At 71.4% G+C, this 202,392-nt stretch carries 159 protein-coding genes and 5 pseudogenes; 83 read left to right on the top strand and 81 right to left on the bottom strand.

Annotation, left to right across the window (positions count from 1 at the left end; genetic code table 11):
- The 3 genes from OO67_RS32510 to OO67_RS32500 all read left to right on the top strand — a co-directional run.
- Positions 1 to 2,382: type I polyketide synthase (locus OO67_RS32510; RefSeq protein ID WP_033305382.1), on the top strand; the 2,382-nt coding region annotated here is incomplete at its 5' end.
- Positions 2,379 to 5,582 (top strand): type I polyketide synthase, encoded by a 3,204-nt coding sequence (locus OO67_RS32505; protein WP_033305381.1) that lies wholly within the window; start codon positions 2,379 to 2,381, stop codon positions 5,580 to 5,582. The genes OO67_RS32510 and OO67_RS32505, both read left to right, overlap by 4 nt.
- Before the next feature lie 87 nt (positions 5,583 to 5,669).
- Positions 5,670 to 6,215, top strand: coding sequence for a TetR/AcrR family transcriptional regulator (locus tag OO67_RS32500; RefSeq protein ID WP_033305380.1), 546 nt, complete (start codon positions 5,670 to 5,672; stop codon positions 6,213 to 6,215).
- Positions 6,216 to 6,293: 78 nt separating this feature from the next.
- On the opposite strand, the gene OO67_RS32495 is transcribed toward OO67_RS32500, so the two are convergent.
- The 5 genes and pseudogenes from OO67_RS32495 to OO67_RS40255 all read right to left on the bottom strand — a co-directional run.
- Positions 6,294 to 7,337 carry a beta-ketoacyl-ACP synthase III gene (locus OO67_RS32495; protein ID WP_033305379.1) on the bottom strand — a complete coding sequence of 348 codons (1,044 nt, stop codon included), beginning with the start codon at positions 7,335 to 7,337 and terminating at the stop codon, positions 6,294 to 6,296.
- Positions 7,338 to 7,483: 146 nt separating this feature from the next.
- The gene (locus OO67_RS32490; protein WP_167748686.1) at positions 7,484 to 9,034 is read right to left on the bottom strand and encodes a wax ester/triacylglycerol synthase domain-containing protein; all 1,551 of its coding nucleotides are present in this window, start codon (positions 9,032 to 9,034) and stop codon (positions 7,484 to 7,486) included.
- A 106-nt stretch (positions 9,035 to 9,140) separates the two neighbouring features.
- Positions 9,141 to 10,745 carry a prenyltransferase/squalene oxidase repeat-containing protein gene (locus tag OO67_RS32485; protein WP_051710095.1) on the bottom strand — a complete coding sequence of 535 codons (1,605 nt, stop codon included), beginning with the start codon at positions 10,743 to 10,745 and terminating at the stop codon, positions 9,141 to 9,143.
- Between the two features lie 47 nt (positions 10,746 to 10,792).
- Complete coding sequence (locus tag OO67_RS32480) at positions 10,793 to 11,719, bottom strand: terpene synthase family protein (RefSeq protein ID WP_157841752.1); 927 nt, start codon at positions 11,717 to 11,719, stop codon at positions 10,793 to 10,795.
- A 520-nt stretch (positions 11,720 to 12,239) separates the two neighbouring features.
- A pseudogene (locus tag OO67_RS40255) lies at positions 12,240 to 12,386 on the bottom strand (nicotinamidase); the annotation flags it as partial.
- A 382-nt stretch (positions 12,387 to 12,768) separates the two neighbouring features.
- On the opposite strand from OO67_RS40255, the gene OO67_RS32475 reads away from it, so the two are divergent.
- The 4 genes from OO67_RS32475 to OO67_RS32460 all read left to right on the top strand — a co-directional run bounded on the left by OO67_RS32475 (position 12,769) and on the right by OO67_RS32460 (position 17,516).
- The gene (locus OO67_RS32475; RefSeq protein WP_033305376.1) at positions 12,769 to 13,257 is read left to right on the top strand and encodes a DUF6643 family protein; all 489 of its coding nucleotides are present in this window, start codon (positions 12,769 to 12,771) and stop codon (positions 13,255 to 13,257) included.
- A gap of 45 nt (positions 13,258 to 13,302) precedes the next feature.
- The gene (locus OO67_RS32470) at positions 13,303 to 14,127 is read left to right on the top strand and encodes an MOSC domain-containing protein (RefSeq protein ID WP_033305375.1); all 825 of its coding nucleotides are present in this window, start codon (positions 13,303 to 13,305) and stop codon (positions 14,125 to 14,127) included.
- Between the two features lie 133 nt (positions 14,128 to 14,260).
- Entirely contained in the window at positions 14,261 to 14,881 is a 621-nt protein-coding gene (locus tag OO67_RS32465) for an Rv1733c family protein (protein WP_033305374.1), read from the top strand.
- A 205-nt stretch (positions 14,882 to 15,086) separates the two neighbouring features.
- Positions 15,087 to 17,516 (top strand): right-handed parallel beta-helix repeat-containing protein, encoded by a 2,430-nt coding sequence (locus OO67_RS32460; protein WP_033305373.1) that lies wholly within the window; start codon positions 15,087 to 15,089, stop codon positions 17,514 to 17,516.
- Here the strand turns inward: OO67_RS32460 and OO67_RS32455 are convergent.
- A complete protein-coding gene (locus tag OO67_RS32455; protein WP_382057326.1) occupies positions 17,486 to 19,798 on the bottom strand; it encodes a hypothetical protein in 2,313 nt (770 codons plus the stop codon). The two genes, OO67_RS32460 and OO67_RS32455, sit on opposite strands and share 31 nt — an antisense overlap.
- A gap of 349 nt (positions 19,799 to 20,147) precedes the next feature.
- Here OO67_RS32455 and OO67_RS32450 point away from each other — a divergent pair, with 349 nt between their 5' ends.
- Positions 20,148 to 20,978, top strand: a complete 831-nt coding sequence (locus OO67_RS32450; RefSeq protein ID WP_033305371.1) for a DeoR/GlpR family DNA-binding transcription regulator — start codon at positions 20,148 to 20,150, stop codon at positions 20,976 to 20,978.
- Positions 20,979 to 21,047: 69 nt separating this feature from the next.
- Positions 21,048 to 21,482: an SRPBCC family protein gene (locus tag OO67_RS32445; RefSeq protein WP_033305370.1), complete on the top strand. Its 435-nt coding sequence runs from the start codon at positions 21,048 to 21,050 to the stop codon at positions 21,480 to 21,482.
- Positions 21,483 to 21,515: 33 nt separating this feature from the next.
- Here the strand turns inward: OO67_RS32445 and cds1 are convergent, their stop codons facing one another.
- On the bottom strand, positions 21,516 to 22,649 hold the full coding sequence (gene cds1, locus OO67_RS32440) for an L-cysteine desulfhydrase Cds1 (RefSeq protein ID WP_033305369.1): 1,134 nt from the start codon (positions 22,647 to 22,649) through the stop codon (positions 21,516 to 21,518).
- A gap of 236 nt (positions 22,650 to 22,885) precedes the next feature.
- Here cds1 and OO67_RS32435 point away from each other — a divergent pair, with 236 nt between their 5' ends.
- A complete protein-coding gene (locus OO67_RS32435; protein WP_033305368.1) occupies positions 22,886 to 23,248 on the top strand; it encodes a hypothetical protein in 363 nt (120 codons plus the stop codon).
- A gap of 213 nt (positions 23,249 to 23,461) precedes the next feature.
- Positions 23,462 to 23,986 carry an ATP-binding protein gene (locus OO67_RS32430; protein ID WP_208861113.1) on the top strand — a complete coding sequence of 175 codons (525 nt, stop codon included), beginning with the start codon at positions 23,462 to 23,464 and terminating at the stop codon, positions 23,984 to 23,986.
- Between the two features lie 382 nt (positions 23,987 to 24,368).
- On the opposite strand, the gene OO67_RS32425 is transcribed toward OO67_RS32430, so the two are convergent.
- On the bottom strand, positions 24,369 to 25,583 hold the full coding sequence (locus OO67_RS32425) for an ROK family protein (RefSeq protein WP_033305366.1): 1,215 nt from the start codon (positions 25,581 to 25,583) through the stop codon (positions 24,369 to 24,371).
- A 291-nt stretch (positions 25,584 to 25,874) separates the two neighbouring features.
- On the opposite strand from OO67_RS32425, the gene OO67_RS32420 reads away from it, so the two are divergent.
- Together OO67_RS32420 and OO67_RS32415 are read left to right on the top strand one after the other, a co-directional pair.
- Complete coding sequence (locus OO67_RS32420; protein WP_033305365.1) at positions 25,875 to 26,243, top strand: SCO4225 family membrane protein; 369 nt, start codon at positions 25,875 to 25,877, stop codon at positions 26,241 to 26,243.
- A gap of 23 nt (positions 26,244 to 26,266) precedes the next feature.
- On the top strand, positions 26,267 to 27,013 hold the full coding sequence (locus OO67_RS32415) for a maleylpyruvate isomerase family mycothiol-dependent enzyme (protein ID WP_033305364.1): 747 nt from the start codon (positions 26,267 to 26,269) through the stop codon (positions 27,011 to 27,013).
- A gap of 183 nt (positions 27,014 to 27,196) precedes the next feature.
- Here the strand turns inward: OO67_RS32415 and OO67_RS32410 are convergent, their stop codons facing one another.
- Both OO67_RS32410 and OO67_RS32405 read right to left on the bottom strand, forming a co-directional pair.
- Entirely contained in the window at positions 27,197 to 27,598 is a 402-nt protein-coding gene (locus OO67_RS32410) for a MarR family winged helix-turn-helix transcriptional regulator (protein WP_033305363.1), read from the bottom strand.
- 179 nt (positions 27,599 to 27,777) lie between these two features.
- The gene (locus OO67_RS32405; RefSeq protein ID WP_033305362.1) at positions 27,778 to 28,506 is read right to left on the bottom strand and encodes a TetR/AcrR family transcriptional regulator; all 729 of its coding nucleotides are present in this window, start codon (positions 28,504 to 28,506) and stop codon (positions 27,778 to 27,780) included.
- Between the two features lie 126 nt (positions 28,507 to 28,632).
- Between OO67_RS32405 and OO67_RS32400 the strand changes: the two genes are divergently transcribed.
- Positions 28,633 to 29,088, top strand: coding sequence for a nitroreductase/quinone reductase family protein (locus tag OO67_RS32400; protein ID WP_033305361.1), 456 nt, complete (start codon positions 28,633 to 28,635; stop codon positions 29,086 to 29,088).
- Here the strand turns inward: OO67_RS32400 and OO67_RS32395 are convergent.
- Entirely contained in the window at positions 29,072 to 30,337 is a 1,266-nt protein-coding gene (locus OO67_RS32395; protein ID WP_033305360.1) for a geranylgeranyl reductase family protein, read from the bottom strand. The genes OO67_RS32400 and OO67_RS32395 overlap by 17 nt on opposite strands.
- A 194-nt stretch (positions 30,338 to 30,531) precedes the next feature.
- Between OO67_RS32395 and OO67_RS32390 the strand changes: the two genes are divergently transcribed.
- Both OO67_RS32390 and OO67_RS32385 read left to right on the top strand, forming a co-directional pair.
- Positions 30,532 to 31,896: a dipeptidase gene (locus OO67_RS32390; protein ID WP_033305359.1), complete on the top strand. Its 1,365-nt coding sequence runs from the start codon at positions 30,532 to 30,534 to the stop codon at positions 31,894 to 31,896.
- 492 nt (positions 31,897 to 32,388) lie between these two features.
- Positions 32,389 to 33,069: an MBL fold metallo-hydrolase gene (locus OO67_RS32385; RefSeq protein ID WP_033305358.1), complete on the top strand. Its 681-nt coding sequence runs from the start codon at positions 32,389 to 32,391 to the stop codon at positions 33,067 to 33,069.
- Between the two features lie 18 nt (positions 33,070 to 33,087).
- Here OO67_RS32385 and OO67_RS32380 read toward each other — a convergent pair whose 3' ends face one another.
- On the bottom strand, positions 33,088 to 34,131 hold the full coding sequence (locus OO67_RS32380; protein ID WP_033305357.1) for an NUDIX hydrolase: 1,044 nt from the start codon (positions 34,129 to 34,131) through the stop codon (positions 33,088 to 33,090).
- Positions 34,132 to 34,325: 194 nt separating this feature from the next.
- Between OO67_RS32380 and OO67_RS32375 the strand changes: the two genes are divergently transcribed.
- Complete coding sequence (locus OO67_RS32375; RefSeq protein WP_033305356.1) at positions 34,326 to 34,517, top strand: hypothetical protein; 192 nt, start codon at positions 34,326 to 34,328, stop codon at positions 34,515 to 34,517.
- 2 nt (positions 34,518 to 34,519) lie between these two features.
- Here the strand turns inward: OO67_RS32375 and OO67_RS32370 are convergent, their stop codons facing one another.
- Positions 34,520 to 35,491 (bottom strand): ROK family protein, encoded by a 972-nt coding sequence (locus OO67_RS32370; RefSeq protein ID WP_033305355.1) that lies wholly within the window; start codon positions 35,489 to 35,491, stop codon positions 34,520 to 34,522.
- 182 nt (positions 35,492 to 35,673) lie between these two features.
- Between OO67_RS32370 and OO67_RS32365 the strand changes: the two genes are divergently transcribed.
- Entirely contained in the window at positions 35,674 to 36,702 is a 1,029-nt protein-coding gene (locus OO67_RS32365) for a LacI family DNA-binding transcriptional regulator (protein ID WP_033305354.1), read from the top strand.
- A 4-nt stretch (positions 36,703 to 36,706) separates the two neighbouring features.
- On the opposite strand, the gene OO67_RS32360 is transcribed toward OO67_RS32365, so the two are convergent.
- From OO67_RS32360 to OO67_RS32340, 5 genes are all read right to left on the bottom strand, one after another.
- Complete coding sequence (locus OO67_RS32360; protein ID WP_033305353.1) at positions 36,707 to 38,005, bottom strand: DUF6986 family protein; 1,299 nt, start codon at positions 38,003 to 38,005, stop codon at positions 36,707 to 36,709.
- A 168-nt stretch (positions 38,006 to 38,173) separates the two neighbouring features.
- Positions 38,174 to 39,136 carry an electron transfer flavoprotein subunit alpha/FixB family protein gene (locus tag OO67_RS32355; RefSeq protein ID WP_033305352.1) on the bottom strand — a complete coding sequence of 321 codons (963 nt, stop codon included), beginning with the start codon at positions 39,134 to 39,136 and terminating at the stop codon, positions 38,174 to 38,176.
- 57 nt (positions 39,137 to 39,193) lie between these two features.
- A complete protein-coding gene (locus OO67_RS32350; RefSeq protein WP_033305351.1) occupies positions 39,194 to 39,979 on the bottom strand; it encodes an electron transfer flavoprotein subunit beta/FixA family protein in 786 nt (261 codons plus the stop codon).
- Between the two features lie 201 nt (positions 39,980 to 40,180).
- Complete coding sequence (locus tag OO67_RS32345) at positions 40,181 to 40,687, bottom strand: flavin reductase family protein (protein WP_033305350.1); 507 nt, start codon at positions 40,685 to 40,687, stop codon at positions 40,181 to 40,183.
- 196 nt (positions 40,688 to 40,883) lie between these two features.
- Positions 40,884 to 41,210 (bottom strand): TlpA family protein disulfide reductase, encoded by a 327-nt coding sequence (locus OO67_RS32340; protein WP_033305349.1) that lies wholly within the window; start codon positions 41,208 to 41,210, stop codon positions 40,884 to 40,886.
- 219 nt (positions 41,211 to 41,429) lie between these two features.
- On the opposite strand from OO67_RS32340, the gene OO67_RS32335 reads away from it, so the two are divergent.
- Complete coding sequence (locus tag OO67_RS32335) at positions 41,430 to 42,152, top strand: lysophospholipid acyltransferase family protein (protein ID WP_033305348.1); 723 nt, start codon at positions 41,430 to 41,432, stop codon at positions 42,150 to 42,152.
- Positions 42,153 to 42,175: 23 nt separating this feature from the next.
- Here OO67_RS32335 and OO67_RS32330 read toward each other — a convergent pair.
- The 5 genes and pseudogenes from OO67_RS32330 to OO67_RS32310 all read right to left on the bottom strand — a co-directional run bounded on the left by OO67_RS32330 (position 42,176) and on the right by OO67_RS32310 (position 46,764).
- Positions 42,176 to 42,800 (bottom strand): annotated as a pseudogene (locus OO67_RS32330) (B3/B4 domain-containing protein).
- 49 nt (positions 42,801 to 42,849) lie between these two features.
- Entirely contained in the window at positions 42,850 to 43,446 is a 597-nt protein-coding gene (locus tag OO67_RS32325) for a transglutaminase-like domain-containing protein (protein ID WP_033305347.1), read from the bottom strand.
- Positions 43,447 to 43,514: 68 nt separating this feature from the next.
- Positions 43,515 to 44,597: a threonine aldolase family protein gene (locus tag OO67_RS32320; protein ID WP_033305346.1), complete on the bottom strand. Its 1,083-nt coding sequence runs from the start codon at positions 44,595 to 44,597 to the stop codon at positions 43,515 to 43,517.
- Positions 44,576 to 45,340: an SDR family NAD(P)-dependent oxidoreductase gene (locus OO67_RS32315; protein WP_033305345.1), complete on the bottom strand. Its 765-nt coding sequence runs from the start codon at positions 45,338 to 45,340 to the stop codon at positions 44,576 to 44,578. The genes OO67_RS32320 and OO67_RS32315 overlap by 22 nt, the downstream gene beginning before the upstream one ends.
- A 26-nt stretch (positions 45,341 to 45,366) precedes the next feature.
- Complete coding sequence (locus tag OO67_RS32310; protein WP_033305344.1) at positions 45,367 to 46,764, bottom strand: DUF6421 family protein; 1,398 nt, start codon at positions 46,762 to 46,764, stop codon at positions 45,367 to 45,369.
- 280 nt (positions 46,765 to 47,044) lie between these two features.
- Between OO67_RS32310 and OO67_RS32305 the strand changes: the two genes are divergently transcribed.
- Entirely contained in the window at positions 47,045 to 47,695 is a 651-nt protein-coding gene (locus OO67_RS32305; protein WP_033305343.1) for a glycerophosphodiester phosphodiesterase, read from the top strand.
- Positions 47,696 to 47,735: 40 nt separating this feature from the next.
- Here the strand turns inward: OO67_RS32305 and OO67_RS32300 are convergent, their stop codons facing one another.
- Positions 47,736 to 48,284, bottom strand: a complete 549-nt coding sequence (locus OO67_RS32300; RefSeq protein WP_033305342.1) for a GNAT family N-acetyltransferase — start codon at positions 48,282 to 48,284, stop codon at positions 47,736 to 47,738.
- 179 nt (positions 48,285 to 48,463) lie between these two features.
- Between OO67_RS32300 and OO67_RS32295 the strand changes: the two genes are divergently transcribed.
- From OO67_RS32295 to OO67_RS32275, 5 genes are all read left to right on the top strand, one after another.
- The gene (locus OO67_RS32295; RefSeq protein WP_033305341.1) at positions 48,464 to 49,057 is read left to right on the top strand and encodes a DUF5134 domain-containing protein; all 594 of its coding nucleotides are present in this window, start codon (positions 48,464 to 48,466) and stop codon (positions 49,055 to 49,057) included.
- Between the two features lie 87 nt (positions 49,058 to 49,144).
- Positions 49,145 to 50,080 (top strand): M56 family metallopeptidase, encoded by a 936-nt coding sequence (locus OO67_RS32290; protein WP_033305340.1) that lies wholly within the window; start codon positions 49,145 to 49,147, stop codon positions 50,078 to 50,080.
- A 34-nt stretch (positions 50,081 to 50,114) separates the two neighbouring features.
- Positions 50,115 to 50,816, top strand: coding sequence for a phosphatase PAP2 family protein (locus OO67_RS32285; protein WP_033305339.1), 702 nt, complete (start codon positions 50,115 to 50,117; stop codon positions 50,814 to 50,816).
- 31 nt (positions 50,817 to 50,847) lie between these two features.
- Positions 50,848 to 51,573, top strand: coding sequence for an HAD family hydrolase (locus OO67_RS32280; protein WP_033305410.1), 726 nt, complete (start codon positions 50,848 to 50,850; stop codon positions 51,571 to 51,573).
- An 80-nt stretch (positions 51,574 to 51,653) separates the two neighbouring features.
- Positions 51,654 to 51,833 carry a hypothetical protein gene (locus OO67_RS32275; RefSeq protein WP_033305409.1) on the top strand — a complete coding sequence of 60 codons (180 nt, stop codon included), beginning with the start codon at positions 51,654 to 51,656 and terminating at the stop codon, positions 51,831 to 51,833.
- A gap of 164 nt (positions 51,834 to 51,997) precedes the next feature.
- Here OO67_RS32275 and OO67_RS32270 read toward each other — a convergent pair whose 3' ends face one another.
- A complete protein-coding gene (locus OO67_RS32270; protein ID WP_033305338.1) occupies positions 51,998 to 53,488 on the bottom strand; it encodes an LVIVD repeat-containing protein in 1,491 nt (496 codons plus the stop codon).
- A gap of 181 nt (positions 53,489 to 53,669) precedes the next feature.
- On the opposite strand from OO67_RS32270, the gene OO67_RS32265 reads away from it, so the two are divergent.
- Positions 53,670 to 54,326, top strand: a complete 657-nt coding sequence (locus OO67_RS32265; protein WP_033305408.1) for a DUF305 domain-containing protein — start codon at positions 53,670 to 53,672, stop codon at positions 54,324 to 54,326.
- 89 nt (positions 54,327 to 54,415) lie between these two features.
- Positions 54,416 to 55,795 carry an FAD-dependent oxidoreductase gene (locus tag OO67_RS32260; RefSeq protein ID WP_033305337.1) on the top strand — a complete coding sequence of 460 codons (1,380 nt, stop codon included), beginning with the start codon at positions 54,416 to 54,418 and terminating at the stop codon, positions 55,793 to 55,795.
- A gap of 12 nt (positions 55,796 to 55,807) precedes the next feature.
- Here OO67_RS32260 and OO67_RS32255 read toward each other — a convergent pair whose 3' ends face one another.
- The 10 genes from OO67_RS32255 to OO67_RS32210 all read right to left on the bottom strand — a co-directional run bounded on the left by OO67_RS32255 (position 55,808) and on the right by OO67_RS32210 (position 68,969).
- On the bottom strand, positions 55,808 to 56,185 hold the full coding sequence (locus OO67_RS32255) for an ArsR/SmtB family transcription factor (RefSeq protein ID WP_051710094.1): 378 nt from the start codon (positions 56,183 to 56,185) through the stop codon (positions 55,808 to 55,810).
- A 21-nt stretch (positions 56,186 to 56,206) separates the two neighbouring features.
- Positions 56,207 to 56,935, bottom strand: coding sequence for a class I SAM-dependent methyltransferase (locus OO67_RS32250; RefSeq protein ID WP_033305335.1), 729 nt, complete (start codon positions 56,933 to 56,935; stop codon positions 56,207 to 56,209).
- A gap of 29 nt (positions 56,936 to 56,964) precedes the next feature.
- The gene (locus tag OO67_RS32245; RefSeq protein ID WP_033305334.1) at positions 56,965 to 58,065 is read right to left on the bottom strand and encodes an NADH:flavin oxidoreductase/NADH oxidase; all 1,101 of its coding nucleotides are present in this window, start codon (positions 58,063 to 58,065) and stop codon (positions 56,965 to 56,967) included.
- Positions 58,066 to 58,208: 143 nt separating this feature from the next.
- Positions 58,209 to 58,613: a hypothetical protein gene (locus OO67_RS32240; protein ID WP_033305333.1), complete on the bottom strand. Its 405-nt coding sequence runs from the start codon at positions 58,611 to 58,613 to the stop codon at positions 58,209 to 58,211.
- Between the two features lie 27 nt (positions 58,614 to 58,640).
- Positions 58,641 to 61,820, bottom strand: a complete 3,180-nt coding sequence (locus OO67_RS32235) for a glycosyl hydrolase 115 family protein (protein WP_208861112.1) — start codon at positions 61,818 to 61,820, stop codon at positions 58,641 to 58,643.
- Between the two features lie 369 nt (positions 61,821 to 62,189).
- A complete protein-coding gene (locus OO67_RS32230; RefSeq protein WP_033305331.1) occupies positions 62,190 to 63,293 on the bottom strand; it encodes an endo-1,4-beta-xylanase in 1,104 nt (367 codons plus the stop codon).
- Positions 63,294 to 63,435: 142 nt separating this feature from the next.
- The gene (locus OO67_RS32225; RefSeq protein ID WP_033305330.1) at positions 63,436 to 65,838 is read right to left on the bottom strand and encodes a beta-xylosidase/alpha-l-arabinosidase; all 2,403 of its coding nucleotides are present in this window, start codon (positions 65,836 to 65,838) and stop codon (positions 63,436 to 63,438) included.
- Positions 65,839 to 65,888: 50 nt separating this feature from the next.
- Entirely contained in the window at positions 65,889 to 66,788 is a 900-nt protein-coding gene (locus tag OO67_RS32220; protein WP_033305329.1) for a carbohydrate ABC transporter permease, read from the bottom strand.
- Between the two features lie 4 nt (positions 66,789 to 66,792).
- Positions 66,793 to 67,722 carry a carbohydrate ABC transporter permease gene (locus OO67_RS32215; RefSeq protein WP_033305328.1) on the bottom strand — a complete coding sequence of 310 codons (930 nt, stop codon included), beginning with the start codon at positions 67,720 to 67,722 and terminating at the stop codon, positions 66,793 to 66,795.
- A 2-nt stretch (positions 67,723 to 67,724) separates the two neighbouring features.
- Positions 67,725 to 68,969: an extracellular solute-binding protein gene (locus OO67_RS32210; RefSeq protein ID WP_208861114.1), complete on the bottom strand. Its 1,245-nt coding sequence runs from the start codon at positions 68,967 to 68,969 to the stop codon at positions 67,725 to 67,727.
- A gap of 213 nt (positions 68,970 to 69,182) precedes the next feature.
- Between OO67_RS32210 and OO67_RS32205 the strand changes: the two genes are divergently transcribed.
- Together OO67_RS32205 and OO67_RS32200 are read left to right on the top strand one after the other, a co-directional pair.
- Positions 69,183 to 70,241 carry a LacI family DNA-binding transcriptional regulator gene (locus tag OO67_RS32205; RefSeq protein ID WP_078598411.1) on the top strand — a complete coding sequence of 353 codons (1,059 nt, stop codon included), beginning with the start codon at positions 69,183 to 69,185 and terminating at the stop codon, positions 70,239 to 70,241.
- A 264-nt stretch (positions 70,242 to 70,505) separates the two neighbouring features.
- Positions 70,506 to 71,591 carry a WD40/YVTN/BNR-like repeat-containing protein gene (locus OO67_RS32200; RefSeq protein ID WP_033305326.1) on the top strand — a complete coding sequence of 362 codons (1,086 nt, stop codon included), beginning with the start codon at positions 70,506 to 70,508 and terminating at the stop codon, positions 71,589 to 71,591.
- A 43-nt stretch (positions 71,592 to 71,634) separates the two neighbouring features.
- Here OO67_RS32200 and OO67_RS32195 read toward each other — a convergent pair whose 3' ends face one another.
- From OO67_RS32195 to OO67_RS32170, 6 genes are all read right to left on the bottom strand, one after another.
- Complete coding sequence (locus tag OO67_RS32195; protein WP_051710088.1) at positions 71,635 to 71,979, bottom strand: hypothetical protein; 345 nt, start codon at positions 71,977 to 71,979, stop codon at positions 71,635 to 71,637.
- A 181-nt stretch (positions 71,980 to 72,160) separates the two neighbouring features.
- Positions 72,161 to 72,577 (bottom strand): universal stress protein, encoded by a 417-nt coding sequence (locus OO67_RS32190; protein WP_033305325.1) that lies wholly within the window; start codon positions 72,575 to 72,577, stop codon positions 72,161 to 72,163.
- Position 72,578: 1 nt separating this feature from the next.
- Positions 72,579 to 74,072 carry an APC family permease gene (locus OO67_RS32185; protein ID WP_033305405.1) on the bottom strand — a complete coding sequence of 498 codons (1,494 nt, stop codon included), beginning with the start codon at positions 74,070 to 74,072 and terminating at the stop codon, positions 72,579 to 72,581.
- 115 nt (positions 74,073 to 74,187) lie between these two features.
- A complete protein-coding gene (locus tag OO67_RS32180; RefSeq protein ID WP_033305324.1) occupies positions 74,188 to 75,408 on the bottom strand; it encodes a saccharopine dehydrogenase family protein in 1,221 nt (406 codons plus the stop codon).
- Between the two features lie 242 nt (positions 75,409 to 75,650).
- The gene (locus OO67_RS32175) at positions 75,651 to 76,064 is read right to left on the bottom strand and encodes a hypothetical protein (protein ID WP_033305323.1); all 414 of its coding nucleotides are present in this window, start codon (positions 76,062 to 76,064) and stop codon (positions 75,651 to 75,653) included.
- Between the two features lie 161 nt (positions 76,065 to 76,225).
- Positions 76,226 to 76,903 (bottom strand): uracil-DNA glycosylase, encoded by a 678-nt coding sequence (locus tag OO67_RS32170; RefSeq protein ID WP_033305322.1) that lies wholly within the window; start codon positions 76,901 to 76,903, stop codon positions 76,226 to 76,228.
- Between the two features lie 206 nt (positions 76,904 to 77,109).
- Between OO67_RS32170 and OO67_RS32165 the strand changes: the two genes are divergently transcribed.
- Positions 77,110 to 78,114 carry an N-acetylglucosamine kinase gene (locus OO67_RS32165; RefSeq protein ID WP_033305321.1) on the top strand — a complete coding sequence of 335 codons (1,005 nt, stop codon included), beginning with the start codon at positions 77,110 to 77,112 and terminating at the stop codon, positions 78,112 to 78,114.
- Between the two features lie 138 nt (positions 78,115 to 78,252).
- Complete coding sequence (locus OO67_RS32160) at positions 78,253 to 79,176, top strand: sirohydrochlorin chelatase (RefSeq protein WP_078598409.1); 924 nt, start codon at positions 78,253 to 78,255, stop codon at positions 79,174 to 79,176.
- A gap of 114 nt (positions 79,177 to 79,290) precedes the next feature.
- Here the strand turns inward: OO67_RS32160 and OO67_RS32155 are convergent, their stop codons facing one another.
- From OO67_RS32155 to OO67_RS32130, 6 genes are all read right to left on the bottom strand, one after another.
- Positions 79,291 to 80,361, bottom strand: coding sequence for a lactonase family protein (locus OO67_RS32155; protein WP_033305319.1), 1,071 nt, complete (start codon positions 80,359 to 80,361; stop codon positions 79,291 to 79,293).
- Positions 80,362 to 80,452: 91 nt separating this feature from the next.
- On the bottom strand, positions 80,453 to 81,967 hold the full coding sequence (locus OO67_RS32150) for an FUSC family protein (protein ID WP_033305318.1): 1,515 nt from the start codon (positions 81,965 to 81,967) through the stop codon (positions 80,453 to 80,455).
- Between the two features lie 274 nt (positions 81,968 to 82,241).
- Positions 82,242 to 83,687 (bottom strand): Gfo/Idh/MocA family protein, encoded by a 1,446-nt coding sequence (locus OO67_RS32145; RefSeq protein ID WP_033305317.1) that lies wholly within the window; start codon positions 83,685 to 83,687, stop codon positions 82,242 to 82,244.
- Positions 83,688 to 84,264: 577 nt separating this feature from the next.
- Positions 84,265 to 84,648, bottom strand: coding sequence for a VOC family protein (locus tag OO67_RS32140; protein ID WP_033305316.1), 384 nt, complete (start codon positions 84,646 to 84,648; stop codon positions 84,265 to 84,267).
- A gap of 346 nt (positions 84,649 to 84,994) precedes the next feature.
- Positions 84,995 to 85,504 carry a DinB family protein gene (locus OO67_RS32135; protein ID WP_033305315.1) on the bottom strand — a complete coding sequence of 170 codons (510 nt, stop codon included), beginning with the start codon at positions 85,502 to 85,504 and terminating at the stop codon, positions 84,995 to 84,997.
- A 107-nt stretch (positions 85,505 to 85,611) separates the two neighbouring features.
- The gene (locus OO67_RS32130) at positions 85,612 to 86,823 is read right to left on the bottom strand and encodes an erythromycin esterase family protein (protein ID WP_033305314.1); all 1,212 of its coding nucleotides are present in this window, start codon (positions 86,821 to 86,823) and stop codon (positions 85,612 to 85,614) included.
- 58 nt (positions 86,824 to 86,881) lie between these two features.
- Here OO67_RS32130 and OO67_RS32125 point away from each other — a divergent pair, with 58 nt between their 5' ends.
- Positions 86,882 to 87,631 carry a TioE family transcriptional regulator gene (locus tag OO67_RS32125; RefSeq protein ID WP_033305313.1) on the top strand — a complete coding sequence of 250 codons (750 nt, stop codon included), beginning with the start codon at positions 86,882 to 86,884 and terminating at the stop codon, positions 87,629 to 87,631.
- Positions 87,632 to 87,756: 125 nt separating this feature from the next.
- Here the strand turns inward: OO67_RS32125 and OO67_RS32120 are convergent, their stop codons facing one another.
- Entirely contained in the window at positions 87,757 to 88,194 is a 438-nt protein-coding gene (locus tag OO67_RS32120; protein ID WP_244300396.1) for a hypothetical protein, read from the bottom strand.
- 83 nt (positions 88,195 to 88,277) lie between these two features.
- Positions 88,278 to 88,955 (bottom strand): TetR/AcrR family transcriptional regulator, encoded by a 678-nt coding sequence (locus OO67_RS32115; protein WP_106972855.1) that lies wholly within the window; start codon positions 88,953 to 88,955, stop codon positions 88,278 to 88,280.
- Between the two features lie 131 nt (positions 88,956 to 89,086).
- Between OO67_RS32115 and OO67_RS32110 the strand changes: the two genes are divergently transcribed.
- Positions 89,087 to 89,854, top strand: a complete 768-nt coding sequence (locus OO67_RS32110) for an SDR family NAD(P)-dependent oxidoreductase (RefSeq protein WP_033305311.1) — start codon at positions 89,087 to 89,089, stop codon at positions 89,852 to 89,854.
- Between the two features lie 190 nt (positions 89,855 to 90,044).
- On the opposite strand, the gene OO67_RS32105 is transcribed toward OO67_RS32110, so the two are convergent.
- Positions 90,045 to 91,130, bottom strand: coding sequence for an amidinotransferase (locus OO67_RS32105; protein WP_033305310.1), 1,086 nt, complete (start codon positions 91,128 to 91,130; stop codon positions 90,045 to 90,047).
- Positions 91,131 to 91,411: 281 nt separating this feature from the next.
- Between OO67_RS32105 and OO67_RS32100 the strand changes: the two genes are divergently transcribed.
- From OO67_RS32100 to OO67_RS32085, 4 genes are all read left to right on the top strand, one after another.
- Complete coding sequence (locus OO67_RS32100) at positions 91,412 to 92,017, top strand: GNAT family N-acetyltransferase (protein ID WP_078598406.1); 606 nt, start codon at positions 91,412 to 91,414, stop codon at positions 92,015 to 92,017.
- 121 nt (positions 92,018 to 92,138) lie between these two features.
- Positions 92,139 to 92,618, top strand: coding sequence for an Lrp/AsnC family transcriptional regulator (locus tag OO67_RS32095; RefSeq protein WP_033305309.1), 480 nt, complete (start codon positions 92,139 to 92,141; stop codon positions 92,616 to 92,618).
- Positions 92,619 to 92,642: 24 nt separating this feature from the next.
- Positions 92,643 to 93,332: an HAD family hydrolase gene (locus OO67_RS32090; RefSeq protein WP_033305402.1), complete on the top strand. Its 690-nt coding sequence runs from the start codon at positions 92,643 to 92,645 to the stop codon at positions 93,330 to 93,332.
- A gap of 241 nt (positions 93,333 to 93,573) precedes the next feature.
- On the top strand, positions 93,574 to 94,776 hold the full coding sequence (locus tag OO67_RS32085) for a serine/threonine-protein kinase (RefSeq protein ID WP_033305308.1): 1,203 nt from the start codon (positions 93,574 to 93,576) through the stop codon (positions 94,774 to 94,776).
- Between the two features lie 14 nt (positions 94,777 to 94,790).
- Here OO67_RS32085 and OO67_RS32080 read toward each other — a convergent pair whose 3' ends face one another.
- Positions 94,791 to 95,783: an aldo/keto reductase gene (locus OO67_RS32080; protein ID WP_033305307.1), complete on the bottom strand. Its 993-nt coding sequence runs from the start codon at positions 95,781 to 95,783 to the stop codon at positions 94,791 to 94,793.
- Between the two features lie 53 nt (positions 95,784 to 95,836).
- Positions 95,837 to 96,757 carry a glycoside hydrolase family 16 protein gene (locus OO67_RS32075; RefSeq protein WP_033305306.1) on the bottom strand — a complete coding sequence of 307 codons (921 nt, stop codon included), beginning with the start codon at positions 96,755 to 96,757 and terminating at the stop codon, positions 95,837 to 95,839.
- Between the two features lie 192 nt (positions 96,758 to 96,949).
- Here OO67_RS32075 and OO67_RS32070 point away from each other — a divergent pair, with 192 nt between their 5' ends.
- Both OO67_RS32070 and OO67_RS32065 read left to right on the top strand, forming a co-directional pair.
- Entirely contained in the window at positions 96,950 to 97,477 is a 528-nt protein-coding gene (locus OO67_RS32070) for a DUF4232 domain-containing protein (protein ID WP_033305305.1), read from the top strand.
- Positions 97,478 to 97,514: 37 nt separating this feature from the next.
- Entirely contained in the window at positions 97,515 to 98,183 is a 669-nt protein-coding gene (locus tag OO67_RS32065) for a DNA polymerase ligase N-terminal domain-containing protein (protein WP_465269792.1), read from the top strand.
- 551 nt (positions 98,184 to 98,734) lie between these two features.
- Here the strand turns inward: OO67_RS32065 and OO67_RS32060 are convergent.
- From OO67_RS32060 to OO67_RS32045, 4 genes and pseudogenes are all read right to left on the bottom strand, one after another.
- On the bottom strand, positions 98,735 to 99,424 hold the full coding sequence (locus tag OO67_RS32060) for a class F sortase (RefSeq protein WP_033305303.1): 690 nt from the start codon (positions 99,422 to 99,424) through the stop codon (positions 98,735 to 98,737).
- 120 nt (positions 99,425 to 99,544) lie between these two features.
- Positions 99,545 to 100,104: pseudogene (locus OO67_RS32055) on the bottom strand (hypothetical protein).
- Between the two features lie 424 nt (positions 100,105 to 100,528).
- Positions 100,529 to 100,792 carry a hypothetical protein gene (locus tag OO67_RS32050; protein WP_033305302.1) on the bottom strand — a complete coding sequence of 88 codons (264 nt, stop codon included), beginning with the start codon at positions 100,790 to 100,792 and terminating at the stop codon, positions 100,529 to 100,531.
- Between the two features lie 49 nt (positions 100,793 to 100,841).
- Positions 100,842 to 103,544, bottom strand: coding sequence for a cellulose binding domain-containing protein (locus OO67_RS32045; RefSeq protein WP_382057264.1), 2,703 nt, complete (start codon positions 103,542 to 103,544; stop codon positions 100,842 to 100,844).
- Between the two features lie 779 nt (positions 103,545 to 104,323).
- Between OO67_RS32045 and OO67_RS32040 the strand changes: the two genes are divergently transcribed.
- The 4 genes from OO67_RS32040 (at position 104,324) to OO67_RS32025 (ending at position 110,571) form a co-directional block, all read left to right on the top strand.
- Positions 104,324 to 104,551 (top strand): hypothetical protein, encoded by a 228-nt coding sequence (locus OO67_RS32040; RefSeq protein WP_033305301.1) that lies wholly within the window; start codon positions 104,324 to 104,326, stop codon positions 104,549 to 104,551.
- An 83-nt stretch (positions 104,552 to 104,634) separates the two neighbouring features.
- The gene (locus OO67_RS32035; RefSeq protein ID WP_033305300.1) at positions 104,635 to 105,441 is read left to right on the top strand and encodes an HlyD family efflux transporter periplasmic adaptor subunit; all 807 of its coding nucleotides are present in this window, start codon (positions 104,635 to 104,637) and stop codon (positions 105,439 to 105,441) included.
- The gene (locus OO67_RS32030; RefSeq protein ID WP_078598402.1) at positions 105,438 to 107,711 is read left to right on the top strand and encodes an NHLP family bacteriocin export ABC transporter peptidase/permease/ATPase subunit; all 2,274 of its coding nucleotides are present in this window, start codon (positions 105,438 to 105,440) and stop codon (positions 107,709 to 107,711) included. Before OO67_RS32035 ends, OO67_RS32030 begins: the two co-directional genes overlap by 4 nt.
- Before the next feature lie 55 nt (positions 107,712 to 107,766).
- Positions 107,767 to 110,571: an NHLP bacteriocin export ABC transporter permease/ATPase subunit gene (locus OO67_RS32025; RefSeq protein ID WP_051710103.1), complete on the top strand. Its 2,805-nt coding sequence runs from the start codon at positions 107,767 to 107,769 to the stop codon at positions 110,569 to 110,571.
- Between the two features lie 10 nt (positions 110,572 to 110,581).
- Here the strand turns inward: OO67_RS32025 and tkt are convergent, their stop codons facing one another.
- A complete protein-coding gene (gene tkt / locus OO67_RS32020; protein ID WP_033305298.1) occupies positions 110,582 to 112,762 on the bottom strand; it encodes a transketolase in 2,181 nt (726 codons plus the stop codon).
- A gap of 309 nt (positions 112,763 to 113,071) precedes the next feature.
- On the opposite strand from tkt, the gene OO67_RS32015 reads away from it, so the two are divergent.
- The gene (locus OO67_RS32015) at positions 113,072 to 114,751 is read left to right on the top strand and encodes a serine/threonine-protein kinase (protein ID WP_244300394.1); all 1,680 of its coding nucleotides are present in this window, start codon (positions 113,072 to 113,074) and stop codon (positions 114,749 to 114,751) included.
- A 91-nt stretch (positions 114,752 to 114,842) separates the two neighbouring features.
- Here OO67_RS32015 and OO67_RS32010 read toward each other — a convergent pair whose 3' ends face one another.
- On the bottom strand, positions 114,843 to 116,510 hold the full coding sequence (locus OO67_RS32010; RefSeq protein WP_033305296.1) for an IclR family transcriptional regulator domain-containing protein: 1,668 nt from the start codon (positions 116,508 to 116,510) through the stop codon (positions 114,843 to 114,845).
- A 207-nt stretch (positions 116,511 to 116,717) separates the two neighbouring features.
- On the opposite strand from OO67_RS32010, the gene OO67_RS32005 reads away from it, so the two are divergent.
- The 3 genes from OO67_RS32005 to OO67_RS31995 all read left to right on the top strand — a co-directional run bounded on the left by OO67_RS32005 (position 116,718) and on the right by OO67_RS31995 (position 120,477).
- Positions 116,718 to 117,488 (top strand): CoA transferase subunit A, encoded by a 771-nt coding sequence (locus tag OO67_RS32005; RefSeq protein ID WP_033305295.1) that lies wholly within the window; start codon positions 116,718 to 116,720, stop codon positions 117,486 to 117,488.
- Positions 117,488 to 118,135, top strand: a complete 648-nt coding sequence (locus OO67_RS32000; protein WP_033305294.1) for a CoA transferase subunit B — start codon at positions 117,488 to 117,490, stop codon at positions 118,133 to 118,135. The genes OO67_RS32005 and OO67_RS32000 overlap by 1 nt, the downstream gene beginning before the upstream one ends.
- Before the next feature lie 521 nt (positions 118,136 to 118,656).
- A complete protein-coding gene (locus OO67_RS31995; protein WP_033305293.1) occupies positions 118,657 to 120,477 on the top strand; it encodes a SpoIIE family protein phosphatase in 1,821 nt (606 codons plus the stop codon).
- Positions 120,478 to 120,652: 175 nt separating this feature from the next.
- Here OO67_RS31995 and OO67_RS31990 read toward each other — a convergent pair whose 3' ends face one another.
- From OO67_RS31990 to OO67_RS31960, 6 genes are all read right to left on the bottom strand, one after another.
- Positions 120,653 to 121,903 carry a WS/DGAT domain-containing protein gene (locus OO67_RS31990; protein WP_157841751.1) on the bottom strand — a complete coding sequence of 417 codons (1,251 nt, stop codon included), beginning with the start codon at positions 121,901 to 121,903 and terminating at the stop codon, positions 120,653 to 120,655.
- A 295-nt stretch (positions 121,904 to 122,198) separates the two neighbouring features.
- Entirely contained in the window at positions 122,199 to 123,098 is a 900-nt protein-coding gene (locus OO67_RS31980) for a Gfo/Idh/MocA family protein (protein WP_051710085.1), read from the bottom strand.
- 36 nt (positions 123,099 to 123,134) lie between these two features.
- Complete coding sequence (locus OO67_RS31975; RefSeq protein ID WP_033305290.1) at positions 123,135 to 124,349, bottom strand: ROK family transcriptional regulator; 1,215 nt, start codon at positions 124,347 to 124,349, stop codon at positions 123,135 to 123,137.
- 88 nt (positions 124,350 to 124,437) lie between these two features.
- Positions 124,438 to 125,304, bottom strand: a complete 867-nt coding sequence (locus tag OO67_RS31970) for a carbohydrate ABC transporter permease (RefSeq protein ID WP_033305398.1) — start codon at positions 125,302 to 125,304, stop codon at positions 124,438 to 124,440.
- A gap of 80 nt (positions 125,305 to 125,384) precedes the next feature.
- A complete protein-coding gene (locus OO67_RS31965) occupies positions 125,385 to 126,365 on the bottom strand; it encodes a carbohydrate ABC transporter permease (protein ID WP_033305289.1) in 981 nt (326 codons plus the stop codon).
- Between the two features lie 33 nt (positions 126,366 to 126,398).
- Positions 126,399 to 127,802, bottom strand: coding sequence for an ABC transporter substrate-binding protein (locus tag OO67_RS31960; RefSeq protein WP_033305288.1), 1,404 nt, complete (start codon positions 127,800 to 127,802; stop codon positions 126,399 to 126,401).
- Positions 127,803 to 127,938: 136 nt separating this feature from the next.
- On the opposite strand from OO67_RS31960, the gene OO67_RS31955 reads away from it, so the two are divergent.
- From OO67_RS31955 to OO67_RS31940, 4 genes are all read left to right on the top strand, one after another.
- Positions 127,939 to 128,985, top strand: coding sequence for a zinc-dependent alcohol dehydrogenase (locus OO67_RS31955; protein ID WP_033305287.1), 1,047 nt, complete (start codon positions 127,939 to 127,941; stop codon positions 128,983 to 128,985).
- A gap of 109 nt (positions 128,986 to 129,094) precedes the next feature.
- Positions 129,095 to 129,895, top strand: coding sequence for a sugar phosphate isomerase/epimerase family protein (locus OO67_RS31950; protein ID WP_033305286.1), 801 nt, complete (start codon positions 129,095 to 129,097; stop codon positions 129,893 to 129,895).
- Positions 129,892 to 131,301 carry an MGH1-like glycoside hydrolase domain-containing protein gene (locus OO67_RS31945; RefSeq protein ID WP_033305285.1) on the top strand — a complete coding sequence of 470 codons (1,410 nt, stop codon included), beginning with the start codon at positions 129,892 to 129,894 and terminating at the stop codon, positions 131,299 to 131,301. The genes OO67_RS31950 and OO67_RS31945 overlap by 4 nt, the downstream gene beginning before the upstream one ends.
- Positions 131,298 to 133,286, top strand: coding sequence for an amylo-alpha-1,6-glucosidase (locus OO67_RS31940; RefSeq protein ID WP_051710081.1), 1,989 nt, complete (start codon positions 131,298 to 131,300; stop codon positions 133,284 to 133,286). Before OO67_RS31945 ends, OO67_RS31940 begins: the two co-directional genes overlap by 4 nt.
- Before the next feature lie 176 nt (positions 133,287 to 133,462).
- Here OO67_RS31940 and OO67_RS40545 read toward each other — a convergent pair whose 3' ends face one another.
- On the bottom strand, positions 133,463 to 133,594 hold the full coding sequence (locus tag OO67_RS40545; protein WP_279626915.1) for a hypothetical protein: 132 nt from the start codon (positions 133,592 to 133,594) through the stop codon (positions 133,463 to 133,465).
- 326 nt (positions 133,595 to 133,920) lie between these two features.
- Positions 133,921 to 134,436: a hypothetical protein gene (locus tag OO67_RS31935; RefSeq protein ID WP_063746184.1), complete on the bottom strand. Its 516-nt coding sequence runs from the start codon at positions 134,434 to 134,436 to the stop codon at positions 133,921 to 133,923.
- A 326-nt stretch (positions 134,437 to 134,762) separates the two neighbouring features.
- Between OO67_RS31935 and OO67_RS31930 the strand changes: the two genes are divergently transcribed.
- The gene (locus OO67_RS31930) at positions 134,763 to 135,524 is read left to right on the top strand and encodes a DeoR/GlpR family DNA-binding transcription regulator (RefSeq protein ID WP_033305284.1); all 762 of its coding nucleotides are present in this window, start codon (positions 134,763 to 134,765) and stop codon (positions 135,522 to 135,524) included.
- Between the two features lie 100 nt (positions 135,525 to 135,624).
- Here OO67_RS31930 and OO67_RS31925 read toward each other — a convergent pair whose 3' ends face one another.
- Positions 135,625 to 139,014: a CARDB domain-containing protein gene (locus tag OO67_RS31925; RefSeq protein WP_033305283.1), complete on the bottom strand. Its 3,390-nt coding sequence runs from the start codon at positions 139,012 to 139,014 to the stop codon at positions 135,625 to 135,627.
- 436 nt (positions 139,015 to 139,450) lie between these two features.
- On the opposite strand from OO67_RS31925, the gene rpmF reads away from it, so the two are divergent.
- The gene (gene rpmF, locus OO67_RS31920) at positions 139,451 to 139,621 is read left to right on the top strand and encodes a 50S ribosomal protein L32 (protein WP_033305282.1); all 171 of its coding nucleotides are present in this window, start codon (positions 139,451 to 139,453) and stop codon (positions 139,619 to 139,621) included.
- Between the two features lie 172 nt (positions 139,622 to 139,793).
- Here rpmF and OO67_RS40250 read toward each other — a convergent pair.
- Positions 139,794 to 139,948, bottom strand: a pseudogene (locus OO67_RS40250) (SAM-dependent methyltransferase); the annotation flags it as partial.
- A gap of 195 nt (positions 139,949 to 140,143) precedes the next feature.
- On the opposite strand from OO67_RS40250, the gene OO67_RS31915 reads away from it, so the two are divergent.
- Positions 140,144 to 140,851, top strand: a complete 708-nt coding sequence (locus OO67_RS31915) for a DUF2470 domain-containing protein (protein WP_033305281.1) — start codon at positions 140,144 to 140,146, stop codon at positions 140,849 to 140,851.
- A 162-nt stretch (positions 140,852 to 141,013) separates the two neighbouring features.
- Here OO67_RS31915 and OO67_RS40940 read toward each other — a convergent pair whose 3' ends face one another.
- On the bottom strand, positions 141,014 to 141,091 hold the full coding sequence (locus OO67_RS40940) for a 50S ribosomal protein bL37 (RefSeq protein WP_374104540.1): 78 nt from the start codon (positions 141,089 to 141,091) through the stop codon (positions 141,014 to 141,016).
- A gap of 402 nt (positions 141,092 to 141,493) precedes the next feature.
- Between OO67_RS40940 and malX the strand changes: the two genes are divergently transcribed.
- Positions 141,494 to 143,095, top strand: a complete 1,602-nt coding sequence (malX, locus tag OO67_RS31910) for a maltose/glucose-specific PTS transporter subunit IIBC (RefSeq protein WP_033305280.1) — start codon at positions 141,494 to 141,496, stop codon at positions 143,093 to 143,095.
- A 2-nt stretch (positions 143,096 to 143,097) separates the two neighbouring features.
- On the top strand, positions 143,098 to 144,297 hold the full coding sequence (locus OO67_RS31905) for a MalY/PatB family protein (protein ID WP_033305279.1): 1,200 nt from the start codon (positions 143,098 to 143,100) through the stop codon (positions 144,295 to 144,297).
- Positions 144,298 to 144,412: 115 nt separating this feature from the next.
- Here the strand turns inward: OO67_RS31905 and OO67_RS31900 are convergent, their stop codons facing one another.
- Positions 144,413 to 144,928, bottom strand: coding sequence for a hypothetical protein (locus OO67_RS31900; protein WP_033305278.1), 516 nt, complete (start codon positions 144,926 to 144,928; stop codon positions 144,413 to 144,415).
- Between the two features lie 166 nt (positions 144,929 to 145,094).
- On the opposite strand from OO67_RS31900, the gene OO67_RS31895 reads away from it, so the two are divergent.
- A complete protein-coding gene (locus OO67_RS31895) occupies positions 145,095 to 145,778 on the top strand; it encodes a helix-turn-helix domain-containing protein (protein WP_244300385.1) in 684 nt (227 codons plus the stop codon).
- A 44-nt stretch (positions 145,779 to 145,822) separates the two neighbouring features.
- Here the strand turns inward: OO67_RS31895 and OO67_RS31890 are convergent, their stop codons facing one another.
- Positions 145,823 to 146,476: a Type 1 glutamine amidotransferase-like domain-containing protein gene (locus OO67_RS31890; RefSeq protein WP_033305277.1), complete on the bottom strand. Its 654-nt coding sequence runs from the start codon at positions 146,474 to 146,476 to the stop codon at positions 145,823 to 145,825.
- A gap of 245 nt (positions 146,477 to 146,721) precedes the next feature.
- On the opposite strand from OO67_RS31890, the gene OO67_RS31885 reads away from it, so the two are divergent.
- Positions 146,722 to 147,213, top strand: a complete 492-nt coding sequence (locus tag OO67_RS31885; protein ID WP_033305276.1) for an ATP-binding protein — start codon at positions 146,722 to 146,724, stop codon at positions 147,211 to 147,213.
- 97 nt (positions 147,214 to 147,310) lie between these two features.
- Positions 147,311 to 147,679 carry an STAS domain-containing protein gene (locus OO67_RS31880; RefSeq protein WP_033305275.1) on the top strand — a complete coding sequence of 123 codons (369 nt, stop codon included), beginning with the start codon at positions 147,311 to 147,313 and terminating at the stop codon, positions 147,677 to 147,679.
- A 168-nt stretch (positions 147,680 to 147,847) separates the two neighbouring features.
- Here the strand turns inward: OO67_RS31880 and OO67_RS31875 are convergent, their stop codons facing one another.
- The 5 genes from OO67_RS31875 to OO67_RS31855 form a co-directional block, all read right to left on the bottom strand.
- Entirely contained in the window at positions 147,848 to 148,396 is a 549-nt protein-coding gene (locus tag OO67_RS31875; RefSeq protein ID WP_051710097.1) for a transglycosylase SLT domain-containing protein, read from the bottom strand.
- Between the two features lie 393 nt (positions 148,397 to 148,789).
- Positions 148,790 to 156,400, bottom strand: a complete 7,611-nt coding sequence (locus OO67_RS31870; protein ID WP_078598398.1) for a beta-ketoacyl synthase N-terminal-like domain-containing protein — start codon at positions 156,398 to 156,400, stop codon at positions 148,790 to 148,792.
- Between the two features lie 45 nt (positions 156,401 to 156,445).
- Complete coding sequence (locus tag OO67_RS31865; protein WP_033305274.1) at positions 156,446 to 162,439, bottom strand: type I polyketide synthase; 5,994 nt, start codon at positions 162,437 to 162,439, stop codon at positions 156,446 to 156,448.
- 32 nt (positions 162,440 to 162,471) lie between these two features.
- On the bottom strand, positions 162,472 to 164,055 hold the full coding sequence (locus OO67_RS31860; RefSeq protein ID WP_051710080.1) for a PfaD family polyunsaturated fatty acid/polyketide biosynthesis protein: 1,584 nt from the start codon (positions 164,053 to 164,055) through the stop codon (positions 162,472 to 162,474).
- A gap of 77 nt (positions 164,056 to 164,132) precedes the next feature.
- Positions 164,133 to 165,251, bottom strand: coding sequence for an SDR family oxidoreductase (locus OO67_RS31855; RefSeq protein ID WP_033305273.1), 1,119 nt, complete (start codon positions 165,249 to 165,251; stop codon positions 164,133 to 164,135).
- A gap of 879 nt (positions 165,252 to 166,130) precedes the next feature.
- Here OO67_RS31855 and OO67_RS31850 point away from each other — a divergent pair.
- Complete coding sequence (locus OO67_RS31850; RefSeq protein ID WP_033305272.1) at positions 166,131 to 169,187, top strand: AfsR/SARP family transcriptional regulator; 3,057 nt, start codon at positions 166,131 to 166,133, stop codon at positions 169,185 to 169,187.
- 953 nt (positions 169,188 to 170,140) lie between these two features.
- Here OO67_RS31850 and OO67_RS31840 read toward each other — a convergent pair.
- Together OO67_RS31840 and OO67_RS31835 are read right to left on the bottom strand one after the other, a co-directional pair.
- Positions 170,141 to 171,130, bottom strand: coding sequence for an ATP-grasp domain-containing protein (locus tag OO67_RS31840; RefSeq protein WP_051710077.1), 990 nt, complete (start codon positions 171,128 to 171,130; stop codon positions 170,141 to 170,143).
- Positions 171,127 to 171,366, bottom strand: a complete 240-nt coding sequence (locus tag OO67_RS31835; RefSeq protein ID WP_033305271.1) for a tautomerase family protein — start codon at positions 171,364 to 171,366, stop codon at positions 171,127 to 171,129. Before OO67_RS31835 ends, OO67_RS31840 begins: the two co-directional genes overlap by 4 nt.
- 274 nt (positions 171,367 to 171,640) lie before the next feature.
- Here OO67_RS31835 and epsC point away from each other — a divergent pair, with 274 nt between their 5' ends.
- From epsC to OO67_RS31780, 11 genes and pseudogenes are all read left to right on the top strand, one after another.
- Complete coding sequence (gene epsC, locus OO67_RS31830) at positions 171,641 to 172,354, top strand: serine O-acetyltransferase EpsC (RefSeq protein WP_051710074.1); 714 nt, start codon at positions 171,641 to 171,643, stop codon at positions 172,352 to 172,354.
- A gap of 53 nt (positions 172,355 to 172,407) precedes the next feature.
- Complete coding sequence (locus OO67_RS31825; protein WP_051710071.1) at positions 172,408 to 173,391, top strand: PLP-dependent cysteine synthase family protein; 984 nt, start codon at positions 172,408 to 172,410, stop codon at positions 173,389 to 173,391.
- Between the two features lie 2 nt (positions 173,392 to 173,393).
- On the top strand, positions 173,394 to 173,951 hold the full coding sequence (locus OO67_RS31820) for a cupin domain-containing protein (protein WP_033305270.1): 558 nt from the start codon (positions 173,394 to 173,396) through the stop codon (positions 173,949 to 173,951).
- A gap of 59 nt (positions 173,952 to 174,010) precedes the next feature.
- On the top strand, positions 174,011 to 174,964 hold the full coding sequence (locus OO67_RS31815; protein WP_033305269.1) for a DMT family transporter: 954 nt from the start codon (positions 174,011 to 174,013) through the stop codon (positions 174,962 to 174,964).
- 302 nt (positions 174,965 to 175,266) lie between these two features.
- Entirely contained in the window at positions 175,267 to 176,100 is an 834-nt protein-coding gene (locus tag OO67_RS31810; RefSeq protein WP_244300381.1) for a cupin domain-containing protein, read from the top strand.
- An 8-nt stretch (positions 176,101 to 176,108) separates the two neighbouring features.
- Entirely contained in the window at positions 176,109 to 177,971 is a 1,863-nt protein-coding gene (gene asnB / locus OO67_RS31805; protein ID WP_033305267.1) for an asparagine synthase (glutamine-hydrolyzing), read from the top strand.
- The gene (locus OO67_RS31800; RefSeq protein WP_033305266.1) at positions 177,968 to 179,071 is read left to right on the top strand and encodes a PrpF domain-containing protein; all 1,104 of its coding nucleotides are present in this window, start codon (positions 177,968 to 177,970) and stop codon (positions 179,069 to 179,071) included. The genes asnB and OO67_RS31800 overlap by 4 nt, the downstream gene beginning before the upstream one ends.
- Positions 179,050 to 180,300: an acyl-CoA dehydrogenase family protein gene (locus OO67_RS31795; protein WP_033305265.1), complete on the top strand. Its 1,251-nt coding sequence runs from the start codon at positions 179,050 to 179,052 to the stop codon at positions 180,298 to 180,300. The genes OO67_RS31800 and OO67_RS31795 overlap by 22 nt, the downstream gene beginning before the upstream one ends.
- A complete protein-coding gene (locus OO67_RS31790; protein WP_078598417.1) occupies positions 180,297 to 181,763 on the top strand; it encodes a dihydroorotase in 1,467 nt (488 codons plus the stop codon). The genes OO67_RS31795 and OO67_RS31790 overlap by 4 nt, the downstream gene beginning before the upstream one ends.
- Positions 181,760 to 182,353 (top strand): flavin reductase family protein, encoded by a 594-nt coding sequence (locus OO67_RS31785; RefSeq protein WP_033305264.1) that lies wholly within the window; start codon positions 181,760 to 181,762, stop codon positions 182,351 to 182,353. The genes OO67_RS31790 and OO67_RS31785 overlap by 4 nt, the downstream gene beginning before the upstream one ends.
- A gap of 574 nt (positions 182,354 to 182,927) precedes the next feature.
- A pseudogene (locus OO67_RS31780) lies at positions 182,928 to 185,230 on the top strand (beta-L-arabinofuranosidase domain-containing protein).
- A 130-nt stretch (positions 185,231 to 185,360) separates the two neighbouring features.
- On the opposite strand, the gene OO67_RS31775 reads toward OO67_RS31780, so the two are convergent.
- Positions 185,361 to 185,747 carry an STAS domain-containing protein gene (locus OO67_RS31775; protein WP_033305263.1) on the bottom strand — a complete coding sequence of 129 codons (387 nt, stop codon included), beginning with the start codon at positions 185,745 to 185,747 and terminating at the stop codon, positions 185,361 to 185,363.
- 312 nt (positions 185,748 to 186,059) lie between these two features.
- Between OO67_RS31775 and OO67_RS31770 the strand changes: the two genes are divergently transcribed.
- Entirely contained in the window at positions 186,060 to 186,557 is a 498-nt protein-coding gene (locus OO67_RS31770) for a MarR family winged helix-turn-helix transcriptional regulator (RefSeq protein ID WP_033305386.1), read from the top strand.
- Between the two features lie 28 nt (positions 186,558 to 186,585).
- Here OO67_RS31770 and OO67_RS31765 read toward each other — a convergent pair whose 3' ends face one another.
- Entirely contained in the window at positions 186,586 to 187,773 is a 1,188-nt protein-coding gene (locus OO67_RS31765; protein ID WP_033305262.1) for a PP2C family protein-serine/threonine phosphatase, read from the bottom strand.
- Between the two features lie 291 nt (positions 187,774 to 188,064).
- On the opposite strand from OO67_RS31765, the gene OO67_RS31760 reads away from it, so the two are divergent.
- From OO67_RS31760 to OO67_RS31745, 4 genes are all read left to right on the top strand, one after another.
- Complete coding sequence (locus OO67_RS31760) at positions 188,065 to 188,922, top strand: SigB/SigF/SigG family RNA polymerase sigma factor (RefSeq protein ID WP_382057317.1); 858 nt, start codon at positions 188,065 to 188,067, stop codon at positions 188,920 to 188,922.
- 205 nt (positions 188,923 to 189,127) lie between these two features.
- Entirely contained in the window at positions 189,128 to 190,039 is a 912-nt protein-coding gene (locus OO67_RS31755; protein WP_033305261.1) for a LysR family transcriptional regulator, read from the top strand.
- Positions 190,040 to 190,149: 110 nt separating this feature from the next.
- Complete coding sequence (gene hisD, locus OO67_RS31750) at positions 190,150 to 191,511, top strand: histidinol dehydrogenase (RefSeq protein ID WP_033305260.1); 1,362 nt, start codon at positions 190,150 to 190,152, stop codon at positions 191,509 to 191,511.
- A gap of 184 nt (positions 191,512 to 191,695) precedes the next feature.
- The gene (locus OO67_RS31745; RefSeq protein WP_033305259.1) at positions 191,696 to 193,135 is read left to right on the top strand and encodes an amino acid permease; all 1,440 of its coding nucleotides are present in this window, start codon (positions 191,696 to 191,698) and stop codon (positions 193,133 to 193,135) included.
- Positions 193,136 to 193,145: 10 nt separating this feature from the next.
- Here OO67_RS31745 and OO67_RS31740 read toward each other — a convergent pair whose 3' ends face one another.
- A complete protein-coding gene (locus OO67_RS31740; protein WP_033305258.1) occupies positions 193,146 to 194,144 on the bottom strand; it encodes a LacI family DNA-binding transcriptional regulator in 999 nt (332 codons plus the stop codon).
- A 307-nt stretch (positions 194,145 to 194,451) separates the two neighbouring features.
- Here OO67_RS31740 and OO67_RS31735 point away from each other — a divergent pair, with 307 nt between their 5' ends.
- From OO67_RS31735 to OO67_RS31705, 7 genes are all read left to right on the top strand, one after another.
- Positions 194,452 to 195,591 carry a cupin domain-containing protein gene (locus OO67_RS31735; RefSeq protein WP_033305257.1) on the top strand — a complete coding sequence of 380 codons (1,140 nt, stop codon included), beginning with the start codon at positions 194,452 to 194,454 and terminating at the stop codon, positions 195,589 to 195,591.
- Between the two features lie 5 nt (positions 195,592 to 195,596).
- Positions 195,597 to 196,355, top strand: a complete 759-nt coding sequence (locus tag OO67_RS31730; RefSeq protein ID WP_208861109.1) for an alpha/beta fold hydrolase — start codon at positions 195,597 to 195,599, stop codon at positions 196,353 to 196,355.
- A 108-nt stretch (positions 196,356 to 196,463) separates the two neighbouring features.
- The gene (gene hisD / locus OO67_RS31725) at positions 196,464 to 197,774 is read left to right on the top strand and encodes a histidinol dehydrogenase (RefSeq protein ID WP_033305256.1); all 1,311 of its coding nucleotides are present in this window, start codon (positions 196,464 to 196,466) and stop codon (positions 197,772 to 197,774) included.
- Positions 197,771 to 198,544 (top strand): SDR family NAD(P)-dependent oxidoreductase, encoded by a 774-nt coding sequence (locus OO67_RS31720; RefSeq protein ID WP_033305255.1) that lies wholly within the window; start codon positions 197,771 to 197,773, stop codon positions 198,542 to 198,544. The genes hisD (OO67_RS31725) and OO67_RS31720 overlap by 4 nt, the downstream gene beginning before the upstream one ends.
- Positions 198,541 to 199,323 (top strand): HpcH/HpaI aldolase family protein, encoded by a 783-nt coding sequence (locus OO67_RS31715; protein WP_051710065.1) that lies wholly within the window; start codon positions 198,541 to 198,543, stop codon positions 199,321 to 199,323. The genes OO67_RS31720 and OO67_RS31715 overlap by 4 nt, the downstream gene beginning before the upstream one ends.
- A gap of 204 nt (positions 199,324 to 199,527) precedes the next feature.
- On the top strand, positions 199,528 to 200,871 hold the full coding sequence (locus OO67_RS31710; RefSeq protein ID WP_033305254.1) for an MFS transporter: 1,344 nt from the start codon (positions 199,528 to 199,530) through the stop codon (positions 200,869 to 200,871).
- A 96-nt stretch (positions 200,872 to 200,967) separates the two neighbouring features.
- Positions 200,968 to 201,966 carry a nuclear transport factor 2 family protein gene (locus tag OO67_RS31705; protein WP_033305253.1) on the top strand — a complete coding sequence of 333 codons (999 nt, stop codon included), beginning with the start codon at positions 200,968 to 200,970 and terminating at the stop codon, positions 201,964 to 201,966.
- Positions 201,967 to 202,392: the final 426 nt, after the last annotated feature.

Raw genomic sequence — 202,392 nt, 5'->3', positions numbered from 1 at the left:
CACGACGGCGACGACCTCTACGCCGAAGTCAGCCTCCCCCACGACACCGACACCACCGGCCACACACTCCACCCCGCACTCCTCGACGCCGCCCTGCACCCGCTGGCGCTGACGCCGGGCGGCGGAACCGGTGACGGGTCGGGGGGTGGGTCCGGGAACGGGGAGAAGGACACCGTCCTGCTGCCGTTCTCCTTCAGCGGGGTGACCTGCCACGCCACCGGCGCCACGGCCCTGCGGGTGCGGCTGACCAGGATCGGGGAGACCTCGGTCGCCCTCCGGGTCACCGACCCGGACGGCTCGCCCGTCATCCGCTGTGAAGCCCTGGCGCTACGGCCTTTGCCGGTGACGGAGCTGGCCGCGCTGCGGTCGAAGGGCGCGGACGCCCTGCCCCTGTACACGGTGGAGTGGGTGACCGGCCCGGCCACCCCATCGGATCCGGCCCGGGGGACCTGGGCGGTGCTCGGGGATGACACCCATGAGCTCGCGGAGTCCCTGGACGCGGCCGTGTTCGCGGGTCCGGCCGAGCTCGGCGCCGCCGTCGCGAACGGCTCCGCACAGCTGCCGGACACGGTGGTGGCCCCACTCCCCGGGACGCGCGGCAGCGTGAGGACACAGGCGGACGGGACGCCGCCCGACGGCGCGCCGACCGGCGCCGGCGTCCGGGCCGCGCTGACCCCTCTCCTCGCGCTGCTGCGCGACTGGCTGGACGACGAACGCCTGTCCACCAGCACGCTGCTGGTGGCTGTGCGCGGCGCCGTAGCCGTGCGCGACGGTGACGGCCTCGATCCCGTGTCAGCCGCCGTATGGGGACTCCTGCGCACGGCGCGGACCGAGAACCCGGGCAGGATCGTGCTGGTGGACCACGACGGGACGGCGGCCTCGCTGCGCGCCCTGGGTTCGGCCGTCGCGGCGGGCGAGGACGAAATCGCCCTGCGAGAGGGCGCGTCGTACGTGCCGAGGCTCACCGAGGCGCCGAGTGTCCCGAGCACCACCCCGGCGGCATCGCGGCGAGCCTGGGACCCGGACGGCACGGTGCTGGTCACCGGCGCGACCGGCACACTCGGCGGCCTGGTCGCCCGCCGGCTCGTGACCGGACACGGGGCCCGGCGTCTGCTGCTCACCAGTCGGCGCGGGCCGGCCGCCCCGGGGGCCGCCGAGCTCACCGCAGAACTCACCACGCTGGGCGCGGAGGTCCGGATCGAGGCGTGCGACGTGAGCGACCGCGCCTCGCTGGCCGCACTGCTGGCCACCGTGCCCGCCGACAACCCGCTGACGGCGGTGGTGCACGCGGCCGGGGCCCTGGACGACGGGGTGATCCAGTCGCTGACGCCGGAGCGGCTCGACACGGTCCTGGCCGCCAAGGCGGACGCCGCGCTGCATCTCCACGAGCTGACCCGTGAACTGCCACTCGCCGCCTTCGTGCTGTTCTCCTCCCTCGCGGGTGTCGTGGGCAACGCGGGGCAGGGCAACTACGCCGCCGCCAACGCCCTGCTGGACGGTCTGGCCGCGTACCGCCGCGCCCTTGACCTGCCCGCGCTCTCCCTGGCCTGGGGCCTGTGGGCGGACAGCAGTGCCCTGACGGGCCACCTCGACGACCGGGAACGCGACCGGCTCGGACGCGACGGTGTCGTCCCGCTGACGGCAGAGGACGGGCTCACCCTCCTCGACAGCGCCCTGGCCGGCGCACCGGCCGCCGTGGTCGCCGCGCGCCTGGACCGGACGGAGCTGCGACGCAGGGCCGGGGCCGGGCTCCTCCCGCCGCTCCTCAGCTCCCTGGCGAAGGGCCCGGCTCGCCGGGCGGCTGTCGTCCAGGCGCCGAAGTCGCTGGTGGAACAGCTGGCGTCGGTACCGGAGGAGGAGCGCGAACGGCTGGTGCTCGACCTGGTCCGCGAGACGGCAGCCGTCGTGCTCGGCCACCGCGACACCAACCTCATCGACGACGAGCACTCCTTCAAGGAGCTGGGTTTCGACTCCCTGACGGCGGTGGAGTTCCGTAACCGCCTGAGCGCCACGACGGGGCTGCGGCTGCCCGCGACCGTGGTCTTCGACCACCCCTCGCCGGCCGCGCTCGCCGCTCTCCTGCACAGCCGGGCGCGGACGGAGGCGGCGGCCGGGGCGGCCGCGGGTCCCGTGCCGGTCGCCGGTCCGCTCGCCGGGCTCGACGCCCTGGAACAGGCTCTGGCCCTGACCCCCGACGCCGACACGGGCATCCGTACGGAGGTCGGCAGGCGGCTGCGGGAACTGCTGCGCGGGCTGGAGGCGCCGGCAGCGTCTCCGGCCGGCCCGGCACCGGACGTGGCCGCCCGTATCGAGTCGGCGTCGGCCACCGACCTCCTCGACCTCATCGACAGCGAATTCCGCAGGAAGGCCCAGCCGAAGTGACGACGCCGACGAAGAGCACGAGCACGGACTCCGCGGGATCCGCCTCCCAGGAGGAGAAGCTCGTCGAGTACCTCAAGTGGATCACAGCCGACCTGCATGAGACCCGGCAGCGGCTCGCCGAGGTCGAATCGGCCGCCCGGGAGCCGATCGCGGTCGTCGGGATCGGCTGCCGCTACCCGGGCGGTGTCCGCGGGCCCGAGGATCTGTGGCGGGTGGTGGACTCCGGTGCCGATGTCATCGGCGGTTTCCCGGAGAACCGCGGCTGGGACCTCGACGCGCTGTACGACGCGGATCCGGACCGCTCCGGCACCTCCTACACGCGCAGCGGCGGGTTCCTGCCCGACGCCATCGAGTTCGACGCCGGGTTCTTCGGGCTGAGCCCCCGCGAGGCGCTGGCCACCGACCCGCAGCACCGGTTGCTCCTGGAGACCGCGTGGGAGGCGCTGGAACACGCGGGTCTCGATCCGCGGGAGCTGCGTGGCAGCAGGACGGCGGTGTTCGCGGGGCTGATGTACAGCGACTACGCGGCGCGGCTCCCGTACATCCCGGCGGAGGTCGAGGGGTTCATCGGCAACGGCACCTCTCCGTCGGTCGCCACTGGCCGGATCGCGTACACCTTCGGTTTCGAGGGGCCGGCTGTCACCGTCGACACCGCCTGCTCCTCCTCCCTGGTCGCCATCCATCTCGCGGCCCAGGCCCTGCGCCAGGGTGAGTGCACGCTGGCGCTGGCCGGCGGGGCGACGGTCCTGTCCACACCGGGCCTGTTCACCGAGTTCAGCCGGCAGCGGGGGCTGTCCCCCGACGGCCGGTGCAAGTCCTTCGCCGCCTCCGCCGACGGCACCGGTTTCGGTGAGGGCGCCGCGCTGATCGTCCTGGAGCGGCTCTCCGACGCCCGGCGCAACGGTCACGACGTCCTCGCCGTGATCCGGGGCAGCGCCACGAACCAGGACGGCGCGAGCAACGGGCTGACCGCGCCCAACGGTCCGGCCCAGGAAGCGGTCATCCGCCTGGCGTTGGCCAACGCCAGGCTGACCCCCGCCGATGTCGACGCCGTGGAGGCCCACGGCACCGGCACCACGCTGGGCGATCCGATCGAGGCGCAGGCGCTGTTCAACGCCTACGGCCGGGAGCGGTCCGCGGACCGGCCCCTGTGGCTGGGCGCGCTCAAGTCGAACATCGGGCACACCCAGGCGGCGGCCGGGGTCGGCGGCGTCATCAAGATGGTGATGGCGTTGCGTCACGGAGTGCTGCCCCGCACTCTGCACGCGGACGAGCCGACGCCGCACGTGGACTGGGAGAGCGGGACGGTACGTCTGTTGTCCCGGCCCCGCCCGTGGCCGGCGGAGGAGGACCGGCCCCGCCGGGCCGCCGTCTCCTCGTTCGGGATCAGCGGCACCAACGCGCACCTGATCCTGGAGGAGCCCCCCGGAGCCCCGGAACCGGAGAACGCGGCCGAGGGCGCGGAGCCGGACACGGGTACACGCGCGGTGATCGCCCCGCTGCCGGTGATCGCGTGGCCGCTTTCCGGTCGTGGCGCCGGAGCACCGGCCGCGCAGGCACGCCGGCTCCTCGATCACCTCGGGGCCCATCCCTCGCTCACCGCCGCCGAGGTGGCCGGGGCGCTGGCCGCCCGCCCGGCTCTGGAGGACCGGGCCGTGGTCCTGGGTGAGGACCGGGAGACGTTGCTGCGCGCTCTGGCGGACCTCGCGGCCGGGGCCAGGCCGGCCGGTGTCGTCCGGGGCAGGGCCGGGCACCGGTCGCGGACGGCCTTCCTGTTCACGGGTCAGGGCAGCCAGCGGCCCGGCATGGGCCGGGATCTGTACGACGCTCATCCCGTCTTCGCGACGGCGTTCGACGAGGTGTGCGGACTCTTCGACGAACATCTGGACCACTCGTTGCGCCAGGTCGTCTTCGCGGCGCCGCGGACCCCGCAGGCCGCGCTCCTGGACCGGACGCAGTACGCGCAGGCCGCCCTGTTCGCGCTGGAGACGGCCTTGTTCCGGACCATGGAACACCACGGGCTCGTTCCGGACTTCGTGATCGGGCATTCGGTGGGCGAACTGGCGGCAGCGTACGCGGCCGGGGTGCTCACGCTGGGCGACGGCGTCGCGCTCGTCGCCGTCCGCGGCCGGCTCATGGAGCAGGCGCGTGGCGACGGCGCCATGGTGTCCGTGCAGGCCTCGGAGGAAGAGGTCGAAGCCTTCCTGGCCGAGGGGTACACGGGACGCCTGGCGGTGGCCGCCGTCAACGGTCCTCTCTCCGTAGTCGTCTCGGGCGACGCGGACGCCGCGGCCGAGGCCACCGCGCACTGGCGGTCGCGAGGCCGCAAGACCAAACGGCTGCGGGTCAGCCACGCCTTCCACTCCCCTCATATGGACGGGATTCTGGACCCGTTCCACCGCGCCCTCTCCGCACTGAGCTTCAAGCCGCCGGTGATCCCGCTGATCTCCAATGTGACCGGTCTGCCCGCGACGGCCGACGAACTGTGCTCCCCCGGTTACTGGGTGCGGCACGTCCGCGAAGCTGTGCGCTTCCACCCGGGCGTCCGCCACCTGGAGGACCAAGGGGTCCGTGTGCACGTCGAACTCGGCCCGGACGGGGTGCTGGCGGCGCTCGCCGGGCAGGGGTTGCGGGAGGAGCCGGCGGTCCTGGCTCCGGTGCTCCGGGGCGACCGTCCCGAGCTGCGGACGCTGCTGACGGCGCTCGGCCTGGCGTGGGCGCACGGCCGCCCGGTGAACTGGGGCGGCCCGTCCCGTTCCGGCCGGCGCGCGTCACTTCCCCCGTACGCGTTCCAGCGGCGCGCGTACTGGCTGGACGGACCCGGCCGGCGGCCCTCCGAGGAGTCGGCCGCCCCCTCGATCCCGGCGCAGGGTGGCGACTCCGACGTCGTCGATGCCCTCGGACACACCGCCCTGCGCCGGCACCTCTCCGAGCTCGGCCCGCGGGAGCGGGAGGCGGAGCTCCTGGAGCTGGTACGCGTGACCGCCGCCTCGGTGCTCGGGCACGAGTCCGTGGCGGAGATCGCCTCGGACGCCACGTTCCTGGAGTCGGGTTTCACCTCGTTCACCGGGCTCGAGCTGCGGAACCTGTTGAGCGAGGCAACGGGGCTCGGACTGCCCGCGGCGGTCGCCTTCGACCATCCGACCCCGGCCGAGCTGGCTAGGCGGCTGGCAACGGAGATCGGCGGGGAGGCAGGATAGAATACGGGGTCACACCCCGGTTCGGTGCCGCTCCCGTCTCCTGCGGGAACGGCACCGCTTCCAGCACGGCAAGGAGGAGAGAGCGCGATGCGCGCAGACGCCCGCCGCAACTACGAGCGACTCCTGGCCGAGGCCAAGAAGGCTTTCGACCAGCACGGTATCCACACGTCGCTCGACGACATCGCCCGACAGGCGGGGTTGGGCAACGCGACGCTCTACCGCCATTTCCCGACCCGGGAGAGTCTGCTCGAGACGATGCTCCGCGACAGCATCTCCGAGCTCGGCAGCACAGCAAGGGAATTGCTGGCCACGGAGCCGACAGGAGCGGCGCTGGCGACATGGGTCCGGGCCGCCGTGGCCCACGCCACGACGTACCGGGGTCTCGTGACGATGCTGATGGACAGTCTCAAGGACGAGACGTCCGAGCTGAACAACGCCTGTACGTCGATGCAGTCCTCCGGCCAGCAACTGCTGGAGCGGGCGCAGCGGGCCGGGGAGGTACGGGACGACATCACGGCCTCCGAGCTGTTCGCGCTGATCGCTGCGGCGGCCTGGACGCGTGAACATGCCCCGGACGAGGCCGGCCAGGTGCTGACCGTCCTCATCGACGGACTGTGGCCGCCGCGGCTCTGACCGGGCGTCGCCCCGTCGCGGGTCGAGTGCGGCGGTGGAGGTGTTCGGCCTCGCGGGCGCCCGCCGCCCGGCTGTGCCTCAGCTGAGGGGGCGCAGACCGGGTGGCCATACCAGGGTGGTGGCTGCCCACGTGAGACCCGCGCCGAATGCGGCCAGCATCACCCGGTGTCCGGCCGTCAGTCTGCCTTCGGCTGCCGCGGAGGCCAGCAACAGGGGGATCGAGGCTGCCGAGGTGTTGCCGACCTCGGCGATGTTGGACGGCACACGTTCGGCCGGAATGCCCAGAGCGTCGGCCACTCCCGCGCTGATACGGGCGTTCGCCTGGTGGACGATCAACCGGTCGATGTCCGTCAGGGCCCACCCGGCTGCTGACGCCGCGTCCCGGGCTGCCTGGGTCATGTGGCGGACCGCGTGACGGAGCACCACATTGCCCTGCATGTGCACGTAGCGATCCCGTGTGTACTCCCCCGTGGACGTGCTCGACGGCCGGCGGGATCCGCCGTTGGGGATGTGGATGGCGTCGGCCTGCTCACCTGCGCTGCCCCATGCCACCGGCCCGAGGATGCCGGGTGCATCCGCCCGTGCGGCCTGCAGAACGACGGCGCCGGCCCCGTCACCGAAGATGGGCGCCGTGGCCCGGTCGGCCGGATCGACGATGGCCGACATCTTCTCCGACCCGACGACCAGGACGGTCCGGACGGTGCCCGCCTGGACGAGCGCTGCGGCGACCGTGACCGCGTAGACGAAGCCGGAGCAGCCGGCGCCGACATCGAACGCCGGTACCTGACCGAGCCCGAGCCTGTGGGCCACCGTCGGCGCGGTGCCGGGTACAGGATGGTCAGGAGTAGCTGTTGCCAGGACCACGGCGTCGACGTGCTCCACCCCCGCCGACTTCATCGCCCGTATCCCCGCTTCCACCGCGAGGTCGCTGGTGGCCGTGGCGGAATCCGCGATGTACCGCGTGGCGATGCCGATACGGGTGCGGATCCACTCGTCCGACGTGTCAAGTCGCCCACAGAGTTCCGCGTTGGGCACGCGGCGCGGCGGTAGCCATGAACCCAGGCCGATCAGTCGGGCGGATCGTGGCGGCGGTGGAAGCAGGGCATCGGGCGAAGTGTTCATGGGCTCACCTTGATCGGGTGTCGGACGTGGCGGGCTGCTTCGTCGGCGTCGACGGTGGGTGGTGTCCGGACCGGTGTGGGGCAGGACCGGACTGGTCGCACCTGGCGTCCGTTGCCGGCGGGGAGGGCCCCGGCCCGGCGGGTAGTTCACGTCAGGTGGTCCACGGCGGGGGACGACGGTGCGTTCGAGGGGGTCGGGAGTGCGGCGCGTCGAGCGATCAGGTCGACCAGGTCGGCGACCGTGGCAGCCTGCGCGAGGTCGTCCTCGGTGACGAGCAGGCCGATACGGTCCTCGAGAGCCATGGACAGTGTGGTCACGGCCATGGAGTCGATGCCGGCCTGGGACTGGGTCGCATCCTGGGTGATCGGCTCTGCGGGCAGAGCGCCGTGGTCGACCAGCAGGTCCTTGACGAAGCTGAAGTCGATGACCACCTGGGTGGTGTTCTCGTCGGCCGGTGCGGGTGAGGGAGGCGGGATCTCGGGACCGGTGGTCCGGCCTGGCGGTTCAGCCGGTGAACCGAGCTGTCCGTTCGGCAGTTCTCCGGCCGCCTCGTCGAACAGTGCGGGCAGGCTGGTGACTCCGGGAAGCGCCGCGTCGCTGACGAAGCAGACGCTGGTGGTGCCGTTGTAACTGCACGCGACGACGGACGCCGGCTGGTTGCGTGGCAGCCAAGTGAAGGGCTGGACATGGGTGACGGGGTCGCCCCGGTAGGACAGAGGCCGGTGGATCGCCACGTACGAGGTGGTCATGGGAGCCCGGGCCGGGCTGGTCAGGCGGTCGGCCAGCGTGTAGAAGGCCCTGGCCGGGGTCAGATCCATCAGGGCGCGCAGGGCGTTCTGCCGGGCGGGGTCCTTGGTGGCCCGGGTCGCTGCGATGACGCGGTCGAGACGGGTCTCGGCCGTGGGCTCCTCGCACGGGAGTGGCACGGGGGCGAATGTGCAGAGGTTGCCGGGCCGTGTACGTTCCCCGGAACGGCGCAGGTTGATCATCGTGATGGCGGAGAGCGGCTTCCCGGCACCAGCCGGCCAGTTGTCCGCGCACCACGTGCGCAACGCCCCGCTCAGCGCCGCCAGGAAGGCGTCGTTCGTGTCACCGCCACGCGCCACGGCCGCGGCGCGCAACTGCTGGGTCGGAACCGACGTCCAGTTGACGACGCGGATGCCGCTAGGAGTCCGGGCGGGATCGGTCCAGAAGCCGTGGCCGTGCGCCACGAGCGCGCTGCGCACTGTGTGCAAAAGGGTCATGACACCGGCACGGCCGGCGGGTGCGGCTGCCGGCGGGGCGGTGGTGCCGAAGAGGGTGTGCAGCGTACCGACGAGACCCATGCCGTCCTGAGTGCTGTGGTGAGCTCGCCAGCAGATGGCATAGCGGTCCGTGGCGTAGCCGGAGAGCAGCCATACGTCCCACAGAGGGCCTGTGCCGGGCAGCGGATGTGCCACCAGCTCGTGCAGGGCGTTGTTCAGGTGGGAGTCACCGGGTGGGACGTGTCGCGACCTGACGCGCGTGTCGAGGTCCGGCGCGGGCTGGTCCCGCCAGCGTGCCTTGAGCCCGGATCCGTGGAGGTGGTGGGTGAGGCGTGGCTCGTCGTGCAGGTGGTTCGCGATGTGGCCGCGGAGTTCAGCGAGGGAGGGCGGGGATCCGTCCAGGTGGAGAACCACCCCGATGGTCTGAGGATTGGAGGGGTGGGTCTGAGCCATGCGGTGCATGGTCAGGTCCATGGATGTGGGGCGCGGGAGGGTGGTCACGGGGCGCTCTCCGGACAAGGGTGTGTGCGGGACTGGGACGGGGGTGCTCAGGGGGCTGTCAGAGGGTCACGGCAGGTCTCGCCGCTCCGGGCCGGGGACCAGGGGTGAGAGGGCGGAAAGGCTGGATGCGAGAGGTCAGGTGGCCCAGCGCGAGCAGGGTGAAGGTGTCGGCCAGCACGGGGACGCGGTAGGGGAAGGGACGAGGGCCCACCATGTCGGCCGGTGAGTCGACGGAGCCGTCGGAGCGCACATGGGACAGCAGAAAGCGGGCAGCGCGTGCGGCCGGAGCCGGGTCGCGACCCCCTGCCAGAACGATCAGGGCGTAGGAGGTACTGATCGGGTCACTCCGGCTGCCGTCCTGCTGCCCGAAGCCGCCGTCGTCGCGCTGGTCGGCACACACCAGGGAGGTGATCCGTTCGCGCATGGCGCGGACGGAAGGAGAGGCCTGCCGGTTCGAGTGGCCGACGGCGAGGTGGACCCTGAAGAGCGTGTGCAGTCGGCTTCTGCTCCAGCCGGGAGGGAACGAGCCGTCCTGATCCTGAATGCGCGTCAGGTACTCGAGAGCCGATTGCACCGTGCTGTGAGGGAGGCGGTCCTTCGTGCTCAGCGCGTTGACGGCGGCGGCTGTCATGCACGCCTCGGAGGGGGTGCCGGCTCCGTACGTAGGGAATCCTCCGTCCGCGCCGCGCACAGCGATCAGTGCCTCTACGCCGCACCGGATCGAGTCGCGGTAGCCGCACGGATCGAGCTGATGAAGGAATTCGATCGCGACGGAGGTGCAGTCCGTGTCCGAGAGCCGCGCCCGGTCGGTGTACGACCATCCGCCGTCCTCCTGCTGGACCGTCACGAGGTGCCGTGCGACACGGTGCAGCACCCGTTGTGGCGCACCCGCAGTGTGCAGGGCGAGCCCCGCGGTGACCGTGGACCACGTGTCCGTGTCGGTGACGAACGGCATGCCTCCGTCCGACTGCTGATGGAGGAGTGCGGTACGCAGACCCTCGTCGACCGTGGCACTCGTGCCGGGCAGGTCCGCGAGGGCGTGCAGAACCGAGAGGTGAATGAGGAGATTCCCTTCCCACACGGTCCCGCGCCGCTGGGTGGACACCAGCAGGGCGAGGTCGTCCGCGGAAAGCGGCGGCTGCCCGGCTGCCCGGCCGAGGACGGCCCTGACCGCGGTGACCTGCACGACGGCCCAGGGATGCAGCGCGCTCACGTCGAAGGCCTCGCGGTCCCAGCCGTCACGGCCGGGACTTGCACCGAGCATCACGAAGAGGGCGTGGGCCAGAGCGCGCTTCCGCGCCCCGGCGAAGTCCGGCACCTGGCACACGATCGTCTCGAGCACCTCGGGGCGTATCGGATGTTCGCCCCCTACCAGAGCGGTCTCGGCCAGCACCGCATCCAGCAGGCTGCCGGTGCGGTGCCGCTCCAGATAACGCACGAGGCCGGCACGGGCTCCGGCGTGCCGGAGCCCGTGCCGCCGCAGGAGGGCCAGGGTGAGCGCGGACTCGAGGACGCGGCTCCTGCATCCGTCGCGGACGGCGCCGTCCGCGCCGACCTTCTCAAGGAGTCCGGCGACGATCCGGCCCCGCGCCGAGGGCAGCCCGGCGGGGAAGAGCGAGGCGGGCCAAGCGGGGGGCAGATACTCGGGGGCGAGGGGTCTCATCAGCGGCTTTCCTAGCGGACGGGGTGGCACAGGGGAAGGTCGAGCGGTCAGAGCGAGGCAGATGGAACAGGGCCGCCGTGACGGCCCGGCAACCAGCGGGTCTCGAACCGGCCGGTGACACCGAGCCAGTGCAATGTCGCGGCCACGAAGGACTGAAGCGCGAGCACATGACGCCGCAGCGGCTCCCGGGCCGCCCCTGGCACGCCGTCACCAGCGGCCAGGGCAGCCGCGGTCGCGTGGAATTCCCGAAGCCTGTCGTCCCGCATCGCCGTCACGCGTTCGTGCGCGGCCGACGGGGAACAACCGTGCTCGCGCCCCACGACAGCAACCAGGCTCTCTTGGCCGGCCCGCAGGTCGCCGCCCGCCGAGACCAGATCATTGGTCCAGCCCGCCACATCGGCCGCCGCCCTCCGCAGGGCACTCACGCCCTCGTCACAGCCACGGTGGAGCGGCCAGGGAGCGTTCGCGGTCCGCTCCACGACGTCGGCCATCGGGAAGACGGTGATGGTCCGGCGGCGCAGGAGGATGTAGTCGCCGAGCGGCAACCGGATGCGGTCCCGGCGGCCTGCGGCCTCCTCGTACGTCGCCCGGGCGAATTCGCCGTAGTCGGTGACGAACCGCTCCCGCCACCGCGAGGACCCGCCAGGCGCCGTACGGCCCCACAGGTCGGCCAGAGCCGCCTCCGTCCCGCCGCACGGATCGACGGCGCGGGTGGAGGTGAGCACACCCGACAACCGGTCGAACAGCTCACGGACCTCCTCGGGGCGAGAGCCCAGGCCGCCACGGTCGAGCCTGTCGTCGACCAGACAGACGAAGGCGGCCCAGTGCGCCGTCAGCTCAGCCGCAGCCGTACCGGCCTCAGGGACCGCACGGGCGGCGAACTCTCCGAGCCTCATGGCAGCGAGACGCTCGTCCTCCGCGGTGCAGGTGACCAGCCCCAGGCACCGCGCCCAGCTCAGCACCGAGGAGTTCAACCGCCTGCCCCTCGCGTCAGCCGGGAGACCCGCGCCGGCCGGACGCACCACAGCCCCTTGGGACATCGCACTCAGCCCAGGGCCGGAAGCACACCGACACGGCCATCGCCCGGTGCCGAGCTCTTCTCCCCCGGCACCGGCGGCCTCGCACCGGACGGACCGAGCGCCGCCAAGGCACCGGCAGTGGAAACGAGACCGCCGGGGATCCCGGTGCGGAGCCGCATGAGAGCCTCCCCTTCGTCGGCCCCAGCATCAGGGCACGCCGAAGCACCCTCGCGAGCGTGAACGTTTCAGCTGCTTCACATTCACTCGAATGCACGCGTCCGGCCGGGGGTCACGCCACCCCTGCGGCTTCCGCCGAGGCGGCTCGGGCATCTTCTCCCCGATGCCACCGGCCGGACCGCGTGGGTGTGGAACCCGAGCAGCACGTGTGGCTTTCCGTTCCAGGATCCGTGACTGCCCGGTGATGACCGACACCGCGGTGCCGGGCGGTTGTCGCGGCACCGGTGTCCCACCGGAGAAGGGCGACTCCTGCCCGACGGAGGTCGTCCGGCGCCGATGACGTGGCGTCAGGGGCGACACCCACCGAGTGGTCCAGGAGCACCCGGCCGCGGAAGCCGGCTCTCACGGCACCCAGGGCGCTCGCACGCGCGCAGTGATCCGTCGCGAACCGACACCCCGTGCTCACCCGCACGGATGCAGGCGTTCACCGAACCACACATCACCTCCGAGGCCCCGGTGCTTGACCTTGAGAGGTCGGGCGGTGGCGCCCGGCCGCCGCGGTCTCCGTCCTCGGTGGTCGTCCGCTTGCCGATGGGTTCCACGCGCTTGTGGTCGAAGCTCTCCGCCCCTGCCGGAGCGACACGGGCGCGTCCCTTGCGGCCCACTCGTCGCTTCTCGTCCGTCAGGGGCCCTGGAACGGATTACCCCGCTGCCGACGGAGGCTTTGACGGTGTCTTGGCAGGTCAAGCCCCCAAAAGCAGCGTAAAACGGATAACCCCAAGATTGGGGCTCCCCAACCGGCACATCGTGGGCTTAACTTATGTGTCATGACCTCCCCCCGCTCCACCTACGGCAGCGGCTACTACGCCGCGCCGTCGTTCGCCGACACCCCGATCTACGACTCCCTCGTCGCCGAGCGGGGAACCCCCCAGATCGCACCGATCCGGGTCCCTGCCGCCTACGACACCGGGAACAGCTACCTGCCGGCTCTGCCGTCGGCGCTCCCCGCGCTGCCCGCGGCCCCGTCCCAGCCCACCGGGTCCTACGGTTACCCGCAGCAGGCGGCGCAGCCGCAGTACCAGAACGCCGGGATGCAGCAGGCACCGATGATGCAGCCCGCACAGCTGCAGCACGCGCCCGCGCCGTACATCCCGCAGCAGCCGTCGGCGCCGCGCGGCTACCAGCAGCCGCAACAGCAGCGGCCCGGTACGGGTTATGAGGCCATGCGTCCCGCTTCGCCCCGGCCCGCGCCCGCTCCCGCGCAGTCGCCGTACGAGGATCCTCACCATCGCCCGTACCAGGGGCGGGGGTACTGACTGGCGCTGCCGCGCACCGTCACTGACGGCTGGCAGGATGAACGCATGCTGCCTCCTGTACTCAGTGCCGTGTACATCCATCCGGTCAAGTCGCTGGCCGCACGCGCGGCCGACGAGGCGGCCGTCGAGCCATGGGGACTCGACGGCGACCGACGGTGGATGCTGATCGACCACGAGAACAGGGTCGTCACCCAGCGTCAGCAGCCCTGCATGGCACAGCTGTCCGCCGATCCCGTTCCCGGTGGTGGCCTGGCCGTGTCGGCGCCCGGGGCTCCGTCGCTCACCGTGGAGGTGCCCGACCCGGCACGCACCGTCGTCGCCGAGCTCCATCGGAGCAAGGTCGAGGTGGCCGTGGCCGCCGGCGAAGCTCACGCCTGGTTCAGCGCGCGCCTCGGTGCGGAGGTCCGGCTCGTCCATCTGGACGCGCCGTCGCACCGCAGGCCCGTCGATCCGGAGTTCGGCCGGCCGGGCGAGACCGTGTCGCTCGCCGACGGCTTCCCGCTTCTCCTCACCGCGAGCGCCTCGCTGGACGCGCTCAACTCGTGGGTGGCGCGGGGGGATCATCCGGACGAGGGTCCGCTGCCGATGAACCGTTTCCGGCCGAACGTGGTCGTGGACGGCACGGAACCCTGGGCCGAGGACGGCTGGAGACGGATCGCGATCGGGGAGGTCGCCTTCCGCGTCGTGAAACCGTGCGGGCGGTGTGTCATCACGACGACCGACCAGCGGACGGCGGAGCGGGGCAAGGAACCGTTGCGCACGCTCGCCCGGCACCGCCGGGACGGAAAGCACCTGCTGTTCGGCCAGAACATGATCCCGGAGAGCACCGGCGTGATCCGGGCCGGAGACCCGGTGCGGGTCCTCGGCTGACCGCCCGGGCCCGGCGGTGTCCTCGAACGCCGGGTGGCAGGTAGGGCGTTGCCGGCGTGAGCTTGCTCTCTCTTCACCGTCGACGGACGCAATCGCCGCCCCGCCGGGTTATCACGGACAGGGAAGGGGGTGCATGACTGTGCGAGCGGTTCTGGGGATCCGGCGGTGGCGGCACAATCCCGTGTGCCGGGCCACCGACCGTCACGAGGCGTGGGCGGCGCTGGCAGCGCTGCTGCTGATGCTCCTGGCGGCACCGGTGGCCGGCTGGAAGACCGGTTCACTCACGGACGACGCCCTCCAGCGAGCGGTGCGGGTCCAGCACGAGCAACGCCATCTCACCGCGGCCGTCGTGGTCCGCCCGGCCTCCGGCACGTCCCGCTTCGCCCAGGACCCCGAGGCGGCGACCGTGGCCGAGGGCTCCATGCGTACGCCGGTGGTGGCCGAGTGGCGTGCCCCGGACGGTACGGCACGTACGGGCACCGTGTCGACGGCGTCCACGAAGACCACGCCCGGTGCCCGGATACGGATCTGGACGGACGGCCGGGGCGACCCCGCGATGCGCCCCATGGACGTGTCCACGGCTCACACCCACGCGGTGCTCGCGGGCATCGGTGCGACGCTGCTCGCGGGCGGTCTGACGGAAATCGCCCGCAGGCTCGCCGTATGGCGCATGATGCAGAGGCGGTACGCCAGGCTCGACCGCGCCTGGGCCGAAGTCGGCCCCGACTGGGGCAGAACGGGTACGGGCAGCTGACCTCGGGGGCGCGTGTTCCCCCGTGTACGGCTGAGCAGGGCCGCTCGGGCGACCGGCCCGTCAACTCGTGCCCGTCGCGCGCGCTACGGTGGACCGGCCCGCCCGACTCCTCGGCAGGCGGGCCGTAGGGCTGCCGGCGAACCGGCCGCACCGCGGACGGGCACGAGGCAGCGCACACGGCACGAGGTGGGGGCACAGCAGCACCATGGCACAGGGCACGGTCCAGGTGACGCACACCGGCACATCGCGATGGCGGCGCCGTACGGGCGAATACGCTTCCCTCACCGCCGCCCTGGAGGCCGCAGCGGACGGTGACGTTCTCACCATCGCCCCCGGCACCTACCGGGAGAATCTCGTCGTCCACCGCGCCGTGACACTGCGCGGCCCCGAGGGATCCGCCGGCTCCGTACGGATCGCGCCGGCCGACGGCGTCCCCCTGACCGTCCGTGCCTCCGCCGTCCTCCAGGACCTCCATGTGGAGGGCCAGGACTCCGCCGCCCCCGCGCTGCTCGTCGAGGAGGGCGCTCCCGAGCTGTCGGACCTGCGCATCGTGACCAGGTCTGCCGCAGGTATCGAGGTGCGGGGCGCCGCCAGGCCCACCGTGCGCCGCTGCACGGTCGACAACCCGGCCGGCGTGGGCATCGCCGTACTCGACGGCGCCGGCGGCGTGTTCGAGGAGTGCGAGATCCTCTCGGCCGGGCAGTCCGGTGTCGCGGTGCGCGACGGCGCGCACCCCCGGCTCGAGCGCTGCCGCGTGCACCACTCGTCGGGCGCGGGGCTGAGCGTGACCGGGGAGGGCAGCGGCCTGGAGGCGGTGGGCTGCGAGGTGTACGAGATCAAGGGCAGCGGGGTACAGGTCACCTCGCGCGGCAGCGCGCACCTCACGGACTGCACCGTGCACCGCACGTCAGCCGACGGAGTCACGCTGGACACCGACGCCGTCCTCACCCTGGCCGACTGCGACATCCACGACATCCCGGAGAACGCGGTCGACCTGCGCTCCCGTTCGGTACTCACCCTGACCCGTTCCACCGTCCGCCGGTTCGGCCGCAACGGCCTCTCGGTCTGGGATCCGGGCACCCGCGTCGACGCCAACCAGTGCGAGATCCACGACAGTACGGGCGACTACCCGGCGGTCTGGGTGAGTGACGGGGCGACGGTGATACTGGACTCGTGCCGCGTCCACGACGTGCCCGACGCCCTTTTCGTCCTCGACCGGGGCTCGCGCGCGGATGTCGTGGACAGCGACCTGTCCCAGATCCGCAACACGGCCGTCTCGGTGAGCGACGGGGCCACCGCCCAGCTCGACGACTGCCGGATCCGCGAGGCGTCCACCGGAGCGTGGTTCCGTGACCACGGAAGTGGCGGCACCCTGAACAACTGCACCATCGACGCGGCGCAGACCGGGGTCATCGTGACCAAGGGCGCCGATCCGACCATCGAGAGGTGCACGGTCACCTCGCCCGCGGAGGCCGGTTTCTACGTCTCCGCCGAGGGCCGCGGTACCTTCGACAGCTGCCGGGTCACGGGCAGCGAGGGTTACGGCTTCCATGTGATGGACGGCTGCCGTTCCACCCTGACCCGGTGCCGGACCGAGCGGTGCGCGCGTGGCGGCTACGAATTCGCCGACGGCTCCGGCGGCGACGGGCACGCGGGCGGCCCGATCGCCCAGGACTGCACGAGCGACGAGAGCGGCCTGCGCGGTGCCACTCCCCCGGCCCCCACGGTCCTGACGGCGACGCAGACCACGCCAGGGCTGCTCGGTGCGATGCCCGGGCAGCGAACCGCGGAGCCCGCCCCCGCTCCGGCTCCGGCTGAGCCGGTGCGCGATTCGGGCGCCGTGCTGGGCGAACTCGACGCGCTGGTGGGCCTGGACAGCGTCAAACGCGAGGTGCGGGCGCTGACCGACATGATCGAGGTCGGCCGCCGCCGGAGGCTGGCAGGCCTGAAGGCCGCGTCGGTCCGCCGGCACCTGGTCTTCACCGGCTCCCCCGGCACGGGCAAGACGACGGTGGCCCGGCTGTACGGCGAGATCCTGGCCTCGCTCGGTGTCCTGGAGCACGGTCATCTCGTGGAGGTGTCCCGCGTCGATCTGGTCGGCGAGCACATCGGGTCCACCGCCATCCGCACGCAGGAGGCGTTCGACCGGGCACGCGGAGGGGTCCTGTTCGTCGACGAGGCGTACGCCCTGTCGCCCGAGGACTCCGGCCGCGACTTCGGCCGCGAGGCCATCGACACGCTGGTGAAGCTGATGGAGGACCACCGCGACGCCGTGGTGGTGATCGTGGCCGGGTACACGCACGAGATGGAGCGCTTCCTCACGGTCAACCCCGGGGTGGCGTCCCGTTTCTCGCGGACCATCACCTTCAGCGACTACGAGCCCGAGGAGCTGCTGCGGATCGTGGGGCAGCAGACGGACGAGCACGAGTACAGCCTGGCGGAGGGGACGGGGGAAGCGCTGCTCAAGTACTTCACGGCGCTCCCCAAGGGCCCCGCCTTCGGCAACGGCCGCACGGCCCGGCAGACCTTCGAGTCGATGGTGGAGCGGCATGCGGGGCGGGTGGCCCAGCTCGCCGAGCCGAGCACGGACGACCTGACCATGCTCTACCCGGAGGACCTTCCGGAGCTGCCCTGAGCGGCGGCACCGCCCGGGTCCTCCGCGCCCGCGCCCACCTGTCGGGGTACGACGGGCCCGAGCCGTTCGAGGAGCGCGGCACGCTCGACGGCGAAGACCGGGTCGGCCTGGTAGTCCGAATGCCCGAGAATCGGTTCCGGCAGGGGGTATTCGACGGTGCGGCCGTAGACCAGCGGATCCTTCAGGGGGCCGCGGTCCACCTCGTGGCCCTGCCCCTCGTCGATCCGGACCGGGCCGCCGATGGGATCGGTCGCACGCCAGAGGTTGCGCCAGCAGTCCACCGACCGCTGGAGCCCTTCGAGGGGGACCCGGCCGAAGTAGGCAGGGAACCAGCGCCCGTACAGCCGCTCGATCGGAGAACCGTACGTGAGCAGCGCGACCCGGTGGCGGACCGGGTCGGGGAGCTGCCACACCGCTGCCGCGGCGAGCACGCTGCCCTGGGAGTGGCCGGAGATGACGAGCCTGCCGCGGGTCCGCCCCGTCCATGCGCACATGCGGGAGGAGAGGTCCGGGACGGCTCGCTCGGCGTAGCAGGGCGGCGCGAAGGGGTGGGCGGCACGCGGCCAGAACGTACCCACGTCCCAGAGGATGCCGATGGTCCGCCGCGCGGAGACGTCGCGGTAGGCGCGACGGCCCCAGGTGACGAAGAGTATGACGCCGAAACCGGTCAGCCAGGAGCCCGTCGACTGAGCCGTCTCGGCGACCGACTCGACGAACGGGGCCGTGCCGTCCATCGCCAGGCCGGGAACCTCGCCGGTGAGCCAGGAGCCGGCCACCGCTCCGGCGCCGAGCAGCAGGGTGGCGGCGGAGAGCAGCCCGAGGATCCCGGGGGCCGAGTCGGTGAGCGCGGCGGTGGCCCGCGTGCGTGCGATCCGCCGGGTGCGTCCGGGCTCGGGGTGCTCCTCCTCGTACTCCGCCTCTATCCCCGGTCCCATCCGGCGGGCGCGGCGGACGGTGCGGGCCGCCAGCCAGATGACGGGCGGGAGCAGGAGGAGCAGCAGGACCGGGATGACGGAGGCCTGCCAGCTGAGGAGCGCGGGCGGGCCTTCTATGTCGGCGCCCGCGCCCATGCCAGGAGTTCCGGGGCCGTCCAGCCAGTCGGCCACGCGCTGGGCGACCCCACCGGTCATCACTCCACCGAGCGCGCACGCGAGCATGGCCACGGCCGGGCCGCCGAGGCCGTGAAGGGTCGTGCGCGGCTCGGGGGCGCTCCGGTACAGGCTCAGCGCCACCGCGGCGAGTACGACGACGAGCAGAGCCTGGCCGACGGCGAGGGCGCGGAAGGCCGACTCTCCGGGGAGGGCGCCCGCGGACACCCATCCGGGACGCGACCAGCCGGCGTAGACGACTGCGCAGAGCAGCAGGGTGAGAGCGGTGCCGGGGAGACAAGTGGTGACCGCCCGGTCGAGCCGGTTGTCGAGACGTCGCTCGCTGCGCCCCCGTCGGCAGACCACCGCGACGACGACGAGTCCGCACAGGACGAGCGCCGTCTCGAACAGGACACCGATCACCGTGGGTACGGGGCTGTCGGCGGCGCGGTCGTGCCGGGCCGCCGTGACACCGACCGCGGCCGCGACCGTCAGGAAACCGGCCGCGGTGTGTGCCGCGCGCAACCGGGCCACCAGTCTGCGTCCGTACCAGAAGCCGGGCCTGCCGAGGGCCGGACGGATCAGGGAGGCGCCGGGCTGTGCCACCACGTCACTGTCCACGTCCGTTTCCGCACTGTCCGGTTCGTCCCAGCTCAGGGGGCGCTGTGACTCGTAGGCGCTCCAGGTCCGGTGGGACAGGTACCAGAGCAGTCCCACCAGCGCGGCCGGCACGAGCGCGGCGACCGCGAGGCGGCGCCCGGGCTGGGCGAACCACCCGCCCTGCCGGGATGACAGGAAGCCGAGCCAGGAGCGCTGCGCCGAGCACTCGGGTGTCCCCGCGCACTGCCAGGCCACCAGGTCGAGGGCGACCTCGCAGGCCGCAGCGGTGAGGAGCACCGTGAGGCTGAGGGCGACGAGCCGCACCAGCAGTCCGTAGAGCCGGACCGCCCGGGTGCGCCCCCGCGCGGTGGGCCGCATCCAGTGGGCGAGGTTGACCACCATGAAGGGGAGCAGCAGCAGCCACAGGGCCCGGGAGCCGTTGCCCGAGGTGAGGTTGGACCAGCAGTAGGCCTCGGCGACCGGGCCCTCCCGGTGGCGCTCGGGATGCTGTTCGGCGCCGACGTCCTCGGTGCGGCGGTGGACGGCGGCCGTGGCGTCACCGGTGATCCTGGTCGTACGCGGGTCCCCGAGCATCTCCTGCGGGGTGGTTCCGCCGACGCCGTGGACGAGCAGTTCCAGTGCGGCGCCGCTGGTCTGCGGGACCTCGGCCTGGGGGTCAGTGGGCAAGGTCGGTGACTCGCTCTCTGGACCGTCGGCTCGGGGCCGGCGGGAGGGGCGGCTGGGGGCTGGGGCCTGAACCGATGCGCGGGTCGGGGCCTGAACTGATGCGCAGTCACCACCATCGCGGACGGAAGGTGCTCACCGCACCCGCTCTCACCGAATCTCCCCAGTGGGACCGCCCCCGGAAGTGCGTGGGAGGATGAGGGCGTCCGCAGGACCGCTGCCGGACGGTGCGGCCAGAGGGAAGGACCGGGTCCCGGCGTTGAGCGAGAATCAGAACCTGCTCGCGGAGCAGCGGCGTGCGCTCATTCTCGACGATGTGCGCAAGCGCGGCGGGGTCCGGGTCAACGAGCTGACCCGCAAGCTGAGCGTCTCCGACATGACCGTCCGGCGGGACCTGGACGCACTGGCACGCCAGGGCGTCATCGAGAAGGTGCACGGCGGAGCCGTCCCCGTCGTCGAGGCGAGCACGCACGAGCCCGGTTTCGAGGCCAAGTCGACGCTCGAGCTCAGTGCCAAGGAGGCCATCGCGCGCGCGGCGGCCACGATGGCGGTGCCCGGCAGCGCGATCGCGCTCTCCGGCGGTACGACGACGTTCGCACTGGCCCGGCATCTCCTGGACGTGCCGGGGCTGACCGTGGTGACGAATTCGGTGCGGGTCGCCGATGTGTTCCACGGCGCGCAGCGTCCGACGGCGGCGGGCGGGGCACGGGCCGGAGCGGCCACGGTGGTCCTGACCGGCGGGGTCCGCACTCCTTCGGACTCGCTCGTCGGGCCGGTCGCGGACCGCGCGATCGGCTCACTCCACTTCGACGTCCTCTTTCTCGGCGTGCACGGCATCTCGGTCGAGGCCGGTCTTTCCACGCCGAACCTCGCGGAGGCCGAGACGAACCGCCGCTTCGTCCGAGCGGCCAGGCGCGTCGTCGTGGTCGCGGACCACACCAAGTGGGGCACGGTGGGGCTGAGTTCGTTCGCGGCGCTCGACGAGGTGGACGCCTTCGTCACGGACGCGGGCCTGCCGGACACCGCAAGGCAGGAGATCGAGGAACACCTGCCCGGCCTGGTGGTGGCGGGCGGACAGCCGGACGAGTAGGCGCCGCCGGGGGCCGCCCGCGCCTTCCGCTCCGCTGCTCGCGGGCGACGGACGTCCTAGTATCGGGCTGTGGCCGTATTCCGTATCGAGCGCTTCACTTCCCTCCCCGCCTCCGAGGCCTGGCGACGGGTGACCGACTGGGAGCGGCACGGCGGGACCGTGCCCCTGACCTCGGTCACCGTCCCGACGGGCGAGCCCACCCGGGCCGGGACGGTCTTCGTGGCCCGTACCGGAGTGGGACCGCTGGGATTCGACGATCCGATGGAAGTGGTGCGGTGGACCCCGCCCGCTTCCGGCCGGGCAGGGGTGTGCCGGCTGGAGAAGCGAGGTTCCGTCGTGCGCGGCCGCGCGTCGATCGACGTCTGTCCGACCGGCTCGGGCTCGCATGTGATCTGGGTGGAGGAGCTGCGCGTGAGGCTGCTGCCACGCTGGCTCGATCCAGTGCTGGCGACCGTCGGCCGGCGGGTCTTCGCCCGCGAGCTCGGAGTTCTGCTGGAGGACTGAAACCCGCGTGGAGGACTGTGCCTCCCGCCCGGCTCAGGCGGGCCAGGTGCCGGTGGCCAGGAAGTGGTCGATCGTCTCCGTGTACGGCCGGATGTCCAGTCCCTGCTCGCTCAGCCAGTCGTCCGAGTAGTACTTGTCGAGATAGCGGTCGCCCGGGTCGCAGAACAGCGTGACGATGCTTCCGGTACTCCCTCTCTCCACCATCTCGGCCACGAGTTTGAAGGCGCTCCACAGCCCGGTGCCGGTCGAGCCGCCCGCCTTGCGGCCGATGGCGCGCGCCAGCACCCGGACCGCCGCGACGCTGGCCGCGTCGGGAACCTTCATCATCCTGTCGACGGCGCCGGGCACGAAGCTCGGCTCCATCCGGGGTCTGCCGATGCCTTCGATGCGTGAGCCGCAGTCGCTGGTCGCCAGCTGATCGTGCCGGGTCCATCCGTCGAAGAAGCACGAGTTCTCGGGGTCGGGCACGCAGATCCGTGTGTCGTGCTGCATGTAGCGGACGTAGCGCCCGATGGTCGCGGAGGTGCCGCCGGTGCCGGCGGTGGCGACGATCCAGGCGGGCTCGGGGTACCGCTCCAGCCTGAGCTGCTGGTAGATGGACTCGGCGATGTTGTTGTTCCCCCGCCAGTCGGTGGCACGCTCGGCGTAGGTGAACTGGTCCATGTAGTGGCCGCCGGTCTCGGCCGCGAGGGCGGCCGACTCCTCGTACAGACGGCGGGAGTCGTCGACGAAGTGGCACTGGCCGCCGTGGAATTCGATCAGACGGCACTTCTCGGGGCTGGTGGTCCGGGGCATCACCGCGATGAACGGCACGCCGATCAGCTTCGCGAAGTACGCCTCCGAGACGGCCGTCGAACCACTGGAGGCCTCGATGACCGGTTTCCCCCGGCGGATCCAGCCGTTGCACAGCCCGTAGAGGAAGAGTGAGCGGGCGAGCCGGTGCTTGAGGCTTCCCGTCGGGTGCGTCGACTCGTCCTTGAGGTAGAGATCGATGTTCCAGTGCTCCGGCAGTGGAAAGCGCAGGAGATGCGTGTCCGCCGACCGGTTGGCGTCGGCCTGGACCTTGCGCACCGCTTCCTTGAGCCAGGCCCGGTAGTCCGGATCGCTCCGGTCGACGTCCACGGTCTCCATCACGCCACCGCCAGGTGTGTGCTCGCTGGTGTCCATCACGGTCTCCTTCGGGTGACGGCGGTACGGCCTGGACCCACGATATTCCCCCCACCTGCACAAACGTTCACTTTGACGGCCCATAGGCCTCCCTTGGCCCGGTCGTCCCGGGCGCTCGCGCTCCGGAGAGACCCCGGATCCGGTCCCGGCGGGCAATCGATGGTGAAGAGGCCTGGTGCACGGGCCCTGTCCGCGGGCAGACTTGCAGAAGCCGGTACAAGGGGGGCGAAGTCGCCATGGCCGAGACAGAGTTCAGCGCTGCGGATTTCGGTGCGCCGGAGTTCGGCGTCGTGGAGTTCCGTGCGAGCGACGTGAGGATCCAACGATGGGCGCGGTCGCTGACGAGGGCCGGCCAAGTGATCGTCAAGGATGGCCGGATCGCGCTGCTGACGAGCAACGGACGGGAGATCGCCAGCGCCCCGGTGACGACGGTGAGCGCCGGGAAGCCGTGGTTCCTGGCCTCGGACTCGGCAGTCACCCGTATCAACGGGGTGCGGTACCGGCTGACCATGGGCCAGCGCAACCGCAGACCGGGAGGAGCGGCGCCGGTCCGCAGATTCCTGGAGGCGCTGCGGGGCGCCGCGGGACGGCGGACCTGACGCTACGGTCCGGTACGGACACCGCGAGTTGCGGAGCCCAAACCCCTGAGTCACGCTGGTCACACGTCACTGATGGTGCACCGGCGGTGACAGCGGAAGCCGACTCGCCGGGAGCCACGCAGGGCGGACCACGCATGACCAGAAACAGCAGCCAGCCATCTGCTGGATCCGTTCCTTCGTCTTCTTCCGGACCTATTTCGGGGAGTCGCAGCCGTGATCAGCGAGCCAAGCAGGCACTGCGCGGTGGAGCTCCAAGCCCTGCCGTCGCGGATCGGTCAGGTCCGCAGAATCATTTCGGCGCAACTGCGCTACTGGCATCTCGATCCTCTGATCGACCATGCAGCGCTCGGTGTCACCGAACTGCTGACCAATGTCCACCGGCACGCACAGCCGGACAAATCATGCACCGTCGAGATCGAGCTGCTGCTCGACCGGCTGACGGTGTCCGTCCACGACCACGACCCCCGGCTGCCGACCATCTGCGACGCCGATTCGTCCGCCACCTCCGGGCGCGGACTGGCGATGATCGCCGCGGTCAGCGAGAGCTGGGGTGTACGACCGAGCGATGGCGCGGGAAAGGTCATCTGGTTCACCCTGCCCGCACCGTCCTTCACCACCGTCCTGCCCCCGCTCCCGGTGTACGGGTCGACGACCGACGGCCCCTTTCCCTCGGACATCGCGGGACTCGTGGAGCCGACAGCCGCAGGTGCACGGGGCCGGTCGGCCGTCGTCGGCTGACCGGGCCGAGGCCGCGCGCCCCACACCGCGCGGCCAGGAGCGCGTCGGCCCCCAGCGGTCGACGCGCTCCGTCCGTCTCGCCTCCGCGCCTCAGCCGCCTGTCACGGTCATGAGGGGCCGTCCTTGTCGTAGCGGCCGTAGGGCTCGCGGCTGACGGGTGGCCGAGGCCGGGCCGGTCACGCCGGGGCCGGAAGGCCGCGGCGGTGATCCTCGAGCCGGGTGTACCCGTTCCCCGCCGTGGCCGCGCAGCCGGGGTGGGCGCGTCCCCGGTGTTCGACGGCCCTTCGCAGGCGGACCACGCCGTGGACGGCCCCTGCCCGACCCGCCGGCTGTTGAGCGAGCCGGTTCCGACCGCCCGACGCCCGCACTCTTCGCATGGTCGTCAGGCCAGCGCGGCCAGCGGGTCGTCGAGTACGGGCTGCCAGGCCAGTTCGGCCGCGCCGACCAGGCTGTTGTGATCCAGGGTGCAGGCCAGGATCGGCACGCTGCCGCTGCGGCCCCACAGGCTGCGGTCGGCGACCACGGCCCTCAGCCGTTCGGGGTCTGCTTCCAGGAGGTCGCGGTGCAGCCCGCCCAGGATGATCCGGTCCGGGTTGAGGATGTTGACCAGCCCGGCGAGGCCGAGGCCGAGCCGGTCGATCAGCTCCTCCGCGGCGGCCCGCACAGCGGGGTCGCCGTACTCCGCGCGCAGCAGGTCGCCGGACTGCTTGAGCAGCGACTCCTCGGGGCCGGGCTCCCGGCGGGCCGCGGTGAGGAAGGCGAGGGGGTCCGTCTCGACGTCGAGGCAGCCCCGGCCGCCGCAGTGGCAGGGGCGGCCTTCGGCGTTCACGGTGAGGTGCCCCACCTCCAGGGCCAGCCCCGAACTCCCGCTGTGCAGGCGGCCGTCCAGGACGAGGGCACCGCCCACTCCCCGGTGGCCGGTGGCGACGCAGAGCAGGTGCTGGGCACCGCGCCCGGCGCCGTGCCGGTGCTCGGCGAGCGCGGTGAGGTTGACGTCGTTGCCGGTGAACGCGGGGCCGTTGATGCCTGCGGCGCGTACGCAGGCGGAGAAGATGTCCCGGACCGGCGCTCCGGCCGGCCAGGCGATGTGCAGCGGGTTGAGCGCCGTTCCCTCGGGTTCGGCCACCGCGGAGGGCACCGCGAGCCCCGCACCGACGCAGCGCAGCCCGCTCTCACGCAGGAGTTGGGCTCCGGCCTCCACGACCTCGCCGAGGACCTGCGCGGGATCGGCCATCACGGCGACGCAGCCCGGCACGGTGGCCACGATCCTGCCCCCGAGCCCCACGAGCGCGGCACGGAACCCGTCGGCGTGCACCTGGGCGGCGAGGACGACGGGACCGCTGTCGCGGACGGACAGCCGGTGCGAGGGGCGGCCCTGCGAACCGGCGGCGGAGCCGGGGCTCGAGTCGACCTTGATGAGCCCGAGCGCCTCGAGCTCCGCGGCAACCGCACCCGCGGTGGCCCGCGTGACACCGAGTTCGGAGGTCAGCACGGCGCGGGTGGGAGCGCGTCCTGTGTGCACGAGTTCCAGGGCGGGCCCGAGCGCGCTGCGGCCTCTCTCCAGCTTCGTCCGCGTGGTGGTCGACTTGCCGTTCATGGGGGCGAGTCTCCCATGATCCGGGGCCGTTGCCGACGCTCCCGCGTCCCGCAGCGTTCACCGGGCAGCGGCCTTGCGGTCTTCCTCGGCACCCCCTGTCCTGCACTTTGTGCCATGAGTGAACAAACCGTGACCCTCACCACGGTGACCCTGCTCGCCGCCTAGGCGTGACGGCACCGGGCCGGACAGTGCGCGACGCGACGAACACCCGAGCGATTGAGTAGTCGTACTCAGGCGCTGGCTACTCCTCCGCCGCACGATGGAAGCATCAACCATCCACGGGGAGCGGACATGAGCCACCAGGTGACGAACAACCCGCAGTTGCGCACGCTCATTCGACTGACCTTCGGCAACACGGCTTCGCGGATCTACCTCGGCCTCGTCCTGGCGGCCGCGGTGTTCGTCGCTGTGGACACACTGTTCGTGTCCCACGACGATGCCTCGTTCGCCGGCGTATGGCTGTTCTTCCTCGCCGCGCCGACCGTGTTCCTCTTCCTCCTCGGCGGCGCGATGACCGGGGCGGACACCGGAGGACCCGCCTGGTTCGTCTATCTCTCCCTGGTCGTTTCGGTGCTCGTACAGGCCTGCGCGCTCGGCTGGTTCTCCCGGCTGGTCCGCGGCCCCCGCCGGGGCCGCTCGGCGCATCCCCAGGGCGCCTGACGCGGCTCTGGCACACTCGTCACGTGCAGATGACGGAACACCTGACAGCCCTCGTTGCTGAAGGCCGCGCACTCGTCTCCGCCGCCCGCGAGGCGGGGCCGGAGGCCCCCGTCCCGACCTGCCCGGGGTGGCGGATCCGCGATCTTCTCAGGCACACCGGGATGGTGCACCGCTGGGCGACCGCAATCGTCGTCGAGGGCCACGGGACGCGCCACCCGGCGTGCGAGGAGCCCGACCTGGACGGTGAGGCGCTGTTCGACCGCTTCAGCGAGGGCCACCGCCTGCTGGTCGACTCACTGCGGGCCGCGCCCGCCGACCTGGAGTGCTGGACCTTCTTCCCTTCGCCGTCCTCGCTCGACTTCTGGGCTCGCCGGCAGACGCACGAGACCAGGGTTCACCGGGTCGACGCCGAGTCGGCGCGGGGCGGCCCGCTGACGCCCGTGGCGGCGGCGCACGCGGCGGACGGCATCGACGAACTGCTGGCCGGGTTCCACGCCCGCGCCAAGAGCCGGGTACGCACGGTCGCCCCGCGCGTACTCCGGGTGCGGGCGTCGGACACGGACGCGATGTGGACCGTACGGCTGTCGGGCGACGCGCCGCTCACGATCCGCGGGGGCGACGCCCTGGACACGCCCGCCGACTGCACGCTGAGCGGCACGGCCGAGGAGCTCTTCCTGGTGCTGTGGAATCGTCTGCCGCTCTCGTCCGTGGAGCTGTCGGGAGACCGCGAGGTCGCCGAACTGTGGGCCGAGAACTCCGCTGTCGTCTGAGCATGAGCGGAGAGCGGAGAGCGGCGCGCGGCCGTAAGGGCTCAGGCGGGTCAGGCCCCGCAGCCGTTCAGGCCCTTGCCGCCTCTGCGCCCTGGACCGGTCCGGGACCGGCTTGGTCCAGGCCCCCACCGCTCCGTGCTTCGGCTTGGTCCAGGCTTCCGCCGCTCCGTGCCCCGGCTCGGTTCAGGCCCCGGTCCGGTTCAGCATCCGGGAAAGCACCGCCCGCTGCGCCGGCCTGGCCTCCGTGTGGCGGACCCGGCCGGCATCCGTCAGCTCGACTCGTACCCCGCGGCGGTCCTCACTGCACATCGCGCGGCGCACGAGCCCGTCCCTCTCCAGCCGCGCCACGAGCCTCGACAGCGCGCTCTGGCTGAGATGGACCCGGGAAGCGATCTCCTGAACGCGAAGACAGGCGGCGCCACCCTCGGCCGCAGCGTCCGCGAGGACGTCCAGGACCTCGAAGTCGCTGGCCCCCAGACCGTGACCGCCCAGAGCGCGATCGAGCTCGCCCAGAGTCCTGGCGTGCAACGCGAGCATCTCGCGCCACTCGCCGACCAGCGCCTGCTCGGACTTCTTCGCTGCCATGACCGCACGCTAACAGAGGGCCGGCGCACCTGTGCGCGCGCAATAAATGCACGACTCCGGCGCGCTCCCCGCACGGCCGATGAAGGGCGTCCGCCGCCCGTTCAACCCAGCCGGCCGGGGCGCACGAGCCCCGACTCCTGGCACCGCCCGCCGGCCGGCCGCGCCTCCTCGGCTCCGCGTCAGATCCGCGTACCGGCGGCTCCCGCGGACCGGCCGTCCAGCAGTCCGACCGAGCGTCCGAGCTCGTGCACGGCCTGCCGGAAGAGCTGTTCGCGTGCCTCGACGACCCGGTTGAACTGGCCGAAGAGCTCGAAGGAGATCAGCCCGAAGAGCTGCGCCCACGCGGATACCAGGGACACCACGACAGCGGGTGGGAGATCGGCGGCCAGATCGGCTGTCATACGCGTGGCCTCGGGACGAAGCTCGGCGGCCAGCGAGGGAACGGCGAGTCCCTCGGCGACGTGGGCGTCGCGCACGAGACCGATGAAGACCTGGCCCACGCGGGAGGCCGGACCGACCGTTGCCTGCGGGGCGGTGTAGCCGGGGACGGGCGAGCCGTAGATCAGCGCGTACTCATGGGGGTGGGCGAGAGCCCAGTCCCGTACGTCGCAGGCGACCGCCATCCATCGGGCTGGATGAACAGCCGCTTGCCCGGCGGCCTTCGCGTGGGCCGCTTCCGCCGCTTCGCCGATCGCGTCGTAGGCGTCGACGATGAGTGCGGTGAGCAGGTCGTCGCGGCTGGGGAAGTAGCGGTAGAGCGCGGAGGACACCATCCCGAGTTCACGGGCGACGGCGCGCAGGGAGAGCTTCGCCGCGCCCTCGGCAGCGAGTTGTCTCCTGGCCTCGTCCTTGATGGCCGCGGTGACTTCGATGCGCGCGCGTTCTCTGGCTCCTCGAATGGTGCTCATGACATCAGTGTGCCACGCGTTCGGAGCACCGAACCCAAACCAGATCACCGCTCTTGCTTTTGAGCGCCGCACTCATGCACACTGATCTCAAGCGAGAGCACCGCTCTCACAACGGCGGGAGTCACCGTGTCGCAGCAGCCGTACTACCTCCAGGCCGACGCCTTCGCACAGAAGCTGAACAGCGTCGTCGGCTGGCTGGCACGCCACGGCGTCAGCCTCCTCGGCTCCGCCGAGATGTCGGTGCGGGGCCGCAGGAGCGGCCGGATGCAGCGCATCCCCGTGAACCCCCACCGCTATGACGGCGTCCAGTACCTGGTGTCCGCCCGCGGCCACTCCCAGTGGGTGCGCAACATGCGCGTGGCCGGGGGCGGAGAGCTGAAGGTGGGACGGAAGGTCCGTGCCTTCACCGCCGTGGAGATCGCGGACGACGGGCAGAAGGTACGGATCGTCCGCGCCTATCTGAAGCGCTGGGGCTGGGAGGTCAACCAGTACTTCCAGGGCGTCACCGCGAAGTCGACCGACGCGGAGATCCTCGCCGCCTGCCCCGACCACCCGGTCTTCCGGATCACGGTCGTGAGCTGACCCGGTCCGTCCCCTGGCGGTCCATCACGTGCAGCGCCCGCTGCGCCAGCGGGTGCGAGCGGACCAGCTCGGCCAGCGACGTCGTCCCCCGGGTGATGCCCGCGAACGCGTTCCACGCAGGCCGGAAGCCCGTCAGGACCGCGTGCAGGAGTCCGGGGCGCCGCTCGAACAGCTTGAGCATGCGGCGTCCTACGCTCATCTCCACGCCCAGCCCCGCCTTGATGGCGAACGCGTAGTTGAGCGCCTGCCGCCGTGCGTCGACCGCGTCGTGCGACTCCGCGATCCGCACCGCCCATTCACCCGCGAGACGCCCGGACCGCAGGGCGAAGGAGATGCCCTCCCTGGTCCAGGGTTCCAGCAGCCCTGCCGCGTCGCCGCAGACCACCACCCGCCCGCGGGAGAGCGGCGAGTCGTCGCTGCGGCACCGGGTCAGATGGCCCGAGGAGATCGTCGGCTCGAACCCGGCAAGGCCCAGCCTGCCGACGAAGTCCTCCAGATACCGCTTCGTCCCCGCGCCGTCCCCGCGCGCCGAGATCACACCCACGGTCAGGGTGTCGCCCTTCGGGAACACCCAGCCGTAACTCCCGGGCATCGGACCCCAGTCGATGAGCACCCGGCCCGCCCAGTCCTCGGCGACCGTCTCCGGGACAGGGATCTCGGCCTCGAGTCCGAGGTCCACCTGGTCGAGCTTCACGCCGACATGAGCCCCTATACGGCCGGCACTGCCGTCCGCGCCGACGACGGCCCGGGCGAGCACCGTCTCACCGCCGGCCAGCACCACGGCCACCGTGCGCCGGTCGGGCACTGCGGTGCCGTGCTGCTCCACCCGCGTCACCGTCGCACCCGTGCGCAGCTCGGCACCCGCCTTCTGCGCCTCCTCCACCAGACCGGCGTCGAACTCCGGACGGTTGATGAGCCCGAAGAGCATGCGCTTGGACCTGCGGGTGCGCGACAGCCTCCCGTTGAGCGAGAAGGTGACCGCATGGATCCGGTCCTTCAGGGGCAGTTCGAAGCCAGGAGGCAGGGAATCCCGCGAGAACCCGATGATTCCGCCGCCGCACGTCTTGTAGCGGGGGATGTCCGCCTTCTCCAGCAACAGCACCCGACGGCCTGCGACGGCCGCCGCGTACGCCGCGGAAGCTCCGGCCGGCCCGGCGCCGACCACGACGACGTCCCATACCGAGGACTCCTGCGGTACCGACGACGACTCATCCGGCTCACGTCCGGCGTCTGCGTTCTCGCTGCTCACGATGTGCTTCTGCTCCCGATCCGACCAGTGGCCCCGACTGCTCACGGCATCCTACGGCGCGCCGCGGCCGAACTCCGCTGTGGGAGGATCAGCCATGAATTCGTCGTACACGCAACGCCGCATCCACGGCGTCGCCGCCGGCCGCGTCACAACCGCGCCATAGTCCTAACGTCGCACCCACGAGGAGCGTGCCCATGACCGCCCGTCCGATTTCCGAGACCGTCGCCGCGCTGATGCCCCGTGCGAAGGCGGAGCTCGCCGAGCTGGTGGCCTTCCGGTCGGTGGCGGACCCCGCGCAGTTCCCCAGGAGCGAGTGCGAGGCGGCGGCCGGCTGGGTCGCCGACGCGCTGCGCGCGGAGGACTTCCAGGACGTCGCCCTGCTCGACACCCCCGACGGGACCCAGTCGGTGTACGGGTACCTGCCCGGCCCGGCCGGCGCCCCCACAGTGCTGCTCTACGCGCACTACGACGTGCAGCCGCCACTGGACGAGGCCGCCTGGATCTCCCCGCCGTTCGAGCTGACGGAGCGCGACGGCCGCTGGTTCGGCCGCGGGGCCGCGGACTGCAAGGGCGGATTCATCATGCACCTGCTCGCGCTGCGCGCCCTGAAGGCGAACGGCGGCGTCCCGGTCTCGGTCAAGGTGATCGCGGAGGGCTCGGAGGAGCAGGGGACCGGCGGCCTCGAACAGTACGCCGAGGCGCACCCGGAGCTGCTGGCCGCCGACACGATCGTCATCGGTGACACCGGCAACTTCCGCGTCGGGCTGCCCACCGTCACCGCCACGCTGCGGGGTATGACCATGTTGCGGGTTCAGCTGGACACCCTCGAAGGGAACCTGCACTCGGGGCAGTTCGGCGGTGCCGCCCCGGACGCCCTCGCGGCCATGATCCAGCTCCTGGCGTCCCTCCGCGCCGAGGACGGCACGACGACGGTCGACGGGCTCACGGGCGACGCGGAGTGGGACGGACTGCAGTATCCGGAGGACGAGTTCCGCCAGGACGCCAAGGTCCTCGACGGTGTGGGGCTCATCGGCACGGGCACGGTCGCCGACCGCATCTGGGCGCGGCCCGCGGTCACGGTCATCGGCATCGACTGCCCGCCGGTCGTCGGCGCCACCCCGTCGCTGCAGGCGAGCGCCCGGGCGCAGATCAGTCTGCGGGTACCTCCGGGTCAGGACGCGGCCGAGGCGACGAGGCTCCTGACCGCCCACCTCGAGTCGCACGCGCCCTGGGGCGCGCGGGTGACCGTCGAACAGGTGGGGCAGGGGCAGCCGTTCCGCGCCGACATCACCAGTCCCGCCTACACGTCGATGGCCGAGGCCATGCGGCTCGCCTACCCGGGTGAGGAGATGCAGGCCTCCGGCATGGGCGGCTCCATCCCGCTCTGCAACACCCTGGCCGCGCTGTACCCGCAGGCGGAGATCCTCCTCATCGGGCTGAGCGAGCCCGAGGCGCAGATCCACGCGGTCAACGAGAGCGTGTCCCCCGAGGAGCTCGAGCGGCTCTCGGTCGCCGAGGCGCTGTTCCTTCGGAACTACGCGGAGTCCAAGAAGGGCTGAGGGGCCGCACGGCCGGACGTCCGCCCTGTCGCCGGTGTCCGTCACCCGGCGACAGGGCGGACACGTCGTACGCGGTGAAGGACTGTTCATCGGCCGTGTGGTCCAAGTTCTGGGGGGACTTCCACGCCTGCCTCACGCGCCGATCGCCGATCGTCGCAGCCCCGGCCCACGCCAGGCGTCGGAGAACCGGGTGATGTCGCGGAAACCGGATTCCCTCGGCGGCCTGGGCGCTCCACCGCCGGGTCTCAGCCGGGCGGGGCGCGGGCTCTGACACGCGTATGAGGGTGAAGGCCATGGCAGCGAGCAGGAAGGTGACCGCGTCCAGCAGGGCCACGGGTTGGAACACCGGCTTTTCCCCTGTCGGAGACCGCCTGCCCCATACCGCCCTTCTCGCGACCGTGTGGCCCGCGCGGACCGCGGAGTACGCGCTGAGCGAAGTCGCCCGGAGCAGATCTCCCGGCGGCCACGCCCCGGAATTCGTACGTTCGCCGTATGGACTGTGTCGAGGTACTCCCGCAGCTGCACATGTTCCGCTTCCCCATCGGCCAGGCATACCTCTGGCGCGACGGCACGGAACTGACCCTGATCGACGCCGGTGACGCGCACGCGGCGGCCGCCATCGAGGAAGGCGTGCGCCGGCTCGGTCTGGACCCGGCCGGAATCCGGCGGATCGTCCTCACCCACGGCCACCGGGACCACTACGGCGCCGCGCAGGAACTCGCGGACAGACATGGCGCCCGGATCCTGGCGCACCGGCTGGACGCACCGGCCGTCCGGGGTGAGGAACCCGTGCCCGATCCCGTCCTTCACGACTGGGAGCGGCCCCTCTACACCCATGCGCTGACGGTCCCCGAGGCGCCGCCCACCCGGGTCGACCGGGAGCTGGAGGACGGCGACGAGCTCCCGTTCGGGGGTGGCGCCCGGGTGGTGCACTCCCCCGGGCACACCCCGGGCTCCATCGGCGTCCATCTGCCCCGCCAGGACGTGCTGTTCACCGGCGACGCCGTGGCCGGGGTGGGCAGGGTGATGCTGGGAGTGTTCAACACCGACCACGCGCAGGCCCGGGAGTCCTTCCGCCGGCTGGCCGCTCTCGGCCCTCGGGTCGCCTGCTTCGGCCACGGTGATCCGCTCACCGTCGACACGGCGGCCGTCCTGGGGGCCGCCGCCCGGTGATCGGTGGCCCCCAGGAGGCTACGGTCCGCCCACCGGCACCCCGGCCTCCAGATTCAGCACGGTGGACCGCTCGCGGGCGCGCAGCGCCCAGCGGAGCCGCTCGAAGCGGGTCGGCGGGAGCATGCCGGATGCCTCCTCCTCGGTGACGAACCGCCAGCCGCGCAGTTCCGAACCGGGCAGCAGCAGCCGTGCGGCCTCCTCGCCACGCAGCCGGCCGCCGTCGAACAGGAAGCGCAGCCCCCCGTACGCGGGCGGCTTCGGCGCCTCCCAGTCCACCACCAGTAGCTCCGGCACGCGGTGCAGGCGGAGCCCCAGCTCCTCGGCGACCTCCCGTATCCCCGCCTGTGCCGGGGCCTCCCCGGGCTCCACCACACCGCCGGGGAACTCCCAGCCGGGCTTGTAGGTGGGGTCGACGAGCAGCACCCGGTCCTGCTCGTCGAAGAGCAGCACCCCCGACGCGACCGTCTCCGCACGCGGCTCGGGGGTCTGGACGATCCCGCACTCCGCGGCCGCACCGGTGCGCAGTGCTTCGGCGATCCGCTCGGCCGTCTCGTACGGGGTGAGCGCGCTGGTGTCGATCGTGTGGGCGTCCGCGGAGATCCACCCGAGCGCCGCCCGGTAGGGCTCGATGTGCTCGTACGACCACTGCCGGATCCGCTCACTGTGCTCCGGGTCGTCCGCGAACTCCTCACGCTGGGCGATCCGTTGGCGCAGGATCGTTTCCTCAGGTGAGAGCAGTACATGGCGTACCGGTATGCGCCGGGAGGCGAGCCCTCCGAAGATCTCGTCGCGGTAGTCCTGCCTCAGCAGTGTCATCGGAACCACCAGCGTCCCGGAGAGTTCGGCGAGGAGCGCCGCGGCGGTATCGACGACCATGCGCCGCCATATCGGCAGGTCCTGGAAGTCGGTCACCTCGGCGAGCTTCTTCTGGGGCAGCAGCCGTCGCAGTCCCCCGCCGATCAGCTCCGGGTCGTAGAAGGTGCTGTTCGGGATCAGATCGATCAGTTCGCACGCGGCGCTGGTTTTGCCCGCACTGAACGCACCGTTGATCCAGACGATCACGGGTCCCCCTCTTCCGTAGCCCCCTGTGGCTTGCCCGCAACACCCCGCTCCGGAAACCCCGCTGGGGTGACGCGGTTGCGCCGGCGAGGCCGCCGGGGGCCCGGCCCCACGACTCCGAGCGGTCGCACCGGCGTGACGAAGGACGGCCGGACGTCGTTGGAGCGGGCAGTCACCGGAACGACGAGGGGGGCGCGATGCGCCGCACGGTACTCGAGCAGTTTCCCGCGGGAGGGCCTCGGGGCAGTCGGCCCGCGGAGGAGTTCGCGGCTGCCCGCCGCGGGGAGGGCGTGGCCGCCGAGGTCGTGATGGACCTGGAACGGGACGCCTTCCTCGTGGTGGTGCCCCACCAGCCGACGGACCGGGGCCGCCGGTCCGCCGGTCCGTGAACCTAGGGGGTGGTCGCTACGGCCCGCACGCCGTTCGAGGCGCCGCGACGGATCGTCGATGCCGCGGCCGCCGCGCCGACCAGGCCCGCGTCGGTACCCATCACCGCGGAGGTCACGGTGAGGCCCTGGACGAAGGAGAGCGTGGCGTAGTCGCGCAGGGATCGGCGCAGGGGCGCGAAGAGCACCTCACCCGCGCCGGCCACTCCTCCCCCGATGACGGCTATGTCGATGTCGGTCAGAGTGGCGGTGGCGGCGATCCCGGCGGCGAGCGCCTGGGCGGCCCGCTCGAAGGAGGCGGCGGCCACCGGGTCTCCGGCCAGCGCGGCGGCGGCCACCGCGGCTGCGGTCGCGTCACCGTCCGGGCCGGGGCGCCAGCCGTTCTCCAGGGCCCGCCGGGCGATGTTCGGCCCGCTCGCGAGGCGTTCCACGCATCCGCGCGCGCCACATGGGCAGAGGTCGCCGTCCAGGTCGACGCTGATGTGACCGATGTGACCGGCGTTTCCCGAGGGGCCCGGGTGCAGCTTCCCACCGAGTACGAGGCCTCCGCCGACGCCGGTGGAGACGACCATGCAGAGCGCGTTGTCATATCCCCGGGCGGCGCCCAGCCAGTGCTCGGCCGCCGTCATGGCGACCCCGTCACCGACGAGTACGACCGGCAGCCCGCCGGTCGCCGCGGTCACCCGGTCCACCAGCGGGAAGCCGCGCCAGCCCGGGACGTTGACCGGGCTGACCGTGCCGGCCGAGGCGTCCACGGGTCCCGCGCTGCCGATGCCGACCGCCCGGACCCGGTGCCAGAGCGGAGAGGCCGTCAGCTGGGCCAGGACATCGCTCACCGCACCCATCACCGCCTCGGCTCCCTCGCGGGCGGGCGTCGGACGCTGTGCCCGTACGAGGAGTGATCCGCCGCCGTCCACCAGCGCCCCGGCGATCTTGGTGCCGCCGATATCGAGCGCGGCGACGAGGTCGGTATGCATCGGTGGGACTCTCCGGAGGGGGTGAGGCGCAGGACCTGCGTCTTGCGTCAGATGGTCCACCCAGTCTCCATTCTCTTGACAACGTTGTCCAGGGCCTATGCTCGACGCCACAGCATCCGGCCTCCCCCGGCACCAGCGCCGGAGGCCGGAATCTTCCGTTCCCGACGACAGGACAGCGCACCGTGGCCGAGACCGCCCGCCATTCCGAGTCCCGCTACGGCAACAGGCCGACCATGAAGGACGTGGCAGCCCGTGCCGGAGTGGGGCTCAAGACGGTCTCACGCGTGGTCAACAGCGAGCCCGGGGTCACCCCCGACACCGAGCGGCGGGTCCAGGAGGCGATCGAGGCGCTCGGCTTCCGCCGGAACGACAGCGCGCGAGTCCTGCGCAAGGGCCGCACCGCGTCCATCGGCCTGGTGCTGGAAGACCTGGCCGACCCTTTCTACGGCCCGCTCAGCCGTGCCGTGGAGGAAGTGGCCCGCGCTCACGGCGCCCTGCTCATCAACGGCTCGAGCGCCGAGGATCCGGAACGCGAGCAGGAACTCGTCCTCGCTCTCTGCGCCCGCCGGGTGGACGGCCTCATCGTGATCCCGGCCGGCGACGACCACCGCTATCTGGAACCCGAGATGAAGGCGGGCATCGCCACCGTGTTCGTCGACCGCCCGGCGGGCCGGGTCGACGCGGACATGGTCCTTTCGGACAGCTTCGGCGGAGCACGCGCGGGCGTCGCCCACCTCGTCGCGCACGGCCACCGCAGGATCGGCTTCATCGGCGACCAGCCGCGGATCCACACCGCCACGGAACGACTGCGCGGGTATCACGCGGCGCTGGCCGATGCCGGGATCGAGGTCGAGGACGCCTGGGTGTCCCTGGGCCCGACGGACCCGGCCCGGGTCCGGGCCGCGGCCGAGGCCATGCTGACCGGCCCCGAGGCGGTGACCGCACTCTTCGCGGGCAACAACCGGGTGACGGTCACCGCCGTCCGCGTCCTCGCCGAATGCGACCGCAGGATCGCCCTGGTGGGCTTCGACGACATCGAGCTGGCCGACCTGCTCGGCATCACGGTGATCTCGCAGGACGCCGCAGCGGTCGGCCGCACCGCGGCGGAGCACCTGTTCCGCCGCCTGGACGGCGCCGCACACGCCCCTGCCAGGGTGGAGCTCCCGACCCGGCTCATCCCCCGCGGTTCGGGGGAGCTCCCGCCCGAGTGAACGCCTACGGGGCCGTCACGGTCAGCCCGCCGCGGCGGGGTGAGGCGAAGGCGTCCAGGTCCGCGCGGGTCAGACCGGTGAGCCCGGCGACCTCCGCGGTGTCCAGGGCCCCGCAGTCGATGCCGCGGAGCAGGTAGCCGCTGAGCGCCTTCGCGGTGGCGGGCTCGTCCATGACGTCTCCGCCGGCCTTGGCCACGTAGGCGGCGAGCCGGGACGCGGCCTGGCCGAGGCCCTCGCGGTAGAAGGCGTAGACGGCGGCGTAGCGGGTGGGCAGATGACCGGGGTGCATGTCCCAGCCCTGGTAGTACGCACGGGCCAGAGCGCGGCGGGTGAGGCCGTAGTGGAGGCGCCAGGCGTCGTGGACCTGCTGGGCCGGACCGACCGGGAGCACGTTCGTGGACCCGTCGCAGACCCGCACGCCGGTGCCCGCGGCGGCGACCTGCATGACGGCCTTGGCGTGGTCGGCGGCCGGATGGTCGCTGGCCTGGTAGGCCGGGCTCACCCCGACGCAGGCGCTGTAGTCGAAGGTCCCGTAGTGCAGACCGGTCGCCCTGCCCCGGGCGGCGTCGATCATGCGGGCCACGGCGGCGGTGCCGTCCGCCGCCAGGATGGACTGGCTGGTCTCGATCTGGATCTCGAAACCGAGGCGCCCGGAGGGCAGACCGTGGCTCTCCTCGAAGGCCTCGAGCAGCCGCACGAAGGCGGTGACCTGCTCGGGATACGTCACCTTGGGCAGCGTCAGGACGAGCCCCTCGGGGAGGCCTCCGGCCCGCATCAGGCCGGTGAGGAAGATGTCCGTGGTGCGGATGCCCCGGTCGCGCACGGCGGCTTCCATGCACTTCATCCGGATGCCCATGTAGGGGGCCGCGGTGCCGTCGCCGTAGGCCTCGGCGACCAGACGCGCCGCGCGGGCGGCGGCCTCGTCCTCCTCGGAGTCCGGGCGCGGCCCGTAGCCGTCCTCGAAGTCGATGCGCAGGTCCTCGACCGGCTCGCGCCGCAGCTTGGCCCGTACGCGGTCGTGGACGGGCTCCGCGAGTTCCTGCGGGATCCCCAGGACCGAGGCGAGCGCGGCGGCGTCGGGGGCGTGCTCGTCGAGCGACGCAAGCGCCTGGTCGCCCCAGGTGCGGAGTGTGGTGGAGGTGAAGCCGTCGGCGGGCACGTAGACGGTGTGGACCGGCTGGCGTGTGCCGGGGTCCCCCGGGTAGCGGCGGGCGAGCTCGGCGTCCACCGACATGAGGGAGGCGCTGATCTCCTCGCCGACCGCGCCGGTGAGGCTCGTCGCCACCTTCTCCTGCTGACCCATGACCGTACCCTCCAGTGCTACTGTTTCCGCTTCCCGGAATCTTTCATCCGCATAGCGAAGTTATAAGCCTCCCGGGTCTGCGTCAATGGTGATCGGAAAGAGCCCGGGGCCGCACGGTGTGAACACCGTGCGGCCCCGGGCCTACGTGCGGGCAGGACTCCTGCCGGGTCAGCCCTTGCGGGACTTGACCTCGTCGGTGAGCTGCGGGACGACGTCGAAGAGGTCGCCGACGACGCCGTAGTCGACGAGGTCGAAGATCGGGGCCTCGGCGTCCTTGTTCACCGCGACGATGGTCTTCGAGGTCTGCATGCCCGCCCTGTGCTGGATCGCGCCCGAGATACCCGAGGCGATGTACAGCTGCGGGGAGACCGACTTGCCGGTCTGGCCCACCTGGTTGGTGTGCGGGTACCAGCCGGCGTCGACCGCGGCACGCGAGGCGCCGACGGCCGCACCGAGCGAGTCGGCGAGCGCCTCGATGATCGCGAAGTTCTCCGCGCCGTTGACACCACGGCCACCGGAGACGACGATCGCGGCCTCGGTCAGCTCCGGACGGCCGGTCGACTCACGCGGGGTGCGCGAGAGGACCTTGGTGCCGGTGGCCGTCGCCGAGAAGGAGACCGCGAGGGACTCGACGGCACCCGCGGCCGGGGCGGCTTCGACGGCGACCGAGTTCGGCTTGACCGTGATGACCGGAGTGCCCTTGGAAACACGGGACTTGGTCGTGTACGAGGCGGCGAACGCCGACTGCGTGGCGACCGGGCCCTGGTCACCGGCCTCGAGGTCGACGGCGTCGGTGATGATGCCGGAACCGATGCGGAGCGCGAGACGGGCCGCGATCTCCTTGGCCTCGGCCGAGGAGGGAAGCAGCACGGCGGCCGGGGACACCGCGTCGTACGCCGCCTGGAGCGCGTCCACCTTCGGTACGACGAGGTAGTCGGCGAACTCCGGGGCGTCGGCGGTCAGCACCTTGACCGCACCGTGCTCGGCGAGCGCGGCGGCGGTGTCGGCGGCCCCGTTGCCGAGGGCGACGGCTACCGGCTCGCCGATGCGGCGGGCGAGCGTCAGCAGCTCCAGGGTGGGCTTGCGGACGGCACCGTCCACGTGGTCGACATAGACGAGAACTTCAGCCATGGGACTTCAATCTCCTGCGTGCGAAAGAGGCGGGGCGGCGATGGGAACGGGCGGGGCTCAGATGAACTTCTGGCCCGCAAGGAACTCGGCCAGCTGCTTGCCGCCCTCGCCCTCGTCCTTGACGATCGTGCCCGCGGTGCGGGCGGGACGCTCGGCCGCGGAGTCGACCGCGGTCCAGGAGCCGCCCAGGCCGACCTCGTCCGCCTCGATCTCCAGGTCCTCCAGGTCCAGGGACTCCACCGGCTTCTTCTTCGCCGCCATGATGCCCTTGAACGACGGGTAGCGGGCCTCGCCCGACTGGTCGGTCACGGAGACCACGGCCGGAAGGGACGCTTCGAGCTGCTCGGACGCGGAGTCGCCGTCGCGACGGCCCTTGACCGTGCCGCCGTCGACCGACACCTCGGAGAGCAGCGTGACCTGCGGGACGCCGAGGCGCTCCGCGAGCAGCGCCGGGAGCACGCCCATGGTGCCGTCCGTCGACGCCATGCCGCAGATGACCAGGTCGTAGCCGGTCTTCTCCACGGCCTTGGCCAGGACCAGGGAGGTGCCGATGACGTCGGTGCCGTGGAGGTCGTCGTCCTCGACGTGGACCGCCTTGTCGGCGCCCATCGACAGCGCCTTGCGCAGCGCGTCCTTGGCGTCCTCGGGACCCACCGTGAGCACGGTGATCTCCGCGTCGTCCGCCTCGTCGGCGATCTGCAGCGCCTGCTCGACCGCGTACTCGTCGAGCTCCGACAGCAGACCGTCGACGTCGTCACGGTCCAGGGTCAGGTCATCGGCGAAGTGCCGGTCGCCGGTGGCGTCGGGCACGTACTTCACACAGACAACGATCCTCAAGCTCACGCCGGCTCTCCTACTGCATCGTCATTTCTGGGCTGCCTTGTTGCACGCAGCATAGGCGCCATATCGAGCGGTTTCCGGTCGGGGCGACCCGGCTCCCGGTGAAATATTACTCGCCAGTACACCCAGTACGTTACCCATAAGCAAGCGCTTGGAACTGTGACGTAGCCAACGGAGTCCGTTCCACCGGCACCCTGCTCGCCCTCAGTCTCGCAGAGCCGTGAACCGGCCCTGGTGGTAGACCAGCGGCCGGCCCCCCTCCGAGGGGTCCCCGGCCACGATCTCGGCGATCACGATCCGGTGGTCCCCCGCCGGGATCCTGGCCACCACCCGGCAGACCAGCCAGGCCACCACTCCCCCGAGCAGCGGCACCCCCTCCGGGCCCGTGCGCCAGACGGTGGAGGGGCCGAAACGGTCGGCTCCGCTGCGGGCGAACGTCGCGGCGAGCTCCTGCTGACCCTCGCCGAGTATGTGGACGCCCACGTGCTCCGCCTCAGCGACCACGGGCCAACTGGAGGAGGAGGTGCCCACCCCGAAGGAGATGAGCGGCGGCTCGGCGGCCACGGAGCTGAGTGAGGTCGCGGTGAATCCGACCGGCTCCGGGCCGGCGGCGGTGATCACGGCGACGCCGGCGGCGTGCTGACGGAAGGCGGAGCGCAGAAGCTCGGGGGCAGCCGTGCGGGAGGTGGCGAGATCGGGCGATGCCGTCATGGAAAGATCCTTCTGCGAGAGGGCGTACGGGTCCGTGAGTTCTTCAGACACCCGGACAGCGCGCGCTCGCGTGGCGCACGAGGTCCACGTGGACCCGGCCGAAGAGAAGGAGTTCTGGCGGCATGACGTCAGGGTGACGATGCGTGGTGTACACAGTCAAGTGCGTCCCGTCATGTGGGAGATGCGTCACGGTCCGTCACATCGCCTGCCCCAGCGCGGCGACGACATCCGCCGTACGCGGCTGGCCCGCTGCCCGGCGGACGATACGGCCCGCCGCGTCCAGCACCAGGACCGTGGGCGTGCGGCTGATACCGAGACTGCGTACGAGCGCGAGATGCGCCTCGGCGTCGATCTCGACGTGGGCGACGCCCTCGACCATCCCGGCCACCTCCGCGAGGGTGCGCCGGGTGGCGCGGCACGGCTGGCAGAACGCACTCGAGAACTGCACAAGGGTGGCCCGATCCCCCAGCTCCACACCGAGTTGGGCCGCGTCCAGCGTGCCGGCAGCTGTCTTCGGGTCCATCCCGGCCTCCCTCTCAGAGCTCTGCGCAAAGGGTCAGCACCCCACGACCGCAATACATTCCCGGAGAAGTCACGTGACGAGAATCTCCCGCCCCGGGCCCTTTGGGGCTGGCCACGGCGTCGCACATGGGGCACGATCGCCCCAATGCCGAAAACCTACGGCTGCGTAACTTCCGCCGGGAGAACCCTCCCCAGGCATTGAAGAAGGGTCTTCATCCAGATGGCAGAGCTCGTCTATCGGCCGGTCATCGGCGCCGCTCGCACGCTGTTCAAGGCGCTCGACCTGAAGATCGACACCCAGGGTTCGGAGCACATCCCGAAGACCGGTGGCGCGGTTCTGGTCAGCAACCACATCAGCTATCTGGACTTCATCTTCACCGGGCTCGGCGCCCTCCCCCAGAAGCGGCTCGTCCGTTTCATGGCGAAGGAGTCGGTGTTCCGGCACAAGGTGTCCGGGCCGCTGATGCGCGGCATGAAGCACATCCCCGTCGACCGCAACCAGGGTGAGGACGCCTACGCGCACGCGCTCGCGTCGCTGCGCGCGGGTGAGATCGTCGGCGTCTTCCCCGAGGCGACGATCTCGCAGTCCTTCACCCTGAAGAGCTTCAAGTCGGGCGCCGCGCGGCTGGCCCAGGAGGCCGGCGTGCCGTTGATCCCGATGGCGCTGTGGGGCACCCAGCGACTGTGGACGAAGGGGCGCCCGCGCAACTTCCGGCGCAGCCACACCCCCATCACGATCCGCGTGGGCGAGGCCATGGAGGCCCCCGCCGACCAGTACGCGGGGGCCATCACCCGCCGTCTGCGTGAACGTGTCCAGGAGCTCCTCGAGGCGGCGCAGCGCGCCTACCCGGTGCGCCCCAAGGACGCGGCCGACACCTGGTGGGTCCCGTCGCACCTCGGCGGTACGGCGCCGACGCCCGCAGAAGCCCGCGAGCTCGGCTGAGCCGTCGCGCGGTGAGGGAGACGTCACTCGGGGCCGTGGAGGGTGATCCGCACCCCAGGGCTCGTCTTCTCGACGTACTCGGCGAGCTCGGTGGCCGCGGCCCCGAGCCCCGCCGGGGCCGCGGGAACGAGTCCCTCCAGCAGGAAGACGGCGTTGACCGACACCTCGGTGATGCGGGTGCGCGTGCCCTGACGCCGGTTCCAGCGCCTGCGGTGACGGATTCGTCGTCGCACCGGACGACCTCCCCGCACTCCGGGTGCTCGATGACCGTCTGACCGCCGACGACCGTGGGGAACTCCTCCCGGCCGGTGGAGCGCACCAGCCTCGTGGCTCCCCTGATGCGGTCGCTGTCCTCGCCGCCGGCAGGGATCAGACGGGCCACGCTGATCGCGCCGAGAGGTCGACCGGGCGGTTGATGCGGGAAGGCTTGGCCCCGAAGGCCGTGCACATGTCGCGCCAGGCGGCGACATGCGGATCCTCGTGCGGAGAACGGCCTCCGAGGCGCGCGGTGAGCCTTCGGGGCGCGTCGTCCAGCAGGGCCGAACCGTTCTCGTCGCTGGGCCCGTCGGCCAGGCCGTGCGCCTCGACGGCGAGGTGGGTGAAGCCCGGGGCGAGGCTGCGGACGTCGTCGGAGACCGTGATCGTCAGGACCGTCGTCCCGCATTGCTCCGGCGCGGGAGTCAAGGGCGTGACGGGTTCAGAGCGAGGCGGGCAGATTCCGCCCCAGTTCCGCACAGTCGCGTGAGCTCCGCAGTGCGTGGAGAGGCGCCGGGTGCGGTGCTTCATAGACTACCGGATAGTCCATCTCATTGAACTCCGGTCGGACCACCCAGGCCAACCGCTCCTCCTCCATGGAGAACTGGGCGTCGATCCCGCCTACGTTCCCGCGCGGATCCTGCCGTGCCCACCGCTCCCGGCCGGGGAGCCGCACGGCGACCAGGCCGTGAACGACGGGCCCCCCGCCCGCGCCGGTGAGCCGCTGGTAGCAGAGGCCGGCATGAATGCCCCCGGCCCGGAGCAGGGCGGTCAGGGCGTGTGCCTTGGCGTAGCAGATGCCGGTGCGAGCGGCCAGGACGTCGGACGCGCGCCAGGTGACCCGGGGGTCCCCCACGTCCATCGAGTGCGGGACGGAGTCGCGAACGAAGGCGAAAGCGGCGGAGGCGTACACATGCGCATCACCCTCGCCCGCACCGAGGCGCTCGGCGGTCTCGGTCACGAGCGGGTGGCGGTGATCGATGACCTCGTCGTCGGCGAGATAGGCGGAGAGATCCGAGGCGTGCTGAATCAGCTTCATGCCCGGGGAGCGTAGCGATGCGGCCGAGCAGAGGCAATACATTTCCGCTCGACCGCATACTTATGCTGCTACTGCTTGGCCATCTCCTCCTTGAGCGCCAGCAGGAAGGCGTCCACGTCGTCCTCGCGGGTGTCGAAGGCGCACATCCACCGGACGTCTCCGGCCTTCTCGTCCCAGAAGTAGAACCGGAACCGCTTCTGCAGCCGCTCGGTCACCTCGTGCGGCAACCGCGCGAAGACGGCGTTGGCCTGGACGGGGTGGAGGATCTCCACGCCGTCGACGGTCCGGACCCCTTCGGCGAGCCGCTGGGCCATGGCGTTGGCGTGCCGCGCGTTGCGCAGCCAGAGGTCGCGGGCGAGCAGCGCCTCGAGCTGGACCGAGACGAAGCGCATCTTGGAGGCGAGCTGCATCGACAGCTTGCGCAGGTGCTTCATGGCCCGGACCGAGTCCGGGTCCAGGACGACCACGGCCTCTCCGAAGAGCGCGCCGTTCTTGGTGCCGCCGAACGAGAGGACGTCGACACCGACCGTGTTGGTGAACGTACGCATCGGCACGTCCAGCGATGCGGCGGCGTTGGCTATCCGGGCTCCGTCGAGGTGCACCTTCATGCCCCGCTCGTGGGCGTGGTCGCAGACGGCGCGGATCTCGTCGGGCGTGTAGACGGTGCCGAGCTCGGTGTTCTGGGTGATCGAGACGACCTGCGGCATCGCCCGGTGCTCGTCCTCCCACCCGTACGCCTCGCGGTCGATGAGCTCCGGCGTGAGCTTGCCGTCCGGGGTCGGGACGGTGAGCAGCTTCAGCCCGCCGACCCGCTCCGGCGCACCGCCCTCGTCCACGTTGATGTGGGCGGACTCGGCGCAGATCACCGCACCCCAGCGGTCGGTCAGCGCCTGCAGGGCGACGACGTTGGCTCCGGTGCCGTTGAAGACCGGGAAGGCCTCCGCGGTGGGGCCGAAGTGGCTGTGCATGACCCTTTGGAGGTGCCCGGTGTAGTCGTCCTCGCCGTAGGCGACCTGATGACCGCCGTTGGCGAGGGCGAGGGCCGCGAGTACCTCCGGGTGCGCACCGGCGTAGTTGTCACTGGCGAAGCCGCGTACCTGCGGATCGTGATGACGTCGCGCATCGGTCCTTACGGTTGCGGAGTCAGCCACAGACGCTTTCCGTTCACTTCTCCGGCGGGCATGTCCCAGACTCCGGCGATGGCCTCGGCCAGCTCCGTGACGTCCGTGAAGCCCGCGAACTTCGCATTCGGGCGCTCGGCGCGCATCGCGTCGTGCACCAGTGCCTTGACGACAAGGATCGCAGCAGCCGACGTCGGGCCCGCGTCACCCCCCGCCTTGCGGAAGGCGTCGGCAAGGGCGAGCGTCCAGGCCTCGGCGGCCGCCTTGGACGCGGCGTAGGCCGCGTTGCCGGCGGTGGGGCTGCTGGCTCCTGCCGCGCTGATCAGCACGTACCGGCCCCGGTCGCTGCGCTGGATGACCTCGTTGAAGGCGAGCGAGGTGGACTGGACGGTACGGATCAGCAGCTTCTCGAGGTAGTCCCAGTCGGCGAGGCTGGTGTCACCGAAACCGGCGCCGCCGCGCCAACCCCCGACCAGGTGGACCAGACCGTCGACACGACCGAACTCCTTCTCCGTCTTGAGCGCCCATTCCCGCGCGGCTGCCGGATCGAGCAGATCGACCGTGTCACCGGTGACCGTCGCTCCGCCGTGTGCGTAGCGCGCGGCGTCGACCGCCTCCACGAGCCGTTCGGGGTTGGCGTCGGAGGCGACCACGGTCGCACCCGCCTCGGCGAGCCTGAGCAAGGTGGCGCGGCCCGCGGGCCCTGCCGCTCCGGCCACCGCGACCACCGCGCCCTCGAGCGCACCACTGTCGGCCATGCCTGTTCCGTTCATCGCCACCGCCTCCTCAGAACCCGCGCTCACGCAGCTGCCCGCCCGGCGTCCGCCGCGGTGATCCCCTTGGTGGAGGCGATCACATGCTTCAGCTTCTTCGAGAGCGCCTCATAGAACATGCTCAGGGGAAACTCGTCCGGAAGCACGTCGTCGACGAGCTTACGGGGAGGCTGGTCGAGGTCCAGGGCGTCGGGGCCCTTGGCCCACCGGGATCCGGGGTGGGGTGCGAGGTAGGTCGCGACCAGGTCGTACGCCGCGAACCAGTGCACGAGCTTGGGACGGTCGATGCCGTCGCGGTAGAGCTTCTCGATCTCTCCGCAGAGCTGGTTGGTGACCTGCGGGGCACGGGCCCAGTCGATCCTGAGCGTGTTGTCGGTCCAGCGGACCACGTCGTGCTTGTGGAGGTAGGCGAAGAGCAGCTGGCCGCCGAGGCCGTCGTAGTTGCGCACCCGCTCACCCGTGACGGGGAAGCGGAACATCCGGTCGAAGAGCACGGCGAACTGGACGTCACGACCCTGTCCGAAGCCGTCGGCCTCCAGCTTCACGGCCTCCCTGAAGGCGGTGAGGTCGCAGCGCAGCTCCTCGAGCCCGTACATCCAGAACGGCTGGCGCTGTTTGATCATGAAGGGGTCGAACGGCAGGTCGCCATGGCTGTGGGTGCGGTCGTGGACCATGTCCCAGAGCACGAACGCCTGCTCGCAGCGCTTCTGGTCCCCGAGCATCTCCCGGATGTCGTCGGGCAGCTCGACGCCCAGGAGCTCGACGGACGCCTCGGTCACGCGGCGGAAACGGGCGGCCTCACGGTCACAGAAGATGCCGCCCCAGCTGAAGCGTTCCGGCGCCTCGCGTACGGCGATGGTCTCGGGGAACAGCACGGCGGAGTTGGTATCGTAGCCCGAGGTGAAGTCCTCGAAGGTGATGCCGCAGAACAGCGGGTTGTCGTAGCGCGTGGCTTCGAGGTCGGCAAGCCACTCGGGCCAGACCATGCGCAGCACGACGGCTTCGAGGTTGCGGTCCGGGTTGCCGTTCTGCGTGTACATCGCGAACACGACCAGATGCTGGAGGCCGTCCGCACGGTTCCTGGCCGGCTGGAAGGCGAGCAGCGAGTCGAGGAAGTCAGGGACACCGAAACCGTCAGCGGCCCAGCGACGCAGATCGGTGACGAGCGCCCGGTGGTAGGCCTCGTCGTGCGGGAGCAGCGGGGAGAGCTGCTCGACCGCCGTGACCACCCGCTCGACGACGGCGGCGGCGGTCTCCGCGGAGGGAGCGCCCTCGGCCGCGAAGTCGATGGAACCGTCCTCGGACTGCCAGGGGCGGAGCTCTTCCACGGCACTCTTGAGCCTGGGCCAGGCCGGGTGCTCCACGACCCGCTGGGCAGCAGCTATCGCACCGGCAGCGGCGTCATGCTCAAGAATTTCCGTCATAGCACTTCCTTCACGGGAGAACCTCGCGTCAAGTAACCGTATCCATGCGTGGCCCCTTCGGACAAGTGGAGGGCAGAAAATTATCCTGCCACCCCACATGGTCACCGTTATTTTTCCCGTCACACATCCGCATGACAACTTCTTCCACCGGACTGGCCGGGCAGAGCCCGCCCTGAAGGCGCGAACTGGTTCCCTGTGGGTAGGAGCCGCACGCGGGGCGACCAGGACGGACGGAAGCGGGAGTGCCTTGACTTTTCTCACCATCGGTCATCGCGGGGTCATGGGCGTCGAGCCGGAGAACACGCTGCGCTCGTTCGTGCACGCGGAGCAGGCCGGCATGGACGCCGTCGAACTGGATCTCCATCTGAGCAAGGACGGCGCGCTCGCCGTGATGCACGACGCCGCCGTGGACCGCACGACGGACGGGAGAGGGCTGATCGCCGAGAAGACGCTCTCGGAGCTCCGCGAGCTCGACGCCGGGCGAGGCGAACGTGTGCCGGTCTTCGAGGAGGTACTCGACGCGATCCGCTCGCCCGTCCAGGCGGAGATCAAGGACGTGGCGGCTGCGAGGGCCCTGGCCGAGGTGATGCTGCGGCGCGATCTGGCCGGCCGCGTCGAGGTGTCCTCGTTCCACGACGCGGCGGTCGCCGAGATCGCGCAGCTGGTCCCGGGGGTGCGGACGGTACTCATCGCGAGCCGGTGGGAAGGCGATGTGGTGGACCGGGCGAAGGCGGCGGGGGCGGCGACGCTCGCCCTGAACATCCGCCGACTCACGCTGGAGGTGGTCGAGCAGGCACACGCGGAGGGCCTGAAGGTGATCGGGTGGGTGGTGAACACCCAGGACCAGCTGCGTCTCGTACGCGCGCTGGGTCTGGACGGCGCCACGACCGACTACCCGGAGATCCGGCGCGCGGGCCGCTTCACCGCCTGAGGCACCCAGGGGTGCCGGCGCGCACCACCGTCCGTAGGATCTAGAGCTTCTTGACCAGCAGCTCGAACGCGAGGTCGTCGCGCTGCGGGACACCGAAGCGCTCGTCGCCGTACGGGAAGGGCGTCAGCTCTCCCGTACGGCGGTACCCCCGGCGCTCGTACCAGGCGATGAGCTCCTCACGGACCGAGATCACCGTCATGTGCATCTCGCTCACCCCCCAGCTCTCGCGTGCCGCACGCTCCGCCTCGGCGATGATCACCTTGCCGAGACCCGCGCCCTGCAGCTCGGGCCTGACCGCGAACATTCCGAAGTACGCGGCCTTCCCGCGGTGTTCGAGCTGGCAGCAGGCGACCGGCTCGCCGTCCCGCTCGGCCACGAGCACCCGGCCCGAGGGGTGCGCGAGCACCTCGCGCACCCCGTCCGCGTCGGTGCGCTGCCCCTGCAGGATGTCCGCCTCCGTGGTCCATCCGGCCCGGCTCGCGTCACCCCGGTAGGCGGACTCGACGAGGCGCACGAGGATCGGCACATCGTCCTCGGTCGCGTCGCGGAAGGTCAGTTCTGCCCGTGCCTCTGCCGGTGCGATGTCCATGTGGCTCTTCTCCGGTGGGGTGCTGCCGCCTGTGCTTTCCCGAGACTAACCCGGCCCCGGCCGCCCCCCGCAGGCCCTCTCGCGCTCCCCCCGGTACTCCAATGCGCCCCGGTAGGAACACCCCGGCCGGGGCATCGATGGGACGGACCGGCGTGATTCGCCACAGGGGGAGGTGCACCGTGCACGGACCGGCGCTGTCCGGCTGGCTGCTCATGGTGTTGTGCGGGGCCACGGGGGCGTACTGCCTGCTGCGGACCCGAGACGGCACGGAGCAGGAACGCAGATCGGCGCGCGCCGAGGCGCTGATGGGGTTCGGGATGGCCGCGATGGCGGTGCCCGCTGCCCTGCTCACGCTTCCGCAATGGACGTGGACGGTCTACGCGGTGGTGTTCGGCGCCGCCTCGTTGCGGGCGGTCGTGTACGCGAGGGGCGGCGGCCATCATCTGCATCATCTGGTCGGTTCGCTGGCCATGGTCTACATGGCCGTGGCCATGGCGCCGGGGGCCCATGTCCCGGGCGGCGGCCATACGGGCCACGCCGCGGGTGCGGCGGGAGGCCTCCCCGTGCTGACGGGAGCGCTGCTGGTCTACTACGCCCTGTACGTCCTGCGCTCGGCCGGGCAGCTGATACCGGCTCCCCCACACGCCGGGGCGCCGGCCGTGGCCGGCCATGGCGTCGTCAGGGGCCAGACGTGGGGCGCTCGGCCCGAGCTGGCCCTGGCGTGCAGGCTGACCATGGGCATAGCCATGTTCGCCATGCTGCTCACCCTGTGAGACGACGGGCCCCGCGCACGGTGTCGTACGTCACTTGACGCGCGCGGCCATACCCGGGGACGCCGCGGCACTCATAGGCTGACGCCCATGATGGTCTCCCTCGTGCTGCTGCTGCTCGGCGCACTGGCCGCCGTCGTGGCCCCGGGTCTGATGGCGAGGGCCCGGTGGCCGGAGCGTGAGCCGGTCGTTGCCCTGTGGGTCTGGCAGTGCGTGGTCGCGGGTGTCCTGTTGTCGTTCGCGCTCTCCATGACCTTCAGTGCGGCCGCCGCCTGGCAGGCGGTCCGCGGCCACGTCTTCGCACCCGCCCCGAACGCCGTGGTCGAGGCGTACGCCCTGGGCGCGTACGGCCCGTGGTCCGCGGTCATCGCCGTGCTGCTGGCGTTCGGCGGCGTGTGGACCGCGGCCATGCTCGTACGGGAGATCCACCAGGCGCGGGCCCGTCGCAGGCGACGGCGCACCGAACTTCTGGTCCGCTCCCCGCTGTTGCCGGGAGAGGAACCCGGCAGCGGGCGCCTCGTGGTGCTGGAGGGTGAACGGCCCGACGCGTGGTGGCTGCCGGGGGCAGCGCCCCAACTGGTCATCACCACCGCGGCACTCGGGCGGTTGAAGGGGCGTCAGCTCGATGCCGTCCTGGCCCATGAACAGGGCCACGCACAGGCGCGCCACGACTGGCTCCTGCACTGCTCGGGGGCGCTCGCGACCGGATTCCCGCAGGTACCGGTGTTCGCCGCTTTCCGCGACGAGATGCATCGCCTTGTCGAACTGGCCGCGGACGACGTGGCGTCACGGCGCTTCGGGCGTCTCACGATCGCGCTCGCCCTGGTCGAACTCAACGAGGACCGTGGCGTGTTCGGCCCGGCACCGGCTTCCGGGGCCCACATGCCGCTCAGGGTGAACCGCTTGCTCGAGCCGGTGGAGCGGCTCACGGCGGGCCGTCGGCTGCGACTGACGGCCGCTGCGGCACTGGTGCCCGTCGTGCCCCTGCTGGTGGCCTTCGTCCCCGGTCTGAGTGCCCTGGGATAGCCTCACGCGCCGGTCGTGAACGAGGATCATCCCCATGCACTCCCCTCCCCGCCCTCCGCGCGCCCGAGTCCCCTTCCTGTTGACGGGCCTCGTCTGCGCCGCACTGTCCCTCGTCGTACTCGTGCTGGTCGCGCTGGCCTGGTCTCCTCTGATGTCGCTGGACACAGCGGTGGCCGAGGCGCTGCACCGCAGAGCGGTGACCGAACCGGGGCTCGTCCACGCCAACCGGGTTCTGACGGACTGGGTGTGGGATCCCTGGACGATGCGCGTCCTGACCGCCGCCGTCGTGATCACCCTGTGGTGGCGCGGCTCACGGCTGCTCGCCGGCTGGGTCGCCGCGACAAGTCTTTTCGCCACGCTCGTACAGCAAGGGCTCAAGGCCGCCGTGGGCCGCGAACGCCCGCGGTGGGTCGACCCGGTGGACTCGGCGCACTACGCGGCCTTCCCCTCAGGTCACGTCATGACCGCGGCGGTGACCTGCGGGCTCCTCCTGTGGCTGCTGCGCCTGCACGGCGCGCAGGCACCGCTGTGGTGGGGTTCCCTGGCGCTCGCCGTGATCTCGGTGGCCGGTGTGGCGTACACCCGCGTCTACCTCGGCGTGCACTGGCTGAGCGATGTGGTGGGCGGAGTCGTTCTGGGGGCCACGGTGGTCGTGCTCTCCGTCGCCGGATACACCGGATACGCCCGGCGCACCCGGCCTGCGGGCGGCGACGGGGACGGGGACGCGCCCTTGTAGCTGCTTGCCGGGGGCGGCGATGATCGGCTTCATGCGACCCAAGGGTGTACTTTTCGACTTCTCCGGGACCCTCTTCCGGATCGAGCCCGTCGACGCGTGGCTGCGCGCCGCCCTCGACGCTCGGGGCACCATGGTGGAGCGGGCCGACTTCGAGGACTGCGTACGTCGGCTGACTGCGGCCGGAGCGCTGCCCGGCGGCCCGCACCCCGAGCGGATTCCGCCGTCGCTGGCCGCCGTGTGGGCCGATCGCGACCGCGATGCACGGCTGCACAGGGAGGCGTACACCGGCCTGGCCCGCGAGGCCGCCCTCCCGGACGCGGGGCTGCCCGACGCGCTGTACGACCGCCACATGAGCCCTGCCGCCTGGCAGCCGTACTCCGACGCTGCCGAGGTGCTGCGCGAGTTGCGTCACAGGGGCGTAGCGGTCGGCGTCGTGAGCAACATCGGCTGGGACCTGCGTCCCGTCTTCCGCGCACACGGCCTGGACGAGCTGGTCGACGTATACGTCCTGTCCTGCGAACACGGCATCCAGAAGCCGGACCCGCGCCTGTTCCGCACGGCGTGCACGCTCCTGGGGTGCGATCCGGCGGATGTGGTCATGGTCGGTGACGACCGCCACGCCGACGGGGGCGCGACGGCACTGGGCTGCGAGGTGCGCTTCGTGGACCCGCTCCCCGTCGCGGAGCGGCCGGCCGGGCTCCGGGCGCTCGGACTGCTGGAACGCACCGGGGAAGGACCCGGCACGCACCATGCGTGAAGGATTCCGGGAGGAGGTGTGAGGGATATCCCTGCCCCGGAGAGGGTCCGTGAGCCCTGAGGGGGTTTAGCTTGGTGGACATGTCCCCGTATCCGAACCCGTCCGCCGCCGTGCGCCCCGCCTCCGTGGTCAACGAAGAGATCCGCACCCTGTGGCAGCGCTCGGGCGGCCTGCTCTCCCCGGCCGACGAGACGGAGTACCAGCGCCTGCTGGTGGAGTGGGCCACGGCCACGGGTACGAGCGTGCGAACGGCCGCCTGAGCGATCGCGCGGCCCCACCCCTGATTCCGGCGATCCCCCGCATCGCCGGAATCAGGGGTACAGCATGTCCCCGCCCCGCCCACGGGTCAATGAGATAAACGTGCCCCGCCGGACGGAGTCCGTCCGGCGGGGCACTCTCCTTCATCTGCGGGAGGAGCCGTGGATCAGCGGTCGAAGTAGTCCGGCTGCGTCTGCACGTTGAGCTCCGGCAGCCGCACCTTCTTCGCCGGATCGGTCCGCCGGTCGTTGAGCTTCAGGACGTCGAAGCCCTTGGCGATGTCGTTGGAGTAGATGTAGCCGTTGTAGTAGTACGCCGACCACGGGCCGGCCGTGGTGACCGCCTCCGTGGAGACCGGACCGCGTTCGAAGAACGCGATCTCCTTCGGCTTCGAGGAGTTGGTGAAGTCCCAGACGGAGATCCCACCCTGGTACCAGGCCTGGACCATCAGGTCCTTGCCCTTGACCGGGATGATCGAGCCGTTGTGCGCGACGCAGACCTCCGTGTCCGCCTGCGGGCGGTCGATCTTGAAGTAGCTGCGGAAGACCAGCTTGCGGTGGTCACCCCTGCCCGTGATGTCGTAGACGCCGTCGGCCCCGCGGTTCGGGCCGATCTCGTCGTTGCAGGTGGCCGCGCCGCCGCCGCCGAGCTCATCGGTGAAGACGACCTTGTCGGCGTCCTGGTTGAAGGTCGCCGAGTGCCAGAACGCGAAGTTCACGTTGTCCTGCACCCGGTCGATGATCTTCGGGTTCTCCGGGTCCTTGATGGAGAACAGCAGACCGTCACCCATGCACGCCCCGGCTGCCAGGTCCTTCGACGGCAGAACGGTGATGTCGTGGCATCCGGTGGTCTTCGAGACGCCGGGGTTCGCCGGCGCGCCCGGGTTTCCACCGTCCGGGAAGAGGACCGGGAAGTTCACGATCCGGGAGTCCTCGGGCGCCTTGCGCGGCACCTTGATGACGGAGATACCGTCGTGCGGCGGCTGGCAGTCCGGGAACGTCTCGTTCGGCGAGTACGACGAGACGTAGACGTAGACGCTCTTCCGCTCGGGAACGATCGTGTGGGTGTGCGAGCCGCATGCGGTCTCGACGGCGGCGACGTACTTCGGGTTGCGCTTGTCGCTGATGTCGAAGACCTTCACGCCCTCCCAGGAGGACTTCTCCGTGGCCGGCTGGGTGGTGCTGGCACACGAGTCGTCGCTGCGCGAGGAGTCGGTCGACAGGAAGAGAAGGTTCCCGGAGACCGAGATGTCGTTCTGCGAGCCCGGGCACAGGACCTGCGCGACGGTCCTCGGCTTCTTCGGGTTGCGGATGTCGAAGATCCGGAAGCCGTCGTAGTTCCCGGCGTAGGCGTAGGTGCCCTGGAACGCCAGGTCGGTGTTGGTCCCTTGGAGCGCGTCCTTGGGGATGTTCGTGAGGTGCTCGATGTTGGCGCTGTGGACGATCTCGTCCACGCCGGGTATCTCGCCGCTCTCGATGGCGGCCCTGGCTTCGGCCTGCTCGCTCACGGAAACACCGCTGCGGGTGGTGGCGGTGTCGCCCGGGTCGGGCGTCGCGGCCGCGGGTCCGGCCGTGAACAGCGTGGCGATGAGCCCGGCCGCGGCTGCCGCCACACCCAGACGTCTCCGCCGCACGCTGGTGGTGTGCAACGAGGTCACTGCGTCCTCCCTTGTATCCGTTCGTCGACGAACGGTTCATGGACCCCGGCAGTATCGTCCCTCGCATGTACACACCAACAGATGGCAACAGAGACGTAATGAAAATTTTTGATCACCGGCCGGTGGAAGGTGTTAGGACGGTCTGCAACACATTCATGTGGCACTGGAGGTCGCCGTGTTGATGCCCCGTCGGACCGCGCACCTGCGCGCAGCAGCTCTGGCGACGACGCTCGTGGCCGCCGTTCTCGCTCTGGGAGGCTGCGACGGAGGCGATGACGGGGCGATGGCGGGCACCGACAAGGGCCCTTCGGTCGTGGCGCCCGGCAGACCCGGTGAACCGGCCAGGACGCTGTCCGCCGAGGAGGCGGCGAAGGCCGCCCGGAACGACACACCCAACTCGGCCGACCACCGCTACGTGCGCATGATGATCGAGCATCACGAGCAGGCCCTCGTGCTCACCGCTCTCGTTCCCGGCCGGGCGGCCTCCCCATCCGTCGAGCGGCTCTCGAATCGCATTTCGGCGGCTCAGAAGCCGGAGATCGGCGCCATGCAGGGCTGGCTGAAGAACAACGGCGGAGACGAGCGCGAGGAGACCCACGACCACTCCTCCATGCCCGGCATGGCGACCGACAAGCAGATCCAGGAGCTGCGCGCATCGAAGGGCAAGGCCTTCGACCGGCTGTTCCTCGAGCTCATGATCACCCATCACCAGGGCGCGGTCACCATGGCGACCGAGGCTCTCGCGGACGGCAACAACGTACTGGTGGAGGAGATGGCCAACGACGTGGTCGCCCAGCAGACCGTGGAGATCGACCGGATGCGTGGACTGATGACCTGAACGGGCGCGGGGTGCGGGGGCCGCGAGCCTCTCCCCCGCTCACCCGCACCGGTGCCATGCTGGAGGGAGCCTGCCGCAGGAGGTGCGCCGTGCTCCGTGTCGCCGTCGTCGGTTCGGGACCCAGCGGGGTCTACACCGCCCAGGCCCTGCTGCAGCAGTCGCGGGTGCCGGACGTACGCGTGCATGTCCTGGACCGGCTGCCGACCCCGTACGGACTGGTGCGCTACGGCGTGGCACCCGACCACGAGAAGATCAAGTCGCTGCAGAGCCAGCTCCGGGCGGTCCTGGAGGACGACCGGATCACGTTCCTCGGTCATACCGAGGTGGGCGGTGAGGGCGGGCTGTCACCCGCCCGGCTCAAGGAGCTGTACCACGCGGTGGTCTACTGCGTCGGCGCGGCGTCCGACCGCCCCCTCGCCGTTCCCGGCGAAGGGCTGCCGGGGAGCTTCTCCGCCACCGAGTTCGTCTCCTGGTACAGCGCCCACCCGGACGCGGCCCGCGACGGCTTCGCACTCCTGGCACGTACGGCCGTGGTGATCGGTGTCGGCAACGTGGCGCTCGACGTGGCCCGGATCCTCGCCCGGGGCGCGGCCGAGCTGCGGGGCACGGACGTGCCCCGGGCGGCGCTGGAGTCCCTCGGGACCAGCCGGGTGCGCGACGTGCACATCGTCGGCAGGCGCGGCCCCTCGCAGGCCAGGTTCACCACCAAGGAGCTGCGCGAACTCGGCGCGCTCCCCCGGGCACGGATCGTCGTCGACGGGGCGGAGCTCATGCTCGATCCCGCGTACGCGGCGGTGGCGGGAGGCCCGGAGGGGCCGCCTCCGCCTGCCGTGGTCCGGCGGAACCTGGACGTGCTGCGCGGGTGGGCGGCAGCTCCGCCCACCGCCGCGGTCGACGGGGAGCGCCGTATCCGACTGCGGTTCTTCCTGCGCCCGGTCGAGCTGCTGGGGCGGGACGGGCGGGTCGCGGGGGTGCGGTTCGCGCGGACGGCCCCGGACGGCGCCGGAGGAGTGCGGGACACCGGTGTGTACGAGGACGTCGAGGCACAGCTGGTGCTGCGGGCCGTGGGATACCGGGGGACGCCGCTGCCCGGTCTGCCCTTCGACCCGGTGCGCGGGATCGTGCCGCATCTGGCGGGCCGGGTCGTCAGGGACGGGACGGCGTCGCCCGGGGAGTACGTCGCCGGGTGGATCAAGCGCGGCCCCACGGGGGTGATCGGCTCGAACAGGTCGTGCGCCAAGGAGACGGTCGCTTCGCTGCTCGATGACGCGCCTCTGCTCGTCCACCGGGAGGTGCCGGCCGATCCGCTGGGAGCTCTCCGGGACGAGGGACTGAGGCCGGTGGAATGGGAGGGCTGGCTGTCCATCGAACGCGCCGAGTCGGCACTGGGCCACTCGCTCGGACGCCGCAGAGTGAAGATCCCCGACTGGCCGGGGCTGCTCGGCGCCGCCGGCGACGGCCGGGGATGACGGCGGAGGCGGTCAGCCCTGGCCGAGGCGCTCGGCCTGCAGGTCCGCTCCGCCGAGGACGCTGTCGAGCAGACCGGGGAAGAGAGCGTCGAGATCCTCGGTCCGCACACAGCTCAGCTTGGCCGTGCCCCGGTAGAACTGGGAGATCACGCCGTTCTCGCGGAGCACCCTGAAGTGGTGCGTGGTGGTGGACTTGGACACCGGGAGATCGAAGCGCGAACAGGCCTGCTCGTCGGTCGCGCCGGCCAGCTGGCGCACGATCCGGAGCCTGACCGGATCGGAGAGCGCGTGGAGCACGCCCTCCACGCGGATCTCCTCGCGTGAGGGGTGGGCGAGCACGCGAGCGGCGTTCGTCGTCACGGTGGCTCCACTTCGTGCAGGGGGGTCCATTGTACGAGGATCGTCGTAGTTTTATCCACGTGCCGCCACCACGAGCCGGACACGCGGGCTGCCGTCCGGCCTCCGGCCGAACTCCTCAAGAGGCAGCAGCCGCACCGTGAATCCGGTGCCCACGAGGTCGTCCACCACACCGGCGAGCGGGAACGTGCGGTAGTACATGACGAAGGGCGGACGCCACAGTGCGTTGCGCACCCGCATGGCCAGATCGAAGCCGAGCAGCGACCAGTACGCCCGGGAGCCCACCGCGGGCGGCGCGCCCACCGGGAAGACGAAGAGACCACCGGGCCGCAGCGCCGCGTAGACCTGATCGAAGAGTCCGGGACGTTCCTCAGGCAGGAAATGGCCGAACGCCCCGAAGCTCAGGGCGAGGTCGAACGCGCGCGCGAACGGCAGTGCCAGGGCGTCGGCGCGGACCCAGTCGACCACCGGGCCGGTGTCGTTGCCGCCGTGTGCGGCCCTGGCGACCTCGAGCATGCCGGCGCTGAAGTCGACGCCGGTGACCCGCTCCCCGCAGAGCCCACGCAGCACACCCGCGCCCGCCCCGGTACCGCAGCAGACGTCCAGGCCCCGGCCGAACGGCCCGAGGGGCCGCACCGCGTCGGCGACGGCTTCGAGCACCCGGTCCGGGGTCCGGTAGGGCGTCAGGTCGAATTTCGGGGCGAGCAGGTCGTATCCGCGCATCGTCGAGGAGAACGCCTGGACGGCCAGTTCGCGCAGTGTGGGGCCCTGGGGAGTGAACATCGCGGCTCAGCGTACCGACAGAGGCGGCGTCACACCGCCCGGGCGTACTGTTCGGGCGTCCTGACGTCACCACCGAGTTCGCGCGAGGCCTTTCGGGCGAAGTGGGGATCGCGCAGCAGTTCGCGGCCCAGCAGGACGGCGTCCGCGCTGCCGTCGGCGAGGATCTTCTCCGCCTGCACGGGGTCGGTGATCAGCCCTACCGCTGCCACCGGAAGGCCGGTCTCGTCGCGTACCCGCTGGGCGAAGGGCACCTGGTAACCGGGCTCCGCGGGAATCCGCGCCTTCGGCGCCAGTCCGCCGGTCGAGACGTCCAGCAGGTCGACGCCGTGGTCGAGCAGCTCACGTGCGAAGCGGACGGTGTCGTCGGCGGTCCAGCCCTCGCGCGGGTCGTCCGCGTTCTCGGTCAGCCAGTCGGTGGCGGAGATACGGAAGAACAGCGGGAGGTCCTCGGGCCACACGGCGCGCACGGCGTCCACGACCTCCAGTGCGAAGCGTGTGCGGTTCTCGAAGGACCCGCCGTAGAGGTCGGTGCGGTGGTTGCTGTGCGGGGAGAGGAACTGGCCGATCAGATAGCCGTGCGCCCCGTGGATCTCGGCGACCCTGAAGCCCGCTTCGAGCGCCCGGGCGGCGGCGTCGGCGAACTGCCGCACGACCTGCTGGATGTCCTCGACGCTCAGCTCGGCGGGCACCGTGTGGGACTCGTCGTACGCGAGAGGGCTCGGGGCGACGGGTTCCCAGCCCTCGGGGTCCCCGACGCCGATGGGGGCTCCGCCGCGCCAGGGACGGTCGGTCGACGACTTCCGTCCGGCGTGGGCGAGCTGGATTCCCGGCACGGTCCCCTGGCCGTCGAGGAAGTCGGTGATCCGGCGGAACGCCTCCACCTGGCGGTCGTTCCAGATGCCGAGGTCCGCAGGGCTGATGCGGCCCTCCGGGCTGACGGCGGTGGCCTCGACGAGGACGAGGCCGGTTCCGCCGACCGCGCGGGCACCGTAGTGGGCGAAGTGCCAATCGTTGGCCACACCCGCGTCGGGCCCTGACACTTCCGCGCTGTACTGGCACATCGGGGCCATCCAGATGCGGTTGGGAATGGTCAGCGACCGCAGGACGTAGGGCTCGAACAGTGCACTCACAGGGGGCTCCGATTCCTCGGGACGGGGCGGGCGGCGCGACGGCCCCGGCACGCCGGGGCCGTCGCTCGTACGACATTCACCGTACTACGATAATCACCGTACTACGGCGATCGTCGAAATACGAGCGGCCCGTACGACGCCGCTCACCTCCCCGGCCGCAGCCGGCGGCGGAGCCGGATGTCGGCATCCGCCTCGTACATCTGGCTCCAGCTGCGTCCGCCTCCTGAGGTCCAGGTCACCTGCACACCGGCCCCGTCCGTCCTGACGGCCTCGACCGTCATGAGCCTGTCCCCGTCCCGCACGTCGCCGCGCAGCAGCTCACACGCCTTGACGGTGACGGGTTCGGCCGGCCGCGCGTTCTCCGCCTCACCGGCCGCCGCGACGAGCGCCGCGGCCAGTTCCCTGGCAGCGGCCGGGGAGCAGGACCAGGAGGCGTCCGCCGAGGGGCCCTCGATCAGGATCCCGACCTGGAGCGGCCCTTCCGCAGGCCCGGGGGCCACCTGCAGCGTCGCACGGTGCCCCTCGGTGTCCCGGATCTCGATACTCATCCCTGCCGCCTCCTCGTCCCGCTCCGGTCAGCTCAGCCGGAGACTCTCCGGCGGGCCCAGATAGCTGGGCTTGAGACCGCCGGTGTCCACCACGAGGTTCTGGAGTACCACGGTCGGGTCGACCATCCAGAATTTCAGCACGTGGGCCCCCGCCCGGCCGATGTGGTGCGCGGTGCCGGTGCGGTTGACGTTGTCCGAGGTGTTGCGGGCCCACTGCGGGTTCATGGTGCCGTCGTCGGCCCCCGTCACCTCGGTGATGTTGACGGACTGCGGGGCGTCGTCGTCGAAGGAGACGGCATACGTCAGCCCGTCGGCCGCCAGGGCGTTGTTGCGGGGCGACAGATACGCCCAGACGGTGACCGGCCCGGTCGTGAACAGGCTGACCCGGTACTCCAGCCTGGGCCCACGGCCTCCCGGGGTCTGCCGCGCGGCGGTGACCGGGAAGGGCTCCATCCCCGATCCGGTGCGGCCGATGTCCGGAATCCGCCGCCAGGAGATGTCGTCGCGGCCCACCGCCCGGTGGAAGTGGTCGGCCTCGACGGAGACGTATCCGTTGGCCTCGACGAAGCCCTTGAGCTCTGCGCGCTCCAGGCGCGGCCGGTTGACCACTGCCGTGACCGCGACCTCGCTGCCGCCGGGGCCCGAGACGGTGACGGGGACCCTCGTGGTCCCCTTCGGGGCCCGCGCCCAGTCGACGCGGAAGGTGACCCGGGTCTGGGCGTCCACCCGGCCACGGGTCCGGTCGGCGATCAGCCAGGAGGCACCGGTACGGATGCGGAACTCGAAGGGTTCGGTCCCCCGGTTGAACACCTCGACGTACTGGGCGGGCTGGCTCTGGTACGGGCTGAAGACCGGCAGGACCGCCTCGCCGCCGGATGCCGGCCACCAGTCGGGCGAGCCGTCGACGGCCACGCCCATCTCGGCCTCGCGCGGGAGCTCGATGCGCCGCACCGCGGGATAGATCTCGTCCGCTATCGCCACGTCGTCCAGCTCGGGCTGCTGCCAGGGGGCGTTGGGCCCGTAGCGGTCCACATCCCCGTACCCGATGTGCGGCTGGGTCTGGAAGCCCTCCCATTTGCCGCCGGCCACCTCGGTGTTGAAGCGCCGCGCCAGGGCGAAGTCCTCGGCCAGCCCCGCCTCGGCGGTGGCCGCGAGCTGGTTGGTCAGGGCTCTGCCCTGGGGTGCGTAGTGCAGGTTGGTGAACTCCGCCTCCCGCAGGGCGTACAGATTGGCGGTGGCCCGGACGGCGTATCCGACGAGTTCGTACCAGGCGTCCCGGGCGGACGCGGGCAGACCGCGCCGGACGCGCTCCGCGGCGGCGTCCAGGCGCTGCCAGTCCTCGGTGACCCGCTCCAGCTCGCGGTAGTCGACGATGCTGAAGGGCGTCGCCCGGTCGTCGTAGACGATGGCGGACGGGTCCGTCGCCGGATCCTTGGCCGGGTCGACGGTGATCTTCCGGTTGAGCAGCTCGGGTTTGCGGCGGGACTGCAGGCGGGCGTACGTCCGCAGGATCTCCGCGATCTCCTCGGCCTGCCGCTCGCCGAAGTTCTGTGCGGCGTAGCGCTCCTCCCACTCCGGGAGCGCCTCCAGGGGCCAGCGTCCGGGGTCCCAGGCGTACTCCAGGAAGAACTGGGTGGGCAGTTCGTTGCCCTTGAGGTCGCCCACGTTGGTGACCCAGAGTCCGTGGTTGCCGTAGGCGGTGCTCTGGTGGAGCTGGTCCCACATGTTCGGGAGCGACGCGGTGTCGACCCACTTGTAGTTGCGCCCCACCCCCACGTAGTCGAAGTGGTAGTAGAGGCCGTAACCGCCGCCGCGGGCATCCTTCTTCAGGTCCGGCAGCTTGCGGACGTTGGCCCAGTTGTCGTCGGTGAGGACGACGGTGACGTCGTCCGGCACGCGCAGTCCGCGGTCCCAGTAGTGCTGGACCTCCTTGTAGAGGGTCCACACCTGCGGGACGGCGTCGGCGGCGCCGAGCTCCTCGGCGAGGATCGTGCGCTGGGTGGCGATGATCTCGGTCATCAGGTCGATGCCGTCGCCGTCCGGAAGGCTGACGTCACCGTTGCCGCGCATGCCGAGGGTGACGACACCCTCGAAGTCCTCGTCCGCCATGCGGCGGACGCCCTCCCGCCAATAGGCCTTGATGGCCTCGGCGTTGCGGCGGAAGGACCACTCGCCTGTGCCGCCGTAGGGGTCGTGGCCCGGCTTGGTGATGTTTCCCGCACTGTCGCGCACGGCGGCGACGGCGTGCCTGTTCCACTCCTCGATCCCCCTCATCATGGGCGCTTCGTGCGAGGTGCCCATGACCACGCCGTAGGCCTTCGCGGCGGCGTGGTTCTCCGGATCGTCCTCGGCGAAGGCGCGGCCCCAGACCGCGGGCCAGAGGTAGTTGGCCTTGAGGCGCAGCATCACTTCGAAGATCTTGGCGTAGAAGGCGGCGTTGAACCCGCCTTCGAAGCCGGGCGCCTTGCCGGGGCCGAAGAAGGCGGGGGCCCAGGTGCCGAGCGCCGGGTTCTCGTCGTTGATGAAGAAGCCGCGGTACTTCACGGCGGGGGTGCCCTGGCTGTACCGGCCGGGCAGGACGTACAGCGCGTCACGGTGTACGGGGACCACGTCGTCCCACCAGTACCAGGGCGAGACGCCGATGCCCCGGGAGACGTCGTACGCGCCGAACACCGTGCCGCGCTGGTCGCTGCCCGCGATGACGAAGGCCCGGTCGACGCCTGGCAGCGGCTTCTCGACGACGGTCTGCAGGCTGGTCTCCCACTTGCCCTCGACCTCCGAGACCTTCAGCCTGCCCGCGGCGATCAGGCCGTCGATCAGAGGGCTGCGGCCGATGGTTCCGACGAGGACGATCTCCCGGCTTCGCGGTGCCTCGTTCCGGAAGAGCGCGGGTCGGACGCCGGTGACGCGCTCGATGTCGTCGCGGAGGTCACCGGCCACCCGGACGACGCCCGCGTGGTCCTTGTCGCTGACCACGATCGGCGCCGCCCTGCCGGCCCTGACCAGGGGGAAGGCGTTGGATCGGGGCGTGAACGACATGTACGCGCCGGGGTCGGTCGGGCGGACCGCCGGGGAGCGTCCGGAGCCTGCGTGCGTGGCGGCGGCCTCACCCGTCAGTCCCATCAGCGATCCGAGCGGCGTCGCCGCCAGCGCCGAGAATCCGAGGCCGGCCCCGAGGACCGATCTGCGGCTGGTGTGCTTGTCCATGTCGCTCTCCATTTTGTTCATACGCATGACAAATTGGACGGGCGTGAGCCCCTGGCAGCTGTCCGGCAGGCCGTTCCGGTTCGCCGCCCCCGTCCGGGAGCGCGGCGGCGACCGCGCCGTCGGCGTCGTCGGGCCCGGGAGCGATCAGTCCGGCCACGTCGCACACCACCAGCGACGCGGCCCCGGACGTGACGATGGCGAGCGGCCGGCCCCCGGGCGCGGCGGACCAGGGCGGGAATGATGCCGCGGGCCACGACGCGCCTGCGTCCGATGGGGCCGTCGCCATGGTGTGGGATGCCGTCCCGGCCGGCGTGGCCGACGAGCATCACCTCTCTCGTCGGCCACCGGTGGTGATGGTGGTGGTCTGGTTCAGTGCCTGCCGGCGGCCAGCGCCAGGGTCTGGCGCAGGGTGCTGTAGGCGGGCTTGGGGGCGTAGTCCGCGTCGAAGATGTTGGCCGCGCCCTGGCCTGGGAAGGTGTCCGGCACCCACGAGTAGGTGTCGGTGAAGCCCCAGACCGTGAAGTCGTTGCAGCCCGGGGTGAGGAGGCAGCCCCGCAGCAGGACGCCGTAGCCCTCGGCCTGCGCCTCGAGCTCCGTACTGTCGGCCGGCATGGGGATCCGGACGTCGGCCTCGGTGATCGCGGTCTCGAGGCCGAGCCGGTCGAAGCGCAGCATGTTGTCGGCGATGTCGTGCGGCGCGCTGTACTGGACGCCCAGGTGGCCCTGGATCCCCACTCCGTGGACGGGCACGCGCTGCTCGCGCAGTCCGGTGACCAGTTCGTGGAGGGCCGTGCTCTTCGCGTTGACGCCTTCGATGTTGTAGTCGTTGATGAACAGCCGGGCCCTGGGGTCTGCTTCGTGGGCCCAGCGGAAGGCGTCCGCGATGTAGCCGGGGCCGAGCTTCCGGAGCCAGATGCTGTCCCTCAGCGTGCCGTCCTCGTTGAAGGCCTCGTTGACGACGTCCCACTGCCAGATCTTGCCCTTGAAGTGTGTGACCTGGTCGGTGATGTGCTGGTGCAGGATCTCCCGGAGCTCCTCGGCGGTGAAGTCGCCGTTGTTCAGCCAGGCGGGCAGCTGACTGTGCCAGACCAGCGTGTGGCCGCGGACCAGTTGCCTGTTCTTCTTCGCGAAGTCGACGAGCTCGTCGGCGGCGGCCCAGTCGTACGTGCCCCGCTGCGGCTCGACCGCCTCCCACTTCATGGCGTTCTCCGCCGTGACGGAGGAGAACTCGCCCGCGACCTTGGCCCGGTAGGGCGCGTCCTCGGCCAGGGCCGTGGCGTTGACGGCCGTGCCGATGCGGAGCCCGGCCTTCTGGCCGAGGGTGCCGAGTGTCTGAGGGGCCGCGCTGTGGCCCTTCCCGCCGCGCCGGCCGCTGTCCTCGGTGGCGGCGGAGGCGCTGGAGAGGGTGAACGCCGAGACGAGGAGCACGGCGGCAGCCGCGCCGACCGCGACCGAGCGAATTGGCTTGAGCATGACAGGTACCTTTCCGTTGATGGCGCGTGGACGCGAAGCCGTCAGCCGCGCGGGGGTAGCCCTTCGAAAGTTTCGACAGCCTGCTCCGCACACCCCTGGGGGTGTGCGGAGCAGGCGGGCAGGGGGTACGCGCCCCCGCCCGTCAGTTCTGTGCGACCAGCGCGTCGACCGACGTGGCGCAGACCATGCGGCGCCGGTGGTCGACGGTGCGCTCCGCTCCGGTGAGACGCAGCCGTACGGTGTGCTTCACATCGGCCACGTCGCTGGACGTGGCGAAACGCAGCTCCAGATCGCCGGGCTCGACGATCCGGCGTCCGCCGGTCCCGGTGAAGGAGACCAGGTCCGGGTGGAAGCGGAAGACAACCCTCCGGGACTCCCCCGCCAGGAGCGGCACCCTGGCGTAGCCGATCAGCCGCGCCTCGGGGCGAGTGGTCTGGGCGACCGGGTCGTGGACGTAGAGCTGGACCACTTCGGCGCCGTCGCGCACGCCGGTGTTGCGGACCGTGATCTCCAGGTCCGTCTCGCCGTCGGTGGGGAGTTCGGCCGGCACGTCGGCACCGGGCTCCCAGGCGAACGAGGTGTACGAGAGCCCGTGGCCGAAGGGGTGGAGCGGGGACGGGTCCAGGTTGCTGACCCCGTTGGCCAGGCCGAGGGGCGGCTGGAGATACGTCCACGGCTGGCCGCCGGGGCCCTTCGGCACGCTCACGGGCAGACGTCCGGAGGGGTTGACCCGCCCCGAGAGCACACCGGCGAGCGCCGGGCCGCCCTCCTCTCCGGGGAAGAAGGCCTGCACACAGCCGGCCAGCCGGTCCGCCCACCCGCCGAGCGCGTACGTGCGTCCCGTCAGCAGCACCAGGACGACGGGCGTGCCGGTCGCGAGCAGCGCGTCCAGCAGCTCTCCCTGGAGACCGGGCAGCGCCAGGTCGGCCGCGTCGCAGCCCTCGCCCGAGGTGCCGCGGCCGAAGAGACCCGCCCGGTCGCCGAGCACGGCCACACAGACATCGGCCCCGGCGGCGAGTGCGGCGGCCTCCTCGATCCGGGAGGAGTCCGTGCCGTCCACCTCGCAGCCCTGCGCGTAGTCGACGCCGCCGCCCGGGAACTCCTCGCGGAGCGCCTCCAGCACCGTCGGCACCTCTATGCCCATGGGCGCCTCGGGGTGCAGGACTCCGACGTGGCTCGGGAAGGAGTAGCAGCCGAGCATGGCCAGCGGGTCGTCGGCGCGCGGCCCGACGACCGCGATCCGCCCGGCACCGCTCAGCGGCAGGGCTCCCCCGGGATTGGCCAGCAGGACACAGGACCGCTCGGCGAGCAGCCGGGCCAGGGCCCTGTTCCGCGGCGGGTCGAGGTCGACCGTGCCACGCGCCCGCTCCGGGTCCACCCCGTCCAGCACCGCGGGGAGGGTGGGCCGGTCCGGGTCGAGCAGGCCCAGTTCGCACTTCTGCAGCAGGACCCGGTGCAGCGCGCGGTCGACCAGTTCCCCGGCCACGAGCCCGTCGCGAACGGCGGCGACCAGTTCGTCCCCGTAGCTGCGTACGGTCGGCAGTTCGACGTCGACGCCGGCGGTGAGGGCCAGCCGCGCGGCGTCCCCGCGTCCGGCGGCGATCCTGTGCAGCGTCTCCAGGAAACCGATGCCGAAGTAGTCGGCGACCACCGTGCCGCTGAACCCCCAGGTGTCCCGGAGGAGCCCGGTGAGGAGGGCCGGATCGGCGGCGGCGGGCAGGCCGTCGATCTCGGCGTACGAGTGCATCACGGAGCGGGCTCCGCCCTCGCGGATCGCCATCTCGAACGGCGGCAGGATCACATCGGCCATCTCGCGGGCGCCCGCCCGTACCGGGGAGAGGTTGCGCGCGCCCGCCGACGCGGAGTAGCCCGCGAAGTGCTTGAGCGTGGCGACGATCCCGGAGGATTCCAGGCCCCGGACATAGGCCGTACCGATGGTCGCCACGAGGTAGGGGTCCTCGCCGATGGTCTCCTCCACGCGGCCCCAGCGCAGATCGCGCACCACGTCCAGCACCGGTGCGAGGCCTTGGTGGACCCCGACCGACCGCATATCGCTTCCGATGCGGTGCGCCATCTCGGCGACCAGCTCGGGGTCCCAGGCGGCGCCCCAGGCCAGCGGAACCGGATAGGCGGTCGCGCCCCAGGCGGTGAAGCCGGCCAGGCACTCCTCGTGGGCCAGTGCGGGGATGCCGAATCTGCCGGCTTCGGCGATCCTGGCCTGTGCCGTGGCCAGCGAGACGGCGCCGACGCCCGGGTCGACCGGGGCGGTGCCGAACGGGCGGGTGAGCTGGCCGAGTCCGCGGGTGGTGATCTCCTCGAAGTCGACCGGATCGACCATGTCGTTCTGGTGCGGTGCGACTCCGTCGCCCTCCGCGTCGGCGCCCACCCAGATTCCGTACAGCTGGGCTGCCTTCTCCTCGAGCGTCATCCGGGCCGCCAGGTCGGCCACCCGCTCCTCGGGGCTGAGCGAAGGGTCGCGCCACGGGCCGTCGACGGCGGGGAGCGGATCGGCCTGACGGGCCTGCGGGACGTGATGGATTGCCATGGCGGCAGGGGTTCCTCTCATGGGTACGGGGGTCCGGGGCGGCGTCGGCGTTATTTGCCGCCCACCCCCATCAGTCCGTTGATCAGCGCCCGCCGGGCCACGAGGTACACGGCGAAGATGGGGATGACGGAGAGGACGATCGCCGCGAGTACCGCGGGGATGTTCACTCCGAACTGGCTCATGAAGTTGAACAGCCCCAGTGTCAGGACGCGTTGCTCCTCCGACTGCGTCAGGATCAGCGGGAACAGGAAGCCGTTCCACGCCTGCAGGGCGGAGAAGATCGCCACCGTGCTGATCCCGGCCTTGGAGAGCGGTACCGCCAGCTGCCAGAGCATGCGCAGGGGCGAGGCCCCGTCGAGGGCCATCGCCTCGTACATCTCCTCGGAGACGTCGCGCATGGTGCCACTGAGCACCAGGACCGCGACGGGCATCGCGAAGGCGGCGGTGGGCAGGATGATCGCCCACAGGGTGTCGTACAGGCCCATCTTGCCGATCATCAGGTAGAGGGGCACGATCACCGCCTGCGCCGGGATCGCCACGCCGAGCAGGAACGTCCGGAAGGCGAGCGACGAGAGGCGGCTGCGGGTGCGCACCGCCACGTAGGCCACCGGGACGGAGAGCACCAGCACGATGGCGACCGTGGCCACCGCGACGACCGCGGTGTTGCCGATCAGCGCGAGGAACCCGCTGTCCAGCACGAAGTCGTAGTTGTCGAGCGTCGGATCCGTGGGGATCGCCAGCGGGTCGCCGTTCAGGGCCTCGTCCTGCCGCATCAGCGACGCGGAGACCAGCGTGTAGAGCGGCACCAGGACGATGACCAGCCAGATCAGCGAGCCGATACCGGCCACCGGGTTGCCCGGTGGCCTGCGCCGGCCGGCCGTGCGGCCGCGGCGCGGCGGATCAGGTGTCACGCGGTGCTGCGGCGCAGCGGGGCGGGTGTCGATCGACATCTCGTCACATACCTTCCCGGGTGGACCGCATGGAGCCGAAGCCACTGAGCCGGACCATGATCAGCGAGATGCTGGTGGCCACGACGACGAGCGCCGTGGCGATGGCCGCCGCATAGCCGAGGTCGTACGTCTGGAAGCCGGTCCGGTACATCAGGTAGGGCAGGATCGTGGTGTCCGTACCGGGGCCGCCCTTGGTCATGATCAGCACGGTGTCGAAGTACGTCAGCGAGCCGACGATCATCAGGACCGACGACGTCGTCATCGTGTGGCGCAGCTGCGGCAGCGTGATGTGGAAGAACTGCCGCACCATGCCCGCACCGTCGATGGAGGCGGCCTGGTAGAGGACCTCCGGGATCTGCCGGGCGCCCCCCTGGTAGATCAGTGTGTGGAAGGGCATGAACTGCCAGCCGCCGACGAACGCCACCACGAGCAGTGCGCCGGTGGACGAGCCCATGACGTTGGGGTCGATGCCGAGCCAGGGGCCGATCGTCTGGATCACACCGAAGTTGGGGTCCAGCAGGGCGCGGAAGAGCATCGCGATCGCGGTGGTGGACAGCAGCAGCGGGATGAAGAAGATCGCGGACAGGAGCGCGCGGCTGCGCTGCCGGCCCGCCGCCCACACGCCGAGCAGCAGGGCCACCGGAGTCTGGAAGACCCAGCTGATCGTGGTGAGCAGGAGGGTCAGCCAGGCGGCCTGGCCGAATTCGGAGTCCTTGGACAACCGGGTCCAGTTGTCCAGGCCTGTGAAGGTCGGGGAGTCGAGCCCGTCCCATTCGCAGAAGGAGAGATAGACGGCGATCGCCAGGGGGACGATCGCGAAGACGGCGAAGAAGAGGATGCCGGGGACGGCCCAGGCGACCGGCGGGCGGCCGACGTCGCCGACGGCCGCCTTCCCGTCCCCGTGCCTCTTGGCGACCGGAGTGTGGTGGGACATCGTTACCTGGCGGCCTTCATCGCTTCGACGAACTGCTCGGGAGTCGTCTTGCCGGCGAACAGCTTGCTGATCTCCGTGAGCAGTGGGGTGGCGTACTGGGCTTCGAGTGCCTGGTCCCACGAGAGGGTGAAGCTCGGGGCCTTCTGCACCATCTCGTACTGGTCGGTCGCGAACTGCGGGTTGGGGGAACCGCTCAGCATCGAGGCCGCGTTGGACGTGGTGGGTACGTCACCGTTGTCGACGAGAGCTTGTGCGTAGCTCTTCGACGCCATCGCCTTCAGGAAGTCGATGGCGGCGTCCTTGTGCTTGGTCCGGGCGTTGACGGACCAGTAGTTGGTGGGGTTGCCCACCACGTTCGCAGGGTCGCCCACGCCGCCGGCCACCGTCGGGAAGGCGGTCCAGCCGAGGTCCTTCTTGGCGAATTCGGGGGCCTTGCCCAGCTGGGTCGAGTATTCCCACGAGCCCATGAGGTGCATCGCGGCCTTGCCCTTGCTGAGCAGGGTCGGTGCCGCTCCGCTGCCGTAGTCCACGGAGTTGAAGTTCTTGCCGAAGGCGCCCTCGTCGATCAGCTCCTTGACGGTCCGGGCCGTCTTGAGCACGGCCGGGTCGCCCCAGCCCTCGGTGTCGCCGTCCTGGATCCTCTTGAAGACCTCGGGGCCGCCGATCCGGTCCAGCAGGTACTCCATCCACATCAGTTCGGGCCACTTGTCGGAGCCGCCGAGTGCGAAGGGGATGACACCGGCGGCCTTGAAGGTCTTGATGGCCCCCTGGAGGTCTTCCCAGGTCCTGGGCGGCTCGATCCTGTGCTCGGCGAAGAGCGCCTTGTTGTAGAAGAGCATCACGGGCTGCATGCCGCGCATGGGCACCCCGTAGACCTTCCCTTCGAGACCGCCGGCCGTCATGATCGAAGGCAGGAAACCGTCCTTGAGCGTGGCATCGTTCTTGATCGTCGACGTGAGGTCGACCAGGTCCTCGGAGTCGACGTACGGCTTGATGGAACCGCCACCCCAGTTGAAGAACACGTCCGGAGCGCTGGGCGATCCCATGGCGCTGCGGAGCTTGTTCACGTAGTCGGAGCCGGGGACCGGCACCAGCTTCACCTTGACCTCGGAGGTCTTGTTGAACGTGTCGACCGCTGCCTGCTGAACCTTGACGGCGTCGTCCCCGTAGACATAGGCGGTGATGGTTCCGCTGTCACTCCCGCCACCTCCGGAGCCACAGCCGGCCAACAGCCCGGCCACGGCCATCGCCGCACCTGCCGAGACCCATCTCGTCGTACGTGTGCCCTGAGCGAATATCCCCGACCGCATGACCGCACCTCTGTCGAATGTTTCGGCTTGCCTTTCGAATGTTGCCGGAACCGTACGGTCGGGTTTCGGGCCCGTCAAGAGGGCGGGAGCAAGGATTTACAACCTTGCCCGGACGCGTGCCCATGGCTGCGGGGGAGCTACGATTCGTGCATGAGCCCTGCAAAGGTCCAGCCCCAACCGGAGAAGGTGTCCGTCGACGAGTCGTCGGAGAGCACCGCCACGCTGGCAGAGATCGCCCGAGCGGCCGGAGTTTCGGCTCCGACAGTTTCGAAAGTGCTGAACGGGCGCGCCGACGTCGCCCCTGGTACGCGCACGAGGGTGGAGGAGCTGTTGCTGCGGCACGGCTACCGCCGCAGGCGTGGCGCCTCCCAGCAGTCCCAGCTCATCGACCTGGTCTTCCACGAGCTGGACAGCGCCTGGGCGATGGAGGTCGTCCGGGGAGTCGAGAACGTCGCGAGGGAGGAGGGCCTGAGCCTGGTCCTCTCGGAGAGCGCCGGCCGGCTCACCCCTGGCCAGACCTGGGTGGACGGCGTACTGGCCCGCCGGCCGGCCGGAGTGATCCTGGTGCTCTCGGACCTCGACGCGGCGCAGCGTGCCCAGCTGACCAGCCGCTCCATCCCGTTCGTCGTCGTCGATCCGGCCGGTGATCCCGGTGACGACATCCCGTCGGTCGGGGCGGCCAACTGGCAGGGCGGCCTCGCCGCCACCCGTCACCTGACGGGTCTGGGGCACCGTCGGATCGGCGTCATCGGCGGGCCGACCCGCATGATGTGCAGCCGCGCCCGGATCGACGGCTATCGTGCCGCCCTGGAGACCTCGGGCGTCCCGATGGACCCCGAGCTCGTCCGTGAGAGCGAGTTCAACCACGAGGGTGGCTATACGGCCGCCCTGGAACTGCTCCGGCTGCCGGAACCTCCCACGGCCGTCTTCGCCGGGAACGACCTGCAGGCACTCGGCGTCTACGAGGCGGCGCGCGAGCTCGGCCTGCGCATCCCGGAGGACCTCAGCGTGGTGGGTTTCGACGACCTGCCGCTGACCCGCTGGATCGGCCCGCCGCTCACCACCGTGCGCCAGCCGCTGATAGAGATGGCGGAGACCGCGGCCCGTCTGGTCCTCGACCTGGGCCGGGGCAAGCAGCCGGCGACCACCAGGGTCGACCTGGCGACGAGTCTGGTGGTCCGCAGCAGCACCGCGCCGCCGGCGCGCTGAAGGGCCGGCGCGCCGAAGGGCCGGTCCACGGCTCCCGACGGGCGAACGGCCCGCCTTCCGCCGGCCCCGTACGCACCGGGCGACGAGGGACGTCCGCCGCCGGCCGCGCCATCCCCCTCACGGCGCCCGGCTCGCCCTGCCCGTGGCGGCGCTCCCCTGCCGCGACCGCTGTGACCTGGGCCGACATCACACCTCCCCGCCACTGTCAGTGGTCGGGTGCAGACTGGCCCTGTCCGGCACAACGGCGTATCGGGAGGTCCTGTCATGACCGATGTTCTGCTCACCGTGGGCACCCGCAAAGGACTCTTCATCGGCCGCAGACGCGGCGGCTCCTGGGAGTTCGGCGAGCCCCATTTCAACGCTCAGGCGATCTACTCGATCGGGATCGACTCCCGCGGAGAGACGCCCAGGCTGCTGGTCGGTGGCGACAGCGCGCACTGGGGCCCCTCCGTCTTCCACTCCGACGACCTGGGCACGACCTGGGTGGAGCCGAAGCAGCCTGCCGTGAAGTTCCCGCAGTTCACGGAGGCATCGCTGGAGCGGGTGTGGCAGCTGCATCCCGCCGGCCCCGAGGCCCCCGGCGTCGTGTACGCGGGGACCGAGCCCGCGGCTCTGTTCCGGTCGGACGACCGCGGCGAGTCCTTCGAGCTGGTCCGCCCCCTCTGGGAGCACCCGACGCGGTCCGAATGGGTTCCCGGTGGGGGCGGCGAGGGGCTGCACACCATCCTGACCGACCCGAGGGACGCCGGTGCGGTGACCGTCGCCGTCTCCACCGCGGGTGTGTTCCGCACCAGGGACGGCGGCGAGCGCTGGGCACCGTCCAACAGGGGTGTCTCCGCCGTCTTCCTGCCGGACCCGGATCCCGAGTTCGGCCAGTGCGTACACAAGGTGACCCGGGACGCGGCAGACCCCGACCGGCTCTATCTGCAGAACCACTGGGGGGTGTTCCGCAGCGACGACTCCGGGGAGCACTGGAAGGACATCGGCACCGGCCTGCCCTCGGACTTCGGCTTCGCCGCCGCCGCGCACCCGCATCGCGCCGACACGTTCTACGTCTTCCCGATCAACGCCGACGCGGACCGCGTCCCCGCCGGACACCGCTGCCGGGTGTTCCGTACGCAGGACGCGGGAGAGACCTGGGAGCCTCTCACCCGGGGCCTTCCGGACGGTGACCACTACGGCACGGTGCTGCGGGACGCGCTCTGCACCGACGACGCCGACCCGGCCGGCATCTACTTCGGCAACCGCAACGGCGAGTTGTACGCGAGCGCGGACGACGGCGACAGCTGGCAGCAGTTGCTCTCGCACCTGCCCGACGTGCTGTGCGTGCGGGCGGCGGTGCTCCGCTGACGGGCCGCCACCCGGCTCGACCGCCGAATGACGGGCTGCTCGCTCAGCTGAAGACCACGGAGCGGAGCTTCAGGCGTTCCGAGGCGCCCCCGCCCGGGCGCAACGTGTAGTAGACGTCGCCGTCGCAGTCGGCGCTGAGAAAGACCGTCGCTGTGGCATCCGTGACGTTCTTCGGCGCGTAGGCGGGCGGCAGTTCGTCCGATCCGGCGCCAGGGAGGTTGATGCACTGTCCGCTCCGCGGGTTGTTGAGGAACCCGACCGCCTCGTAGCCTTCGCCGGTTTCGTACGTGTACCGGAACTGACCTGTGGCCGCGGAAGCCGAAGTGGGCAGAGTGACGACGAGCGCGAGAGCGCCGAGGGCAGCGACGGCATGGTGACGGAGGCGCATGGAGGCAGTCCTTCGAGCGTGGGGGCGGTTTCGATCCCACGTTGCCCCGTGCGGTCCGTTGCGCGATATGCCGCCCACTCCAATGGCCCTCGCAAAATCGTTCCCCCCTCACTCAGGTGGGGGACGGCCCGCCCGGACGGCGCCCTCCCGGCCTCGCGTCCTCAAGGGCGCTCCGGGCGGCTCACTCCTCGGTGGGTACGCAGAGCACCGGCACGGTCGACAGGTGCAGGAGTTTGTGCGGGGTGGAGCCGAGCAGTGCCCCCCGCATCGGACTCTCGCCCCAGCTGCCCACCACGATGACTCTCGCCTCGTGCCGCGCGGCGGCTTCGATCAGTGCCTGTGCCGGACTCAGATCGATCACCTCGACCGTGGTGGGCACGTCGGCCTCCTCGGCCGTGGCGACCGCGTGTTCCAGGCCGGTACGCCCGGCCTGGCGGATGGCCTCGTAGTGGGCGCGGTACTCCTCGCCGGTGGGGCCGGGGGGCGCCGCCCCGTAGACCAGGACGAGCCTCTCGCCGAACGCGCCGGCCACCTCGATCGCCGCCCGCAGGGCGCGTGCGGCACCGGGCGACTCGTCGTACCCGAGGACCACGGACATCTCAGAGCTCCTTGCGGTGTACGAGGTCGGGGTCGACCACACTGCGGCGTTCGGCCCAGAAGGACGGCGAGCGGAGCCGCAGCACCACCATGAGCACCACACCGATCAGGCTGATGCAGATGCCGATGACGAGGGGAGGTCCCAGCCCGAACCAGGAGGTTCCGCTGTAGGAGTTCGCCGGGTCGGACATGTCCATGACCGACCGGACGAGCAGCCAGGTCAGCAGACCGGCTCCCACCACCGGGCCGAGGCCGATGAGGAAGAAGTTACGCGGGCTCTCGGTCAGATGGCGGCGGTAGTAGACCGCGCACGCGACACCGGTGAGCGCGTAGTAGAAGGCGATGAGCAGGGACAGTGCCGTCAGCGAGTCGAAGAGGGCGTTCTCACTGATCTGGCTGACGACGAGATACCAGGCGATGGCGATGGCGGCCACCCACCACGTGCTCACGTCGGGGGTCCGGAACCTCGGGCTGATGCGGGCGAAGTGCGCGGGCAGCGCCTGGCGGCGGGCCATGGACAGCGCGGTGCGCGACGCCGGAATGATCGTGGTCTGCGTCGACGCGAGCGCCGACGTCGCGACCGCGAGCAGCACGACCCAGTCCCAGCCCCCCATGACCTCACCGGCCAGCAGGGCGAAGACGAACTCCTCCTCCCCCGCGTTCTCCGCCAGGTACGCCGTTCCGGCGAAGGCGACGACCGCGAAGCCGACGGAGAGGTAGGTCACCAGCAGGATGACGGTCGACCACACGCCGGCCTTTCCGGGGGCGCTCGCCGAGTTCTCGACCTCCTCGGTGAGGTTGACGGCCGATTCCCAGCCCCAGTAGATGAACACGCCCAGCAACAGGCCGCCCGTCAGCGCCGCGCCGCCGGCCCCGAAGGGGTTGAGCCAGTCGGCCGAGGGTCTGACGGAGTCGAAGGAGGTCGTGCCCGCGTAGACGCGGTAGAGCGCGACGATCACGAACACGAGGAGGAAGGCCACCTGAGCGAGGATCAGGACGTTCTGCACCTTGGCCGACAGCTCGGTCCCGATGACGCACAGCCCCGTCATCACGACGATCAGAAGCACGGTGAGCAGCTGGCGGACGAACGCGTTCTCGGCCCAGCTGTCGAGGCCGACGGCGAGCAGAGTGAAGCTGACGGCGACGTCCGCCAGTGACCCGACCACGAGCACACCGGTCATCGCGATCGCCCAGCCCCCGAGCCACCCGGTCCAGGGCCCCATGGCGCGGGTCACCCAGGAGAACGTCGTCCCGCAGTCCTGGTCGACCTTGTTCAGGTAGTAGAAGGCCGAGGCGATGAGGAGCATCGGGACGAAGGACGCGAAGAGCGCCCCTGGCGCGTAGATGCCGACGAGCGCCACGATCGGGCCGATGACGGCTGCCACCGAGTAGGCCGGGGACGTGGCGTTCAGTCCGATGACCAGAGCGTCGACAAAGCCGATCGCGTTCGGCTTCAAGCTTGCCGGCGGTGCTGATCCGGCACGGTGCTCTGCCATGCTCCCTCGCTCGGTCACAGGCCTGAAGAGCAGGCGGAATATTTCCTTCCACATGCTATGGAGGTACTTCCTTGGGCGCACGTCCGGCGGAGCGGTCTCCAGGCGGCAGCGGCCGTCATTGCTCGCGGATGCCCCACGGAGCGCCGTACTCACCCAGCAGGTCGAGGAACGGCCGCGGCGGCATGGCTTCCGGACCCAGCACGCCGCTGCCGCCCCACGTGCCACGCGCGACGAGTTCGAGCGCGGCGACGGGGTTGATCGCGGTCTGCCAGACCACGGCCTGGGAGCCGTACTCGCGCATCGACCACTGGTTGTCGACCACGTGGTAGAGGTAGACCTCCCTGGGCCGCCCGTCCTTGCTGCCCTTCACCCAGGTGCCCGCGCACGTCTTCCCCCGCATCCGCTCACCGAGTCCGGCCGGGTCGGGCAGGCAGGCGGCCACCACGTCGCGGGGCGAGACCTCGGCCTCGCCGAGGCCGCTCCTCACCGTGACAGGGGCGGTACGGTCCAGCCCGAGTTTATGGAGCGTCCGCAGCACCCCGATGAACTCGTCGCCCAGCCCGTACTTGAAGGTGACGCGCCGGGCCTTCAGCCAACGGGGTACGAGCAGTACCTCCTCGTGCTCGACGTTCACGCACTCCACGGGCCCGATGCCTTCGGGGAAGTCGAAGACCTCCGGTTCGCTGAAGGGGGCGGTGGTGAACCAGCCCCGCTCTTCCTCGTACACGACCGGTGGGTTCAGGCACTCCTCGATCGTCGTCCAGATACTGAAGGAGGGGGCGAAGTCGTATCCCTCCACCGTCAGATCGGCGCCGTCACGGATCCCGAGTTCGTCGATCTCGTCGAAGAGCTCGTCGGAAGCGTACCGGGCGAACACGTCCGAGAGCCCCGGTTCCACGCCCATCCCCACCAGCGCGAGACGGCCGGCGGCCTCCCAGTCGGCGGACCGTTCGAACTGCTCGTCCCCCAGTTTGACGCCACACTCCTCGTACGGACGGGACGGATGAGGTCTGGAGAGGGACATGGCCATGTCGAGGTAGTGCACGCCCTCGGCCAGGGCCGCCTCGAACAGGGGCATGACGAAGCGGGGGTCCGTGGCGTTCAGCAGGACGTCGCAGCGGTGTTCGGCGAGGGCGGCGCGCACGGCTGCCGGATCCGACGCGTCCAGCCGGAGCGCGGCGAAACGGTCCCCCCGCTCCCCCAGGGTCGCGACGGCACTCTCCGCCCGGCTTCGGTCGTGGTCGGCGACCGTCATGTGCTCCAAGAAACGCCGACGGGCCGCGATCCTCGTGATCGCCGTTCCCACGCCCCCTGCGCCGACCAAGAGGACACGCATGAGCACCACTCCTTCGCCGCACTGCCGTGGCGGTCAGGCTGCGGCCGGGCCGGCCGGCCCGGCGGAGTGGGGACGCTAACAGCCACGCCGTCCGGCGGCCGGCAACCGTCCGGACGGTGTCCCGCGTCCGGGCTATCCCGCTTCGGAGCGCCACCCGGACGGACCCTCGTGGTTCACGGCGCACGCCCGCCCGGGCCACCGGGCCGGCAGCAGCGGCCGGGTACCTGCCACGGCGTACGGGACTACATCCGGGCGTCGAGCCGGTGCTGCAGTGAACCGTCCGGGCCGTAGACGTCCAGCAGATAGCCCCGGTCCAGCGACAGGCCCTCCCTCCGTCCCAGGAAGGAGGTGACCGACCCCTTCAGCTCGTCGAAGGTCCGGGCGCTCTCGTCGGGGTCGCGCGTCCACACGACCAGCAGGGGGACACCGTCAGGCCCCGTGCTCCTGTGGATCCCGTGCACCTCCCGCGCCCCGCCCGCGGCCCGGTACCGCTCCGCCACCTGCGCGGCGGCAGCAGGCGCGACCGTGGTCGTGGCGGTCGGGCCGACGGGGGCGAGGGGCCGGCCGGAGTCCGTTCCGCCGTCGGCGGTGCAGCCCGGAAGCAGGATGACGGCTCCGAGACCGACGGGGACGACGAGACGAGCGATGCGCTTCATGACAGGAGCCTCACCCACTCCGAGCCGGGCCGACGAGGTTTCGCACAGCTGTTGTCGTTCTGTCATCCGACGGTGCCATGGAAGTCCGGCCGCCGGACGAAGCCGTCCCGCCGGCCCCACCACCACACGGCACGGGCGCGTCGCACGGATCCGGACGCCGCCTACGGCAGACGCCAGTCCACCGGTGGTTCCCCTGCGCGCACCAGGAAGTCGTTGGTGCGGCTGAAGGGCCGTGAGCCGAAGAAGCCGCGGTCCGCCGACATGGGGGAAGGGTGGGCGGATTCGACCGCGGGCAGGTCGCCGAGGAGCGGCCGCACGTTGCGTGCGTCGCGCCCCCACAGCACCGAGACCATCGGCTTGCCCCGTGCGGCCAGTGCACGAATGGCCTGCTCGGTCACTTCTTCCCAGCCCTTGCCACGGTGGGCGGCGGGTTTGCCTGGCGCCGTGGTCAGCGCCCGGTTGAGCAGCAGCACCCCCTGCCGCGTCCAGGGCGTCAGGTCTCCGTTGGAAGGCCGGGGAAGGCCGAGGTCGGTGTGCAGCTCCCTGAAGATGTTCTCCAGGCTGCCCGGCAGACGCCGTACGTCGGGCGCCACCGCGAAACTGAGGCCGATGGCCATGCCCGGGGTGGGGTAGGGGTCCTGACCCACTATCAGGACGCGCACCTCGTCGAACGGCTGCTGGAAGGCGCGAAGGACGTTCTTCCCCGCCGGCAGATACGTGCGCCCGGCCCCGATCTCGGCACGGAGGAAGTCCCCCATCGCCGCGATCCGATCGGCCACGGGCGCCAACGCCTCGGCCCAGCCGGGCTCCACAAGTTCACTCAAAGGTCGCGCTGCCACAGCCGTCACTCTACCGGCCTACACGGCCCCGAATGATCACTCGGTCCCCACGGGCCGGGGTTGGGCGATAGGGTGCCGCTCGTCGTCAGTCCTCCACCCCCGGAGTCGGTCCATGAGGTCGTGCAGGCGCTCGTCCGCAGACAGCGGTGCCCGTGGCCTCCGATGACCGGGCCGGCCGGCCTCCCACCGGTGGCCCGGAGGCTGCCGTGACCGCCGCCGCGCCGGACGCGTTCGTCCTCGGCGTGGACTCTGGCGGCTCGGGTCTGCGCGTGGCGCTCGGGCCGGCGGGCACGGGGCGGCCCGCACGGACCGCCGTCTGCGCCGAACCGGTGCGGACGGGCGAGGACGGCATCGACGCCGGGCACCTGCTGGAGCAACTGCTGCCGGCCGTCCGCCGATTGCTGGACCAGGCGGGCCGCCCTGGGGCCGCCGTCGTCGCCGCGGCGGTCGGAGCCGCGGGAATGGCGACCCTCGGCGAACAGCTGCGCGCCCGGCTGCCCGACGCCCTCGCGGACGCGCTGGGCGTACGGCTGGTGGCCCTGGCCGGCGACGCGGTGACCGCGTACGCCGGGGCACTGGGGCAGCGGCCCGGAGTGGTCGTCGCGGGCGGCACCGGCCTGATCGCACTCGGCACCGACCTCACGACATGGCGCAGGGCGGACGGCTGGGGACATCTGCTGGGTGACAGCGGCAGCGGGGCGTGGATCGGCCGGGCCGGGCTCGATGCGGCGATGCGGGCCCACGACGGACGGCGCGGTGGTTCACCGGTGCTGCTGGCGCGGCTGGAGGCGGCGTTCGGACCGGCCACCGGCCTGCCCGGCCTGCTCTATCCGCGTACGGACCGCCCTGCGCTGCTCGCGTCGTTCGCACCCGAGGTCGCGGCCGGTGCCCCCGACGACGAGGTCGCGGCAGGAATCCTCCGGGACGCGGCGTCGCATATCGCGGAAGCCGCGGCCGCCGTGTGCCCTCCCCAAGCCGGCTCCCGCCCCGACGGCTGCGAGGTCGCTCTGACCGGGGGGCTGTTCCGCATGGGCGAGCCTCTCCTCGGGCCGTTGCGCCGGGAGCTCGGCCGGCAGGTCCCGCAGGCGCGCGTGGTCCCGGCGGAAGGGGATCCTCTGCACGGTGCTCTGGAGATCGCCCGCGCTCTCGCAGGCCCCGGACTGCGACTCCCACCCCATCCGTCCCTGCTGTTCGTACCAGGAGTAACGTAGACGATTCGAGCGATCATCTGTCCGGACAGAGCAGGCTGATCGCCCTCCATGCCGCTCAACGGACATATACGGACAGATAACGTCTGGCCGCCCCCTCCCCGAACAGAGGGGCACCCAAAACCAGTAGCATGCGGCGCCATGAGCACCCCCACTGGGCCCGCTTCCGGCCTGCCTGTACGAATGCCGCGACCTCGCCAGTCCGGACGGCACCGCCGCCCGGAGCCCGTGGTCGCACCTGAGGGCGCTGCCGCGCTCGTTCTCGCCGTTCCCGGTACCCCTTCCTCGGCCTCACGCAGCCTGGCCGAAGAAGTGATCAGCATCGCCCGTTCCGAGCTGCCCGGCCTGAACGCACAGATCGGCTACGTGGACGGCGATGACGCCGAATATCCCGCGCTGGCCTCCGTGCTCACCCATGCCGCCGCCGAGCGCGTCGCCCGCTTCGAGCAGGCCACCGCCGCGGGCCGCGAGGTCGCCGAGCCCTCGGGGCCGTCGGCCGTCGTGGTGCCACTGCTCGCGGGGCCGGACAGCGCCCTCGTCCGGCGCATACGGCAGGCGGTCATGGACAGCGGCACCCAGACCGAACTGACCGATGTGCTGGGTCCGCACCCGTTGCTGGCCGAAGCGCTGCACGTACGCCTCTCGGAGGCGGGTCTGGCGCGTGCCGACCGCGCGAGGCTGTTCACCGTGGCGACCGCGGCCGACGGCATCGTGCTCGCCACGGTCGGCGGGGAGGAGGCCGTGCAGGCCGCCGGGATCACCGGCATGCTGCTGGCCGCCCGGCTCGCCGTGCCGGTGATGGCCGCGGCCCTGGACGTGGAGGGATCGGTCGCCTCCGTCGCCGCGCAGCTGCAGAACTCAGGCTCCGCACAGCTCGCCCTCGCGCCGTACCTGGTGGGACCGGAGATCGACGCGGGGCTGCTGGACGCCGCCGCGAAGGAGGCCGGCTGCGCGACCGCCGAGCCGCTCGGCGCGTACCCGGCCATCGGCAAGCTCGTCCTGTCGCTGTACGCGACGACGCTGGGCATCACCCCCGCGACGCCTCAGGGAGCCCAGGCGCACTGAGCCGCGCCAGGACGACGGAGGCGCGGACCGGTCCTCGCCGGTCCGCGCCTCCCGCCGTCGCGGGCGGCTGCCCGTACGCCGATCTCGCGGGCCACCCGGGCCCGCGAGAAGGCGTCAGGCGAAGACCACGCAGGAGGCGGCCGGGACCTCGGTGGAGCCCGCGTGCGCCGGGACACCGGTCTCCGCGTCGACGGCGAACCAGCTGACGTTCCCGGAGTGCTCGTTGGCGACGTACAGCCACTGTCCGGTCGGGTCGAGGGTCATATCGCGGGGCCAGCGTCCGCCGCAGCCCACGGCCGCCACCAGGACGGGCTTCTCCGCCGCCTCGTCGAGCGTGAGGACGGAGATGCTGTCGTGCCCGCGATTGGCGGTCCACAGGAACCGTCCGTCGCGCGAGACCACGACCTCCGACGGGTACGTACGCACGTTCTCACCTTCGTCGTGGTCCTGCGGCAGCACATGCGTCTCCCCCAGCGGTTCGAGCAGGCCTCCGGCCGCGTCCCAGCGGCACACCGTGACCGTCGGCTCCAGCTCGTTCAGGACGTAGACGTGTCCCCCTGACGGGTGAAAGGCCAGATGGCGTGGTCCGACTCCCGGTCGCAGCGCCGTCTCGGCGTGCAGCCGCAGGGATCCGGTAGCGGGGTCGAGGGCGCAGACGCGTACGGAATCCGTGCCGAGGTCCACGCTCAGGACCCAGTTTCCCGAGGGGTCGGCCAGCACCTGGTGCGCGTGCGGCTCCGACTGGCGGCCTTCGTCAGGACCACGGCCCTCGTGCCGCAGCACGCCGGAAGCCGGGCCGGGCGAGCCGTCGTCCCGCAGGGGGAGAGCGGTGACACTGCCGGAGCCGTAGTTGGCCGTGAGCAGATGTCCCGCCGCCAGCGCCAGATGCGTGGGACCGCTCCCGCCGACCGGTCGCGCCTCGCCGATCAGCCGCGGCGTGCCGTCGTCGTCGATGCCGAAGGCCGCCGCGGCACCGTCCGAGGTCTCACTGACCGCGTACAGCACGGTCCCACCCGTCCCGGTAGCGTGGCCGACCGCGAGGAACGACGGGTCGGCCACGGCGTCCGTGGACGCGAGCACGGACAGTGCCCCGGTGTCCCGGTCGACGGCGGCGACGCTGATACCACGGCCGCCCGCCGAGGTGAACGACCCTATGAAAGCCCGCTTTGCATGGTCGGCGCCCATCGCGCTACCCCTCTTCGCGTCCGTCACGATCTTCCCGGCCGACGGTAGCAGGCAGCGTTTCCTGGTCCGGACCAAACGGCCGAGGAGGGAGTCAGGCGCCGATCAGCGGAGCGCGGGGGGAGCTGTGCAGAGGGGCGGCGAGTTCGGCGAGCGCTCGTTCGAGGCTGTGCAGATGGGCGAGCGCCGGTTCCGCGACGCCGACGGGCGGCAGAACTCCGGCGGAGGCCGCAGCAGCGCCGGGCCTTCGCCGTACGGGAGCCGTCAGCGCCTCCACCGAGGCTTCCACCCGCCAGCAGGCGGCGGCCAGCCGGGCGTCGTGGGAGGCCTCCGGATCCGCTGCCACGGACGCCAGACCCCGCACCTCGCGTACGCAGACGTCGAGCAGCGCCAGCACCTGCCCGGCCCGTGCCTTACGGGCGCGGAACGGACTCAGCGGATGTACGAGCGGGGCGAGCGACAGCCGTACCCGCCCGAGGAGCGCTTCCAGTTCGGCGACGCGGGGAGCGGGGTCGGCGGTCGCCGAGCCCGCGAGCCGTGCGGCGGCCTCCGCGGTGCAGGCGTGCACGCAGCGCAGGGCCCGCTGGATCCAGGCGTCGGTCGTGGCGTGGGTCGTGACCGGCAGGACGAGGAGCACCGCCACCATCGCGCCGAGCGCCCCGACGCCGGTCTCCACGAGGCGCAGCGCGAGCAGAGCGGGATCGAGGACCCCGAGCAGCCCGTAGAGCGTCCCCGCCAGGACGGTCACCGAGAACATCATCCAGGTGTACGAAACGGCCGCCGTGTAGAAGATGCCGAAGACGCCGAGCGCCACCAGGACCGCGGAGGGCACGGCCGCTCCGTGCAGCGGAGCGATGACGGCCAGACCGATGGGGATGCCCGCGAGCGTCCCCAGGACCCGGCGGAATCCACGGACCAGCGTCTCGCCCCGGGAGGTCGTGTTGACGAAGACCCACCAGGTGGCCCCCACGGCCCAGTACCAGCGGTCGCCGGAGAGGAACTGTCCGGCCAGCAGTGCGAGCGCTCCCCCCGCGGTCGCCTGGACCGCCTGCCGCGTGGTCGCCCGGGCCAGCCCTCGCCCGGCGACAGGAGCGAGCACGGCGGCGGCGGGCTGCGTTCGCTCGTAGCACCAGAGGCCGAAGCGGACGACCGAGGAGACGAGCAGCGAGAGCAGGACGGCGGAGTACAGCTCGGGGAGCTGCCCCGGCAGAGTGTGGAGGAACTGGGTGATGAAGAACGCCATGAAGGCGAACACCCCGAGCGAGTGGCCGCGCGGCCCCCACCGCCGGGCGTAGACGCCCACACCCATGACGGCAAGGAAGGCGAGGTCACGCGCCACCGGGAGGTCGTGCAGCCCGGCGGCCAGGGCGAGCACGGGAAGGCCCGCGACGGGCAGGAGCGCCGTCGTCACCGCCTGACCGCGCACGGTGGGGTCGGTCACCGTGAAGAGGGCCAGCAGGGCCGCGAGCCCGCCGGTGATGGCTCCGGCGAGGGAGTGACCGGCGAGGCCGCACACGATGACGGCCAGTCCGATACCGAGGACGGCCCTGGTCGCGTGGCGCAGCCGGTGCCGCCCCGGATCCGGAGCCACGAACGCCCTCTTCAGCACAGCTGCCCGCCCCTTCTCATGAAAAAGGGCGCCACGGAATCCGCAGCGCCATCGACGGGGACATCAGACCATGCTTTCGACTGGTGGCTCAACAGTTGCCCAGGAGACTGAGCCATTGGCCCACTCGATCCGCTGGAATGTGTACCACCCATCGACCATTGGCCGGGAGGAGGGCGGTCGCGCCGACTGACGCGACCGCCACGGTCAGGGTTCCGGGAGCGCCGCTACGGCACGCGTCGCCCGCCTCCCGAGCAGCGAGCGCGGACGACGGAGGTCAGGAGACCGGCGGCATGTCCGTGCTGCGCGAATCGAGGCCGGCGCGGTGGTTGACCCAGCTGCCGCGAGTGAAATCCGGGAAGGCGACCGGGCGGCCCTTGCCTTCCAGGGACATGACACTCAGCGGGACCGGGGCGCACCAGGAGGCCGAGTCGTACACGTCGATGTCCGGTACCAGCCCCGCGCGCATGAGCTGCACCGTGCGCCACTGGAGGACGTAGTCCATACCGCCGTGGCCGCCGTTGTTCGCGGCGTCGTCCCCGATCTTCTTCCAAAGCCAGTGGTCGAACTCCTTGCGGTACGTGTCGAAGTCCCGCCAGGAGTGGCCGCTGTGGTCCGGCTCGATGTAGACGCGTCCGCCGGTCGCCGACGTTCCCACGTAGTCCTCGAAGATGCCGCGGCTGCCGGCTAGCGTGTTGATGCGGCTGTACGGGCGGGGCGAACTCACGTCGTGTTCGGCTCTGATGGTCCTGCCCCTGGCCGTCTCGATCGCGCAGCTGACCAGGTCGCCGTTGACGTACGTCTCACGCCACGAAGGGTGCGACTTGGGTACGAAGCGCTCCCGGTAGTCGGCGAGCCCCTTCGGTGCGGTCGCTGTGGCTTTCAGCGTCGTCATGCGGTCGCCGCGGTTGATGTCCATGGCTGCGGCGATCGGCGCCAGGCCGTGCATGGCGTAGAAGGAGGCGGTGCTCCGGGTGTGCCAGAGCCGGCGCCAGGCGTCGGTGTAGTACGTGTCGGAGAAGAGCAGTTCGCGCAGGTCGTGCAGGTAGCCGCCGTGGCCGTTCGTGACGTCGCCGAAGAGACCCTCGTGCGCCATCCTGAGCATGGCCAGCTCGTTGCGGCCGTAACTGCAGTTCTCCGACAGCATCAGGTTCTTGCGGGTGCGCTCCGAGGTGTCCACGAGATCCCACAGCTCGCGCAGTTCCGTGGCGACGGGCAGTTCGACCACGACGTGCTTTCCGGACAGGAGCGCGGCCTTGCCCTGTTCGTAGTGGAACTCCCACGGGGTGGCGATGTAGACGAGATCGATGTCGTCGCGCCGCAGCATCCTGGCGTACGCGTCCGCCGATCCGCCGTATTCCGCGGGGCGGGGCCTGCCGTCGGCCACCAGACCGTCGGCCGTGCGTCTGACGCGGTCGGTTCGCATGTCGCACACGGCCGTGACGACGCATCCGGGAATGACGGACCAGCCCGTGGTCATCCCGGAGCCCCGGTTACCGAGCCCGATCACGCCGACTCGGACGGTCTTGTACGGCTCGAACGGCACGTTGATCATCGACTTCTGGCCGGGGCGGCGGCCGGGGGCCGCCGCATCCGCCGCCGACGGCGGCGCACTCGTGGCCGCGGCCGCTCCGGTGGCTGACCCGAGGCCGGCCACGACGGCTCCCGTGGCCAGCGTGCCTCCGAGTAGCGAACGGCGTGCGACGGTGGGGATTTCGGGCATGGCGAGACACTCCTCGATGCGTGACCGGCGGCACTGGCGGGGACGACTCTGGCCGTGACGCCAGTCACATGTCAATAGATGCTCGAAGGAACCGTGTTACGAACAAAATCAAGCATCCGACTGCGAAAGTGCGCGCACGGGGGCGCGGAGTGGCATCAAATGGCTGGTTCACGCTGTCGTCGCGGGTCCGCGCCCTCGGCCGCCGGGCCGAGGGCGCCACCGAGGACCCGTGCGACTTCGCCCTTTCGCCGGCTTCGTGGCGGGCGGCTCAGGGGCCGGCCGGCGGACTGCGGGGCGGGGGGACGGCAGGATGCCGGGGAACACCGTACGTGCTCCTCGGCGGCGCCGGAGCTCCGACACTTCCGAGGCCGCCCATGACGGCGTCACGCCCCCGGTCGGGGCCTGAGGTGAGGACCCGGGGGCTCGGCAGGTCGTCTGACGGACGGCGCCGGAGCGCTACGGGAGCCGTCCGCCCCGGCGTTCGGAGCGCATCCGCGCGAACGGCCGGCGCCTGCACCGGCGGACGGCCCTCCGGCATGCCTGGAGGCCGGGCGGCCCGGCGCCAGGACACACCCGGTCAGAGGGGCTGGAGCCGGGTGCGCAGGAGACAGAACTCGTTGCCTTCCGGGTCGGCCAGGACGTGCCAGCTCTCGGTGCCGGTCTGGCCGACGTCGGCGGGCCTGGCCCCGAGAGCGAGCAGCCGCTCCAACTCGGCGTTCTGGTCACGGTCGGTGGCGTTGACGTCGATGTGCAGTGGGAGCTTCCCGGTCCGTGGGGAGCTGCTGGGGCTGAGGACGAGTGTGGGCTGCGGGCCACCGAAGCCGGCGTCGGGCGGCCCGATCTCGATGCTTCCGTCGTCCTCCCGGCCGAGTTCGACGTAGCCGAGGACCTCGCTCCAGAACGCGGCGAGCCGCTCGGGGTCGGCGACGTCGATGACCAGCTCACTGATGCGGCATGCCATGCGCGTCAGTGTAGGCGGACGGCCTCGGCCCGGGTGATCGGTTCCAAGGCGATCGATGATCGTGAACGGTGGGCTCGGGTACGGTCGTCCTACCGCCGTGGTCAGGCCGGGCCGGCCCTCGAAGCGGCGCCGACGGGCGCGAGGACCTGGCGGGTCACCCGCACGGAGCCCCCGTCCGGGCAGGCCTGAGCCGGGCCGGACACGCTGGAAATCGCCCCGCGTGGAGTCCACCACCCGTACACCGACGGCCCGCGGCGTGGTGCCCCGGCCCGGCGTGGGGGCGAGGTACCCGACCGCGGCAGCCGCTCGTTGTGGCCGGGCCGCTGGGGCAGGTGCTGCTGCGGGCTCAGGCGCCCACAGTCCCGTCGACGCCCTCACGCAGGAAGTCCGCGTGCCCGTTGTGGCGGCCGTACTCGAGGAGCACGTGCATCATCACCATCCGCAGCGACACCTCCTCGCCCCATCTCGGCTGGTATCCGGCCTGGTCCAGGGACTCGGCCTTCCGCTCGATACGGCGCGAGTTCTCCACCTCGGCCTCCCAGGCCGCGAACGCCTCGGCCCTGGTCGACGCGCTCGCGTCGTACGCCGCCTGGAAGTCGACCCTGTCGGACCAGACCATGGGCGCGTCGTTGTCCTCGAACGCCCGACGGAACCAAGCGCGCTCCACCTCCGCCATGTGCCGCACCAGACCGAGCAGCGAAAGCGTGGAAGGCGGCATCGACTGCCTGCGCAGCTCCTCGTCGGTGAGGCCCTCGCACTTCAAGGCGAGGGTCGCGCGGTGGTAGTCGAGGAAGGCCCGCAGCATGTCGCGTTCGCTTCCGAACACGGGCGGTCCTGTGCGATCGTCGCCGGTCACTGTCCACGCTCCTCATCCGTTCCTGCGTCCACGCGCAGTATTCACTCCCGTCCCCCGTCCCCGGACGAGGCCCCTCGCCCGGCCACGACCGCCCCCTGTAGCGGCAACTACCCCACCGGGCTCTGCCGAACGTCCTTGACGAACACGATCCCCTCGCTGTCCGCCAGGTGGGCCGGGTCGAGGCCCGAGTAGCCGAACCAGGGCGATACGCGGGGCGCGGGGCGCGCTTCGCCGAGGAGGGCGGCGAGCCGCGGGGCGTCGATCACGCAGCGGTCCTCGGGGAGCGCGTACAGAAGGCCCTCGACGGTGTCCGGCGGCGGGGTGTCCACTCCCTGGTGCCGGATCGTGCCGACGGCCGTGGCCACGAAGGCGTACTCCTCGCCGAGCCGGGCGCTCACCAGCGCACCGGCGCTCCACCACTCCAACGGCGTCCCGCCCATCCGCATCGAGCTCTTCGCCCGCTGGAGATGGGAGTTGTGGGCATGGATGAGAGCCGGGCCACGATCGGCGACGGCGAGAAGGTTGTGGGCCATCATCTGGTCCCGCAGGCCAACCAGCCGGGTCATCCGGGCCGATGACGCGTCGGCCATCCAGTGGTGGTAGCGCAGCAGACCGGTCGCGGTGCGCCCGTAGAGGCGTGCCCGGTCCCACTCCTCCCGCGACGTCGCCGTGACCAGATGGGGTGTCTGCGCGTCGAGCAGCGCCACCAGATCGTCGGCCAGCAGACGCAGCCGGCCGGCCTCGGCCGACTGTCCCACGGACCGGCTCGGGTCCAGCATCGCGGCGGGATCTGTCCATCGGCCGTCGCTGCCGAGCAGTTGGCCGAGCTTTTCCGCGGTGCAGGGGAGCAGCGCCTCGTCCGTCCAGGCCGACAGGTAGCCGTGCAGGGCGCTGAGGGCCTGCCGTGGGCTCGCTGCGGCGGTGATCTCCACAGGGCCGTCGAAGCCCGCGAAACGCAACCGCTCGGACGCGGGCCGGCCGTCGTTGTACGCGCGCATCCAGCGCACGAGGTCGCGGTTGGCTCCGTAGGCGCCCCAGCCATGGCTGAACCCCTGCTCCATGACCTGGTCGAGGGTGCCCTTGCCCGAGGTGACGTAGTCGTCCACGACCAGGCCCATCACGCAGTCGCTCTCGATCGCGATCGTCCGGAACCCCTCCTGCTCGACGAGCTGGCGGAAGAGCTGGTTGCGCAGGTCGAGCAGCGTGTCCTCGCCGTGGGTCGGCTCGCCCAGGGCGAGCAGCCGGGGCCTCGCCGGCAGCAGCCTCATGACGGCGGCGGCCTCGACGGCATGGGTGGTGTCCTTGATGCCAGTAACCATGACCTCAACGGTATCGTTGAACCTTCGGTTGAAGCTTTGCCGCGATATCGTCGGTCTGATGGGGAGAAACCTTCAAAGCAGTGACCGACTCAGACCGGTCGACCTGGCGCGCGGCCACGGTCTTTCCACGCAGGCGGTCAGGAACTACGAGGCGGCCGGCATCCTTCCGGCTGCCGGTCGCACGCCCCACGGCTACCGCACCTACACCTCGCTGCACGACGGCGCCCTGCGCGCGTTTCTCGCGCTGGTTCCGGGCCACGGCCACCGGACGGCGACGTCGATCATGCGGGCCGTGAACCAGGGCACGTCCGACGACGCCTTCCGCCTCATCGACGAGAGTCACGCCCAGCTGGCCGACGACCGGCGGACCCTCCAGGCCGTGGAGAGAGCACTCCGCGACCTGGGGCCCATCACGGCGTCCGGGCCCGGTGCGGGATCCCGGCCGACCGCGGCGTCCCGGCCCGATGACACGTTCATCGGGCCGCTGGCGGGGAAGCTCGGGATCCGGCCCGCGACCCTGCGCGCATGGGAGCGCGCCGGACTGGTGCGCCCGCGCCGTGACCCGCGGACCGGGTACCGCGTCTACGACGAGGCCGACGTACGGGACGCCCGGCTGGCCCACCAGCTCAGGCGGGGCGGCTACCTGCTGGAGCAGATCGCGCCGCTGATCGCGCAGGTGCGGGCGGCCGGCGGCCTGGAACCGCTGGAGACCGCGCTGCGCGACTGGCACCGTCGGCTCTCGGCCCGCGCGCGGGCGATGCTGAACGGGGCCGCGGAGCTGGAGGCGTACCTACGCCGGCGCGGGTGACACTCCGGTGGCCGCCCGGCCGAGAGGTACCACCCGGAGGGCGCAGCCGGACCACCCAGGGGCCGCGGGTGCCCACGTGCGCGGCGGCATGAGCCTGCCGCCCGCCCACCTCGAGGCCCCCGCCGTCAACGGCCGTACGCGGTGCGGCACAGGGCGACGACGTCGGCGGACGCGACCCCCTTGCCCGACGCGCAGACGGTACGCATGTCGTAGGTCTGACGGGGCGTGCCCGGCCGGCGCGGCGGCTCGGGGAGTGCGGGGGCCGCGCGTCGCGGCTGGTTCCGCGCGTCCTGGTGGACCGGCGGTGGGACCGCCCCCGCGCGCCGGGCCGGTGCGCGCACCCCCTCCTCCTTCTCCTTCCGCTTCTTCCCGCTCGCGCGCTCCGGCTGCCCCTCGGCCTTCCCCAGTGCGTCGTGGACCGCCGGGGGCGCGGTGGGTGGCGTCGACGCCTGCGCGGCGGGAGCGTTGCCGGAATGCACGGCAGCGGGCGCCGGCCTCCCCCCTTCGCTCTGGACGGAGACGCAGCCGGCCGTACTCAGCAGGGCTACGAGCGCGAGGGACATGGACCGCAGATTCATGCCCTGGTCAACGACGAGCCGCGCGACCGGACACGTCGGAGGACCGGGTCGCGCACGGGCGCTGCCGCTCAGCCGGACAGCGCCGACCGGGCGATGCCCAGCGCACGGTGGATGGTGCGGGACAGCGGAGCCCGCTGCGGGTCCGTGCTCCAAGCCCACTGCTCGACCGCGATGCGGAGCGCGCCGTTGAGGACTGTCGCCTGCACCCTTGGTTCCAGGTCGTCCGGCCGGTGGCCCGTCCGCTCGGCGATGACCTCGGCGAAGACCAGCTCCGCGTCGTGGTGGACCTGGAGCCATACGGCGCGCAGCCCGGGCTCGGTACGGGTGAGGAGAACCAGGTCGCGCAGTGCTTCCGCGTCGGTGTCCGCCGCCGTGTCCGGGAGCGAGGACGGGGTCCCGACGACGGCCTCCGCCAGCGGCCGGTCGCGTGGCCACGACCTCATCAGCGCGGTGACGAAGTCGAGCGCGTAGGTCAGCAGAGGGCTGACGCACAGTTCCTTCGACGAGGTGTACCGCCACAGCGTCCGCTGCGAGATTCCCGCGGCGGCGGCGATGTCCTCGGCGGTCGTCGCGGCGACCCCCCGTTCGGCGAACAGACGTACGGCTTCCCGGGCGATCTCCAGCCGGGTCGCGGCCTTGCGACGCTCGGTCAGAGGGGGGCGCCCGAGGCGGGCGCTGCCACCGACCGCGGTTTCTCCGGTGGCCGAGGCCGCTTCCTGCGCCCCACCGGCGTGCACGGCCTCCACGGTTTTCGGCCACCTTCCTTTCAGCTGCGCCCATCGTATCGACAGTCTTTTCCGGCACTCATTGCCATGTTGGCACTGACCGCCATAAAAGGTAGCGTGCGTGCGCAGCCATCGAACACAAGGAGCACCACGTGAGCGTCACCACCACCGGCCAGGGCCGCAGCGTCATCGTCACCGGCGCCGGATCGGGCATCGGCCGGGCCACCGCCCTGATGTTCGCGGAGGAGGGCGCACGGGTACTGATCGCCGACGTCGACGGCGCGGCGGCCCGCGCCGTCGCCGAGGAGGCGACGAAGGCCGGCGGGACCGCGGTGACCGTGATCGGGGACCTGCGGGACCAGGCCGTCGTCGACCAGGTCACGGCGACGGCCGTGGAGGCGTTCGGCGGCATAGACGTCCTGGTCAACAACGCCGGAGTCATGGACACCATGTCGGCGGCGGCCGATACCGGGGACGACGAGTGGGAACGCGTCATCGGCATCAACCTCACGGCTCCGTTCCGCCTCACGCGGGCCGTGCTGCCGCACATGCTCGCCGCCGGAAAGGGTGCCGTCGTCTTCACCGCCTCCGAGGCCTCCCTGAGGGGCAGCGCGGCGGGTGCGGCGTACACGGCGTCCAAGCACGGCATCGCCGGGCTCACCAAGTCGCTGGCGGTCATGTACCGCGACAAGGGCATCCGCTCCAACGCCATCGCCCCCGGCGGGACCATCACCAACATCCGGGTCGAAGCGGACCGGAACGCGCACGGACCGGCGGCCCTCGCCCCCTACATGGGCAACGTCGGCTCGCCCTCGCAGGCCCAGGAGCAGGCGGCGGCGATCGTCTTCCTCGCGTCCGACGCGGCCGGCAACATCAACGGCGCGATCCTCCCCGTCGACAACGGCTGGTCGGCAGTCTGAGGCCCTCGCCGGCCCCTCAGCACCTCGCACCCGCCCACGGCCCGCGCCGGACGGTTGCGACGTCGCCGCCCCTGCTCCCACCCCTGAGAGGAACGAGGCCCCGGATACCCCCTCCGGGCCCCGCTGACGGCATCCGGCGGCGATCGCTGCTCCGGACGCGGCGCGTTGCGCCCTGTTCGGAGCAGCCCGGTCAGTCGAAATAGGATTCGAGCGTGCCGCAACGCCGGACGTCGAGCGTCGCGCAGTGGAACGAGCCTCCGAACGGCGCGTAGTTCAGGAGGTCGCACGGGATCGGCTCGAATCCCCACTTCTCCAGCGCGCGCAGCATGCCCGTGTGACGTCTTTCCGCGATCACCCGCTTCTCGTCGACCATGAGAATGTTCATGCTGAGCCATTTGCCGCAGAGCGAGGTGATCTTGAGTAGCCGGTCGTCGATCGGGTCGGGCTCGGGGGCGATCAGAATGTCCCACGAGCTCAGCACTGCCGGCAGACGGTCGACGTCGATGTACTCAGGATTGACCAGCGCCTTGCCGGGACCGAGCACGAGGAACGTCGTGTCGATGTGCATGGGGGTGCGGCAGCGGCTCTCGATCTCGTGGATGCGGTAACCGGGCCCGAGATGGCGGCGCAGCCAGTCGATGCCCATGCGGTTGGTGACGTTGCTCCGGGTGACGAACAGATCGCGTCCCGCGCGTACGAAATCCGCCGCGTCGAACACCGGCTCGAACTCGGTGAGGATGTAGCGCATGGGCTCGCCGTCATCGGGGATACGGAAGTCCCCGTCGAACAGTTCGTCGGTGAGCTGCGGCTTCGGCGCCGCCGTCCAGCGCGCACCGCGGCGGAAGTAGTCCTTGAGGAGCGCACGATAGGAGTGGGTCTCGAAGTACCGGCACGGCCAGGCCATCGGGGTCTCGATGATCTCGTCGCCGATCACGAGCATGCTGTCGCGCGGGCAGGTGTTGCAGAACCCGCGCGACGACCAGTGCGGGGTACTGAAGCGCTGCCGGTGGTCGACCACGTCCGGGCGTGTGACCGTGACGCCCAGGGACTGAAGCAATTCGACGAACTGGTCGAGTTCGGTCTGTGCCCGCTCGACCAGTCGGCGCGGGTAGTTGAAACCCGCGGCGAGGCCCTGCAACCGTGCCGCCCAGGGCGGGATGTTGCACGCTACGACCGGATGGCTGGAGGGGATGGTCGCTCCGTCGAGCCTTCCGACGATGATCTCTTCCAGCGGGTCCCACTCGTTATGTGAATTCACCGGCGAAGCGAGAGCCATATCAACTGCTTTCGGTCACGGAACGGCAGTAACCCGATGCCTTGTATTCACCACTCAAAGCAAACACGCTCGCACAGCCCCGTCAAACGAGAGGGCGGGCCCACGGTGGCCGGGCAGACAGCTCCGGGAAGAAGGGCCGGGGACGCTCCCGTCCCGCCGGCCGCGGGCTCCCACGCCGGTCGTCGTACGTCCCCACGCAGGCCGTCGTACGCCCCCACGCCGACGCCGAGGCACCGAAAATACGGTGGCCAGGCCTCCGGGGCACCTCCTAGCATCCGCCCATGACCGATGCCATCGACTACGCGGACGACGAGCGGGAATCAGAGAGCGGAAGGCAGATCGTCTGGCGTGCCAGGTCGGTCGGTCTCGTTGCGGTCGAGACGGATGACGCCGAGCTCCTGCACAGGTGGCGTTCCGACCCTGTAGCCGCTCATGAGATCGGTATCTGGCCGCGCTCCGTCACCGCGATGCGCGAGCGCATCGAGCGTGACGGTGACGACGACGACCGTGACGACTTCCTCGTCGTCCTGCTCCCTGACCGCACCACCGTCGGTCACATCGCGCTGAGCGGCCAGGACATCGTCAACGGCTCGGCACGGATCGAGCTGATGCTGGCCCCTGAACACCGTGGACGAGGCCACGGTCGTCACGCCCTCGACGCTCTGGTGGACCTCGCGTTCGGTGAACTCCCGATGCACCGCCTCACGGCACGGACCCACACGGACAACGCCCCCGCCCTCGCCGTCCTCTCCGGATCCGGCTTCGTGCGCGAAGGCGTCAGCCGCTCAGCCTGCCTTCATCGCGGCCGCCGCCACGACCTCGCGGTGTCCTCGCTCCTCCGCACGGAATGGGAGGCCCTGGACCGCCCGCGTGCTTGGGACGCCTGACCTGGTGGCGGGGCTCCCGGCCGGACCCGGGGCCGGCCGGGAGCCGCGCCACCGCCATCGCCCCGCCGTGGGTAGATTGGGCCGGCCACTGATCACCGAGCCAGGAGGAGCACAGCCGGACATGGCGGTGGACGCCCTCGACACCCGCATCCTCCGGCTGCTCATCGAGCAGCCGCGCACCAGCGTGCGTGAGTACGCGCGCATCCTCGGCGTGGCACGCGGCACTCTCCAAGCCCGTCTGGACCGCCTGGAGCGGGACGGGGTGATCACGGGCACAGGCCCTGCTCTCTCCCCCGCGGCGCTCGGCCACCCGGTACTCGCCTTCGTCCACCTGGAGGTCACCCAGGGGCATCTGGACGAGGTGGGGGACGCGCTCGCAGCCGTCCCGGAGATCATCGAGGCGTTCTCGACCACCGGAGGCGGCGACCTGCTGACCCGCGTGGTGGCCCGTGACAACGGGCACCTGGAGGACGTGATCCAGCAGCTGATCCAGCTCCCCGGCGTGGTCAGGACCCGGACGGAAGTTGCTCTGCGCGAGCGCGTGGCGCACCGGCTCCTGCCGCTGGTCGAAGCGGTGGGGCGGGCTGCCGGCCCCGGCTGACCGGCCTCGGGCATGCTGGAGGTCATGAAGACCCCACGCCTCCCGGCACCGTCCGTCCTCTTCGATCTCGACGGCACCCTGATCGACAGCGAGCCGAACTACTACGAGGCGGGGCGCCGCCTCCTCGCCCGGTACGGCGTGCGGGACTTCAGCTGGGAGAACCACACGCGCTTCATCGGCATCGGCACCCGTGAGACTCTCACCGTCCTGCGCGAGGAGTACGGGATCGAGGCGCCGGTCGACGAACTGCTGGCCGGCAAGAACGCCCTCTACCTGGAACTCGCGGGCGCCTCCACCACCGCCTTCCCCGAGATGCGCATCCTCGTCGAGCGGCTGCACGGGGACGGGGTTCCGATGGCGGTGGCGTCGGGATCGTCCAGGGCGGCGATCGCGGCCACGCTCTCGGTCACGGGGCTGGACGCGTACCTTCCCGTGTACGTCTCCGCGGAGGAGGTGGCGCGCGGCAAGCCGGAGCCCGACGTGTTCCTGGAGGCCGCCAGGCGGCTCGGCGTGGCGGCCGACTCCTGTGTGGTGCTGGAGGACGCCGTCCCGGGCCTGCGGGCGGCCCACGCTGCAGGGATGCGCTGTGTCGCGGTTCCGCTCCCCGAGGCGAGCGCGGACAGGGCGGCGTTCGGGAAGGCTGAGCTGCTGTTCCCGGGCGGACAGGAGGAATTCACCGCCGCGGCGTTGCTCGACTGGCTCTCCACCGGATGAGAACGGGCCGGGCCGGCCCATCGCCTGGCCGGATTCGGCGCCCCTGACTCCGGCCGGGCGAACGGAGGTCCGGGGGACGGATATCCTGATCACGCCGCGCACCCCGACGCACCGTACCGAGGCGATGAGCCCGATGGGGTCGCCGCCGCGGCAGTCGGAGCGGTCCACAATTCGAGAGTGGTGTGCACAGGTGCTGGTTGCTGGACGGTACCGGCTGATATCCCCCATCGGCCGTGGCGGTATGGGTGAGGTGTGGCGCGCCACGGACGAAGTGCTGGGGCGGGCCGTGGCGGTGAAACTGCTGCTGGGCGACCAGGCCGATGCCTCGTCGACCGCGCGCTTCCGCCTCGAGGCGCAGACGGCCGCGCGCCTGAGCCACCCTCACCTGGTGGCCGTGTTCGACTTCGGCTCCTGGGAGGACCGCTTCTATCTCGTGATGGAGCTGGTCGAGGGCAGGAGCCTGGGGGATCTGCTGGAGGCTCAGGAGACGGTCCATCCCGAGCAGGTCGCCCATATCGCCGGTCAGGCCGCTGCCGGTCTGGCGGCGGCGCACCGCCAGGGCATCGTCCACCGTGACATCAAACCCGGCAACCTGATGCTGGACGCCGACGGGTCCGTGAAGATCGGGGACTTCGGCATCGCACAGTTCGTCGACGATCCCTCCACCGCGCTGACCACGGCCGGCCACATCGTCGGTACGAGCCTGTATCTGGCTCCTGAGCGCGCCCTCGGCCGCACGGCCGACTCCGCCTCCGACATGTACTCACTCGGCTGTGTCATCTACCAACTGCTGGTCGGGCAGCCGCCCTTCCGCTCGGACACGGCCACCGCCACGCTCTACCAGCACGTGGACACGCCTCCGGTGCCGGTCAGACAGCGAGGGGTGGACGTCTCCCCGGCCTTCGACTCGTACCTGCTGGGCCTGCTGGCCAAGCAGCCCGAGGACCGGCCGAGCGCACAGCAGGTCTCCGACTGGTTCCGTACGGATGCGTGGCGCGGGCGGCCCGAGCCGCTGCCGCAGCACTCCCCCGCCGCCCCGCCGCCCGCTGCCCTGCGGCCCGCTGCCCCCTCCGCTCCCGCGCCGGCTGCGGGTCCGGGTGCCCCGGCCGCCGGGGGCGTGTCGACATACCGGCTGCCGCAGGCCACCGGGCGCAGACGGGCGGCCCCCGCGCCCCGGACGTCCAGAGCCGCGACCAGATCGGCCTCCACGCGCCGGATCAGCACGAGGGAGGCCATCCGCCGCCGCCCACGCGTCGCGAGCGCCGTGGCCGGGACGATCGCCTTCCTGGCGGCGGTGTATCTGGGCACGGTCCTCTTCGCACCGGAGACCAGCACGGCGGACACCCCGGATCCCGGCTCCTCCCCGACCGCCGGGCTCGAGTCGCCCCCGCCGGCCGAACCGTCGGGTCACCCCGCCCAGGGCGGCGAGGACGAGGACGGCTGAGCCTTCGGCCCGGCTCACCAGCGCGGGTGGACCTCGGCACGGATCCGGCGGTCGTACAGGTCGCGCACCGCGTCCAGGGTGCTCTGCGGAAGTGGCGGGAGCCCGGCGGCCGACGCGTTGGCACGGGTCTGCTCGACCGAACGCGCCCCGGGGATGACACTGGTGACGCCGGGCTGCTGGATGATCCAGCGCAGCGCGGTGCCGGCCGGGGTGGCCCCTTCGGGAGCGAGCCCGGCGAACTCCGCGGCCGCGGCCAGGCCGGTCCCGTAGTCGACACCGGAGAAGGTCTCGCCCTGGTCGAACGCCTCGCCGTGGCGGTTGTACGTGCGGTGGTCCCCGGGAGCGAAGACCGTGTCCGCGGTGTACTTGCCGGACAGCAGCCCGGAGGCGAGCGGGACGCGCGCGATGATCCCGACGCCTGCCTCGACCGCTGCCGGGAGGACCTCGTCGAGCGGCTTCAGGCGGAACGGGTTGAGGATGATCTGGACACTGGCGACGCCGGGCCTGGCGATGGCCGTGAGCGCCTCGGCACACGTTTCGACGCTCACCGCGTAGGCGGCGATCCGCTGCTCCGCGACCAGCGTGTCGAGGGCGTCGTACACGGCGTCCGAGGAGTAGACCGCTGTGGGGGGACAGTGCAGCTGTACGAGGTCGAGGGTGTCCACGCCGAGGTTGGAGCGCGAGCGGTCGTTCCAGGTGCGGAAGTTGTCCAGGACGTAGTTCTCCGGGAGCTGTTCGGCCCGCCGGCCCATTTTGGTGGCGACGAGGACGTCCGCGTCGGGGCGGTCCTTCAGATAACGGCCGATGAGCTGTTCGCTGCGGCCGTCACCGTAGACGTCGGCGGTGTCGAAGAAGGTGACTCCCGACTCCACCGCGGCGTCGAGGACGCCGAAGGCGTCGGCCTCCCGTACCTCCCCCCAGTCCCCGCCCAGCTGCCAGGTGCCCTGTCCTACGACCGATACGTCACGGCCGGTCCTGCCTAGTGTGCGCTGCTCCATACGGAGCATGCTACGTCGGTACGCGGGACCGGCTGCGGGTGCCGCCGGTCCCGCGCGGGACCTCAGTCGCCGGTGGTCACCCGGACGTAGTCGACGACGAGTTGCTGCGGGAAGCTGGTGCTGCCGTCCGGGTCGCCGGGCCAGTAGCCGCCGACGGCGAGGTTGAGGATGAGGAAGAACGGCTTGTCGAACACCCAGGGGTTGCCGTTGAGGTCCGCCGGTGTCCTCCGCTGGTAGACGGTGCCGTCGACGGACCAGGTGATGGAGTCGGGGGCCCAGTCCACGGCGAAGGTGTGGAAGTCGTCTGCGAAGGCGGCCCCACCCGGGAGGGTGTAACCGGCGCCGATGCCGCCGGACCCGGAGTAGCCCGGTCCGTGCAGGGTGCCGTGGACGGTACCGGGTTCGAAGCCGACGTTCTCCATGATGTCGATCTCACCGCTGTTGGGCCATCCGACGCTGCCGATGTCGGCGCCGAGCATCCAGAACGCGGGCCATATGCCCTGTCCGCGCGGGATCTTCATCCTGCTCTCGACATGCCCGTACGTCGCGGTGAACTTGCCGGAGGTGTTGAGCCGGGAGGAGGTGTACTCGCAGGTCCCGTACCAGCACTGGTAGTTGCCGGGGTTCTCCTTGCGGGCGGTGATGACGAGGTTGCCCTGGCCGTCGAGGGCGGCGTTGCTGTTGCCCGCCGTGTAGTACTGCCGTTCGTGGTTGTTGACGTTGTCGCCGGTCTCCGTCTGCCATTTGCCGCCGTCGACGGCGGAACCCGCGGGTCCGTCGAACTCGTCGGCGAAGGCCACGGCCGCCGCCCCGCCGGAAGCCGTGGAGGACGCAGCCGTGTGGGGGTCGGGTGCGGCCGATGCTCCGGCGGGAAGTGCGGTCAGCGCCACGGAGCAGCACAGCAGCGTGAGGGCGGTGTACAGCGTGGTGCGGCGCCTCCTCGAGGGGCGGCGCTGCGAGTGATGGGGGGAAGGCACGGTCATCACATCTTTCCGGGTGGGGGGATGACAGTCATGCTCATGACAGAAAAGCACCGAGAGGTGAACACACGACGCGCTCGCCCCGGGCTTATCTTTCAATACTTGATTTAAGACAGTGCCCCCGAGCCCGTCAAGGATCTGGTCCGGACCGGGCGGGTACGGGTAGAAGTCGCCGCCGCGGGGAACGGACAACTCATGCGCATCCGTACCGAAGTCGCCCTTCCCGCCACTCTCGCGATGGCCTGCGCCCTGCTGGCTCCGGCCGGCACCGCGACGGCCTCCTCAGCCGCCGCGCCCCCTCTCCCCACGTGCCGGGAAAGCAGCCTGGACGTCACCGCCGCCGCCTCCGACCAGCCCGAGACCCTGCGGATCAGCATCGCCAACCACGGGCGGCAGGCCTGCGCCGTCGACCGTATCCCCACCGTCGTCTTCGGGGATCTGGACGGGCCCGCACTGCCCGTGCCCGAGGGCGGAAGCGCTGCGTACCGCCTCCCGGCCGGCGGCTCCGCCCACGCCGCGGTACGCACCCTGGACCCGGCGGCCTCGGAGCTGCGGGTGGTGGACCGGCTGACGGTCGCCGGGGACCCCGCGCACCGCGGGCGGTCCTTCGACGCCGCGTCGCTCGGGGCGCCGGACGGGGTCCGCGTCTGGGAACCGGTGACGACGTGGTGGCATCGCTCGACCGCGGCGGCCGACGCGGCACTCGAGCGCCACACCGGCTGACCGGCCGCCTCTGCGCGCTCCGCCCCCGGCCGCCGCCATGCGGCGCGCGGCCGGGGGCGGCACAGTGGAGACAGGGACAGTGCGGGGTCCGCGCGGCCTCGACCGGGCAGGCGCGCATCGTCCGGCCGCATACCGGCGGAAGGATTCAGGCGTGGACAGCGAGAGCACACGGCGTTTCGTGGTGCAGATCCACGACGCCCGGCGTATGCATTTCGACTTCCGTCTCGAGGTCGACGGCGTGTTGAAGTCCTGGGCCGTCCCCCGCGGCCCGTCGGACAACCCGAGCGACAAACGGCTGGCCGTGCCGACCGACGACCATCCTCTGGAGTACCGCGAGTTCGAGGGCGTCATTCCGCAGGAGGAACAGGGCAGCGGCACCGTGATCGTCTGGGACCAGGGCACCTACCGCCCCACCAGTCACGACCTCGCGGGCGCCCCCGTCCCGTTCGCCGAGTCCCTGGAGCGCGGGCACGCCACGTTCTGGCTCGACGGCGCCAAACTGCACGGTGAATTCGCGCTCACCCGTTTCCGTATCGACGAGGAGGACGGGACCCGGGGGCCGGAGGCCTGGCCGCTGATCAAGGCCAACGACCGCCAGGCCGTCCACGACAGGCCGGGCACACCCGATCCGTACCATGCCCGCTCGGCCCGCACAGGCCGCACCTTGCACCAGGTCGCCGTCGCGGAGTGGGAGAGCGCCCGCTGAGACGCTGAGCACTCACTCCTGCTGCGGACCGCCGTCGGTCCCGGTGAGCGTGAGCTGCTCCAGGAGACCTGTGCAGCGGGGGCGCTCGTCCGGGCGTGCGTGGCTGACGACGTGCCGCGGAGCGGGAATCGTGGAGCGGGAATCGTGGCCTCACCCATCCGCAGGAGCCCGGCGGCGGCCTCCGCGCGTACGGCCGGATGCGTGTGGTCGAGCAGACCGACCAGCGCGGGGACGGCAGTGCACCGATGACCTCCCTCAGCACGGGGTCCCGGTCCGGGGCCCGGCCGCCGTGCTCCTCCGCGAGGCGGGAGAGGGCTCTGCGTATCTGCTCGGGGCCGCCCGTACGGACCAGGCGCAGCAGCTCCCCGGACGGTGGACCGCTCCGCCGGGACCGGTCGCAGGTGCGGACGCCGGGCGGCGGACCGCTCCGGCGGAGGCGGGCGCCGTAGGTCTCCGCAGCCGTTCGCGGGCTCCGCGTCCGCGTGCTTCCTGGGTCGGCCGCACCGGAGCACACGGACGCGGAATCGTGTCAGGGCTGGAGCAGGGCCGCCTCAGGAGTTCTTGGTGGACGCCAGGTGCGCGAACACCACCACGTTGTCCTCGTAGTCCTTCTTCTTCTTGTCGTAGACACCGCCGCAGGTGATCAGCCTCAGCTGGGCGGTGCCGTTGTCCGCGTACACTCGTTCGCTCGGGAAGTCCGCCTTGCTGAACGTCTCGACCGAGTCGACCTTGAAGGTGGCGACGGAGCCGTCCTGACGGGTGATGTCCACCGTGTGCCCTGCCTTGAGCGTGCTGAGCAGCAGGAACACGGCGGGGCCGGTCTTGGTGTCGACGTGCCCGGCCACCACAGAGGTGCCACGCTCTCCGGGCGTGGCACCGTCCTTGAACCAGCCCGCCAGATTCGCGTCGTTCGCGGGCGGCGCGTCCAGCTGTCCGGAGGGACCGACCGACAAGGGCGTGAAGGGGGCGTCCACAGCGATGGACTTGATCGAGATCCGTTTGGGTTCGGACCGGGGCATCCCGAGTGGAGCGGCGGAGGCGGACCCCGACGGGGCGGCCGAGGCAGGTGCCGAGGCCGCGGGGAGGGATACCACGGCCGGGGCGGGCGGGACTCCCGCCGACGCGTCGAAGGAGTTGTATACGAGGAGGAAGCCCAGGCCCACCGCCGCGACGGGCCACAGCAGGGAACGGCCGAGGGCAGGGGAGGCGGTGTCTGGATCGGACGGCTGCGGGGCGGCCATGCGCATGCTGCCTTTCGCGTACGGGAGGAACGGGCGGCTGTGCGGGGAAATCGGCGCGGCCACCGCCCCCGGAAAGGGGCGGCGGCCACGACACAGGTCGTTCAGCGGTGTGGTGGCCGGTCAGGCGGCCGCGGCACCCGAGGCGTTGCGGCGGCGCAGCTTGTACGCCACTGCGCCCACGCCTCCGAGCATCAGCACCGAACCGGCGGCCAGGCCGCTGCCGGAGAGCGCCATCGCTCCACCGCCGGTGTGGAGTCCTTGTCCTTGTCCTTGTCCTTGTCCTCGTCCTTGTCCTTCTCCCACTCGTCAGCCGACAGACCGGCCAGCGCACCGCCACCGGCGTGCACACCGCCCTCCGGCTTCTCGTGCTTCCACGAGTCCGACTTCTCACGGTCGTCGTTGCTGCCGGACCCGGACTCCTTGTCCTTGTCCTCGTCCTTGTCCTTCTCCCACTCGTCAGCCGACAGACCGGCCAGCGCACCGCCACCGGCGTGCACACCGCCCTCGGGCTTCCCGTGCTTCCACGAGTCCGGCTTCTCACGGTCGTCGTTGCTGCTGGCGGAGGAACCGCTGTCCTTGTCCCAGTCGTCCGCCGATGTCACGGCGTAAGCGGCGGGGACGGAGACCGCGAGGACCGCCGTGACGGCGGCCGATGCGAACAGGGTGCGGGCAGAGCGCATGGATACACAGTCCTTTCGCCACCCCCGCGCTGGCCGGCTGGTTGTCGGCTCATCGGATCACGGGTGCGACGTGATCCACCGTCAGCCGAAATCCGGAGGCGCACCACTCGGGAAGGGCGCAATCGAGCGACGTCGTGGGCTCATCGTGTGACAGGGAGCCAGATGTCACCCGTTGGACGGCACGCCACGCCGGGGGGAGGTTTGGGGCAGGACGATCATCCGGGTAAGGGGCCTCTGCGCTCGCGGGGATCACAGTGTGGCGACACGGCGACACGATCATCGACCACACCTGGGTGGGGCGCGCCGGCCACGGTGAGGGCTCCGGCCGGGAGGCCGACCTCGTCGACGGACGGCGCGGGGCCCGACAGGAGCGCCTGCGGGGCCCCGCGCCGGGTCGGCGGCTCGTCCCCGCCCCTCCCCTCCGTCACCTCCCGAAAAGCATGTCCAGGTGTGCGGGGAGTTCCGGGCTCGAAGCCGGGGTGACACGCAGTCCGAGATGACCGTCCGGCCGTACGAGGAGCGCCTCGCCGCCCCGCGCGCCGTACACACGGCGGAACTCGTCGAGGCCGTCCCGCACGGCGGGCAGGCACAGTGCGGGTGTGGCCAGCTTCGGGGCGGGCACCGCGCAGGCGTTCAGCAGACCGTGCGCCGCCTCCGCTGCCGCAGCCGCCGCCTCGTCGAACGACACGCGTGGGCCGGCGCAGGGAGGAACCGCTCCCCGCGCCGGCCCGCGGGCCTCAGCCGACGGTGCAGGCCTCACCGCCCAGAGTGAAGGCGTTCGGATCGGTGCTGCCGCCCGTGGACGTGCCGGTGAAGCCGAAGCCCGCCGAGGAGCCGGGCGCCACCTTGCCGTTCCAGCCGACGTTCGTCGCGGTCACCTTCGCCCCGTCCTGGCGGTGGGAGGCGTTCCACATCTGGGTGACCTTCTGGTCTCCCGCGAAGGACCAGCCCAGCTGCCAGCCGTCGTAGGCGGTGCTGCCGGTGTTGGTGACCGTCACCTCGGCCTGGAAGCCGCCGGACCACCGATTGGTGACCTTGTACGTCACCGAGCAGTCGGCGTCCGCCGGCGGGTCGGTCGGGTCCGGGTCGGGGTCCGGGTCCGTGCCTCCGCCACCGGTGTCGGATGACTCGCCGACCTGGATTCCCCGGCCGTTCGTGGAGACGTACACCCGGCCGTAGACCCGGGGGTCCCCGGTGATCGCCGCGCCGGTCCATGCCCACTGGTGCGCGTCGTCGTTGATCCGCGTCCAGTTGGCGCCCGCGTCCGTGGACCGGAAGATGCCGCGCACCCCGCCGATCTTCGCGCTGACGAAGACGGTCTGGTACGAGGCCCCGGAAGCCGCTTTGCCGAAGCCGACGCTGTCGGCCTGCTCCACGCCGGAGAACTTGGTGAAGCTCGTGCCGGAGTCGGTGGAGCGCCAGAGCCCGTACGCACCCGTCGAGGCGCCGCCGGCGAGCCAGATGTCGCCCTCCGAGCCGGGAAGGGCCTTGAAGCGCACGTTGCCTTCTGCGGGCAGCCCGTTCGCCTTCGCGGCGAACGTGGCTCCGCCGTCGGTCGACACGTAGAAGGTGCCGGCCTTGAACCCGTAGAACTTCTTCGGGTTCTTCCGGTCCGACTCGACCGTCGCCCCCGCCGGGATCCCCGTGGAGGCGGTCCAGGAACTGCCGTAACCGGTGGTGCGGTGCACGGCCGCTCCGTCCGGACTCCAGACGAACCCGCTGCCGTCCGCCGCGGCGGCGACCGTGCCGCCGCCGGTGACCCCGGCGGGCTCGGAGCCCTGGAACCAGTTGGCACCGTTGTCGGTGGAGAAGCCGATGTGCGGAGCGGCGTCGGCGTTGCCCACCCGTACGACCGTGCCGGGGGAAGCTTCCGCGAAGTCGAGGCTGGTGGTGGAGTCGAGGTTCGGTGAGGTGAACATCATGGCGGGCACCGCGTCGAGGTCGGTGTGCCGGAAGCCCCCGATGTCACCGAGCGCGCTCAGCAGGGGCGCACCGGAGGGCGGGCTCGCCAGGTCGTTGACGGCCGTCTCCTCGAGCCCCTTGACCATGGGCGTGATCTTGAACTGGCCGCCGGTGTCCCAGGACGTGAGGTTCTCGGTGCCGTACACCGTCGCGCCCGTGCCGTACATCATCCGGTTCGAGTCGAACGGGTCGATCTCCAGGGACTCCGTCATCCAGCCCAGCTTGGGCGCGGTCTCCGGCGGGGACGGGTTGGCGCCCCAGCTGAGCCAGGGCACGGAGGAGACGTCGAGGGTGTAGCGGTTGGAGCGGGTCGGGTAGCTCGTGTAGTCCCACGCCTGTGTCCATGTCGCACCGCTGTCCGTGGAACGGAAGATCTGGGTGTCGGGCCACCAGGAGCTGTACGCGGTCGCCATCAGCGTCCCGGGCTTCTGCCGGTCGACGGAGAGGCCGCTGAACCCGTAGTAGGTGTCGGCCTCCGCGACGGGACTGACGTCCGTCCACGCACCGGACCCCGTGTCGTACCGCCAGATCTGTCCCTTGGCCCCGTCGTACGGGCCGCCCGTGTCACTCAGCGTCAGGTAGAGGTGGCCCGTCGCGGAGTCGAGTACGCCCTTGTGCGCGAGGTATCCGGTCGGCTGGCCGGCGATCCTGGACCAGGTGCTGCCACCGTCCGTGGAGCGGTAGACGGTGTTCTCCTTGTCGGCCACTCCGACGTAGATGTCCTGGGTGGCGCCGCCCGCGCTGCCCGAACGCTCGTCGAAGGTCACCCATACGATGCCCTGGTTGTCGTTGCCGTATCCGCTGGTGTCGGACGGGTCCTGCGCGTAGTTGCCGGGATTGGGGAAGGCGGTCACCTCCGACCAGGTGGCCCCCGAGTCGGTGGACCGCCACAGCCCGTGGCCGCTGGGGGCACCGAGGTACAGCACGGAGTTCTTGTTGGGGTCGACGGCGAGCCGCTCCCCCATCCCTCGTCCCGGCATGTTGCCGCCGAGCTTGAAGGGCAGCGTGGCCGCCTTCCAGGACGCGCCGCGGTCCGAAGAACGCAGGACCGCGCCGTTGGTCGGGTCCCAGCTGTTGGTGTAGGTGCCGACGGCGGCGTAGACGTTGTCGGGCTCGGCCGTGTCGGAGGCGAGACTCACCACACCTGACCAGCCCCACCGGTCCCAGTCCACCCAGTCCAGCAGCGGCTTCCACTGCTTGCCCGTCTGGTCCCAGCGGTACGCACCGCCGATGTCGGTGCGCGCGTAGGCCAGGTTCTTCTCGGACCGGTTGAAGACGACGCCCGGTACGAAACCGCCACCGTCGATCCGCGCGTTCTTCCAGGTGTAGGTGTCCGCCGCGATGGACACATCCGATGCTTCGGCCGCGGCGGGCCTTTCGTCCGGCCGTGCCACGGCCGGGGTGCCGGTGACCGACAACCCGGCGGTGAGGGCAAGTGCCGCCAGTAGGGCGGCGATTGGTCTGGCGCTGAAGCGCACGGAAACGTCCTCTCCGAGCTGGACCGCCGCACAGCGGCGGTACGGGACTGACACAGAGATGGGAGCGCTCCCATAAGGCATCCCGATGGTAGCGCCGCGCGTCGCCCCAGAGAAGGGTGATGCAGCCGGTTCATCGGATGAATCAAGTCAACTCCCTTGCGGGCCACCCCCGTACGGCCCGAGGGCGCGCATTCCACACCCCCGGCAACCCGAAAGGGGCGCACCGAAGGGCTCACACCTTCTCCATATATCCGCAGGCGGCGTGACACGTTGAACACGCGGAACCAGAAACCGCTTCATAAACACGCCATTCATTCGCAGGCGGAGACCGGAGAAAAGAGAAACACGCTCACCTTTTACAATGGCGTGAATACCGATACCTGCCGAACTCCGCCGAGCCACCCGCCCCGTCCGCGCCCGGAATTACCAGGCAGCCGGATCGGTGAAACCTGCACACGGCATGCGCACACCGGTCACGCGACTCGGCACGAACCACCAGGTCCGGAGGGGGGTGGGGGGCGATTGGGGCGGGAGTGCCCCACTTGGGAGACGCGGGGTTGCGGTGACACGGAATTCATCCGGTGAAGCTCGTGAAGGATCTGCCGCCACGGAATGAACACTTCTGCACTTAAGCCGATCACAGCGGGCCGATAATCACAGATCCGCCGTAGTTCGATTGGCTGTAAGAGGCGGAGGCGTGCTTTGATCCTGGGCCATACGGAGGCCGCAACACGGGGTCCCGTATATAAGCAGTTTCCATACGAAGGGCAGCGCTCATCATGAACTACACCCCCCAGGTCGAGACCGCCGAGATCTCCGACAGCGACCTCGACAACGTCTCGGGCGGCCTCGTCGGCAACGTGCTCGGCAACGTCACGGGCACCGTCGAGGGCATCGTCCCGGTCGCCGGCGTCGTCGGCTCGGTCACCGGCCTCGTGGAGTCCACCACCGGTGTGAACACGGGCGCGGTCACCGGCCTGGCCGGCGGCCTGACCGCCGGTCTCTGAGACACGGCAGTACTCCACCGAGCCCCGGAACCCGTCGGTTCCGGGGCTCGGTGCCGACCGCTGACAGGTGAGGGAGGAGTTCCGTGCAGTTCCGCCAACAGGCCCTTTCCAAACTGCAGTCACCCGAACAGCTCGACCTTCCGGTGCGCTTCGCCCGCCCACAGGGCCTGCTCGTCCTCTGCGTCACCGTCGTCGTGATGGCCGCAGCCTGCTTCTGGGCAGCGACGGGCTCGGTCGCCAGCACGATCGAGGCGCCGGGCATCCTCACCCATTCCCGCGGCAGTTACGTCCTGCAGAGCCCCGTCGCCGGACAGATCACCGAGGTGCTCGCCGAGGAGGGCGAGACGCTGCCCCGGAACTCCCCCTTGCTCAAGGTCCGTACGGAGCAGGGCGAACGCGTCGTCCGTACGATCGACGCGGGCCGGCTCACCTCCGTGACGGCCACGATCGGCGCGGTGGTCACCACGGGCGCGGACGTGGCGAGCGTCGAACGGATCGACGGCGCCGAAGATCCACTCGTCGTCCTGCTGTACGTGTCCGGCAGCAGTGCCGCGTCGGTCCCGGTGGGCGCCTCCGTCGACCTCACCGTCCAGTCCGTGCCCGCCCAGCAGTACGGGGTACTGCGCGGCAAGGTGGCCGCGGTCGGCAGGGCCGCGCAGACCCAGCAGCAGATCGCCCGCTTCCTCGGCGACGCCCAGCTCGGCAAGCAGTTCTCCGAGGACGGGCGGCCGTCGGCGGTGCTGGTGCGCATCGAGCGCTCGGACTCGACCGAGTCCGGCTACCGGTGGTCCTCGGCCGAGGGCCCTCCGTACGCGATCGGCTCCATGACCCTGGCCACCGGCTCCATCCGTCTCGCCGACCAGCACCCCATCGATTGGCTGCTCCCGTGACCGCCCCGCACCCGTCCCCCACCGCCCAGCAACTGCCGCCTCCGGGCCGCGGCAGGCACCGCCCGGAGGGGGCCCCGGGCAACAGGCGGCGGTCACGTCCCGCGCCGAAGCCCGGACGGACGAAGACCGTACGCACTCCCACGGTGCTCCAGATGGAGGCCCTGGAGTGCGGCGCGGCCTCACTGGCGATGGTCCTCGGTCACCACGGCCGCCACGTGCCGCTGGAGGAGCTGCGGATCGCGTGCGGCGTCTCGCGGGACGGCTCACGCGCCAGCAACGTGCTCAAGGCGGCCCGCGGTTACGGTCTCCAGGCCAAGGGCATGCAGATGGAGCCCGCGGCACTGGCGGAGGTCCAGGCGCCCGCGATCCTGTTCTGGGAGTTCAACCACTACGTCGTGTACGACGGCATGGGACGCCGGCTCGGACGGCGAGGCGTGCACATCAACGACCCCGACAAGGGCCGCCGGTTCGTACCCACCGAGGACTTCGACACCAGCTTCACGGGGGTCGTCCTCGTCCTCGAACCCGGCGCGGACTTCCGTCGCGGCGGCCGGAAGCCCGGCGTCATGGCATCGCTTCCGGCCCGGCTGCGCGGCACCACGGGCACGATGCTGGTCGCTCTGCTCGCCAGCCTGCTGCTGGTGGCCGTCGGGGCGACGCTCCCGGCCCTGAGCCGTACCTATATCGACATGTTCATGATTGGCGAGCAGACCTCGCTGCTGGGCGTGCTGTTCGCCGCGATGGGCACCATGGTCGCGCTGACCGTCGTACTGACGTGGCTGCAGCAGGCGAATCTGCTGCGCGGGCGCATCATCTCCTCGACGCTGGGCAGCGCGCGCTTCTTCCGGCACCTGCTCCGGCTGCCCGTCACCTTCTTCTCGCAGCGCAGCCCCGCCGACCTCGTCCAGCGCCTCCAGTCGAACGACGCCGTGGCCGAGACGCTCGCCCGGGATCTCACCGCGGCCGGGGTGGACGGCATCGTCGTCCTGCTCTACGCGTTCCTGCTGTGGACGTACGATCCGCAGCTGACCGTGATCGGGGTGGGGATCGCGCTGCTCAACGTCGTCGCGATGCGCATCGTCGTACGGCTGAGGGCCACGGGCACCCAGAAGCTGCGTGCGGACAGCGCACGGCTGACGAACACCTCGTACACCGGCCTCCAGCTGATCGAGACGATGAAGGCCACCGGTGGGGAGAACGGGTACTTCCGCCGGTGGGCCGGACAGCACGCGACGACGCTGGAGGAGCAGCAGCGCCTCGGGGTGCCGAGTGCCTGGCTGGGCATCGTCGCCCCCGCCCTCGCCACGGTCAACAGCGCTCTGATCCTGTGGATCGGCGGGCTGCGGGCCGTCGAGGGGCACATCTCCATCGGTCTGCTCGTCGCGTTCCAGGCGCTGGTGACCCGTTTCACCGCGCCGGTCACCCGGCTCAACGGGGTGGCGGGCCGGATCCAGGACTTCGCGGCCGACGTGGCCCGCCTCAAGGACGTCGAGAACTTTCCGGTCGACGCGCTGTACTCCCGCCCTGAACCGGCCGCGAGTACCCGTCGGCTCAAGGGCCACGTGACGCTGGAGGAGATCACCTTCGGCTACAGCCCGCTCGACAAGCCCCTGCTCACCGGTTTCTCCCTGTCCGTGGGCCCGGGTCAGCAGGTGGCCCTCGTCGGCGGTTCGGGCAGCGGCAAGTCGACGGTCTCCCGGCTCATCTCGGGGCTCTACAGTCCCTGGGAGGGCACGATCCGCATCGACGGACAGCGTCTGGAGGACATACCCCGGGGTGCGCTGGCCGCCTCCGTCTCCTTCGTCGACCAGGACGTCTTCCTCTTCGAGGGCACGGTCCGGGACAACGTCGCCCTGTGGGATCCCTCGGTCCCGGACGAGGCCGTGGCCGAAGCGCTGCGGGACGCCGCCCTGTACGACGTCGTCGCCCGCCGCCCCCGCGGCATCCACAGCCGGGTGGAGCAGGACGGCCGGAACTTCTCCGGCGGGCAGCGTCAGCGCCTGGAGATCGCCCGCGCACTCGTGCGCCGGCCCAGCATCCTGGTCCTGGACGAGGTCACCAGCGCGCTGGACGCCGAGACCGAGCGCGTCATCATCGACAACCTGCGGCGGCGCGGCTGCGCCTGTGTCGTGATCGCGCACCGGCTGAGCACCGTGCGTGACAGCGACGAGATCGTGGTCCTGGAGCACGGGACCGTCGTGGAGCGCGGCCGGCACGAGAGTCTGGTGGCCGCCGGGGGCCCGTACGCCGAACTGGTCAGGGAGCACTGACGTGGCATCCGTACATCCGGTCGCGGGCACGGAGGCCCCCGGGCAGGACCCGGTCATGGCCGCGCTGGGCGCTCTCGGCCGGCCGGTCGACAGCACCGGACTGCGAAGCCTGTCACTGGAAGGGCCCCAGGTCCTGTGGCTCGTCGTGGGCGGCGCCCTCGACCTGTTCGCGGTGGACGCGGCGGAGCAGGGCCACTGGCACTTCCTGGGCCGGCTCGAACCTGGAACCCTCGTGCTGGGTCCGGTCGAGGGCCCGCAGCACACCCTGGTCGGACGCCCCCTCCAGGAGTGCGTGCTGCGGCGGATCCCGCTGCGTGAGCTGTACCGGCCGGAGTACGACGGCCAGGCGGCGTACGAGACGCAGTACCGCAGCCACTACGACACCGGGGACGCCACGCTGAGCCTGTTGGAGCACGCCTTCTCGCTCGGTGTGGGCCGCAGTCAGCGCGTGCTGTTCGAGGCCCCGCTGGACGGGCGGACCACCCTCGACGAAACGGTGGGTGACGACGACATCCTGTGGCTGCCGGTGTCCCCCGGCAGTGTGCAGTACGGCGCCGCGTTCAGCGCCGAGGCGGCGGGTGACCTCCTCGTCGACCCGGCGATGTGGCAGGGGATGGTCAATCAGCAGTACCGCCTGCTGTCCGCGCTCGACCGCTGGATCGAACAGCTGGAGCGCGCTCACGAGGACCGGACCGCCGCGGGCATGAAGGCCGGCGAGGCGGTCCGCAGGGAGGCCGACCAGGCCCTGCTGACCTCGATCGGGAGGTCCGGGAGGGGCACTTCACCCGCCTCCGGCGCCTCGGACGACGCGGTGTACGCGGCCTGCCGTCTGGTGGCCCGGGATTCCGGGATCGTCCTGGCGGAGCCCGCGACGGGTGGGGCGGTGAGCGACCGGATCGATCCGGTCGAACGTGTGGCGGTCGCCTCGCGCATCCGCACCCGCCCGGTGCGGCTCGACGGACGCTGGTGGCGGGAGAACTCAGGGCCGCTGGTGGGACACCGGGCCGCATCCGGAGCGCCGGTCGCCCTGCTCTGGCGGCGGGGCCGCTACGAGGCGGTCAACCCGCTGACCGGGCGGCGCAGCCGCGTCGACGGCGATTCCGCGCAGGAGTTCGACGAGCGCGCCGTGATGTTCTACCGGCCACTGCCGGAGCAGCCGTTGAGCAGGAGGCAGCTCCTGCGCTTCGGCCTGTTCGGCACCCGGGGCGACCTTCGGAATCTGGTACTGGCAGGACTGGTGACGGTCGCCCTGGGGTCGCTGGTGCCGATCGCGACCGGCAAGGTGCTCGGCGTGTACGTGCCCAACGCCCAGAACGCCCTCATCGTGCAGGTGTCACTCGCCGTCATCATCTCCGGTGTCGTCTCGGCGGCCTTCATGCTGCTGCAGAACCTCACGATCCTGCGGATGGAAGGGCGGATCGAGAGCACGCTGCAGCCCGCGGTCTGGGACCGGCTGCTGCGGCTCCCGACGAAGTTCTTCACCCAGCGCTCCACCGGAGAGCTCGCGAGCGCCGCGATGGGGGTGAGCTCCATCCGGCGGGTGCTGTCCGGCACAGGTCCCGTCGTCGTGCAGGCGGGCACGCTCGGGGTGATGAATCTGGGTCTGCTGCTCTGGTTCAGCGTCCCGCTGGCGCTCACGGCCGTCGCGATGCTGGTGGTCATCGCCGCGGTGTTCCTCACCATGGGCATGTGGGAGCTCCGCTGGCAGCGCCGGCTGGTCGAGCTCGGGAACAAGCTGAACAACCAGGCCTTCCAGACGCTGCGCGGGCTGCCCAAGCTGCGGGTCGCGGCGGCGGAGAGCTTCGCGTACGGGGCGTGGGCGGCGGAGTTCGCCCGCAGTCGTGAGCTGCAGAAGCGGGCGGGCAGGATCAAGAATCTGACGACGGTCCTCAACGCGGTCTATCTGCCGCTGTGCTCACTCGTCATCTTCGTCCTGCTGGCGGGCCCGGCACGCGGGTCCCTGACGGCCAGTGAGTTCCTGACCTTCAACACGTCCGTGACGATGCTGCTGACGGCCGTCACCCAGCTCACCGGGGCGTTCGTGTCCGCAGCCGCCGTGCTGCCGATGTTCGAGCAGATCAAGCCGGTGCTCGACGAGGCGCCCGAGGTACGCGGCGCCAGCACCCAGCCCGGCGCCCTGTCCGGGGAGATCGAGGCGCGTGGCGTGTCCTTCCGCTACTCCGACGACGGTCCCGTCGTCCTCGACGGGGTGTCTCTGACCGTGCGGCCCGGCGAGTTCGTCGCGGTCGTGGGCCCCAGCGGATGCGGCAAGTCGACGCTGCTGAGGCTGCTCATCGGCTTCGACCAGCCGGTCTCGGGCAGCGTCCTGTACGACGGTCAGGATCTGACGGCGCTCGACCAGGCGGCCGTACGCCGTCAGTGCGGGGTGGTCCTGCAGAACGCCCAGCCGCTGTCCGGGTCGATCCTGGACTGCATCTGCGGCGCCGAGGTCTTCACCCAGGAGGAGGCGTGGGAGGCCGCCGCGATGGCGGGGCTGGCCGAGGACATCAAGCGCATGCCGATGGGGCTGCACACGATGATCTCCGGCGGCGGCTCGATCTCCGGGGGGCAGCGCCAGCGGCTGATGATCGCCCAGGCGCTCGTCCGGCGTCCGCGCATCCTGTTCTTCGACGAGGCCACCAGTGCGCTGGACAACGAGACCCAGCGCACCGTGATCGAGAGCACCCGGTCGCTGCGGGCCACCCGTGTCGTGATCGCTCACCGGCTGTCCACGGTCATGGACGCGGACCGCGTGATCGTCATGGCGGACGGCCGCGTCGTCCAGGAGGGACCGCCCGCCGAGCTCCTCGCGGACACGAGCGGGCAGCTCCATGAACTGGTTCGGCGTCAGATGAGCTGACGGAGAACCCCTACGGCCGTCGCCCGCCCGGCCTGGGGGGCTCCACCGCGTCGCGGATGCTCGCGCGGGCGGTGGCGGCGACGGCTTCGGCGGTGAAGCCGAACTCCTCGTACAGCCGCTCGTAGTCGGCGGACGCGCCGTAGTGCTCCAGGCTGACGATGCGGCCGGCGTCGCCGACCACTTCGCGCCACCCCTGACCGACGGCGGCCTCGACACTCACACGGGCGCGCACGTCAGGCGGCAGTACCTCGTCCTGGTAGGACGACGGCTGCTCGGCGAACCATTCGCGGCAGGGCATCGAGACCACACGGACGGCCAGCCCTTCGTCGACCAGCAGCTTGCGGGCGCCGAGCGCGATGTGGACCTCCGATCCCGTCGCGACGAGGATGACGTCCGGGGCGGTTCCGGCCGCCTCCACGAGGACGTACGCGCCGCGCGCGGCTCCCTCGGCCGGGGCGTGGACGCCGTCGGCGCGGTCCAGCACCGGCAGGTTCTGCCGGGTCAGGACGAGACCGGCGGGCCGGTCCGTGTGCTCCAGGATCGTGCGCCAGCAGACGGTGGTCTCGTTGGCGTCGCCGGGGCGTACGACGTCGAGGCCGGGGATCGCGCGCAGAGCGGCCAGGTGTTCGACGGGCTGGTGGGTGGGCCCGTCCTCGCCCAGTCCGATCGAGTCGTGGGTCCACACGTAGGTGGCGGGGAGCTTCATCAGGGCGGCGAGGCGGACCGCGGGACGCATGTAGTCGCTGAACGTGAGGAAGGTGCCTCCGTAGGGACGCGTCAGGCTCTGCAGGGCAATGCCGTTGAGCACGGTGCCCATCGCGTGCTCACGGATACCGAAGTGCAGGGTCCGCCCGTAGGGGCCTCCCGCGAACTCCGTCGTCTGCCGGTCGGCCGGGACGAAGGAGGGCTCGCCGTCCATGGTGGTGTTGTTGCTGCCCGCGAGGTCCGCCGAGCCTCCCCACAGCTCGGGCAGGACCGGTGCGAGGGCGGTGAGCACCTTGCCGGACGCCTTGCGGGTGGCCATGCCCTTCGCGTCGGCAGGAAAGTCCGGAAGGGCCTCGGTCCAGCCGTCGGGGAGTTCCTGCTCCCGCAGCCGGTCCAGCAGGGCCGCCCGCTCCGGGGCGGCGGCGCGCCACTCCTCGTAGGTACGCTGCCAGCGTTTGCGGGCGTCCCTGCCCCGCTCCCCGACGGCCCGGGTGTGGGCGAGGACCTCGTCCTCGATGGGGAAGAACACCCCGGGATCGAAGCCGAGGAGCCGCTTCGTGCCGGCGACCTCGTCGTCACCCAGTGCCGCACCGTGCGCCTTGCCGGTGTTCTTCTTCGTCGGGGCGGGCCATCCGATGATCGTGCGCAGCATGATCATCGAGGGCCGGGACCGCTCAGCCTTCGCCGCCTCGATCGCGGTGAGCAGTGCGTCGACGTCCTCGACGTAGTCGCCCGTGCGGGTCCAGTCCACGGTCTGCACGTGCCAGCCGTACGCGGCGAAGCGGGCCGGGACGTCCTCGCTGAACGAGATGTCGGTGTCGTCCTCGATGGAGATGTGGTTGGAGTCGTAGAAGGTGATGAGGTTGCCGAGTTGCTGATGACCGGCCAGCGACGCGGCCTCGGACGCGACCCCCTCCATCATGTCGCCGTCGGACGCCAGCACGTACACGTGATGGTCGAACGGGCTGGTGCCCGGGGCCGCGTCCGGGTCGAGCAGGCCCCTCTCCCGGCGGGCGGCCATCGCCATCCCGACGGCGGCTCCCATTCCCTGGCCCAGCGGGCCGGTGGTGATCTCGACACCGCGGGTGTGCCGGTACTCCGGGTGGCCCGGGGTCGCCGAGTCCCAGGTCCGCAGCGCCTTCAGGTCCTCCATCTCCAGGCCGTAGCCGGCCAGGTAGAGCTGGATGTACAGCGTGAGGCTGGTGTGGCCGCACGAGAGGACGAAGCGGTCCCTGCCCAGCCACTGGTCGTCCTCGGGGTCGTGCCGCATCACCTGCTGGAACAGCAGATAGGCGAGCGGTGCGAGACTCATCGCCGTACCGGGGTGGCCGTTGCCCGTCCTCTGGACGGCGTCGGCGGCGAGGACCCTCACGGTGTCGACCGCGCGCAGGTCGACGTCTTTCCACCCCGCCCGCTCGGCCAGCGGCCGGGCGAGGCCGGGGTCCCGCGATGCTGTGCTGCCGGAAGAGGATCGCTCGGGCGCCATGGTGTCGTCTCCCTCGGACGTCGCTTCTCGGTTCGACGGGACCGGCCGGTGCGGCTCGCCACCCCCTCGCATCCTCCGTTCCCTCGCCGTCTTCCGCACCCGGAGCCGGCCGGGCGGTGCGGTGGGGCTGCTGATGCACGCCGGGCGGCGAACGCCCGGCACGGGGGCGGTGACGCACGGTCCCGCCGACCGGTCGCCTACCCGCTGGGGTGCCCGGCAGGCCCCTGCTGCCGCACCCGGACCATGCCGAGCCCCTCATGTTCGAGGAGGCACGGTCCGGCGGGCGGCAGGTGTGGCACAGTCGTGCCGGTGGATGAGCTGCGGCCTCAGGACCCCTCGCGCATAGGCGTGTACCAGCTACTCGGCCGGCTCGGTGCCGGCGGAATGGGGGAGGTGTTTCTCGGCCGGTCCCCCGGCGGACGGCTGGTGGCCGTGAAGGTGATCCGGGAGGAGATCAGTGAGCACCCGGAGGCGCTGGCCCGCTTCCGGCGGGAGGCCGCCACCGTGGAGGCCGTACGGAGCGCGTACACGGCCCAGTTGATCGAGGCCTCGCTCGACGCACCGCCCTACTGGCTGGCCACCGAGTACGTGGCCGGACCCACGCTGCGCGGGGCGGTGCAGAAGGGCGGGCCGTTCCCGCCCGGCAGTGCTCTGAGATTGTTCGCCGCCCTCGCCGAGGGGCTGGCCGCGGTCCATGTCCACGGAGTCACCCACCGGGATCTGAAACCGCAGAACGTGATCCTCTCACCGCAGGGGCCGCAGCTGATCGACTTCGGGATCGCCCGAGGACTCGGGCAGACGGTGCTCACACGGGACGGGATGGCCCCGGGGACCCCCGGTTTCGCGGCACCCGAGGTGGTCCTGCGCAACGCGGTCGGCCCTGCCGCCGACATGTTCGCGCTGGGGGCGACGCTCGCGTACACCGCGACCGGCAGACCGCCCTTCGGCTCGGGGGACCCGGCGGCGGTGAGCTACCGGGCCGTGCACGAGGACATCGACCTGGCGGGCGTGGAGCCCGCGCTCGCCGCGCTGATCCGGGAGTGCGTCGCGAAGGATCCGGCGGACCGGCCTGACCCCGCGGCCGTGATCGCACGTTGTGCGGTGGACTCGGCCCTGGCCGAGGACTCCCATTACCGTTCGCTGCCCCATGCCGTCGCGGCCACCGTACCGGGAGACACGGCGACCGCCCCTCTGCCGGGCGGCGGAACGGGGCAGGACGAGGCGGGCGCTCTCGCGGGTCCGCCCGGCCCGACGCCGTACGACGAGCCGCATCGCCGGACGCGCCCTGCCCGTACGGGGCCGCGGAGATCGCTCGGGCTCGCCGCGGTGGCGGCCGTGCTCGCCGCGTCGGCGACCGCTCTGCTGCTCTCGGGGGCGCCGGACGACCGTGCGGCGGACGGGGGGCCGACGGACGGGGTGGAGGGGTCCCGGCGGCCGGTCACCACCGCACCGGCCGCCGGGCCGCCGGACCACATCGTGAACGACCGTGAGTCACAGGACCGCTGGACCTTGTCCGACGACCCCGCGCAGGCTGCTCATGGCATCGGCTCCTGCGACCTGTCCGGCCTGGCCATGGACTCGCTTCCGGCGGGACTGCAGTCATCCGTCTCGCACACCACCGGCTCGGACACGGCCTCGGTGACCCTGCGCCCTGAGAACGCCGGCGAGGGGAAGCGCCCCGCTCCCTACTACGTGGCCGTGGGGGTCCGGCCCCCGCACGGGACCGACCCCGCCACGGGCCGCCCCACCCGGGCCGAGAGCAAGGGCATCGGCTTCACCAGCAAACCCGTCGACCTCTACTCGAGATGGTCCTCGGGCGGCACCCTCACCTTCAGGTATCCCGACGACTTCCGGGCTCACTTCGGCGAACGGACCGTCGACGCCATTCCGGTGGGCGACGACCGGGGCGACTGGACCGTGGTGCTGTACCACGTCGAGGGCGGCCCGAACCGGTACACCTCCGTCGTGTGCAACGGCTTCCACGCCTGAGAGCGGCCTGAGAACACCTGTGGACGGCCCGCGACCGGGCCGGCGGCCGGAGAGGGGCCATCCCGGAGCGGACGTGTTCCACCGGTGCGGCTCACGCCACCGCAACGTGGGTGAAGCGTGCCGCGGTGTGCAGTTCCGACTCGATGCTGTCGGCGGTGAGCCGGAGGCGGGGCAGCACCTGCTCCAGGCATTCGCCGATCGTCCGGCTGCTGCTGTGCATGGCGACGTTGATGGACGCGACCGCGGTTCCGGCCCTGTCCCTCACGGGTACGGCGATCGAGCGCAGGCCCGCTTCCAGCTCCTCGTCGACCAGGGCGTACCCCTCGGCGCGTACGCGTTCGAGCGCGGCTTCCAGCTCCGCACGGCGGGTGAGGGTGTGGGGCGCCAGCGGGCGCAGCTCCGCGTGGTCGAGGAGGGGTCCGAGTCCCGTGGCGGGCAGGTCGGCCAGCAGGACGCGGCCCAGCGAGGTGGCGTAGGCGGGGAATCGGGTGCCGACGGTGATGTTGACGTTCATGATGCGGTGGGTGGCGGCACGAGCCACGTACTGCACCGAGTCGTCCACGAGTACGGCGAGGGACGTCGATTCGTGAATCAGCCCTGCCAGCGCGGCGAGGTGCGGTTCGGCGATGCGCGGCAGGGTGATGCGGGAGAGCGGCGGATATCCGAGTGCCAGGACACGCGGGGTCAGCCGGTGGTCCCGCTCGTCGGCCACCACGTAGCCGAGGTGTTCGAGGGTGATCAGGGCGCGGCGCGCGGAGGCACGGGACAGGCCCGTGGCGCGGGCGACGGCGCTGAGGGTCAGGGCCGCCCCGGTGTCCCCGAACGCGGTGATGACGGTCAGGCCCCTGGCGAGGGACTCGACGAACTCCCGGCCCAGTTCCTGCTTCGAGGCCGACGTCCACGAGGCGAGACGCCCCGGTGCGGGCTCGGAGCCGCCCGGGGGTGCGTCGCGCAGCCGGGACTCCATGGCCGCGGCGGCGTCGCGAAGCCGGGGCAGCAGGCCGTCCCGGAGCCCCTGCGCGCTGTGCCGGCTGGTGTGACTGACCACGCTGAGCACGCACGCGATGCCTCCGGCGGGGTCGCGTACGGGCACGGCGAGGGCGAGGAGGCCGGGTTCGATCAGCTGGTCGTCCAGCGCCCAGCCGTCGGCCCGTGCCGCGTCCACGCGTTCTTCGAAGAGGTCGTCCGCCGGGCCGGGACGCGGCGGCAGGGACGGGAAGCCGGCTCCCTCCGGATCGGAGACCCGCCTCTCCCGCCATGCCTGCCACTGTGCGGGCCCCCAGAGGGTGGCGAAGAGGGCGCCCGGGGCGGTCCGTTCGGCGGGCAGCAGGTCGCCGATGCGGAAGCTCAGGGACATCGCACGGCGCCGGGTGGCCTGGTGCACGAAACGGATGTCCCCGCCGTCCGGCACCGCCAGCGATACGGACTCGTCGAGTTCGTCCGCCAGGGCGTCCACCCGGTCGCCGAGAAGGCCGGGGATGCGGATCGAGGACAGGTAGGCGTTGCCCAGCTCCATCAGGCGTGGTGCGAGGGTGACGGTCCGGCCGTCGAGGCGTACGTACCCCGTGCGGGCGAGGGTGAGGATGACACGGTCGACGGTGGAGCGGGCCAGTCCGGTGGCGCGCTCCAGGTCGCTGAGGGTGAGGGATCCGTCCGCGTCGGTCAGCCGACGCAGCACGGCGATGCCCCGCATGAGCGGTGCGACGGCCTCCGCGGGCACCTGGGTGCCGGGCTGGGTGGTGGTCCGGGTCGGTGACATCTGTTTCTCCGTCGGGTGCGTCCGTGCCGGAGAGACACGGTACGGCGGCGGACGGCCCGCCGATGCCCCGGCCCGGCCGGCCGTGTGCGCGGTCCGGATGTGCCGGCGGCTTCCGGGACCGTTGACAGAGCTCCGATCCGGGCGGCAGACTCCTCGATCACAGTGAAGGAAACTTCACCATGCGAACACTAGTGGAGGGGCAGTCCCATGGACAAGGTGGTCGCGTCAGCGGCGCTGGCCGTCGCCGACGTGCCGGACGGCGCGTCGGTGGCAGTGGGGGGCTTCGGTCTCAGCGGCGTGCCGAACGTGTTGATCGACGCCCTGTACGCGAGTGGCGTCAGCGGACTCGGTGTCGTGTCCAACAACTGCGGAGCGATGAACTCCGGTCTCGCGGTGCTGCTCTCCGCCGGCCGGATCAGCCGGGTCACCGGCTCGTACATCGGCGGCAACAAGGAGTTCGCCCGGCAGTACCTCGGGGGCGAACTCGAGCTCGAACTGATTCCGCAGGGCACCCTGGCCGAGCGGCTGCGGGCCGGAGGGGCGGGGATACCGGCGTTCTACACCCCCGCCGGGGTGGGCACGCAGGTCGCGGACGGCGGAATCCCCTGGCGTTACGACGGCGAGGGCGACGTGGCCCTGGCCTCCCCGGCCAAGGAAGTACGCGACTTCGACGGCACCGAGTACGTCCTGGAACACGGCATCCGCACCGACTTCGCCCTCGTCAGGGCGGCGAAGGGCGACCGGCACGGCAACCTCGTGTTCAACAAGTCCGCGCGCAACTTCAACCCACTCGCCGCCATGGCCGGCCGCATCACCGTGGCGGAGGTCGAGGAGCTGGTCGAACCGGGCGGGATCGACCCGGACCACGTGCACCTGCCGGGCGTCTTCGTTCAGCGGGTGGTCGTGCTGACCCCCGAGGAGGCCGTGGAGAAGAAGGTCGAGAAACGCACGATCACGGAGCGGGAGGCACAGGACTGATGGCCTGGGACCGGAACGAAATGGCAGCGAGGGCGGCCGCGGAGCTGCGCGACGGCGAGTACGTCAACCTCGGCATCGGGCTGCCGACGCTGATCCCGAACCACCTGCCCGAGGGCGTGCACGTGGTCCTGGAGTCCGAGAACGGCATCCTGGGCACCGGCCCCTTCCCGTACGACGAGGACGTCGACCCCGATCTGATCAACGCGGGCAAGGAGACGGTGACCGTCCGGCCCGGCGCCTCGTTCTTCGACTCGGCGCTCTCCTTCGGCATGATCCGCGGCGGTCACATCGACACCGCCGTGCTCGGGGCCATGGAGGTCTCCGCCCGGGGCGACCTCGCCAACTGGGCGGTGCCGGGAAAGATGGTGACCGGCATCGGCGGAGCCATGGACCTCGTGCACGGAGCCCGCCGCGTCATCGTGACCATGTCGCACACCGCCAAGGACGGCAGCCCGAAGATCGTCGAGGAGTGCACCCTGCCCCTGACCGGCAAGGCGTGCGTCCACCGCGTCATCACCGATCTCGCCGTGCTCGACGTGACCGACGGCGGCCTGGTCCTCGTGGAGACCGCCCCCGGGGTGACCGCCGCCGAGGTCCTGGAGAGGACGGCCGCTCCGGTCCGTACGGACGGGACGAGCGCGTCCTGAGGTTCCGCCTCCGCGACGTGTACGTCGTCGACGCCGCCCGCGCGGAAGGCGCTCCGGCTGGACCTCGCCGAAGCCGCGCCCGGCCGGAACGCCAGGTTCACGCCTGGTGAGCGGTCCGCGTCCCGCGTCCGTCGCCCGTGGGCGGCCCGGCTCCAGCGGCGACGTGGGTGGCCGCGCCCGACAGGGCCGTCTCCTGGTCCGCGACGGCATCGTCGAAGGGGGCACCACGACCGGCTGCGCCCGCCGGGCTCCGCACCCGACCGCGGCCGGCCCTCTCCCGAGCGGCGAAACGGGCGTGCCGGATGAATGATGAACAGATGCTGTGGTGCTGCGGGCGCCGTCCGGGCTCGTCGCCGGGCGGACCGGGCCGGGCTCCGACCTCGAAGCGGAAGGCATGAGCGCATGACCTCCCACACCGCGTTCCCGGCGGCGGGCCGGGTGCCGCCGCCGGGCGGTCAGGAAGACGCGAAGACTCCGGGCACGGGCGAAAGGGTCCGCCCTGGCACCGCGAGGGCCGCTCGATGAGGTCCGTGGACGGGCTGCTGGAGATCGGCTTCATGCGAACGGTGTTCGACAGCCTGGGTACCGGGGTGCTCGTCACCGACACCACCGGCCGCATCACCGCGTGCAATCCACGTGCGCAGCAGCTCCTCGACCGTCCACCGGATCAGATGCTGGGGCACGACATGCACGGCCTGCTGCACCGCCGTGAGGACGGCAGCGCCGTCTCGCGGGCCGAGTGCGTTCTGCTGGAGGTGCTGGAGGGCGGCAGGCCGGCCGAGGGGAGCGACGAACTCTTCCTTCGCGGGGACGGCAGCCTGGTGCCGGTCATCTGGGCGGCCACCCCCCTGCGGCACGAGGGCCGTGCGGAGGGGGCGGTGATCGTCTTCCACGATTTCAGCCTGCACCGTGACGCCGCCGAGCAGACCGCGGCCTATCTGGCCGCGCTGGAAGGGCTCACCGCCCGGCTGACGATGGTGGCGGAGGTCTCGACGGTCCTCATCTCCACCCAGGACACGCCGAAGATGCTGGACAGGCTGGCCGGGCTGCTCGTACCTGACATGGGTGACTGGGCGGCGATCGACGTACGCGCCGCGGAGCAGACCGGCGAGATGCAGCGCATCACCGTCAGGACGCTGGGCGGCCACGGCACGGCGCAAGCGCTCACCGGCCCGTTGCCGCCCCTGCCCGAATCCACCCGTTCGGCGGCGCTCCACGCACTGCGCAGCGCCGAGCCCGTCGTCCTGGACGCGGACGACCTCGCGGAGCAGCCGGACAGCCCTCTCGCGGCCGCCCACCGGGAGCTGTTCGACCGGCTGGGAGGCACCTGCGCCGTCGTGGTGCCCCTGAACACCCGGCGGCAGGTCTTCGGCGCGCTGACCGTGGCGCGCGCCGGCCCGGACGCCTCCTACACCGAGGCCGAGGTCTTCGTGCTCTCCGACATCGCGCGCCGCGCCGGACTCGTCATGGAGGCCGCCGAGCTGTTCGAACAGCAGCGCCACGTCGCCGAGACGATGCAGCGCCAGCTCCTCACTCCCCTGCCGCAGGTCGACCATCTCACGATGGCTGCCCGCTACCGGCCTGCCGAGAGTGTCGCCGAGATCGGCGGGGACTGGTACGACTCGTTCCTCCTCGGCGACGGAGTCCTGACGATGGTCATCGGGGACGTGGTCGGCCACGACCTCAAGGCCGCCGCCCACATGGCCGAGGTCCGCAACATGCTGCGCGCCCTGGCCTGGGACCGTACGGAGCCGCCCAGTCTGATCATGCGCCGTCTGGACGAGGCCATGACGCACACGAGCGACGCCCCCATGGCCACCTGCGTGTTCGCTCGCGTCGAAGGCGAGGAGGGCGGGCCCTGGCAACTGCACTGGGTCAACGCCGGCCACCCCCCTCCCCTCCTCATCACGGCAGACGGGCACACCCGCTTCCTCGAAGCCGGTCACGGCCCCCTTCTCGGTCTCAGCTCGGCCCTGCACCTGGGGTTGGGGTGGCCCGACGCCCGCGCGGACCTTCCGCCCCAGTCGACCCTCCTGCTCTACACCGACGGGCTCGTCGAGAGCCGGACCCGTGACATCGAGGCCGGCCTCGCCACGCTGCGCCGGCACGCGGCGGCCCTGGCCCGCCGCGACGTCGAGGAATTCCTCGACGAGCTTCTGGTCCGCATCGACCCCAGCGGCGACGACGTGGCCCTGCTCGTCCTGCGTACCCCGGCGGCCGGGGTCGGCGCCCACGACGAGGCACCACCGCTGCACGCGCACAGCCCGGCTGCCTCGAACCGGGGAGCGCCCGGATCCCGCATCGAGGACACTCCCGTCAGGGACACGTCCGAGCCGGCCTGATACATCGACGGAGCTTCCGCCAAGGGGGTACGGACACCTTCGATCCGGGCCCGGGGCATCCTGGTTCCTGGCCAGGCCGGCAGTTGCTGAAGCAGACCAGCGGGCTTCCGGAGTACACCGCACCGGTCGACTGGTCCGAGGCGGGCACCCCGGAGACCTGTCTGGCTCTCGCGCCTCAGCCGAGGGGGAACGGCTGACTCGCCCGCATGGATTTGAGCGCCTGCTCCCACGCCTGGGGCAGCGCTCCCACGCCCGGCATCCCGGTGTGGGAGCCGAACGCGATCCGGGCCCGCCCCTCGTACGACCACAGCAGGCAGGACAGGGCGTGGCCGGGGAAGGTGGGGGCTGCGGGCACCAGATCCAGAACCGGGGAACCGTGGAAGGACAGCGGCCTTCTGGACCGGACGGAGGAGACCACCGCCCGGCAGCCGGTGCCCGCGCTGATGCGCTCGCCGAGGACGAGGGCGGCCGGGAAGGGCGTCATCCGCCTGATCACCAGGTCGAGGGCGGCCCGGAGTCCGGGCCTGCGCCAGGTGGTCATCTGCGTACCGGTCTCGTGCAGCACCCGGTCTGGGTCTCCGGTGGGCAGCGCCAGACGCAACGGCGCGAAGTGGTTGCCCATCGTGCGCTGTTCGCCCGGCTCCCGCAGGTCCATCGGCACCACGACGTGGACCTGCCGGTCGCCGGGGAGCGGCCACCAGGAGTCGGCGGCCAGGGCGAAGCAGGCGGCGAGGACCTGCGTGAGGGTGGCGCCCGGCTGCTTGATGTCGTCCACGCCCACCGGCTCGGTCACCGCGTAGGTGGCCGTCCCCTCCCCCACAGCTGCCGCGGGTGCGGGCCAGGGCGCGGTGGGGCGTGCGGCCTGGATGATGGAGGCTGCCGCGGACGGCAGGTGCCTCAGCCCGGGCTTCAGCGCCCCCGACAGCAGGGGACGGCGCCGGGCGGGCGGGGCGGTGCCGAACAGCTGGTCGAGGGTGTGGGTGATGGCCATGCCGTCCATCTGGGTGTGATGGCAGCGGAAGACGAGAGCCCATCGGCCGGGGGTGAACCCGGTGGCGATCAGCACGTCCCACATGGGTGCCCCCGCCGGTGACACCGGTGGCCGCCGCCGCACCTGCTCCATCAGCGCGTCGACCCCCGCGCCGGCAGCGTCGCCGTCGAGCGTGAGCAGCGCGACGTGGTCGTCTGCGCACACCCGCTGCGGCTGCCAGCGGGCGCGGCCCACGGCCTCGGCGTACCGGTGCCGAAGGCCTGGAACGCGTCGCACGCGTGGCGCGATGTGGCCGGCGACCTCATCCGCTCCGGGCGCTTCGCCGTCCAGGATCAGTGCGGCGGAGATGTACATCTGCGCCGCGTGCGTGAGTGGAGCCATGTCCATCAGCACCGCGTCACCGGCCTGAGCCGGGAGAGTCGTCCTCGAGTGCACGTGTCCTCACGTCCTGTCTGCGGAGCGGTCCGCGCTGCGTCCGCGCTGTGGCACGGACGAGGCGGATCCGGGCGCCGGAGGCCCGTGAACGGACAACCCTCGCGGAGGCCGGCCGGTAGTGCTCCGGCAGCACGGCGGACGCCAGGATCACTCGTTCCGCTGGTTCCTCCACGGGAGCCATGTCCGATCTCCCGAGGAGCAGTTCGCGGAGGCGGGCGCCCCCTCGGCCCTCCACAACAGCAGCCTCATCAGCCTCAGGAGTCAGACGGTGCCCAGGACCACGCCGGGCACGTCGTCAGGTGCGGGCCGCCTGGTCGAGCAGCTTCTGCAGGTGGAGGCCGTGCGCCGCGTCGATGCCGGTCCCCTTGCCCGTCCGCACGGCGGTGGCGAACTCGCGCCGCAGGACCGGCCAGCACTCCTCGTGGTCGATGTCCGCCGTGTCATAGACCAACTCCTCCCCGGGGCCGAACAGTTCGACCCGGGTCCTGGCCCGCGGGAGCCGCACCGCGCCCGAGAGGGAAGCCTGGCTGACCGCACCGTTCTCGTGCTCACAGGTCAGCTCGGTCCAGCGGCGCGGATCCCCTGTGGCCCGTACGGAGACGATGGGGGCGACCGCGCTGTCGAGGAGGTCCAGGAGGTGGGGTCCGAGGTCGAGCAGCGCACCGTGCTCCAGCCGCCAGGACGTGGCGAACTCCCCGCCGAGGAAGGCTCCGTGCAGGTAGCAGGAGCGGGCTCCCGTCACCTCGCGGGTGGCCGCCTCGGCGAGGAAGGCGCGGGTGGCCGGGTGGTACCGCTTCGTGAGGACGAGCTGGGAGATCACCCCGTGGTGGGCGACGGCCTCCGCCACGGCGTTTGCCGCGTCGAGGTCCGCGCCGAGCGGCTTCTCCAGCAGGAGGGCGCGGCCCGCCGCCGCGACGCGTGGTGCGAGTGCGGCCTGCACGGCCGGGGGCACGGCGAACGCCACCGCCTCGCACCGGTCGAGGAGTTCCTCGAAGGAGGCGGCGACCGGGGCCCCGTACGGCCCGGCGACCTCGGCCGCGGCCTCCGGGCGGCGCGCCCAGACCGCGCTCAGGGCCGTCTCCGGCCCTGCCGCGAGCATGCGGGCGTGCATGGCGCGGGCCCAGGGGCCGGCGCCCACGAGGCCCACGCGGACCGGCTCGTAGGGCCAGATGTCTGAGGGAGGGGCGGTGGACATGGTGCTCTCCGTCGTTCTGCTGCGGGTGCGGTGCGCTCAGGCGCCGTCGCCGGCACGGGCCAGTGCCGCGAGGCGGGAGTCGGCGCGGTCGGGGGCGTACAGGTGGTCGATGACCATGCGGGCGGCACCGAGCAGGGCCGCCCGGTCGCCCAGTTCGGAGGTGACGACCTGGAGGTGGGCGGTGGTGCGTGGCATGGCGCGCTGGTAGATGAGTTCACGGACTCCGGTGAGGAACGGGGTGCCTGCCAGGTCCCCGCTCAGCATCAGTACACCGGGGTTGAGCAGGGTGACGACCGTGACCAGGACTTCGCCGACGCGCTGTCCCGCCTCGCGGGCGAGCCTGACGGCGTCCGGCTGACCCGCGGCGAGGTGCTCGCGCACGTCGGACCCCGACGCCGTGGGGACACCGGCGGCGGTGAGCTGTCCGGCGATGGACCGGCCGCTGGCGACCGCCGCGAGACAGCCGTAGGAGCCGCACATGCACAGCGCGTCGGGACGGTCGTGCAGGCGGATGTGTCCGATGTCGCCCGCTCCCCCGTCGATGCCCCGGTAGATCTCGCCGCCGACGACGACACCGGCGCCGATCCCCGTGGACGCCTTGACCAGGACGAAGGCGGTGCAGTCCGGGTGCCCTGCCCGCTGCTCCGCCAGGGCCATCAGGTTGGCGTCGTTGTCGACGAAGACGGGCAGGGGTCCCTCGGCCGGCATCGGCCCGACGTGCTCGGCCCAGGCCTCGCGCATCCGTTCCCGTACGGGGAAGCGGTCCCAGCCGGGCATGATCGGCGGCTGCACGATCCGGGCCGACTCCCAGTCCACCGGTCCGGGCACGGAGAGCCCGACGCCGCAGACCCGCTCGGCCCCCACACCGGCCTCGGCCAGCAGCGGGCCGGACCAGCGGGCCAGTTGGTCCAGGGCGCGGTCGGGGCCGTCGGCGATGACGAGGGCACCGGTGTGCTCGGCGAGGACGGTCCCGGAAAGGTCGAGCACCGCGACGCGGGCATGCCGGGTCCCCAGGTCCGCGACGAGCACCACGGCGTGCGTCGGGTCGAACTCCAGCCGGGCGGAGGGTCGTCCGCCCGTGGAGGTGCCGGTCGCACCGCGCAGCCAGCCCGCTCCGAAGAGCTGGTCGAGCCGGTGTCCCACCGTGGAGCGGGACAGGCCGGTCGCCTGCTGGAGCTCTCCGCGCGTGGTGGCCTCGCCGCTGCGGATGAGCTGCAGCAGATGCCCCGCGCTGGCCTGGTTTCCTGCCATCCCCGTCGTCCTCGCCCTGTCTGTCGCGTCCGTGCCTGCCCCGCAGGGCCGTCGGGTTTCCGACTGCCGGCCCGCCCGGCTCCCGGCGTCAGCCCTTGTCCGCACCGCTGGTCAGGCCCTCGGTGAGGAGCCGTTCGGCGGAGAAGAACAGGAGTACCACAGGGATGGTGAGGACGACCGACCCGGCCATCAGCACGGTCTTGGACACCTCGATGCCGTTGGCGAGTTGCTGGAGTCCCAGGGAGACGGTCCACAGCTCGGGGTCGGCCGCCAGGAAGAGGAGGGCGAACAGGAACTCGTTCCAGGCGATCATGAAGACGTACAGCCCGGTGGCCATGAGGGTCGGCAGGGCGAGGGGCAGGATGATCTTGCGTACGGTCTGCAGGCGCGACGCGCCGTCGATCGCCGCCGCCTCCTCGATGCTGAACGGGATGGTGACGAAGTAGTTCTTCAGCATGTAGATCGAGACGGGGACGGTCTGTGCGATGTAGACGATGGCGAGCCCTACGAGGCTGCCGGACAGCCCCATCTTCGCGAACATGACGAAGAGCGGGACGGCGAGCAGCGTGGCCGGGAAGAGGTAGACCGCGAGGAACACCGCGCTGACCTGACGGTTGCCGAAGAACTTCAGCCGGCTGACGGCGTACGCCCCTGGAACTGCGGCGGCCAGCGTGAGCAGGACCGTGGCGACGGCGACGAGCGCCGAGTTGAGCAGCATGCCGAGGAAGCCCTGACCGCCCTCCTCCGAGGACTTCAGGACGCTCTCGTACGTATCGAGGGTGAAGTCCTTCGCCGAGACCCAGAGGTTGCCCGGGTCCAGGAGCAGGGCGTCGATGGGCTTCACCGACAGCATCAGCATGTAGTAGAAGGGCACGATCGTGATCGCCGCGAGGAAGGCGATCACCACCCAGCGCAGGACTCCGAAGAACCGTTCCTCGAACTGGGCGCGGGTCATCCGCGGCCGGGAACGCCGCGCCGACGGCAGCGGGCGGGCGGTGCGCTCCGCCTCTTCGCGGGTCATGGTCGGGGTGGGGGTCATGCCGATTCCTCCTGCATCTTCTTGCCGAAGAACTTGAAGTAGATGCCCAGGAGGGCCATGAGCACGACGGCGAGGACGAGCGCCTGTGCGGAGGCGGCTCCGACGTCGAAGCGCGAGGTGAGGAAGTCGTAGACGCGGACGGCCACGACGTCCGTGCCGGAACCGCCGCCGGTGAGCAGGTAGATGTCGTCGAACTTGTTGAACGTCATGATGAAGCGCAGCACGGACAGCAGCGCGATGACGGGCAGCAGCTGCGGCAGCAGGATGTGCCGGAAGCGCTGGGACAGCGTGGCCCCGTCGACTTCCGCGGCCTCCTCCAGGCCGGCCGGCACCGCCTGGAGGCGGGCGAGCATGAAGAGGAAGGCGAACGGGAAGTAGCGCCAGGTCTCGAAGGCGATGACGGTGAGCAGCGCCAGCGGGATGTCGAAGTGGAGTCCGAACAGGCCGACTTCGTAGGACCTGGTGGACAGGAAGGCGATGGGGTCGTCCCATCCGAAGAGCTTGTGGCCCCATTCGTTCACGATGCCGTACTGCGGGCTGAGCGCCACCTCCCACACGAAGGAGACGGCGACCACGGGAGCGACGTACGGCAGGAGCATGGCGGCGCGCAGGGCGCCCCGTCCGCGGAAGGGCCTGCGCAGCGCGAGGGCGGCGATCAGTCCGAGGACGACGGAGCCGGCGGTGGAGCCGACGGTGTAGAGGAGCGTGGTGCCGAGACTGCTCCAGAAGCCGGGTGAGCCGAAGACCTGGGAGAAGTTGTCCAGGGTCCAGCGGCCGAACAGGCCGTTCTCCTGGATGTCGACCAGCTTGGCGTTCTGGAAGGCGAGCAGGACGGTCCACAGGATCGGCAGGATCACCACGACCAGGACCACCAGGAAGGTGGGGGTCACGAAGGCGAGGCCCGCGCGGTTCTCCCGCCTGCTCGAACTCTTCGGCGGGACGCGGCGCTTCTTCGCGCCGCTCTGGATTGTGCTCATGGGTCGGTTACCTCGTGAGGGAGCGGCGTGCGGCTACTGGAGGGACTTCTGGAGGGCGGTGACTTCGTCGTCGGCCTCCTCGGCGGCCTCGTCGGGCGAGAGCTGGCCGCTGGTCATCGCCCCGATGGCCTTGGCGACGGGGAGTTCACCGTTCGTGGCGCCGACGAGAGTGCCCTGGCCCTGGGTCAGGCCCCATCGCTTCATGCCGCCGACACCGGTGACGAGCCGGTCCAGGAGAGCCGAGGGATAGGCCTTCTGCATGGACTCGCGGCGGTCGACGCCCATGACGCTGGCGCGCCACGCCTGCTCGAAGGTGTCCGGAGAGTCCGCCGTGCCGGTGCGGACGGGGATCTTGCCCTCGGGTGCCATGCCGAACCAGTCGGCGTACCCCTTGCCCATCATGTACTCGATGAACTTGCTGGAGGCGTCCGTCTCGGCGGTCCTGGTGACGGCCCATGACGTGATCTCGCCGAACTGGGCGGGTTCCTTGCCGTCAGGGCCCTTCAAGGAGGTGACGACACCGGTGTTGCGGGCCAGGAATTCCGGGTCCTTCTTGCACTCCGGGCAGCTCGGCAGCGCGTCCGAGCGCAGGCCCGCCAGCTCGTCCAGGAGGAAGGACGACCAGACCATCATCGACGACTTCCCGGCGAAGTAGGTGGCGCGGGTGGTGTCCACGCTCTGGGTGCCGGGCGCTCCGTGTTCGCGCGCGAGATCGTCGTAGGCCGCGAAGGCGTTGCGGCAGGCCGGGGAGTCGAGAGCGGGCTCGCCCGCCTCGTCGACCAGCTGGCAGCCGTTGGCCAGAGCGAGGTCCTCGAAGCTCTGCTGGGTGAAGACGTCCGAGGGATCGGTGGCCAGGGAGATGCCGTCCCGGCCGCCGGTGTCGAGGGTGGCGGCGGCCTTCAGGGCGCTCGCGTAGTCGTCCGGCGCGTCGAGCCCGGCCTCGGCGAAGAGGTCCTTGCGGTAGACGAGGATCTGCAGCCAGGCGTCGGAGGGGACGCCGAGCCTGGTGGCGCCGTCGGAGGTGAGCGCGAGCGCGTTGCTGTTGAACGTGCCCGGCTGCAGGTCCTTCACGATGCGGTCCGCGACCTCGGTGTTCAGCAGGCCGTTGCCGTACATCTGCCAGACCTGGCCCATCGGGACCGCCCCGATCACGTCCGGGAGCCTGCCGGCCGCCGCCGCGGACATGATCAGCTGCGGCAGCTGCGCCTCGTCCACACCGACGAGATCGACCTCGACGCCGCTCTCCTTCTCGAAACGGCTGATGACCTTCCTGGTCGCCGCCATCCGCGGCGGCAGGTTCTCCTGCGACCACACCGTGATCCTGTGGTCGGGCCGCTCTGTGCCGGAGCTGCCTGAGCAGCCGGCCAGCAGGCCTGCCGCCAGGGTCGCGGCGAGCCCGAACAGGGTCGCCCTCGACCGTCGGGTCTTCATCACCATGCTGTGTCCTCACGCCACTTACGCATTTTCCTGATGCATCTCAGCATCACTTTTGCTTGTTGACAAGACGTAACTCTGAGATATCTTCGACTGAAGTCAGCGAGCAACACCCCTCCAAGCGCTACCGGAGCTCCCCGTGGAACGCGTCGTCCAGTTCACCGGCCCCCGACAGGTCGAAGTCGCCGAGCACGAGAGCGCTCCGCTCCCCGCCGGGCACCTGCGGGTCCGCACCCGCTACTCCGGCATCTCGGCAGGAACCGAACTCACCGCCTACCGGGGGACGAACCCGTACCTGACGCGCACCTGGGACGCCGAAGCCCGGATCTTCCGCGACGGAGCGGCCGGGATCGAGTACCCGGTGGCCGGCTGGGGCTACTCCGAGGTCGGTGAGGTCACCGAGGTCTCCCCCGAGCTCGTCGGCACGCCCGGCATGCCGGTCACGGGCGACCTGGTCTGGGGCATCTGGGGTCACCGCAGCGAGGGCATCGTCCCGGCCGAGCGCATGGCGGGCCACACCCTGCCCGCCGGTCTGGAACCGCTCGCCGGGGCCTTCGCCCGGGTCGGCGCCATCGCGTACAACGCGATCCTCGCCGCGGACATCCACCTGGGCGAGGACGTGGCCGTCTTCGGCCAGGGCGTCATCGGCCTGCTCACCACCCGCCTCGCCCAGCTCAACGGCGGGCGCGTCACCGCGGTCGACGCGCTCGACGGCCGGCTCGCGACCGCCCGTGAGTACGGCGCACGGCACACCCTCAACGCCAGGACCGACAGCGTCGCCGAACGCATCCGGGCCGCCACGGGCGGGGCGGGGGCCGACGTCGCCATCGAGATCAGCGGTGTGTACCCGGCCCTGCACGAGGCCCTGCGCTCCGTCACCGTCGGCGGCCGGGTCGTGGCGTCCGGCTTCTACCAGGGCGACGGCGCCGGTCTGCGCCTCGGCGACGAGTTCCACCACAACCGGGTGCAGCTGATCTGCTCCCAGATCGGCGGGGTGCCGCCGCAGCTGGCGGGCCGCTGGACCGTCGAGCGGCTCCAGCAGACCTTCCTCTCGCTGGTCGCCGAAGGGCAGGTCGACGTGAAGTCCCTGGTCAGCCACGTCGTCCCGGTGGCGGCTGCCGCCGACGCGTATGTGCTGCTCGACGAGACTCCGGCCGACGCCCTTCAGGTCGTCCTGGAGTTCTGACCGCGAGCCCGGCGGCACCCGGGCGGGCCGGCGACCCTGCCGGCCGCCCACCCGACACGAACGACAGCCAGAACACAGCGCGCCCTCCGTCGGCGCCGAAAGGCATCCCATGCTGAGAACCGCCTGCCAGGAACAGCTCCTCCCCGGCGACACGCTCCAGGAGAAATGGGCCTTCGCCCAGGACGCCGGCTACGACGCCGTGGAGTTGCGGTCCAAGGGCGACTTCCACTTCCGTGGCCGTCTGCCCGAGCTGAAGCAGGCCCTGGCCGACGGCGTGATCATGCCGACGGTCTGTGTCGACATGCTTCACTTCTTCGCGGCGTTCGACGACGACCTGCGCCGTGACGCGCTGGAGCAGATGAGGTCCCAGCTCTCCGTCGCCGCCGAGATCGGAGCGCTGGGGGTCCAGACCCCCGCCTCCTACGGGATGTTCTCGCGCAGGCTCCCCCCGTTCGAGCCGCCGCGCACCGAGGAGCAGGACCGCGAGGTGCTGCTGGCCGGCCTCTCCGAGCTGGGCGAGCACGCGCGCCGCGAGGGCGTCACCCTCTATCTGGAACCGCTCAACCGGTACGAGGACCACATGGTCAACCGGCTGGAGCAGGCCGTCGAGCTGATCCGCACGGTGGGGCTCGACTCCGTCCGCATCGGCATCGACAGCTACCACATGAACATCGAGGAGGCCGACCCCTCGGCCTCGGTCCTGGCGGCAGCCCCCTACATCGGTCACGCCCAGGTCAGCGACTCGAACCGCTTCCAGCCGGGCGCCGGGCACCTGGACTGGCCGGCCTGGATCGGCGCCCTGCACAGCATCGGCTACGACGGCTACCTCGCCGCCGAATGCCGGCTGACCGGCGACCCCCTCGCGGCCGTACGCTCCATCCCCGGGTTCCTCCGGAGGTCCGGCGCGTGACGTCGCTGCTCGAAACCCCCGCGCCCGCCGCCGCCGGTCACCTGGCCCTTCGGCGCGGCGCGGCGCGGGTGCTCCTCACCAACTGGACGGGCTCCTCCACCGTTCCGTCGCGCGGCCTGTATCCGCACCAGTGGAGCTGGGACTCGGCCTTCATCGCGATCGGGCTGCGCCATCTCTCGGTGCGCCGGGCCCAGCGCGAGCTGGAGAGCCTCCTGGGCGCGCAGTGGTCCGACGGACGCGTTCCCCACATCGTCTTCAGCCCTGCGGTGCCTCTCGACGCGTACTTCCCCAGCCCCGACTTCTGGCGCTCCTCCACGGCCGGCGCCCCCTCCGGCGCCCCGGCCGGCACCGAGACCTCCGGCATCGTGCAGCCCCCGGTGCACGCCCTCGCCGCCTGGCTCGTCCACCTCGCGGACCCGGAGACCTCGCGCAGCCGCGGCTTCCTGCCCCGTGTGTACGACCGCCTCGTGGCCTGGCACGACTACCTCACGGGCCCCCGCGACCTCGGCGGCGGCGGACTGGCGGCCATGGTGCATCCGTGGGAGCCCGGCATGGACAACAGCCCCTGCTGGGACGGCCCGTTGCGACGCGTCGACCCGGCCGCCCCCGGTTCGTACCGGCGCGCCGACCTCGACCACGGGCAGGCCGCGGAACGTCCCACCGATCTGGACTACGGGCGGTATGTGCGGCTGGCCGCCGACTACCGGGACAGCGGCTACGCGGACGTGCCGGGCGAGCACGCCTTCGCGGTCGAGGACCCCTGTGTCAACGCCCTGCTGATCGTCTCGGAGCACGCCCTCGCCCGGATCGCCGCGGAGACGGGCGGGGACCCCGCCCTTCACGAGGCGCGGGCGGCACGCCTCACGGAGGCCCTGGTGGCGCGGCTCTGGTCGCCCTCCGACGGCATGTTCCTCTGCCGTGACCTGGTCGGCGGCGAGCTGATCCCCGAGCGCAGCGTCGCCGGGCTCGTCCCGCTCGTCGTCCCCGGACTCCCCCAGCACGTCGTGGACGCCCTGCTCGATACGGCGACGGGCACCGGTTTCCGGCTCGGCGAGGTCCCGATGGCACCGTCGTACGACTTCACGGGTCACGCCTTCGATCCCTCCCGCTACTGGCGTGGTCCCGCCTGGTTCAACACCAACTGGCTGCTGGAGCGCGGTCTGCGCCGGTACGGCCGGGCGCGCGCGGCGGACGCGCTGCGCACGGCCATGCTGGACGCGGCCGGCGCCAGTTCCTTCGCCGAGTACGTGGACCCGTTCACCGCCCAGGCCCGGGGCACCCGAGCCTTCGGCTGGACGGCGGCCCTCACCCTCGATCTGCTGGCCGCGGCGCGGAATTCGGACGACACCGGCCCCGCCGGTCCCGCCGCTCCCGCGAGCGCCCTTCCGATCGGAGCACGTACGTGAACGCCACAGCGGACACCACCCTGGTCGGCGCGGGCACCTTCGCCGTACTCGGGACCGACGGCGGCGTGAGCGGCCGCCGCGGTACCTCCCCCGACGGCCTGTTCCATCGCGACGCCCGGCACCTGAGCCGCTGGGCGCTGACCGTCGACGGTGCCGCACCGGCCGTGCTGGTGCCGTCGTCCGGCGAGGCGTCGGCCCTGTGCGTACTCACGCCACCCGGCACCCGGGACGAGCCGGCGGCCTACACCGTCTTCCGTGAACAGGCGGTCGCCGCAGGTGTGCTGACGGAGCGTCTGCGACTGGTCAACAACCGTCCCGCGCCCTCCACCGCGGTCCTCTCCCTGATCGCGGACGCCGACTTCGCCGACCAGTTCGAACTGCGCTCCGACAAGCGCCGGTACGAGAAGGCCGGCGCCGTGCGCACGGCACTCGCCCACGCGGAGGGAGTCACCTTCACCTACGAGCGCGGCGAGTGGCTGTCCCGTACGGCGGTGTGCGCCTCCCCCGCCCCGGTGTCCGTCGAGCCCTCCGACGCGCAGGCCACGGCGCACCAGCTCGACTGGCACCTGGAACTGCCCGCCCACGGCGCGGCCGAACTCCTGCTCACCGTCACGGCGTACGCCCATGGCGCACCCGCGCCGGCCCTGGTCGGCTCACCGGCGGAAGCCGTCGCCGAACACGGGGCGCTCACATCGGCGTTCACGAGCACACCGCTCCCCTTGCCGGCGGACGCGCCCGAGGGTCTGGCCGCCGCATGCGCACGTGGCCTGAGCGATCTGGCGGCGCTTCGGGTTCCCGCCACCGGCCCGGACGGCGAGCGCGTGTGTGTACCGGCGGCAGGTGTCCCCTGGTTCCTCACCCTCTTCGGGCGCGACTCCCTGTTCACCTCGCTCTTCGCGCTGCCCTACCGGCCGGAACTGGCGGAGGGGACCCTGCGCGCCCTCGCGGCGACCCAGGGCACGGAGTACGACACCGGCCGAGGGGAGCAGCCGGGGCGCATCGTCCACGAGATCCGGCACGGCGAACTGGCTCACTTCCGCCAGGTGCCCTACGGCCGCTACTACGGCTCCGTGGACGCCACCCCGCTCTTCCTGGTGCTCCTGGAGAGCTACACCGAGGCCACAGGTGACCGCGAGCTCGCCACCCGCCTCGAGCTCCAGGCCCGGGCCGCCGTGACCTGGATGTTCCGCGACGGAGGTCTGGACGACGGCGGCTACCTGGTCTACTCGCCCGACCCGCAGGGCCTGGTGAACCAGAACTGGAAGGACTCCGACGGCGCCGTCTGCTTCCTCGACGGCACCCAGGCCGAGGGGCCGATAGCCGTCGCGGAGGCACAGGGGTACGCGTACGACGCGCTGGTACGCACCGCGCGGCTGGCCCGTTCCCTGTGGGACGACGCCACGTACGCCGACCGGCTCGAGAGCGCTGCCGCCGATCTGCGGGCCCGGTTCCTGCGGGACTTCTGGATGCCCGGCCCCGACTTCCCGGCCCTCGCCCTGGACGGCGCCGGCCGGCAGGTCGACTCCCTGGCGTCGGACGCCGGACATCTGCTGTGGTCCGGCATCCTGGACGAACGACACGCACAGCGGGTGGGGCGGCGGCTGCTGGAAGACGACTTCTTCTCCGGGTGGGCCATCCGTACGCTGGCGTCAGGCCAGCCCGGATACCATCCCCTCTCGTATCACCGGGGCACCTCCTGGCCGCACGACAACGCGGTCATCCTGCTCGGGCTGGCACGGTGCGGGCTGAGGGACGAGACGCGAACGGTGGCCCTGGGCCTGCTGGAGGCGTCGGCCCACCACGGCCACCGGCTGCCCGAGGTGATGGCGGGCTACTCCCGCGCACAGCACCCCCGCCCGGTGCCGTATCCCCATTCGTGCTCACCGCAGGCCTGGGCGGCGGCAACGCCCCTGGCCGTGCTCACCGCGCTGCGAACGGCACGGCCGGCAGAGGTCGGGCCGCCGGCTCCCCGCGCGCGACCGTAGGGGCACACGGCTGTCGCGGTACGGGCCCTCACCCTTCGGACCCGCGGTCGCGATGAGGGCCGCCAGGGGTGCCCCGCAAGGGGCAGCCCGCGTCCGGTCATCGGTCATGGCCCAGGACCGCAGCCGCGGGGAGTAACACGGCCCCCACCTGGCTCACCCGTGACCGGGCCCCGTACCTACCGCCCCCCGCGCGACTTGTCCTGCAGCCGGCGGCCCTCGTCCCTCAGCCGTGGGTTCTGCAGTGCCTTGCCGTCCGCTTCCATGATCCGCCCGCGCAGCAGCCTGAGCGCGGAAGCCATCTTGTTCACGGAGATCACCTCGTGTCCGTGGCGGCGGGTGGCGCGCACGGCCCCGCAAGCCCTGCGTGCACGTGGCGTGCACGGATCGGCTGCTGTTCGCCGCCGGACGCGGGCAGCGCGGCCGGCCCGCGCGGGTCCTGGCATGGCTGACCGTGGTGGTCGTACCCCGCCTTCCCGAACCGTGTGCCGACCGGCACCGCGACGCCTGCGAAGAGCCGTGTACTTCCTCGTCCTCCCCAATTTTTCCCGCCCCTCGAAGGCGCACGCAAGTGCGGGGACCCGGCGCACGGAAAGAGCCTCCTCGCGGCGACGGGACCGGGAAGGTCCGGAGGCACTCACGGCGGGAGTTCCGGTGCCCACGGCAGAGGGTCAGGGGCGGCCGTGCCACAGGCAGGGCCACCCCTGACCCGTTCCGACCCGGTGCTCCTCCGTGACGGTCGGCTGCGTGTGCCGAGGCTCCGGCGGAGCAGGCCGCGCATTCGGGCGGAGGCGCCCCGGAGGGTCCCGAGCCGCCGGATCTCCTCCTCCGCGAGCTCCGGACGCTCCGCCGGGGCCAGGACGGCCGCATACGGCCGTTCACCTTCGGCGAGCTTCCCGGACACGGCACCGAGGACGGCTTGCAGGACGGTGCTGTCCGCGCGGGGATGTCCCGCCGGCAGACGAAGAAGTCTGTTGTCGTTCCAGGCGCTGTCCTGAGACGCACTCAGTTCCAGGAGGACGGCAGGTGGAGTCCGGGGGTTACCGGCGAGCGCATGCCACACGAACGGGTACGGGCACCGCGCGAGGCGGTGCAGGACCTCTTCGTCGCTCTCGGCGTGGGCCAGTTCGAGGTAGTCGGCAGGCGTGTGCACGCGTGTCCCTCAGGGATCGTCGGGGTCCATCCCACCACTTCCCGGCGGCCCGGCACCGCTTCCAGGCGACGTGGGCGCCGGGGATGGAACCGGGGCCCGCCAGGCCTCCGGGCCCCGCCCAGCCGTACTCACCCCTGGCCCCCATGTGCGAGTACCGAGACATTGAACATCGATGACACATTCCGGAAGCGTCCTGAAACGTATCAACACCCGAAGGCGACTTGGCGACGGTAGGCGCGCGCCGAGTGCGGGAACGGATTTCGACCGCTCCGGGCAAGCACGGAAACCCCCCGGGACCACTGTGTTCGCTGTGGTAGAAACAGACCATGCCAGAGGAGACCACTGCCGAGGGGGACCACCGAAGGGCGTCGATCCTCACGGCGCTCCGGGAGGGGGTACGTCGCGTCGACGACCTGGCCCGTGCTTGCGACGTCAGTACGATGACCATCCGGCGCGACCTCCAGGTACTGGAGCAGCGGAACGAGATCCGCCGGGTGCGGGGCGGAGCCGTGCCCGTCGACGCATGGACGTTCGATCACCGTCTCGGACGCTCCGTCGCCGCCAAGGACATGATCGCCGCGAAGCTCATGACTCTCGTGCCGGACAAGGGCGGTATCGGCTTCGACGGTTCCACGACCGCCCACGGCCTCGCGCGGTGCCTGAAGCAGCAAACGGTCCGCGACCTGACGGCGGTGACCACGGGTTTCGAGACCTTCCACGAGCTGTCCAGGACTCCTGGATGCAGGGCCTATGCCACCGGCGGCGCCGCGGACCCGCACACCGGCAGCCTGGTGGGCCCGCTGGCCCAGGTGACGCTCCAGCAGTTCGCCCTGCACACCTGCTTCCTCTCCGCGACCTACCTGGACGAAGCCATCGGGTCGACGGAGTTCACCGCCGACGAGGCAGCCGTGAAGCGCGCTCTCACAGCCGTCTCCCGGCGGACCGTCCTGGCTGTGGACTCCTCGAAGCTGGGCCACCGCGCCGTGGCCAGGTGTCTTCCGCTGGACGAGGTCGACATCCTGGTCACCGACCTGGAGCCAGGGGACGCGCGGCTCGAACCGTACCGGGGCCTGGTCGAGCTCATGTGAGGTCCCGGGAGCGCGGGCTCACCCGGCCGCACGGACTCGTCCCACCCGCACCCCCTGACCGGCTCGCACGACGGCGGGCCGGCCAGGAGGCGGGCCGTGCCTAGTCGCGGCCGGGCGCCCTGCCCGCGCTGCCGTTGATGACGAACTGTGATCCGGGTTCGATCACCACGTCGCCGTCGTTCGACCCGGTGATGGTCACGTCGGTCAGCGTCGCACTGCCCCGTGCGCCTCCATGGGCCAGGATCCCCGCGCCGTTGACGGACTTGTCGATGCGGACGTGCGAGATCCGCGCTCCGGGCACGGAGCCGCCACCCGACTTGAACTGGATCCCGTCGTAGGTCGAGTCGTGGATGTCGGTGTCGCGGATCGTGACACCTGGGATGTCCTGACCGGCCGCGAACAGCGTGATCGCGCCGAACTCCTGGGCCTCGCCCCAGAACGCCCCGCCTGTGCGGTGGAGAGCGTTGTTGGCGATGAGGGTCTCCCCGGAGAAGGGCAGCGGGTCGTGGTCCGTCGCCAGCATGATGCCGGGGTAGTTCATGGTGTCGGCGATGATGTTGTTCTCGATCGTGTTGCCGTGACCCCCGTAGACGGCAATTCCGTTGGCCCTCCACGGCAGCTGGATCGTGTTGTTGCGGAAGTGGTTGTCGTGGCCGATGTCCACCGAGGGGTTCTTCACGTACTTGCTCGACCAGACGGCCAGTGAGTCGTCTCCGGTGTTCCTGAAGGACGAATTGAACACCGTCGAGTTGCGCGTGCCGTTGGCGAAGTTGATGCCGTCCGCGTAGGTGTTGCGGACCCGCATGCCCGTGAACTCGACCCCGTCACCCGGCCCCCAGAGGTCCGGGATGTTGGAGTGGTCGCGGCCGACCCAGACCCCCACGTTCGCGTGCTCCAGCCACACGTTGGTGATCTCGGTGTCCTCGCCGAAGCGCCCGTTGAGGCCCACCCCGCCCTCGGCGTCGCCGTCCCCGCCCCGGATGGTGCCGGAGCCGAAGATGGCCAGGTCCGAGATCTTGGTGTTGTCGTCGATGTCGAAGCCGAAGTTGCCCTCGTGCGGGTGGTTGATGCCGCCCGCGTCCTGGGGCGGCGTGAGTGTGTACAGCTGGGAGTGCCACATGCCCGCGCCGCGGATCGTGACGTCCCTGATCCCGACCTGGTTGAACTCGCCCCGGTTCAGAGGGTCGTCGGTCAGGATCTTCTGCTCCTGCCGCCACTGACCCGGCGGGATCCATACGCAGCCGATGTCACCGTTCTGATCGGCCGTCACCGCTCGCTGGATGGCGTCCGTGTCGTCGATCCCGTCGTTCGGGACGGCTCCGTACGTGGTGATCGAGGTGCAGCCGGCCGGCCGGCTCGCCGGGGACGCCACCTGCTCCAGGTCGACGAGGTCGATGATGTAGAAGGAGGCCGAGTCCCCCGCGTCGCGCTGGAGGCGGAACTTCGTCCCGGCGGGGTAGGTCCGGCCGAGCAGGGCGTTGGACTCGTCGAACAGCCTGCGGGCGTCCGCCTGCGGCTGGTTCGTCAGGCCCTCCGGACTGTCGGTGTCGCCGTACAGCCAGCTGTGCTTGGAGGAGAGCGTCAGCTTCCGGACGAAGGTGTTGTCGGCGTACAGGCTGATCGTGGCCTCGGCCCCGCCGCCGCCGGGGGCGTCGGGGACGGAGTTCCGTACGACGATCGAGTTCGACGGCACGGTCGAGGTGACCTCGACGTACTCGCCGCCGGAGTCGAGCCGTACGGATTCGCGGCCGGAGGACTCCGTGGCGAAGTTGGTGTGTCCGAAGGTGCGTTTCTGGTCCGACTTGAGCAACGTCCCCTTGTAGGAACCGTGTTCGGCCTCGTACTCGGTGTAGGGGACCGCTGCCCCGCGGCCGACCACGAGGGCACGGGAGAAGACGTTGTTGTTCTCGTCGGTCTCGGTGACGGCTCCGGTCGCATCCGCGGTGGCGGTCAGGTTGGCCCCACCGCTCTTCGCGGTCCAGTTCCCGCTGATGGGCACGGTGACCGTGCCTCCGGCGGGGACGGCCCCGGTGGCGCCGTTCAGCGTGACGTTCTCCACCAGGAGGCGGGTGACCGTCGAGGAACTCACGGCGGCGGTGCCCCGGTTGTGGACGGACACGCTGAAGGTGACGGCGGCGCCCACGGCGGGGTTCGACGGGCTGGTGGTGATGCCGAGAACCTCCAGGTCGGGTCCGGGACTCCGGCCGACCACGAGCTTCGACGATGCGGTGCGGCTGTTGTTGCCGTTGTCCTGCTCGACGACCGTGTCGGTCGGGTCGACCGCCGCCGACACGCTGTACGTGCCCGTCGGCCGTTTCCCTACGCCCACCGACACGGTGGCCGAGGCTCCGGCGGCGAGGCCCTCCACCGGTGCGCTGCCTGCGACCACGCCCTCCAGACTGACCTCCACGGCCGTCGCGGCTGCCGCCGCCGTACCCGCGTTGCGGACGGTGGCCTTCACGGTGACGTCATCCTTCTCGGACGGCGAGGCGGGTGACCACACCAGCTCGGAGACGGTCAGGTCGGGGTTGGGAGCGGCGGTCCCGACGACCTGTATCTCGGCGACCTGGGCACCGGGAGCACCGGTGTTGGCGAAGAAGGTCAGCCGCACGTCCGCGTGGCGGCCGGTGACCGGGATGGTCACCGTGTTCTGGTTTCCCGAGGGATCGAAGACGTGGTCGGCACGGTCCTTCAGGGACGTGAAGCCCGCGGCGGCCTGCGCACGCCCGAGCACCTGGACACTCTGGGTGCGGGTCGCCCATGCCTGGTCCGGGGAGAGCTTGATGACGACGGCCTCGATGTCGGCGTCGGCACCGAGCTTCACCGTCAGCGTGGAGGGGTAGCCGTTCGACTCCCAGTACGTACCGGGCTTGTCGTCATTGGCGTTGGCCGCCACGTAGGTCTGCGTGAACGACGACGCCTCGATCGGCTTGTTCAGTGCCAGGTTGGAGCCGTTGGCGGGTGGCGGGCCGGCGTCGCCCTCGCCGTGGACCTCCACCTGGGAGAGCTGCGCGGCGTTCCACCCGGTGTTGGCGGTCACCTGCACACGGACGTACCGCACCTGCTCAGCGGTGAAGCCGATGGTGACGGTGTTGCCCGCCGAGGGACTGAACACCCGGGCGGCCGAGGCCGACAGGGTGCTGAAGCTGCTTCCGTCCGTGCTGCCCTGGACAGCGAGTGTCTGGGTCCGCTGCTCCCACGTGCTCGGAAGTGCCAGCACCACCTGGTCGACGTCGAACCGGCCTCCGAGGTCGATGCGGATCCACTGCGGGAAGGTGCCGGGGCTCTCCCAGTACGTCTGTTGGCTGCCGTCGGTCACGTTCGACGCCGGGTAGGCGCCGTGGGACCCACTGGTGGTCACCTGTTTACCGAGGGCCAGGTCGGGGCTCCGGTCGGCCGCCGAGGCGGTGACCGGCAGGATCCCGACGGTCATCAGTGCGGCCGTCACCGCGCCGGCGACGAACCGCCATCCGAGTTGCTTCCATCTCATGTTGTCCTCTGTTCCGTGGGACTACGGGACCGGGAGGGCACCGCAACGCGTCACCGACCGCGCGACGCGTACGCCGTCCGGCGGTCGGCGGTCGGCGACGGCCGGGTGCGGGCTGCCGGTACACCGATGGGGGGCGATCCGGGACGCCGGCAGAGAGCCAGCGGGCCACTCGCCGGGAACTCGCGCGTATTGCTTAGGATTTTGAGTGATCTGGTCAATATTTTGCGGTGTCGAGGTGACAGGTTTCTAGCAGGCCGCAGTTTTGTCAACGGTCCCGACATCGACGCCGGTTCGCGCCCATCGTCCGCGCAGCTCAGCCAGGCACACGCGTCCCGAAGGAGGCCGGACGCAGGATGGCGGCGCACTTTTTGAAATTGACTATCATTTCCATATAGCGTCCCGGCCATCGGCACCCGAACCGGCCCAGGAGGCCCTCATGGCAGTCCCGAAGCGGAAGATGTCCCGTAGCAACACCCGCCACCGTCGCGCCCGATGGAAGGCCACCACACCCCAGCTGGTTCCGGTCACGATCGAGGGGACCGTCCATCAGGTACCCCAGCGGCTGGTGAAGGCGTATCAGCGCGGCCTCCTGCATCCCGAGGACTGAGCGACTCTCGAGGCTGCTGAGCCCCGGCTCCGTTCTCCCAAATTCGGTGCCGGGGCACCCACGGGCAGTTCGACGTCCGTGGGGGTGCAGCCGTACCCGTGGCACCGCCCGCCCGCGCTTGGCGTACAGGTGAACCCGACGCGGAACGCCGGCCCGCAAGCCCCAGGGCCGCTCAGGGGTGAACCCATGCGAGCGCGTAACGCCAGAACAGCCGGCCTCGCAGCCGTGCGCCGGGGAGGACGTCATCGCTTCCCGGACGATGTCGGCGAAGCTCATGCCGGCCGAACGGGTCGGAGCCCTCATGGAGACGGGCCGGGGCGGGGGCCTCGTCAGCGGTGAGGCCCGGCCGCACGTCAGGGCGCGATGCCGGAGCGCCCGCCGTAGCCGGCCCGAGGGCGGGCCACCGAGCGGGGAACACCCTTAACCGGCACCGCGCTACCCGATCCTCGATTCATAGGTTAGGTTAGGCATACCTAAGTAAGTGCAATGAGGTCTCCCCGCCGGCTCCTCTGGAGAACTTGGATGCGTCCTTCCCACTCCCGCGTCACACAGCCCACCGCCGCCGAACGCGTGCTGTCGATCCTGACCGCCGCCCATTCGATGACCGTGGTGAGCGATGGGCACGACCCCGTCGAGGTTCACCGCCTCGACGGCACGGCCGCGATAGGGCACATCCACCTGCACGAACCGTCCGAGGGAGGCACCACCCGACCGGGGGAACGCGTTCCCGTCCGGCTCGAGTTCACCGACATCGCGCCCACGCCGGTGCGGGACCGCATGCGGGCCCGCGTCACGGTGACCGGCCTGCTGTCGGCGCCGTACACCACGGACGCCACCGAGAGCACCTGCATGGAGTTCGGCCAGGCCGTCTTCGAGGACCACAGGGGCCGCGCCTTCGTCACACTGGACGCCCTCCAGGAGACGGACCCCGATCCGATCGCCACCAGTGAGGCGGCGATGCTGACCCACCTGGTGGACGACCACGGCGAACTCGTCCCTCTGCTCCTGCGCCTGGTGCAGCCCCAGCCGGAGAAGGGCGTGACGCGCATCCTCCCGCTGGCGATGGACCGCTACGGCGTGACCCTGCGCCTGGAGTACCCCGGCACCCACCGTGATGTGCGCCTGCCCTTCCCGAAGCCCGTGGTCCGTCTCGACCAGGCCGGCCCTCAGATCCACGCCCTGCTGTCCGCCGCCCGTCGCGCTTCCCACCGCAATCAACTGCTCACCTGACGACGGGCCGGAACGCCGACGGCGAAGGCGAGACGATCCGGCGCACACTCCGGCAGGTACGGAGGGACGCGGGGATGCCCCGCGGGGATGACGCGGATGACGCGAGGCCGGAGAACGCGTCCGGGGGGTGGCACGCGCCACCCCCCGTACTTGTCGGCACGCTCAGCTCTGGGGGCGGCTGCCGTGGTTCGCGCCGTTCTTGCGGCGGGCCCTCTTCTTACGACGTCGCTTCGAGGACATCGAACCTCCCTTTCAATGGCTTTCGCAGACTATCCACCGGATTGTCGGCTCCGGCGATCACAGAGCCCCTTACCCAGCGACGGAGCGGCAAACACCCGCCGAAGGTGCAAGCGAGTGGCGTACGTCACGGCACGCGACAGTCCGTTCACTCCGTGCGTATCCGCCCGGACGCCGGAGCGGATCACGCTCCGGCGTCCATGGACAGCCGTCGACCTGCTGTGATGTGATCCGTGCGGTGGAACGGCCCTGTCCGGCGCTGCTCACCGGGCGATCCCCAGGTGCGTCGCGCGCAGGCGGACCGAACCCCGCGTCATGCCTTCCGTCGCTCGATACCCGCCGGTCCCCCTGTCACCGCGGCGAGCGCCCGGGTCCCGTCCCCCCAGGCTCGAAAGTTCCGAACACATGCAGAAGACCAAGGCCGCACTCTGGGAATTCCTCCAGGGGCTAGGCAAGACGTTCATGCTCCCGGTGGCTCTGCTCGCGTTCTGCGGCATCATGCTGGGCATCGGCTCCTCGCTCTCCAGCGACGCCGTCACCGACAACCTTCCCTTCCTGAAGGCCGAGGGCTTCCACCTCGTCTTCACCTGGATGGCCAACACGGGTCTGGTCGCCTTCACCTTCCTGCCCGTCCTCTTCGCGATCGCCATTCCGCTCGGCCTCGCACGCGAGGACAAGGGCGTGGCCGCGTTCTCCGGGTTCGTCGGCTTCGCCGCCATGAATCTCGCGGTGAACTTCTACCTCACCGCCAAGGGCGTCGACTTCGAGGACGAGGGAGCGATCAAGCACTACGGCATAGCCGATGTGCTCGGAGTGCAGTCCATCGATACGGGACTCCTCGGAGCCGTGGCCGTTGGCATCGTTGTCAGCCTCCTCCACCAGCGCTTTCGTACCCAAAGGATGCCTGACGCACTGGCCTTCTTCGGCGGGCTGCGCTTCGTCCCGATCATCTCCGCCCTCGTCCTGAGCGTGCTCGGTCTGCTCATCCCTCTGGTGTGGCCCACCTTCAACGGCTGGATCACCGCCGTCGGGCGCGGCATCGGGCACACCGGTGTCTTCGGGCCCTTCTTCTTCGGTATGGGAGAGGTGCTGCTGCGGCCGATCGGGCTGCATCACATCCTCGTGGCCATGTTCCGGTTCACCGACGTCGGCGGTTCGGGTGCCGTGTGCGGGGACAACGTCTCCGGGGCCCTGAACATGTTCTACGCGCACCTGGACTGCGCTGGCTCGCCGAACGCCGCCGTCACCGATGCGACGAACTTCCTCTCGCAGGGAAAGATGGCGGCCTACCTGGGCGGCCTCCCGGGCGCGGCGCTCGCGATGTACCACTGCGCCAGGAAGAAGATGCGCCCGGAGATCAAGGCCCTGCTCGTGTCCGGCGTGGTGGCCTGCGTCGTCGGCGGCATCACGGAGCCGCTGGAGTTCCTGTTCCTGTTCGTCGCGCCGTGGCTCTACGCGATCCACGCGGTCCTGGTGGGACTCGGCTTCCTCACCGCGGCCGTGCTCGGGATCTTCATCGGGAACACCGACGGCAACGTCATCGACTGGCTGGTCTTCGGTGTCCTTCAGGGCACGGCGACCAAGTGGTATCTGGTGCCGGTGATCGCGGCCGTGTGGTTCGCCGTCTACTACTTCCTGTTCCGCTGGGCGATCACCCGCTTCGACCTCAGGACTCCCGGCCGCGAGGAGGAGCCGAACGGTGACGACGACCAGGACGCCGCTCCGGAGGGAACCGAGGAGCCCGCGCGTGAGCTGGTCGCGGGGAAGTACGACGCCGTCGCCATCCTCGACGCGATCGGCGGCGCCGGCAACATCCGGTCCCTGGACAACTGCATCACCCGTCTGCGCATGACGGTGCGTGACGCCGGACAGGTCGACGAGGCGCGGCTGAAGAAACTCGGCGCCGTGGGTGTGATCAAGCTCGACGGCCATAACGTGCAGGTCATCATCGGGCCGCAGGTCCAGTCGGTGAAGGACGCCATCGCCACCATGATCCCGGTGGGCTGATCATGAGCTCCCCTTCCGCCGGGTCCTCCGGCCCGGATCGTGGGACCGCGCGGGATCCCTACGGCTTCGACATCCCGGTGGACCGGCACGGCACCTGGTGCACGCAGTGGGACTACGTCGAGGACCGCTTCGGCGTGCCCGGGCTGCTGCCGTTCACGATCTCCGACATGGACTTCGAGACCGCCCCGGAGATCATGGCCGCGCTCCGCGAACGGCTGGACCACGGTGTGCTCGGCTACTCGCGGTGGCGGCAGGACGACTTCCTCTCCGCGATCGTCCACTGGTACGCGACGCGGCACGCGACGGCCGTCGATCCCGAGTCGGTCGTCTACGCGCCGTCCGTGGTCTACCAGCTGTCGCAACTGCTCCGCCTGTGGTCCCGCCCCGGTGAAGGTGTGGTCGCCCACTCCCCCATGTACGACGCCTTCCCCAAGACGGTGGCGGCTCACGGGAGGCAGCTCCGCGGGTGCCCGCTGGACGACTGGGGGGAGCTGGAGCGGCTCCTTGCACTGCGCGACACGGCGGTGCTGCTGCTGTGCTCGCCGCACAACCCGACGGGCAGGGTCTGGTCAGCGGATGAACTGGACCGGATGGCGCAACTGTGCGCACGGCACGGCGTGGCCGTCATCAGCGACGAGATCCACTCCGACCTGGCGCACGCCCCGCATGTCCACCGCCCGTGGGCGGGGTTCGGCGGAGAAGGCAGGTGGGCTGTCATCACCTCGGCGTCAAAGTCGTTCAACATCCCTGCTCTGAGCGGCAGTTACGGGATCATCGGCGAAGCTGCCTCACGTGACGCCTATCTGCGGCAGCTCAAGGAGGCTGACGGCCTCTCCTCCCCCGCGGTGCTGTCGCTCGTCGGCCACATCGCCGCGTACAGGGAGGGGGCCCCCTGGCTGGACGCCCTGCGCACGTACCTCGCGGGCAACCTCGCGATGGTCGCCGACCGTCTTCGCAGCGAGTTCCCGCAGCTCGAGTGGGCCCCTCCGCAAGCGGGGTATCTCGCCTGGATCGACCTCCGGCCACTCGGTGTCGACGACGACGCACTCCAGCGCGAACTCGTCGAGGTGGAGAAGGTGGCCATCATGCCGGGAGCCGCGTACGGCACCCCGGGTCGGGTACGGCTCAACGTCGGCTGCCCCCGGTCCAAGGCGGAAGCAGGGGTCGAGGCGCTGGTGCGGGCGCTGCGCCGGCTCATGTAGGTGGCCGCACGTTGTGCCCCGCCCCCACCGTGCGGTCGGGGCGGGGCACAACGTGCGGCCGAGCCGGGCGGCATACGGCTGCGAGGCCGGGCGCCGGGGGCTGCGCACCTCCTCATCAGTGCCCGGCGGACGCCTTCACCAGGGCGACTGCGACACCGATCACCGCGTCCAGCAGACCGGCCAGCACCGCCAGGAGGACGCCGCCGCCCATGCGGATCCCTCCCGCGCAGCCCCAGGCGAAGAGCGAGACGATGCCCACGCCGGCGGCCGTCATCAGCGCGGTGGACAGGGACAGGACGTCGAGGGCGGCGAGGGCGATCATCACGGCCGGGCCCACCGCACAGGACAGCAGTGGACTGCTGACGTACAGCATCCGGCGCAGGTCCTGGCCGGTGGCGAGGTGGCGGTACACCGTGCGGTGCGCCTGCTGGTCGGCGACGAAAGCCGCGAGCCACAGTCCGAGAGCGGTCGTCAGGACCGTGGCCAGGGCGCCGGTGGTCCCCGCGTCACTGACGGACAGGCCGACCACCACGGCGATCATCGTGATCGTCGCGTAGACGCGCTCCTTGAGCCGGCCCGCCCGAGCGCCCGCGGCCGACTCCGGTGACAGGTCCGACCAGTCGTCCGCCATCTGGTTCTCCTCACCCGTCGCGGGACCGCGGAAGGTCGCGCGACCCTGGTCCGGCGCCGCGGCACGCGCCCAAGGACGGTGCCGTGGTCGCGGCCACCAGCATGCCTTGCCGGTGGCCCGGAACCAGGAAACGTGCGAGGGGCCGCGTTGCGCAGGCTCGCCCTAGGTGCTGCGCCGCGAGGGCGCCGAGACGCTGGCCGAGCTACTGCAGGAGGTACTCGATCCGGAGGCGGCCCGCCGACGGCTCGCCCGGCACGCGATCGAGGGCGAAGCCGTGCTCCTCGTGGTCCGCCGCACCACGGACGACGCGCTGCTGCACTGCCTTGAGGGTCACCCTCATCTGCTGCTCACCTGGGGCGAGGACCGGTACGTCCTGGGAGCGCCGGATCTGGTGGAGGCCGTCGGTGACCTCCCGGACGTGGCAGCGGGGATGAGCCGCCCCTTCCTGCCCGGAGTCGCGCTAAAGGTGGCGGAGCGCGAGGCGCTGTGGGCGGTCTCGAAGGCCGTGGAGTCCGGCCGCCCTGTCGTCCGGTACGGCGACGACGCGACGGGCCGGTGGCTGCCCGACGACCCCGCCGTCCTGACCGCGCTGGTCGAGCACGTGCTCGGCGAGGTCCTGCGGTACGACGAGGCCCACGACTCGCATCTGCTGGTCTCCGCCCGCACCTGGATGGAACGCGACCGCCGTACCGAGACGGCCGCCGTGGCGCTCCACATCCACCCGAACACCCTCGCCTACCGGTTGCGGCGCTTCGGCGCGCTCGCCCAGCGGGACCTGACGTCGACGGGCGCCCTGGCCGAGGTCTGGCTGGCGATCCAGGCGGCGGGCGCGCTGGGTCTCACCGACTGACAGGGCACCCGCGCGACGGCGGTTCGTGGGCCTCGATCGTCAGGTCAGCAGATGCGGGTGCTCCGGCCGTTGATCACCATGGCCTGGCCGTCGCGCAGGGTCCGGTGGGCGATGCCTCCGGCGTGGTAGCGATCGGCCACTTCTCCGAGGATCTCGGATTCGGGATGCGCCGGGGAGTCGATGTGGGGCACGACGGCGTAGGGAAGAAGGCCCAGCCCGTCCCAACGGGGCTGGTCACCGTATGCGGTCCGTACCGCTTGCGGGTCGTCGCACTGCTCCAGCCCGTGCAGGTCCGGCGCCAGGACGCACGCGCCGGCACTGTAGCCGGCGTAGACGACGGCGTCGTCCCGGAGCAGGCCGGCAAGGACCCGGTCGGCTCCGCTGTTCGCCAGTGCTCGGCGCAGGACGAACACGTTGCCTCCGCGGACCCAGATCAGGGGGAACCGGGAGAGGGCGGCGGCGGTCCGGGCTCGGGGCAGGCCGAAGAGTTCCCTCAAGTCGACCTCGACGGCGCGCAGTCCGAGTTCGGTGAGCGCGCTGATCTCCTGTTCGACGCGCGCCCGGCGCTCACCGTCCGGCAGGGCGTCGATCGCGTTGGCGATCACCGCGACCTCACACGCGGCGACAGGGTCCGCCAGTAGCTCCAGCATGCGGTCGGGGTGGTCGCCCGTACGGAAGGAGGACAGGTACATGCGCATCTGTGCACCGTAGTGCGGCAGTTGTCCGGTCACACCACTGCCTGGCCGGCCGGCGGCGGGCAGCCGGCCACGAACGGATGGAGCGCGGGTGTCTCCCGTCCGGCCTGCCTCGCGGGTGGCCGGTCGGTGCGGGGTCGCCGCACCGCGCCGATTCTCTTGATTTCCGTGAGTCTGAAACGTGTGAGGGCGGGTAGACGGGCGGTGTGTCAGCTGCGTGGTGCAGTTGACCGGACGGGGGATGTGTCATGGAACGGCTGACGGCGAGTTGCGGAACGGACCAGGATCGGCGGTCGGCCGGAACGGGCGTCCTGGCGGGCAGTGCCGCGTACGACATGGGCTCGGGGGAGATCGCCCGTGCCCGCGGCTTCGCCCGGGATTTCCTGTCCGACGCGCAGTCCTCGCACGGCTTGGACGTGTCGACGCGGGCGCTCGACGTCGCACAGCTGGTGGTGAGCGAACTTGCCACGAACGTCTGCAAGTACGCACCCGGACCGTGCCTGCTGGACCTCGAGGTGGACGGCGGCATGCTGGTCATCACCATGTGGGACTCGGGCTCCGTGCTCCCCACCGCCCTGCACGCCGACCCCACCCGCGCGGGGCAGCACGGCCTGGAGATCGTGCTCGCGGTCTGCCAGAGCTTCGAGGTGCGCCGTGAGCCGGTGGGTAAGCGCATCCGTGTGGGGATCTCGCTGCTCGATGGCCCTGGTGACGGTCCGGCCGGTCCCACGCCCTGGTGAACGGCCGAGGCCCTCGTGTCGGAGTGCCGCGCAGTCATCCGGTGGTCGCCAGGACACTCCGTGACGGCGGACCCTCGAACAGGCCCATACTGCGAAGATGTCAACACCCGATGATCACACGTCATTCACGCAGTCGAAGGCCGCGGCCCGCCCCGTCACCGTGGACCAGTACGAGGTCGAGGGTGCCTGGGTCGTCGTGGCAGCCGGTGAGCTCGACATGGACACGGTACCCACGCTGCAGGAGGCGCTGGAAGGGGGCGCCGCTTCCCATCCTTCGGTGATCCTGGACGCCGGCGCGGTCACTTTCGCGGACTCCACCGCCCTGACCGCCCTTCTGCGCATGCACCAGACCACCGTCTTCAGGATCGCGGCCCCGAGCCCGACCCTGCTGCACCTGATACAGGTCACCGGCGCCGACCGGATCCTGACCGTGAGACCGACCGTGGACGAGGCGCGCACGGCTTGAGCCGGGCGGACGGGCCGCGTCGGACCCTTTCCCGCTCCTCCCGGAGCGCATGGCCACACACTCACGCTCGCCGCGGACTTGGCGGCGACGCGGCGGGCATCCACGTGCGAACGGCACGGTTTCCCGCCCCTTCCGGGCGGGCAACCGTGCCGTCTGTGTCGCCGCTGCTCAGTAGGCGGAGTCGACGTTGTCGATGGAGCCGTACTTGTCGGCGGCGTAATTGGCGGCCGCCGTGATGTTGGCGACCGGGTCGGTCAGGTCCTGCGGGGTGCCGGAGACGTGATAGGCGTCGAACGTCGGCTGGATCACCTGCAGAAGCCCCTTGGAGGGCGTGCCGTTCTGGGCGTTGACGTCCCAGCCGTTGGCTGCGTCGGGGTCACCACCGGACTCGCGCATGATGTTGCGGTGAAGGCCCTCGTAGGTGCCGGGGATCCCCTTGGTCTCCATGATCTTGAGGGATTCCCGGATCCAGCCGTCCAGGTTGTCCGGGTCGGTCGCCGCCCTGTCGGCCTTCTTGGCGATGGCGTCCGCCTGCGCGGAGACTCCGGCTGCCGAGACCCCGGCCGTCACCGCACCGTGCGAGGCCGGCTCGGAGGCCTGCGCGGACGGGGCGAGGGTCAGGGCCGCTGCCGCGGCTCCTACCGCGCACAGTCCGGACACGGAGAACCTGCGAATACGGGTGGCACGGGCGGCGGGGGACTGAGCGGACGTACGGATAGAACACTCTCCTTGCGGTGACGTCAGGGACGCCGGGGGCTGTCGGCGGGTCGGAAGTGCGACGTGCTCCTTCGTGCGGACACGGCGCTCGACCGGGCCGGATGTCAGCTCCCGGGCTCGATCCATGGTTAGCGGCACACCGTCACGAGGGCAACGACCGGAATTACTAGATGCCTACGTAGAACGGGGCCGAGGGAGCGACCGGTGCGCTCCACCACCCTGAGCCCGTGCACCGGCGCCTACTACCGCGCTTCGTATGTGACCTGGGACCTATGGGCCGACTCACAACCGCAGGCCGGTTCCACGCTGCCGGGAGACGTGCGCCCACCGCGACAACAGCGCTCGGGCGCGTCGCTCAGGGCCGGATCCGAGACCGGTCCGGCGCTCCGGCCGTCAGGCACCGACGGATCGGACGGTCACCCTGTCTCCGCTCCGGGCGACCTGGACGGCGTGGAACTGCCCGCAGGCGGTACGGGCGGACCGCAGGTCCTCGCTCACCTCGACGCCGCACGGGTGCACGCCCGCCAGCCGGCCGACATGCCCCTTGACTGCGATGACCTCCAGATGGTCCCGGCCCCTGGAGCCGGGCGGCAGGCCCAGGGCGTGCGCGAGGGTGCCCCTGAGCCAGTCCACCTCGTCGACCTCCCCTGCGAGGATCTCCGTCGTCCCCTCGACGTCCCCCCACAGCCCCACCCCCGGCAAGGCACCACGACGCATGAGGAAATCCCGGAGCTCGACCAGCGGGACCCGTGCGAACGGGCCGACGGGCAGCAGGACGTTGATCATCCTCAGCTCGGCGGCTACGCGTCCCTCCACGCACATCTGGATGTCGATCGCCGACATGGGCCGGGGGCTCGCCCCTTCGGTGACGAACCCGCCGAAACGAGCCTCGATCTCGACCTCACCGGCCTCCGGCGGCGCCTCGAACAGCTCCAGCCGCTCCACCCGGAGGGGGTAGCCGACCACACCCTCGCCGATCTCCCGGGACCACCGCCACAGGCTTGCGGACGGGACCACCTGTACGAGGGCGTCCATGAGGCCCTGGTTCAGGCAGCCCTTCGGCACCGTGCCACGGGCGGTGTCGGCCACGCCGGAGGATCCGGCCGCCCCGATGGCGAGCGAGGTCAGGTACTGGAACGCCGGGCCGTGGAACAGCTCGGCCGAAGCGTACGGATCCGGCTGCACCACCGCGTCCGGCAGCGGGGCGAAGCGCTCGGGGCGCCGGTCCGGCCGGTCACCGACCAGCACGGTGCCACTGGCTGCTTCCTCGAACCGGGACAACGCGGATGTCGCCGCCTCACGCCAGATCAGCAGCCTCACTTCCAGCCCCGCCTCCGTGGGCACTACCTCCGTCCGCAGCCGGACCGGCTCGGCGACCGGAATCCAGCGCCGGAGCCGCACATCACGTACGGCGACGACGGGGCCGCCGGTGTGGTCCGCGGCGGCCTGGGCGAGTTGGTCGACGACCGACATCATCGGCAGGGCGGGGACCGTGAACGTCGGACAGTGGTCGCCCGTCCAGGTGTCGGCGGCGGGATCGAGCGTCTTCTCCGTCACGCCGGGCGGGCCGTCGGACACGACCCGGACACCGAGTCCACGGACGTGGTAGAGACAGATGTCGTCGCCCCAGAGGCGGGCGTCGGCAACCGCATAGGGCCCACGCGCGTCCTCCGCGACCTCCAGGATCTCCATGTCGATCCTGATGAGGCGGTTGTCGGGGGTGATCTGGCCGCGGTACTTCCACACGACCTCGTGGTCGAGCATGACGGGCTCGAACCTGGGGCGGGGAACCCTCGCGGTGAGGCCTCGGTCGATCAGGTAGAACTGGAGCAGCTGGCACATGGCCTCGACGCCGAGTGAGCCCGGCTGGACCGGATCCTGGAAGAAGTGGGCCCTGAAGAACCACTCCCCCGCGTCGACGTCCTTCTCCGACCGGAGCCGCCCCAGCCCCGCGCCTCCCCCCTCCGGCCAGTAACCGGTGATCCTGTCGATCATCAGCAGCATGGGACCGGGCAGGCCGGCCGAGCCGGCGAAGTAACGGGCCGGACCCCCGGTGAGGTCGACGGCACGCTCGCACGGTGCCTCCAGCGCGTCCCGGTCGCTCTCCGGGACCGGCAGCCCGACCTGGTGGTCGAATGCCGATGGCGGAAAGAATCCGAACACCGTGGACACGGCGAAGACCTCCGCGTCGTCGGCGCGGCACCGGACCGTGAACGACACGATGATCATCTCGCCGGTCCGGGAGATCGAGGTCAGCTCCGCCTCGGTGCGCACGGTCCGGGTGGCCGGGGTGATCTCCCCGGTGACCGTTCCCCTCCCGTCCAAATTGCGGAAGAGCAGATCGACATCGACGGCCGACTGGCATCCGGCGTAGGCGGCCAGCCACCCGCACGGTTGCAGGGCGATCTCCATGAGCACCGCGAACGGCATGACCTGGTCACCGCTCTGCTCGAAGTACCACACCCGGTCGGGTACGTCGTACTCGGCGACCACCCGGCTGCCCTGCCGCATGCCGCGCTGTGGACCGTCCACGGAGACGATGCGGGTCATGAAGTGATAGGGCGGCCCGGGCAGCCGCGCGGTCCTGCGCGTGCCGTCGAAGATCCGCGCGGCGGCACCGAACGCCGCACTCGGCCTCCCCCACGCGCATGCCAGCAGCGAGGCGTAGTCGAACACCAGGCCGTCGGACTCCGCCGGCGCCTTGGCCTCCCGATGGCCGACGAGCCCGCCGAGACGGGCGAGCGGCACCGGGGCCCCGCTGGTCTGCTCCGTGTGTCCGCCCAGCTGCCGCCAGTGCTCCAGGGGCCAGTCCGGCACCAGCCGGAGCACGACGTTCCGGCCGTGGAAGGCCTTGACCCCGTCGACGGTGCCCAGGACGTCGGCGTACAACGTCGGCTCGGGGCCCGCCGAGACGCCGTGCACGAACACCTCGTACACGATCCACCGGCTGTCGGGGGTGGCCTGCCCACGGCAGCGGGCGGTGCAGGGCTGCCCGGGGGCCGGCTCGAAGCGCCACCCGTCCCTGGCGACGGTGAGGCCGAGGGCAGCCAGGTAGAAGGCCATCGCCTGCAGACCGGCCTGGAGCATCAGGGTTCCCGGCATGCACGGGTCGTTCCTGAAGTGCCCCTCGAAGAACCAGTCGTCCGCCGAGACGGGGGTCTCCGCACGGAGGTAGCCGCGGCCCCACGGCCCTCCGGCCGGGTCGAACTCGGTGACCTCGCGCAGGAGAAGCAGCCGGCCGTCGTCCGGCCGGGGAGATCGCACGTGCGACCTGGTGACGTCCCAGCCGGGCCCGAAGCAGTCCGCCGGGCGGCCGGCCGCGAAGGCCCGGACCTGTTCCGCGCCGAACGACGACCGTGCGCAGGGCACAGCCGGGGCGTCATGCGGGACGTCCAGGGCCGGTGAGCAGGAGGCGGGGTTCCAGCGCACGCCGTCCGTGTCGTCCAGCTCGGCACGGGTGAAGAAGCCCGCCTGGCCGTCCCGGACGCTCAACCGGAGTTCGTCGCCGACGTAGCAGTCGTAGTGGAAGAAGAAGAGGCGGATACCGTCGTGCTCGGCATGCCGGTCGATGTGGATCTCGTACCGCAGCGTCTCCCCCGCCTGGGGCGGGCTGCCGTGATAGGTCATCTCGCAGCCGAGCAGCCGGTAGGCCCGCTCCCCCCGGTTGAGCAGATCGATCCCGAGCCAGCTGATCAGCAGCAGGTCGGCCTGGCCCGCCTCGATCATCAGTCCCGCCGGCATCCGCCCGGTGGGATCGAGATACCAGCTGTCGAGGCGGACGTCGGTCTCGGTGCGGATCGAGCCGGTGGCGTGGTCCGCGCCGAGTACGGCCAGGGCAGCGGGGACGGCGTCGATGCCGGTGACACGGTCGGCGAGCAGCATCGGCGGCCCGGGCATCCTGGTCTGCAGCTCGTACGCGTCCTGTGCGGCGAACGCGGGTCCGAACAGGGTGGAGACCGGCTGGGAGGCCAGGTGCTCCAACTGCGCGCGGTCGAACACGGTCACCGGTGAGGCGCCGGCGTCCCCGGCGCCGTCGAGGAGGGGGCCGGGTGCGACCGCCGGATGCACGACAGGCCCGGCCGGGGACGACGACGGTGGCACGGTTCCCGATGCCATCCGCACGAGTCCGCCGGCGAGTCGGGTCCTGGTCCGCAGGAACCTCTGGTGCAGGTGGAGCTGCCGGGCGAGGACGTCCTGGTGCAGCGCGATCACCCTGTTGGTCTGCCGCACGACGAGCATGCGCATGTCCGTGGCCTGCGGGGCGGTGGCCGCGGGGGCAGGACCGTCGGCGACGACGGGCTCGGCGGGCCGGCGGGCCGGGACCGGGGCCAGCCGGGGTGCCCTGGGCATGACCGTTGCGGACGGTTCGACTGACGGCAAGGTGATCTCCCGGTGGGCGGGCACGGTGAAGGAGGGGACGTCGTCGGCCCGGAGCACCTCGGCGGCCCGCAGGTGTGCGAAGAGGGCCTCGGCTCGGACGGATACGCCGGCGGCCACGAGTTCCGCCACGGCCTGGTACAGCTGGCGCATTCCCCTGTCCTGCGCGTCGAGCGCGACGGCGACATGCTCGCGGTCACCCAGGATCCGCTTGATCCATCCCGAGCACAGGCCCCGCGGCCCGTGCTCGACGAAGACCCGGACTCCGTCGGCCCACGCCCGTTCGACCGTGCCGGCGAAATCGATCGTCCCCATGCCCTGCGCCGTGACGGCGTCGGCTGCCCGCTCGGCCGTCGGGGTGTACCAGTGCGTGGTCGCCCCGCTGTAGAACCGCACCCCCGGCACCGCGGTGGTCGGGCGGTGGTGCAGCTTCCACCACCGGCCGCGGACCTCGGCCAGCTCGGGTGCGTGGGCGGCGAGGTCGTAGTCGACCGGGATCGCGTGAGCAGCTCCGAGCCGCGCCACGACGGCCGCGCACGCCTGTGACTCGCCGCCGACCACACACACGTCGGGGGCGTTGACAGCCATCAGATGGACGGCTCGTTCGTCCTCCAGTTCCTCGCGGACCCGGCCGAGGGGTGCGGTGACCAGGTAGCTCGACCACCGTTCACCGTCGACGCCGAGCCGCTCCCAGGCGCGGCGTACCCCCCGCAGCTCGCCGGTGAGTTCGCCGGTGAACAGACCACTCGCCAGGGTGTCCTGGTGCAGGGCCGCCGCATCCGGCCAGGCTCCGAGGGCGACCAGTGCGGCCGATTCGCCGGAGGAGTAGCCGATGGCGGCGTCCGGTCGCATCCCGAGGATGCCCCGGGTCAGTTCGACATGGACCGCGGCCAGCCGGGCGGCCCCCCAGATCTGGTCGAGTACCGTCTGCGCGGCGCCGGGCCCAGGCGGTTCGGCAGCCTCTCCGTACGCGGCCGCCACGGCGTCGCCGAGCGAGGGCAGGGCCAGCTGCACCTCGCGGCCCATGCCCGGGTACGCGGCGGACCCGTTGGTGAACACGAAGGCGACCTCACCGCCCACCGGTGCGGCCCGGTACACCGTGCCGGGCGGCGCGACCCCTCCTTCGGCGAGTCGGCGTCGCACGGCGTCGGGGTGCGTCCGGGGGTCGCCGTCCGACACGAAGGCCAGCCTGGCGGGCCCCTCCCCGGACTCGGTGCCCGACTCCAGTGCGGCCAGGACCTCTTGCCGGTCGCGTCCGGAGTAGACGTGCAGCCGTGGCGCCGGTCCGGGTGCCCAGGGCCCGGGGTCGGCGGCCCGCAGCTGCACCCGCAGCGGGGGTGCCTCCATGGGCGTCACCACCACGTGTGCGGTACGCAGACCCGGAACGGCATCGGCCGGGCCTCCTGTCCTGGGGCGCGCGCGGTGACGGAGGGCGGTCACCGCTGCCGCGACCGCCAGCAGCCCCTGCGCGGCATGAGCCCTGCCGAACAGTCCGGCCGGGTCGAAGTCGGCGTCGGCACTGTCGCCGATCACCACGTCCGGCTCGCCGGTGGCTTCGTCGTCCAGAAGCGCGAGTACGGTGTCCCCGTCCCGGCGGGCGTCGGTGAGACGTTTGAGGACGACCGCGACGGCTCCGTCGCCGGTGGTGGTGGTCTCCCGTCCGAGCTCCCGCAGGGCGGCCCGGTGGACCGGTTCGCAGGAGAGGTCGACGGCGCCGACGAGCGCGGCGTCCGCCTCCCCCGCACGGATCGCCCGTGCGGCGAGGCCGAGTGCGACCGGACCGGAGGCCTCCTCGGCCGAGACGGTGCAGCCGGGGCCGCCCAGGTCGAGCTGGGTGTTGATCCGGTTGGCCACGAGGTTGGGCAGGGTGCCCACGACCCGCTCCGCATCCATGGGTGCGGAGAACGTGTCCCGGAGGCGGGCGGCGGTTCCCGGACCGGCGGACCCGCCGGCCTCCTCCAGCCAGGACGGGGCCCGCCAGCGAGCACCGGCACGGGAGTTCATCGTGTCGACGCCGGTCCCGACGAGAACCATGGTCCGCTCCCGCGGCAGGACGACGTCACGCGCTGCCTCCCTCGCGGTCTCGAGCATGAGGATCTGCTGGGGCAGCGCCCGTTCGACCCCCCGGGGCGGGAAGCACAGGCCCGGCAGAGCAACCTCGATCTCCGTCGCCGGGCCGCTGCGGCGGCCGTCGAGTACCGCGCGGCGGAAGTCCTGGGTGCACCTTCCGTCGCCGGCACGGGCGGCCACCGCCACGATCGCCAGCGGTTCGCCCGGTGGCCGCCGCCTGCGGGGCACCGCCACAGCGGTGGAGTCCGTACCGTCCCAGGCGTCGACGATCAGATGGGCGTCGGCGCCCCCGAATCCGAAGGCGCTGACCGCCGCCCGGCGGAGGCCGGGCCACTGCTCGGCTTCGTTCAGCACCCTCAGCCCGGTGCCGCGCAGCTCGGCCAGCGGCTCTTCGGCGGAGAGCGTGGCAGGGCGGATCCCGGCCCGCATCGCGCCGAGCACCTTGAGCAGTCCGCCCACGCCCGCCGAGGCCAGCAGGTGTCCGACGTTGGACTTCACCGAGCCGATGGGCACGTCGGGGCTGCCCGCGAAGATCCGGGCCATGCTGCGGACCTCTTCCACGTCCCCCACGGGGGTTCCCGTGGCGTGGCACTCCACGAGCGAGACGGTCCGCGGGGCGACGCCCGCCATGCCGTACGCGAGCCGCATCGCCCGCTCCTGCCCTTCCCGCGCGGGACTGAGCAGCCCTCGGCCGCGTCCGTCGTTGGACAGTCCGATCCCCCGGATCACTCCCAGTACCGGCGAACCCTGTGCCAGGGCGTCGCCCAGGCGCATCAGCGCGACGAAGCCGGCGCCCTCGCCGGGAAGCAGCCCGTCGGCGTCCCGGTGGAAGGGGCGGCTGCGGCTGGTGCGGCTCACCGCGGACAGGCCGCAGAACCCGACGTGCAGGAACAGGCTGTCGGCCCGGTTGACCGCGCCGGCCACCATGACGTCCGCCGTCCCGTCGTGCAGGCGGTCACAGGCCAGTTTGATCGCGTACAGGGACGAGGCGCAGGCGGCATCCAGCGCGAAGGCGCCGGCCCCCAGCCCGAGCGCCCGGGCCGCGAAGTGCGCGGGTAGTCCCGAGGAGAAGCGGTTACGCGCGTCGGGCCTGGTCGGTACCGCCGCGGGCAGCAGGGAGGGCGCGCCCTCGGACAGCCATACGTGCTCGGCGAAGGCCGAGCCCGTGCTCGTGGGATAGGACAGGTTTCCCAGGACCAGGCCCGCGCGGGGCGACGGCCCTTCCTGGCCGGCCTCACGCAGCGCCTGCCGCGCGCCGTACAGCACCCATTGGAACAGCTGGTCCAGGCCGAGGATCTCCTCGGGGGCGACGTGGAACCCGGTCGGGTCCCACACCCGACCGAAATCCCGGACGTAGCCGCCGACGTCGTTCCACGTCCGGTCGAGGTGGTCGTCGACGGTTCCCATGGCCCATCGGCGCGGCAGCCGCCATCGCCCGTCCGGGACCGGCGACAGGCTGCACCTGCGCGCGGCGATGTTGTCCCAGAAGGCGTCGGGGTCGAGCGCGTCGGGGAAGACGCACCCCCTGCCGACGACGGCGATCGGGTCGAATGCCATACCGGTCTCATTTCACGAACACGGACGAAGCCGAGTGCTGAGGGCTCAGGAGGGGCGTCGTACGAGTTCCACGCCGAGCAGCTCGACCCTGGGGAAGCCGTCCGGATCGATGAGCGCCACGTCGCAGCGCCCTCCTGTGTCGTGCACCTTCACCGCCCGCACCACGCACTTCACAGTGCCCTGGACGGGTCCGTACCGGTGCACCCTGCACTCCGCGACGCCCATGGGCAGGGTGGCGTCGCCGAGCGCGTCGTCCGCCCACAGCAGAGCGAGTTGCAGAGCGCCGTCCGTGGCGGCGGCGTCGATCTGCCAGTGGTCACCACCCCAGCCGAGTCCGGTCAGGCCGGTCAACGTCGCCTCCGCGCCTCCCGCACCGATCCCGTGGACGCTGCGTACCGCATGGAACCTCGGCCCGTGGAACAGCAACCGGCCGTCGTAGATCTCGGTGTGCTGCGGCACGGTGAGGCCCTGGGGGGTGTCCCAGCTCCCCGATGACGGCGGGCTCGCCTCGAACTCCATCCGGACCCGGAAGTGCGGCGTGCCTTCCTGCCCGGTGAGTTCGGCCTCCAGAGCCGAGGCGGCGCCGGTCGCAGCCCGGCGGGCGCTCAGGGTGAGCCGGTGCCCGGCGCCGTCCAGGTGCGGCAGGGTGACCTTGCTGAAGACGCGGAGGTCCCGCAGCACCAGGTGGCCGGCGTTCGGCCGCCAGACCGCGGCGGCGCGGGCGAACCGGTCCAGGACCAGCGCCAACGGCAGGACGGGGACGCCGGCGATGTCGTGGTCGGCGAGGTAGGGGTGCGTGCGCGAGTCGATGCGCGTCTGTGCCGGAGCCGGCTCGGCGAGGGCTGCCATGGAGCCCGGATCGTCCCCCGCCGCGATGACCACCCTGGTGTCGGCGCCCCGAGCGTTCAGCTCGGTGGTGAAGGCCGCGGCGCCCTGTCCCACGGGAATGAGCGGGACACCGGCCCGGCCGAAGTGCTCGGCCAGCGCGGGAGTGACCATTCCTCCGTGCCACGGGCCCCAGGCGATGGACCGTACGACGCAGTCGGGCCGCCGGGCGCGTTCGGCGCACGCGACATGGTTGAGCACCTCGTTCGCCACGGCGTAGTCGCTCTGCCCGGCGTTGCCGAAGACGGCGGCGACCGAGGAGAACAGCACGATCGTGTCGAGCGGATCGTCCTCCGTCGCCGCGAGCAGCGTACGCAGGCCGCCCACCTTGGTGGCCAGGACCTCGTCGAACTGCTCGTCCGTCTTGTCGGCGATCAGCTTGTCCGCCAGTACCCCGGCACCGTGCACGATCCCGGTGACCGGTCCCCAGTCGCGACGCACCTCCTCGAGCACGCCTCGCAGTGCCCCGCCGTCCCGGACGTCCACCGGCACGTACCTGACCCTGGAACCGGCGCTCTCGATGGCCGCCACGGTGGACCGGACCTCGCGGGCCGCCAGGATCCTTCGCGCTTCGGCACCGATGGCGGCCGGGGTGGCCGCGCCGGCGCGTTCGGCGAGGGCCCGGGTGAGTGCGGTCTCGTCGGTGGCGGCCGCAAGCCCCTGCGGTTCGTCGGCGGGCTCGGTGCGGCCGAGCAGCACGATACGGGGACGGTGGGCCCGCGCGAGGTCCACCAGGGCGGCCGCTGTCACTCCGCGGGCTCCGCCGGTGGCCACGACGACCGAGTCCGGACCGATGTTCAGGGCCGGCCCGGGCTCCGTCCGGGCCGGGACCGCCAGCAGGGTGGTGCGGGTACCGTCCGCGCGCAGGCCTGCCTCCGCCGCCGGTCCGCCGTTCAGCATTTCCGCGACGATCGCTTCGGCGACCGCTTCCGCGTCACGCTCTCCCCGCTCACAGTCGATCGCCTTGACCGTGGCCGTGGGCCATTCCCTGGCCGCGGTCCTGGCCAGGGCAGCGATCCCTCCGAGCCAGGCACGCTCGGGCCGGCTGCCTCGGAGTCCGAAGTCGCCACCGGTGTCCTGCACCGCTACGAACAACCCGCCCGAGGCGGTGAAGTGCGGCGCCACCGCCCTCGCCGCTCCGAAGACGTTCCGCTGCAGCTCCAGCGCCGCCTCGGGAGTAGCGGCGGGCGCGAGGCCGCCGAGGTGCACGACCGCCCGCGAGTCCGGAGCGATGCTGGACACGACGGTGGCCCGGAGCCCATGTCCGGTCAGTTTGGCCGCCACCCTCTCGGCGACCCCGAGGCCGTCCTCGGTCACAGCGATCGGCTCGTCCCCCAGACCGGCCATGGCCAGCCCGGGTGCGGAGGTCTCGACCGCGCGGACGGCGAGCCTGCTGAGTTCCGCGGGCCCGAAGGCCTCGTGCCGGGGGGCGGGGATCTCGTTGTCCGTCCCCGGCGCGCCGAGGGGGCCGGCGGTGGCAGGAGCGGTCGGGGGAGGCTCGGTGGCGGCAGGAGCGGCAGGAGCGGTGGTGGTGGCTGTGAACGCCTCGACGATCTGCCGCAGCGTTCGGAGCTTCAGGAGCTCGCCCGCGTCCCCGTCCCCGTGGTCACCGACCCGCTCCCGCATGGCGGAGAGAATCTCCACCCGCTTGATCGAATCCACCCCCAGATCCGACTCGAGCTCCATGTCCACGTCCAGCATGGCGACCGGGTACCCCGTCCGCTCCGCGACCACGGACAGCAGCAGTTCCTCGAATCCCTCCGCGGACAGGTCCTGGCGCGCGGGGGGAGCCGTGGTCGGCCGGGGCTCCCGGTCCACAGGGGCCGCCACCTGCTCCCGGAGCCCGTCAGGGGCGGTGGCAACCGCCGGTGCGGAGAACACCGCGGCCTCGGGCGGGGCGGGAAGGACCGTCGGCGCGACCGGCGTGCCCGGCGGTGCGGAGAACACCGCGGCCCCCGGCGATGCGGGCAGGACCGCCGCGACCGGCGTACCTGGCGGCGCGATGACTGCCGGAGTACCGGCGCCTCCGCCGGCCGGCGCCCCCAGCATCGCGCTGAAGGTCGTCTCCGTCATCTGCAGGAAAGCCAGGTGACTGTCGGTCAGCATGCGCTGGCAGGCCTCATGCGCCTGTGCCGTGTAACGCTGCACGTTGTCGATCACGGCGAACCAGCCGGGGTCCATGCCCGCCGCTCCGGCGGGCGCGAGGGGCTCGGTGGGTACCACGAGGGGTGCGGGCTCGGCGGCGACGGCGGGTGCCTGGGCCGGAACCTGTGCGACGGGCGGGGGTACGTCGCGCCGGCGGGGCGGGTTCGGCGCGGGCAGCGCGTCGGCCCCGCCGACGGGCGGGTAGGCCCGGCCATGGTTCCTGCCGCTGATCTGCACGGTCATTCTGGGCTTGCGCTCCTCGGTAGCTGCTGCGGGCGGCGCGTAGGGCGCCCACAGGTCGTCGTGTTCGAGCGGAACGCCCCGCACGGCCAGCCGGCCGAGGGCGTCCTGCAGGGACGTGATTCCGTTGCGTCGCTTGCGGTCCAGGCCGACCGCGAGGTGTTCGCGGTCCCCGAGAATCTGCGTGACGAGACCGGTGAGCGTGTCACCGGCGCCGACCTCGACGAACGTCCGTACGCCCGCGCTGTACATGGCCTCGATCTCGTCGCTGAACAGCACGGGTGAGGCGAGATGGCCGGCGATCCTCTGCCTGATCTCCTCGGGTGCGGACGGATACACCCCGGCGTCGGCGTTCCCGTAGACCTCGATCCGTGGCTCGCTGACCGGAATCCCGCGCAGGTGGTCGAGAAGCGGCCGGCTCGCCCGTGCGACGACCGGGCTGTGGAAGGCCGTCGCGGCTTCCAGCCGACGCGTGGTGATCCCCTCGCCCGCGAGTTTCCGCTCGATGAGGTCGACCGCCCCGGATGCGCCGGAGACCACGGTCTGGGCGGGAGCGTTGTGGTTGGCCAGCCAGACGTCCGCGGCGCCACAGCCGGCGATGACCTCCTCGATCCTGGCTCGCCCGGCCGCTGCGGCCAGCATGGCTCCCGGGACCGCCGCCGCCTCGCGCATCAGCTCCCCGCGCCTGCGGGCGAGGTCGACGAGCGACTCGGAGTCCAGTGCGCCCGCCACATGCAGCGCCACCAGTTCCCCGAAGCTGTGGCCTGCGACGCAGTCCGGCCGCAGGCCGAGACCGCACAGCACCTCGGTCAGCGCGAGGCTGTGCACCGCCAGCGCGGGCTGAGCCCACTCGGTCTCGGTCAGCAGACGCTGCTGGGCGGCCCGTCCTTCGTCGCTGAAGGCGGGCGGAGGGAAGACCACACGGTGCAGCTCACGGTGACCGAACTCCCTGGTCCCCAGCCGGTCCCACACCGCCTGAGCGGCGGGGGACAGCATGGTCACGTCCGCGCCCATGCCGACGTACTGAGCACCCTGCCCCGGGAAGAGGAATGCGATCCTGCCGACGGACGCCTCGCCGGTGGCGTAGTGGACGCCCTTGGGCGTGGAGAACCCCGTGTCCGGCTGCCGGCCGATCAGCGCGTAAGCCTGCTCGAGCTTTCCTGACAGGTCGTCGTCGTGCGCCGCGACGATCGCGAGACGTGCGGGATCACCCACGCGGAAGTTCCGCTGGCTCTCCCGTGCGATGTCGGACAGCGGCCGGTCGCCGTCGATCCTGCGTTCCAGGAGGGCGGCTGCCGACGGCGCGCTGAGCAGCACCAGCTCCGTGGGGGCGGTGCGGATGCGGCAGGCCGCGGACGCGCCTGACTCCGGGGGCGGGGCGTACTCCTCCAGGGTGACGTGGAAGTTGCTGCCGCCGAAGCCGAAGCTGGACACGGCGGCCCTGCGGGGACTGCCCGGGGACCGTACCCAGGGACGCGGCCGGGTGTTCAGGTAGAACGGGCTGTCGTCGATCCCCATCGCGGGATCGGGCCGGTCCACCTTGATCATCGGCGGGAGGACCTTGTGGTTCAGGGCGAGAACGCTCTTGAGGAGGCCGACGGCACCGGCGGCGCACTTCGTGTGACCGACCTGCGACTTGACCGAGCCGAGGGCACACCACTGCCCGTCCCCCCGGCCGGACTCCTCGTACACCTGGCGCAGCGCGGCGAACTCCGCCGCGTCGCCCGCGCCGGTCCCGGTCCCGTGTGCCTCCACCAGCTCGACGGTCTCCGGGCCGTAGCCCGCGTCCTCGTAGGTACGCCGCAGGGCTCGGGCCTGCCCCTCGGGCAACGGTGCGTAGATCGCGCCGCTCCTGCCGTCCGACGAGGTGCCGATCCCGCGGACGACGGCATGGATCCGGTCACCCGCGCGCTCCGCGTCGGCCAGCCTCTTCAACGCGTACATGGCGATGCCCTCGCCGAGCATGGTGCCGTCGGCCGCCTCCGAGAACGGGCGGCAGTCGCCGCTGGGTGACAGGGCCGGCGTCTTGGAGAAGCACAGGAACGTACCGGCGTCGTTGGAGGCGTCCACGCCTCCGCTGATCACGAGGTCTGCCCGGCCGAGGGAGAGCTCGCCCACCGCCGCGGAGAGCGCCGCGAAGGAACTCGCGCACGCCGCGTCCGTGATGTGGTTGGTGCCGTGCAGATCGAACCTGTTCGCGATCCGGCCCGCGATGACGTTGCCGAGCAGCCCTGGGAACGTCGACTCCTGCCAGGGGGCGTAGTGGTCGGTGATGCTGTCGCAGACCGCCTGCGCCTCGTCCTCGGGGATCCCGTTCTCCCGGAGGGCCTTGAGCCAGACCGGGCGCTGGATCCGCGCGTTCATGTGCGTCAGCGATTCCGTGGCACCCGCCCCCAGGATCACCGAGACGCGGTCGCGTTGCGTGCCCCGGATCCCGCCGGCGTCGGTGAGGACCTGCTCGGCGACGGTGAGCGCGAGCAGCTGCACGGTGTCCGTCGCCCCGAGAGTGTTGGGCGGGATGCCGAAGGCCATCGGGTCGAACCCGACATCGGACAGGAAGGCCCCCCGGCGGGCGTAGGTCTTGTCCGGCGCGGCAGGGTCGGGGTCGTAGTAGTCCTCGACGAGCCAGCGGGCGGCGGGGACGTCGGTGATCAGATCACGGCCGCTCACGACCGTGCGCCAGAACCCGTCGGCACCGTGCTCGCCGGGCATGAGGGCACCGACGCCGACCACGGCGATCGGAACCTGTGGGGGGCGGGAGGGGGACATGCTCTCCACTTCCTTGCTTTCGGTGGCCGCGGTCAGGCGAGGGGGCACGGGGTGAAGACGAACGCCGAGGACGGCACGGGCACGCCGAAGGTACGGAGCTGGTGCGCGCGGGTGACCACCGCGGCGCCCTCGAGCAGGTTGAGCCCGATCTGCACCACTGAGCGGTTGTCCCGGTCCGCCAGAAAACTGCCTGCGGTCCACCGGTTGAACGCGCCCATCGCCGGACCGCACCAGATCTGGTAGTCGCTGCGCCGGGTGGCGTCACCGGTGATCGCCCAACGGCTGGAGTTCCCCAGGTACCAGCGGAAGACCAGCGCCATGCGGTGTCTGGGATCCCGTTCGGCGCGGTCCGCCTCCGCGGGGTCGCGCTGCTGCCAGAAACGCCGGGTCCGCGCCCACACGTCGTCGATCGGGGCCCCGAAGACATCCCGTTCGAGCTTGGCGCGCAACTGTGCGGGCAGCTCCTCGAGAGAGGCGTGAGCCTGGTACGCCGCATACAGGTGCCCGGCCCGCTGCGCGAACAGAGTCCCCCGGCGCAGGACCTGAAGCTTGACGCCGAGCTCGAACATGTCGGCCGCCGGGGCCATGGTCACGTCGGCGATGTCGGCGCCGGCCAGCAACTCCTTCGCGTCGTCCGAGATGCCCGCCTCCAGGGCGACCTGGTTCACCGAGCCCGTCACCACGTAGGCCGCGCCGAGCGCGAACGCGGCGGCGACCGCGTCCGGGGTACCCAGTCCGCCGGCGGCTCCGACCCTGACCGCCCGCGTGTATCCGAAGCGCCTGGACAGTTCCTCCCGCAGGAGCAGGATCCGTGGCAGCAGGACACCGAGTGGGCGGTTGTCGGTGTGTCCTCCGCTGTCGGACTCCACCGTGAGGTCCTCGGCCACGGGCACCAGCGCGGCGAGCGCGGCTTCCTCCTCGCTGAGCTCTCCGCTCTCGACCAGGCGGCGCAACAGGCCGGGCGGCGCGGGCGAGAGGAAGTGAGCGGCGACCTCCGGCCGGGACACCTTGGCGAAGACCCGGGTACGCCGCTCGATCCGCCCGTCCGGGCCCCGGCGCAGCCCGGCGGCCGAGCACAGCACCACGGCCGGGGTGAGCTCCATGTAGGCCGACACCGAGACGCAGGGGACGGCGTGGTGCAGGAGCAGCTTGGCGACCCGGTGCTCCAGACCGGGTTCGCTCGGCGAATGGATCAGGTTCACCCCCCAGTTCGGCATACCGGCCAGCTCTGCGGCCAGCTCCTGCACCGCTCGCTCCACCTCGGGGAAGCCGAGACCACCGGCGCCGAAGAACCCGAGCATCTCCGCCCGGGCCATCGCCACCACCATGCGTGTCGTCGCGATCCCGTTCGCCATCTCCCCGGCCACATAGGGGAAGCGGACGCCGTGGGCCTCGCAGAACGTCCGTCCTCCCAGCCACTCCGGATAGAGCGGTGGGAGCGTGCCGACGAGGCCGACCGCCGGCCTGGGGCCGATCACGAGGCCCAGCTCCCGCCCGGTGGGGTCGGCGACGATGTGCGCATGGTGCCGGACCAGCCGAACGCATGCCTCGATCCGCTCCGGAGCGAAAGTTGGCGAGGCGGTGACGCCTTCGTCGGGACATGCCAGTGCGGACAAGGGTTGATTTCCCATCAGGAGGGGGCTGGACGGCGTGCTGCGGGGGTGGAACCCGGCCCCGCGAGGGGGGCGGCAGGTCAGGGTGCCCCGGCGGTGGACGCGGGCTCCTTCTCCCGGATGCCGGTCGTCAGGTAGTCGAGGTCGACGCGGATCCCGGACATGAGCGCGCCCAGCAGGTTCCGCACCCGCGTGTCGTCGAAGCGGCGGCGATGGCTGAGGTACGGCGTGAACCCGGGGTAGAGATCCGTGACCGCCTCCAGGGGCGCCGGGTCGTCCGGCTTCTTCCCGACCAGCCGCACGGTCACGGGCGCGACCCTCTCCACCAGAGCGGTGAGAACGCTGGTCGCGACATCGTGGTCGTGGACGACGTGGTAGACGTCGGTCCTCCCCGACGGTGGCAGGCTCGCCAACCGGACCATGACGGCTGCGGCGTGCTCCACGGGCATCAGGTTCAGATGCCCGTGCGGGTGGCCGGCCACCCTGACCACCGGCCGGTGCTCCCGTGGGACGCCGCTCCGGACGGGGCCCCCGGCGTCCACCGAGGCCCGCACGATCCGGGAGAGGAACTGCAAGGGGTGTTGCGGCAGTTCCGGGCACGGGGGCATGTCCGTGACCAGGATGCTCGGCCGCATGACCACGGCCGGCCGCTTGTGGGCCCGCGACCAGTCGTGTACCAGGACTTCGGCCTCGTACTTGGACCGCTCGTAGCTGTTCTCGAATCCGTGCCGGTTGTCCAACTCGTCCTCGTAGACGACGCCTTCACGACGTGCCCCGCCCACGAAGGCGGTACCGATGTGGTGGACCAACGGCCGGCGGGCTCCGGCGGCGGCCAACTCCAGCACGTGCCGGGTGCCTTCGACATTGACCCGGCGGAGACTGCCGAGCTCGTCGTCCAGGTTGATGTTGCCCGCGCTGTGCCAGATCACGTCCAGCTCGTCCGCCAGCCGCTGGAACACCGCGGTCGAGAGCCCCAGTCCGGGCCGGCCCAGATCCGTCTCCACGACTCGAAGCCTGCGGGGAAGATCCGCGATCAGCGCGGCGGGCGCGTCGGTCAGCTCCATGAACCTGCTGATCCGCCCGAGGGCGCATCCCGACCCGGCATGTGCGAGGACTGTCAACGAGTCGTTGCGCGCCAGTAGTTCACGGACCAGACGCAGTCCCAGGAACCCGGTTGCCCCGGTCAGAGCGACGCGCACTTTTCAGTAACTCCAAAGTTCAGGGAACCGAGGGCCGGTCGCCTTGCCAGGGCCCGCGGAGCTGATGCAGCCACCCTCGAATCGCCTCGGCGGCCTTCCGCATGGACAACCACCGGCCTGCGGGCGGGGAAACGGCATGACCCGCGCGTTTACGCAGATTCACCCGATCGGCCGCACTGGAGGCGGGGCTCTGCCTGCGGGTCACGGCCGGAGCCAGGGCCTCCGCCTCCAGCTGGAGTGCGGCGCCCTGTCGGCGTCCCCCGCGCCGGAGGCGCGCACACCCACCCGGCGCGGCCTCGGCGGGCGGGCTCCGCGGCTTGTGCGCCTCGGGGCCGGTATCGACGGTGCCGACGACAGCGGCGGCGGAACCGCCGCCTGGGCTGCGGACGGGAGGGCCGGGCTCACGGTCGGCGGCGCCCCCGCCCGGCGGCTCCCGGTCGGAGAAGCCGAGCCGGGTCCGGGGCCGTACAGGTGCGAACAGGTGCAAACAGGTGCAAACAGTCGCGAAAGGCCGCGAACGGTGCGCGAAGGGCCTGCCGGTACCGGCGGCCGGCCAACCGCGTCTCCGAGCAGTGGACGATCCCCCGGTCCTCGGCGTTTCCGCTCCCCCGGCGCCGATGTCACCCGGTTCGGCGGCAGGGTCGTCCGAATACCGGCGACGGCTGGTCCCCGGCGCTTGCCCCGAGTGACGGATATGTGCTGATGGCATATCAATTTCTTTGCAGGGGGAAGAATTTGAAGCCACAGCTCGGGGGGCCGTCTTGCCGCCCACCGAACGGCCCTGATGTGATGGCGCATTCGGGCCGGCAGGGCGGGGGACGTCGGTGTTCGTGGGGGGCAGCAGCAGCTGCTCAGGGGCCTGCTGGAGGGACGCGATTCATGGGCGAGGACATAGGGGCGCGCGGAGTCCGCTTCCGGATTCTTGGCTCGTTCGAATGCTGGGACGGGCCGGAACGCATCCGGGTGGGTGGCCCCGTACACGAAAGAGTGCTGGTCACCCTACTACTGGAGCCCCAACGCGTGCTCCCCGTCTTCCGGTTGGTGGAAGCGGCCTGGGACGAGAACGCCCCCGCCACCGCAGCCCACCAGGTACGCAAGGCCGTGGCCGAACTGCGGCAGCGCATCCCCGACGGACGGAACCTGATCGTCACCGAGGGGCCGGGGTACCGGGCGCTGACCACGCCGGAGCAGGTGGACCTCAGCCGGTTCACCGAAGGGCTGAAACAAGCCAGGGAGGCGACCGCCGCCGGACAGAGTGCCTACGCCTCCGCGGCGTTACGCGAGGCGCTCGACCTGTGGCGGGGCCCCCTCCTGTCCGGCAGCGGCGGCTCCGTGCTCAGCGCCGCTTCTGCGGCCCTGGAAGAACGTCGGCTGACCGCGGTCGAGCAGCTCTTCGATCTACGGCTCGCTGCCGGTGAGAACGGTGAACTGATCGGTGAATTACGTGAGTTCATCGAAGCGAATCCGCTGCGCGAGACCTTGCGCGGGCAACTCATGCTCGCCCTGTTCCAGTCCGGGCGTCAGGCCGAGGCACTGGAGGAGTTCGCCAAGGTCCGCGAGTTCCTGGTCGACGAGCTCGGCATCGGTCCCGGCGACGCCCTCACCGACCTGCACCAAGCCATCCTGCGCAACAGCCCGGAGCTGGCCGCCCCTCCGCAGCCCGCCGGGCCCGCCGCCGCTCCGTTCACCCCGGAGGGCTCGCCCTCGACCCTCCCCTACGACCTGCGCGACTTCACCGGCCGCGAGGAGGAGGTACGCCAGCTGCTCGACTTCGTGGAGGACGCCCCCGGCACCGGACCACTCATCGTCGCCATCGACGGCATGGGCGGCAGCGGCAAGACCTCCCTCGCCGTACGCGCCGCCCACCAGCTCTCCGACCGGTACCCCGATGCCCAGCTCCACATCGACCTGCGCGGATTCACCCCGAGTGAACAGCCGCTCAGCGCCGGGGCCGCCGCCGAGGCCCTGCTGCGCATGCTAGGCGCCCCCGGCGAACGCATCCCCGACGACGCCGAGGGCCGCATCGCCCTCTGGCGGCGCACCATGAGCTCTCGCCGGATGATCCTGCTGCTCGACAACGCCGTGGACGAGTCGCAGGTCAGACCGCTCCTCTCGTCCCCCACCCAGACCCTCGTCCTGGTCACCAGCCGCGCCCTGCTCGTGGACCTGGACGCCGCGCACACCGTCTCCCTCGGTGTCATGCCCCCGCACGACAGCGTCGCTCTCGTCGAGGGCGTTCTCGGCAGCGCCCGTGCCCGCGCCGAGCGCGAGGCCGTCGCGCAGCTCGCCGAGCTCTGCGGTCATCTGCCGCTCGCTCTTCGTATCGCCGCCGCCCGGTTGCGCAAGCGCCCCCGCTGGACCGTCCGCTACCTGGTCGACCGGCTCCGCGACGACGCCCACCGGCTGGCCGAGCTGAACTCGGGCGAGCGCAGTGTGGAGGTCACGCTGCGGCTCTCGTACGAGGGTCTGTCGGCCGAGACCCGCGAGGCGTTCCGCCTGCTGGGCCAGCACCCGGGTGCCGAGATCGAGGTGTACGCCGCCGGAGCACTGCTCGACAAGCGGGCGCGGGACGCGGAGGACGTCCTGGAGTACCTCCTCGACATGCACCTGCTGCAACAGCACGAGACCGGCCGGTACACCTTCCACGATCTGGTCCGCAGCTTCGCCCAGAACCTCTCGCGCGGCAGCGGCGGCCCGGCTCCGGAAGCCGGTGAGGGGGGTACGGGTGACGAGGAGGCGGCCCACGCCGTACGCCGTCTCCTCGATTTCGCGCTGAGCGCCACCGATGCCGCCTGCGACCTCCTCTTCCCCGGTCGAGCCCGGATCGTCCGCCCCGAGCACCGGTCGGCCGCCGAGCTCCCGCCGCTGAGCACCCCCGAGCAGGCCCGGGACTGGCTGGAGCGGGAACAGGACTCGCTGCTGGCCGCCGTGTCCCTCGCGTACCGCTGGGAGCTGGACAGCCATGTCGGGCTGCTCGCCGCCAACGTGGTCTTCCCTCTCGATCTGCGGGGACGCCTGGAGGAGTTCCGGGAGTTGTGCCGCACTGCCGTCACCGCCTCCCGAAGACTCGGTGATCCGGCCCTGTTGAGGCTGAGCCTGTCCAACCTGGCCATCGCCTGCTGGAAGCTCGGCCGGTTCGAGGAGGGCATCACCATGTCGGAGGAGGCGTTCGGTCTGGCCGTCAGCCTCGCCGACCGGCGCGGCGAGGCCAAGGACACCGGCGTCCTCGGGCTCCTGCTCAGCGCACTGGGCCGGTACGCCGAGGCCCTCCCCCGCCTGGAGCGGTCCATCGCGATCAAGCGGGAGCTCGGCGCGGAGCGCGCCGAGGCCGAGTCCCTCACCAACCTCAGCAATCTGTACGCCGAATGGGGTCGCTTCCCGGAGGCCGTGGAGGCCGCGGCCCGCGCGGTCACGCTCTCCCGCAGCATCGGGGCGGTCGACAAGGAGGTCGAAGGCCTCGCCGATCTGGCGGTCGCCCGGCTGGGCCTGGGCGAGGTGGACGAGGCGGCCGACCTGCTGAGCCGCGCCCGGAAGCTGGCCGTGGACGTCATGTCGCCCGCCGACATGTGCCTGCTGCTCGCCCTGTCCGCCGACGCCGCCGACCGGCTCGGCGAGACCGCGCAGGCCACCCAGTGGGCGGAGTCGGCGCTCCAGCTCGGCGACCTCAGCGGCGCGCCCATGCGAGAGGCCGCCGTGGGCAACATCGTCGGACGACTGCAGGCCCGTAGGGGCCGGCATGCCCTCGCCCTCGAACTCCACCAGCAGGCCCACCACGCGGCCTCCGGGGTGGGCTACCGCGTCGAGGAGGCAAGGGCGCTGGCCGGCATGGCCCGCGCCCTGGACCACCTCGGCGAACACGAAGCGGCCCGGGTGCACCTGGCAACGGCGGACGGGGCGTTCGACGCGATGGGGATCCCCGCAGGGCAGACCGGCTGAGCGCCCGTCGCCTTCGGAGCTTGCGCCGGGGTCGGATGTCCGTACGTCCGTCGTCAACGCCGAAGAGCGGATGTCCCGCTCCTGTGGTGAGGAGCAGGCCATCCGCTGGGCAGGCGTACCGGGTGCGAGAAGGCACGGTGCGCGGGGACCGGGAGTCAGACCGCGAGGTTGGGGCCCTCGCCGGAAGCCGGGGCGACGTTGGGACCCTCACCCGAGGTGGGGGCGACGTTGGGACCCTCACCCGAGTTGGGGGCGACGTTGGGACCCTCACCCGAGTTGGGGGCGACGTTGGGACCCTCACCCGAGGTCGGGGCGACGTTCGGACCCTCACCCGAGAACAGAACGGCATTCGGACCCTCACCCGAAGTCGGGGCAACATTCGGACCCTCACCCGAATCCGGAGCGATATTCGGACCCTCACCCGAGAACAGAACGGCATTCGGACCCTCACCCGAAGTCGGGGCGACATTCGGACCCTCACCCGAGAACAGAACGGCATTCGGACCCTCACCCGAAGTCGGGGCGACATTCGGACCCTCACCCGAATCCGGAGCGATATTCGGGCCCTCGCCCCCGGAAGGAACCAGTTGCGTGGTGGTCACGGAGGCGTATGCGGCACGGTCCGTCGTGGCCGCCAGGGCGGCGGTGCCGCCTGCCCCCAGGGAGAGGACGGCCGCCGTGACAATTCCCGCCATCGTGAACGCCGTGTTCCGCATCTGATTTCCCGCCTTCTGGAGTGGTCCTGCCTGGGCTTTCCTTCTGACAGGAACGACATTCGCGGAACCCGCTCCCGGCCCGTTCCGCATCCGCTACCGCCGTTCCCGCCCCGGCGGGAACGGCGCGGGAAACACTCACCGCAGACGCGGGAAGGCGTCAGGACGGGCCCCCGGGAAACAGGTGCGCGCAGGGCCCGCCGATCGCTCGGCGGGCCCTGCGCGGGGGAGGTGACCGGGTCAGGTCAGGCGTTCGAGGACGGCGTCCGTGCGGCCGGCCAGTTCGGCAGGAGTGAGCGCGGTGAGCAGGGCGTGCCCGTCCCGCACCTCCCGCACACCCGCGAGCCCCGTGATGTCCTCCGGCGGGTCGTGCGGACCGGGCAACGGGACGGCCGCGGCGCATCCGACCAGCACCGGCGCCTCCAGCGGCTTCCCCGACAAGGCGCGCACCAGCTCCCGCTCAGGCACCACTCCCGTGGTCAGCTCGATCAGCCGGGACGTGGGCCACGGCGCTTGTTGCGTCAGGGAGTTGATGATGCGTGGGCCGTGCTCGGTGTGCGCGATACGGGTGTAGGCATAGCCGAATTCGTACCCGGCGAGATCGAGCAGTCCGGTGGCCAGGGCGCGGATCTCCGCCTCTTCCTGCCGGGAGAGCGGCGCGGGAAAGGTGTGAAGGGGGGCGCCCTCCCCTACCGCGCCGGCATCGCCGGCAGGTTCCCCGGACGCGGGAACGGTCCCTGCGGCAGCCTCGCCCGAGGCCGCGAAGCGCAGTTCGACGATGCCAGTGACCCTGTGCATCCCTTCCGCCGTGAGCGTCTCCACGCCGTACTCGATGTCGTACGGCAGCGGCCCGTCCCGTGTCCCGGTGGGCAGCGCGACCGCCTCCCACTGGGGGCCGCTGCGGGTCAGCAGGCCTCGGATCCGTGACGGGTCGGCGAGCAGTCGTGCCGCGGTGGCCGGGTTGGGGGACAGCCCCAGGTGTTCGGCCGTCTCCAGTACGGCGGGCAGGGCGCTCGCCTCACCGCAGGCGACCATCATGCTCACCCTGTGCGTGCGGGCGGTCTCCGCGAGGTGCTCGCGAAGCGCGTCGTCGTCCGGGAAGCCGGTCGTATCGGTGACGGTGAGGACATCGAAGCCGGCCTCCGTCGCCTCCTCCACCAGCCGCGCCGGCGGCGAGACCAGAAGGAGGAGGCGGGAATCGGAGCGACCGGATCCGGCGGGTGACATCATGGCTGTCCACCGGTGTCGTTCGGTGCGGGCGGGACGGCGGAGGGGTCGGCCAGGAGCACGTCGGCGAGCACACCGCCCTTGCCCCAGTGTCCGGGTTCCACGTCCCGCACGATGACGGTGACGGCCTCCTTGGGACACCCCGCTATACGGGACACGCAGGCGGTCAGTTCGCTGACCAGCTCCTGGCGTTGGGCACGGTCGTTCCCTTTCCACCAGTCGACGGAAATAACGGGCATGGTGAGCTCCTCTGCTCGAAGGCCGGGTCGGATCAGGTGCGCGGTGCCATCGGTGCACCGGCAGGCCGTCGCACCGATGGCCGGGGCGCGGCGGGGGTGGTGCTCAGGCGAGTGTGGGGGCGGCCGTTCCCGTCTGTTTCCCGCCACGTTCCCCCCTCGTTCCGCCGGCGCCCCCGGGGGCCCCGTGGAGCGGGAACGGGCCGGGACCACAGCGGGAAGGCGGCCCGGCACGCTCTGTTCCAGTCAAGAGGCCCGCCCCGCCACTGGAGCCACGATGAGCTTGCTCAGTCCGACGAAACCGGAGCCGACCCCGGCCCTCGCGTCCGGCACCGCCCCCACCGGCGGCCCCGCGACGACGGGCGCCCCCGACGCCACTCCCGCCTCCCCCACCCTCCGTCTCCTGCCCGCCCTCCGCGAGGACCTGAGCGTCGTCGTCGCACGCGACCCGTCCGTGCGGGGTGCGAAGGAGGCGGTACTCCATCCCGCGCTCACCGCGCTCTGGGCGCACCGGGTCGCACACCGCATGCACAGCCGCGGTCTGCGGATACCCGCACGGCTGCTCGCACGGTGGGCGCGCCGGGTGACGGCCGTCGAGATCCACCCGGGCGCGGTGCTGGGCCGCCGGGTCTTCATCGACCACGGCGCCGGCGTGGTGATCGGCGAGACCGCCGTCGTCGGCGACGACGTGACGATGTACCACCAGGTCACCCTCGGCGCGGTCGGCTGGTGGAGCGACAACGAACGGCCCGAGGGCGACCGCCGCCACCCCGTCGTCGGCAGCGGCGTCATCCTCGGTGCCAACGCCACCGTCCTGGGCCCGGTGACCGTCGGCGACCGCGCGGTCATCGGCGCGCAGGCCCTCGTCAACAAGAACGTCCCCGCCGGTGCCCGGGTGCTCGCGCCCACCGCCGTCATCAAGGAGCCGGGCCGCCGGCCGGAGTTGATGGAGGACGTCTTCACCGTCATCGCCTCTGCGGGCTCCTGGTGACTCCCAGGGCCCATGTGTTCCCGGCTTCCCCCCGACTCCCCCGATTGCGAGAGATGAGAACCGTGACGACCATCGCACAGGCCCCTTCGGCCCCCATCGCCCCCGTCCGCCCCGCAGTCGCCTCCCGCGTCGAGGACCTCGTCGGGTCCACCCCCCTGCTGGAGCTGCGGCTGCGCGACCTGGCCCCCGGCGCCCGCGTGCTGGCGAAGCTGGAGTCCGCCAATCCGATGTCCTCGAGCAAGGACCGCGCCGCCCTCTACATGCTGCGCGCCGCCGAGGACCGCGGCGACCTCCGGCCCGGCGGCACCGTCATCGAGGCCACCTCCGGCAACACCGGCATCTCGCTGGCGGCCTTCTCCGCCTCGCGCGGCTATCGCTGTGTGATCGTGCTCCCGGACAACGCCACCACCGAGCGGGTCAAACTGCTGCGGGCCTTCGGAGCGGAGATCGTCCAGACTCCGAGCGCGCTCGGTTACCCGGGAGCGATCGCCGAGGCGGAGCGGCTCCACGCGGCAACGCCCGGCTCCTGGTTCCCGTGCCAGCATGAGAACCAGGACAACGTCCGGGCCCACTACGAGACCACGGGCCCCGAGATCCATTCCGCCGTCGCCGCCACCGGCCGCCGCATCGCCGCCTTCGTCTGCGGGGTCGGCACCGGCGGCACCCTCACCGGCGTGGCACGCCACCTCAAGGAGCAGGACCCGGACGTCCGGGTGATAGCCGTGGAGCCGGAGAAGTCGCCGATCCTCTCCCAGGGGTACGCGGGCCAGCACCGCATCCCGGGGCTCAACGGCGGATTCGTCGCCGTCACCACCGATGTCTCGCTCATCGACGAGGTGCTGACCGTCTCCGACGAGGACGCCCTGCTCACCGCACGCCGGCTCGCCCGCGGCCAGGGCCTGTTCGCCGGGGTCTCGTCCGGCGCTGCCGCGTATGCCGTGGAACTGGTCGCCCGCAGGCCTGAGTTCACGGACGCCGTCGTGGTGACGCTGCTGCCCGACACCGGTGAGCGCTACCTGAGCATGTGGGAGGCCTGAGCATGAGCCACGCCATGTTCCGGGCCTACGCCGACGCGGTGAAGGCGGAGATCGGAGTGGCCACCACCACCCGTTTCATCGCCCTCGCCGAGACCACCGACGGCCGCTTCGGACTCTTCCACCACTCGATGCTGCCGGGCGCCGGCGGTGCCGACCCGCACTACCACTCCCGCATCTCCGAGTCCTTCTACGTGCTGACGGGCGAAGTGCGCCTGCACGACGGCACCGGTTGGCGCACGGCCAGGGCAGGGGACTTCCTTCACGTGCCGGAGAACGCCGTGCACGGTTTCCGCAACGAGAGCGGATCGCTCGCCGAGATGCTGATCATCTTCACTCCGGCGGAACACCGCGAGGGCTACTTCGAGGGCCTGTCGGCTCTCCTGGCCGACGGCAACCGTCCGTCCCGCGAGGAGATGGTCGCCCTGATGGAGAAGTACGACCAGTACGAGGTCGACGCCCCCGACACGGACCACGACCACGCGCAACCGCATTCCCACGGGCACGGCCCCGCCGACACGCACCCGCACCACACGCACCTCACCTCTCACGCCCATCACTGACATCACCGATCTCACCGACGTCCCCCCGTAACCGCCTGCCTCTCGAGGAGAAACACGCCATGAATCTCAGCAACTGGGGCCGCTTCGGCCTGCTGGCCGCCCTGTGGGGCTGCAGCTTCGCCTTCATCAAGATGTCGCTGGAGGCCTTCGCGCCCCTCCAGCTCGCCTCCGGCCGCCTGATCGTCGGCGCCCTCGTCGTTCTCGGTATCCTCGCCCTGAAGCGGCTGACCCTCCCCTCCCGGAAGATCTGGGGGCACATCGCCGTCGCCTCCGTCTTCGGCAACGTCATCCCCTTCACCCTCTTCGCCATCGGCGAGCAGCACACCACCGCGACCACCGCCGGAGTGATCCAGGGCGCGACTCCCCTCATCACGATGGGCGTCGCCGCCCTCGCCCTCTCCGAGGAGAGGCCGACGACTCGTAAGGTGGCCGGCCTGATCGGGGGGTTCCTCGGGCTGATCGTGGTCGTCGGGCCGTGGAACACCGACGGGTTCGGCACGCTCGGCGGCCAGCTCGCCTGTGTCGGAGCCGCGGCCAGCTATGCCGTCAGCTTCGTGTACGTACGCCGCTTCATCGGCCCCCACAAGCTGCCGGCCCTGTCCGTGACCGCCGCCCAGCTCGGCGCCGCCGCCGTCATCACCGTGGTGGTCACCACGTTCATGACCGGCTGGACGCTGCACGGGGACCTCACCGCCAAGCCGCTGCTCGCGCTGCTGGTGCTCGGCGCCGCCTCCACCGGCATCGCGTTCGCCCTGCTCAACCGGCTGATCGCTGATGCCGGGCCCACGACGGCATCCGGCGTGAACTACCTCGTGCCGGTGTTCTCCGTGGTCGTCGGAGTGCTGGCCCTCGGGGAGCCTCTGACCTGGAATGTGCCCGTGGGTGGCGTCGTCGTCATCGCGGCGCTCGCCCTCGCGGAGGGCCGCCTCTCCGTCCTTTCCAAGCGCACGGAGGCAGCACCCCCGCCCCCGGCCGCGCAGCCCACCCGCGTACCGCAGAAGGCCGCCCCGTAGGCAGCTGCCCGCGCCAGGAGGCGCACCACGCACCACACCGAGCCGGGGCCGGCGCGGACACCCTCCAGGGTGCCTGTGCCGGCCCCGGCTCGTTGCGTCCAGCCGTTCAGCAACTGCCGCTGCTCGAAAGGGAGTTGAGACGGACCGGCGGATGATCCGGGATGCTTCCCGATCATGTCCCCCGTGCCGGTAGCGGAGCGGGAGGGCGGCGGGACCGGCGGGAGCGAACCTGAGGTCACAGGACGAAGGGAAGCACCGGAACCTCCTCGTTCCCTCCCCCACCCCAAGGAGCCCACCGCATCATGCGCACATCCACCTCGGGAACCCTCACGGCGACGCCCCTCGGGGACGCCCGGATCATCACCGTCGACGACTTCCAGTTCACTCCGCTGCCCGGCCGGCCCGACGGGCGGACCACCATCGCCACTCCGGTGAGCCCCGCCGCCGGCGCCACTCACGTCACCCTGCACGTCGTGCGTATCGCGGCGGGCGAGTCCTTCAGCCCCGAGGCGAGCTCGGAGGAGGAGAACACCGCGGTCGTCTTCCGCGGCGTGGGCACCGCGACGGTGGGCTCCCGCGCCCGCCGGGTGGGCCGTGCCGACGCCGTGTACGCGCCCGCCGGGCAGGTCCTGACGCTCGCCGCCGGCGCGGAGGGACTGACCGTCTACGTCTGGCGCACTCCACTGGCCGCCGGACGCCGCCCCGGCACCGACCCGGAGCCCTTCTCCAGCCTCTGGGACGAGACCACCCAGCTGCGCGGCTTCGGCGGCACCGGTCAGATCGCCCCCGACACCGACCGCGCCACCATGAACTTCGTCTTCTGGCCCGGCAACGGCAGCAGCCAGCTCTGTCTGCACTGCGGCATCCAGCAGCCAGGCCAGACGTTCAACGTGCACCTGCACCCCGAGAGCGACGAGGCGTTCTTCGCCTTCGAGGGCGTCGGCCAGATGTATCTCCGCGACCGCTGGATCGACGTGGCCGCCGGAGACGTCCTGTACGCGGCTCCCGGAGTCCTGCACGGCGCACGCAACCCGCACACCGGTCCCGACGCCCGGCGCTTCGTGACCTGCGGCGGCCCCAGCCCGTACGACCCGGCGCTCTACTCCGCCGCCGGCCTCCCCTCCGACGTCAGGTGATCTGAACCATGTGCCGCATCCACGGATCCTTCCACGCCCGCACCACCGCCCAGGAAATGCGCCACGTCGCGACCCTCCAGCACCACGGCGGGCCCGACGCCCAGTCCTTCGCCCAGGGCTCCGGCTGGGCCCTCGGCAACAACCGACTGTCGATCATGGACCCCGAGGGCGGCGCCCAGCCGTACCACCTCGGCGACATCACCGTCGTCTTCAACGGTGAGCTCTACAACCACGACCGGTTGCGCACCGAACTCATCCGGCAGGGTTTCCACTTCGAGGACCGCTGCGACGGCTCGATCCTGCCCGCGCTGTATCTGACGTACGGGGACCGCTTCGCCGAGCACCTCGACGGCATGTTCTCCGTCGCCGTCATGGACCTGCGCGGCGCCCCGCGCCTGGTGGTCGCCACCGACGCGTCCGGCATGAAGCCCCTCTACTACCACTGGGAGGAACGAAGCGGCCGGTTCCACTTCGCCTCGGAACTGCCCGCCCTGCTCGGATTCACCGACGTACGCCCCTACGAGGACGAGCTCGGACTGCACACCTACCTGGCGGCCAAGACACCCTTCGGCCAGCGCACCATGTTCCAGGGCATCGACGTACTGCCGCCGGCCGCCACCGCCGTCGTGACCGGCGAGGACGGCCTGCGCCTCACCACCCGGCGGATGGGATACGAGAGCGCGCCGCCGGTCCGCGAGGAGCGCAGCCTCTCGCAGGCAGGTGGTGAACTGCGCGAGCTGCTGGCCCGCGAGGTGTCCCGGCTGCTCGTCGCCGACGCTCCCGTCGCCGCGATCACCTCCGGCGGCCTCGACTCCAGCCTCGTCACGGCGCTCGCCGCCCGCGCCCTGCACGACCGCGGCGCGTCCGGTGCTCTGCACACCTTCAACATCGCCTACACCGGTAACTGGCCCGGCGACGAACGCGCCTTCGCCGCCGAGGTGTCCCGGCACACCGGAACCGTCCACCACCAGGTGGAGGTCGACCCGGCCACCTTCCCCGACCTCATGGGCGACGTCGTACGGCACCTCGGCCAGCCCAACGCCGACCCGATCACCCTCAGCACCTTCTCGCTCTTCCGGGCGGTCCGCGACGCCGGGTTCAAGGTCGCCCTCACGGGCGACGCCGCCGACGAACTCTTCGGCGGATACGCCCGCATGACGCAGGCGCTCGCCGCTCCCGAGGGATCGGACTGGGCCGGCGCCTACCTCGACCACCTGGCCGCCGTGCCGCAGTCCCTGCGTGAGCACCTCTACACCGGGGACTACGCCGCCCGCATCCACGCCCTCGGTTCGTCCGCCATGCTGCCGCCCGGCCTCACCGGGACGCTCGCGCACGGGGCGGGCAGCCGTCTCCAGCGGATCTGCCGCATCGAGCAGCGCTACCGGCTGCCGGCCTACCACCTGCGCCGGGTCGATCACCTGTCGATGGCCAGCTCGGTGGAGGCCAGGCTGCCGTTCTGCCAGCCCAGCATCGTGCGGTACGCGGCGACTCTGCCCGACCACCACCGCACCATCCCCGGCACGGGCGTCAAGCGCGCGCTGTACCGGGCCGCGGACGGCCTGCTCCCGCACAGCGTCCTGAACCGCCCCAAGCAGCCGTTCACGCTGCCGATCACGGCGATGCTGGCCCCCGGCCAGCGGCTGTGGGCGATGGCCCGCGACGTACTGTCCCCGCAGGCGCTGCGTGCCGACGGACGGCTGCGGTACGAGGCCGTGGACGCCCTGTTCGCGGAGCAGACGGCGCGCCCGTCCGACCAGGTTTCGCTGGCCCTGTGGGCGCTGATGTCGCACCAGATGTGGCGCACCGAGTTCTTCGGGTCGTCCGCCAGGTCCGCGGTGCGCGCTCCTGAGCCGGTGGGGGCACTCCGATGACCGTCTCACTCGCCCGGGCGCACGGCGCGCCCTGCCCGACCGTCGTCCTCGACGGCCGCGCCTTCCCCGAGTCCGAGCCCGAACTCCTGCGCGCGCTGGCGGACTTGCGGAGCGACCTGTCCGGACAAGGTGCGGGCGACGTCCTGAAGAACGCCATCGTCCGGCCGTCCAGGCACCCCCTCTTCGACCTCGACTACCGGTTCGTGCAGTCCCTTCCGCAGAGCCACGACAGCTTCGACCTGCGTGGCTCCTGCGGGCACTCGATCCTGGCCGCGGTCGAGGCCGCCGCCCGCACCGGCATGATCCAGCCGTTGGTGCCGGGCTGCCGCGTCCGGGTCAACGTCCTGAACAACGGGGACAACGTCGTCTGCGAGACCGAGGAGACGTCCGACGGCGGCACCCGGTTCACCGCCCACTTCCTGTGCTCACCCCCGCTGGAGCTGCCCGAGCTCCTCATGACGGGCGACCCGGTGACCCACGTCCCCTTCGAGGGCCGGGTGGTGCCCGTATCGCTGGTGTCGATGGGCAACCCGTACGCCTTCGTCGACGCCTCCGATCTCGGGGTGACGGGCCCCGAGGCGCTCTTCGCGGACGATCCGCGGCTGTTCACCGCCATGACCCGGCTGCGGGTCGCGGTCTGCGAGTCGCAGGGCTGGGACACCTTCGGGGCCTTCCCGAAGATCGCCGCCCTGCTGCCGCAGGAGGGCGGCGGACTCTTCGTACGGGCCGTGTCCGTGCCGTCCTGGCACCCCACGGTCGCGCTGACCGGCGCGATCTGCCTGGGCGCCGCCGCCGGGATCGCGGGCTCGGTGCCCTGGTCCCTGGCCGGGCGTGCCGCACAGGACCCCGACGCGCTGCTGCCGGTGCGCACCCCCGGCGGGTCCGTACGCGTCGCGGCCCGCTCGGCCCACGGCACCGACGGGGTGCGCCGACTCGCCTGGGTGTCGGTCGCCGAGAAGCAGGTCGAGTACCGGGGGCTGCTGCCGCGCCCCCGGACCCCGGCCCCGCGCATCGCCTCCGCCGCCGGCGCCCGGCCGTCCCTGCTCGCCACGTCCGACCACACATCCGAGGAGACCCCGTGGGTTCCGCAGACAGCCTGACCGCCGTGCGCGGGAGCACACTCTCGCCGGCACCGCCCGACCCGTACGCCCTCGATCCGCACATGACGACCGGCTCCCGCCGCGCCGGCCGCGCCGCGCCCCTCGCCCCCGCCCCCCTCCTCCCTTCGCCCGAGGTCCTGAGCCGTCTGGCAGCCTGCGCCGAGGCGGCCGACCGCAGCGGGGAACCGGACCGGGAGGCCGTAGCCGTACTGCGCGAGAGCAGGCTGCTCGCTCTCGTCGTCCCCAAGTCCCACGGTGGTGCGGGAGCCGACGCGGTGGCGCTCAACTCCTGTGTGGAGCAGGTCGCCTCGGTGAACGCCTCCGCCGCGATCATGCTCTTCCAGCACTGCGCCGTCACCAGCCGGATCGTCGAGAACGGCACTCCGGCCCAGCACTGCGAGGTGCTGACCAAGCTGGCCGGCGGCCAGTGGCTGGCGGCGTCCGCCTGGTCGGAGAGCGGGGCGGGGGCCGACAAGAAGAACCTCTCGACCCTGGCGCACCGCACCCCCGACGGGGGCTGGCTGCTCGACGGCGCGAAGTCCTTCACCACGAGTGCCGGCCTGGCGGACGTCTATCTCGTCCTGGCGCAGTCGCAGCAGGAGCCGCCCGCATCGGCCTCCTCGTCGCGGGACACCGGGTACGGCGCCGCCGGGCAGACCTTCTTCCTGATCCCCGGCGAGCACCCGGGCCTGCTGCCCGACACCTCGCTCCGGCTGACAGGGATGCGCGGCTCCGCCACGGGTTTCGTGTCGGTGCGTGAGTGCCGCGTCCCCGACACCGCACGGCTCGGCGCACCGGGCGTCGCCGCCTCGATCATCGCCCGGGTCCGGAACAGCGGAGCCACGCTCGGCGCGGTCGCCGTGGGGATCGCGCAGGCGGCGCTCGACGCCGCGCACGAGCACGCCGCGCGCCGCGGGCTCTACGCCCACCAGGCGGTGCGCCACCGTCTGGTGGACCTGGCCACCCAGGTCGAGACCGCCCGCGCGGTGGTGGAGCGCGCCGGCCGCCGCACCTCCGCCGACCCGGGACTGACCACCCTGCACTCCAAGCTGGCCGCCTCCGCGACGGCCGAGCGGGTCGTGGCGGACGTGGCCCAGTTCCTCGGCTCGGCGGGATACGTCGAGACGCACCCGATCAACCGGTTCGGGCGCGACGCCCGTGCCGTAGCCCTGATGGGACCGACCAACGACCTCTGCAAGGAACTGGTGAGTCTGCCGTGGAACCGATGAACACCGCCCCCTCGTCCCGAATATCCCCGATCCCCCGCCACGCGCACGGCGACGAGGCCGACCTGGTGGTGGAAGGGGGCCGCCTCGTCACCCCCGAGGGCGTCCGCGACGGTGCCGTCGTCATCCGCGACGGCCGTGTCGACGCCCTCGTGGCCCCCGGTGACCCGCTGCCCTCCGGGCCGCGCCTGGATGCCCGTGGCCGGTACGTCCTGCCGGGCCTGATCGACTCGCACGTGCACTTCCGCACCCCCGGCCTGGAGCACAAGGAGACCTGGGAGAACGGCAGCCGGGCCGCCCTGGCGGGCGGAGTCACCACGGTCATGGACATGCCCAACACCCGTCCGCCCTCCCTCGACGCGCCCTCCGTGCGGGCCAAGGCGGCCCTGATCGCGGGCCGCTCGTACGTGGACCACCGCTTCCACCTGGGGGCCGACCCCGATCACCCGGAGGTCCTCGCGGACCTGGACCCGGCGGTGGCCACCTCGGCCAAGGCGTTCATGGCCGGGCATCACACCGCACCCGTGGTCTTCCGCGAGGCTCACCAGCTGGAGGCGGCCTTCGCCGCCGCCGCGCGCGGCAACGTGCGTCTCGTACTGCACGCCGAGGACCAGCACGTATTCGACCTGCTGGACTCCCGGAGCGGCGATCCCGGGTCGTACGACGCCTACGAGCCGCACCGCCCGCGCTCCGGGGCGATCGTCGCGGTCGCCAAGGTCGTCCATCTGGCCCGGACCCACGGCACCAAGGTGCACGTCCTGCACGTGTCGTCGGCGGAGGAGACCGACCTGCTGGCCGCGGCGGCGGCCGAGGGACTGCCGATCACCTTCGAGGTCACCGGCCACCACCTGTCGTTCACCGACCACGACACCGCCCGGCGCGGACCGCGCACCCGGCTGTCCCCGGCGATCCGCGCCCCACGCGACCAGGAACGGCTCTGGCGGGCCGTGCTCAGCGGCGAGGCGACCACCATCGGCAGCGACCACGCCCCGCACACCGTCGAGGAGAAGAACCGCCCGCCGGCCGAGGCACCGCCAGGTCTGCCCGGCGTCCAGGAACTCGCCGTCTCCGTGTGGACGGGCCTCCTCTCGCGCGGGATCGAGGCCGACACGGCCGCCGCCCACCTCGCGCGTCTGATGGGCAAGGGGCCCGCGGAACTGTTCGGGCTCGCGGGCAAGGGCCGGCTGACCGTCGGCGCCGACGCCGACATCGCGCTCCTCGACCCGGCCGCGCGCTGGCAGATGTCGGCCCGGCACGTGCATTCCCTGTGCGGCTGGTCGGCGTACGAGGGCTGGATGTTCACCGGCCGCTTCACGACCGTGGTGACGGGCGGCCGGGTGGCCTGGGACCTGGCCCGCGGAACGGTGGGCGAACCCCGCGGCCGCTGGCTGCAGGGACCGGCCCGGCCTCGCCCGGATGCCGCACTGCCGACGGCGGACCGTGAGCTGGAAGGGGCATCCCGATGAGTGCCACGAGCCTGCTCACCGAGTCCGCGCCGCCGAGTACGGCCACGGCGCCCGTCCACCGCTCCGAGACACCGGGCGCGTTCATGGCCCGCGACATCCCTGCCGACGAGTTCCGTGCCGCCATGGCCTCCCTCGCCGCCCCCGTCACCGTCGTGACGTGCTACGACGACACGGGAAGCCCACGGGGCCTCACAGCGAGCGCGGTGTCCTCGCTCTCACTGACCCCCCCGCTGCTGCTCGTCTGCCTGGACCGGGGCTCGCGCACCCACGACGTGCTGACCGGCGCGGCGGCCTTCACCATCCACCTGCTCGGCCCGGAGAACGAGGCCCTCGCGAAAAAGTTCGCGGGCCCCACCGAACAGCGCTTCGAACACGTCTCGCTGGCCGGCGGACCGACCTCCCGCCACGCACCCCAACTCGCTGACGCGGCCTTGCGATTGACCTGCGCACGGCACGACGTGATCGAGGCGGGCGACCACACGATCCTGGTGGGCCGGGTGGCCGCCGCCGACTGCCTGGGCCGCCCGGCGGGCGGTCTGGTCTGGCACCACAGGGGTTTCGCGCACGCGAGGCCGGTGGAGGCGCGCTGACCGGGCGACGGGGGTCGGCGGCACGTCCGGGGGGACACCGCGAGGCGTGGTCACGGACGTGTACGGAGCGCAGAATCGGCGGCGGCTCGACCGGGAACCTCCGGTCGAGCCGCCGCCGCGTGGCGCCGGGCGACGAGCCCGTGCCGGCGAGGCCGGGGCGCGCCGCGTAGAAGCCTGGCACCCTGGCGGGAGTATGGCGGCGATCAGCAGTCCGGTCGTCCTGGCCCGAACCGAACGAGATCGGGGCACGGCGAGAACTGCAACCGCGCCTCCCACGCGCCCACTTGAGATCGCTCACGGCATTGACGCCTGGTGCCGGCACCCATATGGTTCCGACGGCATTACGAACGACGTTCGAAATATCAGACATCTCGTCACCCCGATCGTGCGCGCACCGCCCTTTCACGACCACGGCCCGCCAGGACACCCCCACACACTCCCCCGCTTGCCGAAACCCGGGCCCCTCACCTACCACCCCACAGATCAGCGCCCAGGGCGGCGGCGCCGGCACGAGCGAACGGACCGCCGTCGGGCGCCGGCCAAAAGGCGCCCCCGCCACAGAAAGGGCCGCACGATGTCCTCCTCCGTCAGCAGACGGCACCTCCTCCAGGCCGCCGGTGCCACCGCAGTCGCCTCCGCCGCCGGGCCCCTCGTCGGCGCCCGGGCGGCCGCCGCTCCCGCCCTGGCCCATACCGGCGCGTCCGCCTCCCCCTTCGAGCTCGGTCAGGTCCGTCTGACCGCGAGCCGGTGGCTGGACAACCAGAACCGCACCCGCGCCTACCTCCGGTTCGTCGACACGGACAGGCTGCTGTACAACTTCCGTTCCAATCACGGGCTCTCCACCCGCGGAGCGGCTGCCACCGGCGGCTGGGAGGCGCCCGCGTTCCCCTTCCGGAGCCATGTGCAGGGCCATTTCCTCACCGCCTGGGCGCAGTTGTACGCCGCGACCGGGGACACCACCTGCCGGGACAAGGCGGCCCGCATGGTCGCCGGACTGGCCGAGTGCCAGGCCAACAACAGCGCCGCCGGGTTCACCGAGGGCTACCTCTCGGGCTACCCCGAGTCCGACTTCACCCAGCTCGAGCAGCGGACCCTGAGCAACGGCAACGTGCCCTACTACACCATCCACAAGACCCTCACCGGCCTGCTGGACGTGTGGCGGTACCTCGGCAGCACCCAGGCTCGGGACGTGCTGCTCGCCCTGGCCGGCTGGGTCGACCGGCGCACGGGGCGGCTCAGCGGTCAGCAGATGCGAGCATGCTGGGAACGGAGTTCGGCGGCATGAACACCGTGCTGACCGACCTCTACCTGCGGACGGACGACACACGGTGGCTCACCGTGGCCCAGCGCTTCGACCACGCCGCGGTGTTCGACCCACTGGCCGCCGGCCGGGACCGGCTCGACGGACTGCACGCCAACACCCAGGTACCCAAGTGGATCGGGGCGGCCCGGGAGTACAAGGCGACGGGAATGACGCGCTACCGCGACATCGCCGCCAACGCCTGGGACATCTGCGTCGGCACGCACACCTACGCGATCGGCGGGAACAGCCAGGCAGAACACTTCCGCGCCCCCGACGCCATCGCCTCCCACCTGAAGCAGGACACGTGTGAGAGCTGCAACACCTTCAACATGCTCACCCTCACCCGTGAACTCTTCACGCTCGGCCCGGACCGGGCAGCGCTGTTCGACTTCTACGAGCAGGCGTGGCTCAACCAGATGATCGGCCAGCAGAACCCGGCCGACAGTCATGGCCACGTCACCTACTTCACCCCGCTCAACCCGGGCGGCCGTCGCGGTGTGGGCCCCGCTTGGGGCGGCGGCACCTGGAGCACCGACTACGACTCCTTCTGGTGCTGCCAGGGAACGGGCCTGGAGATGCACACCAGGCTCATGGACTCCGTCTACTTCCACGACGGCAGCACACTGATCGTCAACCTGTTCGTGCCCTCGGTGCTCAACTGGTCGCAGCGCGGAATCACCGTCACCCAGACCACCTCGTTCCCGGTCGGCGACACCACGACCCTGCGGCTCACCGGCAACGCCGCCGGCACCTGGGCCATGCGCGTCCGCATCCCGGGCTGGACCACCGGGGCCACCGTCAGCGTCAACGGCGTCGCGCAGGACGTCACCACCACACCCGGCAGCTACGCGACCCTGACCCGCACCTGGGCGCAGGGTGACACGGTCACCCTGCGCCTGCCCATGCACATCGTCCTGCGACCGGCCAACGACGATCCTGACGTCGCCGCTGTCACGTACGGGCCGACGGTCCTGTCCGGCGACTACGGTGACAGTTCGCTCGACTCCTTGCCCGCGCTGAACACGGCCTCGATCACCCGGACCGGTGGCGATTCGCTCGCCTTCACCGCCACCGCCGACGGCTCCCCGGTCGAGCTGGGTCCGTTTTACGACGCGCACGGCCACAACTACACCGTCTACTGGAAGACCGGAGGTACCGCCTCGGTGCGCCTCGTGAATGCGGCCAGTGGACTTGTGCTGGGGGTCCAGGACATGTCCACGGCCGACGGGGGACGGGCCCTGCAGTGGCATGACTCCGGCACCCCCGACCACGACTGGGAAGTGATCGAGGACGGAGACGCGGTCCGCTTCCGCAACGCCCACAGCGGCAAGGTGCTCGGTGTCCAAAACATGTCCACGGCGGACAACGCGGCCGTCCTGCAGTGGTCGGACAACGGCACCGCCGACCACAGATGGACACTGCTCGACCAAGGTGACGGCACCTGCAGGATCCGCAACGTGCACAGCGGCAAGCTGCTCGGCATCGCGGGCCACTCCACCGCTGTCGGCGCGTTCGCCGTACAGGACTCGGACAACGGGACTGCCGACAACCGCTGGCGCATCCTGGGGAACTAGGGGATCTTCGCGCGTGCCGCTCGCAGGCCGGAGCCGCCTGAAGGGGCCCCGGCCGGCGAGCGGCATCAGCAAACGGTGAGCCAGGGCTCCCCGGCTCGGCTCCCGGGGACGACGGCGGGCACCGCACCGGTCAGGCGGAGGAGTCCGGTCGCGGCGAAGCGGAGTGCAGACCGTTGACGGCCTCGTCCGCGGTGGGGAGTACGGGGATCAGCGCACCGACCCCCGTGACGTCCAGCAGCCTCGTGAGGTGGGGTTGCGGGGCGGCCAGCGACAGGGACCCGTACCGGTCCTTCGCGAACCGCAGGAGGCTGATCATCGCGTTGAGCCCGGAGGAGTCGCAGAACTCCACGGACGCCAGGTCGAGGACCAGGTGCGGGCTGCCCTGCCTGATCAGCTCCAGAGCCCTGGTCCGCAGGGCAGGAGCGCTGTCCACATCGATCTCGCCGGCGGCGGCGAGGACTGCGATCGAATCCGCCGGATGCCGGACGGTGAGAACGAGGGTCGAGCTGTGCGTCATGGTTTCAGTGCTCCAGGCCGGGGAGCGGTCGCCGTCGCGTCGGGAGCGGCGGTGACCGCTGGAAGATCACGCATCGGATATCGACCTGCGGAACCGTACCGCATGACAACTGTTGTCATGCGGAACCTATGGGTGGGCCGGTGGCGACCTCGGAAGCCCGTTGTGCGCGGGGGTACGATATCCGGGGCCACGCGCGTGTCCCGGAACCTTTGTCCTGGCTTTCCATACGAGCGCATCAGACGCCCGGCTCGCTTGCTCGGTCCGGTGGCCAGACGGACGAGTGAGGCGATGCCGGATCGGAGTGTCATCACCATGGGCCTGAACCCCGAACCCGACCACCGGTCCCGGGATGCGGCCCGTGAGGGTTCCGAGTTCGTCGAACTCCTCGAAGTCCTCTGGGAGCACGGACGTGAGGCCGTTCCGACAGGCCCGGTCTCCCCTTCCCAGCTGCGCGTGCTGTACACGCTGGACAGGGAGGACGGCATCAACCTGCGGATGCTCGCCGACGCCCTCGGTTCGGCCTCCCCCTCGGTCAGCAGGCTGTGCGACCGACTGCAGGCCACGGGGTTCGTCGAGCGCACCCCCAGCCCGGTGAGCCGCCGGGAACTGGAGCTCCGGCTGACCAGCCACGGCAAGGCGTACCTCGTCGACCTGCGTATGCGCAGGGAGAAGGTGCTGATGTCCACGATCGACGCGATGCCGGCCAAGGCACGGCGTTCGCTCCTCGAAGGGCTCAGGGCCTTCCGCAACGCGGCCTCGGCCGGGGGGCAGGACAGCAGCGGGGCGAGACCCTTGCGGTCGACCGCATGACGACCGGTCGACCGCAAGTCGTTCCAGTTCACGCGGATGTGTCACCGGTGGAGGACTGCCGGCCGAACCAGTCCAGGCAGACCACCAGGGCGTCGTCGTCCAGTGGCGTGGCACCTCGGTAGTCCCGCAGGTCCCGGAGGACCGCTTGCGGCACCTGCTCGGACGGCAGGAAGCGGTGCGCGGACAGCGACAGCGCGAGGGCGCGCTGCCCGTAGCGCTCCCCGGCCGCCGACGCGCTGTCGTAGACACCGTCGCTCCCGATCAGAAGCCGGTCGCCGGGTTCCACGCGGAGGCGCTCCGCGACGTACTCCGTCTCCTCGAACATGCCCAGCGGGAGCTGCGCGTCGAATTCGAGCGGTTCGACGCTGCGCCCCCTCAGCCGCCACATCCGGGGGGACCCCGCGTCCACCGCCTCCACCTCGCCCGTGGCCAGGTCGAAGCGCAGCAGCAGGACCGAAGCGTGCAGCGCGCCACGGTGCTGGGCGTAGACGGCCTGATCGGCGAGGCTGGCCTGGCCGGGGAGGTCGAGGCCGGCACGCCGGGCGTTGCGCAGGGCGTTGACGACGAGATTGGTCAGCAGGGCCGCCTCCATCCCCTTCCCCATGCCGTTGGTGACGGTGAGGGTGAGGTGATGGGCCGACACCGACCAGTCGAAGTTGTCGCCGAAGATCGCGTAAGCGGGCTCCAGGTGGGCGCCCAACGAGAATTCGGGGCGGGACACGGAGCGGCCCGGCAGCAACTGCCACTGCATCTCCGCGGCCAGGGTGAGCCGTGTGGCGCGGCGCGCGAGGAGGTAGAGATCGGTGTCCCGTCCGGCGACCAGGATCTCGTGGCCGAGCGCTTCGCAGATCTGCTGCATCCCTGCCAGGGCCGCCGGCGAGCAGCTGCTCTCCGGCGCCGTGACGGAGAGAACACCGAGCCGGTCGCCGCGGACGGTCACCGGCAGGTGCACGGTGGCCGGGCCCGGCGTCGCCCGGTGCTCCACATACGGCTCCTGGGCCCCGAAGGCCCGGCCCTGCGGGCTGTTGTGCACGGGCACCGGCTCGGCGAGCGGCGCCTCGGAGACCACTTGGAGCGTGGTCATGCCGTAGTCGGCGAGCCGCAGCTCCACGTTCTGCACGTCGTACTGCTTCCGCAGAGCCGCCGTGACGACATCGAGGAGCAGATGAGGTGCGGCTCTGCGCAGCTCCCGCTCGACGGCAGCGAATCTGTCCACGTGATCCTGTTTCTCGTCGTGCCGCGCCGAAAACCGGGACCGTCCGTGGGCCCCGGCCGTCGGCCTCCAGCGTACGGAGCCTGTAACCAGATCCTGCGGCAATCCCGCAAGGGCGCGCCGGTTTCCGGTACCGCTCATCCTACGATGTCCGGAGACAACTGTTTCCGCACAGCAAGAAATATCGCGTCCGCACGCATGGGCCTCCCGAGCCGGGGCAGGGGCTGGCACAGGAAGCGCGCTCGGCACGAGGGAGGGTGGAACGAAATGATGACTGAAGAGACCCCCGGAACCATGCGGACTGACGGTGCGCCGGTTTCGGAGACCGCAACGGAGCGCATGGGCGAGCTGCCGTGGATCGAAGACACGGGCAAGGTGAGCCCGAAGGACGCCCGTGCGCTGTCGACGCTGTTCTTCGAGCAGCTGCAGGTCCTGGAGGAGGGCACGCACGAGTACCAGTACGCGCGCAACACCCTCATCGAGATGAACATCTCCCTCGTCCGGTTCGCGGCACGCCGCTTCCGCAACCGGGGCAGCGGTGACATGGAGGACATCACCCAGGTCGGGACCATCGGCCTCATCAAGGCCATCGACCGGTTCGAGCTCTCCCGTGAGGTCGAGTTCGCCACCTTCGCCGTCCCCTACATCGTGGGCGAGATCAAGCGCTTCTTCCGTGACACGACCTGGGCCGTCCACGTCCCCCGTCGGCTGCAGGAACTCCGCGTGGAACTCGCCAGGGCGAAGGACGAGCTCGCCACCCGCCTCGACCGCGACCCCACGGTGAAGGAACTGGCCGACCACCTGAACCTCACCGAGGACGAGGTCATCGAGGGTGTCATCGCGTCGAACGGCTACACCGCCGGCTCCCTGGACCTTCCGACCGACGCCGGCGAGACGACGGGCACGGCTTCGCGCACCTTCGCCGACATCCTGGGCGAGCCGGATTCGGCCATGGAGACGGTGGAGAACCTGCACGCACTGGCCCCTCTTCTCGAGGAACTCGACGACCGCGAGCGCCGCATCATCGAGATGCGCTTCGGCCAGGAGATGACGCAGTCCCAGATCGGCGCCGAACTCGACGTCTCCCAGATGCACGTCTCCCGTCTCCTCACGCGCACCCTCGGCAAGCTCCGCGCCGGCATGCTGGCCTGATTCCGTACGCGTCCGTCGAGATGCGGCCGGCGGCCCGCCCGCCGGCCGCATCTCAGCGCCCGTATCCGCACGGACCGGGCATTTCCGCGTCCATGGGGTGGCGGCCCCGGCGTTCCTCCGACGGGCACAGGACAGGCGCCCGCCCCCAGGGGGCACCGCCGGTTCCTAAGGTGCATGCATGCAGAGGAATACTTCGCCGAGCAGCATGACCCTCGTTCAGCTGCGGGCCTTCGTCGAGGCCGAGCGGCTCGGGTCGTTCACCGCCGCCGCGCATGCCATGGACATCGCCCAGGCGTCCGCCTCCGAACTCGTCCGCCGCCTGGAGGCGGAACTGGACGCGGAGCTGTTCGTCCGTGGCAGCCGCACCCTCGCCCTGACCTCGGCCGGGCAGGAGCTGCTCCCGTACGCACAGGAGGCTGTGGCGGCGGCGGACGGCGGCGCCAGGGCCGTGCACTCACTCGGTTCGCTGGGCGGCGGCACCGCCACGTTCGGGGTGCTGCGCAACGCCGACTACTACCTGCTCGCCAACCTCGTGCAGATGTTCCACGCCCGGTACCCGGCCGTCCGTGTACGGCTCGTGGGGCAGAACTCCGCCGAGACCGCACTGGCCGTCGCGGCGGGGCGCATCGAGGCCGGTCTGGTCGTTCTCCCCATCGACGACGAGGGTCTCGCGGTCACCCCGCTCATGCGCGACGAGGTGCACTACGTGAGCGCGAGCGCCGAGCGCACCCGTACCCCTGTCACCATCGAGGCCTTCTCCCGGGCGCCTCTCGTGCTGTACGACGCCCACTACGGATGGAAGGACCCGACCCGGCGGCAGATCGCCGAGCGCGCCCAGCTCGCCGGAGTCCGCGTCGACCCCCTGATCGAGCTCGAACGCGTGGAGGCGGCACTGGAGCTGGTGGCGGCAGGAGCGGGCGACACGATCGCCAGCCGGGCCGTGATCGCCAGCCCGTCATTCCCCGCAGGACTGCACACCACCCCCTTCGCCGAACCTCTGTACGACACCATCGCGCTGGTCAGGCGTCACGGCCATCCTCTCTCGCGCGCCACCCGGGAACTCGCCCGTCTCGCCGAGGACACCATCCGCGAGCTCGGTCACGGCCTGATGACCTGACGCGCCGGGCAGGTGCGGAGCGGGGTCCGACCTCCCACAGGGAAACCCTGTGGGAGGCACAGGAACTACCCCTCTAGCCCTGTGTCGGCGTCGCGTCTACCGTCCGGGGTATGCAGATCACGCACGACGAACAGAAGACCCTCGCCCCCTTCCAGTGGCTGAAGAAGCCGGCGGTCGACGGCCCTCCCGCCCAGCGCGACCCCAAGGTGGTCGAGCGCGTCTCCCAGATGCTCAAGGAGATCGAGAGCAAGGGCCTGGACGCGGTCCGCGCCTACGGGCAGGAGCTCGACGGCTGGTCCGGCGAACTGGAGATCGGGGCCGCCGAGCTGAAGAAGTCGGGGGACGCACTCCCCGCCGACGTCCGCACCGCACTGGAAATGGGCTACGACCGCACCCACCGCTTCGCCTCCGCCCAGCGCGAGCACCTGACCGACTTCGAGATCGAACTCGCCCCCGGGGTGACCGGCGGGCAGCGCTACGTTCCGGTTTCCAGGGTCGGCGCCTACCTTCCGGCGGGCCGATTCCCGCTGCTGGCCAGCGCGTTCATGACCGTGGGCGTGGCCAAGACGGCAGGTGTGCCCACCGTGGTGGCCTGCACTCCCCCCTCGGGTGAGCACGGCGCGCACCCGGCCGTGCTCTACGGCGCCTACCTTTCCCGGGCCGACCGCGTCTTCGCCGTCGGTGGCGTACAGGCCCTCGGCGCGATGGCCTTCGGTCTGCTGGGCGAGGCCCCGGTCGACATGCTGGTCGGTGCCGGCAACGCCTTCGTCACCGAGGCGAAGCGACAGCTTTTCGGCCAGGTCGGTATCGACCTGCTGGCCGGCCCGTCCGAGGTGGCCGTCATCGCCGACGACTCCGCCGACCCGGTCTGGGTGGCCGCGGATCTGCTCGGCCAGGCCGAGCACGGCCCCAGCTCCCCTGCCGCTCTCATCACCACCTCCGAGAGGACGGGGCGCGCGGTCGCCGCCGAGATCGAGCGTCAGCTGGAGACCCTCGCCACCCGGGACATCGCCGGACCCGCCTGGCGGGACTTCGGGTCAGTCATCGTCGTACGCGACCGGGACGAGGCCGTCGCGGTGGCGGACATCCTGGGGCCCGAGCACCTGGAGGTCCAGACCGAGGACGACGACCACTACCTGCAGAACCTCACCAACTACGGTTCGCTCTTCCTCGGCCCCTGGTCCACCGTCGCCTACTCCGACAAGGGCATCGCCGGGCCGAACCACGTGCTGCCGACAGGCAAGACCGCGCGGTACAACGCGGGGCTGTCGGTCTCCCGCTTCCTCAAGCCCCTGACCTACCAGAGGGTGGCCGAGGAGGGCACGGCCGCGCTGGCGCCGGCCGTCGAGCGGATCTCGGCCTTCGAGGGCCTGGCCGCCCACGGTGCGACCGCCACGATCCGCATCGACCGGATCGGCCGTACGTCCGGCGCGTTCGACGCCATCCCCGAGGCGCTGCGCGAACAGCTCTGATTCCGCCCGCCCCCGCCTCCGCGCCGGCCTCGGCCCGTACGGAGGCGGGGGGCCGGACGCCCCGGGACACCTTGACCGGCCGCGGCCCGCGTCCCGGGCCCCGACAGCATCGCCCGCCCGAGACGGGTGAGTACCGTCCTGCAGCAGGAGCACCTGCGCTCCCACTCCCGCGAGGATTCTCCCCATGCACCATTCCCCGCCCGCTCCCGCCCCGTCGGACGGGACAGGCCCCGCGCTCACCCAAGGGCTCAAGGGACGCCAGATCACGATGATCTCCATCGGAGGTGTGATCGGGGCAGGCCTCTTCGTCGGCTCCTCCACCGCCGTGGCGGCCGCCGGCCCAGCCGTCCTGATTTCCTTCCTGCTGGCCGCCACCCTGGTGGTGCTCGTCATGCAGATGCTCGGGGAGATGGCCGTCGCCCACCCCGACACGGGCTCCTTCTCCACCTACGCGGACCGGGCCCTGGGCCGCTGGGCCGGCTTCTCCATCGGGTGGCTGTACTGGTGGTTCTACATCCTGGTCATTCCCATCGAGGCGATCGCCGCGGGCGAGGTCATCGCTGGGCTCACCTCGGTCCCCAGCTGGATACCGGCCCTCGCCATGATCGTCCTGCTGGCCGGCAGCAACCTCCTCGCCGTCCGCAACTACGGTGAGTTCGAGTACTGGTTCGCGCTGCTGAAGGTCATCGCGATCGTCGCCTTCCTCGTTCTCGGCGGGCTCGCCGTCTTCGGTCTCCTGCCCGGTTCGGACGCCCACGGGGTGTCGAACCTGTGGAGCAACGGAGGGTTCGCACCCAACGGCGGCGTCGCCGTGCTGGCAGGTCTGCTCACGGCCATGTTCAGTTTCCAGGGCAGCGAGATCGTCACGATCGCCGCCGCCGAGTCCGAGGAGCCGAAGAAGAACATCAAGAAGGCCGTCCGGGCCGTCGTGTGGCGCCTCGGGCTGTTCTACGTCGGCTCCATCTTCATCGTGGTCAGCCTGGTCCCCTGGAACTCAGACGGGCTGGCGGCCGGCTCCTACCAGGCCGTCCTCGACCGTATGAACATCCCGGGCGCCGGACGGATCATGGACGTGGTCCTCGTCGTGGCCGTCAGCAGCTGCCTCAACTCGGCCATCTACACCGCTTCCCGGATGGCGTTCTCCCTCGCCCGCAGGAAGGACGCGCCGGCCGCCCTCGCCGCCACCTCCGCGGCAGGGGTACCCCGCAACGCGGTGATCGCCTCGACGGTCATCGGCGTCGTAGCGGTGATCGCCAACTATCTGCTGCCGAGCGTCTTCACGTACCTCATCGCCTCCAGCGGGGCCATCGCCCTGATGATGTACATGGTCATCGCGATCACCCAGTACGCCACCCGGCGCAAGGAGCCGCAGCCGGGTGAGGTGCGCATGTGGGCCTTCCCCTACCTCACTCTCGCCACGATCGCCTTCATCGCCGGGGTGCTCGTCCTCATGGCGGTGCTGCCCGGCCACCGTCTCGAGCTGTGGCTGTCCCTCGCCCTGGCCGCGGTCCTCGTCGGAGTCGGCATCCTCCGGCAACGACGGCACGGCGACCGGCCCGGCCCCGCCGGGGCCGAAGCCGCCCCGGCAGGACGGCCCCCTCGTACGGACTCTTCACCACGGTGACGGTGAGCGGTCAGTGGAGGCGGGCATGGGTGGCACGGGGTACGAACTCGGTCGGCAGGACGAGGCGTTCGCCTGCGGGATCGGCATCACCGTCGATCCGCCGCACCAGCAGGCGGGCGGCCTGACGCGACAGCTCCCGAAGGTCGTGGCGGACCGTGGTCAGCCGGAACACCTCCCAGGCGGCCATGGGGAGGTCGTCGAAGCCGATCACCGTCAGGTCGTCGGGGACCCGGAGCCCAGCGGCGAGAGCCGCGTTGAGGACGCCGATGGCGACCACGTCGTTGCCGCAGAACACCGCTGTGGGCGCCTCGGCCGCTTCGAGGAGGGCGGGCAGCGCCCGGTATCCCGTGTCGTACTCGAAGGCGCCGCGTACCACGCGGTCCGCCGGAAGTCCTATGCCCGCGTCGGCCAGGGCCAGCCGGAAGCCCAGTTCCCGTTCGCGCCCGGTCGTCGTGTTGGCGGCACCGAAGATGCCCGCGATCCGCCGGTGCCCGAGCCCGACGAGTACGTCGGCGACCAGGCGTCCGCCCCCCTCGTTGTCGACCACGGAGGCGTAGTCGCCGCTGCCGCCGGTGTCGCGGTTGAGGAAGACGTAGGGCATGCCACGGCGGTCGAGCTGGGCCGGCAGACGGGAGTCGGTGGTGGCTGTCGCGAGCACGACGCCGTCCAGGGACTGGTCCAGGAGCTTCTCCTCGGCCACCGCCTCGTCGGAGCGCTCGGTGAGGAGCATCATGCGGTAGCCCAGGCGTTGCAGCTCGTCGTGCAGAGGCGCGACGACGTGGGGGTAGAACGGGTTCGTGAGGTCCGTCACGATCACTCCGATCCGCCGGGTGGACCGGGTGGACAGCGTGCGGCCCGCCTCACTGGGCACGTAGTTCAGCGCCTGCGCGGCCCGCCTGACCTTCTCGCGTGTCGCCACCGACACCCGCGGGTCGTCCCGCAGCGCCCGGGAGACCGTGGGCTGGGAGACACCTGCCAGTCTCGCCACGTCGTGACTCGTGATCGCCATCGGCCCGCTCCTCGTCGCCCGGTGCGCCACCCCTGACGCCGCAACAGTCAGTATACGTATGCCGATCCGTCGCCGGGGCCGGTAACGCCCGGCGCGCACCGGGTCGAGCGGGTCCGCGCCCCAGCCGGCGCGGCGCACTCCGCCCGGAGCACCGGACACCACTCGCATCGCCGCGAAGCCCCGTGTGACGCCAGGCCGGGAACCCCTCGCACCATACGCCTGAAGCCGGACCCGCACGACCCCTTGACATCGCCCGACAGAGGGCCTGTCATAGAAATGCATACGTATTCCAAACGAGGGAGCTGTCATGCCCGATGCCGTCGTGTCCACCGCCGAGCTGGGTCGCCGCACGATCCGCCGCAGCGACTTCGTCTCCTGCAACCAGGCCTTCATCGACTGCCGTACGCCGGGCTCCGACCGCAAGGAGAACTACGCCATGATCGGGCCCGGCGTCTCGCAGGCCGCCGGCCAGCACGTCAACCTGAGGCTGCCGCACGGCTACAACATCGGTGCAGCCGCCATGCCTCACGGCATCACCAACAACCTCCACCTGCACTACACGGCCGAGGTGTTCGTCTGCACGGAGGGCGAGTACCTGCTGCGGTGGGGCGCCGACGGTTCCGAGGGTGAACTGGTGCTCAGGGCGGGGGACATCGCCTCCGTCCCCACCTGGATCTTCCGCGGCTTCACCAACACCGGCCCCGACGACGGCTGGATGTTCACCGTGCTCGGCATGGACCACACCGGAGGCATCATCTGGGGCCCCTCGGTCCTGCGCGAGGCGGAGGGCCACGGCCTGTACCTCACCGCCGACAACGAACTCATCGACACGGTGGCCGGCGACGGGGTTCCGGCCGGGACCGAGCTGACCGAACCGATGGCGCAGGAGCACATCGACCGGCTGCGTCACTACGGCGCCGACGAGATGAAGCGCCGTGTCGCGGCTGCCGACGAACTGGTGTGGTCCGAGCGGCCCTTCCTCGACAGCACCCTGCCCGGCGGAGGCGCGCGGCTGAGCTGCGTCATCGGCTACGGCATGACCGAGGACCTGCACCAGGAGCCGCGGATCTTCAATCCGCACGGGCACAACGTCGCCTGGCTGCGGGCGGATCCGGGCCAGGGGGTCTCCTGCCACCGGCAGCACGAGACGCAGACGCTGATCGTCAAGAACGGCCTGTGGGAGGTCACGCTCAACCGCACCGACCCCGTCTCGGTGCGCCTGGGACCGCGAGACATGCTCTCCGTGCCGCAGGACGCATGGCGCACCCTGCGCAACGTCGGCGACGAACAGGGCGATCTCATGGTCGTCAACTCGGGCGACGGCCGGGTCCGCCTGGACTGGGACGAGGAGGTCGCCAGGAGTGCCGCCGACGCGGGGCTCGGCATCGACCACAACGGCTACGTCGCGCCGTACGCACTGCTGCCCCGCTCCGCGCGCCGCTGGTGACCGCCGTGCCCACCGGTGGACCGTCGAGCGCGCCGCCTCTGGTGGTGGTCCCCGGAATGCTGTGCGACGCGAGTCTCTGGTCCGACGTCACGTTTCCCGAGGGTTATTGGGTCCACCACGTCGCGCTGACCAAGCCGGACATCGGCGCCATGGCCGAGGACCTCCTGTCCTCCGTGTCCGGCCCGTTCGTCGCGGTCGGCCTCAGCCTCGGGGCGATCGTCGCCTTCGAGGCGCTGCGCCGGGCCCCGGAGCGGTTCCGCGGCCTGTGCGTCATGTCGACGAACGCGGGCGCACCGCGCCCCGAGCAGTACGCCGCCTGGCGCGCGATGGACGGACTGATCGCCGACGGCCGGTTCGCGGATGTCGTCGAACAGACCCTTCCCGGAATGTTCCCCGGGCCGCGACCGCCGGGCGGGCCGGCGGAGCGTTACCGGCGCATGGCGTATGCCGTGGGCCCCGAGTCGGCCCGTGCCCAGCTCGCCGCGCAGGCGAGCCGACGGGAGGCGACCGGCGTCCTGCGCACCGTCCGGTGCCCGTCCGTGGTCCTGTCCGGGGAGCGGGACGCGCTGTGCCCGCCGGACTTCCACCGGGTGATCGCGGGGGCGGTGCCCGGCGCCCGCCTGGACGAGGTGCCCGGAGCGGGACACCTGCTCCCGTGGGACCGTCCGTCCGCCGTTTCCGCAGCGCTGCGGGACCTGCTCGCGCGGGTGCGGAAGACGCCACCGGCCCGGACGCCCGTGTGCGTGGCACCCCCCGCCGTCTGAGCCACTCGTCCGGGGCGCAGTCGATGCCCCACCTGGGCCCGGCCTCTCATGTCCGCGCCCCCGACCCTCATATCCGTATCCGACACCCACCCGCGAAAGAGAGCCGTCATGCCTCGTTCCCTCAAGTCCCCCGTACCCCCGGATCAGGTACACGCCGCCCGCGTGGACGTCGCCGAGCGCGTCGGCACCATCCTCGAGGACATCCGCGAACGGGGTGACGAAGCGGTCCGCCGGTACTCCGAGAAGTTCGACGGCTGGAGCCCCGAATCCTTCCGCCTGGGCCGGGGCGAGATCGAGAAGATCATCGCCGGGGTGCCCGGGACGGTGCTGGACGACATCCGCTTCGTCCAGCGGCAGGTGCGCACCTTCGCACAGGCGCAGCGCGACTCGCTGCTCGACGTCGAGATCGAGACCCTGCCGGGTGTCCACCTCGGGCACCGGCACGTCCCCGTGGCCGGCGCGGGCGCCTACGTCCCCGGGGGGCGTTACCCGCTGACCGCGTCGGCGCACATGACGATCGTCACCGCGAAGGTGGCCGGGGTGCCGAGGGTGGCCGCCTGCACCCCGCCGATCCGGGGCGAGATCCCGGCAGCGACGGTCGCGGCGATGCACCTGGCGGGTGCTGACGAGATCTACCTGCTCGGCGGGGTCCAGGCCGTGGCGGCGCTCGCCCTGGGCACCGAGACGGTCGGCCGGGTCCCGCTGATCGCGGGCCCCGGTAACGCCTATGTGGCCGAGGCCAAGCGCCAGTTGTTCGGAGAGGTCGGCATCGACCTGTTCGCGGGCCCCACGGAGATCCTGGTGATCGCCGACGAGACGGCCGACCCCTTCGTGGTGGCCGTCGACCTCCTCTCGCAGGCCGAGCACGGCCCGGACTCCCCCGCCGTCCTGGTCACCACGTCCGAGGAGTTGGGCCGGGAGGTCGAGCGTCACATCGAACGCCTGCTCCCCGGCATGCCCACGAAGGACTTCGCCGGTCCCGCCTGGCGCGATCACGGTGAGATCGTCGTGGCCGGCTCACTGGCCGAGGCCTTCGAGGTCGCGGACTCCTACGCCAGCGAGCACGTGGAGGTCCTGACCGAGAACCCGCGGCAGGCCCTTGACCGGATGACCGACTACGGCGCCCTCTTCCTCGGTGAAGGTACGTGTGTCTCGTACGGGGACAAGGTCATCGGTACCAATCACGTACTGCCCACCCGGGGCGCCGCGCGTTACACCGGCGGTCTGTGGGTGGGGAAGTACCTGAAGACGGTGACCTACCAGGAGGTCACGGACCTGTCCTCGTCGGCGCTCCTCGGCGAGGTGTGCGGGCGGGCGGCACGAGTGGAGCTGTTCGAGGGGCACGCCCGCTCCGGTGACGTGCGGGCCGCCAAGTACGGCAACGGCACGCTGCCGTGGAACGACGAGGCGGGAGCATGAGCGGCCCGGCCGACCGGATCGCCGGGCGCACCGCACTTGTCAGCGGAGGAGGAGGCGGACTCGGCGCCGCCATCGCGCGCTCCCTGCTGTCCGACGGAGCGCGGGTGGTGATCACCGGCCGCAACGAGCACGCCCTGAAGGAGGCGGCGTCCCGTCTGGGGCCGGGTGTGGTCCACCGGGTCTGCGACGTGTCCCGGCCGGGCGAGGTCGAGAGGCTCGCGGAGAGCCTCGCGGACGAGGAGATCTCGGTGCTCGTCAACAACGCCGGGATCGCAGGACCGGTGGCCCCCCTGACCGAGATCTCCGCCGAGGACTGGGACGAGGTCTTCGACGTGAACGTCCGTGGCGTGTTCCTGATGTGCCGGGCCTTCCTTCCCGCCATGACGGAACGGGGCGCGGGGGACGTCGTGAACATCGCCTCGGTCTCGGGGAAGCGGCCCCTGCTACGGCGCACGCCCTACTGCGCGTCGAAGATGGCGGTCATCGGTCTGACCGCCACTCTGGCGGGCGAGGTGGGCCCTCTGGGTGTCTCGGTGAACTCCCTGTCCCCCGGGCCCGTGTCGGGTCCCCGGATGGAGCGGAATTTCCGCCTGGAGGCGGAGCGCACCGGCAGCACCTACGCCGAGGCCGAGGCGGCGTTCGTGGCGCGGTCGGCCCTCGGCCGGATGGTCGACGAGGAGGAGGTCGGCGCCGCGGTGAGCGCGATGCTGCGGATGACGGGCCTGTGCGGGGCTGACATCGACCTCTCGGCGGGGATGGTGGCACGGTGACGGCGCCGCCGGAGCGCCGCTCCCTCAAGGCGCGCCTCGCGGCGGGCGAACGACTGTACGGTGCCCTGCTGCGGCTCCCCTCGGAGACCCTGGTGGAGATGGCCGGGGTCGCGGGCCTGGACTACGTGGTCATCGACTGCGAGCACGGACCGGCCGACACGGCCGTGCTCCAGCACCACCTGACGGCCGCGGCGGCTCAGGGCATCGACGTCCTGGTCCGTACGGGCACGGCGGAACCCGCACTCGCCCTGCGCTGCCTGGATCTGGGAGCCGCGGGCATCATCCATCCCCATGTCGACTCCGCGCAGGACGCCCGGCGCGCGGTGGCGTCGGTCCACTATCCGCCGCTGGGAACACGGGGGTTCGCGACGTACAGCCGGGCAGGCCGCTTCGGCACGGTCTCCGCGGCGGACCACGTCACCGCCTCGCGGGACACCTTGGTCGTGGCGATGATCGAGACGGAGCAGGCCTGTGCCGCCGCCGCGGAGATCGCCACCACCAGGGGCGTGGACGCGGTCCTGGTGGGCCCGGCCGATCTCGCGGCGGACTGCTCCTTCCCCGGCCAGGACGTGATCGACGATCTGGTCGCGGCGGCCCATCGGGCCACCCGAGCGGCGGGCCGGGCCGTCATGACGATCGTTCCGGGCGCCGAGGGAGCCAGGGCGGCCGAGCGGGCAGGGGCGCAACTGGTCCTCCACAACATGGCCTCCGTACTGATGGACACCTTCCGGTCCCTGGCGACGCCCGGACCCGCCCAGGGAGCCGGCGGGCAGTCATGAGGCGGCGACCGAGCCGAGTCCGTCGGGGCCCTTCGAGGGACCGGGCATGCCGCTCGGTCCCTGCGGACGCCACCGCGGCCGGTCTGCCCCGCATCTTCACCGAGTGCGTCTCTTTCACCTCTTGACGACCTCCGCCGGGCTCCTTAATGTTCGGCAGAAGTTCATACGTATGCATAACCACGTCAACGCGCGAACGGAGAAGCCATGTCCGCTGTAGCGCCCGCCGCCGCGGTCGGCACCCCAGGGGCCGACACGGAGAAGCGGAATGCGATACGCCGAGCCATCGGCGCGGGAAGCATCGGAAACTTCGTCGAACAGTTCGACTACGGCCTCTACGGCTACATGGCGCCGGTCCTGGCTCCCGCCTTCTTCCCGGACAGCGACCCGGCGGTGGCTGTGCTGAGCACGTACGCCATCATCGCCATCGCGTGCCTGTTCCGCCCTCTGGGCGGGACCCTCGTCGGCCGCTGGGGCGACCGGGTGGGCCGCAAGAAGACGCTGCTGTGGACCATCGTGCTCATGGGGGTGGCAACCGCCCTCATCGGTGTCCTGCCGACCTACCAGCAGATCGGCATCCTCGCACCCCTGCTCCTCCTGCTCCTGCGCGTCGTCCAGGGCATGGTGTCGGGCGGGGAGTACGTCGGGGCGGTGGCCTTCATCGTGGAGTGGGCGGAGCCGAACCGACGTGGCTACTACGCGTCGTACGCCTCCAACAGCTGCTTCCTCGGCATCCTCGCCGGGGCCGGCACAGCCGCACTCACCAGCTGGCTGTTCGAGGGCCCCTCACTGGACTCCTGGGGCTGGCGCATCCCGTTCCTGCTCGCGCTGCCTCTGAGCGCGGTCGGGATCTGGCTGCGCAGGCACATCGAGGAGTCACCCGAGTTCGTCCGGGCCACGGAGGGCGGCACCTCGGTCGTCAAGGCCCCGATCCGGGAAGCGCTGCGCACGCAGTGGCGGCCGATGCTCGTGTTCTGCGGTGTCTCCGTGATGCTCGCGATCCTGTCCTACAGCTGGGTCACGTTCTATCCCGAGTACCTGACCGGCACGCTGGGCCTGCCGCGCTGGATGGCCCTCACGTCCAACGCGATCTCCATCGCCGTCCTCATCCCGCTGCTTCCCCTGGCGGGCATCCTCTCGGACCGGATCGGGCGTAAACCGATGCTGATCGCCGGCGCCGTCGCATGCATCGTCCTGGTCCCGCTCGCCTTCCGGGTCGGGGAGGGCGGCACCTTCGGCACGGCGGTGGCGAGCCAGCTCATCTACATCGTCCCCGAGTTCTTCCTGACCGGCATCGTCACGGTCTGCACGGCCGAACTCTTCGCGACGCGCACCCGGTTCAGTGCGAGCGCCATCGCGTACAACAGCTCGTTCTCCATCTTCATGGGGATCACGCCGTTCGTCGCCGCACTGCTCGTCAGCAGCTTCGACACGATCTACGCCGTGTGGGTCTACCTCGCGGCAGCCGCGGTCATGGCTCTCGTCGTGGTGAGCGCCTTCATGACGGAGACGTACCGGAGCCACCTGGGAGCGGACAAGTTTCCCGGCTGACCAGCCCGCAGGCAGCAGCCCCGACCCCGGACCCACCCGGCGCGCACCTCGCACCCCTGCATACGCATACACAACACCCTGAGAAAGGTAAGAACCATGCCGCTGGACCCCGCCGCCTACCTCCCCTACAAGGACCCGGACGACTTCATCCGTGAGGTCACCGACCGCATCTGGGTGGGCCGCGACATCGCCTACATCGTCGACAACTACGAACCGGACTCGATCGTCCACACGAGCCTGGGCACCGTGGTGGGCCGTGACGGCGTGATCGAAGGCAGCACGATGCGCATGGGCAGCACGCCCGGTCACATCGGCCAGGCCGAGGACGTGGTGTGGGAAGCGCGCGGCGACGACGCGTTCCTCAGCTCGCACCTCGTCTTCTCCGCCGACGAACACCTCGTCGACGGCCGGAACATCCGCATCCGTAAGCGCACGGTCGCCAACTGCCTGTACCGCCGTGGCCGGATGGTCGAGGAGTGGGTGGTCCGCGACGAACTGGCGGACTGTCTGCAGCGCGGCGTGGACCCGGCCGAAGCGGCCCGCGCCCTGCGGTTCCAGGGCTACAGCGGGTCGATGACCGAGGACCCCCCGAAGGACGTGCTACTGGCCGGCGTCAGCGGACCTCGGCCTGACGAGTTCCGTCCGGAGTGCGAGATGGTCCTGGAGTTCATCGAGGAGGTGTGGACCCAGCGCCGACTGCAGAAGGTCAACGACTTCATGGTGCGAGACCTCTTCCTGCACACGGTCGGCGACCGGACCGTCATCCGCCCCGAGCGTTACCAGAGTGATCTGCTGGCCATGGTCGGGGCCTTCCCCGATGCCCGGTTCTCGGTGCGGGACGTACAGACCAACCACTCGCCGCGCTACGCCGGCCTGCGGGTGGCCGTCACCTGGACGATGCACGGCACCTATCGGGGAACGCCGGTGTTCGGCCGGCTCACCGATCAGCCGGTGACCGTCCTCGGCGTGTCCCAGTTCCTGATCCAGGAGGGCCGCATCGTCAGGGAGTTCCGTGTCTACGACGAGATCTCGCTGCGGGCCCAGATCAACAGCACCCGCGGGGACGGCCCGGCGGTGGCGGCCAACATCTACTGAGCATCACCCTCCCTCCGCCCACGGACGGCCGCAGCCACGGGAGGCGGAGGGGTCCCGGACCGCTCCGCCCCCGCCGACCGCGGAGGGCGCAGCCCCGCCCCAGGTGTCCGGCTCGCCCGGGGCGGGGTCGGATGCGCCCCTCCCTCACCCGCGCCGTTCGCGTCCCCTGGCGGGCGAGGGCGATCAGACCCGGCCGAGGTCACGATCCGCGGTCCCTGGGTGCGTGAGAACACACGCCAGGGAGAGGAGCGGCATGGGCGCTCATGCGCCAGCCACGCGCCGTCCTGTCAACTGCCTCCGTCACCTCCGTCACTTCCGGACCCTACGGGCGTGAAGTCGCGGGCTCCGATGAACTCGGGCCGGCGGATCGGGGCGGCGAAGGGTTCCTGCGCCGTGTTCTCCACGCTGTTGAAGACGATGAAGACG

This window comes from Streptomyces atroolivaceus (genome assembly GCF_000717025.1).
GTDB lineage: Bacteria > Actinomycetota > Actinomycetes > Streptomycetales > Streptomycetaceae > Streptomyces > Streptomyces atroolivaceus.
Note: the sequence above shows the minus strand (reverse complement) of the source record. Positions and strands in the feature narration are given on the sequence as shown.

Coding starts and splice junctions, on each gene's coding strand:
- OO67_RS32190 (WP_033305325.1), bottom strand. CDS start 72,577: ATGTCCGTGGTCCTCGGGTACGACGAGTCGCCCGGTGCCGCACGCGCC.
- OO67_RS32185 (WP_033305405.1), bottom strand. CDS start 74,072: ATGGCAGAGCACCGTGCCGGATCAGCACCGCCGGCAAGCTTGAAGCCG.
- OO67_RS31755 (WP_033305261.1), top strand. CDS start 189,128: ATGACCCTCGTTCAGCTGCGGGCCTTCGTCGAGGCCGAGCGGCTCGGG.
- OO67_RS31865 (WP_033305274.1), bottom strand. CDS start 162,439: ATGTCCCCCTCCCGCCCCCCACAGGTTCCGATCGCCGTGGTCGGCGTC.
- OO67_RS32145 (WP_033305317.1), bottom strand. CDS start 83,687: ATGCCCGAAATCCCCACCGTCGCACGCCGTTCGCTACTCGGAGGCACG.
- OO67_RS32085 (WP_033305308.1), top strand. CDS start 93,574: ATGGGTGAGGTGTGGCGCGCCACGGACGAAGTGCTGGGGCGGGCCGTG.
- OO67_RS32355 (WP_033305352.1), bottom strand. CDS start 39,136: ATGGCTGAAGTTCTCGTCTATGTCGACCACGTGGACGGTGCCGTCCGC.
- OO67_RS31950 (WP_033305286.1), top strand. CDS start 129,095: ATGCTGAGAACCGCCTGCCAGGAACAGCTCCTCCCCGGCGACACGCTC.
- OO67_RS31850 (WP_033305272.1), top strand. CDS start 166,131: ATGGGCGAGGACATAGGGGCGCGCGGAGTCCGCTTCCGGATTCTTGGC.
- OO67_RS31825 (WP_051710071.1), top strand. CDS start 172,408: ATGAGAACCGTGACGACCATCGCACAGGCCCCTTCGGCCCCCATCGCC.
- OO67_RS31905 (WP_033305279.1), top strand. CDS start 143,098: ATGAGCTCCCCTTCCGCCGGGTCCTCCGGCCCGGATCGTGGGACCGCG.
- hisD (WP_033305256.1), top strand. CDS start 196,464: ATGCCTCGTTCCCTCAAGTCCCCCGTACCCCCGGATCAGGTACACGCC.
- OO67_RS32425 (WP_033305366.1), bottom strand. CDS start 25,583: ATGAACGGCAAGTCGACCACCACGCGGACGAAGCTGGAGAGAGGCCGC.
- OO67_RS32225 (WP_033305330.1), bottom strand. CDS start 65,838: ATGGCAATCCATCACGTCCCGCAGGCCCGTCAGGCCGATCCGCTCCCC.
- rpmF (WP_033305282.1), top strand. CDS start 139,451: ATGGCAGTCCCGAAGCGGAAGATGTCCCGTAGCAACACCCGCCACCGT.
- OO67_RS32255 (WP_051710094.1), bottom strand. CDS start 56,185: ATGGACCCCCCTGCACGAAGTGGAGCCACCGTGACGACGAACGCCGCT.
- OO67_RS32215 (WP_033305328.1), bottom strand. CDS start 67,722: ATGTCCCACCACACTCCGGTCGCCAAGAGGCACGGGGACGGGAAGGCG.
- OO67_RS32010 (WP_033305296.1), bottom strand. CDS start 116,510: ATGTCACCGACCCGGACCACCACCCAGCCCGGCACCCAGGTGCCCGCG.
- OO67_RS32195 (WP_051710088.1), bottom strand. CDS start 71,979: ATGCGCCTCCGTCACCATGCCGTCGCTGCCCTCGGCGCTCTCGCGCTC.
- OO67_RS31980 (WP_051710085.1), bottom strand. CDS start 123,098: ATGTCCACCGCCCCTCCCTCAGACATCTGGCCCTACGAGCCGGTCCGC.
- OO67_RS31790 (WP_078598417.1), top strand. CDS start 180,297: ATGAACACCGCCCCCTCGTCCCGAATATCCCCGATCCCCCGCCACGCG.
- OO67_RS31710 (WP_033305254.1), top strand. CDS start 199,528: ATGTCCGCTGTAGCGCCCGCCGCCGCGGTCGGCACCCCAGGGGCCGAC.
- OO67_RS32230 (WP_033305331.1), bottom strand. CDS start 63,293: ATGCTCAAGCCAATTCGCTCGGTCGCGGTCGGCGCGGCTGCCGCCGTG.
- OO67_RS32310 (WP_033305344.1), bottom strand. CDS start 46,764: ATGACGGAAATTCTTGAGCATGACGCCGCTGCCGGTGCGATAGCTGCT.
- OO67_RS32360 (WP_033305353.1), bottom strand. CDS start 38,005: ATGGGTCAGCAGGAGAAGGTGGCGACGAGCCTCACCGGCGCGGTCGGC.
- OO67_RS31995 (WP_033305293.1), top strand. CDS start 118,657: ATGAGGTCCGTGGACGGGCTGCTGGAGATCGGCTTCATGCGAACGGTG.
- OO67_RS32500 (WP_033305380.1), top strand. CDS start 5,670: ATGCGCGCAGACGCCCGCCGCAACTACGAGCGACTCCTGGCCGAGGCC.
- epsC (WP_051710074.1), top strand. CDS start 171,641: ATGAGCTTGCTCAGTCCGACGAAACCGGAGCCGACCCCGGCCCTCGCG.
- OO67_RS32155 (WP_033305319.1), bottom strand. CDS start 80,361: ATGGGCGCCGACCATGCAAAGCGGGCTTTCATAGGGTCGTTCACCTCG.
- OO67_RS31810 (WP_244300381.1), top strand. CDS start 175,267: ATGCGCACATCCACCTCGGGAACCCTCACGGCGACGCCCCTCGGGGAC.
- OO67_RS32315 (WP_033305345.1), bottom strand. CDS start 45,340: ATGAACGGAACAGGCATGGCCGACAGTGGTGCGCTCGAGGGCGCGGTG.
- OO67_RS31840 (WP_051710077.1), bottom strand. CDS start 171,130: ATGATGTCACCCGCCGGATCCGGTCGCTCCGATTCCCGCCTCCTCCTT.
- OO67_RS31975 (WP_033305290.1), bottom strand. CDS start 124,349: ATGGCAGGAAACCAGGCCAGCGCGGGGCATCTGCTGCAGCTCATCCGC.
- OO67_RS31835 (WP_033305271.1), bottom strand. CDS start 171,366: ATGCCCGTTATTTCCGTCGACTGGTGGAAAGGGAACGACCGTGCCCAA.
- OO67_RS32100 (WP_078598406.1), top strand. CDS start 91,412: ATGACCGATGCCATCGACTACGCGGACGACGAGCGGGAATCAGAGAGC.
- OO67_RS31870 (WP_078598398.1), bottom strand. CDS start 156,400: ATGGCATTCGACCCGATCGCCGTCGTCGGCAGGGGGTGCGTCTTCCCC.
- OO67_RS32140 (WP_033305316.1), bottom strand. CDS start 84,648: ATGGCATGCCGCATCAGTGAGCTGGTCATCGACGTCGCCGACCCCGAG.
- OO67_RS31785 (WP_033305264.1), top strand. CDS start 181,760: ATGAGTGCCACGAGCCTGCTCACCGAGTCCGCGCCGCCGAGTACGGCC.
- OO67_RS31880 (WP_033305275.1), top strand. CDS start 147,311: ATGTCAACACCCGATGATCACACGTCATTCACGCAGTCGAAGGCCGCG.
- OO67_RS32435 (WP_033305368.1), top strand. CDS start 22,886: ATGGCCGAGACAGAGTTCAGCGCTGCGGATTTCGGTGCGCCGGAGTTC.
- OO67_RS32240 (WP_033305333.1), bottom strand. CDS start 58,613: ATGAGTATCGAGATCCGGGACACCGAGGGGCACCGTGCGACGCTGCAG.
- OO67_RS31705 (WP_033305253.1), top strand. CDS start 200,968: ATGCCGCTGGACCCCGCCGCCTACCTCCCCTACAAGGACCCGGACGAC.
- OO67_RS32175 (WP_033305323.1), bottom strand. CDS start 76,064: ATGAAGCGCATCGCTCGTCTCGTCGTCCCCGTCGGTCTCGGAGCCGTC.
- OO67_RS32420 (WP_033305365.1), top strand. CDS start 25,875: ATGAGCCACCAGGTGACGAACAACCCGCAGTTGCGCACGCTCATTCGA.
- OO67_RS31820 (WP_033305270.1), top strand. CDS start 173,394: ATGAGCCACGCCATGTTCCGGGCCTACGCCGACGCGGTGAAGGCGGAG.
- OO67_RS32460 (WP_033305373.1), top strand. CDS start 15,087: ATGGCACAGGGCACGGTCCAGGTGACGCACACCGGCACATCGCGATGG.
- OO67_RS32265 (WP_033305408.1), top strand. CDS start 53,670: ATGCCCCGTCGGACCGCGCACCTGCGCGCAGCAGCTCTGGCGACGACG.
- OO67_RS32075 (WP_033305306.1), bottom strand. CDS start 96,757: ATGACCGTGCCTTCCCCCCATCACTCGCAGCGCCGCCCCTCGAGGAGG.
- OO67_RS32375 (WP_033305356.1), top strand. CDS start 34,326: ATGCGCCGCACGGTACTCGAGCAGTTTCCCGCGGGAGGGCCTCGGGGC.
- OO67_RS31720 (WP_033305255.1), top strand. CDS start 197,771: ATGAGCGGCCCGGCCGACCGGATCGCCGGGCGCACCGCACTTGTCAGC.
- OO67_RS32325 (WP_033305347.1), bottom strand. CDS start 43,446: ATGAAGCTGATTCAGCACGCCTCGGATCTCTCCGCCTATCTCGCCGAC.
- OO67_RS31885 (WP_033305276.1), top strand. CDS start 146,722: ATGGAACGGCTGACGGCGAGTTGCGGAACGGACCAGGATCGGCGGTCG.
- OO67_RS31800 (WP_033305266.1), top strand. CDS start 177,968: ATGACCGTCTCACTCGCCCGGGCGCACGGCGCGCCCTGCCCGACCGTC.
- OO67_RS32405 (WP_033305362.1), bottom strand. CDS start 28,506: ATGAGCACCATTCGAGGAGCCAGAGAACGCGCGCGCATCGAAGTCACC.
- OO67_RS32235 (WP_208861112.1), bottom strand. CDS start 61,820: ATGGACAAGCACACCAGCCGCAGATCGGTCCTCGGGGCCGGCCTCGGA.
- cds1 (WP_033305369.1), bottom strand. CDS start 22,649: ATGGACACCAGCGAGCACACACCTGGCGGTGGCGTGATGGAGACCGTG.
- OO67_RS32065 (WP_465269792.1), top strand. CDS start 97,515: ATGCGGCGCGCGGCCGGGGGCGGCACAGTGGAGACAGGGACAGTGCGG.
- OO67_RS32345 (WP_033305350.1), bottom strand. CDS start 40,687: ATGACGGCATCGCCCGATCTCGCCACCTCCCGCACGGCTGCCCCCGAG.
- OO67_RS32095 (WP_033305309.1), top strand. CDS start 92,139: ATGGCGGTGGACGCCCTCGACACCCGCATCCTCCGGCTGCTCATCGAG.
- OO67_RS32220 (WP_033305329.1), bottom strand. CDS start 66,788: ATGTCGATCGACACCCGCCCCGCTGCGCCGCAGCACCGCGTGACACCT.
- OO67_RS32455 (WP_382057326.1), bottom strand. CDS start 19,798: ATGCTCGGGGACCCGCGTACGACCAGGATCACCGGTGACGCCACGGCC.
- OO67_RS31900 (WP_033305278.1), bottom strand. CDS start 144,928: ATGGCGGACGACTGGTCGGACCTGTCACCGGAGTCGGCCGCGGGCGCT.
- asnB (WP_033305267.1), top strand. CDS start 176,109: ATGTGCCGCATCCACGGATCCTTCCACGCCCGCACCACCGCCCAGGAA.
- OO67_RS32060 (WP_033305303.1), bottom strand. CDS start 99,424: ATGGCCGCCCCGCAGCCGTCCGATCCAGACACCGCCTCCCCTGCCCTC.
- OO67_RS32105 (WP_033305310.1), bottom strand. CDS start 91,130: ATGGCTCTCGCTTCGCCGGTGAATTCACATAACGAGTGGGACCCGCTG.
- OO67_RS32495 (WP_033305379.1), bottom strand. CDS start 7,337: ATGAACACTTCGCCCGATGCCCTGCTTCCACCGCCGCCACGATCCGCC.
- OO67_RS32205 (WP_078598411.1), top strand. CDS start 69,183: ATGAGCCCTGCAAAGGTCCAGCCCCAACCGGAGAAGGTGTCCGTCGAC.
- OO67_RS32000 (WP_033305294.1), top strand. CDS start 117,488: ATGGCCTGGGACCGGAACGAAATGGCAGCGAGGGCGGCCGCGGAGCTG.
- malX (WP_033305280.1), top strand. CDS start 141,494: ATGCAGAAGACCAAGGCCGCACTCTGGGAATTCCTCCAGGGGCTAGGC.
- OO67_RS32340 (WP_033305349.1), bottom strand. CDS start 41,210: ATGGACCCGAAGACAGCTGCCGGCACGCTGGACGCGGCCCAACTCGGT.
- OO67_RS32125 (WP_033305313.1), top strand. CDS start 86,882: ATGGGGAGAAACCTTCAAAGCAGTGACCGACTCAGACCGGTCGACCTG.
- OO67_RS32130 (WP_033305314.1), bottom strand. CDS start 86,823: ATGGTTACTGGCATCAAGGACACCACCCATGCCGTCGAGGCCGCCGCC.
- OO67_RS31915 (WP_033305281.1), top strand. CDS start 140,144: ATGCGTCCTTCCCACTCCCGCGTCACACAGCCCACCGCCGCCGAACGC.
- OO67_RS32120 (WP_244300396.1), bottom strand. CDS start 88,194: ATGTCCCTCGCGCTCGTAGCCCTGCTGAGTACGGCCGGCTGCGTCTCC.
- OO67_RS32180 (WP_033305324.1), bottom strand. CDS start 75,408: ATGCGTGTCCTCTTGGTCGGCGCAGGGGGCGTGGGAACGGCGATCACG.
- OO67_RS32290 (WP_033305340.1), top strand. CDS start 49,145: ATGATGGTCTCCCTCGTGCTGCTGCTGCTCGGCGCACTGGCCGCCGTC.
- OO67_RS32370 (WP_033305355.1), bottom strand. CDS start 35,491: ATGCATACCGACCTCGTCGCCGCGCTCGATATCGGCGGCACCAAGATC.
- OO67_RS32090 (WP_033305402.1), top strand. CDS start 92,643: ATGAAGACCCCACGCCTCCCGGCACCGTCCGTCCTCTTCGATCTCGAC.
- OO67_RS31745 (WP_033305259.1), top strand. CDS start 191,696: ATGCACCATTCCCCGCCCGCTCCCGCCCCGTCGGACGGGACAGGCCCC.
- OO67_RS32475 (WP_033305376.1), top strand. CDS start 12,769: ATGACCTCCCCCCGCTCCACCTACGGCAGCGGCTACTACGCCGCGCCG.
- tkt (WP_033305298.1), bottom strand. CDS start 112,762: ATGGCGCCCGAGCGATCCTCTTCCGGCAGCACAGCATCGCGGGACCCC.
- OO67_RS32275 (WP_033305409.1), top strand. CDS start 51,654: ATGTCCCCGTATCCGAACCCGTCCGCCGCCGTGCGCCCCGCCTCCGTG.
- OO67_RS32005 (WP_033305295.1), top strand. CDS start 116,718: ATGGACAAGGTGGTCGCGTCAGCGGCGCTGGCCGTCGCCGACGTGCCG.
- OO67_RS32490 (WP_167748686.1), bottom strand. CDS start 9,034: ATGGCTCAGACCCACCCCTCCAATCCTCAGACCATCGGGGTGGTTCTC.
- OO67_RS32410 (WP_033305363.1), bottom strand. CDS start 27,598: ATGGCAGCGAAGAAGTCCGAGCAGGCGCTGGTCGGCGAGTGGCGCGAG.
- OO67_RS32390 (WP_033305359.1), top strand. CDS start 30,532: ATGACCGCCCGTCCGATTTCCGAGACCGTCGCCGCGCTGATGCCCCGT.
- OO67_RS32210 (WP_208861114.1), bottom strand. CDS start 68,969: ATGGCCGTGGCCGGGCTGTTGGCCGGCTGTGGCTCCGGAGGTGGCGGG.
- OO67_RS32470 (WP_033305375.1), top strand. CDS start 13,303: ATGCTGCCTCCTGTACTCAGTGCCGTGTACATCCATCCGGTCAAGTCG.
- OO67_RS32080 (WP_033305307.1), bottom strand. CDS start 95,783: ATGCTCCGTATGGAGCAGCGCACACTAGGCAGGACCGGCCGTGACGTA.
- OO67_RS32025 (WP_051710103.1), top strand. CDS start 107,767: ATGGCCGCGCTGGGCGCTCTCGGCCGGCCGGTCGACAGCACCGGACTG.
- OO67_RS31815 (WP_033305269.1), top strand. CDS start 174,011: ATGAATCTCAGCAACTGGGGCCGCTTCGGCCTGCTGGCCGCCCTGTGG.
- OO67_RS32385 (WP_033305358.1), top strand. CDS start 32,389: ATGGACTGTGTCGAGGTACTCCCGCAGCTGCACATGTTCCGCTTCCCC.
- OO67_RS32280 (WP_033305410.1), top strand. CDS start 50,848: ATGCGACCCAAGGGTGTACTTTTCGACTTCTCCGGGACCCTCTTCCGG.
- OO67_RS32465 (WP_033305374.1), top strand. CDS start 14,261: ATGACTGTGCGAGCGGTTCTGGGGATCCGGCGGTGGCGGCACAATCCC.
- OO67_RS31740 (WP_033305258.1), bottom strand. CDS start 194,144: ATGGCGATCACGAGTCACGACGTGGCGAGACTGGCAGGTGTCTCCCAG.
- OO67_RS32200 (WP_033305326.1), top strand. CDS start 70,506: ATGACCGATGTTCTGCTCACCGTGGGCACCCGCAAAGGACTCTTCATC.
- OO67_RS32305 (WP_033305343.1), top strand. CDS start 47,045: ATGGGCGTCGAGCCGGAGAACACGCTGCGCTCGTTCGTGCACGCGGAG.
- OO67_RS31965 (WP_033305289.1), bottom strand. CDS start 126,365: ATGAGCACAATCCAGAGCGGCGCGAAGAAGCGCCGCGTCCCGCCGAAG.
- OO67_RS31735 (WP_033305257.1), top strand. CDS start 194,452: ATGCCCGATGCCGTCGTGTCCACCGCCGAGCTGGGTCGCCGCACGATC.
- OO67_RS31890 (WP_033305277.1), bottom strand. CDS start 146,476: ATGCGCATGTACCTGTCCTCCTTCCGTACGGGCGACCACCCCGACCGC.
- OO67_RS32070 (WP_033305305.1), top strand. CDS start 96,950: ATGCGCATCCGTACCGAAGTCGCCCTTCCCGCCACTCTCGCGATGGCC.
- OO67_RS31960 (WP_033305288.1), bottom strand. CDS start 127,802: ATGGTGATGAAGACCCGACGGTCGAGGGCGACCCTGTTCGGGCTCGCC.
- hisD (WP_033305260.1), top strand. CDS start 190,150: ATGCAGATCACGCACGACGAACAGAAGACCCTCGCCCCCTTCCAGTGG.
- OO67_RS32160 (WP_078598409.1), top strand. CDS start 78,253: ATGAGCACCCCCACTGGGCCCGCTTCCGGCCTGCCTGTACGAATGCCG.
- OO67_RS31760 (WP_382057317.1), top strand. CDS start 188,065: ATGCGGACTGACGGTGCGCCGGTTTCGGAGACCGCAACGGAGCGCATG.
- OO67_RS32285 (WP_033305339.1), top strand. CDS start 50,115: ATGCACTCCCCTCCCCGCCCTCCGCGCGCCCGAGTCCCCTTCCTGTTG.
- OO67_RS32250 (WP_033305335.1), bottom strand. CDS start 56,935: ATGTTCACTCCCCAGGGCCCCACACTGCGCGAACTGGCCGTCCAGGCG.
- OO67_RS31775 (WP_033305263.1), bottom strand. CDS start 185,747: ATGACGCACAGCTCGACCCTCGTTCTCACCGTCCGGCATCCGGCGGAT.
- OO67_RS32485 (WP_051710095.1), bottom strand. CDS start 10,745: ATGAGACCCCTCGCCCCCGAGTATCTGCCCCCCGCTTGGCCCGCCTCG.
- OO67_RS32040 (WP_033305301.1), top strand. CDS start 104,324: ATGAACTACACCCCCCAGGTCGAGACCGCCGAGATCTCCGACAGCGAC.
- OO67_RS40940 (WP_374104540.1), bottom strand. CDS start 141,091: ATGTCCTCGAAGCGACGTCGTAAGAAGAGGGCCCGCCGCAAGAACGGC.
- OO67_RS31925 (WP_033305283.1), bottom strand. CDS start 139,014: ATGAGATGGAAGCAACTCGGATGGCGGTTCGTCGCCGGCGCGGTGACG.
- OO67_RS31970 (WP_033305398.1), bottom strand. CDS start 125,304: ATGACCCGCGCCCAGTTCGAGGAACGGTTCTTCGGAGTCCTGCGCTGG.
- OO67_RS32335 (WP_033305348.1), top strand. CDS start 41,430: ATGGCAGAGCTCGTCTATCGGCCGGTCATCGGCGCCGCTCGCACGCTG.
- OO67_RS31770 (WP_033305386.1), top strand. CDS start 186,060: ATGGGCCTGAACCCCGAACCCGACCACCGGTCCCGGGATGCGGCCCGT.
- OO67_RS31930 (WP_033305284.1), top strand. CDS start 134,763: ATGCCAGAGGAGACCACTGCCGAGGGGGACCACCGAAGGGCGTCGATC.
- OO67_RS32300 (WP_033305342.1), bottom strand. CDS start 48,284: ATGGACATCGCACCGGCAGAGGCACGGGCAGAACTGACCTTCCGCGAC.